General features: G+C 43.4%; 158 protein-coding genes, 5 tRNA genes and 3 pseudogenes. 74 read left to right on the top strand and 92 right to left on the bottom strand.

Annotated features, from left to right (window positions below):
* A pseudogene (locus G337_RS0125210) lies at positions 1 to 316 on the top strand (IS4 family transposase); the annotation flags it as partial.
* 282 nt (positions 317 to 598) lie between these two features.
* Here the strand turns inward: G337_RS0125210 and G337_RS27435 are convergent.
* Complete coding sequence (locus G337_RS27435) at positions 599 to 1,780, bottom strand: DUF5610 domain-containing protein (protein WP_051303636.1); 1,182 nt, start codon at positions 1,778 to 1,780, stop codon at positions 599 to 601.
* A 630-nt stretch (positions 1,781 to 2,410) separates the two neighbouring features.
* Here G337_RS27435 and G337_RS27430 point away from each other — a divergent pair.
* Positions 2,411 to 6,511 carry a response regulator gene (locus G337_RS27430; protein WP_051303634.1) on the top strand — a complete coding sequence of 1,367 codons (4,101 nt, stop codon included), beginning with the start codon at positions 2,411 to 2,413 and terminating at the stop codon, positions 6,509 to 6,511.
* Between the two features lie 54 nt (positions 6,512 to 6,565).
* Positions 6,566 to 7,849, top strand: a complete 1,284-nt coding sequence (locus tag G337_RS0125195; RefSeq protein ID WP_028866299.1) for a hybrid sensor histidine kinase/response regulator — start codon at positions 6,566 to 6,568, stop codon at positions 7,847 to 7,849.
* A gap of 475 nt (positions 7,850 to 8,324) precedes the next feature.
* On the opposite strand, the gene G337_RS0125185 is transcribed toward G337_RS0125195, so the two are convergent.
* Positions 8,325 to 8,513 carry a hypothetical protein gene (locus tag G337_RS0125185; RefSeq protein ID WP_028866298.1) on the bottom strand — a complete coding sequence of 63 codons (189 nt, stop codon included), beginning with the start codon at positions 8,511 to 8,513 and terminating at the stop codon, positions 8,325 to 8,327.
* Between the two features lie 372 nt (positions 8,514 to 8,885).
* Between G337_RS0125185 and G337_RS0125175 the strand changes: the two genes are divergently transcribed.
* The 5 genes from G337_RS0125175 (at position 8,886) to guaD (ending at position 13,681) form a co-directional block, all read left to right on the top strand.
* Positions 8,886 to 9,359, top strand: coding sequence for an Lrp/AsnC family transcriptional regulator (locus G337_RS0125175; protein ID WP_028866297.1), 474 nt, complete (start codon positions 8,886 to 8,888; stop codon positions 9,357 to 9,359).
* A 239-nt stretch (positions 9,360 to 9,598) separates the two neighbouring features.
* Positions 9,599 to 10,957 (top strand): sodium-dependent transporter, encoded by a 1,359-nt coding sequence (locus G337_RS0125170; protein WP_028866296.1) that lies wholly within the window; start codon positions 9,599 to 9,601, stop codon positions 10,955 to 10,957.
* Positions 10,958 to 11,054: 97 nt separating this feature from the next.
* Complete coding sequence (locus tag G337_RS0125165) at positions 11,055 to 11,240, top strand: hypothetical protein (RefSeq protein WP_028866295.1); 186 nt, start codon at positions 11,055 to 11,057, stop codon at positions 11,238 to 11,240.
* Positions 11,241 to 11,484: 244 nt separating this feature from the next.
* Positions 11,485 to 12,033, top strand: coding sequence for a hypothetical protein (locus tag G337_RS0125160; protein WP_028866294.1), 549 nt, complete (start codon positions 11,485 to 11,487; stop codon positions 12,031 to 12,033).
* A gap of 181 nt (positions 12,034 to 12,214) precedes the next feature.
* Entirely contained in the window at positions 12,215 to 13,681 is a 1,467-nt protein-coding gene (gene guaD / locus G337_RS0125155; protein WP_211235845.1) for a guanine deaminase, read from the top strand.
* Positions 13,682 to 13,746: 65 nt separating this feature from the next.
* On the opposite strand, the gene G337_RS0125150 is transcribed toward guaD, so the two are convergent.
* The 3 genes from G337_RS0125150 to G337_RS0125140 form a co-directional block, all read right to left on the bottom strand.
* Positions 13,747 to 14,364: a 3'-5' exonuclease gene (locus G337_RS0125150; protein ID WP_028866292.1), complete on the bottom strand. Its 618-nt coding sequence runs from the start codon at positions 14,362 to 14,364 to the stop codon at positions 13,747 to 13,749.
* 117 nt (positions 14,365 to 14,481) lie between these two features.
* Positions 14,482 to 15,240, bottom strand: coding sequence for a substrate-binding periplasmic protein (locus tag G337_RS0125145; protein ID WP_028866291.1), 759 nt, complete (start codon positions 15,238 to 15,240; stop codon positions 14,482 to 14,484).
* A gap of 180 nt (positions 15,241 to 15,420) precedes the next feature.
* Positions 15,421 to 17,103, bottom strand: coding sequence for an aspartate:alanine antiporter (locus G337_RS0125140; protein ID WP_028866290.1), 1,683 nt, complete (start codon positions 17,101 to 17,103; stop codon positions 15,421 to 15,423).
* Positions 17,104 to 17,740: 637 nt separating this feature from the next.
* Here G337_RS0125140 and G337_RS0125130 point away from each other — a divergent pair.
* From G337_RS0125130 to G337_RS0125120, 3 genes are all read left to right on the top strand, one after another.
* Positions 17,741 to 19,663 carry a PrkA family serine protein kinase gene (locus G337_RS0125130; protein WP_028866289.1) on the top strand — a complete coding sequence of 641 codons (1,923 nt, stop codon included), beginning with the start codon at positions 17,741 to 17,743 and terminating at the stop codon, positions 19,661 to 19,663.
* Positions 19,664 to 19,729: 66 nt separating this feature from the next.
* The gene (locus tag G337_RS0125125; RefSeq protein WP_028866288.1) at positions 19,730 to 21,010 is read left to right on the top strand and encodes a YeaH/YhbH family protein; all 1,281 of its coding nucleotides are present in this window, start codon (positions 19,730 to 19,732) and stop codon (positions 21,008 to 21,010) included.
* Complete coding sequence (locus tag G337_RS0125120) at positions 21,007 to 22,527, top strand: SpoVR family protein (protein ID WP_028866287.1); 1,521 nt, start codon at positions 21,007 to 21,009, stop codon at positions 22,525 to 22,527. Before G337_RS0125125 ends, G337_RS0125120 begins: the two co-directional genes overlap by 4 nt.
* Before the next feature lie 41 nt (positions 22,528 to 22,568).
* Here G337_RS0125120 and G337_RS0125115 read toward each other — a convergent pair whose 3' ends face one another.
* Positions 22,569 to 23,882, bottom strand: coding sequence for a citrate synthase (locus G337_RS0125115; RefSeq protein WP_028866286.1), 1,314 nt, complete (start codon positions 23,880 to 23,882; stop codon positions 22,569 to 22,571).
* 279 nt (positions 23,883 to 24,161) lie between these two features.
* On the opposite strand from G337_RS0125115, the gene G337_RS29465 reads away from it, so the two are divergent.
* From G337_RS29465 to G337_RS0125090, 5 genes are all read left to right on the top strand, one after another.
* The gene (locus tag G337_RS29465; RefSeq protein WP_051303631.1) at positions 24,162 to 26,168 is read left to right on the top strand and encodes an HD-GYP domain-containing protein; all 2,007 of its coding nucleotides are present in this window, start codon (positions 24,162 to 24,164) and stop codon (positions 26,166 to 26,168) included.
* Positions 26,169 to 26,179: 11 nt separating this feature from the next.
* Positions 26,180 to 28,111, top strand: a complete 1,932-nt coding sequence (locus G337_RS27420) for an adenylate/guanylate cyclase domain-containing protein (protein WP_169719660.1) — start codon at positions 26,180 to 26,182, stop codon at positions 28,109 to 28,111.
* A gap of 106 nt (positions 28,112 to 28,217) precedes the next feature.
* Positions 28,218 to 28,691, top strand: coding sequence for an SH3 domain-containing protein (locus G337_RS0125100; protein ID WP_028866285.1), 474 nt, complete (start codon positions 28,218 to 28,220; stop codon positions 28,689 to 28,691).
* Positions 28,692 to 28,704: 13 nt separating this feature from the next.
* Positions 28,705 to 29,607: a M48 family metalloprotease gene (locus G337_RS27415; RefSeq protein ID WP_051303626.1), complete on the top strand. Its 903-nt coding sequence runs from the start codon at positions 28,705 to 28,707 to the stop codon at positions 29,605 to 29,607.
* Positions 29,608 to 29,772: 165 nt separating this feature from the next.
* On the top strand, positions 29,773 to 30,510 hold the full coding sequence (locus G337_RS0125090; RefSeq protein ID WP_028866284.1) for a substrate-binding periplasmic protein: 738 nt from the start codon (positions 29,773 to 29,775) through the stop codon (positions 30,508 to 30,510).
* A gap of 54 nt (positions 30,511 to 30,564) precedes the next feature.
* On the opposite strand, the gene G337_RS0125085 is transcribed toward G337_RS0125090, so the two are convergent.
* Together G337_RS0125085 and G337_RS0125080 are read right to left on the bottom strand one after the other, a co-directional pair.
* The gene (locus tag G337_RS0125085) at positions 30,565 to 31,908 is read right to left on the bottom strand and encodes an MATE family efflux transporter (RefSeq protein WP_028866283.1); all 1,344 of its coding nucleotides are present in this window, start codon (positions 31,906 to 31,908) and stop codon (positions 30,565 to 30,567) included.
* Between the two features lie 57 nt (positions 31,909 to 31,965).
* Positions 31,966 to 32,547: a TetR/AcrR family transcriptional regulator gene (locus G337_RS0125080; protein WP_028866282.1), complete on the bottom strand. Its 582-nt coding sequence runs from the start codon at positions 32,545 to 32,547 to the stop codon at positions 31,966 to 31,968.
* A 124-nt stretch (positions 32,548 to 32,671) separates the two neighbouring features.
* Here G337_RS0125080 and G337_RS0125075 point away from each other — a divergent pair, with 124 nt between their 5' ends.
* Both G337_RS0125075 and G337_RS0125070 read left to right on the top strand, forming a co-directional pair.
* Entirely contained in the window at positions 32,672 to 33,715 is a 1,044-nt protein-coding gene (locus G337_RS0125075; RefSeq protein ID WP_028866281.1) for an alkene reductase, read from the top strand.
* Positions 33,716 to 34,020: 305 nt separating this feature from the next.
* Positions 34,021 to 35,745 carry an ankyrin repeat domain-containing protein gene (locus G337_RS0125070; protein WP_028866280.1) on the top strand — a complete coding sequence of 575 codons (1,725 nt, stop codon included), beginning with the start codon at positions 34,021 to 34,023 and terminating at the stop codon, positions 35,743 to 35,745.
* Positions 35,746 to 35,939: 194 nt separating this feature from the next.
* Here the strand turns inward: G337_RS0125070 and G337_RS0125065 are convergent, their stop codons facing one another.
* The 3 genes from G337_RS0125065 to G337_RS0125050 form a co-directional block, all read right to left on the bottom strand.
* Positions 35,940 to 37,856, bottom strand: coding sequence for a bifunctional metallophosphatase/5'-nucleotidase (locus G337_RS0125065; protein ID WP_028866279.1), 1,917 nt, complete (start codon positions 37,854 to 37,856; stop codon positions 35,940 to 35,942).
* A 285-nt stretch (positions 37,857 to 38,141) separates the two neighbouring features.
* Positions 38,142 to 38,987, bottom strand: a complete 846-nt coding sequence (locus G337_RS0125060; protein ID WP_028866278.1) for a DnaJ C-terminal domain-containing protein — start codon at positions 38,985 to 38,987, stop codon at positions 38,142 to 38,144.
* A gap of 297 nt (positions 38,988 to 39,284) precedes the next feature.
* Positions 39,285 to 39,644: a hypothetical protein gene (locus tag G337_RS0125050; protein ID WP_028866277.1), complete on the bottom strand. Its 360-nt coding sequence runs from the start codon at positions 39,642 to 39,644 to the stop codon at positions 39,285 to 39,287.
* A gap of 562 nt (positions 39,645 to 40,206) precedes the next feature.
* Here G337_RS0125050 and G337_RS0125045 point away from each other — a divergent pair.
* Positions 40,207 to 40,902, top strand: coding sequence for a metal-dependent hydrolase (locus G337_RS0125045; RefSeq protein WP_028866276.1), 696 nt, complete (start codon positions 40,207 to 40,209; stop codon positions 40,900 to 40,902).
* Positions 40,903 to 41,001: 99 nt separating this feature from the next.
* Here the strand turns inward: G337_RS0125045 and G337_RS0125040 are convergent, their stop codons facing one another.
* Together G337_RS0125040 and G337_RS28060 are read right to left on the bottom strand one after the other, a co-directional pair.
* Positions 41,002 to 41,748 carry a dienelactone hydrolase family protein gene (locus G337_RS0125040; RefSeq protein ID WP_028866275.1) on the bottom strand — a complete coding sequence of 249 codons (747 nt, stop codon included), beginning with the start codon at positions 41,746 to 41,748 and terminating at the stop codon, positions 41,002 to 41,004.
* 184 nt (positions 41,749 to 41,932) lie between these two features.
* Positions 41,933 to 42,766 carry an MYG1 family protein gene (locus tag G337_RS28060; protein WP_051303623.1) on the bottom strand — a complete coding sequence of 278 codons (834 nt, stop codon included), beginning with the start codon at positions 42,764 to 42,766 and terminating at the stop codon, positions 41,933 to 41,935.
* A 183-nt stretch (positions 42,767 to 42,949) separates the two neighbouring features.
* On the opposite strand from G337_RS28060, the gene G337_RS0125030 reads away from it, so the two are divergent.
* Entirely contained in the window at positions 42,950 to 43,630 is a 681-nt protein-coding gene (locus G337_RS0125030; RefSeq protein ID WP_028866274.1) for a hypothetical protein, read from the top strand.
* A 109-nt stretch (positions 43,631 to 43,739) separates the two neighbouring features.
* On the opposite strand, the gene G337_RS0125025 is transcribed toward G337_RS0125030, so the two are convergent.
* Together G337_RS0125025 and G337_RS0125020 are read right to left on the bottom strand one after the other, a co-directional pair.
* Positions 43,740 to 44,798: a 3-deoxy-7-phosphoheptulonate synthase gene (locus G337_RS0125025; RefSeq protein WP_028866273.1), complete on the bottom strand. Its 1,059-nt coding sequence runs from the start codon at positions 44,796 to 44,798 to the stop codon at positions 43,740 to 43,742.
* A gap of 158 nt (positions 44,799 to 44,956) precedes the next feature.
* Complete coding sequence (locus tag G337_RS0125020) at positions 44,957 to 45,817, bottom strand: LysR family transcriptional regulator (RefSeq protein ID WP_028866272.1); 861 nt, start codon at positions 45,815 to 45,817, stop codon at positions 44,957 to 44,959.
* Positions 45,818 to 46,064: 247 nt separating this feature from the next.
* Here G337_RS0125020 and G337_RS0125015 point away from each other — a divergent pair, with 247 nt between their 5' ends.
* The 3 genes from G337_RS0125015 to G337_RS0125005 all read left to right on the top strand — a co-directional run bounded on the left by G337_RS0125015 (position 46,065) and on the right by G337_RS0125005 (position 50,487).
* Positions 46,065 to 46,862: an outer membrane lipoprotein-sorting protein gene (locus G337_RS0125015; protein WP_084605644.1), complete on the top strand. Its 798-nt coding sequence runs from the start codon at positions 46,065 to 46,067 to the stop codon at positions 46,860 to 46,862.
* Position 46,863: 1 nt separating this feature from the next.
* Positions 46,864 to 48,066, top strand: coding sequence for a hypothetical protein (locus G337_RS0125010; protein WP_028866270.1), 1,203 nt, complete (start codon positions 46,864 to 46,866; stop codon positions 48,064 to 48,066).
* Positions 48,067 to 48,150: 84 nt separating this feature from the next.
* Positions 48,151 to 50,487 (top strand): efflux RND transporter permease subunit, encoded by a 2,337-nt coding sequence (locus G337_RS0125005; RefSeq protein WP_028866269.1) that lies wholly within the window; start codon positions 48,151 to 48,153, stop codon positions 50,485 to 50,487.
* A gap of 137 nt (positions 50,488 to 50,624) precedes the next feature.
* Here G337_RS0125005 and G337_RS27405 read toward each other — a convergent pair whose 3' ends face one another.
* The gene (locus G337_RS27405) at positions 50,625 to 51,614 is read right to left on the bottom strand and encodes an EAL domain-containing protein (RefSeq protein WP_028866268.1); all 990 of its coding nucleotides are present in this window, start codon (positions 51,612 to 51,614) and stop codon (positions 50,625 to 50,627) included.
* A gap of 375 nt (positions 51,615 to 51,989) precedes the next feature.
* Here G337_RS27405 and G337_RS0124995 point away from each other — a divergent pair, with 375 nt between their 5' ends.
* The 7 genes from G337_RS0124995 to G337_RS0124960 all read left to right on the top strand — a co-directional run bounded on the left by G337_RS0124995 (position 51,990) and on the right by G337_RS0124960 (position 62,340).
* A complete protein-coding gene (locus G337_RS0124995) occupies positions 51,990 to 52,457 on the top strand; it encodes a MarR family transcriptional regulator (protein ID WP_028866267.1) in 468 nt (155 codons plus the stop codon).
* Between the two features lie 13 nt (positions 52,458 to 52,470).
* A complete protein-coding gene (locus G337_RS0124990; RefSeq protein ID WP_028866266.1) occupies positions 52,471 to 53,529 on the top strand; it encodes an HlyD family secretion protein in 1,059 nt (352 codons plus the stop codon).
* Between the two features lie 8 nt (positions 53,530 to 53,537).
* Complete coding sequence (locus G337_RS0124985; protein ID WP_028866265.1) at positions 53,538 to 54,566, top strand: DUF2955 domain-containing protein; 1,029 nt, start codon at positions 53,538 to 53,540, stop codon at positions 54,564 to 54,566.
* Positions 54,567 to 54,696: 130 nt separating this feature from the next.
* Positions 54,697 to 55,422, top strand: a complete 726-nt coding sequence (locus G337_RS0124980) for a substrate-binding periplasmic protein (RefSeq protein WP_028866264.1) — start codon at positions 54,697 to 54,699, stop codon at positions 55,420 to 55,422.
* Positions 55,423 to 56,002: 580 nt separating this feature from the next.
* Positions 56,003 to 57,283, top strand: coding sequence for a magnesium transporter (locus G337_RS0124970; protein WP_028866263.1), 1,281 nt, complete (start codon positions 56,003 to 56,005; stop codon positions 57,281 to 57,283).
* Positions 57,284 to 57,394: 111 nt separating this feature from the next.
* Entirely contained in the window at positions 57,395 to 58,432 is a 1,038-nt protein-coding gene (locus G337_RS0124965; RefSeq protein ID WP_211235850.1) for a response regulator, read from the top strand.
* Positions 58,433 to 58,710: 278 nt separating this feature from the next.
* Positions 58,711 to 62,340 (top strand): response regulator, encoded by a 3,630-nt coding sequence (locus G337_RS0124960; RefSeq protein ID WP_028866261.1) that lies wholly within the window; start codon positions 58,711 to 58,713, stop codon positions 62,338 to 62,340.
* 74 nt (positions 62,341 to 62,414) lie between these two features.
* Here G337_RS0124960 and G337_RS0124955 read toward each other — a convergent pair whose 3' ends face one another.
* The 5 genes from G337_RS0124955 to G337_RS0124930 all read right to left on the bottom strand — a co-directional run bounded on the left by G337_RS0124955 (position 62,415) and on the right by G337_RS0124930 (position 70,801).
* Positions 62,415 to 64,040: an endonuclease gene (locus tag G337_RS0124955; RefSeq protein WP_028866260.1), complete on the bottom strand. Its 1,626-nt coding sequence runs from the start codon at positions 64,038 to 64,040 to the stop codon at positions 62,415 to 62,417.
* Positions 64,041 to 64,325: 285 nt separating this feature from the next.
* Positions 64,326 to 66,329, bottom strand: a complete 2,004-nt coding sequence (locus G337_RS0124950; RefSeq protein WP_028866259.1) for a sensor histidine kinase — start codon at positions 66,327 to 66,329, stop codon at positions 64,326 to 64,328.
* 302 nt (positions 66,330 to 66,631) lie between these two features.
* Positions 66,632 to 67,933, bottom strand: coding sequence for an anaerobic C4-dicarboxylate transporter (locus G337_RS0124945; protein ID WP_028866258.1), 1,302 nt, complete (start codon positions 67,931 to 67,933; stop codon positions 66,632 to 66,634).
* A gap of 80 nt (positions 67,934 to 68,013) precedes the next feature.
* Complete coding sequence (aspA, locus tag G337_RS0124940; protein WP_028866257.1) at positions 68,014 to 69,456, bottom strand: aspartate ammonia-lyase; 1,443 nt, start codon at positions 69,454 to 69,456, stop codon at positions 68,014 to 68,016.
* A gap of 571 nt (positions 69,457 to 70,027) precedes the next feature.
* Positions 70,028 to 70,801, bottom strand: a complete 774-nt coding sequence (locus tag G337_RS0124930; protein WP_028866255.1) for a substrate-binding periplasmic protein — start codon at positions 70,799 to 70,801, stop codon at positions 70,028 to 70,030.
* 345 nt (positions 70,802 to 71,146) lie between these two features.
* Here G337_RS0124930 and G337_RS0124925 point away from each other — a divergent pair, with 345 nt between their 5' ends.
* Positions 71,147 to 71,338 carry a DUF4250 domain-containing protein gene (locus tag G337_RS0124925; protein WP_028866254.1) on the top strand — a complete coding sequence of 64 codons (192 nt, stop codon included), beginning with the start codon at positions 71,147 to 71,149 and terminating at the stop codon, positions 71,336 to 71,338.
* A gap of 265 nt (positions 71,339 to 71,603) precedes the next feature.
* Positions 71,604 to 72,500: a hypothetical protein gene (locus G337_RS27400; protein ID WP_051303621.1), complete on the top strand. Its 897-nt coding sequence runs from the start codon at positions 71,604 to 71,606 to the stop codon at positions 72,498 to 72,500.
* 285 nt (positions 72,501 to 72,785) lie between these two features.
* On the opposite strand, the gene G337_RS0124905 is transcribed toward G337_RS27400, so the two are convergent.
* From G337_RS0124905 to kduD, 11 genes are all read right to left on the bottom strand, one after another.
* Complete coding sequence (locus G337_RS0124905; RefSeq protein ID WP_028866253.1) at positions 72,786 to 73,601, bottom strand: alpha/beta fold hydrolase; 816 nt, start codon at positions 73,599 to 73,601, stop codon at positions 72,786 to 72,788.
* Positions 73,602 to 73,758: 157 nt separating this feature from the next.
* Positions 73,759 to 73,944, bottom strand: a complete 186-nt coding sequence (locus tag G337_RS0124900; RefSeq protein WP_028866252.1) for a hypothetical protein — start codon at positions 73,942 to 73,944, stop codon at positions 73,759 to 73,761.
* Between the two features lie 97 nt (positions 73,945 to 74,041).
* Positions 74,042 to 74,701, bottom strand: coding sequence for a 7-cyano-7-deazaguanine/7-aminomethyl-7-deazaguanine transporter (locus G337_RS0124895; RefSeq protein ID WP_028866251.1), 660 nt, complete (start codon positions 74,699 to 74,701; stop codon positions 74,042 to 74,044).
* Positions 74,702 to 75,466: 765 nt separating this feature from the next.
* Positions 75,467 to 76,759, bottom strand: a complete 1,293-nt coding sequence (locus tag G337_RS0124890) for a sensor domain-containing diguanylate cyclase (RefSeq protein ID WP_028866250.1) — start codon at positions 76,757 to 76,759, stop codon at positions 75,467 to 75,469.
* A gap of 365 nt (positions 76,760 to 77,124) precedes the next feature.
* Entirely contained in the window at positions 77,125 to 79,851 is a 2,727-nt protein-coding gene (locus tag G337_RS28500; RefSeq protein WP_084605630.1) for an ADP-ribosylglycohydrolase family protein, read from the bottom strand.
* Between the two features lie 616 nt (positions 79,852 to 80,467).
* Positions 80,468 to 81,418: an AEC family transporter gene (locus G337_RS0124875; protein WP_028866249.1), complete on the bottom strand. Its 951-nt coding sequence runs from the start codon at positions 81,416 to 81,418 to the stop codon at positions 80,468 to 80,470.
* Between the two features lie 200 nt (positions 81,419 to 81,618).
* Positions 81,619 to 82,242, bottom strand: coding sequence for a bifunctional 4-hydroxy-2-oxoglutarate aldolase/2-dehydro-3-deoxy-phosphogluconate aldolase (locus tag G337_RS0124870; protein ID WP_028866248.1), 624 nt, complete (start codon positions 82,240 to 82,242; stop codon positions 81,619 to 81,621).
* Between the two features lie 23 nt (positions 82,243 to 82,265).
* On the bottom strand, positions 82,266 to 83,198 hold the full coding sequence (gene kdgK, locus G337_RS0124865) for a 2-dehydro-3-deoxygluconokinase (RefSeq protein ID WP_028866247.1): 933 nt from the start codon (positions 83,196 to 83,198) through the stop codon (positions 82,266 to 82,268).
* 56 nt (positions 83,199 to 83,254) lie between these two features.
* Positions 83,255 to 83,893: an RpiB/LacA/LacB family sugar-phosphate isomerase gene (locus tag G337_RS0124860; protein WP_028866246.1), complete on the bottom strand. Its 639-nt coding sequence runs from the start codon at positions 83,891 to 83,893 to the stop codon at positions 83,255 to 83,257.
* Between the two features lie 42 nt (positions 83,894 to 83,935).
* On the bottom strand, positions 83,936 to 84,460 hold the full coding sequence (locus G337_RS0124855; protein ID WP_028866245.1) for a YgjV family protein: 525 nt from the start codon (positions 84,458 to 84,460) through the stop codon (positions 83,936 to 83,938).
* Positions 84,461 to 84,487: 27 nt separating this feature from the next.
* Positions 84,488 to 85,249 carry a 2-dehydro-3-deoxy-D-gluconate 5-dehydrogenase KduD gene (kduD, locus tag G337_RS0124850; protein WP_028866244.1) on the bottom strand — a complete coding sequence of 254 codons (762 nt, stop codon included), beginning with the start codon at positions 85,247 to 85,249 and terminating at the stop codon, positions 84,488 to 84,490.
* Between the two features lie 267 nt (positions 85,250 to 85,516).
* On the opposite strand from kduD, the gene kdgR reads away from it, so the two are divergent.
* Positions 85,517 to 86,299: a DNA-binding transcriptional regulator KdgR gene (gene kdgR / locus G337_RS0124845; protein WP_028866243.1), complete on the top strand. Its 783-nt coding sequence runs from the start codon at positions 85,517 to 85,519 to the stop codon at positions 86,297 to 86,299.
* A 631-nt stretch (positions 86,300 to 86,930) separates the two neighbouring features.
* On the opposite strand, the gene G337_RS0124840 is transcribed toward kdgR, so the two are convergent.
* The 3 genes from G337_RS0124840 to G337_RS0124830 all read right to left on the bottom strand — a co-directional run bounded on the left by G337_RS0124840 (position 86,931) and on the right by G337_RS0124830 (position 94,741).
* Positions 86,931 to 92,189: an ImpA family metalloprotease gene (locus G337_RS0124840; RefSeq protein ID WP_028866242.1), complete on the bottom strand. Its 5,259-nt coding sequence runs from the start codon at positions 92,187 to 92,189 to the stop codon at positions 86,931 to 86,933.
* 403 nt (positions 92,190 to 92,592) lie between these two features.
* Positions 92,593 to 94,017, bottom strand: a complete 1,425-nt coding sequence (locus G337_RS0124835; RefSeq protein ID WP_037028598.1) for an ATP-binding protein — start codon at positions 94,015 to 94,017, stop codon at positions 92,593 to 92,595.
* A complete protein-coding gene (locus G337_RS0124830; RefSeq protein WP_028866240.1) occupies positions 94,010 to 94,741 on the bottom strand; it encodes a response regulator in 732 nt (243 codons plus the stop codon). The genes G337_RS0124835 and G337_RS0124830 overlap by 8 nt, the downstream gene beginning before the upstream one ends.
* 181 nt (positions 94,742 to 94,922) lie before the next feature.
* Here G337_RS0124830 and G337_RS0124825 point away from each other — a divergent pair, with 181 nt between their 5' ends.
* Both G337_RS0124825 and G337_RS0124820 read left to right on the top strand, forming a co-directional pair.
* Positions 94,923 to 95,315, top strand: a complete 393-nt coding sequence (locus G337_RS0124825; RefSeq protein WP_028866239.1) for a hypothetical protein — start codon at positions 94,923 to 94,925, stop codon at positions 95,313 to 95,315.
* Positions 95,312 to 95,548 carry an SHOCT domain-containing protein gene (locus tag G337_RS0124820; protein WP_051303618.1) on the top strand — a complete coding sequence of 79 codons (237 nt, stop codon included), beginning with the start codon at positions 95,312 to 95,314 and terminating at the stop codon, positions 95,546 to 95,548. The genes G337_RS0124825 and G337_RS0124820 overlap by 4 nt, the downstream gene beginning before the upstream one ends.
* Positions 95,549 to 95,713: 165 nt before the next feature.
* Here the strand turns inward: G337_RS0124820 and G337_RS0124815 are convergent, their stop codons facing one another.
* Positions 95,714 to 95,896 carry a hypothetical protein gene (locus tag G337_RS0124815; RefSeq protein ID WP_028866237.1) on the bottom strand — a complete coding sequence of 61 codons (183 nt, stop codon included), beginning with the start codon at positions 95,894 to 95,896 and terminating at the stop codon, positions 95,714 to 95,716.
* Between the two features lie 335 nt (positions 95,897 to 96,231).
* Between G337_RS0124815 and G337_RS0124810 the strand changes: the two genes are divergently transcribed.
* A complete protein-coding gene (locus G337_RS0124810; protein WP_028866236.1) occupies positions 96,232 to 97,500 on the top strand; it encodes an MFS transporter in 1,269 nt (422 codons plus the stop codon).
* Here the strand turns inward: G337_RS0124810 and G337_RS0124805 are convergent, their stop codons facing one another.
* Together G337_RS0124805 and G337_RS0124800 are read right to left on the bottom strand one after the other, a co-directional pair.
* Positions 97,501 to 100,314 (bottom strand): AMP-binding protein, encoded by a 2,814-nt coding sequence (locus G337_RS0124805; protein WP_084605628.1) that lies wholly within the window; start codon positions 100,312 to 100,314, stop codon positions 97,501 to 97,503.
* Between the two features lie 289 nt (positions 100,315 to 100,603).
* Positions 100,604 to 101,260 carry a Qnr family pentapeptide repeat protein gene (locus G337_RS0124800; protein WP_028866234.1) on the bottom strand — a complete coding sequence of 219 codons (657 nt, stop codon included), beginning with the start codon at positions 101,258 to 101,260 and terminating at the stop codon, positions 100,604 to 100,606.
* A 386-nt stretch (positions 101,261 to 101,646) separates the two neighbouring features.
* Between G337_RS0124800 and G337_RS0124795 the strand changes: the two genes are divergently transcribed.
* On the top strand, positions 101,647 to 101,883 hold the full coding sequence (locus G337_RS0124795; RefSeq protein ID WP_028866233.1) for a hypothetical protein: 237 nt from the start codon (positions 101,647 to 101,649) through the stop codon (positions 101,881 to 101,883).
* Between the two features lie 123 nt (positions 101,884 to 102,006).
* Here G337_RS0124795 and G337_RS27385 read toward each other — a convergent pair whose 3' ends face one another.
* The 4 genes from G337_RS27385 to G337_RS0124780 all read right to left on the bottom strand — a co-directional run bounded on the left by G337_RS27385 (position 102,007) and on the right by G337_RS0124780 (position 104,619).
* Positions 102,007 to 102,789, bottom strand: coding sequence for a substrate-binding periplasmic protein (locus tag G337_RS27385; RefSeq protein ID WP_051303616.1), 783 nt, complete (start codon positions 102,787 to 102,789; stop codon positions 102,007 to 102,009).
* 509 nt (positions 102,790 to 103,298) lie between these two features.
* Positions 103,299 to 103,484 carry a hypothetical protein gene (locus G337_RS28825; protein ID WP_157619467.1) on the bottom strand — a complete coding sequence of 62 codons (186 nt, stop codon included), beginning with the start codon at positions 103,482 to 103,484 and terminating at the stop codon, positions 103,299 to 103,301.
* Positions 103,481 to 103,903: a hypothetical protein gene (locus G337_RS0124785; protein ID WP_028866232.1), complete on the bottom strand. Its 423-nt coding sequence runs from the start codon at positions 103,901 to 103,903 to the stop codon at positions 103,481 to 103,483. The genes G337_RS28825 and G337_RS0124785 overlap by 4 nt, the downstream gene beginning before the upstream one ends.
* Positions 103,904 to 103,905: 2 nt before the next feature.
* Positions 103,906 to 104,619, bottom strand: coding sequence for a hypothetical protein (locus G337_RS0124780; RefSeq protein ID WP_028866231.1), 714 nt, complete (start codon positions 104,617 to 104,619; stop codon positions 103,906 to 103,908).
* Positions 104,620 to 105,404: 785 nt separating this feature from the next.
* Between G337_RS0124780 and G337_RS0124770 the strand changes: the two genes are divergently transcribed.
* The 3 genes from G337_RS0124770 to G337_RS0124760 all read left to right on the top strand — a co-directional run bounded on the left by G337_RS0124770 (position 105,405) and on the right by G337_RS0124760 (position 110,536).
* Positions 105,405 to 107,381 (top strand): DUF3857 domain-containing transglutaminase family protein, encoded by a 1,977-nt coding sequence (locus G337_RS0124770; protein WP_169719659.1) that lies wholly within the window; start codon positions 105,405 to 105,407, stop codon positions 107,379 to 107,381.
* Positions 107,378 to 108,553 (top strand): tetratricopeptide repeat protein, encoded by a 1,176-nt coding sequence (locus tag G337_RS0124765; RefSeq protein WP_028866229.1) that lies wholly within the window; start codon positions 107,378 to 107,380, stop codon positions 108,551 to 108,553. Before G337_RS0124770 ends, G337_RS0124765 begins: the two co-directional genes overlap by 4 nt.
* Positions 108,554 to 108,955: 402 nt before the next feature.
* The gene (locus G337_RS0124760; RefSeq protein WP_028866228.1) at positions 108,956 to 110,536 is read left to right on the top strand and encodes a BCCT family transporter; all 1,581 of its coding nucleotides are present in this window, start codon (positions 108,956 to 108,958) and stop codon (positions 110,534 to 110,536) included.
* A 796-nt stretch (positions 110,537 to 111,332) separates the two neighbouring features.
* Here G337_RS0124760 and G337_RS0124755 read toward each other — a convergent pair.
* Positions 111,333 to 111,968, bottom strand: a complete 636-nt coding sequence (locus tag G337_RS0124755; RefSeq protein WP_028866227.1) for a hypothetical protein — start codon at positions 111,966 to 111,968, stop codon at positions 111,333 to 111,335.
* A gap of 1,094 nt (positions 111,969 to 113,062) precedes the next feature.
* On the opposite strand from G337_RS0124755, the gene G337_RS0124750 reads away from it, so the two are divergent.
* The 3 genes from G337_RS0124750 (at position 113,063) to G337_RS28055 (ending at position 114,729) form a co-directional block, all read left to right on the top strand.
* Positions 113,063 to 113,308, top strand: coding sequence for a DUF1107 family protein (locus G337_RS0124750; RefSeq protein WP_028866226.1), 246 nt, complete (start codon positions 113,063 to 113,065; stop codon positions 113,306 to 113,308).
* Positions 113,309 to 113,437: 129 nt separating this feature from the next.
* On the top strand, positions 113,438 to 114,145 hold the full coding sequence (locus G337_RS0124745; protein ID WP_028866225.1) for an AHH domain-containing protein: 708 nt from the start codon (positions 113,438 to 113,440) through the stop codon (positions 114,143 to 114,145).
* Positions 114,145 to 114,729, top strand: a complete 585-nt coding sequence (locus G337_RS28055; protein ID WP_051303614.1) for a hypothetical protein — start codon at positions 114,145 to 114,147, stop codon at positions 114,727 to 114,729. Before G337_RS0124745 ends, G337_RS28055 begins: the two co-directional genes overlap by 1 nt.
* A gap of 398 nt (positions 114,730 to 115,127) precedes the next feature.
* Here G337_RS28055 and G337_RS0124735 read toward each other — a convergent pair whose 3' ends face one another.
* Positions 115,128 to 116,447: an adenylate/guanylate cyclase domain-containing protein gene (locus G337_RS0124735; RefSeq protein WP_028866224.1), complete on the bottom strand. Its 1,320-nt coding sequence runs from the start codon at positions 116,445 to 116,447 to the stop codon at positions 115,128 to 115,130.
* Between the two features lie 598 nt (positions 116,448 to 117,045).
* On the opposite strand from G337_RS0124735, the gene G337_RS0124730 reads away from it, so the two are divergent.
* Positions 117,046 to 117,411 carry a DUF1501 domain-containing protein gene (locus G337_RS0124730; RefSeq protein WP_084605627.1) on the top strand — a complete coding sequence of 122 codons (366 nt, stop codon included), beginning with the start codon at positions 117,046 to 117,048 and terminating at the stop codon, positions 117,409 to 117,411.
* 50 nt (positions 117,412 to 117,461) lie between these two features.
* On the opposite strand, the gene G337_RS28050 is transcribed toward G337_RS0124730, so the two are convergent.
* The 4 genes from G337_RS28050 to G337_RS0124710 all read right to left on the bottom strand — a co-directional run bounded on the left by G337_RS28050 (position 117,462) and on the right by G337_RS0124710 (position 124,349).
* A complete protein-coding gene (locus G337_RS28050; protein WP_051303612.1) occupies positions 117,462 to 119,171 on the bottom strand; it encodes a GGDEF domain-containing protein in 1,710 nt (569 codons plus the stop codon).
* Between the two features lie 6 nt (positions 119,172 to 119,177).
* Positions 119,178 to 120,533 carry an extracellular solute-binding protein gene (locus G337_RS0124720; RefSeq protein ID WP_037028648.1) on the bottom strand — a complete coding sequence of 452 codons (1,356 nt, stop codon included), beginning with the start codon at positions 120,531 to 120,533 and terminating at the stop codon, positions 119,178 to 119,180.
* Between the two features lie 251 nt (positions 120,534 to 120,784).
* Positions 120,785 to 123,124 carry an ATP-dependent helicase gene (locus G337_RS0124715; protein ID WP_157619465.1) on the bottom strand — a complete coding sequence of 780 codons (2,340 nt, stop codon included), beginning with the start codon at positions 123,122 to 123,124 and terminating at the stop codon, positions 120,785 to 120,787.
* A gap of 178 nt (positions 123,125 to 123,302) precedes the next feature.
* Positions 123,303 to 124,349 carry a hypothetical protein gene (locus G337_RS0124710; RefSeq protein ID WP_028866220.1) on the bottom strand — a complete coding sequence of 349 codons (1,047 nt, stop codon included), beginning with the start codon at positions 124,347 to 124,349 and terminating at the stop codon, positions 123,303 to 123,305.
* Positions 124,350 to 124,673: 324 nt separating this feature from the next.
* Here G337_RS0124710 and G337_RS0124705 point away from each other — a divergent pair, with 324 nt between their 5' ends.
* Positions 124,674 to 125,012 carry a TehB family protein gene (locus G337_RS0124705; RefSeq protein WP_028866219.1) on the top strand — a complete coding sequence of 113 codons (339 nt, stop codon included), beginning with the start codon at positions 124,674 to 124,676 and terminating at the stop codon, positions 125,010 to 125,012.
* A 70-nt stretch (positions 125,013 to 125,082) separates the two neighbouring features.
* On the opposite strand, the gene G337_RS0124700 is transcribed toward G337_RS0124705, so the two are convergent.
* Positions 125,083 to 126,594 (bottom strand): DUF2235 domain-containing protein, encoded by a 1,512-nt coding sequence (locus G337_RS0124700; RefSeq protein WP_028866218.1) that lies wholly within the window; start codon positions 126,592 to 126,594, stop codon positions 125,083 to 125,085.
* Between the two features lie 316 nt (positions 126,595 to 126,910).
* On the opposite strand from G337_RS0124700, the gene G337_RS0124695 reads away from it, so the two are divergent.
* The 3 genes from G337_RS0124695 (at position 126,911) to G337_RS0124685 (ending at position 128,933) form a co-directional block, all read left to right on the top strand.
* Positions 126,911 to 127,780 carry a bile acid:sodium symporter family protein gene (locus G337_RS0124695; protein WP_028866217.1) on the top strand — a complete coding sequence of 290 codons (870 nt, stop codon included), beginning with the start codon at positions 126,911 to 126,913 and terminating at the stop codon, positions 127,778 to 127,780.
* A 16-nt stretch (positions 127,781 to 127,796) separates the two neighbouring features.
* Positions 127,797 to 128,405, top strand: coding sequence for a Crp/Fnr family transcriptional regulator (locus tag G337_RS0124690; RefSeq protein WP_245597710.1), 609 nt, complete (start codon positions 127,797 to 127,799; stop codon positions 128,403 to 128,405).
* 75 nt (positions 128,406 to 128,480) lie between these two features.
* Positions 128,481 to 128,933, top strand: a complete 453-nt coding sequence (locus G337_RS0124685) for a GNAT family N-acetyltransferase (RefSeq protein WP_028866215.1) — start codon at positions 128,481 to 128,483, stop codon at positions 128,931 to 128,933.
* Between the two features lie 66 nt (positions 128,934 to 128,999).
* Here G337_RS0124685 and G337_RS28045 read toward each other — a convergent pair whose 3' ends face one another.
* The 5 genes from G337_RS28045 to G337_RS0124660 all read right to left on the bottom strand — a co-directional run bounded on the left by G337_RS28045 (position 129,000) and on the right by G337_RS0124660 (position 134,923).
* Positions 129,000 to 129,914, bottom strand: a complete 915-nt coding sequence (locus tag G337_RS28045) for an Imm49 family immunity protein (RefSeq protein ID WP_028866214.1) — start codon at positions 129,912 to 129,914, stop codon at positions 129,000 to 129,002.
* A gap of 232 nt (positions 129,915 to 130,146) precedes the next feature.
* Positions 130,147 to 132,270 (bottom strand): methyl-accepting chemotaxis protein, encoded by a 2,124-nt coding sequence (locus G337_RS0124675; RefSeq protein WP_028866213.1) that lies wholly within the window; start codon positions 132,268 to 132,270, stop codon positions 130,147 to 130,149.
* Positions 132,271 to 132,632: 362 nt separating this feature from the next.
* The gene (locus G337_RS27365; protein WP_051303610.1) at positions 132,633 to 133,400 is read right to left on the bottom strand and encodes an EAL domain-containing protein; all 768 of its coding nucleotides are present in this window, start codon (positions 133,398 to 133,400) and stop codon (positions 132,633 to 132,635) included.
* Positions 133,401 to 133,731: 331 nt separating this feature from the next.
* Positions 133,732 to 134,007 (bottom strand): DUF4389 domain-containing protein, encoded by a 276-nt coding sequence (locus tag G337_RS0124665; protein WP_028866212.1) that lies wholly within the window; start codon positions 134,005 to 134,007, stop codon positions 133,732 to 133,734.
* A 28-nt stretch (positions 134,008 to 134,035) separates the two neighbouring features.
* Entirely contained in the window at positions 134,036 to 134,923 is an 888-nt protein-coding gene (locus G337_RS0124660; RefSeq protein ID WP_028866211.1) for a RelA/SpoT domain-containing protein, read from the bottom strand.
* 353 nt (positions 134,924 to 135,276) lie between these two features.
* Between G337_RS0124660 and G337_RS0124655 the strand changes: the two genes are divergently transcribed.
* The gene (locus G337_RS0124655) at positions 135,277 to 135,771 is read left to right on the top strand and encodes a hypothetical protein (protein WP_028866210.1); all 495 of its coding nucleotides are present in this window, start codon (positions 135,277 to 135,279) and stop codon (positions 135,769 to 135,771) included.
* 100 nt (positions 135,772 to 135,871) lie between these two features.
* Here the strand turns inward: G337_RS0124655 and G337_RS0124650 are convergent, their stop codons facing one another.
* Positions 135,872 to 136,081: a cold-shock protein gene (locus G337_RS0124650; protein WP_028866209.1), complete on the bottom strand. Its 210-nt coding sequence runs from the start codon at positions 136,079 to 136,081 to the stop codon at positions 135,872 to 135,874.
* 311 nt (positions 136,082 to 136,392) lie between these two features.
* On the opposite strand from G337_RS0124650, the gene G337_RS0124645 reads away from it, so the two are divergent.
* Positions 136,393 to 137,769 (top strand): class-III pyridoxal-phosphate-dependent aminotransferase, encoded by a 1,377-nt coding sequence (locus tag G337_RS0124645; RefSeq protein ID WP_028866208.1) that lies wholly within the window; start codon positions 136,393 to 136,395, stop codon positions 137,767 to 137,769.
* 25 nt (positions 137,770 to 137,794) lie between these two features.
* On the opposite strand, the gene G337_RS0124640 is transcribed toward G337_RS0124645, so the two are convergent.
* On the bottom strand, positions 137,795 to 138,484 hold the full coding sequence (locus tag G337_RS0124640; protein ID WP_028866207.1) for a 2'-5' RNA ligase family protein: 690 nt from the start codon (positions 138,482 to 138,484) through the stop codon (positions 137,795 to 137,797).
* Between the two features lie 223 nt (positions 138,485 to 138,707).
* On the opposite strand from G337_RS0124640, the gene G337_RS0124635 reads away from it, so the two are divergent.
* A complete protein-coding gene (locus G337_RS0124635) occupies positions 138,708 to 139,691 on the top strand; it encodes a lipid A deacylase LpxR family protein (protein WP_028866206.1) in 984 nt (327 codons plus the stop codon).
* A 182-nt stretch (positions 139,692 to 139,873) separates the two neighbouring features.
* Here the strand turns inward: G337_RS0124635 and G337_RS27360 are convergent, their stop codons facing one another.
* The 4 genes from G337_RS27360 to G337_RS27355 are packed head-to-tail and all read right to left on the bottom strand — an operon-like array spanning position 139,874 to position 148,160.
* A complete protein-coding gene (locus G337_RS27360) occupies positions 139,874 to 142,414 on the bottom strand; it encodes a response regulator (protein ID WP_051303608.1) in 2,541 nt (846 codons plus the stop codon).
* Positions 142,407 to 142,979, bottom strand: a complete 573-nt coding sequence (locus tag G337_RS0124625) for a chemotaxis protein CheB (RefSeq protein WP_028866205.1) — start codon at positions 142,977 to 142,979, stop codon at positions 142,407 to 142,409. Before G337_RS0124625 ends, G337_RS27360 begins: the two co-directional genes overlap by 8 nt.
* Complete coding sequence (locus tag G337_RS0124620) at positions 142,976 to 143,827, bottom strand: CheR family methyltransferase (protein WP_211235844.1); 852 nt, start codon at positions 143,825 to 143,827, stop codon at positions 142,976 to 142,978. The genes G337_RS0124625 and G337_RS0124620 overlap by 4 nt, the downstream gene beginning before the upstream one ends.
* The gene (locus tag G337_RS27355; RefSeq protein ID WP_051303606.1) at positions 143,808 to 148,160 is read right to left on the bottom strand and encodes a CHASE3 domain-containing protein; all 4,353 of its coding nucleotides are present in this window, start codon (positions 148,158 to 148,160) and stop codon (positions 143,808 to 143,810) included. The genes G337_RS0124620 and G337_RS27355 overlap by 20 nt, the downstream gene beginning before the upstream one ends.
* Before the next feature lie 676 nt (positions 148,161 to 148,836).
* Between G337_RS27355 and G337_RS27350 the strand changes: the two genes are divergently transcribed.
* Entirely contained in the window at positions 148,837 to 150,570 is a 1,734-nt protein-coding gene (locus G337_RS27350; protein WP_157619463.1) for an EAL domain-containing response regulator, read from the top strand.
* Between the two features lie 227 nt (positions 150,571 to 150,797).
* On the opposite strand, the gene G337_RS0124605 is transcribed toward G337_RS27350, so the two are convergent.
* The 5 genes from G337_RS0124605 to G337_RS27340 are packed head-to-tail and all read right to left on the bottom strand — an operon-like array spanning position 150,798 to position 157,848.
* Entirely contained in the window at positions 150,798 to 152,006 is a 1,209-nt protein-coding gene (locus G337_RS0124605; RefSeq protein ID WP_051303602.1) for a type III PLP-dependent enzyme, read from the bottom strand.
* Positions 152,003 to 153,757 carry an IucA/IucC family protein gene (locus G337_RS0124600; RefSeq protein ID WP_028866202.1) on the bottom strand — a complete coding sequence of 585 codons (1,755 nt, stop codon included), beginning with the start codon at positions 153,755 to 153,757 and terminating at the stop codon, positions 152,003 to 152,005. The genes G337_RS0124605 and G337_RS0124600 overlap by 4 nt, the downstream gene beginning before the upstream one ends.
* Complete coding sequence (locus G337_RS0124595; RefSeq protein ID WP_028866201.1) at positions 153,732 to 154,889, bottom strand: MFS transporter; 1,158 nt, start codon at positions 154,887 to 154,889, stop codon at positions 153,732 to 153,734. Before G337_RS0124595 ends, G337_RS0124600 begins: the two co-directional genes overlap by 26 nt.
* On the bottom strand, positions 154,880 to 156,658 hold the full coding sequence (locus G337_RS27345; protein WP_051303600.1) for an IucA/IucC family protein: 1,779 nt from the start codon (positions 156,656 to 156,658) through the stop codon (positions 154,880 to 154,882). Before G337_RS27345 ends, G337_RS0124595 begins: the two co-directional genes overlap by 10 nt.
* Positions 156,658 to 157,848, bottom strand: coding sequence for an ATP-grasp domain-containing protein (locus G337_RS27340; RefSeq protein ID WP_084605625.1), 1,191 nt, complete (start codon positions 157,846 to 157,848; stop codon positions 156,658 to 156,660). Before G337_RS27340 ends, G337_RS27345 begins: the two co-directional genes overlap by 1 nt.
* Before the next feature lie 252 nt (positions 157,849 to 158,100).
* Between G337_RS27340 and G337_RS0124580 the strand changes: the two genes are divergently transcribed.
* The 6 genes from G337_RS0124580 (at position 158,101) to G337_RS0124555 (ending at position 164,745) form a co-directional block, all read left to right on the top strand.
* Positions 158,101 to 159,000 (top strand): Fe(3+) dicitrate ABC transporter substrate-binding protein, encoded by a 900-nt coding sequence (locus G337_RS0124580; protein WP_028866200.1) that lies wholly within the window; start codon positions 158,101 to 158,103, stop codon positions 158,998 to 159,000.
* The gene (locus G337_RS0124575; protein ID WP_028866199.1) at positions 158,997 to 160,007 is read left to right on the top strand and encodes a FecCD family ABC transporter permease; all 1,011 of its coding nucleotides are present in this window, start codon (positions 158,997 to 158,999) and stop codon (positions 160,005 to 160,007) included. Before G337_RS0124580 ends, G337_RS0124575 begins: the two co-directional genes overlap by 4 nt.
* Positions 160,008 to 160,982: a FecCD family ABC transporter permease gene (locus G337_RS0124570; protein WP_028866198.1), complete on the top strand. Its 975-nt coding sequence runs from the start codon at positions 160,008 to 160,010 to the stop codon at positions 160,980 to 160,982.
* A 1-nt stretch (position 160,983) separates the two neighbouring features.
* Entirely contained in the window at positions 160,984 to 161,748 is a 765-nt protein-coding gene (gene fecE / locus G337_RS0124565) for a Fe(3+) dicitrate ABC transporter ATP-binding protein FecE (RefSeq protein ID WP_028866197.1), read from the top strand.
* 83 nt (positions 161,749 to 161,831) lie between these two features.
* Positions 161,832 to 162,599 (top strand): HpcH/HpaI aldolase family protein, encoded by a 768-nt coding sequence (locus G337_RS0124560; RefSeq protein WP_028866196.1) that lies wholly within the window; start codon positions 161,832 to 161,834, stop codon positions 162,597 to 162,599.
* A gap of 28 nt (positions 162,600 to 162,627) precedes the next feature.
* Positions 162,628 to 164,745, top strand: coding sequence for a TonB-dependent receptor family protein (locus G337_RS0124555; protein WP_028866195.1), 2,118 nt, complete (start codon positions 162,628 to 162,630; stop codon positions 164,743 to 164,745).
* A 127-nt stretch (positions 164,746 to 164,872) separates the two neighbouring features.
* Here G337_RS0124555 and G337_RS0124550 read toward each other — a convergent pair.
* The 14 genes from G337_RS0124550 to G337_RS0124485 form a co-directional block, all read right to left on the bottom strand.
* A tRNA-Pro gene (locus tag G337_RS0124550) sits at positions 164,873 to 164,949 on the bottom strand.
* Between the two features lie 116 nt (positions 164,950 to 165,065).
* Positions 165,066 to 165,150, bottom strand: a tRNA-Leu gene (locus G337_RS0124545).
* A gap of 38 nt (positions 165,151 to 165,188) precedes the next feature.
* Positions 165,189 to 165,264, bottom strand: a tRNA-His gene (locus tag G337_RS0124540).
* A 17-nt stretch (positions 165,265 to 165,281) separates the two neighbouring features.
* Positions 165,282 to 165,358 (bottom strand) — tRNA-Arg (locus G337_RS0124535).
* Positions 165,359 to 165,497: 139 nt separating this feature from the next.
* Positions 165,498 to 165,574, bottom strand: a tRNA-Pro gene (locus G337_RS0124530).
* A gap of 341 nt (positions 165,575 to 165,915) precedes the next feature.
* Positions 165,916 to 167,220: an inosine/guanosine kinase gene (locus G337_RS0124525; RefSeq protein ID WP_028866194.1), complete on the bottom strand. Its 1,305-nt coding sequence runs from the start codon at positions 167,218 to 167,220 to the stop codon at positions 165,916 to 165,918.
* Between the two features lie 226 nt (positions 167,221 to 167,446).
* Positions 167,447 to 168,271 carry an META domain-containing protein gene (locus G337_RS0124520; RefSeq protein ID WP_028866193.1) on the bottom strand — a complete coding sequence of 275 codons (825 nt, stop codon included), beginning with the start codon at positions 168,269 to 168,271 and terminating at the stop codon, positions 167,447 to 167,449.
* A gap of 200 nt (positions 168,272 to 168,471) precedes the next feature.
* On the bottom strand, positions 168,472 to 168,783 hold the full coding sequence (locus G337_RS0124515) for a cupin domain-containing protein (protein WP_028866192.1): 312 nt from the start codon (positions 168,781 to 168,783) through the stop codon (positions 168,472 to 168,474).
* 89 nt (positions 168,784 to 168,872) lie between these two features.
* Positions 168,873 to 170,060 carry a dicarboxylate/amino acid:cation symporter gene (locus G337_RS0124510; RefSeq protein ID WP_037028594.1) on the bottom strand — a complete coding sequence of 396 codons (1,188 nt, stop codon included), beginning with the start codon at positions 170,058 to 170,060 and terminating at the stop codon, positions 168,873 to 168,875.
* A gap of 254 nt (positions 170,061 to 170,314) precedes the next feature.
* Positions 170,315 to 171,442, bottom strand: a complete 1,128-nt coding sequence (locus G337_RS0124505) for a site-2 protease family protein (RefSeq protein ID WP_028866190.1) — start codon at positions 171,440 to 171,442, stop codon at positions 170,315 to 170,317.
* Between the two features lie 147 nt (positions 171,443 to 171,589).
* On the bottom strand, positions 171,590 to 172,540 hold the full coding sequence (gene tal, locus G337_RS0124500) for a transaldolase (protein ID WP_028866189.1): 951 nt from the start codon (positions 172,538 to 172,540) through the stop codon (positions 171,590 to 171,592).
* 164 nt (positions 172,541 to 172,704) lie between these two features.
* The gene (locus G337_RS0124495; RefSeq protein WP_028866188.1) at positions 172,705 to 173,961 is read right to left on the bottom strand and encodes a PTS ascorbate transporter subunit IIC; all 1,257 of its coding nucleotides are present in this window, start codon (positions 173,959 to 173,961) and stop codon (positions 172,705 to 172,707) included.
* A 9-nt stretch (positions 173,962 to 173,970) separates the two neighbouring features.
* Entirely contained in the window at positions 173,971 to 174,258 is a 288-nt protein-coding gene (locus G337_RS0124490; protein ID WP_028866187.1) for a PTS sugar transporter subunit IIB, read from the bottom strand.
* A gap of 66 nt (positions 174,259 to 174,324) precedes the next feature.
* A complete protein-coding gene (locus G337_RS0124485; protein ID WP_028866186.1) occupies positions 174,325 to 174,768 on the bottom strand; it encodes a PTS sugar transporter subunit IIA in 444 nt (147 codons plus the stop codon).
* Between the two features lie 266 nt (positions 174,769 to 175,034).
* On the opposite strand from G337_RS0124485, the gene G337_RS0124475 reads away from it, so the two are divergent.
* Positions 175,035 to 176,060, top strand: coding sequence for a LacI family DNA-binding transcriptional regulator (locus tag G337_RS0124475; protein WP_028866185.1), 1,026 nt, complete (start codon positions 175,035 to 175,037; stop codon positions 176,058 to 176,060).
* A 101-nt stretch (positions 176,061 to 176,161) separates the two neighbouring features.
* Positions 176,162 to 177,502 (top strand): leucine-rich repeat-containing protein kinase family protein, encoded by a 1,341-nt coding sequence (locus G337_RS0124470; protein WP_028866184.1) that lies wholly within the window; start codon positions 176,162 to 176,164, stop codon positions 177,500 to 177,502.
* Positions 177,503 to 177,727: 225 nt separating this feature from the next.
* On the opposite strand, the gene G337_RS0124465 is transcribed toward G337_RS0124470, so the two are convergent.
* Positions 177,728 to 178,366: a CatB-related O-acetyltransferase gene (locus G337_RS0124465; protein ID WP_028866183.1), complete on the bottom strand. Its 639-nt coding sequence runs from the start codon at positions 178,364 to 178,366 to the stop codon at positions 177,728 to 177,730.
* Positions 178,367 to 178,687: 321 nt separating this feature from the next.
* On the opposite strand from G337_RS0124465, the gene G337_RS0124455 reads away from it, so the two are divergent.
* Together G337_RS0124455 and G337_RS0124450 are read left to right on the top strand one after the other, a co-directional pair.
* The gene (locus tag G337_RS0124455; protein ID WP_028866182.1) at positions 178,688 to 180,241 is read left to right on the top strand and encodes a YjjI family glycine radical enzyme; all 1,554 of its coding nucleotides are present in this window, start codon (positions 178,688 to 178,690) and stop codon (positions 180,239 to 180,241) included.
* Complete coding sequence (locus tag G337_RS0124450; protein ID WP_037028592.1) at positions 180,213 to 181,124, top strand: YjjW family glycine radical enzyme activase; 912 nt, start codon at positions 180,213 to 180,215, stop codon at positions 181,122 to 181,124. Before G337_RS0124455 ends, G337_RS0124450 begins: the two co-directional genes overlap by 29 nt.
* A gap of 234 nt (positions 181,125 to 181,358) precedes the next feature.
* Here G337_RS0124450 and G337_RS0124445 read toward each other — a convergent pair whose 3' ends face one another.
* The gene (locus G337_RS0124445) at positions 181,359 to 182,012 is read right to left on the bottom strand and encodes a LysE family transporter (RefSeq protein WP_028866180.1); all 654 of its coding nucleotides are present in this window, start codon (positions 182,010 to 182,012) and stop codon (positions 181,359 to 181,361) included.
* 63 nt (positions 182,013 to 182,075) lie between these two features.
* Entirely contained in the window at positions 182,076 to 183,020 is a 945-nt protein-coding gene (locus tag G337_RS0124440) for a LysR family transcriptional regulator (protein WP_028866179.1), read from the bottom strand.
* A 162-nt stretch (positions 183,021 to 183,182) separates the two neighbouring features.
* On the opposite strand from G337_RS0124440, the gene G337_RS0124435 reads away from it, so the two are divergent.
* Entirely contained in the window at positions 183,183 to 183,707 is a 525-nt protein-coding gene (locus tag G337_RS0124435) for a MerR family transcriptional regulator (protein ID WP_028866178.1), read from the top strand.
* Between the two features lie 63 nt (positions 183,708 to 183,770).
* On the opposite strand, the gene G337_RS0124430 is transcribed toward G337_RS0124435, so the two are convergent.
* On the bottom strand, positions 183,771 to 185,297 hold the full coding sequence (locus tag G337_RS0124430) for a hypothetical protein (protein ID WP_051303596.1): 1,527 nt from the start codon (positions 185,295 to 185,297) through the stop codon (positions 183,771 to 183,773).
* Between the two features lie 169 nt (positions 185,298 to 185,466).
* On the opposite strand from G337_RS0124430, the gene hutC reads away from it, so the two are divergent.
* From hutC to hutH, 5 genes are all read left to right on the top strand, one after another.
* Entirely contained in the window at positions 185,467 to 186,171 is a 705-nt protein-coding gene (hutC, locus tag G337_RS0124425; protein ID WP_028866176.1) for a histidine utilization transcriptional repressor HutC, read from the top strand.
* 158 nt (positions 186,172 to 186,329) lie between these two features.
* Positions 186,330 to 187,541, top strand: coding sequence for an imidazolonepropionase (gene hutI / locus G337_RS0124420; RefSeq protein ID WP_028866175.1), 1,212 nt, complete (start codon positions 186,330 to 186,332; stop codon positions 187,539 to 187,541).
* On the top strand, positions 187,534 to 188,565 hold the full coding sequence (gene hutG, locus G337_RS0124415) for a formimidoylglutamase (protein ID WP_051303594.1): 1,032 nt from the start codon (positions 187,534 to 187,536) through the stop codon (positions 188,563 to 188,565). Before hutI ends, hutG begins: the two co-directional genes overlap by 8 nt.
* A 55-nt stretch (positions 188,566 to 188,620) precedes the next feature.
* Positions 188,621 to 190,297 carry a urocanate hydratase gene (gene hutU, locus G337_RS0124410; protein WP_028866173.1) on the top strand — a complete coding sequence of 559 codons (1,677 nt, stop codon included), beginning with the start codon at positions 188,621 to 188,623 and terminating at the stop codon, positions 190,295 to 190,297.
* Positions 190,298 to 190,318: 21 nt separating this feature from the next.
* Entirely contained in the window at positions 190,319 to 191,851 is a 1,533-nt protein-coding gene (gene hutH / locus G337_RS0124405) for a histidine ammonia-lyase (RefSeq protein WP_028866172.1), read from the top strand.
* 56 nt (positions 191,852 to 191,907) lie between these two features.
* Here hutH and G337_RS0124400 read toward each other — a convergent pair whose 3' ends face one another.
* Genes G337_RS0124400 through G337_RS0124390 form a run of 3 tightly spaced genes read right to left on the bottom strand, consistent with a single transcriptional unit; the run spans position 191,908 to position 193,572 of the window.
* The gene (locus G337_RS0124400) at positions 191,908 to 192,597 is read right to left on the bottom strand and encodes a hypothetical protein (RefSeq protein ID WP_028866171.1); all 690 of its coding nucleotides are present in this window, start codon (positions 192,595 to 192,597) and stop codon (positions 191,908 to 191,910) included.
* Between the two features lie 33 nt (positions 192,598 to 192,630).
* Positions 192,631 to 192,879, bottom strand: coding sequence for a DUF2960 domain-containing protein (locus tag G337_RS0124395; RefSeq protein WP_028866170.1), 249 nt, complete (start codon positions 192,877 to 192,879; stop codon positions 192,631 to 192,633).
* 30 nt (positions 192,880 to 192,909) lie between these two features.
* Complete coding sequence (locus G337_RS0124390) at positions 192,910 to 193,572, bottom strand: alpha/beta hydrolase (protein ID WP_028866169.1); 663 nt, start codon at positions 193,570 to 193,572, stop codon at positions 192,910 to 192,912.
* A gap of 353 nt (positions 193,573 to 193,925) precedes the next feature.
* Here G337_RS0124390 and G337_RS0124385 point away from each other — a divergent pair, with 353 nt between their 5' ends.
* Entirely contained in the window at positions 193,926 to 194,672 is a 747-nt protein-coding gene (locus G337_RS0124385; RefSeq protein WP_028866168.1) for a hypothetical protein, read from the top strand.
* A gap of 117 nt (positions 194,673 to 194,789) precedes the next feature.
* A pseudogene (locus G337_RS29375) lies at positions 194,790 to 195,331 on the top strand (transposase domain-containing protein); the annotation flags it as partial.
* Here the strand turns inward: G337_RS29375 and G337_RS28035 are convergent.
* The 3 genes from G337_RS28035 to G337_RS0124365 form a co-directional block, all read right to left on the bottom strand.
* Positions 195,312 to 199,385, bottom strand: a complete 4,074-nt coding sequence (locus G337_RS28035) for an ATP-binding protein (protein ID WP_245597718.1) — start codon at positions 199,383 to 199,385, stop codon at positions 195,312 to 195,314. The pseudogene G337_RS29375 and the gene G337_RS28035 overlap by 20 nt on opposite strands.
* 136 nt (positions 199,386 to 199,521) lie before the next feature.
* Positions 199,522 to 201,300, bottom strand: coding sequence for an EAL domain-containing protein (locus G337_RS27325; RefSeq protein WP_051303592.1), 1,779 nt, complete (start codon positions 201,298 to 201,300; stop codon positions 199,522 to 199,524).
* Positions 201,301 to 201,454: 154 nt separating this feature from the next.
* Positions 201,455 to 208,879, bottom strand: a complete 7,425-nt coding sequence (locus tag G337_RS0124365) for a transporter substrate-binding domain-containing protein (protein ID WP_028866165.1) — start codon at positions 208,877 to 208,879, stop codon at positions 201,455 to 201,457.
* A gap of 179 nt (positions 208,880 to 209,058) precedes the next feature.
* On the opposite strand from G337_RS0124365, the pseudogene G337_RS28820 reads away from it, so the two are divergent.
* A pseudogene (locus G337_RS28820) lies at positions 209,059 to 209,472 on the top strand (IS4 family transposase); the annotation flags it as partial.
* Positions 209,473 to 209,508: 36 nt separating this feature from the next.
* Here G337_RS28820 and G337_RS28030 read toward each other — a convergent pair.
* The 3 genes from G337_RS28030 to G337_RS27315 form a co-directional block, all read right to left on the bottom strand.
* Positions 209,509 to 210,111 (bottom strand): hypothetical protein, encoded by a 603-nt coding sequence (locus G337_RS28030; RefSeq protein ID WP_028866164.1) that lies wholly within the window; start codon positions 210,109 to 210,111, stop codon positions 209,509 to 209,511.
* A gap of 232 nt (positions 210,112 to 210,343) precedes the next feature.
* Positions 210,344 to 210,640: a Dabb family protein gene (locus G337_RS0124350; RefSeq protein ID WP_028866163.1), complete on the bottom strand. Its 297-nt coding sequence runs from the start codon at positions 210,638 to 210,640 to the stop codon at positions 210,344 to 210,346.
* Between the two features lie 13 nt (positions 210,641 to 210,653).
* Positions 210,654 to 210,956, bottom strand: a complete 303-nt coding sequence (locus tag G337_RS27315) for a hypothetical protein (protein ID WP_037028590.1) — start codon at positions 210,954 to 210,956, stop codon at positions 210,654 to 210,656.
* Between the two features lie 659 nt (positions 210,957 to 211,615).
* On the opposite strand from G337_RS27315, the gene G337_RS0124335 reads away from it, so the two are divergent.
* The 3 genes from G337_RS0124335 to G337_RS0124320 form a co-directional block, all read left to right on the top strand.
* Positions 211,616 to 212,986, top strand: a complete 1,371-nt coding sequence (locus G337_RS0124335) for an L-serine ammonia-lyase (protein WP_028866161.1) — start codon at positions 211,616 to 211,618, stop codon at positions 212,984 to 212,986.
* A gap of 636 nt (positions 212,987 to 213,622) precedes the next feature.
* A complete protein-coding gene (locus tag G337_RS0124325; protein ID WP_051303658.1) occupies positions 213,623 to 214,894 on the top strand; it encodes a serine/threonine transporter in 1,272 nt (423 codons plus the stop codon).
* A gap of 157 nt (positions 214,895 to 215,051) precedes the next feature.
* The coding region (locus G337_RS0124320; protein WP_028866159.1) for a sulfite exporter TauE/SafE family protein at positions 215,052 to 215,719 on the top strand (668 nt) is incomplete at its 3' end.

Raw genomic sequence — 215,719 nt, 5'->3', positions numbered from 1 at the left:
AGAAGGGGTAAGGCAGGAGTTATGGGGAGTATTACTTGGGTATAACTTGATCCGACTTGAAATGGTACATATAGCCCAAGAAGCAAAGGTCGAGCCTACCCGAGTTAGCTTTACATCAGCTATTTGCATTATAGATATGCAGATCCGCGGATATGCACTCTCAGGTAACGGCACAATTCCGAAAAAATTACAGCTTATGCGCGAAGATGTTAAGCATTTTATCTTGCCTAAAAAAAGAAAACACCGAACGTTTCCACGTTCAGTGCTTTATATACCATCAAGGTACCCGTTAAGATATAAGCCTAAAATTGCTTAACCGAACGGCATTGGTACTTCGGTACGGGCTTTTTTGTGCCTGTAAGAAAATATATTTCGTGATACAACGAAATCGGGTGCTGTAAACCCAATAAACAAAGTACTAGACCAATCGCTCTTATCTCTCCTCTTTATTAATAATAGGAGAACTGACTTAGTCAAAATTTGTTTTTAAGCCTGTGCTTCGCTACGGGCTTTTTTGTACTTAAAATTTACCGGAACAATTCCTGCTGCAGCCTCGTTCCCACACAGAGCATGGGAACGAGTGCTTTGCAGAACTATGTTATACAACCTCGTCTGCAGTATCCGCTGCATTTTCAATATCCGCTGCGTTTTCAGTATCCGCTAAACTTTCAGTAGATGATAATTTATCAAGCTGTGCCAGCTGCTCAAACAACGCCTGACTATATTCAATTAACTTATTAACTTCCGGCTCTTCCTGGTTAAGCCACTCTAGTAAACCTGCCAGCTGATCTTCAAGCGCTAACGGTTTTGCTGTTTCATAAGCATCTGTTAACTCATGATTTAAAGGCTGGAGCTGATCTGCAATCTCTTTTCCGGGAAGTACCTGCTGATATTCTTTTACCGCCGCGTAGGTTTCCGTGCTCTGCAGATTCATCGAGAAGGCGGCCAGCTGGCTGGTATCCATTCCAACATTAAGCGCTTCATCAAAGGCATCTTCCAGATCACCTTCAAAAAACAGATCACTGACATTCTGCAGGCTGCCCATCAACTCATTCACAGCAGCTTGTTCATCTTCATTTAATTCGCCGTTTACTTCAAAAGAAAACGCATAATTAAATGATTCATAATTCGACTGTGCGTAATCCATGGAGTTTTCATCAAATTTTAATACAGCGGCATTCTGCTGCAGATATTCTGCGTTAAATGTAATATTGACCTTGTCACCTTCATTAGTTGTAATACTAAATGAAGCATCATTAGTTAAATTATAACGCTCAGCTTCCCGGTAGTTTGTCATGGGGTTAGCAGCGGTTTCCTGCGGTTTAAACAGCTCCTTAGATAAATCTTTTAAACCATCTTTAATTAAGTGCTTTGCTTCATGTATTCCATCTTTTATCTCTCTGGTCATTAACCCGGCATCTTTAAGCTCACTTTTAGCCTCGGCAAACCCCGTTTTTATGCCTTTTTTAGCATCATGGAGCATTCCTTTTAAGGTTTTATCATCTGCACCGTTCTCTTTAGCCTTGGTGATCGCCTCTGTAACGAAGCTCAATACATTCTCAGCGGCTTTCTCAAAATCAAAAGCAGATTTATTCTGCTGCGCTGACTGCTCAGGTATGCCTAAAGAGGAGGCTAATTTTCCGTGCATGATATTAACTGCGAGGCTTTTCTTTTCAATATGATAAACGCTGCTCTGCTGCGATATTTCATTTTTCCCCTCGCTCTGCAGCAGCTTATTAAATAGTGCTGCGGGTTGAAAACTCGGCATTCCAATTCTCATGATTTCCTCCAAATACAACGTACTTAATACTGGAACGTACTTAGACCTTATCGGCAAAAACGAATAATTCTTAATTAGATTTTCAGACGAAAATTAGATGATTTTGTTCTATTAGACCCTTTTTTTATTACTTTTACCGCTATTTAAACTCCGCTGAAAAATAAATATAAACAGCGGTCTTAGATAAAAGATATTGATGAACTTGAACAGTATATCCAGGTAATCCAAGACAGCGAAAATAACTAATTGAAATTAGTGACATTACTAAGATCATATCGTTCCGTTTACTGGGGATTACCTGCCGGGCACCTACTATTTAACGGATCTCAATAATATTTGCTTAGAAAACCTCTGCCCTTCTCTGTTTAACAACTAATTTCCCTGCATAAACAAAAACTTCTAGAAAGTCGTAAATTAAAGCCAGTGCTCTCACCTTCAGGTCAACAGGTGAATTCAACAACTCTCTTCTATACTCAGACATATTTATATGCGGCAGAAACCAGCATTAACAAACACCGAATTAACCAGATAAAAATCGCCGCCTGCCTGCTTTGCCATGCCTGCTGACCAATGTCGTTAGCGGTGAATATAGCTGGGTTTAGCTTTTCCGATCAGCGCAAGGAATTTCCTATGCTTGAAAACTTAAAACTCTCATCAATATTAAATTTTGGATTTGGTCTTCTACTTAGCGTAATTGTCACCATGTCAGTGGTCTCCTATAACGGATTAGAAAGCGCCTCCAATGGTTTTAGTAATTACCGCAATTTAGCGCGCGACACGGTATTAGCCGGCAGGCTCCAGGCAAACATGCTGCTGGTGCGCTTATATGTTAAGGAGTTCTTTAAATCAGGCCGCCAGCAGAGTGTGCTCAATTATCAGGACAGATTAGAGCAGCTTCAAGATCTATTGAAACAATCACAAGTTGAAATAGAACAAGCTGACCGAGCACAAAGCATCCGTTTGATTGATTCATCTCTTGCACAATATGTACGTAATTTTTCAGTCATCATTGATTTTAAACATCAGCGTGATGATCTGGTATTTAATCAGCTGGATCCAAGCGGCCTGTCAATGCGCACCAAACTTACCGAAATTATTATTGACGCCTATAACGATAAAGATTCTGAGACGGCCTATTTTGCCGGGCGTATCCAGGAACATGTATTACTGGCACGCCTTTACGCCAATAAGTTTTTAAACACCAATGATTTAGCCGCGGCAAGTCGATTTCAGCAGGAAATAGGTTTAAAAATAGATGCACAGATCGAATCGTTACGAACACGTCTACAGGACCCTAAGCTTAAAAGACTGTTTAACGACTTTCTTTTAGAAAGAAAGAACTACGAAGAAACTTTCCTGGAAATTCAACACCTTATACTAAAGCGTAATAAAATAATCGAAACCCAGCTGGACCGCATCGGCCCGCTTATTTCCGATGCTGCAGAACAGGTAAAACTGTCCGTAAAAAGCGATCAGGATTTATTAGGCCCCGAACTTGCCGAAGACAACGAGCAGGCGATCGTCTTTATCCTTCTGATTTCTGCTGTCGCGATTATATTAGCAACGTTTTTATCCTGGTTTATTGCCGGAAGAATACGCAGGCCGATTGGCGGAGAGCCTAAATATATTATGGAAATCACCCAGAAACTGGCACTAGGGAAGACTGATATTCAGTTTGAAAAGCGCCAGAAAGAAAATGCTACCGGCATTTTTGCATCGGTATTAAGCATAGTTGATGAACTTAAACGCAAAGCATATATGGCAGAGCAGATCTCTAAAGGTAATTTAGACGTTGAATTAAACATTAGTTCCAACCAGGATACACTAGGTCACGCACTGCAGGACATGGTCAGACAAATTAAATTACGCAGCGAAGAACTAGAGCAGGAAAATGCATCTAAGGCGGCATTACTCAACAAAATGGAAGAGCAGGACTGGTTAAAATCTAATTTAGCCAACATAGTTAAACAGATTCAAGGTATAAACCAGTTAACTGAACTAGCACAATACCTAATTTCAGAACTAGCCGGAATCATCACCGCAGGTCACGGTGCCTTTTATCTCAAAAAGAACAATAAACTTAATTTAATTGCCAGCTATGCGCATACGCGGCGGAAAAATCTAGACAACCAGCTTGAGTTCGGGGAAGGACTGGTCGGTCAGTGTGCACTGGAAAAACAGTCTATTTTATTGACACAAGTCCCCCCAGATTATATTCAGATATCATCAGGGTTAGGCGAAGCCTCTCCGCTGAATATTATTGTTCTGCCGGTTATTTTTGATAACAGCTGCAATGCAGTTATTGAACTGGCATCTTTTCAGGCATTCACTGCTCAGCAGCTGGATTTGTTAAAGCAGGTAACACAAAGTCTTGGTGTTATTGTTAACAGTGCAAAAAGCCGTGAAAAAATTGAAATGTTACTGACACAGTCAAAACAAAAAACACTGGAATTAAAACAGCAGTCAGAACAGCTTCAAACGCAGCAGAAAGAACTTCAAAACGCTAACGAGAATCTACAGGAGCAGACTTTACTGCTTACAGCGTCTGAACAGGAACTAAAAGCACAAAGTGAAGAGCTGCAGCTGTCCAATACAGAATTAGCACAAAAGCAGATCTCTTTATCAAAGCAGAAAAACGAAATTGAACAAGCGCAGGCAGCTTTGACAATTAAAGCAGATGAGCTTGCTTTAGCCAGCAAATATAAATCTGAGTTTTTAGCAAATATGAGCCATGAGTTAAGGACTCCTTTAAACAGTTTACTTTTATTAGCCAAAGGACTTATTAATAATAAAAAGCAGAACCTTGATCAAACAGAAGTAGAAGATGCAAAAGTAATTTACGACGGCGGCTTGTGTTTACTGGAATTAATTAACGATATTATGGACTTATCAAAAGTAGAAGCGGGTAAACTGATAATTCATAGTGAGACAGTAAAATTCAAAACATTATCACGTAATTTATACCAGATCTTTGATCCCGTGGCCAATGACCGGGGACTTGAGTTCACTATCGATCTAGATCGATTATTACCGGAAGCTATTATTTCTGACGGCCTAAGAATAGAACAAATACTGCGTAACCTGTTATCTAACGCAATGAAATTTACCCACCACGGCGGCGTGACCCTGAGCATAAAAAAAGCGCCGGATGATTTTCAGTTCAGCCACGCGCCAGACACATCGGATCCTATTATCGCACTTTCAGTAATCGACAGCGGCATCGGTATCCCCGAGGAAAAACAACATGCCATTTTTGAAGCATTTCAGCAGCAGGACGGCTCCACCAGCCGCAAATACGGAGGCACAGGTTTAGGTTTAACAATCGCCAGAGAGCTCACCGCACTGTTAAGCGGAGAAATACAAGTAGAAAGTATATTAGGAGAAGGCAGCACCTTCACCCTCTATTTACCCATGGCAATTGACGGTTATAAAACAGTACCAGACACAAATACTGAAAGTAAAAAAATAGAAGCAGGCGACGACAATCTGCAGCCTTCACAGGAACAGGTTGTCAGTGACGACAGAAAAGACTTACACGTAAATGATCAGGCCCTGCTGGTTATTGATGATGATCCTAAATTCGGCAGTGCACTGTGTAATTATGCTAAGCAGCAGGGCTATAAATGTGTGACAGCTGTTACCGGACGTTCAGGTATTCACCTGGCACAGACCTATCAGCCTAAGGGGATAATTTTAGATATTAATCTGCCTGATATCAGCGGCTACCATGTATTAGAACAGCTTAAATTCAGTCATAAAACACGCCATATTCCTGTGCAGATAATAACAGGGCGCGATGACATTAAAACAGATGTGCTTTCTCACGGTGCAATAGGTTTTTTAACTAAGCCGGTACAAGAAGATGATTTACACTCTGTTTTAGACGAAATTACTGATATAGCAGAGAGTACTGTTAAACATATCCTGCTGATTGAAGATGATAAACAAAACAGCAGCGCTATCACCCGCCTGTTAGAAAATAAAGGCGTTAAAATCACCGCAGTAAGTTCCGGAACTGAGGGGCTGCAGTCGATACAAGATAACCGCTATGACTGTATTATTTTAGATTTAGGCCTGCCGGATATTAACGGTTTCGATCTGTTAAAAACGCTGCATAATAATGAGTCTGTACAAGTGCCTCCGGTCATTATCTATACAGGCTGGGAAATCAGCGATGAAGATCAGTCTACTCTTAACCAGTACGCGTCATCGGTGATAATCAAAGGCCTAGGTTCAGCTGAAAAACTGAGTGATGATGTATCTTTGTTTATTCAGAATATTGAACAGAAATTCAACGGACAGCAGAAGTCTGAAACACTTGGCCCCCATAACGAAAATCAGGTTTTAGAAAACAGAAAAATATTGTTAGTTGATGATGATATGCGTAACTCTTATGCCTTGTCTAAACAGCTTATTAACACTGGTTTTGATGTTGAAATGGCCAGTAACGGCCAGGAAGCCGTTAATTTACTCACTAATGACCATAGTTTTGAACTAATATTAATGGATACCATGATGCCGGTTATGGATGGTAATGAAGCCACTCGTCAAATCAGAAAAATGCCGGCTTATCGTAAAACCCCTATTTTTGCCTTAACGGCGAAAACGATGCCGGAAGATAAAGAAAAATGCCTGCAGGCAGGAGCTTCTGAATTTTTAAGTAAACCCGTTGATCTGGATGATCTGCTGATAATGATGCGAATCTGGCTGTATAAACATGCAGTTAATTAACACAAAGCTGACTATATTAATTAAACTTACAGTATTTATTTCACAGGGTGATTTATGAGTGAGACACGTGCAAAAATACTCGTTGTAGATGATGAGCCTAATAATCATAGAGTATATCAGCGCATATTAGAGCCGTTGAATTTAGATATTACCCATGCTGACAGTGGTCAGCAGGCATTAGCTCAAGCACATAAAAATGATTATTTCTTAATTCTCATGGATGTACAGATGCCGGAAATGGATGGTTTTGAAACGGCGGCACTTATTCTGCAGCACCCGAAAACAGCCCATATACCGGTGATCTTTATAACCGCATTTTCCCGGGATGAGACCTTTGAATTTAAAGGTTATAAGAGCGGTGCCGTCGATTATCTGCTTAAGCCGATCAACGACGATATTCTGCGCAGTAAAATAGGTGTTTTTTTAACATTGTATAAGGAACGCCAAAAACTAGCGGCGGCATTACAGGCACAGCAAAAAGCAGAACATAAACTGCGTTCATACCAGGAAGAATTAAAAGATCAGATCAGTGAACGTACTCAAGCGCTGCATACTTCAACAAATGAACTGAATAAAGCACAAAATTACCTGGTGGAGTCTGAGAAACTTGCATCATTAGCTAAACTAGTCGCGGGTATCGCTCATGAAATAAACACCCCGATCGGCATATGTCTTACCGCAGTTTCACATATCCATGAAGAATCATCAAAAATACGCACTCGCTTAAACTCCCAGGAACTAAAAATGAGTGAGTTAAACGAATATTTACAACAGTCGAAGCAGGCCGATGAGATTTTAATATTTAATTTGGAGCGGGCAGCCGAGCTGATTCAAAGTTTTAAACAAATATCTGTTGACGTCTCCAGTCAGAAACTGCGCCTGTTTAACCTTGCAGATTATATAAGCTTAGTAACGAAGAGCCTGCACCCTGAGCTGAAACGCACTAAGCACCATATAAATATCTGCGGTGATACAGCAGTTGAAATAACCAGCAACCCCGGACTGTTCTCACAAATTGTCACCAATTTAGTAATGAACTCAATTCTGCATGCCTACAACGAAGATGATGCAGGTCATATCGAGTTTAAAATCAGCGAAGTTAATGACTCAATTCACCTGAATTATTCTGATGACGGCAAAGGCATGTCAGAGTCCCTGCTTACAAAAATATTTGAACCCTTTATAACCACCAAAAAAGACCAGGGCGGCAGCGGATTAGGCATGTATGTGCTGTTTAATATAATCACAGATCATTTGCAGGGCACGATTGAATGCACCAGCCGTGAAGGCTGCGGCAGTCAGTTCAATATGGTTTTTCCTAAAACCATCACAGAATAACAATCGCCAGAACGGACAATGGGACTAACAGCAGAAAATACACCCACCCGGTATTCCCCACAAAAGATATATTTAATGCCACCTTTTAGTGAAAAAATAATCCACCATGGTGCAGATATATCCAGGTATCACCACACAAAAATGTTAACCACTTGATTTTAAACAAAATTAAATGCTGGCACGGTATTTTCATTACTCGACCTGTTGCTGAGTTTTTCAGCGCAGCCAAGGAGAGTAATATGAGTAGTGATATCATGCTGTTAAGTTACGGTTACCCGGTTGTGTATCAATCGATGAAACCTAAGCATAAAGTAAAACGCAGTTTCTACCGCTGCATTATAAGATGCTGAGTCGTTATATACCCCGTCAATTTAATGAGACTTTGTTTATATCCAGAGGATAACAGCAGAGTCTCATTTTTTGCAGGTTAACTGCCAGCCGGCTTTTGTTTTAAACATAGCCAATACAACTGAACTTAGCGCCTATTGGTAAGAATACAACGACTCACTATCAGATGATCTGCTGCTGTATCTTCAATTACGTCGGCAAATTTCAGTACATTAAGCGAATTTTTCCGTACAGCCCGCAGCAGATAGCTTAATCGTGAGATATTCATTAAACCCGTTTTTGTATCAGAGCTGTTTTTACTAATAACGTTATTCATAGATTAACTTAAGTAATTGAAGCTTATTGGAAGATGTTTCACTATCTATCATTAATATATCCTGCTGGAAACTGCACTTCCTCCTTGAATAAGGCAGAATATTTAATGATAACTATTATAATTTGCAATTAATGATAGTAAATCTATCGCCTTGATAATAAAGAGACAATTAATAGACTGCATTAATATAAAAAATTACAGCTGCTAGACATTTTTTATAAATATTGTTTGATTATCAGCAGGTGACTCAAGATCGGCATTAGCGCCCTGTCTGCCGGAGGTATTATTTTACTAAGTGCTGGGTCATTACCTGTGATCCAGCTCTCCATCTGTGCTATTCTCCACTTTTTGCTATTTAATGAGAACGACACCATGGCAGAGCTGCAACTCGATAAAACCGATTTAGCCATTTTAAAACTACTGCAAAGTAAGGGAAAACTTTCAAATCAGGATCTCGCCGATAAGGTCGGGTTATCTCCTTCTCCCTGTTCACGCCGCGTAAAAGCACTCGAAGAGTCCGGCTTTATTACCGGTTATGCAACTTTATTATCACCGGAGCATTTTAACCTGTCACTGGCGGCCTATGTGCAGGTATGTCTGGAAAAGCATACTCCGGAAGTTATTGAAACATTTGAAGCAAAAGTATGCAGTTATGATGAAGTATTAGAATGCTGCTTACTTACCGGCAGTGACGCTGATTACCAGCTGAAAGTACTGGTAAAAGACATGAATAGATTTAGAGAGTTTTTATTAGATAAACTGACCAGCCTTCCTAATATCGGTGCAGTACACTCCTGTTTCGTGCTCAAACAGGTTAAGAATCATACCAGTATTCCTCTGCCTTAAAATTAATACAAAATAATTTTCACAATACAGCGGCGCAATATTCTTGCGCATATCTCTTTTCAGCAACTGGCAAAACAACAAAAACCCGGGCAGCAGCCGAAAAAAAGAATAAAACAGCCCGGGTTAACAAAAAGCCAACACAAACCACCAAATAGATAACAAGCTGCGCTATAACCCGCCATTGACCAGTCGAAATAAAGGTCTATTATGCGTCTCTCAAAATTTCACAGAGAGCACATATGAGCAGTACAGATTCAAATCATTTTAGTTCACGCATCGGTTTTATTATGGCGGCCGCCGGTTCAGCTGTCGGCGTAGGTAATATCTGGGGATTCCCGACACAGGCGGCAACCCACGGCGGCGGCGCATTCCTGCTTGTTTATTTAGTGCTTATCATCATTTTAGGCTATCCGATGCTGATTGCAGAACTTATGATTGGACGACACGGCCAGACTAATCCAGCCGATGCTATGGCTAAAATAGGTAATACGCCGATAAGTAAAAAAATCGGTAAGTTAATCGGTTTTACCTCTATTATCACTGCAACACTGATCTGCACTTTCTACAGTATATTATCCGGCTGGTTTGTTAGTTTTGCTGCGGCGCCTGCCGCCAGTGTTTTGGGATTTTCACAAGCCTCTGCCTGGTTAACCGACTTCTCATTATCTCGTAATTTAGTATTCACCACTATCTTCATTTTAATGGTGATCTGGGTAATACGTCAGGGAGTCCAGGAAGGCATAGAAAAGTGGTCAAAACGCTTAATGCCGCTGCTGCTGCTTATTCTGATATCAGGCGCGGCCTATATACTTACCCTGCCCGGTGCGATGCAGGGGCTTAAAATATTATTAGTTCCAGACTTTTCACGTATCTGGGAAGCGGACGTACTGATCGGTGCTCTGGGTCAAACCTTCTTTTCATTAACTATAGGTACTGCTGCTATGATGGTTTACGGCGCTTACCTGGGTAAAAAAGAGAACATTGCTAAACTAACTGCTTTTGTTACTTTAACGGACAGCAGCGTCGCCTTACTGGCAGCCCTGATGATTATTCCGGCAATGTATGTCGCCCAGCACAACGGCGTGCAGATCTTCAACGAGTCCGGCGGCCTGCTGAATTCAGATACCTTAGTCTTTACTGTATTGCCGGCACTGTTTGCAACATTAGACGGCAGCCTGCAGTATATTTTAGCTTTTGTATTCTTTGTATTAATGACTATTGCCGGCCTTACTTCTGCAATATCAATTGTTGAAGTACCCACCAGCTATTTAATGGAAAAAACTGCCATGGAGCGTAATAAGGCAGCCGGCATTATCGGCGCACTTGTTATTTTCTTATCATTAATTGTCGTATTTAACTTCGATACTCTGTTCGGCTTTATGATCACCATAACCACTGAACGCGCACAGCCGCTTGTCGCCTTAGGCATTGCCGTCTATCTAGGCTGGGTATGGAAGCGTAACAATCTATTACAGGAGATCCAGGGGCAGCAGGATGTAGACAGCAGCAGCCTGTTCTGGCGGGTCTGGCCGCTCTATGTCAGATATATCTGCCCGCTCCTTATTACACTGATTATCGTGCAGTTATTTAACGGTTAAAAAAGCAGTTTCCTCCTGACAGAGGGAATATCATTTTCAGATAACAGCGGTACTGTCACCGCTGTTTTTTTCCTATTTCCAGCGAGCCTTAATTTTTATGTTACATGAAGCAGCACTACGCCCGTTACAGGCAAAAAAACGTCCCTTAGTAAACACTGAAAAGAGAATATGTAGAGTTGAAGGCCAGTTAAGACTTGAAGACATTGCACTTAGATCAAAAAAATTAAAACAGAAAAATTTAGTCAAAAAAGTCCGTAATTTAAGAAAAACAGCACAGCAGTAAAAATCTAAGATAAAGCAAAGGTTCCAGCAGGTACCTTTATATCAATAATAAGCAGACAGCTCACTTCTTCATTATTTCATTCATTCCTGCATCTGTTTTCCTATGCTCAAAACAATACAATCAGCTCTGTTTTATTTTTGAGCAGTTCGACAGAAAAAATAAAAAGATCAACAGCTTTCACACATAGCTTAAAGGCAGGTCTATCATTTATTAATCCCGCAAAAAAACATAAAAGGAATGCACAGTGAGAATACAACTGCAGTTACTTTTCAGCCTGATTTTACTGTGCGCCTGCGGTCCGGCAAAGGAGTTTCAACCTAAGAATCAGTTCACTTTTGAGAACGGCGGTTTATATTTCTCGCAGCGCTTAATTAGTGACTGGGTAAAAGATGTTGCTGTGCCTGTTTGTAAAGAATGTACCAAACATGTATATACGGCGTATACGCCAACCGGGCCAATACTGTTCCGGCAGATTAATAACGGGCGAGGTGATTTAATCTTTTTTTATGCAGCCAATGCACTGCATAGTTTTGCATTAAACACCGGCAGCGGTCAGTATATGGCACATCTGCAGCTTAAAGACAAAAAACTGTATTTCTCTGTTAATCAGCAGCGTATTGAGCTTAAACTTAATGAACAAAACGCTTTCCAGTTCGGTGCGCAAAGTTACTTTATTTCATTAACAAAAATTAAGTTTATAGACAACATCCGGCAGGACTCGCAGCCAAAGCAGAGAGAATACCGCGCAGATATTCTAATATGGCTTAATCAGCAAAGTGAAACGACTGAATAAAAAAATGCCCTTTTTATGCACCATAGAGATCCACTCATGCCCCTTTACGAGCAGATAGAGCATGAAATAAAGCCAATAATTTTAATACGTTAACTCTCATCCCTTTAAAACACTAGAACTGAAAAACTGGCATAAAAAATGCCCTGTAGATTTTGCTTTAATTAAACAAAAGGGATCCATAATGAAACTAATAACAACAGCTCTTTCAGCATGTCTACTGCTGCTTCTCAGTTTTACAGCCGCTGCGGCACAATTTAATTATAAACAGCCCGAATTTTTACAAACAGCGGAAAGCGGCGCTTACCGGGCATCTATTTTATATTTTGTCGAAGATCCAAGTACCACCGCAGCCATCACAGATGCAGTTCGCTATTATGCAGATGGTTTATTAATCATTAAAAACGGCAAGGTAAGTGATGTCGGCGATTATCAGCAGCTGATTAAAAAATTCGAAAAAAAAGGTGAAAGCATCAAAATCAACCAAAGCTATCAGGGTAAACTGATTATGCCCGGCTTTATTGATACCCATATTCACTTTCCTCAAGCCGAAATGATCGGTGCTTACGGCGAACAGTTATTACAATGGCTTGATAAATATACTTTTCCTACAGAAAAAAAATATGCCGACAAAAGCTATGCCGACAGCATGGCAGAAACTTTTATTGATCAGCTGCTGAGCAGCGGCACAACAACCGCGTTAGTATTCGGCAGCGTTCATCCAGAATCAGTTAATGCCTTGTTTGAGCAGTCTGAACGGTTAAATATGCGCATGATCGCCGGTAAGGTAATGATGGATCGTAATGCGCCGGATTATTTAACAGACACAGCGCAGAGCAGCTACCAGGAAAGTAAAACCTTAATCGAAAAATGGCATAAAAAAGGCCGGGCACTTTATAGTATTACGCCGCGTTTCGCTCCGACCTCTACACCGGAGCAGTTAAGTTTAGCCGGACAATTAAAAGCGCAGTACCCGACGGTATATATGCACACCCACCTGTCTGAAAATTTAGGCGAAATTAAATGGGTTGAATCCCTGTTTCCGGAAGCAGCAAGTTATTTAGATGTATACAGCCAGGCTGGATTAACCGGGCGGCGCAGCGTTTTTGCCCATGGTATTCACCTCGATGAAACTGATTTCCAGGAGCTCCATGATCACGGTGCGGCGATTGCATTCTGTCCGACCTCAAATCTGTTTCTAGGCAGCGGCTTATTCAAGCTTCGCGAAGCAAAACAGGCGCAGCGTCCAGTGCGTATAGGTATGGGTACAGATGTCGGTGCAGGTACCAGTTTCTCTATGCTGCAGACACTTAATGAAGCTTATAAAGTAGTTTTACTACAGCAGAACGGCAGAGATAAAATCATGGCTCTTTCTGCTTTTGAAGGCTTTTACCAGGCAACCTTAGGCGGTGCAAAAGCACTTTATTTAGACGATAAAATCGGCAGCTTAGCCCCGGGTCATGAGGCCGACTTTATTGTTCTTGACTGGAAAGCTACGCCGCTTCAGACACTGCGTATGAATACTATTGAAGAGCAGAAACAAGATGAGTTAGCTCAGCTGGCAGAAAAATTATTTGCACTCATGATGCTCGGTGATGATCGTAATATCGCGGCGGCAGTGGTCAGCGGCCGCGAGGTCTATAAAAAATAATTTGCTCAGACTATTTAGACAGGAAGCAAGAAACAGCAGCTTCCTGTCTTTTTGTGCAGATGCGTTTATTTCCAGCTGGAGAGTAATTTATCTACGGATTTAGCGGGTGTTTTCGTTAACTTATAAAGCAGTTCAAAGGGGATATTTTCAATAGCATAACGCTGCTGAATATCCCCCAGCATTGCCAGCCACACTTTAGCTGTCATTTCAGAGTCATATAAAGCACGGTGAAAAAGAGCATCATCAGCGGCGGCATTTGTGTACTCAACTAATGTTGCTAACTTATGATTCGGTGCGTTTTGAAAAAGTCTTCGCGCCAGCAGCATTGAGCAGACAAACCGGCCGGAATAATTCCTAGAGATGCGTTTTAATTCAGCATCCAGAAAACGTTTATCAAATGACGCATTATGGGCAACCAGATTATGATCAGCGATAAAATCAGCAAAGCGGTGCATAACATCTGCACATGGAGACGCATCTTTAAGCATTGCATTGCTGATACCGGTAAAACCTTCAATAAATCCGCTGACAGAGATGCCGGGATTCATTAACTCTTGAAAACGATCTGTTACCTGTCCGTTTTCAAGCAGCACCGCTCCTATTTCAATGGCGCGATCCCCCATATCGGGCGACAGCCCGGTTGTTTCAAAATCTAATATGACCAGGGTATCTGCATTTGACATAATAATATTTCCTTTTTGCAGGCATTATAAAGCACACAGCTGTTTATCAAAACTGCAAAGTTTAGAAAGCAGATTTAAACAGCTAAGTAGTGCAGCTCGCAACTAAGGCTAAAACGGTCAGTCCATTAAATATTTATCTAATATTCCGGCAATTATCTGTTCCTCTTTAAGATCACGAATAATCTGATCATATTGCGCCATCACCCTGTGCTTATCCGGATGCTGTGACGCAATAGGAAATACATTGTAATAGGGTTTAGATTTAAGCGCTTTTGGCAGATAGGCTAATCTGCGGCTGTATCCCAGCTTTTTTGCTTCATACAGAGTGCTTATGGTATTAAGAGGAACAATATCGATGCGCTTTCCGAGCAGTTTTTTTATCTGCAGGTGATTTTGTGAAACATCATCAAAATCAAGACCTGAATTATGAAATTCCGGCGTATAGGAAATATCATTGGTAATACCGACTTTTAACCCTTTTAAATCCTCAAAGCTGTTATAAGTTATGGAGCCTGAGTTTTCTTTAAGAATAAAAAAATTCCAGCTGATATCAATATAGGATTCATTCGGGTAGATCAGATAATCCATACGCGATTTTTTCCTGGAGAAAAGCAGCACCATATCGGCTCTGCCGGATTTAGCTTCCTGAATAATCCGGGCCGCAGACTTAATCAGTCTGATTTTATACTTTACATCAAGGCGGTCCATCACATGAGAAATAACTTCGACATCAATTCCCTTAACGGTTCCCTCTTCACTGAATTTGTGCGGAGCCTGCGGGCTGGCGATAATAGTGAAGTCGCGGGCATAACCAGGGAAAGAGAGCATCAGTAAAATAATTAAAAATGGACTATGCGACCGACCGAAGATATTCATAAAAGCTCCTTGCCCCATAACCCAATAACTATTACACAATAAGTTAGATCAGGCAGATATTCAATGATTTAGTCGGATGTTAAGCATTGTGTCAGGGAATTGAGATCTGACTTTTAAAGCGCCTGCGCAGCAGGCCTGGAATAAGCCGATATACTCCAGGCCGCACTATTTGAAAAAAACTTAAGATAACAGGATCATGACTGTACCAGCGACGGTCATTAATACATTGGCAATTGCATAGGTACCGGCATAACCTAAAGCAGGAATGCTGCTGCGTGTATGATCATTAACTATATCCATAGCAGGTGCACAGGTGCGGGCACCAATAATAGCACCAATCAGCAGCGCACGGTTCATATTGAGCAGGTATGCGCCGAACAGATAAGCTAAAAACACAGGAATAATACTCACAACCATAGCTGCGGCCAGTATTTTAAAACCTGACTCGGCAAAAAACTCAAATACATTACTGCCGGCGCTTAAACCTATGCCCACCATAAATACCAGTAACCCTAAGTTTTTCATCATGTTTAACGCCCCCTGAGGTACATAACCAAAGGTCGGGTGATTAGCCCGCAGAAAGCCCAGGGTGATGCCTGAAATCAACAAACCAACAGCGCTGCCGAGCCCAAAGGTAAGGTGACCAAAGGTCATAGTTACCATACCGAACATCAGACCAAAGATAAAAAAACTACAAAAAGCGAGTAAATCAGAGACCTGGCTATGAATAGAAATAAAACCAATTTTATTCGCCAGGGAGTGAACCCGGCTTTTCTCTCCGCTGACCTGTAGAATATCACCTTTAGAAAGCATAATATCATGCTCTATGGGCATCTCGATCTGCGCGCGCACTACCCGGTTTAAAAAACAGCCGTACTGTGAAAGATTAAGCTCAGAAAGTCGTTTATCGGCGATGTTATCATTCTTAACGACGATCTCTTCCTCAACAATACGCAGATCCAGCAGGTCCCGATCAAAAACCTCTTTACCGTTTCTAAAGCTGGGATCTAATCTAGCATGGCTGTCCGGATAACCTACCAAAGCTATTTCATCGCCCTGCTGCAGTATATAATTACCATCAGGATTTGCTAAAATACCGTTACGGCGAATACGTTCAATATGACAACCGGTTTTACGGTGAATACCCAGTTCGCGTAAGTTTTTTCCATCTGTCCAGTCAATCAGTTCTGAATCAACACGATATGCACGAATAATAGGTAGATAAACTTTACGTTTTCCAGCACCGCCAATACCGCGCTCTTTGGCAATCTGCTGCGCACAATCCTGGAGATTCTGTTTCTGTAATCTCGGCAGCAGGCGTGCAAAAATAATTAAGCTGGTTAATCCTATCAGATAGGAAAGCGCATAACCGACACTCAGGTTATCAATAACCTTCTTATAGCTGATCCCCTCCGGGAGCTGCACTAAGCCGGAATTTATAGCATCTTTTGCCCCCACTAAAACAGGCGTTGCGGTCAGCGAGCCGGCCATCATACCGGTCGATAAACCGTAATCGAGATTTAAATAATGGCTGGTCATAAAGGTCAGTCCGACCGCAGAAATCAATACCACTAAAACTAACAGCAGGTAGTGTTTACCGTCTCGCAGAAAAATACCGAAAAAATTGGGTCCGGCCTCTAAACCGACACAAAAAATAAACAGCATAAAACCAATATTTAATGCTTCGGGAGTAAATGAATAACCAAGATGGCCGATAAAAATGGCGGCTAAGAGCACACCGATGGAGCTGCCGATCTGGAAGCTTCCGATATGTAATTTCGCGACTAATAACCCTAATGTTAAAACAACAAACAATAATAAAATATCGTTTTTTGATAACAGGATCGCGACGTCAATGTTCACTGAATTTTTCCTAATAATGGATGGTCAAAAATGTGAGCAAAGTTTACCCCATAATCACTGCTGACCCCATGGTTTTTTCAGGATATTTAATAAAAAAACAGACTTTTTCCGGCGCTCTTTTCCACCTGTTAATAGAGCACTGAAAATGCCTGTCTGATAAACAGGTTTGACCTCTGTTCCGGCTTTATACCCATGATACTTCAAGATGAAAAGTCAGCAGACTGCAGTAAAGTTTCCTTATCCGGAGAAAGTCAAATAATAATTTTTTCTCATAAATATTTAACCTGAGAAAAAACTCAGGCGGTATTCAAACTTCAGCGCTATCATTTTCACCGGCAGCGGACTCTCCTGCACAAACAGGCGCCCGGCAGCTGTTGTTTAATCAATATTAGAAATTAAAGTTAACGCTCCAGCATAAATAATAAATCACAGTAACAAGTGACTACGGCAACAATTCTGATTTATTTTACAAAATAACGGTAACTCCTTCAAAATTTTGACTATTCTTAACCTAGGGTAACAAAATAGCGATACACGCTATCGTCGCTCAAGGGGACTGCGACTGATAAAAGATCAACAGTAGAAAAATCAGGGAGTTTTCAGTCACTGCCATGGTTAATAGGTCTAGGGGTAAACTATGAGTATTTTCGATAATTACCGCCAGCGTTACGAAACTGTCAAAGAAGAAGAAATGTCAATTCAAGAGTATCTGGCTCTGTGCAGAAAAGATCCCGGTGCTTATGCCTCCGCAGCAGAGCGTATGCTGACTGCCATTGGAGAGCCGGAACTAATAGATACTTCACGCGATCCGCGTTTAAGCCGCATTTTTTCCAACAAAGTGATCAAACGCTATTCCACCTTTAAAGATTTCTACGGGATGGAGGAATGCATTGAAAATATTGTTTCATTCTTTAAACACGCGGCCCAGGGCTTAGAGGAGAAAAAGCAGATAGTCTATCTGCTCGGCCCGGTCGGCGGCGGTAAATCATCATTAGCAGAAAAACTAAAAGCACTGATGGAAAAACAGCCGATCTACTGCATTAAAGGCTCTCCGGTATTTGAATCACCACTTGGATTATTTGACCCGGAACAGGACGGGCAGCTCCTCAAAGATGAGTTCGGCATTGCCAAGCGTTATGTCAGTACCATTATGTCTCCCTGGGCAGCTAAGCGCTTACATGAATATAATGGTGATATCAGCAAGTTTAGAGTGGTTAAAATTTACCCTTCTATTCTTAACCAGATTGCAATTTCGAAAACAGAACCGGGCGATGAAAACAATCAGGATATCTCTTCCCTGGTTGGTAAAGTAGACATTCGCCAGCTTGAAGAATTCCCGCAGAATGATCCCGATGCATACAGCTTCTCGGGTGGTTTATGCCGCTCCAACCAGGGGCTGATGGAATTTGTAGAGATGTTCAAGGCGCCGATTAAAGTACTGCATCCCCTGCTCACTGCCACTCAGGAAAGTAACTACAACAGTACAGAAGGGTTAAGCGCAATTCCCTTTGACGGAATGGTGCTTGCTCACTCTAATGAATCTGAATGGCAGACTTTCAAAAACAACAAAAATAATGAAGCTTTCATTGACCGGGTATACATAGTAAAAGTTCCTTACTGCCTGCAGATATCGGAAGAAGTCAAAATTTATGAAAAATTGTTAGAAAACAGCTCACTGTACTCTGCGCACTGTGCACCGGATACACTTAAAATGCTCGCTAAGTTTGCCATACTGTCACGCCTTAAAGAACCGGAGAACTCCAACCTCTATTCTAAAATGAAGGTTTATGACGGTCAGAACCTCAAAGATACAGATCCTAAGGCGAAATCGATACAAGAGTATAAAGACACTGCCGGTGTTGACGAAGGCATGAGCGGTCTGTCTACACGCTTTGCTTTTAAAATCCTGTCTAAGGTATTTAATTTCGATCCCACAGAGGTTGCAGCCAACCCGGTACACTTGTTATATGTACTTGAACAGCAGATAGAGCAGGAACAGTTTCAAACTGAACAGCAGGAAAAATATCTGGCCTTTATTAAAGAACATATCGCTCCCCGCTACGTTGATTTTATCGGCAAAGAAATTCAAACCGCTTACTTAGAATCCTATACCGAGTACGGCCAGAATATTTTTGACCGCTATGTTACCTATGCCGACTTCTGGATCCAGGATCAGGATTTCAGAGCGCCGGAAACCGGTGAGATTCTTGATCGGGCGGCGCTTAATGAGGAGCTGGAAAAAATTGAAAAACCGGCCGGTATAAGTAATCCAAAAGATTTCCGTAACGAAGTGGTTAATTTTGTACTTAGAGCCAGAGCCAACAACGACGGTAAAAACCCGACCTGGAACAGTTATGAGAAACTGCGCACAGTGATAGAGAAAAAAATGTTCTCCAATACAGAAGATCTGTTACCGGTTATCTCATTCAGTACTAAAGGCTCAGCTGATGAGCAGCAGAAACATCAAGACTTTGTGGATCGTATGACTGAGCGCGGTTACACAGAGAAACAAGTCCGACTGCTCTCTGAATGGTACCTGCGGGTAAGAAAATCACAGTAGCTTAGGTGAGTTTATTTCTAAAGAAAAGCAGCCTGTATCAAGCAGCCGGGCTGATGGTGAGTGAACATGAATTATATTGTAGATCGTAGGCTTAATGGTAAAAATAAAAGCACTGTCAACAGGCAGCGCTTTTTAAAACGCTATCGCAAACATATCAAAAAAGCGGTAGCAGAAGCGATCAGCAAGCGTTCAATTACCGACATTGAGCACGGTGAAGAGATAAGCATCCCTTCCGGAGATATTGGTGAGCCTATTTTCCATCATGGTCAAGGCGGACACACAGAAAATGTTTTACCGGGTAATACCGACTTTGTTAAAGGAGACCATATACCTCGTCCGCCTGCTGGAGGCCCGGGCGGTTCAGGTTCAGGCTCCGGTGCCAGTGACAGCGGAGAAGGTGAAGACGAATTTGTTTTTCAGATAACTCAGGATGAATTTCTCAACTTTATGTTTGAAGATCTGGAACTGCCTAATATGATTAAACGGCAGCTCGCCGGCAGCGATGAATTTAAAATGCGTCGAGCAGGTTTTAGTAATCAGGGCACTCCCGGCCAGATCAATATTGTGCGTTCATTAAGATCAGCTAATGCACGGCGTATCGCCTTAACAACCGGTAAACGAAAAAAATTAAAAGCACTGGAGCAGCGGCTTAGTTTATTACAGGCAGAAGATTCCACTGCGGATAATCAGACAGAGATTGAACTGCTGCTTGAAAAAACAGCCAAATTAAAAGCCAGCATCAAACGCGTTCCCTGGCTCGATGATTTTGATCTGAAATATAACCTTAATGTTAAAGAGCCGAATCCGCAGTCCAAGGCGGTTATGTTCTGTATTATGGATGTTTCAGCTTCCATGGATCAGGCCACCAAAGATATTGCTAAACGCTTTTTTATTCTGCTTTATCTGTTTATCCAGAGAAATTACCAGCGTACAGAAGTTGTTTTCATCCGTCACCATACTGAAGCCAGTGAAGTTGATGAGCAGACTTTCTTTTACTCGCGCGAAACCGGCGGCACCATTGTTTCCAGCGCGCTTAAACTTATGAAGTCAATTATTGAAGAACGTTACCCGCTGGGAGACTGGAATATTTACGGTGCACAGGCATCCGACGGGGATAACTGGAATAATGACTCAACACTGTGTAAAGACCTTTTGTGCAATGCAATTTTACCGAAAGTGCAGTATTACTCTTATATTGAAATTACCCCGCACGATCATCAGGCTATGTGGCACGATTACCAGCAGGTAAAAGAGATCTTTCCTAACAGCTTTGCCATAGAGCAGATTATTAATGCCTCGGAAATCTATTCCGTATTCCGCGAACTTTTTCAAAAGCAGGTCGTATGAAACAAAAACCACTATCAAGTACATCTGAATGGACCTTCGAACTAATTGAAGCCTATGACCATGAGATAAGTAAGATAGCAGCTGAATTCGGCCTGGATACTTATCCTAATCAAATTGAAGTAATCAGCTCAGAACAGATGATGGATGCTTATGCTTCAACGGGCATGCCTTTAGGTTACCATCACTGGTCCTACGGCAAACAGTTTATTAACACAGAGCGTTCCTATAAACGCGGCCAGATGGGCCTTGCTTATGAAATAGTGATTAATTCCAACCCGTGTATTGCTTATCTTATGGAAGAAAATACCATGGCTATGCAGGCACTGGTTATTGCCCACGCCTGTTACGGGCATAACTCTTTTTTTAAAGGTAATTATCTGTTTCAAACCTGGACTGACGCAGATTCGATTATTGACTACCTGCTTTTTGCTAAGAACTATATTAACCAGTGCGAAGAGCGCCATGGTATTACCGAAGTGGAGGATATTATTGACTCCTGCCACGCGATAATGAATTACGGTGTTGACCGCTATAAACGTCCATACCCGATATCCGCCGAAGAGGAGCATAACCGCCAGCAGGAGCGCGAAGAAGAGCTGCAGAAACAGGTTAACGATTTGTGGAGAACGATACCGCAGAGCAAAACCGAAGAGGAGAAAAAACATAAAACCCGCTTTCCTGCCGAGCCGGAGGAAAATCTTCTTTACTTTATAGAAAAAAATGCACCGCTGTTAAAATCCTGGCAGCGGGAAGTCGTACGTATTGTGCGCAAAATTTCGCAGTATTTTTACCCGCAGCGCCAGACCCAGGTAATGAACGAAGGCTGGGCATGTTTCTGGCACTACACAATACTTAATGAAATGTATGATCGCGGCCTGGTAGAGGAAGGTTTTATTCTGGAATTTTTACAGTCACATACCAGTGTTATTTATCAGCCTCCCTACAACAGCAAATATTACAGCGGCATTAATCCCTATTCACTGGGATTTAGTATGATGATTGATATCAGGCGCATCTGCGAACACCCGACCGAAGAAGACAGATTATGGTTCCCCGGCCTGGCGGGCAGTAACTGGAAGGAAAGCATCAGCGAAGCGATGCGCAACTTTAAAGATGAAAGTTTTATCCTGCAGTACTTATCTCCGAAAGTGATGCGCGATTTAAAGCTTTTCTGTATTGTTGACGATGACAAAAATCCGGATATTCAAGTAAACGCGATTCACGATCAGGAGGGTTACCAGACAATAAGAGAGTCGCTTGCAGGACAGTATAACTTAGGTAATAGAGAGCCTAATATTCAAGTGCACAGTGTGGACATTTCAGGTGACCGCTCGCTGACTCTGCATCACAGCCAGCACGCCCGTAAACCTATGGGTGATTCAACCGATGAAGTGCTGAAACATATTCACCGCTTATGGGGATTTGATATTCATCTGCATTCAGTGGAAAATAAAAAAATCACCAAGAGTTACCACTGTCCGCCGCTTGAGACAGCTAAAGACGATTCTTCTATCTAGTAACAGCTGTGCAGGGCAAGGTGCCCTGCGCTTTATCCTTATTATTTCCGTTTATCCATTGCCACATAGTCCCGCTGTTTACAGCCGCAGTAGACCTGCCTTGGGCGGGCAATTTTATGATCCGGGTCGAGTAAAAATTCCTGCCACTGCGCAGCCCAGCCTACACTCCGCGCAATCGCAAACAGAACAGGAAACATACCTACAGGAAAGCCCATAGCCTGATAAATTAAACCGGAATAGAAATCTACATTAGGGTACAGTTTACGTGAGATGAAATAGTCATCCTGCAGTGCAATTCTTTCCAGCTCCAGAGCAATATCAATCAGCGGATTAACACCGGTTACAGCAAAGACATCATAAGCTAATTTTTTACAGATCTTAGCACGGGGATCATAACTCTTATATACACGATGTCCGAAACCCATCAGCTTGCCTCCGGTTCCCTCTTTCACTGATTTAATATAATCAGGAACACGATCTACCGTTCCTATTTCAGCTAACATGCGTAATACGGCTTCATTTGCCCCGCCGTGCAGAGGACCATAAAGTGCACCTATAGCGGCTGAAGCAGCCGAAAACGGATCAGTGTAGGAGCTGGCTACAGCACGCATTGAGCTGGTACTGCAGTTCTGCTCATGCTCTGCATGCAGAATAAAAAGCACATCAATCGCTTTCTCCAGTACCGGATCCGGCTGATATACCAGTTCACTTTTCTTCCACAACATATTCATAAAATTGCCGACAAAGGAGAGGTTTTCATCAGGATAAGCATAGGGAACACCGATACTATGGCGATAAGCAAAAGCGGCCAGGGTAGGCATTTTAGCAATCAGACGGGAGATCTGCAGCTCTCTGCACTCTTGATCATGAATATTTTTAGCATCGGGATAAAAAGTAGACAATGCACCGACGGTGCCGACCAGCGTTCCCATCGGATGGGCATCATGGTGAAAACCATCGATCAGTTTCTTTATATTCTCATGAACAAAGGTATGTTCAGTAATTGCTCTGCTCCATTTCTGGAGCTGCTCACTGTCGGGAAGCTCTCCATTAAGAATCAGGTAGGCAGTCTCTAAAAAGGTACTTTTTTCTGCTAACTGTTCAATGGGATATCCCCGGTAGCGTAGAATGCCCTCTTCACCATCGAGAAAAGTGATGCTGCTTCTGCATGAAGCGGTATTTGTATAACCAGGATCATAGGTTAACAGGCCAAAATCTTGTTCCGTTGCTTTTATCTGCTTAAGATCCATCGCATTAATGGTGGCACCGTAACCTGGATAAGTTCCGTACTGAATAGGTATTTCATAACTTTTACCCGTACGGTTATCAGTAATAGTAAGAGTGTCAGCAGCCATGATATTTCCTCCTCTCAAGACTTAACTGCAGCTGCTCTAAAAGAGGCAGTACAGCTAATTTACACTGTCAATTTTAGCCCCTTATACAGGTTTTTCCAGCAGCCGCACTGTGACGGGATAAGATTCATATTCCCGCCTAAATCATCACAAAAATGCTTCTGATAACAGTATCTTCGCCCAAATTTCGAGTTGTTAAAGTAAATAAGTAAATTCACTGCTCAGAACACCTCCCTTTAGCAAAGCTGAACTATTCTATTAACGTGGCATAAGGAAATGAAAATGAATCTGACAGATAATAGCAACCTGCACCAGAAACTGCTGATCGCACACGGCCCGGTATTTGCGCTCTCCGGTATTCAAAAAGAGCTTAATAAACAGCACTTGAACTGTGTGTGCATTAATAATGAAAAAGAACTGCAGGCTCATTCCCCAGCCCTGCTTATACTGGATGAGCAGCTGCTGACACAATTAAATCAAGACTCAGCAGGAAAATGGCGTAAACCTGAATCATTACTGATGATTGCTGAAGAGCATCTGGATATTGACGCCGATCTCTATGTTCCTAAAGGATTTACTAAAAAAGTAACAGTAAAGCATATCGAATCCGCACTGCAGTCTTTTATTCAGGGCAGGCAGCAGGATCAGCTATCAAGCCTGCTGACAGATAAATCAGTCAATCTGAACAGACTAGCAGATATTGGTATCGCGCTCTCTGCAGAAAAAAGCCTGACCGCCCTGCTGATTAGAATTCTTACCGAGGGGAGAAAATTAGCCTGCTGTGATGCGGCCTCCCTGTTTCTACTGGATAACAAGGACAGTGAAAACAGTAAACTGGTACTGAAACTTACGCAGAATGCTTCCATCGAATTTCACTTTGAAGAACAGTGTTTCCCCCTTAACGACAGCTCTATCTCAGGTTACGTGGCAACCCACGGGCGGGAATTAAATATTGAAGATGTCTACGAACTGCAGGACGCCCCCTACCAGTTCAACTCAATCTTCGATGTTGCCACCGGTTACCGGTGCCGCTCCCTGCTGGCACTGCCGATACAAAACCACCATGGCGAGGTTATCGGCGTACTGCAGTTTATCAACCGTACCCGCCAAGCGGATATCCGCCTCAGCTCACATAAGATCACCCGGGAAAATGTGATTGCCTTTGATGACAGCATTTGTCCGCAGCTAAGGGCACTAGCCAGTCAGTCTGCCATTGCCATTGAAAACCGCAGACTGATCGAAAGTATACGCGGGCTGTTTAAAGGGTTTGTACAGGCCTCCGTTACAGCAATCGAGCAGCGGGATCCGACCACCAGCGGACATTCGTTCCGCGTAGCCGATCTGAGTATCGCGCTGGCTAAGTCCCTGCAGCAGGCTGCATTACCTCAATATCAAAAGCAGCTGCTGGATGAAAAAAAACTTCGCCAGCTGAAATATGCGGCCCTGCTGCATGATTTCGGTAAAGTCGGGGTTCGCGAAGCAGTACTCACCAAAGCCAAAAAACTCACACAGCATCAGCTGGATGTTATCAAATACCGCATCCGTCTCACCCAGCAGACCCTGCTGCGCCAGAGAGCGGAAAGCGAACTTCTGCTGTTCCAGCAGCAGGGCTGTAGAAATTCAACACAGCATCTAAACCGTCAGGAGCAGATACAGGAGCAGATTTTTCAGTTGGAGCAGTTCTGGCAGGATATTCTTAAAGCCAATGAACCGAGCATACTGCCGGAGTCTCTAGGTAGTAATCTGGAGCAGATTCACGCTTATCACGCACCTAATGACAGCGGCATACTCACACCGTTAATTAACCGTGAGGAGCTGTCAGCACTGTCAATTCCTAAAGGAAGCCTTTCACTGGATGAAATGACCGAGATCCGCTCTCATGTCATCCACACTGAGAACTTCCTAAGACAGATCCCCTGGACGCCGGAGCTTCAGGATATTCCGGATATCGCGGCGGCTCATCATGAAAAAAGAGACGGCAGCGGCTACCCGAGAGGATTAACAACAGATCAGATTCCGCTGCCCTCACAAATAATGACGGTCTGCGATATTTATGATGCACTGACCGCATCAGACCGCCCATATAAACACGCTGTTCCCAATGAACTGGCATTTAAAATTCTGCACAATGAAGCAGAAAAGCAGCAGCTCAACGGCGATCTGGTTAAACTGTTTATTGATAATAAGGTCTACCTGGTAATTAAAGATAAGCTCTACAGTAAACCTAGTAATGCGGTCAGCAGTTTTCATCACCATGTTTGTGACTTTGATCTGCTGGATCACAGCTGAGCATGCCTGCAATGAAAAATCCTTTAAATATTCACAGCAGAGACCTTAAAGATGACTTAAACAAGACATACAAAAACAACCGCATTGTTTTAGCATCCCTGCTGCTGTTTATTAACCTGCTTATAGTTAACAGCCTTTTTACCCCCTTTATTAACTTTGACAATATCTGGTTAGATTTTGCAGTAAAACAGTGGAGCCTCGACAGCCCGGCAGATCCCGACATTGTTGTCATTGATATTGATGATCCCAGTCTGCAGGCAATGAAAAACCGAGTAGGACGCTGGCCCTGGCCCCGATCGGTTCACGGCGAACTGCTGGATCAGTTACTACTGCAGCATCCTAAAGCGGTCATTTTTGATATCCTGTTTGCCGAACCCGATATCTACCGTCCAGATGCTGATAAATACCTTTCCGAAGTTATCTCTAATGCCGATAATGTTTTTCTGCCTATACTTCACTTAGATTCCGCTCAGCCCCGCCTCTTCCCGAAATTAATCGACTATCCGCCCAGCGTCGGATTGACAGTCACGCCTGATTCTGCACAAACATATAAACAGACCCGTGCTAATCTGCTTTTACCCATGGCGGTTTCCCCTGCGGCCTGGAAACTGGGCACCATAAATTTTTATCCGGATCCTGATGGAGTCGGGCGCAGATATCAGATACAACACGCAATTGAGCAGTGGCGGATAGACTCATTACCAACCAAGGCGGCTCGTTATCTAGGTGCAGAGATCCCGAAGCAGAGCGAGATAATACTCGACTGGCACAAACCTAGATCAGACAGCTCAGCATCTCCCTATGCCACCTATGCCTACGCGGCTGTGTATAAAGCCGTCAGCGAAGAACAAGTTTTTATTCACGACAGCTTTTTCCGCGACAAAATTATTATTATCGGCTCAACAGCAACGGGTCTGCATGATATAAAAAACACTCCGGTAAGCGGCCTTTTTCCCGCCGTCTATATTTTAGCCACTGCACTGGATAACCTGCTGCACAACCAGCAGCTGAAACCAGTGGCTGCTTTATTTAACCTGCTGGCGGCTGTTTTATTTATGCTCCTGCTGACACTCGGTCTGCTGTTTGCGAAACGCATCCTGCCCGTAGCATTAGCCTTTATAATGGTAACGCTATGCTATTACCTGGTCAGCTATCAACTGACAGCATATAAATATCTTATGACGGTCAACAGCCCGATGATGATAATCAGCGGCTATTTTTTCTCCGTACTGATAGTGCAGTTTCTGCAGCGGCAGCGGGAATACAGCTACGCCATTGATATTTTTGGACGTTTTATGGACCGCAATGTGGTTCGTCAGTTAGTTGACTCCGGTCAGACACAGCAGGCACTGCGTGCCAAGAGCTGCAGAATCACGGTACTTTTTTCCGATATCCGCAACTTTACCACCCTTTCTGAAAAACATACTGCCCTGGAGATAGTGCAGCTGCTGGATGATTATTTCTCCATGCAGGTAAGAGTTATTTTTACCCGTCAGGGTACCCTGGATAAATTTATCGGTGATGCCATTATGGCCTTTTGGGGGGCCCCGCTGGAAAATGAAAATCAGGAAATACAAGCCGTAGAAGCGGCTCTGACTATGGTCGATGAGCTTGAGCGTTTTCGCCTTGAACAGAATCTTCCTGATTTTAATATTGGTATCGGCATTCATACCGGAGAGGGAGTTGTCGGGGCAATCGGCGGCGAGCAGCGCTATGATTACACTGTTATCGGCGATACTGTCAATGTTGCCAGTCGTATTGAAGGAGTCACCAAAAACCGCTGTAATATTCTCGTATCACAAGCAACCCGAAATGCCTGCAGAGATCATTTTGACTTTATTGAGCTTGGCAGCTATACCTTAAAAGGTAGAGAAGAACCCGTTACGGTATTTATACCCAAACGTCTTGAAAACACGGAATTAATCACGACAGAGAAGAGCTGAACAGAATGCCTGACAGGGAAATAACAGAACATGTTGTCAACGCCTTTAAATACAGCTTAAGAACTTAAAATCACATTTTAACCTGCTTACAGCAAGGAGAAAAGCAGTGAAAAACTTATTGATTATAGTTGCCGTCAACCTCTTATTCAGCGCCTTTTCAGCATCGGCACAGCAGGCATCAACAATTATTGATACGCACCTGAAAACATCTCCCTCCGTCAGAAGTCAGTCTATCGAGTTCCTGAGAACAGACACATCAGTGACAATTCTTGAACGTCGAGGAGGCTGGTACCGGGTGGAGACATTTCCACAGCTGCAGGGCTGGTTAAAAATGCTGTGGCTGCGTTATTCAGTGACAGGTCAAAGAGATGATGGTTTCTCACTGCTCACCCAGGGCGGCGGTGTGACAGTTGCAACAGGAATCCGCGGGCTGTCTGAAGAAGAACTCGAAAAAGGCCAGGGTGATCCCTACGCTGTCAACACCCTGGATCGCTTCACTGTTTCTCCCGAACAGGCCCGGGCCTTTGCTGAAGCCGGCGGGTTGAAGCAGAAACACCTTCCTTATGCAGACACAGAATAGCAGGGAGCTGAACATGAAAAACCGTAAACGGAACTTATTGAAAACAGCCGGCCTTACTCTGTTATTAAGTCTGACTTTATCGCAGCAGGGCTGCAAAACGACAGATTTAGGACTAGACAATATCGATCTCGATCAGCTGACTAATACCTTTGAAAAGTTTATCGACCTCGGCGATAAAACTGAAGAGCAGGAACAGGCCTTTGGTAACGAAGTTGCACAGGTGCTGTTAACCGACAGCCGCCTGTTAAATAACGACGAAGTTCAGCGTTACGTTAACAGTGTCGGACAGTGGCTGGTACAAAACAGCGAACGCCCGAATCTTAACTGGCACTTTATCGTGCTCGATGATAAAAGTTTCAACGCATTTGCAGCACCTGGAGGTTATGTCTTTATAACAGCAGGTACTCTGCTGAGATTAAACAGCGAAGCGGAGCTGGCCGGCGTACTTGCTCATGAGATGGCACATGTATTAAAACGCCACTATTTAGAGGCACTGCAGAAACAGACGCAGCTGGATCTGGCATCTGATATCGGCATATTAGCCTATCAGATTAAGAGCACCAGAAGAGACAACTATGACAGCGATACCATTGAAAATATAGAAATGGCTGAAGAGATCAGCTCTGCAATAGACAGCCTGTATACCAATGGTTTAGCCAGAGGAGACGAAGAGCAGGCCGATAAAATGGCGGTGATTATTCTTGCCCGCGCAGGTTATGATCCCTATTCTTATATCGCTGTTATACAGAAGATTGCCAGCGAAAAACCTGACTCTGCAGCCTGGCAGACTTTTATGAAACGCCACCCGTCGGCAAATGATCGTCTGACTACATTAGAGCCTCTGATGGACAGCGTGTTTGCAGTTCCGGGAAACTACCAGACCCTCAGCAGCCGTTACCAGAAATCAATCCGTTAACACTGACATTCAGTTTCAGCACTGCTGAAACTGAATATCAGCCGCGCTCTTAAACATCATATACCCGCATGTCAGCACTGCTCGCAGATACTAAGCGGCATTATTTTATACACTTCTCGTCTATACTCAATGATACGTGATGATGGTTATTAAGAGGACAAAATTATGATCCGCACACTGCTTCTTACTCTAGTAATACTTTTTTCCACTAACTTATCTGCCCAGAAAATAACACTCGCTAACGGCGAATGGGCTCCTTATCTGTCCAAAGATCTTAAACAGTATGGTTATATATCACATATTGTTAGTGAAGCTTTTGCGGAAGAGGGAATTGAAGTTGAATATGTTTTTTTACCCTGGAAACGAGGATATGAGCTGGCAAAAGAAGGAAAACATGACGGCACACTGATCTGGGGGTTTTCTGAAGAGCGTGCAGCAGACTTTATTTACAGCGATGTTGTTGCTGTACTCGGTACAGGGCTGTTCGTGCAGAAGGGAAAAAATATCGAATGGAACGAAATTAAAGATATTAGTAAATATAATATCGGCGGCGTTCTCGGTTATGCATACGGCACCGAGGATCTGGAAGCTGCTGGAGAACTAAAAATAAAACGGATAAGCAGTGCTGAAGCTAACTATAAAAAACTGGCCAGCGGGCGCTTAGATATTGTGCTTGAAAACGGCGACGTCGGCCTGGAAATTGTAAATCACCTAGGTCTTGATGACAAAGTATCTCTTCTTCCTAAATTACTGACCTCTAGAGATTACTCTGTCATTATTTCCAAAAAGACAGCAGGTGCACAGGCGCTGGTTGATGCCTTTAACCGCGGCTTTCAAAAACTTAAAGCCGACGGGCGTTATCAGAAATATATTGAAGCCTCCCGCCGTGGTGAGTACAAATAGCAGCTGGAAATCACAGCAAGGGATCTTACTAAGGTCCCTTAACTGCAGATGAATTTATTTAACTAAAGCTGCATTATGTTCAAGCCGGGTAATCGTTCGCCGGTAAAAATACCAGGCGGCCAGCCCTGCCAGACAGTTCCCTATTAATGCTCCGATAAACAGCCCTTTTATCTGGGCAATTTGAGCACCTAACCATAAACAAGGCAGGAAAAAAGCAAACAGCCGCAGTGCGGAAATAAGCAGTGCATCGCCTGATCTGGCTAATGCATTGGACACTGAAACCATCAGCATACAAATGCCTAGAGGGCCGAGACTAAAGGGTACAAATGTTAGGTGCCAGTTAAGAATGCTCTCCACATTCTGTTCACTGGTCATTAAAGCCGCCAGCTGCGACGAGGAGATTAAAGTCAGCAGCGCAATCAGCAGCTGCAGCGCTAAAATAAACCGACAGGCAATACTGACCAGCTGACGGATAGCAGTAATTTTTCCGGCACCAAGCAGACGGCCGATCATAGGCGGCATGGACATTGTCAGAGCCAGCACAGCCACAATAGCAAAAAACTCATATCGTGATGCCAGCGCCCAGGCGGCAACGGAAGCGGCACCATAGCCGGCAATCAGTTTTGTTGCCAGCATCGAAGACAGAGGCGGCAGCAGCTGACTTATCATTGCCGGTCCCATAATTTTTGTAATGGAATTTATACTGGCGGATAAATCCAGTCCCTGCCAGTCAAAGCTTGCCCAGTGTTTCTGCACCACCTTTGGAGCAACTACCAGAATACCGCAGCTGAACGCAATAATGGTAGCCGCAGCGGCCCCTTTAATGCCCATATCTAAAGTGAAGATAAATACAGGATCCAGCACTAAATTTACCGCACTGGTAACCATCATCATAATACCGGGTAGGAATGTATTGCCGTTAGCACGGCAGACACTGTAATAAAAATATAAAACAGCTCCCACCCAGGCACTCAGCAGCCAGTAAGGCCAGTAGACATCAATCACCGCATAAACAGGCGGCGGCGCACTTAACATAGACAAAATTGGATGACGCAGCAGCCATAAAACAATAGCGATCAGTGCCACCCCGGAGGATCCCATTATTAAGACTAAACCGCCGAGTTGTCTGGCATAGGTATGTTTACCTGCACCTAATGCACGCGCAATAATAGCCGTTGTCGCAATTCCCAGGCCCACTTGAATACCAATGACGACCATCTGCACCGGCATGGTAAATCCCTGGGCCGCTAAAGGAAGTACACCAAGCTGACCGATAAAAGCACTGTCGACTAACTGAAAACTCATTAACGACAGTACGCCGAACAGCATAGGCCAGGTCATAGTAAATAACTGCCGTGCCAGTGAATCAGCGGGTTGTTGTGTTTCTGCTAAGTGCATAAATAAACCGTTTATATTTTAGGTTATCAGACTGCGGTAACTGATTGAACAGCGGTATCAGGCACATATATCCTGATACAGCTGCTCAGCCAGCTGCTGCAGCACTTCAGGCTGAGGATGTGTATAGGCAAATGTTCTTAACCCGTATATGCCCATCACAAAATAACGCGCCAGGTGAGCGCTGTCTCTGTCGGTTTTAAGCTCTCCACATACTTTAGCCTGTTCAAACAGAGCGGCTAACGCATTCTGCCAGTCAGCAAGACTGCTGCTGATAATATTACGGATTTCATCATCCTGCCCCGCTATCTCACTGAGCGCCTTAGTCAGTAAACAGGCTTTAGCCGCCTCACAGCTTAAACACTCTGTGACGATATTGTCTAAATAATTTCTCAGCGCGCCTAATACCGGTTGTGAGCCGTCAAAAAAACCTTGAAACTCAGCATTTCTATCCTGGTTATACTGCTCTAACGCAGCTAGTAACAAGCCGCGTTTATTGTCAAAAGCACAATAGATGGAGCCGGGATGCAGCCCGGTTGCACGGCTCAGATCCTGCATACTTGTTTTAGCATACCCTTTGTCCATAAAGGCGGTCATAGCAGAGCGTAATACTACTTCTCGATTAAATTCAGCATTTCTCATTTTTTTACTCTCTGAGTGTATCTGCGGGCATTATACGCAATTTTGAATGTTTGTTCAAAATAATACTTGAATGATCATTCAAACAGCAGTATCTTGAATAAACATTCAAAATAGAGAGAAGCTTATGACCAGTAACCTGTTTCAATCCTATGCACTAAATAACAGCATTAAACTAAATAATCGTATTTTGATGGCGCCGCTTACCCGCTGTATGGCTGATGAAAATCTGGTGCCGACACAAGCTACGGCGGATTATTACGGTCGCCGTGCTGAAGCAGGTCTGATCATCTCTGAAGCGGTTCTTATCCGCCCTGACGGTCAGGGTTATCCGAATACGCCGGGGTTATTTAACCAGGCACAGATAAACGGCTGGCTTAAGGTGACCGAAGCCGTGCACCGTAACGGCGGCAAAATTTTTGCCCAGTTATGGCATACCGGCCGTGTTGCTCATCCGCATTTTTTCGGCGGTGGTGATGTTATCGCACCTTCGGCTCTTGCCGTTGAAGGCACCGTGCCCCGCATGCGTGAATTAACCTATCAGGTTCCAAGAGCTGTCAGTGACGCAGATATTAAAGAGCTTATCGAAGATTATGCTCAGGCGGCGGCTAATGCGATTAAAGCGGGATTTGACGGTGTTGAGATCCATGGTGCTAACGGTTATCTTATTGATCAGTTTCTGCACCATGACAGCAACCGGCGCAGCGATCAGTACGGCGGCAGTCCTGAAAATATGTCACGTTTTGCATTAGCAGTGGTTGATGCTGTTAGTGGACGTATCGGCAGTGATAAAACCGCACTGCGGATCAGTCCGGGAGCTTATATAAATATCGGCACCGACAGCCGTGATCGTGAAGTATTTGATTATTTATTAGCTGAACTTGAACTGCGGGATCTAGCTTTTCTGCATATTGGTATTTTTGACGACAGCATGCAGTTTGACTATTTGGGAGGCAGTGCTTCCAGTTATGTTCGTGCTCATTACAATAAAACACTGGTAGGAGTCGGCAGTTACACAGCAGAAACCGCAAGCGCCGCTATTAATGACAATAAGTTTGATTTAATTGCAGTCGGCAGACCATTTATCGCCAACCCGGATTATGTCAGCCGAGTCCGCCAGGGTGCAGAACTCGTTTCCTATTCCGATGAGATGCTGGCCAGCCTGGTTTAGTGATATTAAATAAGGCATAAGTTGACGTAATACCCTAACGTTATACAAAATGTATGGACAGCCCTTTACGCTCGCAAACGGGAAAAAGCGAGCGTAGGAATTTTTACTAGCTTAAGCGCTTTGGGGCAAAAACCGCTTCAGCTTTTTCTCTAATCCAAACTTATTCCGTCTTAATTTTTTGTCTAACTTTTTGCTCTGTAATAATTATTTTTTAATTACATAGAGTATGATATTTCCTTTAATATTATTATGTAAAAAATAAAAGGTAGGGCATCCATGCCTTTTACTCCCCTAAAAGGAAAAATATGTCTGAATCATATTTAGTCTCTGAAATTTATATAGCCGACCCTATAACTCGCCAACATTTTATTGATAAAATTCCAATAAAATTAGAGCCATTTTTAATAGAAGGCGAAGAAGTTTCAGTTCAAGATATTTATGTCGATGAGGTTATTTCACTCAATTTGATGGGCAGCAGATATAGTTCACTAGACACTCTTTATAGAAAATGGCTAAAAAAGCATCATGTAGACATTGCGATAATTAACTTCACTAATGATGAGGGGGGAACTACTTTTGGTTTTCATGGCGGTAAAAAAGTTTCTTTTAAAAAAGCCTTGAATCTTATGAGTGATATTTCCCGGAGAGTTGAAACAGGTATAACCTTTCAGATGCCAGAAAAAAAGATAATGAAATATCTCAAAGCAAATGATGTTAACCCAGTTGAGATTTTTCAAGGCTGGAAACACATTGACCGACTTATTTGTAACGGTGATTTAAAAGCTATTGAATACTTTATAGATAAAGGGCTAGCTGGGAATTATATTGTCACAGATATTAGTTATTCTATTCCAAGACAAAGCTATCTACTTCATCGCATAAGCTATAAAGAAGGCTATCCATTGATTAAAAAGCTAATTAAGATGGGAACTAATCCCAATTTACTTGATGAGCTTGGAAATAATCTACTACATGGCATACATAGTATTGAATTTACAAAATTTTTAATTGATTCAGGTGTAGATGTAAATCAGGTAAATAAATCAAGACAAACACCGATGCTGTATCTTGCTGACTATTTTGGGAAATATTGCTCTAGCGAAGAAGTCGAGGATTTTTTGAGTGTTATGGACCTTCTCATAAATGCAAATGCAGTCCCAGATGTAGTAGATGAAAACGGTGCAGGTGTTTTACTTCATTGCCGGAATTTCCCGAGCATTCGAGAATGGTTTTTTGAGCGATTCCCTAATTTAGAAGAGCATGACCTATCTAAAGACAAGGAGGCTATAATCATCAAATTGATACCATCAATGCCAGAAAATATAGAGTTCTGGGAACAATGTCTAGACGAAAAGGTTTATACCCCTCTTTATAACGATATTTTGAAAGGTATTCTAATAGATACACCTTATGAAAGAACTACAAGTAATATAAATTGCCATGCTCTATTAAAGGCAACAATGTTAATAAAGCTAGCTTGTAAACGAGATGATTTAAACATTATTCATGCGTTAGAAAAGTTCGGTTTTCCTTTGTTGATGCCATCAGATTATTCGACAAATTCATACGAACTTGCTATTAAAAATAAAAGCTCAAACATATTAAAATACATGAATTCTAAAGGTGTTAATGAATCTTTAATTAATGAGTTAAAGATATCTATAGCAACGTGGATAGAACATATTTCTGAAGTTCTGAATAGCGGTCAACATTTTGATTTAAGCAACTTTTGCTCCAAGCGTTGGTTGGAATCTAATGAAGAACAATGGAAAAAATTAAAACCTGATGACAGGGCAACTACATTACAAGAATATTTTTTGGAAGTAATACAAAAACGTGACTTGAATACCTCTCCTCTTAGAGCAAAAAATAGTTGTTTCAATCAAATGCAGAATATCTGGGGTAATCAGCTTTTTATTACTCAAAGTGAGAATGGAGTTGCTTACTCAGATGGTGCTTATAAGTTTATTTCCAAGGAAGAACTATATGAGGCTTTAAACTTAAACTTTGAAGTTGGAATGTTCAAGTAAAGAAGAACACAAATTTACCGTTTGTCTAACTCTCTTGGAAGCGTTAGCACCTTAGCAAAATCGTTCAAACAGTGCATGATAAGTCAAATAAACTTTACTGGTAAGGAATTATGATTTTGCTCGCTATTGGGAGAAATCGAGCTGAAATGAAAAAGGGTTAACCGCAATGATTAACCCTTTTTAATTACAGAAAATTAATCCTGTTTATTAAGCGCTTTAGTAATAATGATATCACGCTCAATCTGACGTTTTTGCGCCTCACTGTCAGCCGCCGCTAATTGTGTCTGCAGCATTTCAATATAGGTTTTTAATGCCTTCTTATCGGCAAATGTTTTTCCCTTAACATTGATAGAAGCAACATTTGTATAACGCCCGTCGCGGCTCATGGGAACAGTGATCTTACCTGAATTAATCAGTGATTTAACAACTTCTCTTTGACTCTGATAACCAGATAAACCACTAAGCTTCCAGCGGTTCATTTTTTTGCCCTGATAAGTCCCTTTTTTTACTTCTGTTAAATAACGTGCGGTAAGGTTACGAATAGTACCCTGCTCTTCACCGTATTCAGCTTTAGTATCTGAAAGTACCGGGAAATCCCGTCCTTCAAGCACGCCGCCTTCTTTAGTCAGATGCCCCATACGGTAGCTGTTCATACCAAGACGGATCTTAGTGTTATCAGTCACCGCTTCACCGTCTGCAAAATACAGATCGGTAATACGCTGACCGGCAGGTTTAGTAAGATCAATACGGTAAGTCACACCGGCAAAAAAATCATTGGTAGAGTATTTAGAAGCACGGCGCTGCGCATTGAAGCTGTAAGTTACATCACCTTCCTGCACGCTGTTAAAGTAACCTGCAGACCATTCCATATAGGTTTTCAGCTCTTTACCTGTCATAGAATAAACCGTTATTTCACCGCCCGCATACTGGTAGTTATAAGCGATATCTTTTGCTTTAATCTGCCCGGCATCCAGCTGTGCATAGTCGTTATCGATCTGCAGCGCAATCACATTTGCTTTAGGAGCGTAGTGAAAACCAGCTTCCTGATACAAAGCACTGATGCCCGTATCCTGAATATGCACCTGTGGAATCCCGTGGATCTCGTTCTCAGGCACCAGATCTTCACCAGTTAATTCCGCCAGCACGCGATTAGCATTTTCACGCAGACGCTTATGATAAGGCTGGTACAAAGCTTCCATCTTCTTATCTGAAGCAATACCGTTTATTTTGTAGGTATAGCTGTCTTTATTAATTAATGAGAACCTGCCGTCGCGCTCTTCAAACTGCAGATCAATACGCGATAAAGCTCTGCCGTATTTATCAGGCTCAGTGATAATCACACCGTTAATTACCTCTTTATCAATCAGGGTATGCATATGGCCGGCAACAATCGCGTCAAGCTCCGGATTAGCCAGTGCAATATCACGCACTCCCGTATCCGCAATATTGTTCTCATTATCTATGCCCATATGGGCAACCAGAACAATAGCATCTACCTGATCATCGATCTCTTTTATCACTTTCTTAACTTCTAGCGAAGGATTACTGAAAGTCATACCGTCAAGACGGTTTGTACCGGCGGCAAAAACCTCCGTCATAGGTGTATCCATACCGATCACACCGATTTTAATACCGCCGCGTTCAATAATTGTATGCGCAGGCAGGAAAGGATTACCGTCAGCACGGGTAATATTACCGGCAAGAGGCTGTCCTTCAAACTGGCTAAGCGAACGGTTAAGTACTTTTAAACCAAAATCGAATTCATGATTTCCCAGCACCCAGACATCGTAGTTCATTTCGTTGAAACCCAGCATCATAGGAGAAACAGCTTCATTTTTAAATGTTTCAACAAAGTTCCCCTGAATCGTATCACCGGCATCAACCAGAATGATATTACTCTGCTGTTTGCTGATACTTTTCACTTTAGTAGCAATCTGGCTTAAGCTGCCGCGCATATTCGCTTTATCCGTCGCATAATCCCACGGCATGAAATGCCCATGCAGATCAGATGTACCTAAAATGGTTACATCAACAATATCACCGTCTGCAGCATAAACTGAACCGCTGAACACTGCGGCAAGTACCGCAGAGTATAAAAACGTTTTCTTCATTACTAACTCTCATTATTATTTATATAATTCAAAAAGAACTGTTCTTCGGTGCTTTTCACAATAACTGCTCAGAAGCACAGAGCGGCGCATTGTACTCTTTAAAATCAGATAATTATAAAAACAAACTCATAAATGAGCAGTTTTATGATATTTTTAGTTAGTCGTTGATAAAAAGGCGAGATATTACAGCGAGAGCATTACTATTTTATTAAGCGCGGCTTCAGTAAAAAGAAAAGGGTTAATCATGTGATTAACCCTTTTACGTTAAATCTACTGACTTATTATTTAAAGTGTTTCAGCTAACTGAGTAAGCAGAGTTTCCTGCTCTGCGGTTAGACTTGTCGGTGTATTAATTATTACTTCATAAATCAAATCGCCGCTGACATTACCCTTCATCGCCTTAATACCTTTTGACTTAATCCGGAATTTACGTCCGGTTTGTGTACCTTTGGGTATTTTGATATTGATATAACCGTCAAAAGTCGGCACTTTCATTGTACCGCCCAGTGCGGCTGTAGGAAAAGAGGTTGGAATCAGACAATGCAGATCATTACCTTCTCTTTTAAAAAGCTCATGCTCAATAAGATCAATTTCTACCAGCAGGTCTCCTCTCGAGGCGCCTAATGTACCAGGGTTGCCTTTACCAGGAATACGCACCCGCTGCCCCTGATCAATCCCGGCAGGAATAGTCACTTTCAGAAGCTGCGGATTATTAGGAAGCTTTACCTCCTTATGACAGCCGTTAACAGCCTCGTCTAAAGTCAACTCAACAGAATACAGTAAGTCGGTTCCTTTTTCCGGCCGGGGCTGATGCTGACGGCGCTGCTGACCGAACATATCACCAAAAATATCATTAAAACCACCGGAAGAGCTGTTAAATCCGGAGTGAGCAGAGCGCCGTTCAGGATCAAATGCCTGATGACCAAAATCATCATAATCCTGCCTTTTTTCCGGATCAGAGAGGATCTCATAGGAGGATTTCACCTCTCTGAAATTATTCTGAGCAACAGGATTATCCGGATTACGATCAGGATGGTATTTCATTGCCAATTTTTTATAAGCTTTTTTTATCTCTTTTTCAGTTGCACTTTTATTAACACCAAGCACTTCATAACAATCACGTTTTGCCATTTTCATATCTCAAAATTACAGCTTATACCCAAACTGCTTGGGTATATTACACATGTGCGGCGTATAAAAAACACCACAACCCGCACCTATTAAGGCAATTATAACTTAGTTAGACCTGAATTCGTGTGTTGTTTTTTTTCAGCGGCAAAAAGCACAAGTCATTCATAAGAAGAAAAATACCGGGGAAGTTATTTCAGAACAGATCATTTTCAGCAGATAATAAAAAAGGGCTGCCGCAGCCGGCATTATTTAAAACACCGGCTGCAGCTGCCCCTTTACTTCTCACACTTCGTGTTATTACATACTTGTAAAATCATGCATACGCAGTAAAGCATGCTTAATCACCGGTGCGGGTACTCGAAGCAGAATCTCTTCCGGTTCCATGTTATTAAATAACTCGCCGATGAAAACACAGGTATAAGTTAATGGTGCACTGTCAAATAACTTTGGGTTTGCAATGAAGTTACATCCGCGTGACGCCATCCACTCATGATTATCTTGTCCTGACATAAATCCTGAGTCTACTACCACATGCTGAAGCTTTGCTAATAACGCACCAATTTCTGCATCATTAGCATTAAAGTCATTGCTAATTTCAGCAACACAGTTAATTGAATCTTGATTTGGTAAAATTGCTAGTTGATGAATATCTTGCATTGTCTATGGGTCCTATAATTGGTTTATTATGAATAACGAAGACACTTTTTCCGTAAAATATGCTGTGACTTGTAATCTGCCCATGTTAACCGCCCGCCTGCAGCTGAAAATTCATTTAGTTACAATCTATAACCTAATGAACTGATTTGTTTAACTTATTCCTGCATAGACGAGCAGTGAACTTTCCCTATGAAGAGAACACTGTCTTTGTCTGTATATTAACTATCCATAGAGCAGGGTAAGCGTTTACATCTCAATATCTATCAAAGAGGTACTATTATGGGCTGTCTGGTTCATCCTTAAACAAAGCCTGCGGCGAGAATTACCCGCCGATATCCCTATAAGTTGTAAGCGTTTACATTTATACGCTTTGTTGACAATTAATTCAAGTAAATAGTTATGGAAAAATGACATTATAATGAGAATGTCATAATTTAGACTTTTGTTAACAAATACTTAAACAAATTATTGGCTCTATCACAGTGAATAAATATGAAAACTTAACGGCGGCTGATGTAATACAGAGTAGAATAGCGCCTGAATATTTTGACAAAGGGAAACCATGGCAAACTTTAATACCCATCTCAATACAGCAGCAGCAGCCACCGGCCTAACCTCTGCCGCGCTTTTATCAGCAGGACATATAGATCTTAACAGTGCACTGTGGCTTTGGTTTATAGGAACCGTCGGAGGTCTGCTGCCGGATATTGACTCTGACAATTCAACCTCACTGGACAGTCTTTTTGCTCTGTTTGCTTTAACCGTAATTCTGCTGGTGCTGCGCTTTATTACCAGCGGGCAGTTTAGAGAAATAAGTTTTACTGAGCTGATTATTATTCCGGTGCTAGTCTACGGCATCATGAAATATGTAATACGGCCGGTATTTGAAAAAATCACCGACCATAGAGGCAGCTGTCACTCACTGCTCTTTTTACTGTTATGCGCGCTGCTGACAACTCAGGTAACCTGGAGGTTAAGTCATGCGGACTCACAACACTCCGATATTATTGCCTGGCTTGCCGGCGGATTTGTTTTTCTCGGGGGAGTTATTCATTTATTGTTAGATGAGATATTCAGCGTAGATCTGCGCAATATAAGAATTAAAAGCTCCTTTGGAAGCGCCTTAAAACTGGCCGATTTTGACAATAAAATTTTAACCCTGCTGACGATTATTGCCGTTTGTGTGCTGCTTTACATTAGTCCAGCATCTGAAAACACCATCAGCATATTAACAAACTGGTCTAATTTTGTACTTTAAGCATAAATAAGTTAGCGTCTCCTGATACGCTAACTTATCCGCTGCAGCCCAAGTGAAAAACTGAGCGTATTTTCAACTCCCTGCTGTGTCTTAACAAAATTAATCTTCGCTTTTTAATGTCTCACGCAGATACTGAGTAAAGCGAGTCCAGGACTTTTTATCCGCATCAGCGTGATAACGTGCGGAGCCGAATACGGTAAAGGCATGCGGCGCCCCGCTGTAATTGGTCATTTCATGATTGATATTATTCTTTTCTAATTCAACGGCCAGCTGCGCATACTGTTCCATGGTGATATTGCTGTCAGCACTGCCGTGGAAAATTAACAGATTACCTTTAGTATGCTGATAATCTTGTCCTGGCGGCGTTTTAAGGCCGCCGTGAAAGGTAACAAAACCTTTTAAATCAGCACCGGAACGAGCATATTCCAATACAGCTGCGCCGCCGAAACAGTAGCCCATGGCGACGGCGTTATGACGGTCAGCACCTTGAAGTACAGCTGTATCTAAGGCCCCCTTGAGCAGTTCACGCATTTTCGTCCTGTCTTTATATAATTCTCCGGTATGCTGACGTTTATCTTTTACTTCAGTGGGACGAATGCCTTTACCAAAAAGATCCGCGGCAAAAACGCTGTAGCCTAACTCAGCCAGCATGTCAGCGCGGTTCACCTCATAATCGGTTAAGCCGTCCCAGTCGTGAATCAGTAATACTAATGGTGCTTGTCTGGAGGGAGTGACAAAATAGCCCTGATACGGTTTACCATTTACCTGATAAGTCACAAAATTACCAGCGGCATTAGCCGGCTGCATAACCATTAAAAACGCAGCTAATATTATTAATATCTTCATTTGTTTACTCCGCAGCTGTCAAAGCAAATTGTTTGTGTCTGTAACGTTAGTGCTGTAACTCTCCTCTGTCAAAGTCACAATAGGCAAGGATAATAATGAAAAAATGAGGCTAAAAACCTGCTTTTCTCAGGCAGTAGCAGATATATTTAAAGCGGAATTTACAGCTGTGTAAAAAACAATAATCTCAGTCACAGAGAATGGGGGAGTTTAAACGGCTCAGCATATTCAGCAGCGCCTCTTTACTGTTATAAACAGCAAAAAAACCGTTCTGATGAACAAATTCTGCTTTATCATCAGGTTGTAATTTTCTGTGAACAAGAACAAAACTATTCGCTTTGACAGCAGGGATTTGAATGCACCATTCATTTTTCTCTTTTACAAACCAGATCACGTGAGTAACCCTTGAGTAGCGGCTCTGACCATGGATTACAGCAGCCCAGTCAGGTGCATAGGTATCTAGAATAAGTACGCGGCATTTTCCGATAGTATAAATTTGTGAACGCTTAATGATTTTTTGTGTTTTTATTAGCCGTTCCTGTTTTCTTTTCAGACTGCCGATAAATTTGAGCGCAATTGCCAGCGCTTCATAAAATGCACTCTGCTGGCGGCCTGCATTAAAAACATCACCATGATTATAGGAGGCAATAATTTCAGCAAATGAAAAACCGGACATCTTTTTCACACCGCAGTCGTGTTTATCAACTGCATCAACAAAACGATCGATTTCTCTATTAGTTTCACCGCTCTGCTGTTTTATCCACTGCCAGACCAGTCCGGCACTTGAAACCTTGCCGTCCCGGATCTGGTGATGGTCAAAGCGGCGTTGTTCAGGGGCGTGAAGTCCTCCAACATCTAAAACAATATCGGCCTGATTAATAACCTCCATATCTCGAGTACGAATTATATTAAGACAGGGATAGTCAATGACTCCATAAAGGTGCAGTAAAGCAATTGCTGAGACTTCATCCGCATGGAAGGAACCGTTATGGGTAACAAGTTGTATTTTATCTACAGTCATTATTTTTCAGTTCTTCCAGAAAAGATAATTTACACCGATAGAACTAACCGGCCGTTTATAATTTTAGTAATAGAATCACGATCTGTCTGTAACTGCTCTAAAAAAGCTGCCGCCAGCTACATAAATATTAGGCATGATATTTGCTAACTATATGATTCTTAATTTTAAATAAGGTATCAGCAGATGACAGCGGCAGTCACATCACAAACACCTCAACCGTTATCAAGCAATATTGGTTATACCAGCAGCACAGAGGCGGCTTCCGCCGGCAAAGCGGTTGAAGCCGCGGGCAGTACTGCCCCGCTCAATAAAACAGCGGACGGAACTGCTGATGAAAGAGTCAGCTTCTCGAGCAGGGCAGTAAAAATTCAAAGCATTGCCTCAGATTTTTTCGGCAGCGGACAGCTTTCTATGGCTGATATACCTAAATATATTCAAAGACTGCAAAGCGATGGTTTTTTGACGGATCAGCAGGTAGAACGGCTTGGTTATTCAAAAAATGCACAGACAGATAAAGACACAGATGCTGCGGCTAAAGTTATCGATTTTATTGAAAGCTTTAAAGATAAAGTGAGCAGCCGGGATCCTGAAGATAATCTTCTCGGCACCTTAGACAGAGCCAAAAAGGTCATAGAAAACTTAGATTCAACAACAGGGAAATTAAACGCTTCCGATGTGAAAGTATCCCTGATAGAACTGACCGCATACCTCAATAGTGATCAGGCGGCACAATGGGACGAACAGGATCTGAATTCATTAAAGGATATAAAGAACATTGTCTCTGCCACTAATCAAATTCACTTTAATCAGACAAACTCTGCTGCGGCTAACCGCTACCTGCAGTTTTCAGGGGTTTCTTTTTAAATTGAAAAAATTAACAACAGTCGACAATCATGACTGATAAGTTAAAAACACACCGCAGATCATTTCACTGAAGAGACAATACTCAGGTGTGCTTTGATTATAATATTTATCAGCTCTTATGCATTCTGTCTCTGCTTGCATCAGCCAGTTCACGAAGCATATTTTCCGTATCACACCAGTTAATACATGCATCTGTAATACTTTGACCGAAAACCAGTTCTTTGCCGTCTTCCACGGACTGGCTGCCCTCTTCGATAAAGCTTTCAATCATCACGCCGGATATTGCGCGGCATCCGCTGCGCATCTGCACCATCACATCATGGGCAACATCCCATTGTTTTTTATATTCTTTAAAGCTGTTTCCGTGACTGAAATCAACCACTAAGCGCTGACTTAAACCTACTTTATCCAGCTCATTTACTGTATTGCGAATATCGGCGGCACTGTAGTTAGGTGTTTTGCCGCCGCGTAAAATCAGGTGGCCATAGGGATTGCCGGCGGTTTTATAAATAGTCATACGGCCGATTTTATCCGGCGAGTAAAAAATATGACGGGCTTTAGCTGAGCGCACCGCATCCATAGCAATTTTCAGATTGCCGTCAGTACCGTTTTTGAAACCAACCGGGCAGGAAAGTGCTGAAGCCATTTCACGATGAACCTGACTCTCTGTCGTGCGGGCACCGATAGCGCCCCAGCTGATAAGATCAGCGATATACTGACCGGTCACCATATCCAGGAATTCCGTTGCAGTTGCCAGACCCAGCTCATTAATATCAACCAGTAATTTTCTAGCCAGCTTAATGCCTTTATTGACGTTATTAGTCCCGTCCAGGTCCGGATCATTGATCAGCCCTTTCCAGCCGACAATCGTGCGCGGTTTTTCAAAATAAGTGCGCATCACAATACACAGCTCATTGGTAAACTCATCTTTGAGCTTTACCAGACGCTGAGCGTATTCAATAGCCGCCTCAGGATCATGAATCGAGCAGGGGCCGACAATAACCAGCAGGCGGTGATCTTCACCGGCTAGAATCGCTTCAACTTCTCTGCGGGCACGGGTCACCACACCGGCGGAACTGTCGGATATCGGACATTCTTCTGCTAATTCTGCCGGGGTAATAAGGTAGTCTAATCTTTCGGTTCGTAATTCATCTGTTTTTAATGGCATAGAATATTACTCAAGATAATAAAGTGAAGGCATATAGATACACCTTATCGAAAAATGTGCACAGATAAAAGTATAAAACTGTAACAAAAAGCTTTTACCCTCAGACAATTAGGCTAAAGCCCTATTAAGCTGTTTAACAGAGCCGCGCACTGGCGTGCTTAGCAGCTGTAACTGTCAAACTTATCTTTTATCAGGTCGGTAATTGCTTTGATCCGTTTAACCCCTCTTAAATCCGGATGGATAAGAATCCATACATCTAACGCCCCTTCAGCAAATTCCGCTGAGATCTGTTTTAGTTTCGGCTCTCTGTTTGCCAGACAGGGGATTAATAAACCGATACCGGCACCATTTTTCAGTAAACTGGATATTGATCCATAGGTGTTCACCACCAGTGCAGATGATGACTTACCGGAAAGCTTTTCCGCAAGTACTTCGGCTGGTGCATGTCGGAACTTTGGCGCCCAGCGCACCCAGGGATACTCAGACCAGTTTTTAGCTGGGTCAACGGGGTAATCAGCAGCGGCAAACAGCGCAACGGGCAGTTTGGCAACAGCTCTGCCGACCATATCTTGCGGAGGAGACTGGGCAACCCGCAGAGCAATATCCGCCTCTCTTCGAGCCAGATCCGCCACCTCAGAACTACAGGAGAGATGAATGTTTAATTTAGGGTGCTGCTGCGAAAAAGGCGCTAATAGTTCACAAAGCATCTCATTAAATGCATCCGGAAAATGGATATGCACGTCACCGCTCAGTTCAATATCCGCACCTTCAATTCTCCGTTCACTGCCAAGCAGCAGATCTTCCATTTCCTCAGCGGCTTCACTGATAATTTTTCCCGATGCCGTCAGTACATAACCGCCGGGTGTTTTTTCAAATAAGCGCGCTTGTAAACGTTTTTCTAAGACATCGATACGCCTTGCCACTGTGGTATGGTTAACCTCTAAACTTTTAGCCGCCTGCCTGATAGAGCCGCTTCGCGCTAAAGCCAGGACAAAACGTACATCATTCCAGCTATTCATAATCCCCTCCTGTATCAGCCGACAAAATTTCTGCTGCCGCTGAATATTTTAACATCAGCAGTAATTTTTTACGTGGTGCATTTTAGCACCACCAATGGTTACTTTTGATTATATATCATCCACAAGAAGTTAACTAAGATAAGCCTGAATCAATGTTAAGAACAGGTAAGGAATCCTCCAAATCATAGCTTAACAGTATAAACCGTCTTCACATGGCGGTTACTTTCAACACATTTAAGGAGTGAAAATATTGAACAAAATCAGCATCAATAAATTAGCGGCAGCCGCAGTGTTTACCCTGGTGAGCAGCGGCAGTTCTGCATTAACTCAAGAGCAGCAGGGTCTGCAGATATCGCAGCAGGTAAAACAGCATGATACGGGCTGGACAGACAGCAGCGCCGATATGTTAATGATTCTGCACAATGCACAGGGGCAGAAAAGCATACGTGAATTAAAAATAAAAACCATTGAACAATTAGAAGACGGAGATAAAAGTTTAACCACCTTCAATAAACCGCGTGATGTTAAAGGCACCGCGTTTTTAAGTTTTTCTCACCCGGTAGAAGCTGATGACCAGTGGTTATATCTACCGGCATTAAAACGGGTGAAACGGATTTCATCACGAAATAAATCCGGGCCGTTTATGGGCTCACAGTTTGCTTTTGAAGATTTAAGCTCCTTTGAAATTGAAAAATACAGCTACAAATATTTAGGTGATCAGGCAGTAAACGGTTTGGACAGCTTTATGGTTGAACAGTACCCCGCTGATCCGCATTCCGGTTATACGCGCCGTATCGTCTGGGTAGATAAAGAAGCTTATCGAATTCAGAAAATTGACTTTTACGATCGTAAAAACACCCTGCTTAAAACCTTAACTTATACAGGTTATCAGCAGTATCTTAATCAATACTGGCGAGCCGATACAATGAATATGGTTAATCATCAGAACGGTAAAAGTACCGAGCTGAAATGGAAAAACTACGTATTTAAAAGCGGCCTGAAAGACGGTGATTTTAACAAAAATGCATTAAAACGAGTACGCTGATATGTGGTTTAAATGGTCACTGCTCACCACCAGCCTGTTACTAAGCAGTACGGTTATCTGCGCAGAATTTGAAGCGAATGCCAAGGTCGGTGCAGACAGCCGCTATTTTTTTGAACAGGGCCAGTACCCTGAGCAGTTAGAAAATACACAGCCGGGTTTTTATGCCCAGGCGGAGATTTATTACGCCTGGAATAACAGTTCCGATTCAATCACATTTATTCCCTATTACCGCTATGACAACCAGGATGCAGAACGCACTCACGGGGATATCAGAGAGCTTTCTTATATCCATGTCAGTGAAGACTGGGAGCTGCGTGCAGGTATACGGCGTGTATTCTGGGGGGTGACTGAATTTCAGCATTTAGTTGATGTGATTAATCAGACCGATGCCGTAGAAGACATTGACGGAGAAGATAAACTCGGCCAGCTGATGCTTAATCTGTCCACAGTCAATGACTGGGGCATTGTCGACTATTATCTGCTGCCCGGCTTTAGAGAACGCACCTTTGCCGGACAGAACGGGCGATTACGCGGTCCGGCTGCTGTTGATACAAATAATGCTGTTTATGAGTCATCGGCCGGTAAACAGCATGTTGATCTTGCTGTTCGCTGGTCACACAGCATCGGCGATTTTGACCTCGGCAGTTACTGGTTTCACGGCACTAATCGTGAACCGCTTCTACAGCAGAGCACTCAGGAGCCCATAAGCTTAATCCCGTATTATGAACAGATGGATCAGCTCGGTATTGATATTCAGGCAACCAGTGGCGGCTGGTTATGGAAATTTGAAAGTATTTACCGCGACACGAGTAACGATAATTTTGCAGCTGCACAGGCCGGTTTTGAATATACCAGCGTCGGTATTCTCGATTCAGACGCTGACCTCGGCTGGCTGATGGAATACGCCTGGGATTCTCGCGGGCAGGCAAGTGAATCTTCCCGCGGCGCGGATCTGCAGAATGATCTGTTTGTCGGCAGCCGTATTGCACTTAACGATGTACAAAGCAGCGAGCTGTTAATTGGTTTTAGAACAGATATGGAGCACCACAGCAACACCTTTTTAATCGAGGCAAACCGGCGCTTCGGCGACAACTATAAAGTAAGTTTTGATCTGCGCCTGTTTGACAGTAATCAGCCGCAGGATTTCGTTTCCATGCTTAACAATGATGATCATATTCAGCTTTCCGTTGAACGATATTTTTAATCAATAACCAGGACACCTACTGCTCTGCAGCTGTAAGCAGTAAAAATTTAAATAACGATAACCACAGTTATCAAAGAGGGATTTATGACCAGTTTACTTGCACAAAACCTAGTAAGATGGCGGTGGCTGTTTGCCCTGCTTTCTTTAGTGATAGTTTTCACTATGGCCAGCGGCGCCCGCTTTCTCAGTTTCGCAACGGATTATCAGATCTGGTTTTCAGATGATAATCCGCAGTATCTGGATTTTTCCGAAATTCAGAAAACCTATGTAAAAGCCGATAATGTCGTTATTCTCATTACCCCTAAAGACGGGCAGGTTTTTAATCAGAAAACATTAAACAGCGTAGAATGGCTGACTAATGAAGCCTGGCAGATCCCCTTTTCATCACGGGTAGATTCGCTGAGTAATTTTCAATATACCTATGCGTTAGACGATGATTTAGTGGTCGGCGATCTGATTGAAAATGCGGCTGCAAAAAGTGATAAACAGCTGGCAGAAATAAAACAGATAGCGCTCAACGAACCACTGCTGCTTAACAGCGTCATTTCCGCAGATGCTAAAGTAACCGCAGTTAATGTCACTATTAATCTGCCCGAAGGCGACTCTGAAGGCAGCCCTAAAGTCATTGCTTATACCCGGGATTTAATCAGCCAGCTAGAGCAGAATAACCCGGACATTGAAGTGCGTTTAACAGGTTTAGTGGCGATGGATAATGCCTTTATGGAAGCCTCAATGGCGGATATGGGCTCATTAACATTAATCATGTTTGCCCTGATCTTAATCGGCCTATTGTTCTTCCTGCGCAGCATTTCAGCCACACTCACTATACTGGTGATTATTCTGTTATCAATTGTGTCCACCATGGGATTTGCCGGATGGTTAGGGGTGCAGCTTACTCCGGTTTCAGCCAGTGCGCCGACCATAGTGATGACGATTGTTGTTGCTAATGCCGTGCATATCCTGCTCAGCATGATCCACAATATGCGCGCCGGAATGGAAAAACGTTTTGCCTTAAGTGAAAGCCTGCGGGTTAATATGCAGCCGGTAATACTGGCGACCATCACCACTATGGTCGGATTTTTAACCATGAACTTTTCTGACGTACCGCCCTTTCATCATCTGGCCAATATGGTTGCTGTCGGAGTACTAATCTCATTTATGCTGTCAATGACACTGCTCCCCTGGCTGCTGATGTTATTTCCGGTGCGCGTTAAAGTCAGTAAAAACAAAACATCTAACGGCATCAAGGTTATCGGCGAGTTTGTGATTAACAGACGTAAACAGGTTTTATGGTCAATGACCGGGCTGACAGTGCTGCTGTGTTCACTGATTCCGTTAAACATTGTTAATGACAAAATATGGGAATTTTTTGATCAGTCCGTCGCCTTTAGAGTTGATACTGATTATGCCTCGGATCATCTCACCGGCCCGTATAATATTGAATATGGTTTAGATTCAAAGCAGCCCGGCGGTGCCAGTGATCCGGAATATTTACAAGTTTTAGATCAATACCGCAGCTGGTTATATCAGCAGCCGGAAGTCGTTCATGTCAATGTTTTATCGGATATTATGAAACGTCTGAATAAAAACCTGCATGCTGATGATCCGAGCTTGTACCGTTTACCGGCAGATAGAGAATTAGCCGCCCAGTATTTATTACTGTACGAAATGTCACTGCCTTACGGACTAGATCTTAACAATCAGATTAATGTTGATAAGTCAGGAACACGAGTTACGGTGTCACTGCACAATTTATCAAACAACGAGATGATTGCTTTCAATGCACGGGCAGAGGCGTGGCTGCACAATGCGGCCCCGTGGATAAACGTGACATCGGGCAGTCCGCAGTATATGTTTTCGCATATTAGTTTACGCACAGTTAAACAGATGACCGGCGGTGTGGCTTTTGCCCTGGCACTGATTTCGCTATTGATATTAATCTCACTGCGTTCACTAAAAATCGGCATTATCAGCCTGGTACCCAACCTTGTGCCGCCGTTAATGTCATTTGGACTCTGGGCGCTGCTGGTAGGTGAAATCGGTTTTGCACTGGCTTTATCGGTCAGTATGATTATCGGTATTATTGTTGATGATACGGTGCACTTTCTCAGCAAATATATGCGCGGCCGCCGCGAAAAGCAGCTCAATGCAGAGCAGGCAGTACGTTATGCCTTTACTAATGTCGGTCCCGCATTATTTATTACCACTGCGGTATTAACAGCAGGATTCTCAGTGCTGATGCTGTCCACATTTAAATTAAACTTTGAACTAGGTTTGATCACAGCAATGACTATCAGTATTGCTCTGATAGTTGATCTGCTGTTATTACCGGCACTGTTATTAACCTTTGATAAAAAAGAGCTTGTTTTAAGCAGTGAACAGGCACTTGATAATAAAGAGGTTTCATTAGCCGGCGCTTAATCTTTCCTCGCTTATCAGGCAGGGTACTGTATTTACAGTGCCCTGCCCCCTTCAACATTAATACTAAAGCAGCCAAGAAACGATCCAGTAAATACAGGTAACATAAGTTTTAAAATCCTAACACCGGCAGCTTCATATTAGATTGTGCCGTGGCAGTTCATTATCTGTATAAATTGATCTGCTGAACAGGGTTCAGCATAATACCGCCCCTGAACCAGTTTACAGCCTAACTCTTTCACTAATTCAGCCTGCTCTGCTGTTTCGATACCTTCAGCTGCAGTTGTTATTCCAAGCCGGTTAGCATTATCAATAACTGCCTTCACAAGCTTCTTATCACAAGGATTAGTGGAAATACTGCTTATATATGCACGGCTTATTTTTAACGTCCGCTCAGAGCTTGTTTTCAGATAAACTAAAGTAGAATAACCCGTTTGAAATTCATCAATAGCAGCACCAAACCCCAGCATACTTAATTCACTGAATTTCTCTTCTACTTTTTTCGAATCGTTCAATAAAAAGCTTTCTGTAAAATCAAGCTCAATATCTATTGGCAGTGCTCCCTCAGAGAGAACATTATTGAGCAGCTCATGAGTGAAGTTTTTCAGATTAAGCTGGCGAATTGATATGTTAATTGACAACTTGCCGGATAAAGGAGTCCCTGCATCATTCCATTCTTTTAACTGCAGACAGCTTTGCTTAATTATCCATTGCCCGATGTCCGGCATTACCCCCAGATGCTCGGCAATAGGAATAAATTCATCATGGCTTACGAAACCTAATTCAGAATCGCTCCAGCCTAGCAGTACTTTAGCCCCGTAAAAACAGTTACTATCGAGAATAACTGCAGGCTGGTAGAGCAGATGAAACAACTCTTCATATGCTGCTTCTTTTAATTTCTGAGCAATACGGTACTCGCGAACCTCACCGTTCAGCCGCTTATACGAATAACAATACTCTGCCTGTTTATCTTCTGCATACTGCTTTACAGTATCAGAATTACGCAGCGGCTCAGCAGCTGTATTTCCATCAGGCAGACGCTGTATTAAGCACTCATAATATGCCGTCCGTTCAATCTCTAAATTCAGCGAACAAAATTCACAGAGAGTTATATTGGCAGCTTTTTTCATATAAAACACCTTATAATCGAGAAGCTTCATTTTTCACGATGTTCACTTCGCTAACATTTCAATCGTTGAATAATACCCCTTTAAATAACAGGCTCTGTTCTTTAAAGAACAAAAGCTGCAGCTAAGCGCTTTTCTGAGTGATTACTTACAGGGGGTTTACACAGTAAAATTGACCAGGTCTTACTGCCGGAAAGCCGAGCACAGTCTCAAATATCAAACCTCACCTGCTTAAATCAGATTATCGGCATAACTAAACATAGCCGCCTTTCTCACAGCCTCACTTATATTCAAAAATATCAAATTATCAGCTTTTAATTTACTTAGCGTGCTAACCAATATATATTAGTTAGCACGCTAAGTAACTAAGGAGTGCATATGAACGATGACATTAAAGTATTACGGGAACTGTCTCTGCCCGAACAGCTGGGCCGTCTTTCGCGTTTATGGCGCACTGCGGCAGATAAAGAACTGGCACCGCTGCAGTTAACCTATTCACGCTGGACTGCGTTATGGAAGCTGAAATGTCTGAACGATAATATCAGTCAGAAAACACTCGCCGACTCACTTGAAATTGAATTAGCCTCTCTGATGCGCACCCTTAAACAGTTAGAAGAGCAGGAGCTGATTGTCCGCCGCAGCAGCGATAAAGATAAACGGGTGCGCATTGTCACGCTTACCGCACAGGGGCACGCCGTTATTTGTAAAATTGAAGCCCATATTATGCAGGTTCGCCGCGACCTGTTAGCCGGTATTGATGAAGCAGAAATCAGCCAGTTTAAAAATGTTATCGAACGAATAGCAGGCAACGCATTACACAGATTAAATGATACAGAAACACAGTAATAGAGAAATAATTATGACACCAGAACAAAAATTCAGCCGCTGGATAAAGCTTGCAATGATCTTCTTTGTGACGATTTTCAGCTATTTTATTTTAGCTGATTCAACAATGCCGCTGACTCAACAGGCGATGGCGGCCAGATCTGTCACCAAAGTTGCACCGCAGCTCAATGGCCACATTACCGAGATTAAAGTTAAAAATAACCAGCGGGTTTCTAAAGGTGATCTGCTGTTTTATATTGACCCGGCCCCCTATGAGCTGGCGGTAGAAAAAGCGCAGCTGAACCTGGAACAGACCCGCAAAAGTAACAGGCAGCTGGATGCCTCATTAGCAGCTGCTGAGGCAGAGGTTAAGGCAAGCAGCATTCTCACCGAGCAGAAAATGCGCTATGCCGAAAGGGTTGATTTCCTAAACAGCCGTCATCAGGTATCGCAGCAGCAGAAAGATGATGCACAGAGCGCGGCAACGGCCGCTCAGGCCAGCTTACTGGCGGCTAAAGCACGTTTAAAGGAACTGCAGGTACGCAGGGGCGAGCTTGATGAGCAGAACATAAATCTTCGTGTTGCACAAAACCAGCTTGAGCAGCAACAGTTAAATTTATCCTATACCCGGGTTAAAGCTGAGCAGGACGGTATTGTCACTAACCTGCAGCTTAAAGCCGGTGCCTATGCAGCCGCCGGCAAACCGCTGCTGGCTTTGGTTTCCACTGAACTAGATATCATTGCAGATTTCCGGGAGAAAAGCTCGCGCAGCGCGACAGCAGGCAGCCGGGCACTGGTGGCCTTTGATAGTGATCCGGGTCAGCTTTATCCCGCCTATATTGCTGGTATGGATGCCGGGATCAGTGCTGCTCAGTTTGACGCCAACGGCAGCCTGGCAACTCCGACAAAATCGACTCGCTGGGTGCGGGATGCTCAGCGCATGCGTATGCACCTGACACTAAAAAATAACCATGCGAATACCCTGCCTTCCGGCGCGCGGGCAACGGTGCAGCTGCTGCCTGATAATGCGGTTTTTGCACTGCTGGCAAAGGCGCAGATCAGCCTGCTCAGCTATTTACATTACATCTATTAAGGGCTGCTATGAAATTATGGCATCACTCCCTGTCTGAAAACGACATTCGCCAGTGCCTGCGCATCGCAGCGGGCGCTACACTGGGCTTTACTCTGTGTAAAATTTTCAACTGGAACTACGGCGTGTTTTTTACCGTAACACCGATACTGCTTCTGGGAATGATACCAAAAATGACCAGCCAGGCCGCACTGCAGTGTATTGCAGCGGCTGTTGTCTGCGGTTTGGAAGTCGGTATTTTAGGCGGCCTTTTCGGCAGTCATCAGGTACCTATGCTGATTATTGCTTTTTTCTTGTTTCTTTATAAGTTTACCTGCATGTCCAAGGGAAGTTTATTTTTATTCGGCGCGCAAAGCATACTCAGCTTAAGCATTATGCTGCACTTTTCAAGCTATCCGCAAACAGATATCAATGAACTTATTTTTAATAATATCGGTGCAAGTATACTTAGCGTTAGCATCGCGTTCTTAATGACAGCATTGTTCCCGGATGTCGATAAAAGAGTAAAACATCCAGCTCCAACTAAAAAGGTAAACAGGATACGCCATGAATCGCTAATGGGAGCATCCGTTGCTGTATTATCGTTTCTACTGTTTCAGATCTTTGACTTACAGGATTCAATGTCCGCGCAGGCAACCACCCTGCTGCTTTTATTTCCTATGCATTGGAACGGCACATTAGGCTGCGCAAGAAAACGTGCAATGGGCACACTGTTAGGTGTCGCAGCAGGTTTAGCCGTTCAGCTGTTTTTATACAACTGGTCGAGTGAATTAATACTAGTGATTCCGATACTCTGGATAGGGTTAATGCTGCTTAGTTATGCCCATGTAAAAGAAGGCGGCGGTTCCGGAGTCGGATTTGCCGCGCTCACCACCTTAGGCATACTGTTCGGGCAGTATCTTGCACCGGATAATGATCTGGTATTCAGTGCCCTGTACCGGGTCAGCAGCATCCTGTTTGCCATTATAGCGACTCTCCTGGCTTGCTATCTAGTCCACCGCATACTCAACAGCTTCAAGGCAACCCGCTTCGGCCAATAAGTCAAAATCAAATCACCATGAAGTTAGCCACCGGCAGTGCTGCACTTGCTTAAATATCAAACGATGCTTATTCTTTATAATAATGAGTCGTATTACCAATATAAGTAAAACCTGCCGTTTATGAGTCCATATGAAAATTATTTTATTACTGCCTTTACTGCTCAGCCTGAGCTGCCAGGCAGAAAAAGTTAACCTTGTTACTGGAGATTTCCCTCCTTTTGTCGGCGGTCACTTAGAAAACGGCGGCCTGGCAGCAGAAATAATTCAGCATATTTTCACCGCTATGGGCCATCAACCGGAAATCGTCTTCAGGCCTTGGAAACGCGGGTTTTCCGCAACCATGAACGGCCAGTTCCTAGGCACCTTTCCCTATAGTAAAAACAGTGAACGCGAAAAAATCTTATATTTTTCAAATGTCATGTACGAACTTCAGGAGTATTTTTTTACAAAACAGGATTTCAATTTAAACTATCAAAGTGAAAAAGATTTAACCGGTCTGCGGATCTGTAAACCAATAGGATATAACCTGTTCGGTTTAAAAAAATTAGCGGAAAAGAATGTTATTAAGCTCGCCAGACCAAAAAGTATGGGCCATTGTTTTAAAATGCTGGAATCAGACCGGGTAGAGCTGGTGATGACTAATGAAATTGCCGGCTGGAAATTTATTGAAGATCTATTTGAAAATAGAAACAACTTTAAAATGCTGGAAAAGAGTTTTGTAAAAATAGGCCATTATTTTATCATTCCCAAAACTAATGCAGAGGGCGAAAAAATAATTAAAAAGTTCAATGAAGTATTGAGCAGCTTAGCATCAAGCGGCGAAATAAAAGCAATTCAAGATAAACATATAAAGTAAAAACAACATTGTTTTATCAAAGACTCTAATACAGCAAACTATAAACACCTGTTTTTATTGACATATATCAAAAGCACTTTATACTTTTCAAAAAATTTACTAGGAAAATAAAACTAATGGATACAGATAGTTGCAGGGAAATCTGCTTTAAAAATTGGAGGACTCACTGCTAATCTGAAACCTTGTTTAGATTTATCCAGTCTCCTCCGCTTACAGCTTTCTTTATTTACAATCTAATACCATAGTGAAAAACAGCCAGCAGCTGTTAATCTTCTGAATCACATATATTCAGCAGCCCGGTTATTTTTATCACAGTGCTATAACTCATTTTTCAGCGCTTTAACGCTGCAGAATATTTTAGTACCCTCTTTTTTTTTATTCGGGTTCATAGAACCTGCTGGAGAGCTTTATGCTTAACGATATCCCTCCGAGTAGGGAAAACAGCACTGGAGGATATTTGTATTTAATAAAACTCTGATTATCCAAATCAGCAGATACTGTTAATCCCCCGCCGCTGTCCCTTTCAAAATCAAATACAAATTCACACATTTAAATCCTGTTTTTTTGGGGAGGATTAGCCATGTCCACTATTACAGCTGTTACACCTGATTACATTAACCCGCACTATGCAGATGACTATGATGTCTGTCGTCATAAAAAACACAACTTCGACACTGAAAACAAAAACCAGCAGTTACTTACCTTTATAAAAAGTTTAACCTCAGAAGCGCTTGCTCAATGGCTTGGCGCTATGTCACTGCGCCAGTGCTTAAGCATCTATAAAGCATTAGCTGAGCCTGACAGAAGTTATTTAAGAAAACATATGCCCAGCTGGTTAAAAAGCGACATCATAAAACTGTCTGTTGAGGAGCACCCGGTTATTTCCGTTACCTGCTGCGGGCGTTTTTTATCTTTAAGCGGCGATACAACCGCTGCACAAGCTATTGAACAGGTAAAATTACTGGATCTGAATACTGCTGGTAAAATACTATTTATCGTTGATAAACAAGGTCTTTACTGCACATTACTGGAATTACATCAGCTCTTTACCCATAAGGCAGATACCCTGCTTAAAGATATCGGTGAGCACGTTTCCGGTGTCTATGCAGGTTTAGATCAAGAGCAGGCAGTAATATTATTACAGCAAAGTCCATTAGACTGCTTAGCAATTCTTGACGGCAAAGGCCGTCCCGCTGGTTTATTCGGTCCTAAACAGGCAATGCAGGTAATGCGCCTGGAGCAGACTGAAGATGTCGAACTGCTGATGGGGATTCAGAGTGAAATGGACCAGGCTCCCTATCTTGAGACTCCGGTATTAACACATGTCAAAAAACGAATTTTCTGGATCGCGGGACTCGCTGCTGTAGGTATTTTATCGGGTATGGTTATTCAAAGTTATGAGGACGCTATTACTGCCCTGGTTATTTTGGCTTTATATATGCCGATGGTTGCAGATACCGGCGGCAACGCCGGGAGTCAGGCGGCAACGGTGATCATACGCTCGATGGCACTAGGAGAACTTAATATCAGGCACTGCGGCGCAGTAATATGGAAAGAGCTGCGTATATCAATTTTTATCGGATCAGCTTTAGCTGCTGTCTCCTATTTAAAGATTCAGTTTCTGTCCTTTGGGGCTGAACTGCCGGACGGTTTGTCATTAAATATGATCGGTATTGCGATTGCTCTGGCACTGTTTATTCAAGTGCTTAGCTCAACGGTTGTGGGTGCGGCTCTGCCGCTGCTGGCAAAATTCTGTAAACAGGATCCGGCCGTTGTCGCCAGCCCGGCAATCACCACTATCGTAGACCTGAGCGGCCTGCTGATCTATTTCTATGTGACTTCCCTGATACTTATTATATAACGCCATTATCAGCATCTTTTATTCGCTGTTTTGTGTTACAGTCCTGATTTTTTTAGCGGCCTTTATTAAAAAATAGAGCCGTCGAATAGTGGAAACCGAAAGATGTCTGATATTGAAAAAATGACGGTGTTAGTAGTAGATGATACGGCAGAGAATATTCAAATATTGTCTGCCGTATTATCAAAACAATATCGGGTCAAAGCTGCTGTTAATGGTGAAAGAGCGCTTGAGATTGCGGGCGGCTCGGCAAAACCCGATATTATTCTTTTAGATATTGTGATGCCGGAAATGGACGGTTTTGAAGTCTGCCGAAGATTAAAGGCAGATCCTGTTACCGCGCAGATCCCGGTAATATTTGTTACCGCTAAATCAGAAATCGTTGATGAACAGACCGGATTTGAAATCGGAGCTGTTGATTACATAACTAAACCCGTTAGTCCGGCTATTGTTAAAGCCCGTATAAAATCACAGTTATCACTCTATAAGCAGCAGCGTCTCCTTGAACAGCAGGTGCTTGAGCGTACTAAGCAGTTAGAAAAAAACCAGTTAGAACTCATTCAGTGCTTAGGTAGGGCCGCTGAATATAAAGATAACGAAACAGGCATGCACGTAATTAGAATGAGCAGCTACAGCCGCCTGCTGGCGCAGGCTTATCGCGCCAATACGCAATGGTGTAACCTGTTATTTGAAGCGGCCCCTATGCATGATGTAGGTAAAATAGGTATTGCAGATAGTATTCTCTGTAAACCGGGCAAACTGGATGCTGATGAATACCGTGAAATGCAGCGCCATGCCGAGTACGGGGTAAAAATATTAGGCGGGCAGGACTCCCCTTTGCTGAAACTTGCCCGTGAAGTGGCTGTTTCTCACCATGAAAAATGGGACGGCAGTGGTTATCCCAACGGTCTTGCCGGCGAACAGATCCCTCTTTCCGGTCGTATTGTCGCCATTGCAGATGTGTTTGATGCACTGACCAGCGAACGCCCCTATAAAAAAGCCTGGTCAGTTGAAAAGGCATGCGGGCTGTTACGCCGGGAAGCGGGCGCACATTTTGATCCTCATTTAGTGCCGCTGTTTTTACAAATACTTCCTGAAGTGTTAAAGGTTAAAAACTCATTTACCGATAACCTGGAGTCTAGGGTCTGTTGATCTTTACCGGTTAACTTTTGTTCTATCTCAAAGCGTTTTGATCGCGGCGAACGAGATGTGGCTTAGCCATCTAATCAACAAAGAACAAAACGCTTTGAGATGAACCCGAAGGGCAACGTTTGCTGACAAGATCGTATGCGTTATCGTCTATTTATGTAGAACAACTACACTGCATAGACTCAGCCTTGTATAAATAGCCGGCAAACTGTTGCAGAAACAATCTTGAAAGATCAACAGACCCTAATGATTTCATCACAATTTATAAAGGCACGTCCTGAATGTTAAGCAAATTCAATAATGTAAGCTCTGACAGCCTGATGGGAAAATCGCAAAGGATTATGTGGGGATTTATTCTGGTGATCCTGCTGCTTTTTGCTGTCGGATTAACAGCCTGGCAGAGTATTGATAATCTGTTCAGCTCAGTCGACAGATATCATAGTTCCGGCCTGCTGTTAAGATCCTTAGACAGGGCCAGACTGCACGAGTTAACCTTCACCAGAGATGGTTCAGAGGAAGAAGCACAAGAAACCAGGACATATATTCAGGAGTCTTTATTATTAGTTCAGCAGTTTCATGAGAATCAGATCGACAGCAGCATTGATACAGTGCAGTTAATAGAGCAAATTAAAGATTATCAGCAGGGATTCGAACATTACTTTACACTAAATGAACAAAAAAATGACAGCCTCAGTCTTATGGTAGAAAAAGCGGTAAAGGCATCTGCAAGCTCTGAAGCATTACAAATTCTACAGTTTAAGTATATTAATCGAAATAGAGAAGCGGTAACAAAACAGCGTAAAAATATAGGTGAAATTTCTGAGAATATTTCACATTCATATCTAGTATCAAACATTATTGAAAGCGTATGTGATTACGAAAAAGATTACATATTTTTTCGTAATCAGTACGACTATAACCGTGCGATGACAGAATTAAGCCGGCTTAGCGCTCATATTGAAAAATTATCGCTTGAATTGAAAAATAAACGCAGCCGCAGATTATTAAAACAGCTGCGGGAAACACAGCTGCGCTATCAGGAGGCGTTAATCCGACTGCAGGAGTTAAAAAACCGCTCAGAGATCAGTAATGATACCCCTGCTGTTCAAGATCTGGCGCAATATGGTTTTGATTTAACGCGCCTGTCACGGGAGTTATACAATAACGAATCGCAAGTGCTGTCGGCTGTTCAGCAGGGGAATAGTGATCTGCAGAGCTTAATGGAAAACCGGATGCAGCTGTCCGAAGAGGTGACACTGCTGACCAAAAACATCAATGATGCCAGGCAGGCGGATCGGGATTTTTCGTTATCTTATAGTGAACAGGCTAAAGAACTTCATGCTGAGCAGGTTATCTTGTTATTAGAAACAGCATTACAGCGAAGCCAAAAAATCCAAAGCAGATTAATCGAAGATGATGAAAAAAAAGTATTTGAATCGGTTTATCCCGATATTCAAGCGTACTTTAATAATTTCAGCAGTCTGGTCGAAGTCATTAAGCTGCTCGATTTAACCACTGAGAAAGTGGTAAATTCAGCGGTCGCTGCCGATACCGCATTGTCTGTCTGGCGGGAATACAGACTGCAGGAGATAGCAGAAGTACGAGAATTTGCCGACTATATTACCTATGCCGGTGTAGTGTTTATTTTAGCGTTTTTCTTATTAACCTACTTAATTCGAAAGTCTCATTCAGCATTATTAGAGTTAACTCAAAGTTCAAAACAATCACGAGATGATGCAAACAAGGCCAACCAGGCGAAGTCTGATTTTCTTGCCAATATGAGTCATGAAATTCGTACACCGATGAATGCAATTATCGGCATGAGCTACTTAGCCCTGGAAACGGATCTCAATAAGCGCCAGCGGAATTACGTTAATAAAGTACACCGTTCAGCTCAGTCTTTACTCGGCATTATTAATGACATACTGGATTTTTCAAAAATTGAGGCGGGCAAGCTTAATATCGAATACACAGAATTTGTACTTGCCGAGATGCTCGATGAGTTTACTCATTTAATCGCCTTAAAAGCACAGGAAAAAGGCTTAGAGTTACTGATAGAGGTAGACGAGCAGGTACCGAATCACTTAAACGGCGATCCCCTGCGCCTGAAACAGATACTGGTTAATTTAGGCAATAATGCTGTTAAATTTACCGAATCAGGGACAATTAAAATTCATATCTCTGTACTCTCTCAGGGTAAAAAAAATATTGAGCTGCAGTTTGCGGTCAGTGATAACGGCATTGGTTTAGACCGTCTGCAAATACAGAAGCTCTTTAAATCCTTTTCCCAGGCAGACACATCAACGACCCGGCGCTACGGCGGCAGCGGGCTTGGGCTGGCAATATGTAAACACTTAGTTGAACTGATGAACGGCAATATCAGTGTGCTTAGCACCCCCGGCAAAGGAGCGGTATTTACTTTCAGCGTGCGTCTTTACAAGAGTGAAAAGCAGCAGATCAGTGCAGCTGCGCCTGCCCATACAGAAAATAAAAAAGTACGGTTAATTACTGACAATACAGGCACTGAAAATATAATCAAAGAACAGCTGCTGGCGATGAACTGCAGGATTGAAGCAGCCTCAGAAAGTGAATTTGATCTGCTGATATTTGACTGGAAGTTACCACATAGTCAGAGTGCGGCGGATTTGCAGCAGCTGCTGAAGCACCACGGCAGCTGCGGTTATAAAGTAATTGTGCTGTCAGCTTATCCGCTAGAGGTAATTCAGGATACACTGGGCGCAGTTCATCTCCATTGTGATTTGATATTAACTAAACCGCTCAGCTGCTCAAGCCTGTACAACGGCATCTTATCTTTATACGGGCAAAGATCTGCAGTAACCACAGCTCAGCACAATAGCGATCAGCTTTTGTCCGAAAGTATAGTGCGTTTACAGGGCGCGTCTGTCTTATTAGTTGAAGATAATGAGATTAATCAGGAACTTACTAAAGACCTGCTTGAATCTAATGGTATTAATATCGACATAGCTAATAACGGCAGAGAAGCGCTTAAAAAAATAGAAGTGAACAGCTACGACGGTATTTTAATGGACTGCCAGATGCCGGTGCTCGACGGTTATCAGACAAGCAGATATATCCGTGAGAAGTTAAAACTGTTAGAGCTTCCTATTGTAGCAGTTACAGCAAATATGATGTCCGGGGATAAAGACAAAGTTTTACGAGCCGGTATGAACGATTTAATAGGTAAACCGATAAATGTTCCAGAAATGTTTGCTGTTATGGCCCGCTGGTTCAGCAGCAGTCTTCAGCGCTCCAGAATAACCGACAGCGGCCGAACATCACCGGCAAATCCACAAGATCAATACAGTGCCGATATCCTGGAAAATATAGCTAAACTGCCGGGGGTTGACCTTAAAAGCGGCTTAAAAACAGTTATCGGCAATAAAAGGCTTTATCTTAAACTGCTTCGCCAGTTTGTTGAAAATCACGGCCGCTTTAAAACCGATTTATTATCACAGACACGCAGCCAGTCTGAATGCGATAAATACGTACATAGTCTTAAGGGTGTAACGGGAAACCTGCATCTTATTGAGCTTCATCACCTCTGTACTGCACTGGAGCAGGCATATCAGCATAAAAATGAGAGTGCTATTCAGAAAGCAGCTGCAAGTTTAAAATTATCGCTGGAAACACTGGTCAAAACATTAACTTCAATATTTGCATCACAACAGCTCAAGACAGAGCCTGTCACAGAAGTTAGTTTTGATAAAGCTTTGTTCGATAAAATCAGTCAGCTGATTGATGAAAGTGACACAGAGGTGCTGGGGATTGTCGAAGAAATTAGTGATGCGCTTCAGTTAGGATTAAAAACCGATCAGCTGCTGAAATTAGAAAAAAATATCAATAATTTTGAATTTCATAAAGCAAAGTTAGTCTTACACAACAGGCAATAACGGAGCGTTAGGTTATATAAAATAAAAACGCAGCCGGGCGGCTGCGTTTAATCGTCAAGTTATAAGCTTAAAACCTATTGACAGGAAGCACCGTATAACTCTGATGCCCAGGCACCGTTATCGATGAACGGGTTACGGTTTTTCTGCCATTCAAAGATACGGTTATTACGACGGCGTTCCCAGTCACTAACCGGATCCTGCAGGTGCCAGCTAAGCAGAGTACACAGATCACCCAACTGAGGATCGCCGGTAGATGTTGTACCGTCAGCGATGCTCAGATCCGGCGTACCGCTGCTGTCATTACCCTGATATCTCACATCCATATAAAACACCATACGTGCTACATCCCCCTTCACCTCGTCTCTCGGCTCAAAGCTGTTGCTGTCGGTATAATTACCTGGTGCTTCCGATATTTCACTGCCTCCGGCTGCAAAATCTTTATTGCCTCGACTACTGTTCACGCTCACATCGGCAGGACGCAGATGGTGGAAATCAGTATAGCCATGCTGACCGCTGGAAGGAAAACCATGACTTTTAGCCCAGACATGTTCACGATTCCATGCATCGGATGAGTTACTCATACCTGCGCGGTTGGTTTTAGCTTCAGAACGGCCGGTATAGAGTAAAATCACATTATCACTGTTATTCGGATCTTCATCGGCATAATTCAGTCCATCCCATACCTTTGAATAACTAAAACGAGTATGACCTTTAATTATCTGATTAAGGCTGGATTTCAGCGCAGAGCCGGACTTGCCGATAGCATCACTATAATAAACAGAATAGCTGTAGTCACCGTTGGTCTCACCGCCGTTATCACCACCGCTTTGCGCTGTATAATTTACAGTTAAACTGACACCGCTAAAGCTTTCATAAGCTTCTATATTAATATAATAACGACCTGTCACCGGCGCCGCAACTGCACACTGTTCATTATTCCCGCTCAGGTAAGGCGCACAGTCGCTTACACTGGTTGTCGGCTCGCTGCCCTGACGCATATAAAGATCCGCATCACCTGTTCCGCCGCTCATAACAAAGCTAAGCTTTGTTGCTCCGGCAGGAATATCAGCAGTAAATTTCAGAGTCTGCCCGGCACCCGCTGACAAATTACTTTTAGCCTTACCGTTTTCTAACTTAGCCGGGTCAGCCTCACTGCCGCCGGTATCGCCGCCGTTATCACAGCTGGTCGTCAGCGAACCGCTTCCGGGATTTCCTGCATTACTACTGGCGCTCCAGTCAGCAGCAGACTTACTGTTAACCACGGTAGTTCTGTACAGCGACACATTGCGCACATTCAAAGACCAGCCGGACAGACCGCCCTCCCAGGCAACCACATCAGTCTCTGCTGAGCCTTTGCTTAAACGCACATAATCACCGGAATTGCCCAGGGTTAAGGACATAGGAAACTGATCCGGCGCTGTGCTGAACAGGCTGCTGAAGCCGGCCTGGTCTGCGGCGACTGTAAAATAATCTCCCGAGGCTAAACTGCCCTGCAGATTATAACTGCCGCTGTTATCACTAAGCTTGTACTGGCTTAAATCAACCGTTTCACAACCGGCATTAAACAGCTCAACAAACTCTTCAACACTGTCATTGTTAGGTGCATCGTAAAGTACTTCACTAATAAGCAGATCGGCATTCACATTAAACGCTAATCCTGCGCAAAGTGCTGTCATAGATATCTTTGATTTATTCATCATAATATATAACTCTTAATCCTTTAGTATTTTTCAGTACATACATACCCGTACTGACCCTGTGCTTCATATTCAGATAAGACACTTGATTTATAATAAAGGGAGAAATAATTGTAGATATATTGAACATATTAGAGTTTGAGTGGTTGACGCAGGCACACATCACATTTTTATACCTTACATAACTAATGCATATGAAATACGAATTAAGCTATAGTTAACAGTGGCTTATCGGTTTATTTACGGAAAAGCATACGCTAAAAACACAAGCGGCAGGCAGCGCAAAAATTACATAACGGGTATTTCAAGCTTAACCTCAGTACCACTTTCAACCGTACTGCTGATTTCAATTGTGCCGTTTAAAATATCTTGTACTGAATGCTGAACAATACTTAAACCTAAGCCGGTATTAGTACTGGATTTATTGGTATAAAAAGGTTCAAAAACATTTTTCAGATCCTGTTCGCTGATCCCCTTGCCGTTATCTGAAATAATAATTGACAACTGCATTTCAGGCATAGAAACATTAATATCAATAACACCTGATTTATCAGCATCATAACCATGGGTCAGTGAGTTGCTCAGTATATTACTTATAATCAGATCAAAGACTGCTGAGTAACTGTTGATTTCAAGGTCAGATTCACAGTCGAGTGTGATTTTATGCTCTCCAAGGCGGAGCATACTTATGCTCTTTTCAATCTCTTTTCTAACATTAAAGCGGTCTTTAGTCAGAGACACATCATCTCTGGTAAGCAGCTTAAACATATCAATCAGATTAGCCGACCTTTGTAAACCTGACATTAACAGTTCATAGGATTTATCATGCTGATTAAAAAATTCTTCGAAATTCTTTTTACTGATCTTATGCTCGATATAGGTTTGATGCAGCTGCATAACCAAGTCTTCAATATAGGTCGCCGAAGTTATTGAAATACCTAAGGGTGTATTAATGTTGTGGGCAATATCTTTAATAAGTCGGTTAACAGCGGCTAACTTTTCAGTTTGAATAATTTCATTCTGCGCTTCATGCAGCTCTCTGGTACGCTCTTTTATCACCTCTTCTAAATTTTCATTTAAAGTGGCCAGTTTCCCCGATATATTACGCCTTCTAATAATCTCTTCATGCAGTTTGCTATTATTTGTTTCCAGGGATTCAATAAAATTATTAAAATGAATACCAAGTTGATTGATCTCATCACCGCCGTTGACTGCAACACGTACCGATAAATCACCATTGACCCCTTTTAATACCGTTTCTTCAAGCTTTTTAACCGGTTTTATTACCATGGCACTAACCTTAATCGTCACCAAAACCATGATAAACAGAGAAAACAGCAGTGCCGCCACAATAATTTTTGTAACATCATTAAGCGCACCGTAAAAATCAGATTTATAAGCTGATGAAGCAATAATCCAGTCATACTCTTTTAGTTCTGAATAAACTAATAGTTTCTTTCTTGATACTTTGTCCGAGGGGTTTTTCCAGTCGTATTCAATAATACCGTTTCTTTTTTCTATGATTTCACTAACAACAGCGCCCTGCGGATCCTTTTCTGCTATTAAATTACGCCCTTTAAGTGACGGATGAATTAGAAAGGTGCCCTGGTTATCGAGAATGACCGGATAACCGTCCTGCCCGAATTTAACCCCGGTTACCTGCTGTTCAAAATCACTGAGATTAAGCAGATCGGCAAATTCACTTCTGTAGCTTGATGCGCTGACAATCCAGTCCCAGGGCGCAAAATAACTCATATACAGTGCTTTGGGACGATCCGCTTTATCACCTGGATTACTCCACATATACTCAATATAACCGTTCTTGTTTTTAATCTGCTTTTTTATAAAGTCGTATTGAGAAATATTAGTATACTGAAGCGCCTTATAGGGGTGGTAAAGAAGTTTACCAGTGCTGTCTAATATATACATATAACCTGTGGTGCCGATCTTCACCGGCCTGATACTGTCCAGGGCTTTTTCCTTAGCCTGCAGCTCGCTAAGCTCTCCTTTTTTATACAAATCGTAATAATACTGCGCATTTTCCAGAGCAAGCTCGGAAGTGGTTCTCAGATGAGTTTTTATAGAAGTATCAAGGGCGGTTTTAATCATGCTGTTGATCAGATAAGAGCTGTTCTGCAGCTCTGACTCAATATTAGTAATTATTACTTTTTTAACATTAAACAATATCGCAGAAACTGTAATGCTGATAATAACTAAAAAAACCGTGCTGTAAACAGCGATCAGGCGGCATGTTAATTTGGTCTGCGCTAATTTCTGGTATAACCAGTTCATACCATGCCCTCCATTGGCGTTACTGCCGCGAATAAACACACCCGGTGTAATTATTTCCGAATAATAATAATAACTATTAATATTTCCAATATATTATTAACTTTCAGTTACTAAAGCATAGTCTTAGGGAAAATTATGGCAATAACAATTAACGGAATAATTAGCAGGTGCAGTACAAAAATCACAATAAGCAGAGACAGGCAGACAGGCTGAAAATAAGCAAACGTCAGCTTAGGCTGTTATCAGCAGTGCCTAAGCCGTAGTAACAACGGTTCAGGCGCTGCTGATTTAGATAATTACCTTTAAATCATAATACCTCCGAACATAAAACCTAATGCAACAGAGGTCGAAATAGTCACGACTCCAGGAATAAGGAAGGGATGATTAAAAACATACTGCCCTATGCGGGTTGATCCTGTGTCGTCCATCTCAACAGCTGCCAGTAATGTCGGGTACGTCGGCAGGACAAACAAAGCGCTTACCGCGGCAAATGAGGCAACCGCAGTTAACGGCGCAACACCAATTGCCACAGCGGCCGGCATCAGCGCGGTTGTGGTCGCTCCCTGAGAATAGAGCAGCATAGAAGCAAAAAAGAGTGTTGTTGCCAGCATCCAGGGATACAGTTCCAGCAGGCCGGAGGAGAAGGCTTTAATTTCCTCAATATGGCCGGAAACAAAAGTATCACCCAGCCAGGCAACACCTAATACGCAGACACAGGCGCTCATGCCGGATTTAAAAGTCGGCGCGTCAGCAATCACTGATGCGTCAATTTTAGTCAGTATTACAATTGCGGCGGCGGCAGTAAGCATCAGCGCCATAATGGCCTGATTACGATCAATCGCAGGGGATTCTATCAAACCCACAGCATCACTGATCATGGTTGCATAAACAACAACCGCAGCAATCGCCAGCAGAAAGATATACACGGACATTTTTGCCGATGGTAATATTTTTCGTTGAGTTACCCCCTTCATTTTGATCAGCCCCTTCTCCATCCTCTCAATATAAACAGGATCGTCTTTTAATTCGCTCCCGAGTAAATTAGCGGCAAAAGCACCGGCCATACAGGCAGTAAAAGTAGTGGGTATGCATATCAGTAACAGAGTCAGGTAACCAACTCCTAAAGGCTCTAAAATACCGGAAAAGAATACCACAGCAGCTGAAATAGGCGAGGCGGTAATGGCAATCTGCGAAGCAACAACAGATATTGAAAGCGGCCGGGAAGGCCTGATTCCCTGCTCTTTTGCAACTTCGGCAATAACCGGCAAAGTGGAAAAGGCTGTGTGGCCAGTGCCCGCAAGCAGGGTCATAAAATAGGTCACAACGGGCGCATAAAAGGTGATATTTTTAGGGTTCTTACGTAAAAATGATTCCGCCAGATCCACCAGCCAGTCCATTCCTCCGGCAACCTGCATAGCGGCAATGGCAGTAATAACAGACATAATAATTAATATCACATCCACAGGAATAGTACCTGCATCAGCCCCGAGCACCATGGTTAATACAATTACACCGGCACCACCCGCAAAACCGATACCTATCCCGCCGATTTTTGCTCCCAGATAAATAAAAAGCAATACAATAAATAATTCAATAAGAATCATCTGCTTATCCTACAGTTATGGAAAATAAAAATAATGAAGATCCCCCTCGCTTATGGAAGGGGATATACAGCAGCAGGGAATTACACGTAGCGTTTAGCGTTATCGGCAGGAAGTATCAGGTTCTCAATAGAGAAAATATGATCTAACTGCTCTTCAGTAAGCAGCCCAAGCTCTAAGACAACCTCACGGACACTCTTACCGGTTTGTGCACATATTTTACCAACACGATCACCTTCATGATGACCAATCAGCGGATTTAAATAAGTGATAATACCGATTGAATTAAATACGTGTTTTTCACATACCTCTTTATTCACCGTAATACCATCGATGCATTTTTCACGTAAATTGATACAGGCATTATTTAAAATATCTAAAGATTCAAACATGCTCTGCGCGATCACCGGCTCCATCACATTAAGCTGCAGCTGTCCGCCCTCAGCAGCAAAAGAGATGGTTGTATCATTCCCCATAACTTTAAAGCAGACCTGATTGACCACTTCCGGAATAACCGGGTTTACTTTAGCCGGCATAATCGAAGATCCAGCCTGCATTTCCGGCAGGTTAATTTCATTAAAACCAGCACGAGGGCCCGATGATAACAGACGTAGATCATTGCATATTTTTGAAAGTTTTATCGCCAGTCGTTTCAATGCACTATGTACCATCACATATGCACCGCAGTCCGATGTCGCTTCAATTAAATCTTCAGAGGGCACACAGGCAAGACCGGTTACCTGAGCAAGATATTTTACCGCCAGCCCCTGATATCCAGGAGCTGCATTAAGTCCGGTACCGATAGCTGTTGCGCCTAGATTAACTTCAAGTAGTAATTTTGAGGTGTAGTTTAAATTACGCACCTCTTCATTGAGTGTCACAGCCCATGCATGGAACTCCTGCCCGACAGTCATCGGTACCGCATCCTGTAACTGAGTACGTCCCATTTTTAAAACACCGTTGAACTCCTTATTTTTTAGTTCAAATGCAGCTTCCAGATATTCAACCGATTTTATTAAGCTGCTGATGCTGTTGAAGACCGCGACACGAAAACCGGTCGGATAAGTACAGTTGGTAGACTGGCTCTTATTAACATGGTCATTAGGATTAATATAATCATACTGCCCTTTCTCTTTGCCCATCAGTTCAAGCGCCAGATTGGCAATCACTTCATTGGCATTCATATTAACCGAAGTACCCGCGCCGCCCTGAAATACATCTGACGGAAACTGATCCATACATTTACCTGTTTCTAAAATCAAATCACAGGCTTCAATAATATAGCGGCCGACATTGCCGGGAATAACCCCCAGCTCTTTATTAGCCATAGCGGCTGCTTTTTTGGTCATCACCATGCCGCGAATAAACTCCGGGGCATCGGAAATAGTGGTTTTAGAAATATTAAAATTTTCAATGGCGCGTAATGTATGAACGCCATAATAAGCATCGGCAGGAACATGACGTTCCCCGAGAAGATCATGCTCAAGACGAGTTTCAGACTGAAGAGATTTGGAAGTATTATTCATTATGGAATCCTTATGGATTTTTCGTTTAACATAAATAAAAAGTAATAAACTAAGCGATTAAGCAAGGGTTATTTATCCGTCAACGCGCCTTGATATGGTGGTCATATTAAACAACAAAAGCAGGCAATAGTAGTAAGTTCGTCACCCTTTTGAAATGAAATAAATTTTATTTTATTTTGTGCCAGCAGGTGCAAAAACACATTAGATTCATAAGGTTACACAGATATGCATCAAAACAGATAGAAAAACACACAACAGATGATGGAAAATCAGACGATTTTCTATATTTATATAAGATTTCACAATCAGGAAATAAAAAGGACGCCGCCCGGCAGCTTTTTTCAGTGCATGCAGAAAATAAAAAATACCTCTACAGAGGCGGGTAAAAAACAACAGACTGGATTAAATCAGCAGAATCGAACGGTAAGCTTTAATATACCCGTTATCATTCAAGATACAAAAAACAGCAAGTTCTGAGGTGAACAGATTCTAGGCGTGGAGTTGAAGATCTAACGGGTATAGATATGAAGGTCATATCAGCCGCTGATTTCACGGCTGACATATACTCAGTTTATTTCAGGTAATTATCAACAATCTGCTGAACCTCACCGCTTTTTTTCATCTCTGTTAATACACGGTTATATTGTTTTTTAAAATCATCCTTGTAAGGAAATTTACTGCCGTCGGTTACAATCCCTAAATACCCCTGCTCAGCTGAAATAACCAGTGCTTTAGATACGCCGCGACCGCTGTATTTTCCATTATCCTGGAGCTTTTTCAGTTCCCATTCAGTGGCAAGACCGTCGTTCAGATAGCAGTCAATACGCCCGTTAATCAGTTTTTGTAAATTTTTAGAAGTGCCTTTCACTTCTTTCAGGCTGATTTTGCCGTCTTTAACGGCGTCCAGAAAGGCATCTCCGCCGACTGTGAATCCGGCATTATTACCAATTGTTAAGCCGTAATAATCTACCGGCCAGGCTGGCCGGTCTTGTTCAGCGATTTTATCCGAGCAGAAAAGGCTCAATTCTTCATCTAGAATAGCCGTTTCGTATTCCATATAGGGACGCTTTTCCGGGTGAGCGTAAGGCGGATAAAGCGCAAAAATTTTACCCTTTTCAATATCAGAAAGTCCGCGTTTCCAGGGGGTTTTTAAAAATGATATTTTATAATCGGGCATTTTCTCTGCAACTTTTTTCAGGACAGCGGTATAGAGTCCGGTCATTTTTCCTGCCTGCGCATAGGAGTATGGAGCGTAATCATCATCTCCGTAAATCTTTACTTCTGTCTGGGCAGAAACATGGAAAGAAAACAGCAGCAGAGAGCTTAATATAAGAATTGTTTTCATAACTTAAACCTCGAATAACAAATTAATAGCAGAAACTGCATTAACCTGAGTATAGTCAGTATTAAATAGTTATAAAAACAATAAAAATATAAGCCTAAGCAGAGAGAATAGCCCGTTATATATAACGGATATCGAGCGCATAAATGATAGGAGTTTGTCTGAACAGCACTGCATTAAGCTTTTACGTCCCGGCAGCATTAATAAAGGATAAGCAGTGCCGTTCAAACATGCCCTGTATCTTTTGTATATTTAAAAAAACAACTTCTTTTCTTTATCTTTCTCAACTTGTATTATTGATATTGATTATCATCTAGCTTAAATATCATTAATTTGAAGGAAGAATAAATGTATTTAGAAAATTATGAAAAAATGGATCCTGTTATGCTGCTGAGCATTATTAATATGAAGCTGCGTGATGAATTTAACGGCAGCCTTGACGAATTAGTCAAAAGCCTTACTATCAACCGTCTCAGGTTAGAAGAAAAACTAGCCGCTGCTGGATTTGAATTTATTTCTGAAACAGGACAGTTTAGATAACAGGTGATCCGCAGCCGGTAAGCTGAACATTTCCAGTCTGTTAACTCTAAGATAAGAGCTGTAATCTTAATTCAATATCTTTATCTGTTTATTTAAATTAACAGCAGCGGTCAGATAACCATATAGTAAGTTCTTACATTCGTGTTCAAGCCTCTATAATCGGCATAGTCATTCTCCCCTGAAAGGCAAAAGACCTGCCCATGAACACTCAAAAGGCACAACGTAATACTTGATACCATGTATATTTACAGGAAACTTACTGGTTATGAATAAGACTAATATCTCATTAATACTATCGATTACAGCACTATCTGTAACCTTATATAACACTTTACAACCTGCGCCTGAAATTGTCAGAGAGTACCCGCCACAGGAGCTTGTTTTTCATACCACGGGTAATGAAAAACAAGCTCCTGCCGGCAGCAGCGATGAGATCACGGCATTAAAAAAACAGATCTCTCTACTGAAAAAGCGCGCAGCACAGCTCAGTGCTCAGAGCAGCAGCGGGCTTCTAGTCGATAACGAACAATTTAAAGATGCTGTACTTGATATTATTGCTTTTAAAGAGCAGCAGGAACGTCAAGCATTCAATGAACAAAACCCCATCTATAGTTTTTATGACGACTTACCAAAAGACTACGATACCCGCATAAAAACCGATCCAGATTACTTGCAGCAAGTGAGCAAAGAGCTTAGAGCAAAGATTCTGGATGAAAGCCAGCCTGAAGTAGAGCGAGTTGCAGCTATGAGTCAATTACAAATGACTATGTATACGCTGAACAGACCAAACATGGCAGGCTATGATTATGAAACAGTCGACGCCATTATAGATATCAGTAAAAATACGCAGGATGAAAAGTTAAAGGTACAGGCAATTGAGGTAGCGGCAAACAGCGCAATTACCGATAAGCGTATTGCTGACAGTTTAATTGCAATGATTGAAACAGAGCAAAATGACTATGCCCGCGGCATGGCTGTACAAGGGCTCATCTCACAATATTACCAGGCACAAGATACTCAATCTGAATTTCGTAAAGAAGTCGCACAAGACATTCTCAACCTGTATAACAATAGCGGCGACCAGCAGTTAAAGAGCTTATTGGAAAATATGCTTGGAGATGAAAAAGCGCAGCTTCAACTACGGGAGCATGCAGGTCAGTAGCTGGGAAAGTTTCCAACTTTACTCTAAAAGACAAAATACAAGACGTGATCCGAAGGGTATTTATCCGTCTGCATTAGCAAACAGCCCGTTCAAGCGGGCTGCTGCACTGCCTGGAGTAAATCAAGATAGTGTTACATTAGCTGCAGATTGAGTTTAAACAAGAATCAGCCGTTAATAAGTTCCGGCCGCTATCAAACAGCCGCTGACTGCACACCTTTTTACCATGCCGGAGAACCTTTAATGCCGGCATGGTTTTTATGCGGTGGCTTACTTCACTGCTTATTATCAGCCGTAAACGCTTTGTAAAAACTCAGAAAGTTTTTCGGTCACAAACTCAGGCTGTTCCAGATTAGATATATGGCCGGCATCAGGTATCAGCATCAGGCGGCTGCCGCAAATAGCATCCTGCATCAGCTGTGCTTCTAACGGCGGACGGGGAATATCCTGCATACCGGTCATAATTAACGTCGGTAGTGTCAGCTTTTCAACCTCGTCAAAAAGATCCCGACGGCCGAATACCATACGTCCGATTTGAGCCACATCGACAGCCTGCTGCCCGGTAATTCCCTGCAGCCCTTTTTTAAAGCGGTTCACCAGCTGAGGGTTCTCCTGCTCTACATCACGGGCAAAGAACAGCGGTGTTATCTGCTCAATTAAAGGCTCCGGTACCTGCCGCACCGAACTTATCATATCCAGCATGGCAAAATATTTATGATGGGTTACCTGCGGCTCAAGCCCGATAAAGGTATCCATCAGCACTAATGCTTTAACACGCTCCGGTGCTGACAGGGTTAACTCAGCTCCCCACATACCGCCGACCGACAAACCAATAACTGAAAATGTGTCAATTTCCAGGTGATCCATCAGACTTAACAGATCCTGCGCATAATCCGCCAGATTCCGCGTCTCGCCGGGTGCGGCATCTGACTGGCCATGACTCCACAAATCAGGAACAATACAGCGGTAATGTTTACTTAAAGCCTCTACCTGAGGCGCCCACATTTCACTATCCCACAGGTAGCTGTGCCCGAAAAGCAGTACCGGCCCTTGCCCTTTATCCAGGTAATGCATGGTTTTAGAATTAACAGAGAATGTACTCATGAAAGGTTCCTTTTTAGAATTATTATCTTTAGGGCATAATAACAGAAGCACAATGCAAAGCATCACCGAGAACAGGTATTCTACAAAAAATATTGCTTAACAGATTGATTTTAGAGATAAAGAAGTAATAGATGAAGCGCCGGTTAACGGAGGTTTGTCAGCTCTCTCGGCCTAGACCTACTAACGGAGTATTGTCATCGGCATAGCTCAGCTCACACTTGATGATTTCCCCCTGAAACTCAATATGCGTGTAACCGCCCGAAGCAAATTTTAAAGCTGCTTCGGGATTTAACCAGTCACCGTAAGCACATACATCTACCCAGCCAACCTGCATAATTTTCATAATAGTCCCTAAAAAATGTTAATAAACGAGAATCTTCTGCTTCAGGCGAAAATCTGATTTTCTGCATTCAAACGCAGAAAACCAGATCCAAAACAGTTTAAGCCAGGCTCTGCTGCCCTGGCAGCTTGACTAACCTCTGCTCCAGCACTTTCAAAAGCACGCCGTAAGCCGGTAAAAACAGACCTAAACTTACGATCAGTTTAAATCCATAATCGACACTGGCAATTTCCGGCCAGTGCGCCGCCATAAAGCTGTCATTAGATGCATAAAACGCTAATGAGAAGAATACTAAGGTGTCCACTAAATTACCTATCAGCGTTGATGCGGCTGGAGCCACCCACCAGGAGCGGGTTTTCCTTAATTTAGAAAAAACCGTAATATCCATTAACTGACCGACCAGATAAGCGGCGAAGCTGGCAAAAGCGATGCGGAAAACAAAATTATTAAATTCAGACAATGAATCGAGTCCCTGAAAACCGCCCTGATGGAAAACAACGCCCATCACATAGGAGATCAGCAGTGCCGGGAACATAGCTTTAAGAATGATTCGTCTGGCGGCATCCTGGCCGAATATTCTTACGGTAAGATCCGTTGCCAGATACACAAACGGGAAGCTGAAGGCACCCCATGTAGTATGAAATCCGAAGATTTGAAACGGAAGCTGGACCAGATAATTACTGGCACAGATAATTAATATATGAAAGCCCGCCAGCACCAGCAGTGCACGACGAATTTGATCGGTTGTTAACATTAACATATTGTGACCTTTTTAATGACTAATTAACTTTGGCGGGGTGAGGGAACCCGCGGATTAAATTTTATTCCCAGACGTTACAATCAACGGCTAAAAGCACAGTTTATTCGATTGCAGCCCTTGTCGGGGCCGGACATTATAGAGGTGTTTTGAATCCGGGCAAGAAAAAATTTGGCAGAAAAAGAGCTGCTGTTCTGCGCAGCTGCCGCTGCTGATATCAACAGGTATATCCTTATACTTTCACTTTTTAAATCCCGTCAATAACTGCCGTATCATACGGTCATGATCTTTATCTAAATTCATCGCTCAGTGGATTTATATAATTTTTGATTTAATTGAAATGCGTGATTGACATCACATTTTTTCGCCGTTATTATACTCGGCATGTGATGAGGATCTACCTCGAACATAATTATCAACAATAAAATTTTTTAAATCAATGAGGTTCAATATGTTTACAATTATCAAGAAAGTAGCTGGTTTCGCTAATACTAATAACTACGAAGCATCATCTCCACGTTCTGTATCATCAGTTGCAGCTAACACTTACAGATATTACTAATATAACGGGCATTAACAGTTGCCGGTTCACGCAAAGCGTGACACCAATAGTGCAGCTGTCCCGTTATTACCCCCTTTATTAGGTTTTAATTTCCATCTTTAGAATTATTCGTCTTTTTAAAAGACCAGCCTGATAAACTACCGCGCAGCTAGCACAAAACCTCAGACAGCATCATTAATAGTGATCACCGTCTTTTGTTTTTGTTTCTAGGCGCTGGTACAAACCCGGTTTTTTCCCTGCTGTTTGGCTTTATATAAGGCTTTATCTGCTCTTGAAAAGAGTGCCGCAAAACTGCTGTCAGTCTCTTTCAAAGCCGCAATACCTATACTTACCGTCATTTTTATTTCTCCCGCCCAGCTCCCGGTTATTTTCAGGTGCTGCAGCTCAGAGCGGATTCTTTCTGCCAGTATCCCGGCTTTGTGAATATCGGTTTCCGGCAGTAAAATTGAAAACTCTTCTCCACCGGTCCGTGCCGGCACATCTTCAAAACGCACAATAGATAAAAGACTATTACTTAATACAGTTAATACCTGGTCACCTGCCGGGTGCCCGTAGTTATCATTAATAAATTTAAAATTATCGATATCCAGTGTCATAACCGTTAAAGCTAACTGATAACGTCCGGCACGGTGATACTCCCGCTGCGCATTTTCAATAAAAAAACGGTGGTTATTCAAGCCGGTCAGTGAATCCGTATTCGCCTGTTTCTGCAGTTCTTCTTTCAGCTGGTATAACTCGGTAATATCAGTAGAAAAACCAATCACTGCAGGTGTACTTTCATTAATCTGATAAGGCATTTTTACCGTCATATAATGACGCGGTTTATCATTTTCATCATTCAATACTTGTTCACAGCTTTGTTTCTGATTACTGTCCAGCACCTGTTTATCCGAAATCCAAAAGTTATCAGCAGTCTCCTGCGCTAATATTTCTATATCTTTTTTGCCAATAATTTCTTCTACCGGAAGCCCGAACAGATCCGCAACTTTACGGTTAACATATCTATAAGTGCGCAGGTGATCTTTCATGTAAATATGAGAATCAACATTATCCAGCACGGCATCTAATAACTGCCTCTGCTCTTTAATAATCATTTCATATTTTTTCTGCTCGGTGATATCAGTGGAGATACCGCACATACCGATAACTTCTCCCTGAGCATTATGCAGCGGCTTTTTTATGGTTTTAAAAATTCTGCTTTCAGCAAGCGCTTTAACGTAGTTTGACTCTTCTGTCTCCAGGGTAATATTTTCGCGCATTACCCGCTGATCATTGCGGCGCAGCGTGTCTGAAAATGAGAAATCAAAAAAGTGGCTGGCATCTCTGCCGATAACCTGATCACTGGTTTTATTAAAAAGATTAAGCAGTAACTGATTGGTAAACGTATAATAACCATTTATATCTTTGGTATATATATACGCACCAACGTTATTTAACACGCTCTGCAGCTCGTTAATTTTAAGCAGCAGTTCATCTCTACTTAATTTTTTATCTTGCATAAACTCTTCCACCACAAATTCTTTTTGCTGCTCAATCTTATATTTTAAAACTGCAGACAGCTAATATTTGATTATCTGTTAAGAAACAGTCATGAGCCATAAGGTTTGCCTCATTGATTTATAACTAAAGAGCATACGTTTATTCTGCCAGTCATCAAGCTTCAGCTTGTTAATGTGCAGGAAACAGCCATAAATAAGAAGATTAAACATACAGACCAGGAAAAGAAACGACCGCTTAATACAGCGGCAGTCAGTTAGAAGCGCCCTGCAGATCAGCAAGGCGCAATTTGTAAGTTAAACTGTTTTAACAGCAAAGGAATGCTGAACCAGCTTGCCCTGGCTTATCGAATTACAGCGCTGCAAAACTATCCAGCTTCTCCCCCTTGAGTCATGGGATTAAAATTAGCGGCGAAATTATCCTGCAGCAGTGCTTTAATTTTATGCGCAACCCGTGCGCAGTTATTTTTACCTTTTTCCAGTTCGCGTCCGATAAGGTAAGTCTGCGTCAGGCATAAATATCCCGCCAGCATCTCTTTATCGGCAAACATGCCCAGGCGGACAACATCCTGCTCGTAAACTGAATATTCAGCTTCATAACCCGCTTCCCCGTATATACCGACCGGATCCCAGTCTTTATATAAAATGCTGCTGACCTGTTCGCAGAAACGTTTCGTCCGGTTATCTAAATTACCGGGATCAAAAGCGGGCAGTTCACTGACACAGTTTTTTATTAACAAATGAATACCCGACTCTGTCATTTGCCCCAGTACAGGCTGATTAACATAAATGAAATTTTCATTAGTTACACGCCCGGACATTTCCCCATGATGCTCATTTAAATCAAATAGATAGCCGACTAAATCCCCCTCCTGCTCTGCCGCATTATAATCAACACAAACGACTTTATCACTAAGCACCTGCGGCATCCCGCTCAGCGTATAATGACCGACAACCACAGGCCGCGTCTGAGATTCATTGTGCAGCAGACCTGGAAGATCCTGCTCGGGAATATTCGCCAGCTGATCCTGTGCAACCTGTGCAGCACCGCGATAGGTTTGGCTTTGTTCCTGCCACCAGGACACACGGATGCGGCTGCGTTCACAGCCGCCCTTATCAATAAAGCGGTGTCCCGGCGGCAGTTTTATTTCAGGCCCTTTAAGCAGGGTTTCGCACAGTTCATAAAGCTCATGAGCGGGATCAAAAGCATCATTCCAGTGGCGTTCTTTTAAACTGTTATCGGCATTTAGATAGGGCAGTAAACGGGTTATTGTCTGCTGCTTCCAGCAGGCATGAATACAGCGTACTTCGCCGAAGTCCATAAACAAAGGCAGCGTTTTAAACCAGTTAATCCATTTCTTATGCTGCGCAGAGTCTTCTGCAGTCTGTTCTAAAAACAATGCATGCTGGCGCTGATTTTTATCTGAATGCGCCCGTGCCCAGGTGCTGTTCCCCTGCTTGTCCGCGCGTTTTTTTAATGTCCAGCCGACAGCGTTAAATTCATGATTGCCCATTACGCAGCAGGCAAGTCCGGTATCACACAGGCGTTTAACCTGCTTTAAGGTATTGAGATGATCGGCACCCGGATCATTCTGGTTATCTATAAGATCACCAACAAACACCACTTTGGCCCTGCTGAACGCGCTTTGCGGATCATGTTCGACAAAACCGGCGTATGTTAACAGGTCATTAAGTTTTTTATACTGACCATGCACATCTCCGATAAACAGCAGCTGTTTGGTATCACCTGAATGCAGGGAATAATTTATCCCGCCCTGGTACATATCTGTCAGCTCGGTTAGCCGCCTCAACCAGGCAGTAATTGATCCCGCCTCGCTCATACTGGTCAACAGGCCGTTACAAAAACGATCGCCGCGCACTGCACGGGTTATAAATTTCAGACAGGTAATATAATCGGCCTGTGCTAACCATAACTCAAGATTATCTTCACCATACAGTTCCACATGCTGTGCATATCCCGGCAGCTCCTCACTGCTCCAGTCCCAGTTGAGGATGAATCCATAATCATAAAATGCCGGATAAAGACAAGCAGTAAACTCATGGCCGAGCTTCTCTGCACCGCAGGCTAACAGCTTTTCCTGCTGTTTGTCTGCCTCGCGGATAAACGCGGCGCTGTGCGAATGCAGCGGACAGGCGGCCAGCAGTTCTGCGCTCTGCAGCAGTTTTGCATACCAGGCTAACTTTTCTAACCAGTGCTCAGGTAAACCGTTTAAGTCGTAATAGGCACCGGCAATCTGTCCGAAAACCGCCGCAGTCGTATCGGCATCATCACCAAGATTTGCAGCTAATAATGCCCCCTGTTCGAAGTTGTCACTGTGCGCAAAACACCACAGTGCGGCTTCAAGTGACTGCACAACAAAACCGCTGCCGTAGATTTGTTCACGGGTTTTATTAATAAAACTTCCCTGAACAACAGCGCTTATATCAGAAGATAACGGAAGCGGATAGTTTTTCTGCAGCGCGGCAAATAAAGCATTTTTGTCCGCATAAGTTTCAGCAAACAGATGGTATAAAAGCCAGGCGGTAACCTGACAGGCTTCAATACAGCGCACTTCTGCATGGGTCGTTATTGAGCTTTCTGCCGCCATCTGCACAGCCGTTTCAATTGTCACGCCTTTAGCCGCACTGTAAAAAATGGCGACCGGAGCAAGACGCATCAGACTGCCGTTCCCGGCTGAATTTTCTTCGCTTGAACCGGCATTCGCATTGCCGTTTTTCTGGTAACGGCTTAAGGCCTGTGCAACAGTATTACCGATATCAAAACAGCTGCCGGTTACCGAATTCTCACCCGATTCTTTCCAGCGCAGGTAACGATCCATCTGATCCGCGGGGCAGTGTCTGCCCTTCGCAAGCAGGCTGTCTGCTAAACACAGTGCCATTGAGGTATCATCCGTCCATTCACCCGCTTTGAGATTAAACGGACCGCCGCCGACCATATCGCTTAACGGCTGGTAACTGTCTTTGTTTTTAAACTCTAATGTGGTACCGAGCGCATCACCAAGTGCCAGCCCAAGCAGCGATGCCTGAGCACGGGATTCAAATTGTGGTGAAGTTTTAAAAAATAAACTAGTCAACGGCAGTTCCTCACTTATTAATTTGTTCTTAATGCCGGGTTCAGCGGCAGTAGACGAAATAACAAAAACCGCAGCACTATAACGTGCTGTAATAATACCAAATCCACTAATTTTCTATTTATTTATGCTGGTTAAAATGGATGCTAGCTTCGTTCTTGATTTTATAATTAGAATAACTAGTTACTGCAATCAACGCCTTGCTTTCATCAATTTTTCCTACGCCTAAATAGAGCATTTAATTAATGGAACTGGTATAACTTCTTCTAATAATTTACTTGAATTAAAAGCGCAGACTGAGGGCTGGTAAATCTGAAAACAGTGCATACTATTTTCAGTCCTTATTTAAAATATAAATTCCATTTCAGACAAACCGCGCTGACGCACTCAAGTCTTAATTTAATAATTTATTTCATATAATTTGCATAGCAGCACCTGAGTTTATCAATACAGAGCAGAGTTAAAAAGATATTTTTTTCAGCATATGATAAATATATCGTTTGCTTAGTTAATTGTTCAACATGTCTCGCAGATTGGGGCCTGCTACTTTTTACATTGGAGGTTGGGGCTGTCTACTTGATTTTGAATGCAGCATATTTTTATGCTCCCAGAAACCTTTCTACATAATATCCAGAGTATAAAGCAGGGAGATACCGATACTGCAGCTGAGCAGTGATCCCGCAGTAGTTACGGCAATAATATTAGCAGCTAAATTTGCATTGCCGCCCATTGATCGTGCCATCACATAACTGGCGGCGGCGGCTGGTGCGCCGCTCATAAAAAACAGCAGGCCGATCTCCATCTCAGAAAAGCCTAACAGATAAGCACTGCCGGTAATTAACAGCGGTGCTAATACAAGTTTTAAACCAGCGGCAAACCAGGCGCTGCTGCGGCTGCTTTGTAACTCTTTTAAATTCAGTGAGGCGCCGGTACAGAGCAGCGCTAAAGGCAGCGTCATATCAGCAAAATATTGTCCGGTCTGGATCATAACCGGCGGGATACGAACCGCTAAGCTGAAACAGATAACACCGATAAAAATGCTGATAATCAACGGGTTCTTACAGATTGAACAGAGGAGATCAACAATCCGTCTGGTACAAATGCCGGCCTGTCCCTGCGTTAAAACAATCACTGCTAGAATATTGTATAACACTGTCACAAAAGCAACATAAACAGCCGCCAGTGCCACGCCGGAATCTCCGTACACATTAGCGGCATAAGCTAAACCGATAATTGCTGTATTAGCACGAAAACTGCCCTGTATTATAACCCCGTGGTCTTGTTTATCTTTTATAAAAAACTTAATTAAAACAATACACAAAAGGAAAAACAGTAAGTTAGCCGCAAGCGAATAGCTTATATAATTAATATTAATCTGCGTATCTTTATCCGCATTAACGATACTTAAAAATAATAATGCCGGCAGGGTCACCTGATAAACCAGTTTTGAAGCCGTTTCAACAAAAGCTTCGTTAATTAAATGGATACGTTTTAATAACCAGCCGAGACACAGCATCAAGCAGATCGGGCCGGTAACTGAAAAGGAGAAAATAAGTGACTCTACAAACATTAACGGATCCTTAAAATATAAGTGTCTGTTGTGTATTAATACCATAGAGCACTAATCTGCACCTTTCCTATACAGAGGTACATAGAAAGTCTATAACACTTTGCTGTAGTTCAATTTTTTAACAAAAATGCAGGAGTCAGGGGATAATATGAGCAGGCCTGTCCGCAGAGGCTGTATGCCGCTGCGGACCTGGTTTTTAATTATTTTAAAATGGAAGCTACCTGTGCAATTAATGAAGCAAGATTTTCCCACTCTTCATTATCAATAAGATCTGTCGGAATCATCCAGGTACCGCCGCAGGCAAGTACTGATGAAACAGCCAGATAATCATTGACATTCTCAGGATTCACACCGCCCGTCGGCATAAAACTAACCGGATAAACAGCGCTTAAGGCTTTCAGCATATTAACGCCGCCGGAAGGTCCAGCAGGGAAAAACTTAAGCGTATCAAGCCCCATCTCCATCGCCTGCTCCACTAGACTTGGTGTATTAACACCAGGGATAATAGTGATGCCGCGCTGCTGACAATATTTAACCGTGGTAGGGTTAAAACCAGGGCTGACGACAAAATCCACACCGGCATCAATTGACTGGTCAACCTGCTCCGTGGTTAATACAGTACCGGAGCCGATCAGCATATCAGGATACGCCTCGCGCATATTTTTAATTGCCTGCGCGGCGGCGGCTGTTCTAAAAGTCACCTCAGCACAAGGCAGACCGTTTTCCACTAATACCTGTGCCAGCTTAGCTGCTTTGCCTGCATCTTTAATCGCAATAACAGGTACGATTTTAATTTCACTTAAACGCTGATTAATAGTTTTCATAATATTCTCTTTAAATTAAATAGTTAAATTGACGGCATATAGTGTTTATCAATAAGCGCGCCGGGATGCTGGATAACTTCAGCCGCCAGGCGGTGTCCGGCAGCGGCCGACTCGCTGATATCACCGCCTGAAAGACGTTTTGCTAAATAACCGGCACTAAAAGAATCTCCGGCGGCAGTTGTGTCGATTATTTTATCGGCCCCCAGCACTGCTGCCGGTACCGATATCTGCTCTTGACCTTTGACCACAATACAGTCATCGGCGCCGCGTTTAATAACAATTTCATCCACGCCCAGCTCACGGCTGCGCTCAATCGCCTGCAGCTCACAGGTATCGCCATAAAGTAAAACTTCATCGTCAAAAGTAATAAACGCAATACTGGTCAGTTTTAATATACGCTGGTAGAACTCCTGAGCCTGCCGCGGCCCGGGCCACAGCGAAGGACGGTAATTATTGTCAAAAGCGATTAAAACTCCTGAGTTTTTACACTCTTGAAGCAGCTCAAATAAAATTTCCCGACACTCATCTGTTAATATAGCCAGACTGATACCGCTTAAATAGATAAGCTGATGCTCTTTCAGCTGCGCAGTCAGCAGCTCAATATCACTTTCCAGCAGCCAGCCTCGTGCGGCTGAATCATTACGCCAGTACTGAAAAGTCCGCTCGCCGTCAGCAGCTGTCTCAATAGCATATAAACCGGGCAGTTTAGCGTCACAGCGGTGCACTAAATCGACATTAAGCCCTTCTTCAATCCAGGCATCAAACATACTCTGGCTGAAACTGTCGACACCAATACCGGTAACATAGGATGTAATGATCTGCTCTGCGCTGCTAAGGCGGGATAAATAAACAGCCGTATTTAATGTGTCTCCGCCAAAACCCGGTTTATATAATGCACCGCTTTTCTGCAGTTCCACCATGCATTCACCAATAACTGCAATACGATCCGCTTTCATTATTTATCTCCTTAACAGATGTAAAAAATGCCGCAAAAGTGGCTGGGACATAAGTTTTACGCTAAAACCTGACGTACATATTCAGCAATTTCCGGTTCCTGACAGTTTTCAAAGAAACACTCCTGAAAACGTCCGCCGCTGACTGCCGTTTTAAGCAGCTCAGAATCAATACTGCGCAGCGTATCAAGGTAGTTATCTTTATTAACCGCGGCTTTTACTTCACTCAAAATAGCAGCATTAGCAACCTGAGGAGCTTTACGCTCAACCGGGTAACCCTGACCTTTCTCACCTGAGAATGCCTTTTCAAAAATATACCGAACATTTAACTCACCGGCCCAGCCGAAACCTTTAGCGTAAGCTAAAGCTAATGCATTGCCGTTATTGATCTGCGCAAATAAAAAGGCATCTGTCGGATCAATACAGTAGCCGCAGACAACACCCGGGTGCAGATTAAGCGACATCATTGCACCTTGACCTGTACCGCATCCGGTTATAATAAAATCAACCGCTTTAGAATTAATCAGAATACTGGCCATAATGCCTAAATGAACATAAGTCAGGTGATGATCATTCTCATCAGACATACCGACATTAAACACCGGGTAACCTTTCTCAGAAGCAACAGCGTTCAGTTCATTTAATACAGCTGCATTTTTACCCGCCTGGCTGTTTTCCATCATTAATGCGATTTTCATGTAAATTTCTCCAATTATAGTTTTTAAATTATTTGCTAAATATTATTTCTCAACGGCGTAATCTGCTTTGCCCTCACCGTAAAGGCGGTAAATAGTCAGTAAATTAACACTGATCAAAGTGCTTTCCAGCATAACTCCGCCGATTGAGCCGACCACAATATTGTTAATTAACCAGCACAGCGCACCAAGCAGAAAACCGATACGCATCTTAATGCCCTGCAGCATAAATACCGATACAGTACCGATAATCCCGCCCAGAACCGGCAGCAGATCGAGCAGGGAGTCAGCGGCCCAAAAACCGCTTAAAATCCCAGCGCCGACAAAAAACAGCGCGGCATAGGCAGATGATGTATAAATCGAAGTGCCCGTGCGTACAGCTCCAAGCAAAGCGCTAAGCGCTGAAATAAAGGAGCCCAAAAAGAGATAATGAAACATATGATTAATATTTAAAATCAGCATCACAATTTTTAAACTGCGGTCATTTTTCTGACTAAAAGCGATAATACCTAAAGCAAAACTAAGCAGACCTAACCATTGTGCAAAGGGTAATTCAAATATATATGTCACATTATCTCCTGAAAGCTGATGCCTTAATCAGCGTGACAGCCAGCCGCCGTCAACAGCAATGGTATAACCGTTAATATAATCAGCGGCCGCCGATGCTAAAAACACGCAGGGGCCGGCTACATCTTCAGGCGTTCCCCAGCGGTCTGCAGGAATACGCCCCACAATGTCATTATTACGAGTTTCATCAGCACGTAGTGCGGCAGTATTATTGGTTGCCATATAACCAGGTGCAATCGCATTTACATTCACTCCGTGCTCAGCCCACTCATTCGCCATGGCACGGGTAATGCCCATCACCGCACTTTTTGATGAGGTATAAGAAGGTACACGAATACCGCCCTGATAAGACAGCATAGAAGCAACATTAACAATTTTTCCGCCGCCGCCCTGCTCTATAAACTGTTTAGCAACAGCTTGAGATAAGAAGAAAACAGATTTACTGTTGATATTCATCACGTCATCCCAGTCCTGCTCAGAAAAATCGATGGCATCATTACGACGAATAATTCCCGCATTGTTCACTAAAACATCAATTTTTCCCAGTTCAGCAACGCTGCGCTCTACAATCATTGGGATATCATCAAGTTTCATCAGGTTGGCACGGATATCAATAAACTTACGCCCTGTCGCTTCAATTTTTTCAATGGTTTCTGACGGCTCAACAATATTAACACCAACGATATCACAACCAGCCTGGGCTAAACCTAAAGCCATGCCCTGACCTAAGCCCGTATCACAGCCTGTTACAACCGCTACTTTACCCTGCAAATTAAAAGAATTTAAAATCATAATATTTTCTCCGCTAGTCTCGAATATCAGCTGTTTGTTTTTATTAAGCTGCTTAAGTTGGATATACAGTAACAGTAAAAAAAACGCCTGGCAATTATTTTTAAAACAACGTTTCAAAAATATATTTACATCAATTCAAATTCAACAAATCTTAAACTCTGCTTTTTTGAAATTTATGAAACACCTTTTTAAAAAAATAGCCGAGCGGTATTTTTTGTGTTTATAATAAAAATATTATTCTATAAAGCAGCAGAAAAGGTATCACTCATGGACAAACCCAACCAGCCGGAAGCCGTTTCTTCGGTGATGAAAGTATTTGCGATTCTGGAAGCGCTTGGTGAACAGGAAGATATCGGCATAACAGAACTGTCACAGCGTCTGATGATGTCCAAAAGTACCACTTACCGCTTTTTACAAACCATGAAAATGCTTGGTTATGTATCTCAGGATGGTGAAGCAGACAAATATTCACTGACCCTGAAACTATTTGAGTTAGGATCAAAATCATTGGAGTATGTCGACCTTATCGCTCTTGCCGACAAAGAGATGCGCCATATTTCAGAGCAGACTAATGAAGCCCTGCACCTGGGAATGCTCGACGAAAATGCGATTATCTATATCCACAAAATTGATTCTGGTTATAATCTGCGTATGCAGTCAAAAATAGGACGCCGAAATCCACTGTACAGCACAGCAATCGGTAAAGTTCTGCTGGCAGAAAAACAGGAAGAGTTTGTACGCGCCCAGTTAGCACCGGTCGAGTTTATTAAGCACACGGAAAAAACCTTAGAAAATACCGAACAGCTGCTGTCAGAACTGACACAGGTTAAAAAGCAGCATTTCGCAGAAGATAACGAAGAGCAGGAGCCGGGTTTACGCTGTATCGCGGCACCGATTTACGACCGCTTTGGTAATGTCACTGCCGGTTTATCGATCTCTTTTCCCACCATACGTTTTGATGAAAAACGCCTTTCCTACTATGTTGAACTGCTGCACCAGGCGTGCAGAAATATATCACAGCAGCTGGGATACAAACATTATCCGGTTTAAAACAAACAGAGTAACACCATATACTGCATTAGTTATGATGTTACTCCACATATAACTTTTTTATGCGCACAGAAAAAGTAAGTGCTCACCTGCAGTCTAGCTCAGCTATTCATAACAGGTCCGCTTAACGGCAGACAGGTTGTCAGCATAGAGAACTTCATCTGTCAGCCGTTCGCACTTCTCCTGCCCGATAACCGGAAACGTTTAATTTATCCGTCAGTTGATCTAAACAATACACTCAACAGATCGCCGCCGATTTAGCTATCGGAACCATTGAGCCTATAACAGCGCTTTCCTATAAAAAACTCGGCATGGAGCTTAATTAAATTAAAAGAATAAATCTCTTTTAACTTCTTTTTATTAATTTCAAGCCACTGCCATTAACTTTGTCGGCTGCAAAGTTTCTATCTTATTTAGAAAATGAAATTAAGGCAGATCGTCAGCGAACTAGATCATCCTTAACGCAGGCAGCTCAGCCTGCACCTGGAACTTTAAAGAGATTATAGATAAGAGGGGTTATTGAACGACGTAGAAAGACAGGGTAATCAAACTGCTCAGGAGCTGAAAATGCAGGGAGTTTCCTCCCTGCAGCAGATTTACCCTTTATTAGTAAAGAGTTTTACAGCAGCGGTTACTGCCAGGGCGTTTTACCGTCTAACGGTATAGTACGTTCAAAAGGCTGGAACGGCATAGTGTCTCTAGGCACATAGAAATGTTTACCAAGAGATTCTAAGTTATAAGTTTCAACCTGAGCAGCGGCAGTCTCCGACACTTCAATCCCCCAGGCAGAGAACTGCTCGCGCCAGTCTTTACCTGTTAAGAATGACAGACTGATCACCATAAAATCATTACCGCCTAGACGTGGTCTTGATTCATAAAGGCTCATACCTAAACGGTCTTTATTCGCCAGCCAGTCAGGTGTTTTACTCACCTCCCTTGAATGCAGATACAGCAGGGTGAAGGCATCAAAGCCGTTATCTGTTAACCCTAAATACTCAGCTGCATAGACTATCTGCATATATAAGGTTAACTGGTCAATATCGCCCATAGTCCACAACAGACTTTTCACATGTGCAGTCGGATCTTCACTATTCTGCCCCTCCTGCATCCAGGCAAAAATCTTAGGCATCTGCTTAGCTGTTTTAGTCGAATTACTGTTGTTAAACTTACGCATATGCATAGGGAAGATATTATTGGAAACTTCAGTCGACATTCCGCCGTAAATCTTCAGCGGGCCGATCTGTAAGTTATGCCCTATTTCATGCCCTTCAAGCCAGCCGTCTGCTCTAAAGTATCCCGCAGAATCGTAAGGGTTGCCTGAACAACCAGAACCACAGTGTGAAGCAAAGTCATGGTTGGCACGCTGCGTAATAGAACGTTTATGCCAGCTTTCATTAAGGCAGTTAAGCCCTTTCTCTTCACATATTTTTAATACCGCAGGGCTATGCTGAATATTACCATTGCCGACAAACCCGCCTAACATATCGACAGAGCCGACCGTTGTATCGAGAATACGGTCAACCATTTTCTGCACATCCCCCTTATAATAGTCTTCAACTGTCCTGACCATATGTTGACGCTGCGAGTAAAGCTGGAATCCAGGTACATCGTAATACACCCAGCTGTACGGTGTCGCCGCTAAATCAGCTCTAAAAGTATTGATATTATCCATGGTGCCGATCAGGTGCTGACCGACATTAGTGAAGTTAAGCTCAACTTCTTCCTGCAGTGCTCCGTTAATCTGTACCGGCCCGCCGTACGGCGAAGTTAAGGTAAGTTTTTCACCAGGATTAACTGTAAAAGCAGGTGATCTTAAGTATTTAGGGCGCTGGTACTTAGTTCCCCACTCTTTGGTTGAGCCGGTGCGCATGGTATTCATAAATACCTTCACTGACTGCTCGGCATCACTGCCCAGTTCAACCGTAAAGGGGACGCCGGGATGCGCATAAGCGCCGGTCGGATGCCAGTTTACGCCCGCTCGCGGCTGCAGTACACTTTGGTATGTCTCCTGCAGATAAGCAGAATCTACAGGCTCTGCAAAGTTGCCCAGATCATTTTGCGCCGGCGCTAAATCACGGTTGTAATATACCGTATGATCAGCAAACCACGCCCGTAGCCAGGGGGTCTGGTCACTCGCGCTGGATGATAAACGATAAACTATCTGCGTGCGGTAGACATCACCTAATAAAACCATTGATTTCAGCATATCAGAGCTGTTCTTATCCTGGAATAACGGAACATTCTTCACATCACTGGCGGTCAGCTTATTTCTTAAGGTTTTCACTAAACTGTCAAACTGCTCCAGGAATTCAGGTGTTTTACCTTCTGCAAGTACAAAATCATAACTTTCATTCTGCAGGCTGCTGTTGAGCTCTTTAAATTTAATCAGTGAGCTGTACAGCGGACTCTGCAGGGCCAGATCTGATAAATCGTCAGGATTATAAGCATTTGCCGTATCACCGATCTTTTTATTACTTGCACCGTAAACATAACCCAGCTCAGTCAGCAGCTGATTAACCAAAACATCAGAGCCTTTGTACTGGCTGTTATTGGTGAAGATAACCGGCATTTCCGGATATGTGTGGATCATCTCCAGAATGTCTTCTACTTCGTGCTCATAGAGACCTTTACCGCCGATCACCAGAAGCTCCGGCTGGGTAAATTTATTGAAAGGCACCTCTTTAATCTGCAGCGGTGCCTCACCAGCACTGCCGCTGAGATCAGCAGAATTTTTACCGACAGACATGACCGAGAGCGGGATCCAGGACAGCTGCGTATCATTTTTACTGGTCAGCCACTTTATTAAGCGGTAAAAACTCTCATCCGACAGCCACTCCAGTCCGGCAGCCGCAGTATAAGAGCGTCTGTCATTAGCAATGCTGGCGGCCGCCAGGATCTGATTTTTATCACCAATTACCAGCGGGAAAGCAGGAACAGCAGAGCCCCATACATTCGGCTCAATAAAATTAGCAGTAGCCGATGCAGGTACATCGAGCAGCTCGCCGTCAAAAATAAAATCAGCCGCTTCCTGCGCCTGCTCTAAACGCATACTGTTATCAATACTGCTGCTGATCTGTGCATGCAGTTCATCAATATCATCAACCGCGCTGATATCCCCCGTGCTTAATGCCAGCTGCATTACATCGGAATCAGGACGCGGTTTGATATAGGAGAAGTCTCCCACACCGCTGCCGTCATCTTCAGTAATATAAGTAATATTCTTAGCTTCAACCTGTGCACTTTGAGCGGTCTGCACATCACTGCTGATACTGTCCAGCAACTGACTTTGCAGGAATGACTGCTGGTGCTGAACATCGATAGCTATCGAGTCATCCAGCTGCAGCGCATAACTGTCGCGGAGCAGATGAATAAGACTGATCGCATCAAAACCATCAGCGGCGAATGAATCAACAGCCAGCTCATTAAGCTGCGCAATACTGGCATTCAAATAGACCATCGGCTCCACAAATTCAGCTTGATAAGCCGGGCTCTGCCCTTCACTCAGAGTGAAATTAAAAGAGTCATGCTGCAGGTTTGCGAACATCTCCTGCACAGAATCAAGTTCATCATCTGATAATTTATTTAAGGCAAGCTTTAACATCTGCGTACTGTTCTCCCATACACTCTTATCTTCTCGATAGTAGTTATGTCCAGACGAGCGATAACCAAAATCGCTCACGATCTGTTTTGCCTGTTCGCTTAACTTCCAGTTCCAACTGCCGTAATGAGTAAACATTAGCGGTACGTCAGGAAATAACTGATGCTGACGGCTTACCAGATCTGCCCAGGTTTCATTCTGACTGGTCTGCATTATAATCAGATCCGGCTCGGTCCCTTCCTGCCACTCCTGCCAGGAAACCGCATTCAACGGGATATTCTGCTGGTCAGCCCAGGCATTAAGATGGTTTTTAGTCCCGCCGTTATTACCGGCAATCAGTACCGTCACCTCTTCCCATTTCAGCTGCGTAAGCGAGGTGTTCATTAACCAGCTCATCAGCTGAGAAACAGTGTCTTTATCTAGGCGGTTCAGCGGTTCATACCCGAAAGCCGCCGAACGTTTACCCGGAGCTGCATTTGCAGAAGCAAATACTGAGTTTTTCTCACCGACAATCAATGGAAAAGAGTTCGGTCCCCAGGCAGATTCAACGGCTAGAGGCTCCATAAAACGAGCGTTTTTTCCCGGATTGAAATTTACTGTTTCAGGAAAAATATATTCAATCGTTTGTGCTGCCTGCGCGTTAGGCAGCAGGGAAAATGCCTTGTTTAAATCATCGTAAATAAGATCGCTGTCAGTGAAGTTTTTCACATCTCTGTCCAGCAGCGCTTTTTCCGCCATATCACTAAAACCGCTGGCAAGGCTAAATAAAGATACTTTTTCAAAGATTGTAGAATCCAAAGCAAGCACATTTTTAGCAAAATAGCGGTTTATAAATGCTTGTTTATCAACGCGTTCAAGCGCCAGCGGCTGCGGTGCCAGATCCGCTTTCACCTGCGCCAGCTCAGTAAACAGCATCTGCAGCTTAGCCGGGCTGTCAGGATACTCAACCGCTTTCTGGTTAGCCGCAATCGACGCAATACCAGTGCCGTACAGTTCGGCGAAATTAGCATCATTACCGTCAGTAAGTTCAAAACTATCCGTCTTGGCCGCCATATTAGTTAGCGCGGTTTCAACTGCGGCCAGCTCTACGTATAGCGGATCATTCAGCGCGCGATTGATCTGCTCTTCTGCAGACAACTCTACCACCTGGTCCTGATCATAATAGTTAGCACGACCGTTAAAACTCATGCCGAACTGTGCCAGGAACTCTTTTAGATGAGCCGAACCGGACTCTCTCTGGGTATGGTAGAGCAGTACGTTAGTTGTAGGGAAACGAGTCAAACGCTCCTGGAGCATCTGCAGCGAGGCGGCATCTGCACTGGACTTAACCACAACCAGATCAATATACTGCTGCGGATCAATTTCAGTTAAGGCCTGCTGGCTGGATGTTATGTCGCGCTCTGCAGCCCAGTTTTTAATCTGTGAGCCGTTGTAGCCGCCTAAGACTGCAACGCTCAAGGTGTCTGCTGTCTGACCTTGATCATCTTCAACAATCCAGTTGATCAGACTATTAAAATTCGGCGCGGCCAGATATTTAAAAACATCACCGGCAAAAACAGCCACTTTATTCTCTCCACCAGTGTATACGGCTGCATGTGCCCGTTTAGTTTTATCTCCAGAGATTATCGGCAAAGCAGGTGCATTCCACAAGCTGGCAGCCTGATCTAGGTAAACAAAGGTAGAATAACGGCCTGGATTGTAGTTAACCGGATCCGGAAATATTTTCGGAATAACTTTGTTAACATGTGCAGAGCCGAGTTTATCCAGCTCTATTGATATATCCTGATAAAGCCCTTCTGCCTGAGCAAGCAGTTCATCACTTGGAGTCGGCACAAACGTCACCTGCAGATTATCAATATAAGGCCCCAGCGATCTTAATGTTTCCAGATTAATAGTATTCTCGCCCTGCTCCAGAGTAAAAGTAACTGCTTCACTCTGTTTCCAGGTTCTCCAGTTATTCGTTGCCGGGAACTGGTAAGTACTTGCTTCACTGTCATTGGCACTTAACTGCATATGACGATCATTTTTACTGGCATAACGAAAACTCAGCTGGTAATCGCCCTGCTTCGGTACGTCCAGCGTCCAGGTGATCACGTCGCCTTTTCTTGTTTCTGTTTTAATGTATGCTCCGCCTGTATAGCCAGACCCCTGACGGTTATTTTTTAACACAGCCCCTGTAAGCACTGCGTCTTCCGCTCCGTAGACAGTCGGCGAGGCAGGAGCGTTATATGCGGCGACCGGCATTGACCCTGCTATAGAAAGCGCTAATAACGAGCGTTTGAATTTATTCATGGTTATATTCCTTTTTTGGATGTCATTTTAATCACTTAAAATCATTTATAATCACCAGAAATCACTACAGAATAAATGCTGCAGTTAAAGACGAAAATAACAGCAAAACTACCTATAAAGAGAGTGAAATAACGTGAATAAAAGTGAAAAATAGTGATTTCCTAAAGGACGGGCTAACAAACAATTTCGGACTAGGCTGCAAGGCATTGATATAATTAGGTATTATTTTCAGCAATGCACATAATTAGACAGCTTGAAATTGTGAAGGGAAAATCAAAGAGAACAAAGCGTTTGATTAAACAATAAACAAAACATTAGTTTGTTTTGCACCACATACTGTTTGACCTGGTCACATGGAGGGGCAGGATAGAAAAGGCCGGCGGCACTAGCGCCGGGCCCAATTTTATTTAAGCTTTTCCCGGTCAGTGATAAGCGGAAACATCAGCTCGGCACACAAACCACCTTCAGGCCGGTTAGTTAAGGTTAACTGACCGCCGTATGCCTGGATAAGCGAACGGGTAATTGCTAAACCTAAACCCACACTCGACGCATTAGTATCACGCGCTTTATCTAAACGCACAAAAGGTTTGAGCACTTCCTGCAGCTTGTCTGCAGCAATACCCGGCCCGTTATCCAGTACCTGAATAATCAGTTTATCAGCAGCGCGCCTGCTTAACACAGAAATACAGGCCTGCTCCCCTGCGTACTGCAGGCTGTTGTTAATTAAGTTTTCCATCATACGACGCAGATTAATAGGAGGAAGGCGGCAGCTGCCTATACCGTCTTCATCATACTTTATATTTTTTATATTACGATCCTGATAATCATCAACAATTGTCTGAATTAAACTGTCTAAATTCACCTTCTGCGGCGCTTCAAGATTGACATGGTCCTGTGCAAACGCCAAGGTGGCGGCAATCATCTTTTCCATATTCAGCAGCGTATTATGCATATTCGTTTTATCTTCACTGTCCTCGATAAACTCTAACTGCAGGCGCAGACTGGTAATAGGAGTACGTAAATCATGGGAAATGGCCGCCATCATTTTAGTACGGTCATTTATGTATTCCTGCAGCTGCTGCTGCATTTTGTTAAATGCCTCAATCGTCGGCTTAATATCACTAGGCACATCCAGTTTAAGAGGCGTAAAATCCCGGTGTGTGCCCATGCGCTCAGCCGCATCAGCAAGATCTTTTACCGGTTTTAAGGAGTTCTTTATTGTCCATAACATTAGCAAAGTAGTTAAAACAGCAATAAATAATAATGACAGGAGCAGATACCATGACCACTGCAGTGATTTTTCTTCAATCGAAGAGGTGAAATTCAGCCACTTTCCAGAGCCCAGCTGCACAGAACCGGAAACTACCGGCAGATAACCCATAGACTGTCGGTGCATGCCCTGCATCCCTCTTCCGCCGTGCCGCCCTCTAGAATGTGCCTTATTAGAATGCCCGCTGCCGTGTTGACGGTTGACCGCTCGAAGGCGAACATCAACGGCCTGCAGCCTGGCAAACTGTGCCCGCTGTGATTTAGAAAGCTTTAATAACCTGTGCTTTGAAACCATTGGCTGCAGAGCAATAGACAGCTGCATATCAGAGCCCCGGCTGGCCTCGATGATATTGTTGTGCAGTGTCTCCGGCACCCCTGACAGTATTTCTACCAAAGCAAGTACACGGTTTACTGTTACTGAGCTGGAAATACTGCTGATATTCTGCTGCCGCTCATTAGTCACTAACAGCGCAGTCAGCAGGGTCCCGATACTAAAGCCCAATACCATAATCAAACTAATCTGCTGCAGTAAACTTCTGCTTTTAAACCAGTCAGACATTTTCAACCTCACAGCTGAACTGATAGCCGCCGCCCCAGATGGTTTTAATAAAACAGGGTTTCTTCGGATCTGCTTCAATTTTTTTACGCAGGCGGCTGATTAAAGTATCAATGGAGCGGTCATAAACATCCCCTCCCCGCCCCTTAGCTAAATTTAATAAAACCTCGCGGCTAAGTACAACATGCGGGTGACTGACAAATGCATGTAATAATGAAAACTCGGTTGAGGTTAGCGAAATCAAACAGTTATCAGGACTAAAAAGCTCTCGAGTGGTGATATCTAATGACCAGGATGCAAAAAGGTATTTGACCGGGGAATCAGCTTCGGGTACATCACTGGATGCGGCCGGTATACTGTAGTGCCTTCTTAATACCGCTTTAATGCGGGCAAGAAGCTCTCGTGGATTAAAGGGTTTTGCTAAGTAATCATCAGCACCTAATTCTAATCCGACAATTTTATCTAACTCTTCGGCAAGTGCCGTGAGCATGATCACCGGCACATTCGATACAGCCCGCAGCTCCCGACATAAAGTCAGCCCGTCTTTACCGGGCATCATTAAGTCAAGCACAATCAAATCAACACTGTTGTGCTTCAGAAATGTTTCCATTTCATGACCATCACCGGCAGTCTGAACACGATATCCATGCTGAGTTAAAAAACGTTTCAGTAAATTGCGGATATCAGCATGGTCATCGACAACTAAAATCCGATTATTTGATTCCATAAATTAAGCTCTATTGTTCTCTATATGTCTTCACTATACACCAGTATCAGTGCGTAAGTGTTTCAAAGTATGTCAGTTTTAAACACTGACACACTTTGAAATAAAGTAAAAGATTTGCGGCACACTTTGCCGGCAATTATTTGCTTTAATTAAGGCAGGAACAACAGAGGAGGGATAAATTATGAAAACTAAAACATTAATAGCGGCATTCATTATTGCTTTATCACTGCCGGCAGCAGCGGCCGCTCGCGGACACCATGGCTGGCATATGAATCAGCAGTACCACAACGGGGTTATGCAGGGCAATGTAAACTGTCCGAGAATGTCGGGCAATACACAGCAGACTGGCCAGATGCAGCCGGGAATGTGCAGACAGGCAGGCATGCAGTGTCCGAGGCTGTCTGCCGGTTCACAACCAGCAGACCAGATGCAGCGCAATGTAAACTGCCCGAGACAAACCGCCGATTCACAACCGGCAGGCCGGATGCAGCCGGGAATGGGTAGAAAAGCAAACATGCAGCGCAATATTAACTGTCCCTATGCGCCACAGCAGCAGACAGGTGATGCACAATGAGTATGACACAATGTTTAGGAGGTAATATGTTCGGCTGGCACGGAATGGGATTCGGTATGGGATTATCTACACTGATATTCTGGATTTTAATTATATTAGCTGTTGTGTGGTTAATTCGACACCTGCGGGCAGAGAAAAGCTCATCGGATCCCGCATTAGAGATAGCGAAAAGGCGCTTTGCACAAGGCGAAATTGATAAACAGCAGTTCGATGAAATTAAACGCCATATTTAAGAGAACGATAAGAACTCACGGCTCAAGGCGCTTGTTCTGTACCCGCTGCCATTCAAAATACATTTATCAGGAGGACACCAGGGCAAGGCGCAGCATAAGTGACCTTTCGAGCATGCTCCCCGAAAGGTGAGCATTTTCGTTGTTATGAAGTCTTGATTTAACCCGTTAGATCTTCAACTTCATGCCTAGAATCTGCTCACCTCTCGATTTGCTGATTTTTGCATTTCGAGTGGTACGGGTATAAACGCCTTTAAGACTGCTGAATAATCTAGGCGGAATCATGTCATAGTCGATATTACTGTCCACTTTGCCGCTCTCCTTAACTAATCTAAAGTCGATAACTTTCATTTGTAAGCGTAAAGCGCCTCACAAAACTACAAATTTGCTGTTAAATTCACTTACCCCCTTCAGATGTGGGCTGCAGCTGCATGCATTTAAACTTCCAGAAAAATTCATTTTACACAAGCCCCCAAGCTTTGGGCCTGCGCATGTCCTATACTAGGACAATGGTTATTGGATTTTCGCTTTTTGTTACTATGTTTATTTTCCAGTTACTCTAACAAGAGTAACGATAGGTAATTATCAAAAGAACATTCACCAGCGGAGTGCGTAGATGACATTTTTGAACGACCCCCATATGCCAGCAGCCGAACTAGCTTTCCCGACAACTTGCGAGCGTTCCTATGTCTGCAAATAAACGTGCGGTCTGGTCATGGGCATTTTACGACTGGGCCAACAGCGCATTCGCTACGGTAGTGATGGCAGGCTTTTTCCCGATATTCTTCAAGCAGTACTGGTCGGCAGAAGTACCTGCTGTCGAGAGCACTTATCACCTCGGGATAATCAACTCAAGTGCTAGTTTAATCGTGGTATTAATTTCCCCCATCTTAGGAGCCGTTGCCGACCAAATGGGACGACGCAAGGGCTTTTTGCTGACTTTCGCCTGCCTGGGAGTGGTTATGACCGGGGCGCTATACTGGGTGGAGCAGGGGCAGTGGCTTCTGGCTTCGTTATTATATATCGCCGGCGTGGTCGGCTTTTCCGGCGGCAACCTGTTCTATGACGCCCTGTTATCCGTCGTCAGTCCGCAGCAGTCGGTAGATCGAGTATCGGCCTTGGGATTTGGCCTCGGTTACCTTGGGGGGGGACTGCTCTTTGCACTTAACGTCTGGATGACTCTGGAGCCTGAAATTTTCGGACTCGCTGATGCCAGTGAGGCAGTTCGGGTAGCCTTTTTATGTACTGCGCTATGGTGGCTGTTGTTCAGCCTGCCTTTGCTGCTGTTTGTCCATGAACCGACCGCTAACAAAATCACTGCTGCTGCAGCCGTTAAAAACGGCTTCAATCAGCTGTACCATACCTTCAAGCAGATCCGAGCCCTAAAACAAACCTTTTTGTTTCTGACGGCCTACTGGCTGTATATCGACGGGGTAGATACCATCATTCGAATGGCGGTTGACTATGGCCTATCGATTGGACTGGCTTCAAGTGATCTAATTACCGCACTGCTGATCACCCAGTTTGTAGGCTTTCCTGCGGCGATTGCATTCGGCCAGATCGGCGAGCGCGTGGGCAGTAAGCACGGGATCCTGCTTGCGTTAGCAGTTTACATCTGTGTTACCTTGTTTAGTGTCTTCATGCATGCTGCATGGCAGTTTTACCTATTGGCCGTGATTATCGGGCTGGTCCAGGGAGGCGTACAGTCTCTCAGTCGTTCGCTGTATGTCCGCATAATCCCTGCCGGACAAAACGCGGAGTTCTTTGGTTTTTACAATATGCTGGGTAAATTCGCAGCGGTGCTTGGCCCGGTACTGGTGGGCTGGATCACTTTGTTATCCGGAAGCAACCGGATCGGCATATTGTCTATTGTACTGCTCTTCCTTGCCGGTGGTTACCTGCTAATGCGCGTTGACCTTGCTGCTGGTCAGCTGGCGGCAGAGAAGGCCCTATAATTAGCTTCTTTCCAAATCCGGCTCGCCGCAATGAGATAATATTTCCGTTCTCGCTTTGTCTTTTAATCGCGCTGCTATATGCCAGTCATCATCACCCGGTTCGGCTTCTATGGGATCACCAATAATTACATTTATGCGCCCTCTGCGCGGAAACCAGTCACACTCTCTAAGCATAGAGCGAGAGCCGTGAATAGTAATGGGTACAACTGGACGGTGACTTTTTGCAGCGGCTAAAAAAGCGCCCATATGAAAATGAGCAAGGCCGGGTTTACGAGTAAAGGTACCCTCTGGAAAGTACATTAGCGAGCCCTTTTTTTTGCCGAGCCGGCCGGCGTCTTTAACACTTTTTTCAACATCAAAGCGTTCGATAAACTCTACACCTATGCGCTTAAGCAGCAGGGCAAATAACTTGTTATCTGCCAGTTCGGCTTTGGCGACAAAACGATAGGGTAACGGGATGGAGGCCACCATAATATAAACATCAAGGTAGCTGCTGTGATTGCTCACAAAAATATATGACTTGTCGGCAGAAAGTTTATCAATACCACTGACTGTTATTGGTGTGGCACTGGCCCATGCTAAAAATTTACCGGCATAAATTATTAATTTTTGTCGAGTACTTTGTGTTGGTAAGAGTAATAGTAACGAGGAAACACTGATAGACAGCAGTCCATATAACATCCATGCATAACAGGCATAAGCCATTGTATTAATATTGCGCAGAAGTTTTTTTGTCTGCTCTTGCATCCCTGCAAATACAATTTTGCTAAGCTGCCACCACAACGGCGAAGGATTTTTTCCTATTTTTCCTTTTAAATAAAGTTCACGACATGCGCTGCGCCTGAGTTTGCCACTGGAGGTTTTTAAAACGGTATTTGCTGGTGCCAGCACGATTTCATCGGGAGGTAGATCGACAATGTCGGCACAGATATTCAGTATTTGCCGGCGTAACTCCTGCTGTTTTTGCGGATCGGTTTGCCGGGTTTCCACCAGTACGATTAAACGTTCTTTGCCCGTTACCGCCTCACTGCAGCCAAAAGCGACAACCCGGCCTCGGCGAACCCCTGCAATTGTTCCCACGGCTTCTTCTATTTCATGGGGATAAATATTGCGTCCTGCGCGGATAATAATATCCTTGGTGCGGCCTGTCAGGTACAACTGTCCCTCGTCGAAATACGCCAGATCGCCAGTATCCAGCCATTCCCCATGAAACAGCTCTGCTGTTTTTTCCGGGCTGCGATAATACCCTATAGTGGAAGATGCTCCTTTAAACTGCAGGTGCCCCTGCTGCCTGTCGGGAAGCTCGATATCCATATCGTCTACTACCCGCAGCTCATGAGCAGACAAAGCTTCACCACAAGAGACAAATTCCAGCGCGTTTTTATCACTAGCATCAACGGGAACAGCCCTGCCCTGCTTAGTAAAATGATTACGGTCAATTCTCTGGATATACGGAGTGCGCTCCGGCTTTGGAAACGCCAGGCCAACGGAAGATTCAGCTAAACCATAAACCGGCCAGTAAGCTTCGCGGTTAAAGCCGTATTCAGCAAAGCGTTTACAAAATCCGCGTACCGTATCTGGAATAACAGGCTCTGCGCCGTTGCAGGACACTCTCCAGGTCGTTAAGTCCAATCCTTTTAGTTCTTCTTCTGCAATACGATGAACACAAAGATCGTAAGCAAAATTAGGGGCTGCTGAAATAGTGGCACGATAACGATGTATCGCCCATAGCCAGCGTTGTGGTCTGGCTAAAAATTCCAGTGGTGACATCACCACCAGGTGAGCCGCGTAGTAAAACATTCCCAGCCAGGCCCCAATAAGTCCCATGTCATGATAAAGCGGTAACCAGCTGATAAATATATCTTTTGAAGTCAATTTGGTAGCAGCGCCCATGGCTTTAATATTTGCCAGCAGATTGCGGTGACTGAGCTGCACACCTTTTGGATCGGCAGTCGAGCCCGATGTATATTGAATAAAGGCGATGTCATCTTCGGCTATGGCCATTTTTACCGGTTGCTCACTATAAGCTGCAAAGTCGTTTATCGTGAGCACATGTTTTAAACTAGGTATTAACGAGGTTAGCAGGGTTGAATAACGCTGGATTTCAGGGGTGGTGATCATTACTTCAGCCTGACAGTTTTTTAAAATGGTTTGATGACGTCGAATATAACTGTCGATTTGGTTCAGGCGCATTGGCGGGTAAATAGGCACGGGTATAGCACCAGCTATAAGTACGCCCATAAAGCTGAAAAAATAATCAGGACTGGTTGGTAACATCAAGGTTACTTTAGCTGCTGGTGAAAGTTGTTTATCTAACAAACACCAGGCGACTTTATTTGCCATTGCCGCCAATTGGCTATAGGTAATCATTTCGCCGCGGCCGCTGTCTTTATATATCTCTATAAGCTGCCTCTGCGGGTGCCGCTGCAGGTGCCATTGCAGAACATCAACGAGCGTTTTCATATTATGCGGGGCTTCGTCAACTTCCGCCCCCGACAGGGCCGCTAATACCTCATGATCAAATATTTGTTTGCCGCCCTGGTTGGTTAACAGCGCTTTGAGCAGGTCTTCCACTGTTTCCACAGCGGCAAAGGTATTATCTGCTAGTGTGACGCCAAAGGTATGTTCAACACGGTGGATCAGTTCAACCCGTCCTAAGCTGTCAAACCCCAGATCACGATCTAATAAAGAGGTTAAAATTACAGTCTGCTGCAGCTGACTGCCTGGATGAAGTTCGCTGGCAAGCTTGCCTACCAGTTCAAGCAGCTGCTGAGCGGTATTTTGCTCCTTTTCAACCGGATTTATCTTTGACACTAAATTTCTCCATATACCGATAACAATAATATGTTCTTGTTATGCAATAAAAATAGCATGCAATGAAGCTCTTTGCTGTGGCAGCAGAAAGTTAATAATGTAGAAAAGTTACTCAAAATAGAGATGTCATCAATCCCAAACATCTAAAAGTGGTTAAAAAACTAACCCGATAAATCCGTTATTATGTCTATGAAGCTGCATAGTTAATATATAATGTCAGAAAAAAATAAGGCGGTTTGTGCCCCGAAACGAGCTTTATCTCATTTGAAAGTTAGCTAACAATTAATGATTAACTCGGTAAAATAACAACACCTAATGGATCTAACAGCTGCTCCTGCTGCCAGTCACAAATTTTCACTCCGTTTAAATTAATACGGCGAGGATCTAAACCATACAACTCACAATAACTGAGGTCACAATATTGCATATCAAACTGCTGCCAGCTATCTGAAGAAAACTCCCCGCGACTTAAATCAGATCCTTTAAAAGAAGCGTTTTGTAAGTTTGCTCCTGTCCAGCGGTTTTCAAATAGATCACACTTTTCAATGCACTGCCTTTCAAAGTTTGTGTAAGACAAATTGCAGCCGGTGATATATACGGAGCAAAAATAACTTTGATGGGATATATGGTTTACAAAACTGGTTTTTACAAAGCTGGCTCCTTGTAAATCACACTCTCTAAATTCTGCCCCAAAGCCATTGGCACCTTGGAAATTAGCCATCGCTAGCCTGCATTGTTTGAAACTAGCATCACGTAAATCCGCGCAGTTAAATTGGCAGCCCACATTTTCTCCGGCTTCTATAAATTTACAATTGATAAACTGTGCATCTCTTAAGTCTGCGCGGCTAAAATTACAAAGGTAAAACCGGCAGTTCTCAAATATTGCCTCTTGCAGCAATTGTTGTGAAAAGTCCTGCTCTCGAAAGGTTTTGTTGTTATGTTTCATGCTCTTCTCCGAATTGATAATGAGTTAAGACTACCACTGCCAAAAGGTACAAATCCAATTTATTAACCCCTTTTGAATCAACACATTACAAACCCCTTAAATCGCGATTTTAAGGCACTAAAATCACACCCTAAGAGACGTTTACTGAGCCCTGCGAAGTTGCAGTCCTTAAAAATAGTTTCAATTAATTAAATAGCGGAGAGTTAGAAATGTTTTTTGTTTGATTATTGAGCGATTTGTGTTGTTCATCAGAAAAATAACTGATGAAAAGCTTTCAGCGTCATTTGACTGCACTGTCTGCGGCGTAATATACAAAGCAGCAATAAACCGCTCACTGCATTATAAAGTGCATGAATTTTGCTAAGTAATAATAAAGGTAAACTACAGTGACTATTTTTCATTCAGAGACAACCAAACCAGAGCAATTAAACAGCAAGCTATCTCGCAAACGCCCCATTGTGACTTACAAACTAAAAATAAGTTATTCAATAAATTTTGCCACTGCAAAACCCGCTTTCGGGAAAAATGCGAGCGTGGGAATTTTTGTTCAAGGCCAAACCGAGCACATAACTCCTTGGAATATTTTTACTGAAGTCTCTAAAACCACGGCCAAATTTACTTGACCACTTCAAAGAGAGAGTCGGCGTCGTCAGCGGGAAGGTGAATTCCAGAGCAGTGTTTCCACGGACATAGCGGAGCTTGCTGTAAAGCAGGTATTAATTCAAAGGGGGTCCCTTACTTCCTTTTCACTCTCTTATCCTCTCTGGCGAAAACTTCCAAGTTTCAACGTAACGGTCGATGCTCTCGTCAATCAGCAGCTCGATGTCGCCGCTCTCGTTCAGCTCCTGCAAGCGTCTCTCCAGGTAGGACAGGTGCTTGAGATAGGCTGATCGCCTGGAGATGGCCATATAGATATAGTTTCTCCATAAGGGAGCTTTCAGGGGGATAATCTGGCCTTCGTAACCGTATTTCTTGAGCAGAAGGCGCCCTGCGTAGAGACCGGAGGGAAAGAAATCGATCCTGCCTTTCTCCAGCATACCGTAAATCTGTGAGTGCTTGTTCACGTCGAGATCGCTTGCATGCTCGGCAATAAAGTCGTCGAATTCCTGACCAAAGCTGTCCCCAAGCAGGCTGCCCATACGCTTGCCTTTCAGATCGTCCAATGTGTCGAAAACAAACTCCCTACCCTTCCAGACAAAAACAGACGCAGGATCAGGGCTGAGAGGTGTTTGGGTGAACTCGGCGTACGTCTTTCTCTCTTCGGTGATGTAAGCCGCGACGACCAGATCCGCCTTTCCCAACTTCAGATTGTGAAGACAACGCTTCCAGTTCCCTTCATAGACCGCGTCGACTTCGATATCCAGTTCGGCAAAGATCCGGTTGGCGACAGTGATGCCGACACCTTCAATCTGATTGCCGTCCCTCCAGGTAAAAGGAGGGTAATCCTGGTGTCCGCAGGCGATCAACCTCTCGCCAGCCTGGGCGCAGGTGAACAGGGAGAGCAGCAGAAACGGGAGCAGGATTCTCATCAGATAGGGGTCCTTGGAGCGCCTATTACTATGGAGGCTACGTTAAGTAGTATAGGAAGACTAAAGGCCCAGTCAAGGTTGATTTGAACAGGATACTTTATCTCATTATGCTCTGGTTGCGACAAAACCTTATCAGAATTTATTATACTCCTTCGTAAATATCCGTATTTTATGTCTGTTTCTACCTGATTGGCAGGGACAACATAATGTTGACTCTGCCACTCGTTTCATACAACAAAGGCATTTCGTTTATTAGCCATCAAACAAGCCCAGTTGAGGCGGTGTGCCCTATCTTCAGGTAAAATCCCGGTGCTACTACGCAGCTTGCTTCCGGGAAAAAGCGAGCGTTACTATACTTGTTCTGCTAACAGATTAATTGTCTTGATTTTGCTTGATAACGTTTTCAATCATGACACAACGTGATGTCAGTTAGGAGTGACCATCTCAAGATAAGGGGGTAGCCCGGAAGCCACCAAGAAAATTGATAGCCTAAGGAAATTGTGAGCTATTTATCGACTTTTGAAATCGTCAATTAATGCGACCAGGCGAATGGTTAGGGGGTGGTTTTCATCGCAGCCAAGAAAGCGAAGTTCGCCGCGCAAGTCCATGAGTAGTTCTTCTAACTCCGAGAGTTTAGACTCCAGGCTGCGCGCTTTAGGTCCTGTCGTATCAATCGTTCTAGGTTCATTGCTCATAGTTTGTCTACTGTAATAATGTATTCCGCATAAGGGTGGGCTGAGAGCCAAATAGTGACCCAAGTGCTTGGCTGCCCGTAGTATTGGTATAAGACGGTGACGATTTCTGTGTTCGGTTCACCGCTGTTTGAATTGTGCTGAAAGCCTTCACCTGAGAACGAGTACATGGCTTCGCCTTCCAATGACTTCACCGTAACTTGAAATACATCACTTTCAAAACCTAGCATGTGGTAAGCCGTTTGGTGCTCGCCACCGATGATGTTTTGTTTGCTGTAACGGCCGTTTTCATCAAAATGAAGATAAAAGTGATCGCGGCTAAGCGTTTCTGCGTGGCGCAGAAGTTGCGGGGGATCTTTTGCCTCTGCTGTGACGGCGCTAAAGCTGAGGCTCATGAGAATTAAGGCTCGTATGCGGTTCATTATTACGCTCCTGTCCACCAAACAAACAACACATATTCTTGCGTTGTTTCATAAAACATTTCCACATCGTTCCAGTCAGATCGCAATGAAAGCCCTTGACAAAATCGGCCTTCGACCGGAAAGAGATAATCGTCATCGACTTCGAGTCTCTGTCCATTTTCATACAGGCCGCTGCGGTAATCACTGGATTCGAACTCTTTACGCGAGTTTAGTATTCTATCTAATGCTTGTTCGGAGTACCACGCGGTATCGGCGAGCACATTGCTTTCATCCAATAGCTTGTATTCGAATTCTCGTAGGTAAGGGTAGAGTGTGTTGTCTAGATACGCTTCGATATTGTCTGGGTTAATATCTTTTAAATACCACTCTTCGCTATGCTCGAGTTGGTGGCTATATAAAGTTATAAAAGCCTCAAGCTCATTGGCGTAGTCAGATTTATTAACAATGATGAATGTTGGATGCTCGATGCCCTCAGCGCAGCTGCGATACTCGATAATTTGGACCGGTTTATTAGTCGCATTGAGCACATATTTAGCGACATTTTGATACTCACGCTCACAGTAACTAAGCGAGGTATCACAACAGTCTAGCCAGTGAAGCATATTGTTCACTTGACCCAGCTTGCGAGCATATGGATTGCGCAGCTGAAGCTCAAGTGAAGCCCCTTTTAATACCGTGCGTGATCGCGCCAGCAGCTGCTTGATATTATCTCCCATGTAATTCCTTTTATACCCTTAGAGTTAAGAATAGCGGAGTTACCTTAAACGAGCTTGATGGATGTCAAATTGGTGCAGTTTAAAGGGGACAGGCAGTATTTAGTTCAATTATTTGTGATTGCTATCCCGAGTTCAGGTTAAATAGTAAGCATCAGAATTGCTTTGGTCAAATAAAAGACATTAGAATTTGTGAACTACTGCTCATAACGAAAAGGGGGTAAAAGCCATGCAATGACAACGCTCGCTTGTGGGAGAAAGCGAGCGTAAATGGAGTAACCTCAACAGATAAATAGTGCAAAAGCTCTAAACCGGCTTGTGCCCCAAGCGAGCTAGAAAGCTATCTCGCAAACGCCCTATTACAACTTAACCTGCTATAAATTAGCGGCCAAATTCATTCAGCAGCGGCAGTGCAGTATTTTGATTTTGCTCTGAGAGTTTGTTCTTTCTGATATCAGTATTTAACTTAGGGAAATTAACAACTTGATGTGCATCCGGTTTTGAATTCGGAAGACTGCTATACTCCGCCAAAATCTCCGAGTGCAGCGTTCTAATTTAAGCTCGAACCAGAAATAACCTTGACAACTAGCTTGTCATTTTTGCTTCTACGGAGTGAGTCCTTTAAAGGGAATGAGTAATCAGTGTAAGGATACCACTCAGCCATCCCTAAAGTTTCTTAAAATTTTTGGAGCCAAATTTTTAGTATGGATACATTTTTACACTACCCTCTGATAACAATTCGTATCAAGCCTTTCATATGTTTAATTCTTAGCATTCTTTTATTTCCTGTGAGCACATTTGCACAGACTATCCAGTCCAACGGATTTCAATACCGTATTGGTCCAGCGGAGCAATGGGTTACACATAACCAGTACGCCTTACCTGAAACTCTATCTGGAGAGCCGGTTAACTACCTGCTGGTAGACCTGCAAGTTAGGTTTCATAACGGCGATTCGACTGTTTACCATAGAAATGTAGAGCAGCCTTTAACAACGGAAGGGTTGAAACTGGCATCAAGAATAGAAGTATCCTTTAACCCGGTTTACCAGAAGCTGGTTTGGCATAACGTAACGGTCAGGCGTGGTGGTAAGAAAGTTAATCGTTTATCCCCGTCAGCAATTACATTGATGCAAAGGGAGGAGTCGTTAGATCAGGAGATTGTCGATGGTTATATTACTTCAATGCTGGTTATTAGTGATACTCGTAAAGGGGATGTTATTGATTACAGCTATTCGGTTGAAGGAAGAAACCCGATTTACGGAGAACACACCTTTTATAGTTCATATATGGGATGGAGGGTATCGATTGCAAAACTTAAAAGGCGCTTTCTATTTGTTAATAACGACACTATTCAATATAAAAGCTATAAGTTCGACCAAAAACCGGTTATCTCTGAAAATAATGGGGTTAAAGAGTTTCAATGGAGTATTGAAAATACCAAACCCGTGTTTGTAGAAAATGATTATCCAAGCTGGTATCGCGCGTACCCGCAAATAACCTTTTCATCATTTGAAAACTGGAAAGAGGTCAGCGGCTGGGCTGAACCTCTCTACGCAAATAGAGAAGTAACGGATCCTGAGCTGCTGAATTTTATCTCTGAAATTAAGCCTCTTTCGAAGGATGAACAGATTGCGAAAGCACTGCAGTATGTTCAAGGTGAGATACGTTATTTAGGTGTGGAGTTAGGCGTGAATTCCCACAAACCACATGATCCTGATGATGTTTTCAAAAATCGATTTGGAGACTGTAAAGACAAAACATTACTGCTGATTTCAATACTTGAAAAATTGAGTATCTCGGCACATCCGGCGTTAGTATCAACTTATGGTGGTATTACTTTGCCCACCGAACTGCCAAGCCCTAGTGAGTTCAATCATGTTATTACGCGAGTTCAGGGAGACAGCAAAGTATACTGGCTCGACCCGACTCGAAACCTGCAGAACGGGACACTGGAGCAGCTCGGGTATAGTAGTTATGACAATGCTCTCGTGGTGGGCCATCCGTCGATTGACCTTGAACAGATGCCGGAAACTGCGCAGAAACTGCCGGAGATTCGTACCTACGAATATTTTAACGTTCTTTCCTACGAAGGCCCTGTTGACTATCAGATTGTCACTGAGTACACAGGTATTGAAGCGGAATATATGCAGTCCCAGTTTGCCCGCCAAGGTAAGTTAACAATGGAGCGTAAGTTTCTAAACTATATGAATCGACTGTATCCTAGCCTGCAGTCTGCCGCCCCTTTAACTTTTGAGCATGATATTAAGAAGAATGTAGTGACTGTTACAGAGTTCTATCACATCACTGACTTTTTTAGAAAGCAGCCGGAGTATTTACTAACTGATTTTTATGCATACAGCATTGCAAACTATTTTTCACTGCCTGCAACGGTGAAACGCAAAAGTCCTCTCAGACATTTTTCTCCTGTAAAGGTGACTCACCAGTCCCATGTCCGCTACCCGGAATGGTTAAATATGCACCTGTCTAACGACTCCAAAACTATCGATACACCGTATTTCTCTCTCTCGTTTACTGAGGATTATCGCGACAAGTCAATTATTACAACCCATGTGTATGAATCAAAAACACCATTTGTTCCCGTTAAAGGTGTATCTGAGCATATCTCACAACTAAGAAAGGCAAAGAACAGCTTATCGAAAGTTTATGAAACAGCCTATGAAGAAGACAACAGAGAGCAGATACTGGGAGAGTTTATTGAACGGCTGAATACACAAGTGGATCGATTAAAAGGAGAACAGCTATGATGACCAAGTCTGCAAAGAGTACATTATCCTGTTTATTATTTATCTGTTTTTTATTGATCAACGGATGCGCAGGTCAGCCCCCCCAAGTAAAGTCGGCACTAAATACAGAGCCCGAAAAAACAAGGGATTATCCCAGCGCGGCACTTAATGACTTTATCGCTGATTTGTTTGATATTTTGAACACTCAGAACGAAAGTCGTTATTCAGCGCTATGGGACGTTAATGAATTTACTGAACGTGCCGTAGGAAAGATGGATATTACTACCTATAGAATTCACCTGGTTAGACAGACGCTTGTTAAAGAGCCTGGCGTCTTCGCCCAGATTAGCAATGCAAGTCTGTCGATATTTAAAGACAGCCAGCTTACGTTATTAGAGACAGACTCTGAAATCCCGCAAATTAAAATCTGTATTTCCAGAAATGACGAGAACCTTTATATTGCACTTGTTTTGAGTCCACAAGATGGTAGTTACAAGATTGTAGACGTTCTCGATTATTCAATGGGAAGTTACCAGAGTCAAAAGACTGCCACATTTTTTGAAAACTATTTCAGTGCCGACGGGCAGGGAAAAATAACATCACAAATAATATCAGAGGCGATGCAAGCACTGGAAAGTAATAATCCCCTTGCAGCCGTTTCTCTATTGGAATCTCTCCCCGAATCTTTACTCAGCAAAAAAATGGTACTAACCACCTACCTTACTACCTCTTCGCTAGATGAAAAACAATCGATAAAAGCATTAGAACTATTGGAGAAATACTACAGTGATGATCCCTTGGTTTCTTACATGATGGCCCAGCTTTATCTTCTTCGAAATCAGAATAATAAAGCGATTGAGGCGTTAAAAATATTTGCCGGAATTATAGGTCCAGCACCTGAACTGCATCTAATTATTGCTGAACTTTATTTAGCACAAGATGACGTGGATAACGCAATTTTTCATGCCGACAAGGCGTTAAGAATCGATCCAAATACCGATACGGCATACTGGATGTTAGCAAAAGCACTTTCGCGCAAAAATGAACTGGATGATGCGCTGTTAGCCTTAAAAGTATTAGAAAGCTACTTTGGTTATGAATTTAAAACGGAGCACTTTAGTGAATATAAAGAGTTTGAATCACTTTATCAGCTGGCTGACTTTCAGACTTGGGTAAAACAACTTCCGCAATAAAACTGATTTGCAGCACCAGTTATATTGGCTATGTTCACATTTACCGTGTCTGCATAGCCAGTATATTAAATCACGTCCTATTCCTTGCGCCCCCCGCAAGCGACTTAAAATAAAAAATCATTCGTTTTCCCTACAAATAGTGGATACAGGCGCGGGTACTTCAGGCCTGATTAACATCACCAAACAGATAGTTAGAGTGCAAACCATATAAACAGGTAAAGTCAGTGCTCAAACAGCCCCCCCACTCCTAAAAACCCAATGAAATTTGAGTTTTCAGGCTGAGATTGTTAATATCCACCGCACAATTTTACTTAGAGGTCTAATCACTTTTATTTTTAAAGACCATTTCATTTATATTTTTCGATCAAAAAGGTATTAAGGGCAAGCAGTTAGGCAGCATTTATGGATAACACATTAAAGAAATACAGTATAGAGACGACTGACTATCAGGTTGGTCAAGACAACGTTCAAAAGTGGGGATTCGATATTCATAATCCCGTATTCGGAATAAGCGCAGGTCTTATTTTCCTATTCCTTTCAACACTTCTAATCATCGACCCCAATACCGCAAAAGAAGCATTAAACAGCCTTAAGAACGGCATCATGGAAGATTTTGATCTCTTATTTATGTGGTCAACCAACTTTTTCCTGATGTTCGCTTTGCTGTTGATGCTGTCGCCGCTTGGTAAGATCCGTATTGGCGGCAAAGATGCCGCCTCAGAGCACTCTACAGTTTCATGGCTGGCAATGCTGTTTGCTGCCGGCATGGGTATCGGCCTTCTGTTTTGGGGGGTAGCAGAACCGACAGCTTACTTTACAGACTGGTGGGGCACACCATTTAATGTACAGGCGTATTCGCCGGAAGCAAAATCACTGGCTATGGGAGCAACCATCTTCCACTGGGGTATTCACGGCTGGTCTATCTATGCGATTGTAGCGCTCGCACTGGCATTCTTTGCATATAACAAGGGACTGCCGCTGTCGATTCGTTCTGTATTCTATCCGATCTTCGGCGATAGAGCCTGGGGCTGGTTAGGTCATGCAGTCGATATCATGGCAGTACTAGCGACCCTGTTTGGCCTGGCGACTTCTCTTGGCCTCGGCGCACAGCAGGCCACCAGCGGTATCAACCACGTATTTGGGACTGACGGCGGCATTGCTATGCAGCTTGGGGTTATTGTGTTCGTGACTTTTATTGCCATTTTATCTGTTATTCGCGGTATTGAAGGCGGCGTTAAAGTATTGAGTAACATCAATATGCTGTTTGCATTCGCGCTGCTGCTGTTCGTTACTTATGTCGGCTTTGATATTGTAAAGATCTCAATTCCAGAAACATTTACGGCTTATGTGGAAAATATCATTGCTCTGAGCAATCCTCATGGCCGTGAAGACACGACATGGATGCACGGCTGGACAGTATTCTACTGGGCCTGGTGGATTTCATGGTCCCCATTTGTAGGCATGTTTATTGCCCGTATCTCTAAAGGCCGCACAGTACGCGAATTCCTGTTTGCAGTAATATTTATTCCTACTCTGATGACCATTATCTGGATGGCTATTTTCGGCGGCATTGCAATCGATCAGGTGGTTAATAAAGTCGGAGAGCTGGGTGCCAGTGGTTTGACTGATATTTCACTCACCCTGTTCCATGTATACGATGCGCTGCCGTTCGGCTCTGCTATTTCGGTCATTTCGGTTGTGCTGATACTGATTTTCTTTATTACTTCGTCGGATTCAGGCTCACTGGTGATCGACAGTATCACTGCAGGCGGTAAGATAGATGCACCTGTTCCACAGCGAATTTTCTGGGCAACGGTCGAGGGAGCCATCGCGGCAGTGATGCTTTGGATCGGCGGCAAAGAAGCACTGCAGGCACTGCAGTCCGGCGTTGTTGCGACTGCCCTGCCGTTCACCTTTGTGCTGTTATTAATGTGTGTCAGCCTGATTAAAGGCTTAAACAGTGAGCGGGCTTTATACAAATAACGATACCCCAGGTCAGTTGACTAGAATATTCTTCGGCTGACCTTTTAATCGGTCTCAAGCGAATGTTTGAGACCGATTTTTTTTAAATACAAAAACATGGGGTTGTCCGGGTTAAGTGAAAGCTTGAGCGCCGGGAATCCCAACACTCGCTTTCTCCCAGTAGCGAACGTAAAGTCCCTCTATCTTTAAAGCTAGATGATATTAAAGCTAAATCGTTTTCGCTCCCTGCAAAAGATAAGTACAAGACAGCATATGCTATAAATACAAGGTAGTAGGAAAGGAAATAAGCTCATTTAGCTATTTGAGCTTGAAAAAAACTAAATGGGAAAAGCGAATTTATGCCTTATGCTCAAAAAATTCATTGAACACAAATTTTCAAGGTTAATATCGATTCATTGACTATTAACTTTTAGCCTCTAAAAGTATAGGCAGCAACTATCTGCAGCAGAGCCACTTAAAAACACTTGATGAGCAATTTGAACAGAACGACTTATTTTATTTACGCTATATGATGATATTGTCATTCTAACAAAACCCGGTGGCACAATTAAAAACCAAATAACATCCAGACAAAACTTTTATCTGAAGATTGAAAAAGGCTTTGATTTTCTAGGTTATCACTTATCCAGAAAAGCAATGTGAATAGCTACAGGCACGCTTAACAAATACCCTGAGCGGCTTCATCGGCTTTATGAGCAACAGCAATGAAAAAAGGCCTGCTCAATTGAGATGACCTTAGTGCTGGATGATTACCTTAAGCGTTGGCGAGATTGGTGTGGAGTAGTCTTAGGGACGATTAACCTATCTTTTGTTTACGAGCAAACCCTAGGCCCAATAGACCTAAGCCTAATATTAGGGAAGTAGCGGGCCCGGGTACAGACGCTTTATCTGATACTAATAGCCACGTTATGTGCTTATCCCATGGACCTTCCCCTAGCTCACTATAATAATCTGTCTCTCCTATGGAGAGCCAACTATTCTTCATAAGTATGGTGCCATCTCTGCTTAACAGTAGACCTGCATCTTCCCCACTGTCTGACAAATCAGCTAGGAAAAGTGCGGCTGCAACTGGTTCTTCAATATAGTTATTTCCGAATCTAAAATGAAAGTTGTCCGCATTAGCAAATAATTCTCCATTACCTGTCGGCGCGGCTGCGCCCGTCGCCAATGTGAAAAACTCTCTAGCCTCACTCTGGTTTGCGATATGGTAATCTTCGTATAAACCGCCAGCCTGTGTTGCTGCGACAGTTTGCGCGTAATTATATGACGCTGTTTCTCCCCACCCAACATACGTTAAGTCATTAGTACCTGTGATGAGATGCGTTCCTGTATCGTCGTAACTTAATCCGCCCGTTATAATCGCCGCATTGGCGCTAAGTGAACCCAGCATCAACAGACTTATCACGGCTATTCTATTCAATGAAAATTTCATAGAAATCCCCTTCTATTCGAATGTTAAGTTAATAGTTTATGGAGCAGCCCCATAGTTCATTATTTATCACATTTTTTGGGTTCCACCAGCATCAATATGTTGCATTAAAAAAAGAGCAAAAAACACACCAAAAAAAAGACAAGGCACACCTAAATATAGTTAGAAGAGATCGTTTATGTTGGCGGGATAATGAATTGTATAAATTACAATTCATTACAATAACTAATATTTAGGAAAGTATTCAGGTTAGACACATTAACTAGGAACAATTGAGAAACTTAAAGAACTAAAATGATCAAAATCAATCATCAGATGTAAAAAAAACTGACACTCAAATATTTCTATCCTGTTAACTCTCAAAACAGACAAGCTTCATCACTTTATACAATCAGCTGCACACCTTAGTGCTATCAATAAGTTATTTAAGTTGAATGATGGTAATAGCCTAGATTCAAGGCGGCTTATTCCTCTGTAAAAAACATCGACAAAAAGTTGATTTCAGGATTTCTCCATTTTTTTGCTAGCAAAAAAAATGTTTTTAACGGGAGAAGCAGTAATAAATTAACTACAGGGGAATGCTCACTTCTCCCCGGAAGCGAGCACTAATAGCTCACGCTCAAATTCTCCCAGTAGCGTGCAAAATAAAAGTTCCTTACCAGTAAAGTTGATTTGACTTATCATGCACTGCTTGAACGGTTTTGCTAAGGCGCTTTCGCCCCCCAAGCGACTTAGAAACTACAAAATTGTGGCCAATTTCACTCAACCACAACACACGCCTGAATCCCCCTCCATGGATATATATGCCCCAAATCACTTTAGAAAACCAACTTGCCACTTCTTAAAATGACAACTTAAAGACCTGACACTGTTTATCTGCATAGAAATTCAGTAAATAGGAGGGAAGTGTTCTTTAAAGAACAGAGGTTATTTTTTGCTTGGGTAATATTGATCGTGCTTAAAGCGCAGCTAAGTAGATAAAGTAAAGCTGCACTGCAATGTGCACAGACAATAATGTATTTTATTATTTTGTAATATATTAATTATAGACTGACGCACATTAATACTTATCTGTTGAAAAATTAAAAGGGTTAACTGTGAGCATAAAGAATTCATTAACGCTAAGAAGCTTTAAAAAATACCGACCCCGTCAAATAGCCAAATTCGTCAAAGCCTTTTTTAATGGCCGTATCTATATTGCTGGTCTTGGTCGATTACGAGTTTTAGAAGGAAAAGTGATCGCTTATCAGCATCAAAAATGTGAAAAGAGAATACAGATTGTAGTCAATGAAATTAATCAGAATGTCAATGAACTTGCGCAACCAAAAATTGTTGCAGTTTAAATATAAGTAAATCGAATAAATAAAATCTAAATCAATGGGGGCGCGCCTGCAATATAAATTTGATTACTGATTGACCTGCGTGTTATTTTATTGATCATGCAAAGACTAATAATTAAGGGTTAATACGAGATGTTACAAAATCAAGCTTATCCTCACCCCACTAGGCCAGCAGATCCCAGTGTTATGGAGATGGCAATTTATAATTTCGAATTAAAAGCAAAGGCATTTCATGACCAACGACTTAAAAATTCAACTGGTGAAAATAATAAAGAATTATTAGATAAAATGAAACGGGATTATGAGCACCTTCAACACGAAAAAAGGCGTATTTCTGCACATGTTATCTTACAAAATGATCTTGAAGCTTATAGAGATGAATGTTCTAAATCTACTGTTAAAAAATTGCGTAACGAAGATCATCACCCCACTGCTAAATTAGCCGCAAACCTAACTGCAGTTGGAGAACCTAAACCGACTACAATGCACGAACCTCATCACATAATATGTGGTAAAGGACGTTTTCAACAAGCCAATATGAAATTGGCTAGGCTCAATTTACACAGTCATGGCATTGGAATAAACGATCCATATAATGGAGCTTGGTTGATCAATTACTTAAAAAACAAAGATCAGGACTGGGCTACAGCAGATGCTCCTGCTCATAGGCAGATTCATAGGTATAATTACGAAACTTGGATTGCGACTAATTTTACAGATGATACTTTGGATAGAAGTCGTTTTATTAATCGATTGAATAATATAAAAGTATTAATAAAAACAAGCAATTTCCCTGCGCAAGTACTAGGGGTGAAAGATGAATTATGGAAAGGCTTCTAATGAATATTTATCAAATAAAGAATGTAACTAATACATACGATGTAATCGATTTAGATATAGTGGATTTAGCTGAAACTCTTAGTGAAAATTGTGAGTATGATGAAGATACTATCCTAAAAATGTTAATGCATGTTGCCTCTGATAATATATCTCTTAAAAAAATGTGGCCTAAGGAGATACTTTGCAATTACTTTGGTAACTCCCGCAAGCAGGGTTATGACATTACCCGATTTGGTAAATTTCTAGTTCTTAAAATGAATGCTGTTGAGGTATTATATGGAGAATTAAGTAAATGTGGAGAGCTATTACCTTTAAATGTTGAAGGCAATAAAATGATGCTGTTTAATTGCTTAACCTTCGGTAAAGAGCAAGAAGAACTTTGCGTTAAAAAATATGAAGATGGCTTTGAGTGTGGTGTTGAAACATTATATTTCAATGAAAACGATATTGAAGATAAAGCTATTTTCAAATCCAAATTACAGCATGCAATGTCATACTATTGCACTGATAAAGTTAAGTTATTAGTAGAAGAACATCAATTAAAAGGTATCAGATTCGATACTGATTTAATAAACCCATTTTAATTTTAAATAGTTAAATATGAGCTTTGGGTTCTGGGGCGCTTTGTGCCCCAAAGCGCTTCAGCTAGTAAAAATTCCACGCTCGCTAATTCCCGAAAGCGAGCGTAGTAGTTTTAGAGCGTGAGTAGGCATTGCTAAACTGTTTATTTAATTAAGTTATGCCTATATTCCGAGATATACATACCTGCCAAGCAAAACCATGCAAATGTTGTTATAAAACAAACCGCCATCCCTAACAACTGCCATATGTAGTTATGAGTTAGCACCATTGCTATACCAAACACCCCATTTTCAGGGATATAAATGGGTACAAATGACGATATAACTAAGATAAAGGAGCAGAACGGTATTAGAGTAAATAACAAAAGCTGTAGTTACACAGAGTTATTTACAGGGTCGAATTAATTAAAATTACCCATAATGCTAATATCAATAGCTCCTCTACCGGTATATAACTCTAGTTCATAATTAAATAAATCAGATTGCCAGATGGTTTTCTTCGGTTGTCTTTCTATTTTTGAATTCAATAACTGGGTCACAAATATTTCTTCATTGGCAATAAGATTTCCTTCATGCTCAATTGTTAACAAAACTGTATTGTTTATTTGGTTGTTCTCAACTTTTCGTTCAACTTTAATTGACAATTTTGCTGAGTTCTCAGACATCAATTGATTGTTAATACTGTAAAAAATGAATTCTTTCGATCTAGTATAGGGAGTTGATTCTGTTTTATTGCCACTTATTCTGTAATGGAGCGATGGCAAACGCCATTCTTTAAACTTTGGTTTGACTTGATTTAAACCTCTTTCTAGTACTAACTCTGTGTAGTAACGAAGGTTCTTTCCCACGGCATAATAAATGAGATGTTTGCCAGGTTCTAACTCATTTTCAACCAATCGACTTGCATCCTCTTTATTTCCTGCAAGGGCGATTTTTGTGTTATCTGCCAGCCGCATATCTTGCGGATAAAAGGACTCAAGTCTTAGTTCTACATGTTTGTACCACTGAAAAGTTAAAAGTATCGCGATAGCGAACACTGCAGAGATTGTCGCCATTAACGCCGATTTCTTATTACTACTTTCTTTTACTTTACCTTTCGTGGGTGTAACTGGTGAGGTAAGCTTGGGATCATAGACTTCGAAAACTTGAACTGCCCCGTCAATACCTTTTAGTTCGTAGCGGCCATGGTCTTGTGAGTCTATATTTTTTTGAGCAACCACCCATCCCTGTGCGCTGTCATATACAGAATAACTCATAAGAATTTGACCACCTTGTGCTAGGCTTTCAATTCTTGCTGCTCTATTAACATGTCTGCCAAAAATATCTAGCTCGATAGTATCTTCAACGGTAACTTGCCCCATATGTAGACCGATACGAACTTTAATAGCAGGTAAGTTGTTATCTTGGAGATTAAATTTAGCAATCGCATTTTGGATTTTTACTGATTTATCAATGGCTGCGCTAGGTTCTGCAAAAACAGCCATGACGGCGTCGCCAATGAACTTTATGACTAGTCCAGCATCATTATCTTGTATTATATCAGTCAATATTTTGTCGTGCTTAGACCGCAATTCTACTGCTAGTGCGTCACCTATTTCTTCTGTTATATCTGTGAAGCCTTGAATATCAGTGAACATGACAGTCAATACCGCAGTATCATGTTTCTTGATATAAAGAACAATTGAACTCTCTTCTTGATTGTTAATGCTTAGTGGCTGCATATTACTAATCCTGAAACTTGAATAATTTACTTATGACGAAAAAGAGGAGCAAGATCCACTCTTTGTTTTCAAGCAAATAGTTAATCACAGAATCCCCTTTCTCTTCTGATGACACGGTCCTAGACTATCAGCACAACAGAGTATTAGTCGTCATTCTTACTAATACACATTTAAAATCTGCTTTCTTGATAAAACTTAGACCATATCAATCATTAAAAACAGTTAGTTGGCACACAACATTTGTTAAATATTGATTTTTTTGGGTGAGAAGTTGTGTATGTGCATTTTCAGAGAACTCTGTAAATACATTTTGCATTTACTTTGCCTTTAATTTTAGTGAGTTATAGAACTCGAGCTGTGAGTGTATTGCATAGAAGCCCCTATAATTACGTAAATTTTTTATGAATTACTTCATATCCATCATACCTGAATGTAGTTCTAGTATGGAAAAGCGAAAAGCCAAACCTTTTCTCAATAAAATTAGATGATTGAATTGCGAAGGCACTAGTGATGGTTATATTCTGGAAAGCATGCATGATCTTCGAGAACAGTTTGTCTATTCTTAAAAATCTCCACGCTCGCTAATTCCCGATAGCGAGTGTTACGTAGAATCTTCAATGCTTTTTACGAATTCTATTGTTTGATCACTATCCGGAAAAGCGATAGTCGTTCCCTAACACGCTTGCGCCATCAACAGGGAACGGATCACGGCTGGGGCGGACATAAGATTATCACCGGCGGTGCAGTCAAAGGCGGTAAAGCTTATGGAAACTGGCCGCAGTTAACCTTTAACAGTGAAGATGATTACAGTAACGGACGGGTTATTCCTTCAATTTCAACGGATCAGGTAAATGCTTCTTTGTGTGAATGGTTTGGTTTAAATACTGAGCAGATACACACTCTGTTCCCTAATCTGGCTAATTTCCAGTCGCCGACTTTGGACTTTATGAATAACAAATCTTAAGAGCAGCTGCTTTATTACGCCCCAGCGCAAAACGTAACTGTATTATCAGCTTAATCGATAACAATGCAGTTGCGTTTTTCTTTTGCCTGATACAAAGCAGCATCGGCAAAGCGATAGGCTTCATCGGGGCTTAAGGGCGGATTACCGTCAATAATTTTAATACCGATAGAAAGAGTTAAGTATCCGGCAACACTTGAATACAGATGAATTCTGTTTAACTTAACTAGTGACTGTTGAATTTTATCGGCAATTTCCCAGGCACTTTGATGACTCGAATTCGGTAGAATAACAGCAAACTCTTCTCCGCCGATACGGGCGACCAGATCATTTTCCCGCTGACAGTGCTTAACCAGAATATGGGCAATATCTTTTATGGCTTCATCCCCCTGCGGATGTCCGTAATGATCGTTGTACTGTTTAAAATGATCAATATCTAATATTAATAATGCCAGCTTCTGGCGGCTGCGCTGATTACGTTTTATCTCCTGCTGCAGCGTAGTATCAAATGAGCGCCGGTTCTTCAGCTGCGAAAGCGAATCGGTTATCGCCATGGTTTGAACCTGCTTTACATAGCCCTGCAGCAGCTGCAGCGCTCTTTCCATATCACCGAATTCGTCATTGTGCTTCTGTTTAATGGTCATCTGCGTATTGCCGTCGGAAAGCATCAGCATATTGGTACGGATAGCCAGTACCCGTTTTATGATTTTGGTATGAATAAAAGCCCAGCCGATAAACAGGCTGAAAGTGATACCGCCAACGGCAATACCCCATAATAGATACTGTTTAATTTCCACTTCAGACTTAGCTGCTGTCGCCTCCTGCGACAGGCTCTTCTGCAGATAAAGATGAATATCCTCGGCGTTGAGCAGCAGCTGGTCAGCTGTTTCAACCTGCTGCGTTATCAGTGTCTTGATAACCACTTCAATACGAATTGCACTTAACTGCGAGTTAAAAACAGAGTATTTGCCTTTATAGATATCCTGAGCCTGCTGCAGCCAGATAATTGCAGCTTCTCTGGATGCCCGGTCGGTACTTAAGCTAAACAGCTGCTCAATTTCATTGCCCAGCAGGTAAACTTTCCGTTTCAGCTTATTGAGCTTTGCAGTACTGTCCGTGCTGCCCGATTCCACTAACATTTCCGCTAGAAGCAGTGAACGTTTATAAATTCTAAAGAAATTTCTGGTATCTTCTAAGAGATTTTTCGACTGTTCTTCCGTTACACTGCTGTCAAATGAAAGCTCAAGACGATTGCTGAGCAGGGTTAATTCAGGCAGCAGCTGTGCTTCTGTATTTCTAAATAACTGAATAATTTTAGGACTGACTATTTTCTGCTGACTGTAAATTTCGCCGCGCAGTTTAAATAACCGGGCAAGGTGGCGGGTATGAGTGATATACAGTGTTATACGTTCATTTTTTTCATTTAACTGCTGCTGATGCTCTTCAAGCAGAGGGGAATAGGACAGTGTTTTGGAAACATCACGGATCCGTGACCATAACCCGCTGACCTTGCCCAGATGCGCCAGGATAACATCACTTTCCACTTCCGATTTAAGCGCAAACAGCTCTGACTTTAAATTTGCACTGCTGGACTGCAGGTTACTGCTGATCTGCATTAACGGAATAAAATCTAAAGCGGCTCTTTGATAAGCCCCGCTCAACTGCCGGGCAGTATGGTTGGCAATAAGCACTGTAACCAGCGTTAACCCGGCTATAATAAACAGAGCAATATTAAACTGTATTTTCAGCGACCTTTTTTTCATTATCAGCTATTCCGCCAGCATCGCTTCTTCACCATAAAGGTTCTGCAATGTTGTAATCTGCACTTTCAGGTGCTGTAGAATATTGTCGGTATCCTGTGGTTTTTGTGTAATACGGTAAGCGGCTTTCATCAACTCAGGATAAATACTGCCCATCGCGGTACTTGAAAAGTGTCCATACTGAGCAACACTTTCCCGCCAGCTCTGATCGGCCAGATAGCTGGACTGCAGCGCCTGTCTTTGTGCAGATTCAAGCGTTAATCTCCCTTTTAAATGCGCGATCACATCAAGCCTGCACGGATTTCCCCCTCCGTTAGCATAAGCAAGCTGGCTCTCAAAGCTGCTCAGATATTTAAGCAGCCAGTATGCGGCCTGCGGATTTTTACTGTCATAACTCACAGCAAATGAATAGGCCCCCTGATAAGGTTTTCCGCCGGCAACATTGCTGATACCTAATTTTGCTCCCGGTACACTGTTATTCACTTCTCCTGAAATTGACCATAAATTATTATAGGCAAAGGGCCACATAGCAACGCGCCCCTCTTTTAACGCGGTAGCCGCTTCTAAAAATGCAAAATTTACATTAGCAGGATAAGCATACTGCATAAGATCGACATAATACCGGGCGGCCTGTTTCGCCTGTTTTGAATCAGCTCTGACATGGAAACCTTTTATTCTGCTCTTTTCATATTCCGGAAAAAACCACTTCCCGCCCAGGCCCCATAAAATCGACGACAGCTCATCATTAATATGCGGACGGTTGCCCGACATCAGCGCAACGCCGTAAAAGTCTTTCTTTAATTTTTTCCCCGCGAGTCTTTGTCCTTTTTTGCGGGTAAAAAATTCTGCTGTGTCACGGAGCTGCTCCAGGGTCACCGGAGACGCCAGCGGATAACCGAAGCGCTTAACAAAGGCCTGCTGCTCTAAGGGGTTGTCAAACAGATCTTTGCGGTAATGATTGCCCATCACATAGGAGTTATAGGGCAGACTGTGAAGCTCATTGTTATAGGATAAAATATTCAGCAGAGCCGGATAATAATTATCAGACAGCGTAGTAAACTCTTCAATATGAGCCGCATCATAGGTTTTTACCAGCTCAGTAATCGGGACAGTATAACCGTTAGCCGCCCACTCTTTTGCCCAGCCGGCTTCAATGGTCACCACATCATATTTCCCCAGCCCCCGCTGCATAGAAACGGTCTGCAGCTGATACATATCAGAAAGTGAAACCGATTTCACTATCACCTGCACGCCGGTTGCGCGGGTAAATTCACTGATAAGATTGTTCTTCAGGTACTCAGTCCAGAAGCCCTTTTCAGCGACCAGGGTAATAGGAGCCTGATTACTTATTTTGGGTAATACCATGGGTTGGGGGGCCTCTGTCAACGGGGCGCCGGAAACAGCTGCAGTGCTAAAGTAAAAAAATATAAGCAGGTACTTTATAATATTCATCGGCAGGACCTCATTTAAACAGACAGCATACTTCTATAAAAAATAGTACAGCCGCCGCTTAAAAAGAATTTTGCCTATGAATAACAGAGCAATTTAAAGTAAAGAAAAGCGAAACCGTGATACTGCACAACTAAACCAGTAAAACAGTTCCTAAATGAGAATGCCTAAATTTTATGCTTGAAATAATTACTAAAGGCTCTGCTTAAATATTTATCCGAACTTTTATCATCAAACTCAACTCTGAAACTGACCCGATCACATTCAATAATTTTCCCGTTACGCCCGCTGTCGATATGAATAACCTCTTTACCAGCCGTTAATGCAGGCGCTTTATTCTGCATGACATTTCTTATCGGAGCCGGTTTACGGCGCTCTGTCTGACGGCAGACAATACGGCTTGTAACAACAGGTTTGATCTCAGTGATACGCCCTATTTTCAATAAATAACGCTGTATTTTTTCTGACATTTTCTCCGGCAGACTGTGATTAAGATGAACAGCCTGAGCAACATTTACCCCCCTGTTTATATCAACTTCTTTAACAAAGCGGGAGGCACCGCTCTCCCGGTTTCCATACTGCTGCGGCGAATGGTAGATAAAGGCCCCTTTTTTCGCACGGGTTAAGCCGACATAAGCCAGCCTGCGCTGTTCCTGTATATCATTAACACTGACCGATGACTTTTTACGTACGCTGGGGAAATCACCGGCATTCCAGAAAGGTAAATGCACATAATCAAACTCAGCTCCTTTGGCTCTGAAAATAGTGGTGATTTTAACGGCATCTTCACTATTATTAGCTCTATTGGCGGCCTGTTCATTATGCTGAAAAAACTGCAGCGCCTGTTCGGTGCTTAACTTAAGTGTTCTTAATATGGTGGCAACCGCATCAAGACGATCAATATTTTCTTCATAATCACTTTCAGTAGCTTCTGAGTTTTTCAGCCAGTCGTTCACTGCAAATTTCTGTCGGTATCCCGCAAATAGAGTAAACGCACTTTTCTCTAAATGATGCTTAGCAAACCACTGCAGACGGTCGCTTACCTTGTTAAGGCTTTTACTGTCCATAGAACTGCGTCCGCTGAAGTTTTTAATATTCTGCCGGTAATCCGTTAATGAGCAGCCCGCTAAAAGATCTGCCAGGTCATTAACGGCACTCTGTTTTATATAACAGCTTGGATAAGACAAGACAGTTCTAAAAGCTTCACAAACCGGCATATTAGGTGTCTGCAGCGACCAGTGCTGCATAATAGCGATGACTGCGCGCAGCAGGTTAATCTCTTTACTGTCTTTTAAGGCACTGACTGCCGGCATCTGGTAGGCAATATTCGCTTTCAGCAGACCTATTTCCAGAAGCATTGTCTGTGACCAGCGTCGGATCAAAATAGCGATTTCAGACGGCCGCGTCCCTTCTGCTAACTGCGCCCTGATATTTTTTACCGTTCGAGAAACAAAAGCTTTATCAGAAATAACACAGACATCGGTTTTTTCGACATGCTCACTGGATGAGGTAATAAAATCGGATTCACGCTGCCTGTTATTACTAATCAGCTGATAAGCACTGATAGCTAATGCATGGCCGTAGCGGAATGTTTCGCTCAGACGGTATTTAGTACAGGGTGAAAAATCGCGGCTGAAATTGAGCATAAAACCCGGTTCACTGCCCCGCCAGCCGTAAATACTCTGATCAACATCTCCGACAACCACTAGACTTGAATCAGCCCCTTTAATTAACTGCAGCAGCTGATACTGCACTGCGTTAATATCTTGAAACTCATCAACAACAATCAGCTGATAAGACTCGCGGATAGTTTCCTGGAATTCGCTGTCAGAACTTAACAGCGCTACAGCCGCCACTAACCAGTCATCAAAAAACAATACTTTTTTGTGTTTTCTGGCCTGTTCGTACAAATTATAAGTTTCTGTTAAAAAAGCATAATCCCGATTAAATTTATAATTATGCAGCACTTCCTTGGGCGTCAGCGCATTGGCTTTAACCAGACCGATAAAACCAGCGGCAACGGTTCGAGTATTGGGTTTTAACAGGGTGCTTTTCTGCGCCGCATAACGGGGATCCGATGCCTGTTTTTTTAAGACATCGCGAATAATTGACATTGCTTCTCTTTCATTAAAAGACAGGCTGTAACCATTTTCCTGAAGATAACCGCTCTCATTGAGTATTTTTTTGCAGAAAGCATGATAGGTATTAACCATCTGCGCACCGTTAACAGCCCGTTCGCCGAGTTTGCTGACAAAATCGCGGCTGGTTTCGCTGTTAAACATCAGCACACAAATCTGTTCGCTAGGCAGCACCTTTAACTGCTGCTCTAGAAAGCCCACTAAAGTTGATGTTTTACCCGTTCCAGCTCCGGCCGAACACAGCGCATTGCCGCCGTTATGGCTGATCAGAGAGAACTGTTCCTGAGTGTAATTAAAGGCAGGTACTGCAGATAAAGAGGCTGTCGGCATAACGATTTCAAATTCAATACTGGATAAGAGAGCCGGCATTTTAATTGTAAAAAGTCTTTTATCAAAGTTTAACTGAGGTTTAATGTGCAAATAAGGACAAATGAGTCCCCTGTATATTCCCTAACCTTATTCCCGTACAGAGCATGACAATGAGGTTAGAGTAACAATAAATACACAAGGCAGAGCATTACGCCCGGCGTAAACTGTTCCAACAGCGCTAACCATGGGCAAACTTACGTAAGTAGTCTGTCGGCACCGGGTAGCTCTGCCCCAAATGTTTGGGATGTACACATCTAGTAACCGGGTATTTCACAAACACACAGTTACCAGAACCGTGAAAATGCCTATAAACCAGCTTGCCGTATTTATTTTTTACCGGATCCAGCTGTCTTACCGAAGCCTCAGTTAAACGGATCAGGTTACCTAAATAATTCAGCAGCTCACGGCTTTGTGCATCACGTGCCGGTAGTCCGTGATTTCGTCTAAGCTGTCTTAGCAGGGCAAGTGCAGCCGCGGCATCCGGATTTAAACGTGCGGTTTCTAAAGCAATGACAAACAGCGCTTTTGCAGATCCCGGCGGATTCATTAATCCGGCAATATGAGTATTCCACCAGTTTTGACTGTCTACAAACAGCTGTTCATGGCGAATCTCTGCATTGTCTATCGTTCCTTGAACTGACATTTCACTTTGCACCTCTGCGATACCTGTTAAGGTATTAAATGACAACTCTCCTGTTCTGGCCGTCATGCGGATCTGCCGCCGCGGGCTGATACGGTTAAATAAGTTATAAGCAAAACTGTCACTCCAGTCGACTGCATCCAGATTCTGGTGGTCAAGAGCGTATTGTGAACTTCTTGCACCGAAACACATTACTAATGAAAGATTGTAACAATGACTTCTAGTAAAAATAATTAATAATAAATCTGCCAGCTGCTGATCTGTAACATGTTCATCCTGTCTGCCGCTGCCTACTGGTGCTTTAATAATACCGTAATTAACACTGCGCATCGGTCCGTGTAATGACAGCAGTACCCGGTCAGCTTTCATACATTCATTTTTTATTTTATTCAGGGTTTTATGGTAACTCCGGTTGCGGACTCCATTAATATGATCACGGTAAAAATCCACCAGCATAATCTCTTTTACCTGCTCAGATTTAAAATATCCCTGCGGGCGGGGGAATTTTATCCGTAAGGCATCAATGGCTTTTCTACCGTCAAGCCCCAGGTCATCTGACATATTTAAAAATATTTGTTTGGCCATCTGCTGCTATTCCCTAGTTGTTTAACACTATAATTCAAGCGCTTAAAAATCAAACTCTGTTCTAAACCTGTTACCTCTACATATTATCAATATAATGCAAAATACATCAAGCAAACATAACGCAGAACTCATATTTTAATAACTATTTGAACTCAACAGTCGCCAGCATCTCTTGATCTAATACAAAAAATCCTGCCGGCAACAAACACAAATGAGAATCATTATTGACAACCAATCTTAATGTGGTATTTTAAATGCATCTTTAGTGTTCCAGTGAGCACTAAAAATTAATTAATCTAATATACCTTACTGAGGAGCTTTAAAATGAGTCATTTACGAATTCCAGCTAACTGGACGGTACAACGTTCTACCCCTTTCTTTAGCAAAGAAAACGTTCCTGCGGCACTACTTTCGCATCACAACACTGCTCAAGGAGTATTTGGTCAACTATGTGTTATGGAAGGTATAGTTACCTATTACGGCTTTGCCGATGAAGATTCCACTGAACCTGAAATAAAAGTGGTTATCAATGCGGGGCAGTTCGCTACCAGCCCGCCCCAATACTGGCATCGTATTGAAATTTCGGATGATGCGCAGTTCAATATTAATTTCTGGTCTGAGACAGACAAGACAGATCAGCCTCTTTTTCACGCTAAAAAATAAACTTCTTCTATTTGAAATGAATTCCCACGCACTGCGCGGGAATTCAGGGCCGTCAGGCATTAGCAGCTTATTAATCCTCCTCTACGGTTAATGTTACATATCCACGATTGTTACCATAAAAGCCCCACGCATCGTTTGCAAAACAGTACAGATAACCTGATTCATGTACTTTGATTCTATTTCCAGCTCCTATTTCAAACTGCTCCAGTGTTTCATGCGTGCCGTCACGTCCAGGGTTGCCGCCGTTAGCTATTGCTCCCATCAGGCAGAACCAGTCGGCATGCTCTACACGTTTACTGCCGAAAAAATCTGCCTGTTCATTCTTCAGCAGTTTTTTCCAGCCTTTTTCTACCCAGCCAGTAATGGTAAGCGCAACATGTGCTATTTCACCAGTATGAAACTTGCCGTCGGTGGCTCCCTGAGCAGGACAGGGAATTTCTGCATCCATCCACTCACCGCTCGCAGTAAAGGAATAGGTTTTACCTTTTTCAAGATAAATTCCCGTCCAGTTCCAGGGATGCTTGGCATAAATATCAAGTTCAATTCTACCGTCGATAAAATTACGCGTATCCATATAACAGCCTTGATTAATCGGCGCTGTTTCACGTCTCAGCATCACGGAATGGTGCACTGGAACACCTGGCCTGTCTAAGTTTGGAATTGTGCGCGGTGCGCTGATCAGCGCTTTCATTGCACCTACATGTGAATCATGTTCAATATCCATGGGATCAGGTTTAATCTGCTCAATCATTGCGTTTTGTAATTTAATGCCGCCGCCGTCGGGCAGATTTTCACTGCAGGCTTCATCAATCATCCACTTAAGCGCACCGTCTGAAAGTCCCTGCTCTTTATAACCTCCTCCGACATCACTGTGTACACCGGGAAACCAGATCTGTTTTAAGGTGTCGTCATTTCGCTGCGTTGACCAAAGCGTCGGCGTAAAACTGCCGCGTTTTTCATTTAAGGCAAGTGCATGACGCGCATTAATTATATGATCGCCCAAAGTAACATCATGGAACTGATATTTTTTGGAATTATCAAAAATATTCAGCAGCGCTTTATCATCGGGAACGCCCAGCGCGCCGACCGTATCCCATACTCCGATAAAGTCGATCTGCTTAGAGTTTTCATGGAAGTGCACATTTCCATCAAGCGCTTTATCATTCCTGTAGGCATCACGATACACCTGCTGAACGATCTGATTTCTAGAGTCTTTCTGATGCAGGCTGAAATCAATCAGGCCGTACTTTCCAATTAACCCCGCTAAACTACGGGCAGTGAAAGCACCGCGGCTGAAACCGAATAGAAAAATACGATCCCCCGCCTGATATTTATCTGAAAGCCATTGGTAACAATCCCTGATATCTTCACTTAATCCGTAACCGACAATGCCCCCCATCACCTTATCAACTAATCCTCCGGTACCGACTCCGGCCTGGTAGCGGCTTAGTTGTTTAGGCGAACTGGTCTTTAAATCAACCGCTTCAAATAATTTTCGTACATTAGTTGGAGCAGGTACGTTGTCGTCTTCATTATTGGGATCATTCCATGTTCCATCGCAGCAGACAATTAGGTTTCTCATTATTACTCTCCATATTTAACGCAAACATATCTGTTATTTTCATAAATAAGCAACAGCTGCTTACGCTGTCACCGCTTAATTATTTATCTCTTTCACAACCACAAGATGACTTTAGAACAACATTAATTTTACAAACAGATCGACATCATATTTTTATACCTTAGTGGTTAATTACCTGATAAATATCTGCTGCTTGTCGAGCATCCGTTTTTAAGTATTTAATGACTGCTGTTTTTTATGTAATAGATTCACTCTCTGGCGTATAGTAACGGCCTGAATATGATTGTTTTATAAATGAAAATAGGAAGACTGCTCTATGAGCCAGACAATGTTAACCATTGCACTGCCGCTTGCATTAGCATGGGTAATGTACTGCGTAGGCCTGACACTCACCGTGAATGACTTTAAACGTGTTGCTCTTTATCCGCGTAAAATAACAGCGGCTTTAGCGGCCCAGTTAATAGGTCTGCCGCTGCTCGCCTACCTGTTAATTCAGCTGTTTTCATTACCAGAGCCGATTGCCGCCGGTTTATGGCTGCTGGCGATTGCACCGGGCGACGCATCATCCAATGCTATCAGCCATTTAAGCGGCGGTGACAGTGCGCTGTCTATCACTATTACTGCAGTCAGCAGTTTAATTATCCCGTTCAGCCTGCCGTTAATGCTGCCGTTAATAATAGACAGCAGCAGCTTTGTTATGCCCGTTAAAACAGCAGTACTGCAGCTGGCGGCTGTTACTATTATGCCTTTAGGAATTGCGATGACCATGAGACGCTATATTACAGCTTCATGGTTTGCAGGCTTCAGATCTTTTGCAGAGTCATCGGCGTTATGGGCACTATTTTTTACCGTTGTAGTTACGCTGGCGGCCAACAGTAAAATTTTTAATCAGCTATTTACGATTGCCTCAACGGCTGCGGTTCTTTTATGTTTAAGCGGCATGCTTCTTGGTCTGACTGTGGCTAAGCTTTTAGGCGGGGATAAACGCCTGATCAAGACGCTGTCCATTGAAGTTGGTATTCAAAATGCGGGAACGGCAATATTCGCAGCAGTTGTGCTGCTGCAGAAACCGGAACTGGCACTGACACCGCTGTTATACGGCATACTGATGAATATACCGGCGATGCTCCTTATTTATCGAAATAAGCGCAGGACTGCCCTGCTCAAAGATTTCTCGCAAGAATAAAAATAGAAAAGGTACGGTGCAGTTCAGCTGCGCTTTCTGTCTTTTAAAGGAGCTTATAATCACAACCTTTATTGAACAATTACAGCAATACGGCTTCAACAGTGCAGATATTGAAACATTAACTAACAGTGCAAAATCATTACACCTGCCTGCAAAGCATATTTTAGTGAAACAGGGAGAAGCGGCCGACTATATCTATTTTGTTCTACAGGGTCTTTGCCATGCTTGTTATCTTACTGATCAGGGCAAACAGTTTAGTAAAGAATTTTACTGGGAACAGGACTGGATAATTGGATTTGAGGGGCTTATCAGCAGCCGCCCTTCTGCTTATTTAGTTGAAACACTCACCGAAACCAAACTGCTGTGCTTACCGGTTTCATCTATTGAGCAGTGGCGTAACAAGTCACACCCTTTATATATTAAACTGCTGGAAAAGCAGCTGATGCATAAAGAAAATAAGGAACGTTTTATGCTTCTGCACAGCCCCGCAGAACGCTACGAGCTTTTCTGTCGACACTACCCTCACCTGCAGCAAAGACTCAGCGACTATCAGATTGCCGCCTATCTGGGCATTACCCATATCAGCCTAAGCCGTATTAAGGCGCGTTTAAAAGAGAATAGTTAACATAAGTTAATGCTTAAACACAGTCTGCCTGCTACATTGCTTTTTCTCTTGAACTCTTAGTCTTAGGTAAAATAAATGATTTCCTGGCAGTTACTCCCTTTTAATAAACTTTCCACAAGCCAGCTCTATGAGCTGATTAAGTTAAGAATAGATGTTTTTGTTGTTGAACAAACCTGCCCGTATCCGGAGCTGGACGGCAAAGATACACTTGACGGTGTACAGCATCTGCTCGGTTTTAATAACGGCGAACTTATCGCCTGTGCTCGCCTGCTTCCCGCTGGAATCTCCTATGATAATGTCAGTATCGGCCGCGTAGCTACTAAACAGACAGCACGTGCTAACGGTTTAGGTCACCAGCTGCTGAGCCAGGCATTACAGCAGTGTGAACTGCTCTGGCCGGGACAAAGCATCGATATCGGCGCGCAGCAGTACTTAACCCGTTTTTATCAGTCTCATGGTTTTAAAGCAGTTTCAGAGATGTATTTAGAAGATAACATTCCGCATATTGATATGCGCCTGAGTAAATAAACTCCATATACGTTCCCGCGCAGAACACGGGAACAAGCTTTAAAGGTCAAAAAACCGCATCAATATTTATAGGTACGGGTTAGTGAAATTAGGCAGCGGCTGCATCAGCTCGAAGCTGAGTTCTGAGGCTTCTGACTTGTAAAAATACTCCGGAATATAATCACACTCAAAACCGAGAGTATAACCAAAGTTAGCATAAGCAAGGCGCGCTAACGCGCTTAACGGTAAAGAAATATCTCCGTTAACTTTACCGTCCAAACGTTTCTGCTTCCAAAACTTATTATGCGCCAGGGCCGCTTTATACATAACCTGACGGTAACTATTTTGATCCGCACCGCCGAACAGTTTCAGCAGCACATCCAGGGTGGGGAGCTTGATATGAGCAGCATGATCATAGGACTCAGGTGAGACTTTATCAAACTCAGAAGCGTCAACAAATGCCTGAATGCTCTCCTGCACATTTATATCCTGCAGCTTAAAAACACCGCAAAGTATATCGCTATACAGACGGATTGAATCATCGATCCATCTGAAAGGAGCCTCTTTGATACTGGCCAGGTATTCCAGATCCTGAAACTGCTCATGCAATAAAGCACTCCAGAAATACATAAACCAGTCACCACTGCTTAGAAGAGGCTCTTTTTCCTGCATTGATAACATCAAGGTATCTTCAAGAACTTTAACATTAACAGTCTGACCATCGCTTAATAATTCACGTTTTAAGCCTTTAATACCCAGATAATGCATCTGCTGCAGATGCACAAAGGCACGCTCAGAGTTGCCTGCATTATGCAAAGCTAAAGAAGCAAGCCTCTGATGGCGAGTGCTTACACTAAGAAGAAGAAGGTTTCTCGATGTTGATAAACTACCACTTAATACACGATTTAATCCATCCAGCTGCTGATTATATACCCAGCCGTAGCCTTTAACACGTTCCAGATGAAACGGGATTTTTTTATTTAAATCAACAATTTTACTCATTACTTTGTTACTCACCTTTTAACTGTTTTCATGCACCAGCTTTACAAAAAACCACCACAGTAAGTTACCCTGGCTTGATATTCAATGGCTTATTCTTTTAGGATGATGAAATTGAGGCATTGATAAACTAGGGCAGGCAATGAGGGAATATCCCCAGATACTTGTATATGCATTCCCACGCGGAGCATGGGAACGAGATTAAGAGCTTGGGAAGAAACATTCAGCCTTGGTTTTAAGCGGCTCGTTTAGAGACCTCAAAACGCTCCACCAGTTTATTGAGGCGTAAAATGGAGTTTTTTACCAGGGTGGTGCGCCGCAGCAGCTGCTGCGATGATATTTCCATGGAAGTAGTTGTGCTCTGTGCATCTTTTGCTGTTTCACCGTGCTGTTCGCTGTTGCTGGCAATCTGGTTCATGGTATTAAACATATTTTCCACGGCATTTTTCAGTTTCAGGCTTCTTTCACCTGAATCCAGTACCAGGCTGTTCTGATCCACATTTTTAACTCCCTGCTCCATATAACGAACCGCCATCTCCGATTCACAGCTTAATTTATCCATTATATTGCCGATATGGCATGCGGCCTGTGAGGTTCTGGTAGCCAGATTGCGCACTTCATCGGCAACAACCGAGAAACCGCGGCCGTGATCACCGGCTCTGGCGGCCTCAATAGCGGCATTGAGAGCAAGCAGATTAGTCTGCTCTGTGATATCAGTGATCAGGCTGACTATGCTGCCGATCTCTTTCATCTGGCTGTTTACATCATTAACACTTTTAGCCGATGCTAAAACGATATCTTTAATCTGAGTGGTATTATCAACCGCCTGCTTATACTCCTGCTGCGACTTAGCCACCACATCAAGCATCAGTTCCTGCATGATCTGCGCCGAAACGGTGGCATTGGCTATCTCATCCTGCTGACTGCCGGATAACAGCAGCATCGAGCCGATAGAACTGCTGGTCGCCCTGCTGGAACTGTCAACGCTGAGACAGCGGCGGAGCATAGATTCACTGACCTGTTTCACTTCATTAGAAGCATGGATCATCTCCGCAAGCATATTATCCAGATTATCGATAAAACTGTTAACCCAGCGCCCCATATCACCGGATTCATCCGCGCTGAACTGTGCACTGTCAAAGCGCTGATTAAGGTTAGCATCGCCCTCCGCCAGCATCTGAATAACTTCAATCATATGCTTTAAGCGCCTGGTAACCGGTTTAACCGCAAAAGCACTGAACCAGACAATGCCTGATAATGAAGCGCAGAATAAAAGTAAAAAACTGTACAGTGGTGATAAAACAAAAAAACTGGAGCTTATAAAATGCGTTATCAACGGCAGGCTCATGGCAAAACACAGTTTTTTGCCCAGCGTATAAGTCAGTGAACGATGCCGGTAAACCTCCTCTAAATCCGCTTCACACATCATTCCCCAGACATCCGGCGAGCCCTGCAGCTGAAAAGTAACACCCTTGCCGATAACCGGAATATGGCGGTAATCAGAGTAACCGGGATAGGAGACATAAAGGTTTTCACCATGGCGGATAGTCTCCCTGACACCGGGATGCAGCTGCTGGGTTGCAGGATCGGTAAAACGGATTTCAAACTCAGTATGCGCCTTTACCCTTACCGTGCCCCAGTCGGTATTCACTCCGGATTTAAGGTTTTCTCCGTGGGAAAAGGTATTGTCTTCAAAACGGGAACGGGAAAGCGCGGTTCCCGGGGCAATTGCAGGATCCTGCAAAGACTTCACCATGAAAATATAGTTATCCCCGGACTCACTATAAACATGACCCGCTTCGCGCTGGATGAGATCCCCCATCACATCATTCGGTACCCGCCCGCAAAGGCAGCCGATGGTTTTGTTATCAACAACAAGCGGCTGATAATACATCAGGGTAACTGAATCATGAAAAGAGGAGCTTGACCGGCCGATAGACTCTGTCAACGGGTCAATATACGGGCCGTGTAAAAATTGTGCCTGCATCCCCTGCTTAATGACAGCCGCATCTATTTTTCGCTTGATAAACGAGGCGAAGCTGGAAGCCGCAGGACGGCCATCAGCGGTCACTATAAACATCTCAGAAAAATCATTATTCCTGGTTAATAAACTCTGCAGAGCCCCCTGCCATTCACTCTCTGGTTTGGAGGCGATATACAGGCAGGCATCATTAAGAAAACTCCACTGCGTATTGACCCAGGATTTTAAAATGCGCACCCGCGTATCTGCAATGCTGGTAAAAGTCTGCTCCAGACTCTTTTTTCTACTCCGGTTTAACCAGCACGCTTTGCCCATTGACAGCTTACCCGTCGCGCCGAACAGCGGCAGCCAGCGGCGTTCCTCTGCAGTTAGATCCATCTTTTATCTCCAGTAGTTTTAAAGTTAATCAAACTAACTAGAGCAAAATCAATACCAAAGGCACTTTCAGCTGGGATGCGGCAGTTAAGGAAGCGCTTAGACTAACAGGAAAAGTCGCTTCCCTTCTGCGCTAGGCGAGTTTTTAATATATTTAATATCAATAAATAAGTATTTAAAAACTTATCAGCGTCCATGATTACAAACTGACGGCTGCGCACTTAAATGGAGCAGAAATTAAAGAGTCTCCCCATTAACGAGCACAGCAGCTCATAAAGAATTGAATGGGAAAACAGGCAGATAACCACATTTTCATGACAATATTGAAGCCCGGATTAACCTGCACACTTCAATACTAATAAAAATTAGACCGCAATCGACAGACCGTTCAATCTGTTTATATTTTTAACAAAAATATTATCATCATAAAACTCAGCTTTGGCCTGCGAAAACAGATACCCCTGCACAAAGTCTGCGCCGCAGCTTACCGCAATATCGAACTGTTCAGGCGTTTCGATACCTTCAAATATCAGCTCGGTTCCTCTTTTTTTAGCAAAATCGGCAATCATTTGAATAAAGTCCAGCGTATAACTACTGACTAAAGAACGCTGGAAAAGGTCCATATCCAGTTTGATAATATCCGGCTCGATCTCGATTAACCTGTCTATCTGCGAGAAACCGGCACCGAAATCATCAATCGCCACTTTCATACCCATTTCCCGATAATAACGCACAAAGTGACGGATCAACTCGATGCTGCCTTCATATTCAGTTAACTCTATAACAATACGACTCGGATCGAGTCCGTTGTCTCTAAGCATGCTTAAGGTGGGCAGCTCAAGTGTTTTCACTTTTAAACTAGGCGCATGTTTACTAAACCAGGCAGGGGAAATATTAATGGTTAACTGTGCATTGCCGCTATAGTCTTTATATTTTTTAAAGGCTTTGCTTCTGACCTGGTTATCTAAAGCGATACTTTTATCAATTGATAAAATTGGCGAAGAAAAGAGACTTCCAGCAGAGATATAACCCCCGTTAATATTTTTCTTTCGAGCAAGTACTTCGTTATAGGTTATCTTTCCATTTTTTACGTTAATTATCGGCTGAAAAAACGGCTCAAGATCTATAGTCATATTACTTCCCTATCTGTTTTCTGCAGTTTGCAGTTATCGATAAAAACTACGATTTTCTATCATGATTTTTGATTCATATTGTACTGTGTAACTGTGAACAAAATATGAAGACAGGCATAGCACAGCAACAATCAAGCCAGTTGCTAATATATTGAGGATAAAAGAAGAAACCTATACATTCCCACGCAGAGCATGGGAACGAGGAAAAAAGATAAAAAATATGGGAACGAGAGAAAGGTTAAACTCTACGCCTGTAGGGGAACGTTTCGAAAAACTTAACAAAAAAGGAGTACAGATATCAGTCTGCCCTCCCTTTTAAACTTACTGCTCTCTATTCCTGCGGCCAGTCAGCTGCCGGGAAAGGACGAATTTCGCTGTTATAAGTTAAATACAGCACAATCTGATACTGGTAGATACTCAGGCTTTTACCAAACTGCAGCAGGTTCTTATTTGTATCACCGCTAAACAGCACAGCTAAAAACTGCAGTACGACGACTACTAAGGTAACAAATTTAGCCACTCCCATTAGAAATATAAAAATCAGCATAAACAAGCCGCGTAACCACACACTTTTGTTTTTATAGGGTTTTTCTTGATGTTCGTTCATTTCAGTTCCTTTTTCTGTAAAAGTATTATTAGGCACTCAGATACTGATTCCAGGCATAGTGATACATCTGTTTGGACTCCTTTCGAAGTTTATTAACAGCCGCCAGCTCTAATTCACTTAACGCACGGTTTTCACTTAACTGCAGGCGCTCTATCTGCTGAATCTGTTCATAATTGTGGTGCTCTGTGCCGTTTTTAATCACAGAAAAAGCCTCCAGGTGTAACTGTACTTCTGCAATAATTTGACTCTCCGGCAGGCGCACCAGCAGACTTAAATCTCTATAGCCGGATGCTCCCGGGCTTTTAAAACGGTTTTTAATACGCACTACAGACGTTTCCTGCTCAATTAATTCAAAGGCACTTATTAATGAAGGAATATCTTGAGCAACAATCGAGGAGCGCGCCAGGTCTGTTATCAACTCGCTGCTGCCGGCCAGTTTTGTATTGATTTTGTTTAAAGCACGCGGTTTAGATTTGATGCCTGATGAAAAAGAGGCAGTCTGACTCAGCAGCGCAATACGCTCAGTTAAACTTTCCAGTTCACTTTGTCCGGTCAGAGCATGCTGATAAAGCTGACTAAATTCACTGTAGGGCTGTTTAATCGAGTTCGACCGGTAGTCATTAATACTATAAAGGCCCGCAAGGCTCTTCGGGTAGGTCGAGCTAAGGTGTGCAGAAGTAAAAGGTAATAAGGTATCTGCATCACTATAGGAATATAATTGTGCAGGTTCATTATTTGCCTGATAAGACATATCCAATAGAGGAAAAGGAGTGTCAGAGTCAGAATTTTTACGGTTTGCCTGGGTGAAGGTTAATAATTTACTCGCATCGATATTATGATGAAGTTTCGTGGGGGCGGCATTAGTCTGAGAAGACATCGCCAGTAAAACAAAAAGGGTCTGGAATAGCTTATTCATTAATTCTCCCTGTCTAAAATGCGGTCAGTTAATTCTGACTGCAGTATTAGATATAAAGACTTAATATGTCAGTTTCAAGTCTAAAAAGAAAATACCTGCTCTTTTATTGACCATCCGTTTAAAGATGTGACTCATTTCACGTTACAGTGAAATTAACAAAAAATCCGGGAACTATCAGCACAGGAGAATTCGTGTACAGAAGGCTTTAACAGCCAAAAAGCTCTGCTTTATTATAAAATAATCTAGGCACGTCTAGAATCTTCAAATGCCTTCACAACCTTTCGTTGACTTTCATCTGTTTTCAGTTACATTAAATAATTCAACAGTAAAAACTCCGACAAGTGAAATTAGATATGAACAAAAAAACAGCAGCAAATACACAACAGACACCCCAGGCATATTATTTAACTGCACTTGTCTACCATGGTGAGGAGCAGGATAATCAGTTTAAATATGTCGAAAAATATAATTCTTACAACCAGGCAAAAAAACAGTTAAAAAGAATTGTGACCGAAAAACGTAAGCAGAAATGGGATGTTAAAGCCGATTTTAAATCAAGACCGGCAGGTCAGGGTAATATTGACTATATGGTGACGGGCCATGACAGCGCGAGTACAGACAAGGTTCACTGGCTGCTCTCCTGCGGTGAAACAGCAACAATGGCAGACGGAAATGATTTTTCTGAGTTTAATGATGTAACGCCGAAAAGAACCAAACAGAAACAAACAGAATACCGCAATGAGCCGGCAGTCAAAAAACTGATCGCAAAGCTTCTTATGGTGCTCAAAATGTCACCAATTGTGACAATCGCTATTTCCTTCGTATTGTTCTGGATATTTTTCGTTTAAAGAGCAAAACGAACAGCTAAGAAAACACTTTTCAGCAGGCAAAAAAAAATGGCAAACCAGCAGGTTTACCATTTTCTAAATTCTGAAGAATTACTGCAGCTTACAGCGCAACAATATTCTCAGCTTGCGGGCCTTTTTGGCCTTGAGTCACGGTAAACTGAACCTTCTGACCTTCTGCAAGTGTTTTGAAACCGTCACTTACGATAGCGCTGAAGTGAGCAAATACATCTGGACCAGATTCCTGCTCGATAAAACCAAAACCTTTAGATTCGTTGAACCACTTAACTGTACCTGTAACTGTATTAGACATAATAGTATCCTGTAATTTTAAAAATAATAGTGCCTTAAAAAGGCTTGAGTAGCGTAAAAACAGACTGGAACTTAAAAACTACAGAGCGAGGTATTATTACAACGAAATGGAGAATGTAAACAAAAGGCTTTCTTTCTTGCTGGGGCCCACTATATAGAATCTGGCGGGGATGTCAACAAAACTGTTCAAAAAACATACAAAAACAAAACAACAGACAAATCCTGTTGACTCAGTGAGCTTATAATACGCTGAAAACACCTCCAGGTTTTAATTACTATAATAAACACAGGAGCACTGTTTCGGAGTGTAAAATGGATTTACTGACTCATAAACGCATTACAGATAAAAACCAGCTGCTGCCCGGCCCAAAATCTAAACAAGCGCTGGCAGAAACACAAGAATATATAGGTCGAAGTAATTATGTCGGTTTGTACGGCATTGCCATAGCGGCAGGAAACGGCAGCTATATACAAGATGTTGACGGCCATCGCTATTTAGACTGCTTAACCGGCGCTTCCTGTAATATCCTCGGCTACAACACCGGATTAGAACAAATTTATGCAGACGCGGCTAAAACACTGCAGCATTCCTGCTTCCCCTATGCACCTAACCAGGCGGCTTTAGATTTAGCAAAACTATTAATAAACAACACGCCGGGTCATTACCCTAAAAAAGTTTTATTTGGATTAAGCGGTTCAGATGCCGTAGAGGCTGCCATACAGGCGATGAGAAAATATACCAGACGCTTTGCTGTGGTATCTTTCAAATATGACTATCACGGCTCCACCGGGTTATCACAACCCGCCTCCGGATTTGGTTTAGAGAAAGGTATTTTCCCGCATTCAAAATATTTTCGTCATTTTGATTTCCCCGGCAGCCCCCGACAAGTAGAGCAGGTCCTGGCAGAGATAAAAAGCGCTTTTCAGAGCGGACTAGTCGGCGGCGTATTAGTTGAGCCCATTCAAGGCGATGCCGGTGTCATTACACCTGCAGCCGGTTTTTTAACATCTCTACGACAGTTAGCATCTCAATATAACTGTTTATATATGGTTGATGAAGTGCAGACGGGTATGGGCAGAACCGGTAAACTCTGGGCTATTGAGCATTATAATATTGAGCCGGATCTGCTGATCACTGCCAAAGGATTATCGGCAGGTTATGTACCGATTTCTGCCGTTATCGGCAGACAGGAAGTGATCGACTCGCTTGAGCCTGCGCAGCATGTTTTCACCTATTCCGGGCATCCGCCTTCCTGCAGGGTCGCACAATATGTAGTGAATAAGATAATACAGGGAGATACTTTAGATTCAGTCACCCGCAACGGGCAAATATTAAAAAATAAATTATTAAAACTACAGAAAATATTCCCGAATATTATTAAGGAAGTACGGGGAACAGGACTAATGCTGGGAATGGAGCTTAATATCAGCGCCAATCCGGAATTAACACAAACCTTCTGTTATTTATGTTTACAGAGAGGAATATTTTTCGGCTACTTCGGTATTAATAATAACGTGGTTAGAATAGAGCCGCCGTTAACCCTCTCTGAGCAGGAAATAGCCAAGGTTGTTGAGGTAAGCCGTGAGGCACTGTTGATAATTGCAGAAAACAGAATCTCTGACAGTGTGAAAGGTGCGGTTAAAAAATACTGTGTTGGTATCGGCATAGCCGCCGACAAGAAGAGTTGAGAGACACTCCTGTCGGAACAGGCTTTTATTTTTCTAAACTCATAGAAGACAGCTGTTTTGTCTGCGACAAATTTTGATACCAGTTGTTAAAAACAAGCTCCAGCCGATCAATAGTAACGCTGCCGAAGTTAAAGTTTCTATACTTATAAAGAGTTTTTATAAATTTTTCGCTGTTGTGCACAGGCGCCTTAAACCTAACCGCCGTTGTATGCGCGGTAGATATTTTATACCTGAGATCAATAGATGTCGGCAGACCGGCTTTCTTAAAAGCAGCCCGAAGCCGGCTGCGCAGCATATTTAACTGCCCGCTTTCAGGAAATCCCTGAATCAGAATACAAGACGGTGAGGCGGTAATACCAGTGTATTTTATTGTAAAAGGCGGCAGATCCTTAACGGCATCTGCAAAGACATGCGCATAAAGCGGTGCATCAATATCGTGCAGCTTAAAACCCTGCTGACAGGTAAGAACAGATAATACGGTCAGATGTAGTTCATTCTGTGGATAATAATACTGCAGCGGCTCTATGCTTTTTAACTCATCTAAAAAAACATTTACTTTTTCACCTACCTCGGGGTTAAGGTAAGATAAAACCGTCAGCCCTCTTCTCGTATCCTGTGGTGAATTAATAAGAGGATCCGTCTCATAGAGGTTTTCTTTAAAGGCACTGATGGAATTCATCCACATATTTTCATAAATCTTTTGTATGTCAGACATAGTGGGCTCTGTTATTTACTGAAACTGAGGTAAACAGTTTATTCTATTTTCTCTGGGTGAACACTTAATCCCCGCCAATTTCTGAACATAATTGCCCAAGCGTTTTATATTTGAAATATTTGTCAGCGCTGCAGTATTGTGATTAGCAACTCTACCTTAACTCATTGTCTATGCTACATTTATACGAATATCGTTAATAACTCACCTTGTTCTGGAGGCCTGTTTGTCTCATCTGTCTGCAAAACGAGTAATACATATATCCGCCCTGCTGCTGTGTACATCAGATGTTTATGCCGGACAATGGTTTATGCAGATAGATAATGATGCAGCCTTCGGGGATGACGGTAACTACAGCAGCGGTTTAACCATCGGCTGGGAAAACACACCGGCTCCCACTCTTAATAAAGCGCCGGGGTTTATGCGTCGGCAAAGCCTGTTTTCCTTTACCCAGACAGAAACAGAGCAGACCTGGGGATTAAAATTAACCCAGCAGATGTGGACACCCGCTGAAATTGCGATAGAAGCCCCGCAGCCTTATGACCGCCCCTTTGCCGGATATTTAGCAGTAGAAAGCCACACAGCTGCATACAGCAGCTCCCTAGCTCAGAAAAACTGGTTATCACTGGGTGTAGTCGGGCCGGCGTCCGGCACTCAGGAAGTTCAGGAAGTTGTCCACGAAATTATCGGATCATCATCTCCGCTCGGCTGGCATAATCAAATAGAAAATCAGCTCACTGTGCAGCTGGGTTATGAGGTTGAAACACTGCTGTTTCGACAGGATTTTGCTAGCGGCAGCCAATGGGAACTCAGCGGTTTTAGTCATTCACAGCTGGGAAATTTTCGCAGTGAAACAGATCTCGGTCTCACCTTAAGATGGGGAACAAATCTGCCCAACTCTTTTGGACGGTTAAGCAGCCATAGCGGTCAGTACGGTAATTTATCTGCGACGACAGAATCCGGTTCATTTTTTCTTTACAGCCGCGCATATATAGGGTATCGATTCAATGATTTAACATTACAAGGCAGTCTGCCCTACGATTCCTACGTCGAGCTTGAAAACAAACAGGCGGCTCTTGTCGTAGGAGTTATCTGGGCACATCCTGGCTGGTCTGTCGCCTGGAGCTTTAATACCTACACTAGGGAGTATCAGAGCGATCCCGGCAGACACCATGGTTACGGCTCATTAATATTCAGCTGGGGCATGTAATACCAAATCCACTAATTATCTATTCATTGATGCTTGTTAAAATGGACGCTAGCTTCGTTCTTGATTTTGTAATTAGAACAACTAGTTACTGCAATCAACGCCTTGCTTTCATCCATTTTTCCTACGCCTAAATAGATCATCTAATTAATGGAATTGGTATAAAAACAGGCGCTGACAGCAGTTCACTCACTGTAATTATCCAGGATTAATTGAATCAAACGTTTTTCTTCAGACTGTACTAATGCAAAAGATTTTTCGACAGCATCCTGCTGCTGCAGCTTGATGCTTTCCTCTAGCGCCTGCGCCGCATTCTGCATATCAGTCATACCCAGGTTAGCGGCAGTTCCCTTAAGACCATGGGCATATAATTTCCCGTCCTCCCAGTTATCTTGTGACAAAGCCTGGCTGATTTTCTCCACTGAGCTGTTCCGGCTGAATGTTAACAGCAGCTTTTTATACAGATCTTTATTACCGCCGACACGCATTAATGCATCATTAATATTTATGCCGGGAAGCTCCTGCAGTTCCTGCGGTTCTTTGTTTTCCTTTTTGGTTAAACTAACAGGTGCAGAGTCATCAACGCAGCTCACTTGATCGGCCTGGATCCATTTTGCCAGCTTAGCATAGAGGAGCTGGGGATTGATTGGTTTCGCGATATAATCATTCATACCTGCTGCCATACATCTTTCCCGATCACCAGTCATGGCATTTGCAGTCATAGCGATAATAGGTAAGTTTACAAAAAGAGGATTGGAACGAATTTTCCAGGTAGCATCATACCCGTCCATCACCGGCATCTGACAATCCATCAGCACAGCATCAAATGATGTCTGCCCGCTTCCAGGCAGATGCTGCATTAACTTCTGCACCGCTTCCTGACCATTACACGCCAGCTCTACATCCAGTTCCGCCAGCCGTAATAATTCTGTTGCCACCTCCTGATTAATCTCATTATCTTCAACCAGCAGTATTTTTGCGCCCTTGATATGAACTACCTGTTCAATACCTAAATCTACTGGTTTAGTTACTTTTTGAGTATCTTTACTTTCATTAAGGCCCAGTACCTTCATAACGACACTGAATAACAGCGAGGGGGTCACAGGTTTTAACAAGAAACCATCCGTTGTTTCTGCCGCTTTTTTACGTACATCTTCACTGCAATTGGCAGTCACCATTATCACGTAGGGAATTGAGGACAACTCCCTGTTCTCTTTTATTAACCTGCTTGTGGTCACGCCGTCCATGGTCGGCATTTTCCAGTCCATCAGCACTATATCGTAGGCCTGGTGGTCATTCGATGCTCGATTCAGCTCATCTAACGCCTGCATCCCTGAAGCTGCGCTGAACGATTGAAAACCAAAGGAGTTCAACATGTTTGTCAAAATACTACGAGCCAGTTCACAGTCATCGACGACTAAAAATCGTAATTTTTTTAATTCTTCACTGGGTAACTGAAAGCGCTTTTTCTGATGTTGGCGTGAAAACGGCAGGGTAAAATAAAATACGCTGCCCTCACCGAGGCTGCTTTCTAATTCCAGCCGCCCTCCCATCAGCTCCACCAGCCGCCCGCAAATTACCAGCCCAAGTCCAGTCCCGCCATATTTTCGAGTAGTAGAGCTGTCAGCCTGGGTAAAAGGCTGGAATAACTGCTGTATTTGTTCATTCGATATACCTATACCTGTGTCCCGCACCTCAAAATACAAATCGATCCTGCCGTTTTCAGTTTTCGGCTGCTTAACTGAAATAACAATTTCCCCCTGTTCAGTAAACTTAAGCGCGTTAGCTACTAAGTTAATCAGCACCTGACCAATTCGTAACGGATCACCAAAGAGTTCCAATGGTATGCTGGTATCACAGTCCACCAGCAGTTCAATATCTTTTTGTTCTGCCTTAACAGCCATTAAATCCGTTAAGTTCTGCAGCACATCATCCAGTTGAAACTTTACTTTTTCTACCTTCAGTTTACCCGCTTCAATTTTGGAGTAATCGAGAATGTCATTAATAATATTAAGTAGATTATCCGAAGACATTTGAATTTTATGCAGATAATTGCGCTGCTGATCGCTTAGCTCTGTTTGCAGCACGAGATGATTCATACCCAGAACAGCATTTAAAGGAGTGCGGATTTCATGACTCATATTAGCCAGAAACTCGCTTTTAGCCCGATTAGCTTGATCCGCCTCATTACGAGCACTGCGTAAAGCCAGCTCAGTTAGTTCATGCTCTTTAATTTCATGTCTGAGCTTGCTGTTAGTATCTTTTAAAGTTTTGCTGATTTTAATTAACTGCTTGTTTAACTGCTCCATCTCAATACAGCTTTGCCGATGAGCAATACGTTGAATCCATAACTCCCTGAACACCATCACTTTACTGCGCAGCACCTGAGGATCTAACGGTTTATAGACATAATCTACAGCACCTGATTGATAGCCCTGGTGAACAAAGTGCTCTTCCTTACTGACAGCGGTGACAAAAATAATGGGAATATTATTGGTTTGATGATTTTCAAGGATCAGTGATGCCGTTTCAAAACCATTCATGTCCGGCATCTGCACGTCCATTAAAATTAAGAAAAAATCATGGTGAATCACTTTTCGTAACGCTTCCTGCCCTGAATCCGCCTCTTCAACAACAACGTCTATCGACTCAAGGATACGTCTGACGGCCAGCAGGTTTTTCGGTTCATCATCTACAACCAGTATTTTCGGTTCAGCATCAGTCATCAGTTAGCCCTCCTAAAAAAACACCTATTTCTTCAAGCGGCAGAATATGGTCAACTTCTGCAGCATTGACTGCCGCTGCCGGCATTTCCGGCGCTTCAGCACTCACAGGATCCTGCACTACAGCAAGCCCGCCGTATGCTTTGATTTTTTTTAATCCCTGACTGCCGTCGACACTGGCTCCCGTCAGCACGATCCCCACCAGGTATTCACCATAAACATCTGCCGCAGATTCAAACAGTACATCAATAGAGGGAATAGAGTAATTTACCGGCAGATCAACCGAAAGACTGAGTGTTTTTTCCTCTTCTACCAGCAGGTGATAACCTGCCGGGGCAATATAAACATGAGCAGATAATACAGGCTCATTTGAACAGGCTTCCTTCACCTCAACAGCGCAATATCGGTTCAGGTATTCCGCCAGAAAATCATCGCTGCCGCGCATCTGATGCTGTACCACCATTACGGGCAGGGGGAAATTATTCGGTAATTGAGCCAGAAGAGTTCTAAGCGCCTGCATTCCGCCCATCGAAGCACCAATAACAACTGCCTGATAATTTTTTTTCATGTTAAGATCTTCTTTCGATAAATCCGCCTTTTGTCATCAACAGATTCAAAATCATTTTCAACTGCTGAAAAACCCAAAGTTTCTTTATCGCCTAATACCAGGTAACCACGATGTACCATACTATTCCGCAGTAATGTTAAAACGCTGTTTTGTAATGTCTGATCAAAATATATCAGTACATTTCGGCAGAGAATTAAATGCATTTCCGCAAAGCTTCCGTCCCGCATCAAATTATGGTGGGCAAAGGTAATTTTATCCCGCAGGCTGTTTTTCATCTTGGCTGATTCGTATCTGGCCTGATAATAATCCGAAAAAGATCTGCGGCCGCCTGCTTTGAGATAGTTTTCGGTATACTGCTGCATTACATTCACCGGGTAAATGCCGGTTTTAGCGGCCTCCAAAGCCTGGTTGTCATAATCAGTGGCATAAATATGTGTCTTATCCAGTAAACCTTCCTCTTCCAGTATAATTGCCATCGAATAGGCTTCTTCACCGGTGGCGCAGCCGACGTTCCAGATATTGACACGTGAATAGGTACGCAGTTTGGCGGTCACTTGTTCGCGAATAAACTTAAAGACCTCTGGATTACGAAACATTTCGGTAACTGTAATGGACATGTCGCCGAGGAAAGCACTAAAAAAACTTTCATCATAAAGGATCAGGGGGATCATTTCCGAAACATGCCTCAAGTTGGAAAGCGCCAGGCGGTTATGAATACGCCTTTTCAGAGACGCCCTGGCATAATTACGAAAATCATAACCATAACGCAGTAATATCGCCTCTAACAAACAGTCAATTTCAAAGGCCTGCAGCTGCTTATCTTCCATTTTAACGGCCGCTGGTTTCATATAACCATACCCTTAACATTGACATTAATTTGTCCAGTTCAACGGGTTTGGTTAAATACTCAGATGCTCCGGCTTCTATGCATCTGTTTCTGTCCTCCGGCATAGCCTTGGCAGTCAGTGCAATAATAGGAATGTTTTCGTAGCCGTTTTTCAGTCTGCGTATCCTGCTCATCGCCTCATAGCCGTCCATGACCGGCATCATAATATCCATAATCACCAGCTCAAAAGGTTTATCAGTGCCGTCAGGAGCATCGCTGTTAAGTTTATCCAGTGCGACTTGACCGTTGTCCGCCATAGCGACTTCCATGCCGGCATCTTCAAGCTGGCGGGTCAAGGCAAAAATATTACGCATATCATCATCCACCAGTAATAATCGCCGGCCTTTCAGCATAGAATCGCCATTGTGGAGCATACTGACACTCTTTTTCTGTTCCTCCGGCAGCTGGGTTTCGACGCTATGCAGAAAAAGAGATACATCATCTAATAACCGCTCAGGAGACTCGGCCCCTTTGATAATAATATCAGCGGTAAACTTACTCAGTACCTGCTGCTGCTCATCAGATATTTCCTGCCCAGTGTAAACAATCACAGGAGGAACCAGCCCCGAGGGTAGAGATGCAATTTTCTCCAGTACCGCATAGCCGCTAATATCAGGTAAGCCCAGATCTAAAATAACGCAGTCGAACTGTTCTGTTTCCAGCTTTTCGCAGGCCTGCCGGCCGGTTGATGCAAAAATTAACTGAACATCATCCGACTGAATTAAGCGCTTAACGGAATGCTGCTGATTTTCATCATCCTCAATAACCAGAACAGTTTTAATATTATCCTCACCGCTGCTTTTTATATCTGCCATAACCCTTTCTATATCACTGCTGTCCGCAGGTTTCTGCAGATAACTTAACGCCCCCTGAGTTAAAGAGAGCTGCTTCTGATTACCGCCAGAAATAACATGTACCGGAATATCTCGTGTTTTCAGATTGTGTTTCAACTGCTCTAATACCGCCAGACCATCAATATCAGGCAGGCCGATATCCAGGATAATACCGGTGACCCTGTATTCCATACACAGATACAGGCCGTCTCGGCCCTTGTTTGTTGCCAGGCATTTAAAACCACTCTGGTGAGCCGTTTTAACCAGTATTTTGGCAAAGCATTTATCGTCTTCTATGATTAAAACCACTTTGTCATTTTTAGAAATATTACGCCGGTCATCTTCCATAAAAATATCACTGGACGGTAATGCAGCGTCTAACGGCGTACTATTGCTCTCAAGCGGGGGAACTGCCGATACGGGTGTTGTCTCAGCACTAACAGGGGGCGATATATCATTCGATTCTCCCGGCCACTGCAGCGGCAGATACAGGCTGAAGACGCTGCCGCTGCCTTTTTCACTTTGTAACTGTATTTCACCGCCTAATATTCTGGTCAGCTCTTTTGAGATGGTTAATCCTAAGCCGGTGCCGCCGTATTTTCGACTGGTGGAGCCGTCCTCCTGCTGAAATGCCTCAAAAATCGCCTGACGTTTTTCTTCCGAAATACCGATACCGGTATCAATAACCGACAGTCCAATGCTGTTATCTGCATTTAGTGCTTTATTATTAAAACGGGTATTAGAGTCAGGCAGATGAAACTTTAAGGTGACCATGCCCTTTTCGGTAAATTTAAAGGAGTTGGAAAGAAAATTCTTTAAGATCTGCTCCACTCTTTGACTGTCAGTTCTAAAGTTTGCCGGTATCCCCGCCTCTTTCTCAATAACAAACTCAGTAGCGTTTTTCGCTGCGACCTGAGCAAACAGTTTCTGCAGATTATTAACCACAGTGTCAATATAAACATCATCTACATGGGTATTTAACATACCGGCTTCAACCTTGGACAAATCCATAATGTCATTAATCAGGTTAAGCAGATCATTGCCGCCCTCGTATATGACTTGAGCATCTTCCCGCTGCGCATCGGTCAAGTTTCCCTGTTTATTTTCCGCCAGCATTTTTGATAAAATCAGCAGACTGTTTAACGGTGTGCGTAATTCATGGGACATATTAGCCAGAAATTCGGTTTTGTATTTACTGGCCTGCGATAAATCATTAGCTTTTAATTCAATCTCATTCTTTGTCAGCTGCAGTTCTTTTTTCTGCTGCTCCAGCCGCTGCTGTTTTTCTTCGAGCTCTTCATTGGAAACTCGTAATTCCTCACTCTGCTGTTTTAACTCTTCTTCCGATGCCTTTAAGCGCTCGGTTTGCGCCTGCAGATTTTCATTAGAAACCCTCAGCTCTTCCTGCTGACTCTGCAGCTCTTCCGACTGGATTTTGGACTGCTGCAGTAACTGCTCAGTACGAATCAAGCTGATAATATTATTAAAAACAACACCGATGTTTTTCCCCAGCTGATCGATCAGCTCTTGATGCAGAGGCGAAAACTCTTTAACTGAGGCGACTTCTATCACCGCCAGCAGCTGCTGTTCAAACAGCAGCGGAAAGACGATAATATTTTTAGGTATGGCTTCACCGCAGCCGGAACTGATAAGAATATAATCGTCAGGAACCTGCTGCAGAAAAATAGTTTTCTGCTCCAGTGCGCTTTGCCCGACCAGACCTTCACCTAATAAAAACTGATTTGCGACATTTTTACGTTTTTTATGTGCATAGGAACCAAGCAGCTTCAGCAGTACACGATTGTTCTTATCAAGCTCTTTGCTGTAAAACAGCCCGAGCTGAGCATCCAGCATAGGAACTAATTCATTCATAATGACTTCTGCAAAACTCTTCAGATCATTAAGCCCCTGCAGTTTAGCGGTAATAGCCGCATAACCGCTTTTTACCCAGTCCTGACCTTCGAGTTTACTGCGTTCATGCTCTAGAACATCCGATTGTTCCTGCAAGTTACTGGTTGTTTTCATCAGGGCAACCGCAAAGGCAACGATAATCAGCGTGCCTGCCAGTACCAGCCATAAAATGGCATTGGCGTTAGCCTTGGAATCGGCCTGTCTTTCATTCATCAGTGTTTGTTCAATTTGTTTGAAGCGGCTTAACTGCTGACGAATATTGTCCATAATACGTTTACCCGTTTCTTGTTCAATCAAACGAGTGACATCTTTCATCGTTGTAGAATTTGCGTTTATTTCATTGCGGGCGGCTATCTCAGGCTCCCCGGCCTTAGCCAGCCATTCTCTGGCTAAAAACTCGACTTTAGCGGCGGCTCTGCGCATCGGTTCAATATCAAAATCATTCTGCACCTGAAACTTCAGAGCAGCGATATCTTGTTCAACAGTAATTTTTCCTGCCGCAAAAGGCTCAAGAAATTCATTTTTTCCGGTGATCATAAACCCGCGAAGTCCGGTTTCCTGGTCGACCATGCCCTTAGCAACGGCAAGGAGCAGATTTTGTGCGGCCTGATTTTCCGCTTTTATAAAGTGGACATTCATCTGCTTAAGATTTTCTCTGATTTTATCGAGTATATTTTTACCGCTTTCAGCTGCAGCGGCTTCTTCTATATCCGCATAATCAGCACGACCTTGGGTTACACTGCGGCGAAGAGCCATCCCAGGCTGAGCGACGCTTTGCCTCCACTGCAGAACAAGCAGTTCTAACTGGCGAATAGACTGAAGCATCTCTTCCCGATCGTAGGCATTATCGATCAGCTTATTGAGCTGATCGAGGTGTTCAACTAATTTCAGCCAGCCATTATGAAAAGGTTCAAGAAAAGTGTCTGCGCCGGTGACCAGAAAACCCCGTTCACCGGTTTCCATATCAACCATGTCTTTAGCAATACTCAAGATAAGATTAACAGCGCGCTGGTGATTAGTTTTTTTAAAATCATCTTCCATCATCTGCAGGTGTTCACGCAGTTCGTCTAGTATCTGTTTGCCTGTGCCCTTCTTCAGTATCTCCTGCAGATAGTCTGCATCTTTAGCACCGGTCTGCACTTTTTTACGCTCATCAATTTCCCTTTGTCCGGCTTTTTCGGACCACAAGTTAATCAGCTTCTTAATGTCATTAATGCGCTGTACCTGCGGCGGGTTATCACTGACCAGCTCTTTAAGAGCATTTATTTTATCGTCCAGCTGATTTTTTGCCGAATGATAAGGCTGCAGAAATGATTCTTTACCTGTGATTAAAAAGCCTCGCTGTCCGCTTTCAAGGTCAATTATCAGTTTTTCTATTTCTGTACTGGAGGAGATTACTTTATGGGTATGATTAACCCAGTCGAAAGTATTAAGCAGAGAGGAGATACCGAAATAATTAATCGAACCAAATAGAAGAACCAGAGCAATGGGGATAATTTTTTTCGTTAATACTGCCTGATTGAGTGCCGGCGTAGAAAGATATTTTTTCATAATGATCCTTCATTAATTGATATTTTTTGCCATAAATCAGTTATTAACAGCTAACTCTGTTAAACAGGCCGCTTATGAACAATTTTTTATAAATAAAAGTCAATTAGATTCATACGTTTTATATAGACTATAAACAACGAAGTAGACAATATTGGATGACTGTTCCTTGTATACTTTTCATGTTGTTTTGCTGCCCAGGCAGCTTGTCACCTTCTGGTGAATTTAAAATAAACAGCTATATTTGTATAAATAACAGCTGTAACGGATGCTCAATTGTCAGGCAATGGCAAATAGCCGCTCTGCATTATTCCTTAGTTATGCTGAACTGCTTAGGTAGAACCATGACCATTTGATATCCGCGACTTTAGCACGCTGAACGTGCCGGGATTCTAGATAGTACTTTAACTTACTAGAAGTTATAAAAGTTGAAGAGCTGCTCAGCTAATGAGAAAGGGATCAAGGATATGAAATTCGATTTGCTATGGCCCCCCCCGTCACCAATATCAGTTTTCACACTGTTTAGCGGCTTAAATACTCAGCTGATGAAAAATCATAGACCCCTGCCGATATCATTCAATGTCCGTGTTTTTCCAGTTTGAAGGCAAAGCTGCGGTAATAGAAAGGTGAGAAGAGAGTATAAACCAGAACTCTGTGAGCCCAGGATAAGGAGAAAGGTGTGAGTATTGGAGAATGTGGAAAAATAATGGTCGTGGATGATGAAGTGATCAACCGAGACATGTTAAACGGTATTCTAACCGCCCAGGGCTATGATGTCTTCGGCGCAGTTAACGGTGAACATGCTCTGTCCATGATCCCTGATTATGAACCGGATCTTATTTTACTCGATGTGGTAATGCCGGTTATGGACGGCTTCGAAGTCACCCAAAAGTTAAAGTCGGATCCCGTATATCATCATATTCCTATCGTTTTACTTACTTCTTTAAATAGTCAGGACTCACGTATCAAGGGGTTAGAAGCCGGCGCAGAAGACTTTGTAAGCAAACCCTTTGACAGACATGAACTGCTTGCGAGGGTCCGTAATTTAATCAGGCTGAAACACCTTAGTGATTTTCTCAAAATCAATAACCGAATACTCGACGAGTACGATATGCTCACCGGGCTGCCTAACCGCAAACTATTTCAGAAACAGTTAAAACAATCTATTACTTACTCGACTAGAAATAAAAGTGCTCTAGGACTTATCATCGTTGATATCGTTAATTATAAAACGATTAACGATACTCTTGGAGCGACTCTGGCGGATTTAGCAGTTAAAGGAGTTGCTGAACGTATCAATCGAGTGGAAAATAACGGTGCTTTTATCAGCCGCCTGAGTGACAGCAACTTCGCAATTATTGTACAAAACACCAGTACTGATGCAGAGCTGTATAGCAAAAAAATTTACGACATTATGTCGCAGCCTTTCCTGCTGGCTGAAAAAGAGATCTTTATTACCGTACAGCAGGGAGGAGCGCTTTATCCGGAGAGTGCCGCAAACTGGGAAACATTGTTAAAGAATGCCGAAACGGCAGTTCATCAGTCAAAACAAACGGATCCTAAATCATTATATATATATCAACCTGAAATTGGAGCACAACTGCAGCAGCGTATGAACCTGGAAAACAGCCTGCGCAGTGCACTGACTAAACAGGAGCTTTTTTTAAATTATCAGCCTCAGGTTGACCTGCGCAGCGGTAAAGTCATCGGCCTGGAGGCGCTGCTTCGCTGGCAGCACCCGGAACTAGGTCTGATATCTCCAGAAGAGTTCATCCCTTTAGCCGAGGAAAACGGCCAGATTTTTGCCATTACCGACTGGGTATTGAAAACAGCATGCACACAAAATAAAGCCTGGCAGGAGGCGGGCCTGCTGCCGGTGACAATTGCTGTAAACGTCTCTCCTCACCAGTTTAATGACTATGAATTAATTACTCAGGTTAAACAGGCTCTGGAGATCTCCGGCTTAGATCCAGAATACCTGGAACTAGAACTTACTGAGGGTGTTATGCTGGATAATCCTGATACTGCACTTTCTGCAATTCATGAATTAAGAAGTATAGGAGTTCAAGTCAGCCTTGATGATTTCGGCACCGGGTTTTCAAGTTTGAGTTATTTAAAAAGCATTCAAGCCAATCGGATTAAAATAGACCGCTCTTTTATCACCGACCTTGCCGTCAACACGGATGATGAAGTTATCGTTTTAAGTATTATTGCTATGGCGCACCAAATGGGCCGCCAGGTGATAGCAGAGGGGGTTGAAAACGAAGTTCAAATGTATTATCTGTTTCACCATAATTGTGATGAAATTCAGGGATATTATTTTAGTCGTCCGGTACCTGCTCACGAAGTTGGAGCATTATTAGCTGATGAACGCAGGCTGGTTGTCAAATCTAATACCGACAACAATCAGTAATTGATATGCAGCAGTAGAATGCCTTTCGACACCTAAGAAACGAGTTGAAACTTAATAAAGACTTTATCTAAAAACTTTAACCTTGGTTTCAAATCGTTCTCTAATAGTGTAAATGCCTAAAGAGGTTGGCTACCCTTTCCGTTTCTCGCAAACGCCCCTCAAACTATAGCCGAGAACTGCTGTGCGCCATGTTCCTAATGCGGCACAGCAGAGATCAGCAATGCTCATTAATTCATAAAATGCTTTAGCGGCGGAGCATGCATCAAGAAGTTTTGATGGGATATATTCCACGCATAAGCCCCCGCCTGAGTAAACACCAGATAATCACCAATGGCTAACTCTTCAACATACTGCTGACTCGCAAGCACATCTTTGGGTGTGCACAGCTGCCCGACTAAGGTAACTGCCTGCTGTTTAATTTCCGGATAAGCGAAATAGGCATTATTCGACAGTTCAGCCTGTCCGCGGCAGACAAAAAAGGGATGATCATGACTTTGTGCCGCCGGTGTTCTGAAATGATGTGTACCGCCGTGTCCAACTGCAAAATACTGCCCATGGTTATGTTTAATATCGAGCACCTGCATCACATAATACCCGCAATCAGCGGTGATATAACGCCCGCATTCGAAACGAATTTTGGTATCAGCTAACCGCTCAGCAGTAATTAATTTAGCTAATTCAGCACAAAAAAGACGCCAGTCAAAGACCTGCTCCGGATCAGCATAATTAATACCGATGCCTCCTCCCACATTTAATAACGGCACCTGTAATTGATACAAATCACACCAGTATTTAAAGGTTTTAAAATACAGCGCCATCAATGCCAGATGTGCTTTTCGATCCAGCTGGTGCGACATTAAGTGAAAGTGGAATCCCTGCAGATTGATAGACGCAGAATGCTCAATCACCTGCAGCACAGCCGCCAGTTCACTTTCATCAAAACCGAAAGGTGTTGGTTTTCCGCCCATGGTAAGCTTGGTACTCGGCAGCCCCTGTAGTGAAATATTCATACGTAATAACACATTGCAGGTTTTTCCAGTGCGCGCGCATATCTGCTGCAGACGGTCTAATTCGGTGAGGCTTTCCACATGAATTGCCTCAACACCAAGTTCCACTGCCAGTTCTAGTTCTGTGCATAACTTCCCCGGTCCGCCGAATATCAGCGGCACCTGCGGCTGACACTCATTTAACCAGGCAAGCTCCCCGCCCGATGCTGCTTCAAAACCGTCAACGAGCGGTGCTAATGCAGCTAAAACTTGTGCTTCTGGATTCGCTTTGGATGCATAATAAAGTTCACAATTTTCGGGCAGAGCCGACATCATCTCTGCGGCACGCTGCGTTAATGAGGCTAAATCATAAATATACGCACACAGCGGTGTCTGCGGCGCGCCTTCACTTTTTAAAAAATCAATGGTTTTACTGATACGGTCTTTCATGAGTTTTCCATTATCTGTGCAAGCGGGCTGCTGAGCAGGCTGTAACCCGAGAGGCTGTCGGCCTGCTTCAGCAGACGGGTGGTTAAGTTATTTTTACTGGGTATCGGCTGTCCGGCTAAAAAAGCCTGCAGTTCCGGCTGCTCGCCCTCCTGGCTCTGCCACTGTTCAATAACCGCGGCCAGTGCAGACCAGCAGCTTGCTTCTATAACCCGGCTGCCGGCTGCAATATGAAAAATTGCTTCACTAATATTGTTAATTAAGGTGCAGTAGGCAATACGATTCCACCCCTGCTCGCGGCTGTAATAAACCGAAGCGCGGGCTTTTTCGGATAATTCACTAAGCTTGTCCGCAGGCCAGTGCGTCTGCATCAGTTTGGTTCCTTCGAGATCACGGATCCAGATATGTGCCGGCAGACCATTTTCAAAACCAATCACGGTATTTTGTAAATGCGGTTCAAAAGCAATGCCTAAATTAAAGAAATAATGCAGTACGCCGGGTAATAACGCCTGTAAATAAGCATCAAACCACAGCTCCGCTGTGTGCGCATAACTTTGCTCTGCGGCCTGTGCCATCTGCGGCTGATACTGCAGCTGCTGCGCAGCTGATAAACCGTCACGGTATAAAATACCGAAACATTCAATCACATCCTGTACAGTTTCCTGCTCATCCGCTGAAGCGATAGAGGACAGATCAATACTGCTGGCGGCAGGCTCCTCCATCACCGAAAATTTCGGACAGCGTAACGATGCCTGTGCCGCACACTGGCGAAGTAACCCTGTCAGCGTAACCGCGCTCTGCAGCTCATACCAGGCATTTTTGCGTACACAGTTGGTTAAACGAACATGAATCGAAAACTTCATAAAACTGGCGCTTTGCGGGACAAATAAAGTGCGTACCGAAGAAGTCGGATAAACCTTCTCACCTAAAGGCCCCGCGTCTCGAATAAGCCCCAGCTGCAGTGCTTTTTGTACCAGCGGCTGTTTTAAAATGGTCTGCACTTCCCAGGGGTGGCAGGGGTATAAGCAGGCTTCACTAGGGTTTACCTGCTCAATGACATCAAGCGCGGTTAATTCTGTACAGTGCATCTGCTTTATTAACTGCGGGGACACCTCAAACCAGTGCAGTGCAAACTTGGCCTGCACCTCCGGCGAACAGGCAAGCAGCTGATCGAAGCTAACACCGTCGCGGCTTTTAGGCGCGGGATGCATAGCATGTCCCCATAACAGGCTCTGCTCGGACTGAATTAAACTCGAATAAACTTCAGCATCTGCTTTAGCCGCATTATGCTGAATAAACAAGCGGGTAATATTAATACTGTTTTTTATCTGCTCCAGCAGTTCCAGATTCACCTGACTGTCCAGCACTACCGCTAAGTGCTCTAATAAAAACTGTGCTAAATCCACAGCATCAAGCGGCTGCCAGGCAAGCCCCCGGCGCTTTAAATAGGGCTGACTAATAAAACGAACGCGCGCCAGTAAACTCACATAGTCCGCTTTGATAACTAAAATACCCGCGGATTCAGGAAAGCTCAGGCGAATCGTACGGTAACCACTGCTGATCTGCTGGTTAAAGGTGGCAGGTATATCTGACTGATGGTCATCCAGTTCGACCTGCCCTTTTGCTAATCCGTATTCGCGAATATAACAGTTTAATAAGCAGCTGAGCGCATTACCTTCAGCTAAATGCTGATGTACTTCATTACGATATTTGGCAGAGGTGCTGCTGTTATGATTCAGTAGTTGAGTTGACATAGCCGAATGACTCCTTGTCGTGAAAAACTAAAATGAAAACGGCGCTAGTACAGGCAGCGGCTGCCAGTAAAAACGGCCAGTGTAAAGAAAAATGCTGACTTACTAAGCCGGCGGCCAAACCTGCAGACACACCCGCCCACTTTCCCCAGGCGTCAAAACGCCCGAAGGACAGACCCGCTTGTTCCTGCTGCAGACGTTCACTTAAAAACAGATGTAATCCGCTGTAACTGAGCAGCATACCAAGCCCGAACATAAGCCGATAAACTATCAGCCCGTCGATGCTGTGTAATAAAAACTGCCCTGCACAAGCAGTCCCCAGAATCACAAACCCGGACAAGCTCTGCAGACGCGCAGACAGGGTTAACTTAGCAAGATAAAACGCCAGTAACAGATAAACTAAATGCGGCAGGCTGTAATAGAGCCCCGCCATAGTGTCGCGGCTCTCCCCTAAGCTTTGTACATAAGGCAGAAAGTAAGGAAAGGTCACCACCATCGCAAAACAAAATAGAAACTGCAGGTACAAAAGCTGCGAAAACTGTCTGTTTTGTGCCGGTTTTTCTGTGCTGTTTACACCTGCTGCAGCAGTCGCCGCATCACGCGGCAGCAAAAAGCTCAGCAGTAAGGCGCTAAAGGGCAGCAGGGCTAAATAGCGGTAGATGAGCAAAGGCTGCTCAGCTGCCGTGAAAAAACCTAACAATACAGGCGCACTAACCAGTGCCAGGCGCGCTGAAAACTGCGTCAGGTTTAAACTCTTTGCCAGTGAAGGCCCTTTATATGTACTGCTTAAATAAGCATTGGAAGCAGCTAATGTGCCGCCGCTGATCCCCTGCAGCACCAGACCAAAACTAAATACCCCCAGACTGTCGGCAAAACCCGATATTAAAAAACCCAGCGTTAGACCCAGCTGTGCTCTTAATAAAGAGTTTTTCTTACCATAGCTGTCTGCAAAGCGCCCCCACCAGGGAGCGCTGAATGCGGTGCACACAGCTGGGACAACAAACATAATGCCGATAAGATAATCAGCATGCCCGGCGCCTAAACTGCTGAGCATACGCGGCATAAACAGCGGCATACCCAGCGCAGTAAACGCCGTTAAAAAATGGCAGAACAGCACCACGACTATTACCGGCATGCTCTGTCCCTTATTAAAAAGTTCTGATGTAAAAAGTTCGGAACACTATTCCCGTAAAACTTATTAATATCACTGGCACCGGAGACCGATTTACTGAGCAGACTGCCGGAGCTTAAAAGATACTTAGCCGGCTGATACTCGGCTTCTAACAGGAAATTACGCGCATATTGAGTCTCAATGCCCTCACGCTGCAGCATATCTAACTGTTTAATCAGCTCTTTTCTTAACTGCTTATATAACAGCAGCAGCGGCATCAGCTGATAAGCAGCCATAGCCTCAAATACTGCGGCAATATCTAACTGCAGGGTGATGGTAGTAAACATTTGTGCAAGCGCCTGCTCGTCATCAACCAGAATACGCTGGTCGATTAACTGATTAAGGCGCTGCTTAGCTGTTTCTTTGTCCGGCACACTGTCTATAAAGCGCGATGCCAGAAGGCGTGCTGAATCGTTGTCTTTCATCACCAGGCTGAGCGGTTTTAAATGCGAAAACGCAAGCACCGCATTCTGCTGATTCGACTCTAGGGCAATACCGTATTTCAGCCATAAGCGCAGATGCACACTCAGCAGCAGGCTTAAGTACTCATCCAGCCAGCGCTGCATGTCTCCTTGATAGAAATAATCAACTAAATGCTGCAGATAAAGGCGCTTATCCGGCATTTCACTGCCTAAAGCTGCAACGGGAACCAGGGTTTTATCGTGCATAACACCGGGATACTGACGCACAATATAAGCGATTTCTTTGATTTCTCCCTGATGCCCGCCATGCTCTTCACTGCAGTGCTGATATAAGCCCTGCAGTTTCGGATCATCGGCAGCTAACTGTGTTAACACTTTTTCAAACCAGTGCCCGTCATAGATAGTGCTGGCTTTTATCAGGCGGACATTACGCGCGCCTAGTGTCGCCATAACAAGCGGCACTTTAATATGGATATCAGGCGACTGCTCAACAACCACGGTGCGCACAGACAAAGTTGCCGTGACCTGTAATGCAGACTTAGGGGCTAATACAATATTTTTATCAACACTGCTTAAGGTTTTAAAAGTAAGCGGATGCACAGGAAAAAGCTGATGCGTCAATGCCATTGAGGCATCTAAGCCGACCTGCGCAAAAGTCGGCCAGCAGTCAGGCTGAGCAGATGTCAGGGTTGCCTGGTCATTGGCAACAGCAGCCCAGTTTAAGGTAAAAGAAGCGCCGAATTCCGGTGCATAACGACTTAGCGCCTGCTTATCAAAACCAAATTTAGCACGCGCAGTGGGGTAATAAGGGTGGTCTAAATAGGAAGCGGCCTGATCTGATAATAACAATTTCTGATGCCAGTGCGCGATCTCATAAAGCGGCTTGCTCAGCGCAGCGGTCTGCTCCTGATAAGCTTGTAAACACAATTTTCTATGTTCCACGGCGCATTCAGCTTCTTTAATATAATCGTTAAAAAACTGCCTTGCTCCAGCATCCAGATTCTCTGCCAGGGTTGTTAACCAAAGATCAAAACCGGACTGTGAAACGACTCCCTGCTTATCCTTTTTCAACCAGGCATCACTAACCGCCTGCCAGGCCTGCATATAATGACTTTCAACAACCGGGATATATAAAACATACTCTCCCAGATGACTTACCAGCAGCCAGTGCGGCGACTGCACGTCAAGCACATTGTTATGCGCAAACTGTGCGGCGGTAATAATTTCTCCCCGTGAGATAATCTGGCAGACATTTTCTCTTAAGCAGGTATTAACAATACGCTGACTGATATAGCTTTTATCCTGTGCCATTAGTTAATCTCCCATGAAAGCAGCTTAGCGGCCGCGGCTGCCTGCTGCGCAATAACATCACCCGCCTGCCCGACGGCGGTCAACATGCCTAAATAATCTTTATTTGAATGGCTGACCGTTAAATACTGCCCCTGCTCTTTAAGCGGCTGATAGCTGACTTTTGTACTGCCCAGCTGCTTTACAAAACCTTCGTGACGGCGGACTAAAGAACCATTGCGGGTATTCGGGAAATATTGAATTAATGCACAGGGCGAGCGGGTATCAAGTCTGTCTAATGACCTGCCGGCGTGGAGCTGTAAAATGGTTTCAAACCAGTCAAAAGTAAATAATTCGTTAAGTAAAAACTCACGCCCGTCACCAATACTGCGGTAATTGATTTCAACCAGGACAGGCCCCGATGCAGTCACAATAAATTCGCTGTGACAAACACCAAAAGCGGCGCCAAACTGCTGTACCTGCTGTAATGCCTGCTGCCCGTATAAACGGCTGTTTTCGCCGTTCCATAATGCACCGGTTTCAATGAAATTCGGCAATGCTGAAAGGCTCACATCGAAGCCGCCGACAGCTATTAACTGCTGACCGTCACCCAGTGTTTCTAAGGTAAACAGCGCCCCCTCAAGATAAGATTCCAGCAGAATAGGCATCTTCTTTTTGCTGAACTGTCTTTGATAATCCGTTAATTCAGCTTCAGTTCGGCATAATGCAACATCTAAGCTGGATACGCCTTCGCGTGGTTTTGCAATAACCGGGTAAGGGATGTTTTCAGGTAAAACACCATCCGCTAAGCACACAGCAGACCATACTGTCGGCATCTGCAGCTGCGCTAACTTGGCGCGCATCTGCGCTTTATTTTTAGCCTGATAACAGGTCTGCCAGTTTTTACCCGGACAGGTGAAATACTCAGCCACTAAAGCCGCCGCTGTCTGCAGATGATCACTGTTAGAAAAAACCACCTGAGGTTTAAGCGCATGACTGTCTAGCAGATCAATAATGGCGAGAGGATTAAAAACATCGCATTCCAGTATCTGCTGAGGTCCATTTTCCACCGTCGAAAAATAATGCTTATGCGCTAAGGCGTGATCCGTTACTAAAGTCAGCTCATAACCAAGTTTTAATGCAGCCGGGACAAACCCTTCTGTTACCGCCCGGTTTTCGACATGCGTAATTATGACCATTTTCTGCTTCATCATTTATTCCTTTGTAAGATAATTTAAACAGTAAACAAACTGAATCCTGTTAAGCAATGCCGGCACGTATATATGCATCACTTGCGATTGACTGTAAATGATAATAATTATCATTAAGATTTAAGTCAACAGTAAATTTAAAATCTAACTAACTGAAATAAACCAGAAAAACAAATCATCAAAAAATTTAAAAATATAATGACCAAGGCAATGATAACGGTTATCATTATCTTTTTTGCCTGATATGGAATTGTCATGACCCAACGATCTGCCCTGCTGTTTTTTACTTTATTAACAGTTCAACTAAGTGTCTTTAACCTCAAAGCACAGGCCGCAGTTATTAACCATGACAACGGCACTTTGCGGCTGCAGAATCCCCCGTCACGTATTGTGGTACTGGCCTTTTCTTTTGTTGATGCACTGGCAGTGGCGGGGATTTCTCCGGTCGGCATCGCCGATGATGGTGATAAAAACCGTATTATCACCAGTGTGCGGAATCAGATAGGAAGCTGGCAGTCTGTAGGTTCACGTTATCAGCCGAGTCTGGAGGCAGTTGCAGCGCTCAAACCGGACCTCATTATCGCCGACAGCGGCCGTCATCAGTCTATCTATCAGGACTTAACACGTATTGCACCTACCTTGATGCTGAAAAACCGCGGTGTCACTTATCAGGAGAATCTGCAGGTAATGCTGAAAATTGCGGCTGCGCTTGATAAAACGGAACAGGTTAAAAAACGCTTACAGCAGCATCAGGATTTAATGCGCGATTTAAAAAAGCAGTTTAACAGTCAGGCTACTTTTCAGTTTGCAGTGATCAGCGACAAAGGTATGTGGCTGCACAGCCCTGAATCCTATGCCGGCAGTGTGATCGCTGAATTAGGTTTAAAAAGCCCGCTCAAGACAGGCGGTGGTGAAGCTTATCTGGCGGCCGGTTTCGAGCAGCTGCTGAAAACCAATCCTGACTGGCTGTTTGTCGGGCAGTACACAAGGCAGACAGTACTGGACAAATGGCAGAAAAATCCTTTATGGAAAATATTAACCGTCAGTAAATCGCCGCAGTTAGTGTACGTTTCAGCAAATGTCTGGTCACTGGCAGGCGGCATGCTGGCAGCCGAGCAGATAGCCCTAGAGCTGGCGAGTCACATACTGCCATGAACATCACTTACCCGGTCCGAAAAAAACAGCAGTTAAACACTCTCTTATTAATTACAGCACTGCTTAGCGGCTTTATTATCTCCCTGTACACACAGTCTGAGTTTTTGCTGCAGGTGAATGATATCTGGCAGATACTGACAGCTTACGACAGCAGTGACATAAAACAGCAGGTGATTCTTTCATTACGTCTGCCGCGCAGTTTAACGGCATGTTTAATCGGTTTTAATCTCGGTGCGGCCGGTCTGTTAATGCAGGGCCTGACCCGTAATCCGCTGGCTTCCCCTACTCTGTTTGCGGTTAGTTCGGGTGCCGCCTGTGTAACGGCATTAAACAGCCTGACCTTTGCTATGGTCAGCGGACTGCCCAGTGAAGCAGCGGCTTTTATCGGGGCATTAACAGGCGGTTTATTAGTCTTTTTACTGGGCGGCGGATTAAACACACAGAATAATTCCTTACGCCTTATTCTTGCCGGTATTGCTGTTAACGGTCTGCTGACATCACTGACACGAGCAGCCCTGATTATTGCTGATGATACGGCCTACAGCCTTTTACACTGGTTATCAGGCTCACTCAGTGATATTGACTGGCTGCGCTGGACACAGCTCTGGCCGCTGAGTCTGGCGGCACTGCTGCTGGCTGTTTCTACCTGCAGGGGATTAAATTTAAATGCCCTTGGCGAGCAGACCGCATTTAGTTTAGGTATTAATGTCACCTGGCTCAGAATACGTGTCTGTCTAGCTGTTTTATTACTCACCTCCATTTCCGTCACCATCGCCGGGCCGATTGTTTTTGTCGGCTTAATTGCGCCGCATCTGGCACGTGCTTTGTGCGGCCGCAGTCACTTTATACTGCTGCCTGTTAGCGGTTTATCAGGAGCGGCCTTAGTCTGCTGGGCTGACTTATTATCCCGCAGCATTGTGCCGCCGGCAGAAACCCCGGTTGGTATTATCACCGCCCTGATCGGCACACCTTTTTTTATCTACTTAGTAGTGCAGGGAAAATCATAAATGAGCCGTTATAACAGAATATTAGCAGGCGGTTTTTCACTATTACTTTTTTTGAGCCTGATCAGCCTGTTCAGCGGTGCACAGTCATTAACAGTAAAAACCGTTATCAGCACATTAATCAACGGCGGCGATGCCGATTTTATTATCAATCAGTACCGTTTACCGCGCATTTTTATCGCAGTGCTAACCGGTATAGGACTTGCTGTTTCCGGGGTATTAACTCAGGGTATTATCCGTAACCCTCTGGCTTCTCCCGATTTAATGGGGATCAGCGGCGGTGCGGGTTTATCGGCATGTACTGTGCTGCTGATCCGGCCGGATATTAATATTAGCTGGCTGCCGCCGGCCGCCCTGCTCGGCGGGTTCAGTGCGGCGCTGTTTATCTGGCTGCTGAACCGCTGGCATAACCCGAGTCCGGCACGCCTCGCATTAGCAGGCATTGCCGTCAGCGCATTTTTAACCAGCTGTATTAATTTTTTATTAGTACTGCATCCCGTCGAAGTGAACAGCGCGATGATCTGGCTGACCGGCAGTTTATGGGGACGCAGCTGGGACTATATCTGGCCTCTGCTGCCCTGGTTAATTATCTTAGTGCCCTTTTCATTTTATCTTGCCTGGTCTTTAGATCTGTGTGCATTAGGCGACGAGACAGCCGGAGCGCTTGGTGTTAATACACAGCGCTTACAAATCATGGCCTTAGCAAGTGCAGTGGCACTGGCAAGTGTTTGTGTTGCAGTCTGCGGCACCATTAGCTTTGTCGGGCTGCTCGCTCCGCATTTAGCACGTTTATTAGTCGGCTCCCGGCATAAGCTCATTTTACCCGCTGCAGCTTTAACCGGGGCCTTGTTAGTGCTCAGTGCAGATACCCTGGCGCGTAATTTAGCACCGCCTCTGGAACTGCCTGCCGGGGTACTTACGGCGGTTTTAGGGGCGCCCTATTTTATTTTTTTACTGCATAGATATAAAGGCTGGTAACGTGTTACATATTGAAAATTTAAGTGTTAACTACACTGGAAAAACCGTGTTAAAAGATCTCAACCTTACGATCCCGAAAGGCAAAATAACCGCATTAATAGGACCGAACGGCTGTGGTAAATCAACACTGCTCAAAGCCATCTCCGGCGGCTTAAAATCAGCAACGGGACAGGTCACCCTAGCAGGCCGGGATTTATCCAGATTAAACCATAAAGAGCGCGCCCGATGTCTGTCTATTCTGCCGCAGTCACCGATAACACCGGAGGGGATCAGCGTGCAGCAGTTAGTTAGTTTCGGACGTAACCCTTATCTTTCTCAATGGGGAAGACTAAGTGCAGAGGATGATCAAAAAGTGCAGCAGGTTATACATCAAACCGGTCTTAGTGAATTAGCACAACGTCCCGTTGATACACTTTCCGGCGGCCAGCGCCAGCGTGCCTGGATTGCGATGATTTTAGCACAGGATACGGAATATATACTGCTGGATGAACCCACCACCTATCTCGATTTGACCCATCAAATTGAGCTGATGGAGATGATCCGGCAGATGAATAAACAGGGTAAAACCTTAGTGGTGGTATTACACGACCTTAATCAGGCCTGCCGCTACTGCGACCATCTCATTGTAATGCGCCAGGGGCAGATAAGCGCGCAGGACAGTCCGGATAAAATATTTAACAGCAGGCTGCTGAAAGAGGTTTTTGAGCTCAACGCAATGATCATCAATGACCCCGTGGCCAATAAACCTATGTGCATCCCTTTGTAAAAAAAACACAACCAACAAAACAACTTGCAATATAGATGATAATGATTATCATTACGTGAATTTCATTTTAGTGAGGCAGCGTAATGATAAAAGCTAACCTGGTTAAACAAAAAACGGCCGCTAAGCAAGAAGTGTTCGGCATATTAAATTCCGTACCTTCTGCGGTTATCACCGAGATGTTTGCGTACGCAGGTTATGACTTTGTCATTCTTGATACAGAGCATTTATTCGTTACACCGGAAACACTCGAACATGCAGTCAGCGCGGCCAAAGGACTTAACCTGACGGTATTTGTCCGAGTGGCACACGCCTGCCCGGCAGCTATCGGCAGAGCTTTAGATGCCGGTGCTCAGGGAATTGTGGTGGCACGGGTAAGCAGTTTACAAGAAGCCCAGGCAGCCGTGCAGGCAAGTTACTACCCGCCTTTAGGCAGACGTGGAATTACTGGAGGAAAAAATACCGGATTCGGCATCCTGCCCTTATCCGAATATATAAGCACAGCGAATCAGCAGATCATGCTGACATTAATGATTGAAAATCTTGAGGGGCTAAGCGCACTGCCTGAAATCGTGCAGTTAGCAGGGGTTGATATGATCCTTGAAGGCGCCTTAGACCTGAGTTTAGCAATGGGACACCAAGCGGACTTTAACCACCCCGAAGTGCAGCAAAACATTGAGCAGATGGCGTTAATCTGCCGTCAGGCAGATGTCGCTTTCTGTGCCGTCCCCCGTTTACCGCAGCAGCTCAGCATGTGGCGGGAAAGAGGTGTACACACTTTTCTAGCCGGAGAAGATAGAGGAGTAATGTTCAAGGCATTAAAAAACCACCTGTCACAACTAAAAAACAACTAATCAAAATAAAAGTAAGGAAACTTTCACCATGCACAAGCATTACCCGAACTTCAAATTAAAAGTCCTGTCGATTGCAGTGGTAAGCGGCTTAATCTCTAGTTACGCACAAGCATCTGAGCCTGTAGAGATAGAAACAATGGTTGTTACCGCCAGTGTCTTAGGTAATTCAGAAGTTGAAGAGGTCCGTATCTATCAAGGCAACCGCAGTATCCTCAGTAATGAAGTACTAAAAAAGAGTGCGGCCCGCTCCATTGACAGCGCTTTACAGCAGGTTCCCGGAGTCAAAATTTCCGATGAAACAGGCACCGGAGTTCTGCCGAATGTTTCAGTACGCGGTTTAAACGGCAGCCGTAGTGGTTATTCTCAGTTTTTACTCGACGAAATCCCTATGACATTAGCCCCGTACGGACATACGGGACAGTCATTGTTTCCTGCAACATTACAGATGATCGACAGAATTGACGTGGTGCGCGGCGGTGCAGCCGTACAGTATGGTCCGAATAATGTAGGAGGAGTGATCAATATAGTATCAAAGCCTATTCCAGAGCAGTGGCAGACCACTCTCAATGAACGTATTACTTTTTTTGGTGACAGCAAGAATCTTTACGACACTTACCTTAGTACAGGCGGTGCCGTTAATGAACATTTCGCCATGTCTTTAAGCGCCAATTTTTTAAACGGGGAATCATTCCGGGATAATTCCGATACTGATGTGCAGAACTGGATGCTCCAGACTAAGTGGAAGCTCAACGACAAACAAAGCTTAGAAACTAATATTCAATATTACGACGCAGATACACAGCTGCCGGGGGCGCTGCATACGGAAGCATATGAGCAGGATCCAACACAGTCGTTACGTCCTAATGATCAGTTCCAGGCAGACACGACACGTATTTCAATGAAATATAACCATGTGTTAGGCGAAGTTGGTTTTGCTGATTATGCTGAATTTGATCTGATCGCATTCGGCCATCAGAGTAAGCGTAACTTCCAGTGGGATTTTTATAATAAAAAAAGTGACAGTGACGGTGATTTAGGAGCTCACTGGGCAGATACAAGTCAGGATGCAACCCACCTGCGTACCTCTCCCCGTGAATTTAAAGTGTATGGTTTTGAACCAAGAGCGAGCTTTTATATCAACGGTCAAATCAGCCAGGAATGGATTGTCGGCACTCGTTATGTCAATGAAGATATTGGCTATCAGCTTAACCAGAGCGATAACAGCAGCGGTGAAACAAGCTCACCGCGCGACTGGCACATGGATACAAATGCAATGGCTTATTACGTAAGTAATAAACTGGGTTTCTTTAATGACAGCTTCACTGTTACACCCGGCTTACGTTACGAAGATGTACGTATGGAATTCACTAATATAGGTAAAAGCTACCAGCAGGAAAACCATGTACAGGAAGTACTGCCGGGCTTAACTCTAGGTTACGAATTCTCTGATGCCTGGTTTACCTATGCCAATGCACAGAAGTCATTACGTACTCCGCAGATCAGTCAATTGTGGCCTCAAGATCAGCAGTTAGAATCCGAGCTTTCATGGAACTATGAACTAGGCATGCGCTTCACTCCCACTAGCGACAGCAGCCTGAATCTTGCCCTGTACCGCATCGACTTTGAAAATAAAATTCAATACGACAGAGACCTAGCCCTGTTTGTTAACATCGGCGAAACACGTAACCAGGGTGTTGAACTGGAAGCACAGTTTTCTCCTGTAGAGTCATTAACATTACGTGCTGCTTATAACTACCTGGACACAGAACAGCTGGAAGGAGAATTTGCAGGTAATGAATTACCCTATGCTTCTAAGCACCAGGTATCAGCAAGCGCATTTTATAATTTAAGCGGCGTTGATTTAGGTTTAACAGCATATTATTACAGTAAATCATATGCTGATTTAGCCAACACGGTTGAAGAAAATGAATCCGGTACCGCAGGACAATTACCCGCATACACAGTGGTTAACTTCAGCTTAGCAAAGGAATTATATAAGAAAGATAATCAGAGCTTGAAAGTTGGTTTAGCAGTAAATAACCTCTTTGATAACCAGTATTACTTTAGAGGATTAGATGTTTCACCAGCAGGCCGTGTACCGGCTCCCGGCCGTTCATTCACACTTGACCTGGGTTACACCTTCTAAGAAAACTTAAATTAACCGGCACTGTCTGCCGGTTAATTTATTCCCGCTCATCTCTTTAAATAGAGAAATAATTAGCTCGTATAAAGCAAAAAGCCTGTAACACGTTAATGTTACAGGCTTTTTTATGTGGTCGGTGATAGAGGATTCGAACCTCTGACCCTCTGGTCCCAAACCAGATGCGCTACCAAGCTGCGCTAATCACCGAATTTTATTTAGGATTTAAGTCTGCTTGACTTTCGGGTTTACCCTCTGGTCCAGTTCTTTATAAACCCTAGGAGATGCACTATCAAACTGCGCTAATCACCGTATTTTTGTTTAAATGGTGCGGAAAGAGAGACTTGAACTCTCACACCTTGCGATACTAGAACCTAAATCTAGCGCGTCTACCAATTCCGCCACTTCCGCAACTATTTAAACTTTTACTACTTATAACATTTTAAAGATGGGGCGAATGACGGGGATTGAACCCGCGACAACCGGAATCACAATCCGGGGCTCTACCAACTGAGCTACATCCGCCGCTAAACTTTAAAATATGGCGCACCCTACAGGATTCGAACCTGTGGCCTACGGCTTAGAAGGCCGTTGCTCTATCCAGCTGAGCTAAGGGCGCAATTTTTTTTGCGCTAAACACGCTTAAAACGTGCTTAAAAATATGGTCGGAGGTAGAAGATTCGAACCTAAGAACGGTCCTCTAATCCAACTCTCTATAAGCTTCGCGACAATGCGCGCCAAGCTCACAGATTTAAATGTGGTCGGTGATAGAGGATTCGAACCTCTGACCCTCTGGTCCCAAACCAGATGCGCTACCAAGCTGCGCTAATCACCGATTTTTATTTAGAGCTCTAAACAAAGAGCCAAGGAGATAAACCGTGTTACCACCTGTGAGTTGTTAAGGCAGATGCCTTGTCAACGAGGCGAATATTACTGAGTTGTGATCTGATCGTCAAATATTATTTTCATTAATCGTGTTGTATGCTGAATTATTAAACGCATTGCTGATTTTAACTTCGAAGTACAATAATTATCAGCTAAAAAGTGTTCTGTTTCTTAAATTTAGTTATTTTCCATTGTGCAGCCGCCGCAGTATCAGCACCAGCTAGAAATAAAAAAACCGTCGGGAATCAACGGCTTTTAAAGCATCTATAGTAAAACAACTATAGTTAGAACTTATCTTTCCCAGTATGCTTCTTCTAAACTGTCTTCACGCTCCGGCAGGCCACGAGATAATCGCGGACTATGCTGCGCAAGTACTTCATAAGCAACACGGTTTGCATATTTGCATATCTGCGAAAACGATGAATAACATAAACCGTCATTCTTATGTTTAATTGAACCCGGTACATTTTCTCTGTGGAAAGTATTAGATGCCAGATCATGCAGAAGTGCTGATAATGCGCCATCGCCCGCACCGTTCGTATTACGAATTTTTTCCGGTCCGCCCATATAAGGGGAAATATGTGCATAGACTTTAAGCGGTGTCTCACAGTCGGCTTTCAATTTAGGACGAGAGAATTCATAACGATTAAACTCCGGAATAGCGCCAGGCAGCAGGGTGTGCGATGTTTCGCGCTTTTGTGACTCTTCAGTATAACCCGCTGTATACAGGCCTAAAGGACCTGCTGTGGTTAATACCATATCACATAACTCAAGAGCAGCTTCACTGGCTGATAAAGGATCTTTAAAACCGGTTAAAGCTTCACCTTCATCCTCATTCATTGCCAGAATAGTAATATTATCTTTAATGAAATTCTGCCACCAGACAGGATCTTCCTCAATTAAGAAACGCGTACCTAAAGTCAGTACTACAGGTACTTCTGCTTGTTTAGCATATTCGATTGCTTTAAGCGCAGCTTCTGTCATTGGATCGCCGTCACTGGCACGCATCAGATATGCTGTAATAATCAGGGCAGAAGCTCCCTGAACAACCTCTTTATCAATGTAGTCAGGACTTAACTTATCCATTGCCCCTTTACTGATTGCAAAAGTACGTTCACCGCATTCAGAAACCAGGGTAAAACAGCGCCCTATTGCACCGTCAACCGGCTGCAGATAATTAAGATCAACTTTGGAAGAGGTATTACAAAGGTAACGATAAGCATAGCTGCCGACATCAACATTATTGCTCATTACACCGAACAGTACCGATCTGTCATCGGCAAGGATAGAGTAGTTATGTACGGTATTACCAATAGTACCGCCGGCAAACTCGTCACTAACCAGCTTGTGTTTTTTTAATTCAGTATAAAGGGCATGCGCCGCGTCATCATCAATAAGTGTCGAATTACCTTTTGGAAGCTGGTAACGCTTAAGCAGTTCATCGGCTACTTTTGCTTCAATATCAACCAGAGTCTGATCAATACCGGTTACATAAGTTGCCGTGCGCTGCGGCTGCGGGATAAATTGAGCCAATAATGGGTCACGATTTTTTACGGGGAAATAATGTTTTGACTTTCGCTGACCTGGAAACTTCATGTTCTATTCTCGATGTATGCAACAACGGATAGACAGCTTAGGTGCTATCCGTCTTAAAGGATAATGACCGTGTTATCAGCGAATATTTTGACAGGCTAATAAAAGCGGTGACAGATCCTAGCATAAACCCCGTCATAAAAAACAGTGAAAATAACAAAGTTTGATTTAGTACAAGAATAGCTTAGAGCAGTTCTTGTACTACTGTATGCCGTGTTTCAGCAGCGCCCTAGTCTTTCACAGCTGCTTTGAAGCGCATAATTACCCGGCTTTGAGCATCAACTAAAGACAAGGTTTCACCATTAATCTGATATAACTCAGTGCCGGCTAATGTCTTTAAAAATGGAATTTCAGTTTCATCCATATCCGGGCAGGCCATCATAGTGGACATAAAAGGTGAAAATGTAATCTGATTACCATTCAGCTGATAACCGCCGGAAAAACCATTACAGCCGGAAAATCCATGGGCCGTCTGCTCTTCACTATTAAAGGTCATATTGATCTCTCTGGCATTTTCTTTAGTTACCACAGGTGTGCCGTTAAGCTCAATCAGTTTCCAGTAGGTATTTTCAAAATTGACATCGGTATTAAACAGTGCGGCTTTTCTGTCTGTCGCGACCTTCGAAAGCATTATGTTCACGGCTTTATTATCCTGCTCGGCAAAGACCGGCGTACTGGTCGTATTGATAAACATAAGCACTCCGTTAGCTTCGATACGCGCCTGCAAAACATAACGTCCCTGCTCCGTAAGCGCAGCCGGATCATAGTTTAAATCCACTATCCAGGGCGGTGTATTCGTCAGCGTCATGGTTTTAGAGGCAATAATTTTTGCCGGAGCATCGGCCAGCGCAACATCCGCTAACGTTAGAGTCAGCTGCGCATTCTCAGGTAATAACATACGCTCGCGGTACCAGATTTCTGCGCTGACAGAAGCCGGCTCAGAACTAACAGCGGCAGCCTGAATTTCAGGTGTCTGACTTGTCTGTTCAAGCTGCGCGCAGCCTAATAACATCATTGCACTTACCAGCACGGTGGGCAGTTTCCAATTAAACATATTAATTCCTCTTATTGATTCTATAAAAAATTCTAATAATCCTGATTTTTATAATAAAAGAGTCTGTTTAACAACAAACACAAATTCCCGTTTATCTTTTATCGATAAGCATTCACAGCAGTCAAAATCACAGAAAAGAACACTCTTTGATATCTGTTTTTACTGAAATTATTATCAGCAGTCATCCTACCTTAATTAAATTAAAAATGCACCGCCAGCCAGATGGTTTCAATCTCAGGATCTGTCCAGCTTACTTTATGTTTCTGCTGCGCTTTTATTTCCAGGTAATCACCCGCCAGCAGATTAACCGAAGGCTGATCGGCAAAGGTAATTTCGGCTGCGCCTTGCACAACCATTACCCATTCATTGTTTTCCTGCTCATACCAGCCGGACTCGGGTGAAGTATGCCCTTTTGAAATAATCCGTTGTATTTTTACATTTTTACTGTCAACCAGGCTTTCAAACACCTCGCAGCTTAAATCTTCAGGCAGTTTTTCAAATATATTACTCATATTAATAGCTCTCCAAACAGTTTAACTGCCTGCACACTGCACTTCACAAGTACAGGTTGACAAAAATATTCAGGCAGACAAGTCTAGGATTAAGCAGCCTCGTTCAGCGGATGCAGCTCCTCTTCCTCTTTTTCCTGCTCGTCGGCGACCGTGTTAATCAGCAGGGCAATCACACCGTCACCAGTCACATTACAGGCGGTGCCGAAACTGTCCTGTGCTAAGTGCAGAACAATCTGCAGCGCAATCATCTCTTCAGTAAAACCAAGCATTGAACCAAGCAGGCCGACGGACGCCATTACCGCACCGCCCGGCGCACCAGGAGCTGCAACCATAGTTATACCTAACATAGCGAGAAACGGCAGAGCTTCAAGCAGGGTAGGTATAGGTCCTGCACCAGTCATAATAATGACAGCAGCGGCAACACTAGAGACACTGATCACCGAACCTGACATATGAATATTGGCACACAAGGGCACGACGAAATTAGCAATTGAATTTGATACACCGTTACGCTTAGTCTGCTGCAGAGTGATAGGAACAGTGGCGGCGGAAGACATAGTACCCACAGCAGTAAAGTAGGCCGGTAACATGGTGCGCAGAAGCTTTAGCGGAGACTGGCGTACAGCAATACCTGCTGTAACAAACTGCAGGGTCAGCCAGACCCAGTGCATGGAAATCACAGCAATTAACACTAGGCTGAAGGTCTGCATGGCGGCAAATACAGTGCCTTTTACCGTCATGTCTGCAAAGACACCGGCAATATAAAAAGGCAGTGCCGGAATAATAACTTTATTTAAAAACAGCTCAATAATATCACGCCCCTGATCACTTGCTTTTTTCAGGTGCTCAGCTCCCGTACTTGAAATGCCTAAACCAAAAATAAAAGCTATGGTCAATGCCGTCATGATATTCATTAGCGGCGGGATCTGTAGCGCTAAAAAAGGAGTAAGAGCAGTTTTAGCCTCGGGAAGCTGACCTGCACCATCGAGTAAAACCGGGAACAGAGTACTTGCGGTAAAGAATGCAAAAATACCGGCTCCGAGAGTCGACATATACGACAGGCTAATGGTTTTTCCGAGCAGTTTTCCTGAGTTTTTCGGCAGGCTTGCTATACCGCTGGTAACATAAAAGAGAATTAACAGCGGGATAATAAATTTAATTAACTGACTAACAAAATACTGTATCGTGATCAGACCTTGAATAAGCACATCCGGCGCAAACATGCCCGTCAGTATGCCGATTAATATTCCACACAATAATTTAAGTATTAAGTTCATTTTTTTTCCGTTCAGTTGGTAGGATAAGGGCTTCTTATCATAATGCGTTAATTTACTGCCGATAAAAAGTCTGCAGTTTATTTATACTGCTGCTTTTTATCGACCTGTTGCTTTTTTCTATAAAAATAAAAAATAGCTAAGTCTTGATAATGTCACGTTAGTGCTGATCATACTGCAGATGGATAATACGGCTGGGCAATTATTGCCCAGCCGGTCACTACATCTAATGCAGTACAATCAATGCAGGTGACTAGTTACGAGGCTAAAATCTGCAGAGGTAAAGAGAGAAGCTGATCACCTGAGCCTGCAAAATAAAAGATAACTGCAATCAGTCCGCCGACCGTTAACAGATACCAGGCACTTGAAAACAGCTGCCCGTAACGGTCCAGCGGTAACAGATGACTCTGGTGACGGGTACGCCACTCAAATAATATTTCCATACTGCCGATCAGCAGTAAAAATCCCAGCAGTGCCAGCCCAAGACTGTAACTTATAAATACGCCGATTCCCGCACCGGCAATACAGGCAATAAGCCCTACTTTACTGTTCATGGAAAAACTAATACTTTTAAGCACATGACCGCCGTCGAGCGGTAAAATAGGGAGCAGATTAAACAAGTTTAACAAAGCGTTAAAAGCGGCCAGTCCGGCAAAAAAGATATTTCCCGTTAACCAGTAGAGTAGAATACAGCCCAGCGACAAAATCAGACCAAAAGTCGGCCCCATTATAGAAATAACCACATCCTGCCAGCGTGTATTTATTTTTTCATCACTGACCGCCAGCCCGCCGACAAAGGGGATCAGATATATGCCTTTAGTTTTCATACCAAAATATTTCATGGCGCGGATATGTCCGTATTCATGAAATACCAGACAGGCTAATAATGACAGCGCAAACTGCAGCGAAAAAAACCAGCTGTAGGCGGCTAAACTCGCCCCGGCTAACACAACTTTAATAATCTTAGCACTTTTCAGCAGTTTAAAACCCAGCGATGCCAGCCCCATCAGGCTAAGTTTCTTTTCAACTTTAGCCGCTTTAACCGGTACCTGCTGTTCAATATCTTTACTGTTACGTATACCTTCCGCGGCAACACTGCCGTCAACAACAAGCTGATACTTAATTTCAAAAGGCTGCCAGGTTAAATCCACCTCTAAGCTGCATTTAATAATATGCACCGAGGGCTGTCCGTCTTCACTATCCGCTGGTTCCCTAGTCTGCACTTGACGGCTAAGCTCAAAGTGATGACTTGATTTCGACTCGCGGTTTTCTGTTGCCGTCAGCTGCGAGACAATATGCTCGCCCCAGTACAGCTGCTGCCAGCCGGCAAGCGAGCCTTCTAATCTTAATGTCTGCCCGAGATGTTCAAATTGCAGTAGTTCCACGTAGATAATTCCATAGGTAATATTCTGCCGTGATTATGCCCGCAATAGCGGACAAGGAGAAGTCTTAATTTCATCGAAATTATCGGCACAAAAAAAGTCGTTTAAAAACGACTTTTTGACTTTAAAGCAGAGGTGAATAAAGTTTAATCACAGCATTTTTTCTATTCTGCTTTCAAGTTTGCCCTGATCAACTGCGAAGTTCCTGATACCTTCGGCTAATTTATCCACCGCCATCGCATCCTGATTATGCATCCATAAAAACTGTGCATGGCTTATCTTCTCCGGACGAGGCAGTACGGTAACATCGGCAGATAATTTCTGCTCCAGCGGTCCGTCCATCTCACTCAGTTCCTGCAGCAGCTGCGGACTGATAGTCAGACGGTCGCAGCCGGCCAGCTCTAAAACTTCCCCGGTATTACGGAAACTTGCGCCCATCACAATCGTATCGTAGCCATACTGTTTGTAATAATCGTAAATAGCTTTCACCGAAATAACACCTGGATCATCTTCTGCTTTAAAATCAATACCCTGCCTGGCTTTATACCAGTCCATAATACGTCCGACAAAAGGAGAAATCAGAGTCACGTCAGCTTCTGCACAGGCACGCGCCTGAGCAAATGAGAATAAAAGTGTCAGGTTACAGCTGATCCCCTCTTTTTCTAAAATCTCAGCTGCTTTAATACCTTCCCAGGTAGAAGCCAGTTTGATCAGAATACGGTCATTACTTATGCCCGCATCGTTATACATTTTAATCAGCTGCCGTGCTTTATTAACACTTGCCTGTGTATCGTAAGAAAGGCGTGCATCCACCTCTGTTGAGATACGCCCGGGAACCACTTTCAGAATTTCCTTACCTATATTAACCGCAAGCATATCGCAGGTATCTTCTGTCTGCTGTTTTTTGTTTTTACTTTGTATTTTTGCATAAGCGAGAGAAGCTTCAATCAGGCTTTTATACTCGGGAAGCAGCGAGGCTTTAAGAATTAATGAAGGGTTAGTGGTAGCATCCTGAGGCTGAAATTTAATAATCGCTTCGACTTCACCGGTATCGGCAACTATGGTGGTAAATTTATTAAGCTGCTGCAGTTTATTACTCATATCTGTCTCTACTTTTTTAGTTGAATCTGATATTTCTATCTTGCAGTGTTTATAAAAAATCAATACGACACATATAAACACTAGCTCAGAAGGAATGGAGGGAAGAAGCCAGTTCACTGCTTAGCAGTAAACTGGCTTAATAAAGCTGAATCAGTTAACAGCTTTTAGTTAACGATAATACCAAGCAGAATACCAACAGCACCGAAATCTGCGTCGCTGAAGGTGGTATTCGCAAAACCTAAGTCGCCTAATACTGGTAACAGGAATACCGGCAGGAAGGTAATCAGCAGACCTTGAGCAAATGCACCGAGAATTGCACCACGGCGGCCGCCGGTTGCATTACCGAATACACCGGCAGCGGCACCTACGAAGAAGTGCGGTACCACACCTGGAATAATCATAGTCAGCCCCATCAGGTAAAGCAGGAACATGCCCACTAGACCAGCAGTAAAGCTTGACAGGAAACCAACTAAAACAGCATTCGGTGCGTAGGGAAATACCACCGGGCAGTCAAGCGCCGGAATTGCATTGGGTACGATTTTGTCTGAAATACCTTTAAAGGCAGGTACAATTTCAGAAATTACCATACGCACACCTTGTAAGATTACGTATACACCGGCCGCAAAACTAATTGACTGCATTAATGCAAACATAAACCAGTGTTTACCGCCGCTTACTTCACGTACAAAATCACTGCCGGCAAACAGACAGGTTATTATAAAGATAATACCCATAGTAAAGGAGATCGCCACAGGTGTATCACGCAGGAACAATAAGCTCTTAGGCACATTCATCTCTTCAGTTGAATGCTCTTTATTACCGAATTTACTGCCGATAAAACCCGCTAACACATAAGATAATGTCGAGAAGTGACCAATAGCCACATCATCCGAGCCGGTTACCAGCTCCATATATTTATGTGCAATCGCCGGGAAAAATACCATTAACGAACCAACTAGAAGTGAACCGGCAGCAATCAGAGGAATACCCGACATACCGCTGGAAGCCAGAATCGCAGCGACCATCATTGACATAAACAGAGTGTGATGACCGGTTAAGAAGATAAATTTCCACGGTGTGAACCGTGCAATTAATATATTAACCAGCATAGCAAACAGCATGATCATAGCCATCTCTTTGCCGAATGCTTCCTGCGCTATCGAAACGATTGCTTCGTTATTCGGCACTACACCGGTAATACCGAATGCCTCCTGAAAGATAGTCGCAAAATCACCTAACGAGCTGACAACCAGGCCTGCACCAGCACCCAGAATAACAAAACCCATTATAGTTTTTACCGTACCTTTAATACATTCAGTAACTGGTTTGCTCTGTGCAATTAAACCAATTAATGCAATTAAACCAACCAGTACAGCCGGCTCGGACAAAACGTCCGTCATTAAAAAGTTAAAAAATTCCATAGTGATTTCCTATAGTGCGCCAAGTTTTGTCAAAGCTTCAGATAAACGTTCTTTCATCGCCGCTTTATCAATCATGTTATCCAGGGTTACAATCTCACCTTCTACATTCTGCGCGACCAGTTGTTCGGTAATATCTTTAGTACCGACAAAAATATCACAAACCGTGCCTTTCGCTGAGCCTAAATCCACATGGTCAACATCTGCAGTTACCGCTAAATTTTTAACAATCGTTTTAATGCTCATTTCCATCATTAAACTTGTACCAAGACCGTTTCCACATACAACCATAATTTTCATAATCTTTACCTTCTATTGTTTTTTACTGAGAGTTATTAAATAAGTGTGTTTATTAAAAAATGTTAATTAATACTGTTCGACAATACTGCGGACAGCAGCTGTATCCGATGCATTACAAATTGCTTCGATATGTTCTTCATTCATAAACAGCTCAACCAGCTGCTGAATTGCTTCAACATGACTAACGCTGTCGGTTGCCGCTAATGTCAGCAGCAGTTTTACCGGATCATTTTCTTCATTATCAAAGTTAACGCCCTGCTTAATGACAGTAAGGCTTAAAGACAGTCTGTTTACCCCGTCTTCCGGTCTTGCATGCGGCATCGCAATGCCGGGCCCAACAACGTAATAGGGGCCGATCTCCTGGTGCGAGCGGAAAATTGCATCAACATAACTCGGCTCAATTGCGCCGTTATCAAGCAGTGCCTGACATGCAAATTCTATCGACTGCTGCCAGTTTTCAGCTGACTCATGAATACGTATTACATCTTCGGTAAGCATTTTTTTAAGCATGATTTTACTCTTTATACCTGTTTCTGATGGCGCAACTTTAAACCTATTAAAGATTTACGGAAGAGATCCAGATCACATTTGGTAGCGCTACCTGATAGCGCTACCAAATGTGTGAGTCAGCTATCATTTTTAATTAATGCCGTTGCAGGGTACAGATAAAAAAAAGACAATAAATAATGTTATGATTGACAAGTTCATACTAAAAACAATAAAAAGTTCAAGCTGCAGGCGCGCTGGCGCTGTTAAAAACATATTCAGGATATTTGATGGAAACACTTCGTAAACGCCGTGGTACCGGCCGAGTAACATTAGCAGATGTAGCGAAATCAGCCGGTGTCGGAGCTATGACTGTATCCCGAGCATTAAGAACACCGGAGCAGGTTTCCGAGAAACTCAGAGATAAAATCCAGCTGGTTGTCGAAGAACTCGGTTATATACCTAATCAAGCGGCCGGCGCATTAGCCTCCGGTAAAAGTGATTCGATTGCACTGATCCTGCCCTCCTTTGCCGATAAAGTATGCAGTAATTTTATTCCCTCTTTTCAGGAGATACTTAATCAGGCCGGTTACCAGTTAGTTATTGGCTACAGTAATTATTCCATCACTCAGGAAGAGCAGCTGCTGTCGACTCTGCTGGCAAACAATCCGGCGGCTGTTGTACTCTTCGGTAGTGAACATTCGGCACAGACAGTAAAACTGCTTAAAAACTCACAGGCGGCTATACTCGAACTTGCTGAAATCAATGAACTTTGCATCGATTTAAATGTCGGCATAGATCATTATCAAAGCAGTAAAGAGATGACCCGCCATCTGATTAAACAGGGTTTTCAGAAAATCGCTTTTGTCGGTGCGCGCAGTGAACAGAGCATACTGCGTAAACAGCTGCGGGGCTGGCAGGCCGCTATGCTGGAGAATTATTTAGCGCCGGATCATTTTTTAACCAGCAATGATGAGCCGAATATCGAATTAGGCTGTGAAGGTGTTGCAAAATTACTGCTTCAGCAGCCCGATTTAGATGCACTTATCTGCAGCCATGAAGAGATTGCCATGGGCGCACTGTTTGAATGCCAGCGCCGTGTATTACAAATCCCCAAAGATATAGCGCTAACTTGTCTGGATGGTTCAACATTCAGTGAAAAATGTATTCCGCGCCTGACCAGCATTGAGATAAACTACGCTAAAATGGCCGGCAAAGCAGCCCGGCTGCTGCTGCAGAGATTAACAGGCCAGGATCAGAACTTGCTTAAACAGATTGATATCGGTTTTAAACTTTGCGAACGTGCCAGCAGCTGACTAGGCACAGGCTAAAAGCGCCGCAATAAAACTGCTTTCCACAGTGCCTTTTATCCATTACCATGGCGCCTTTTTTTTGATTCAAAAACTAGGCTGTCAATTTGCAAACTTTACAACAACTAAAATCAGGGCAGTTAGGCCCGGTTAAAAAACTATCCCTTAGCGAAAATTTAAATAAGTTCCCACAAGAAATCTTTACTTTAGCAGACAGCTTAGAAGTACTGGATTTATCAAATAATCAGCTAAGCGCTTTACCCGATGATTTTGACCGCCTAAAGCAGCTGAAAATTCTATTTGTATCTAATAATAATTTTGAGCATCTGCCCGCTGTACTGGCTAAATGCCCTAAATTAGAGATGATCGGTTTTAAAGCTAATAAAATCCGCACAGTACCGGAAAATGCTTTACCTGTTGATACCCGCTGGTTGATTCTCACCGATAATGAAATTGAAAAACTGCCCGATTCCATGGGACAGTTATGGCGCTTACAAAAATTAGCGTTAGCGGGCAATAAAATTACCGCCCTGCCGGACTCAATGCGCAGCTGCAGAAATCTACAGTTAGCCCGTTTATCTGCTAATCAGCTAACCTCTCTGCCGGACTGGCTGCTGCAGCTCCCTAAACTTTCCTGGCTGGCATTTTCCGGCAACCCTTTGTGCACGGGTTTGAGTCAGCAGACAAAAGATATGCTTAAAGTTCAACTGGCAGATATCACACTGGCCGAGCAGCTCGGTGAAGGTGCGTCCGGTGTTATTTATCGCGCTCAGTGGAACAATAAACCAGCAGCGCTTAGCGGCGGCGCATCTGATATTGCACTTAAATTATTCAAAGGTGCCGTCACCAGTGACGGTTACCCGATTGATGAATTAAACTGCTGTTTAACAGCGGGTAGACACCCTAATCTGATTAACGTTGTCGCACAGATTGCGCAGCAGGATCAGCTTGGTTTAGTGATGGAACTTATTCCGAACACTTTTGGAAATTTAGGTTTACCACCCTCGTTAATAACCTGTACGCGGGATACTTTTGCTCAAGGTACACAGTTTGACAGCGACGCTGTCGTTCGGGTTGCGCTGCAGATGGCTGATACGCTAGAGCATTTACATACCAAAGGCGTCAGCCATGGTGATGTCTATGCACACAACATTATGGTTGATAGTAACTATTCACTATTATTTGGTGATTTCGGTGCATCCTCTAATCTGGCGGCACTGCCGGTCATCCAAAAAGAGGCCATGGAAAGTATAGAAATACGTGCTTTCGGCTGTTTGTTAGAAGATATGTTAAGCCGGTGTCAGCAGGTTGATAGTTGTGAATTAACTGCTCAGTTAACCACCCTGAAAGATGACTGCAAACACAGCGAACAGGCTTTCCGCCCTCGATTTTTGGAAATAAAAGCGCAGCTGCTGCTTTTATCAGCAAAGGTTGAAGTGGTTGTATAATACCAAATCCACTAATTATCTATTCATTGATGCTTGTTAAAATGGACGCTAGCTAAATACAAATAAGATTTGTATTTTGGTTATTTATTTTGTAATTAGAATAACTAGTTGCAGCAGTCAACGCCTTGCCTTCATCCATTTTTTCTACGCCTAAATAGATCATCTAATTAATGGAATTGCTATAAGAAAAAATCCAGGCTTTATCGGCCTGGATTTTAAAGAGCTTTATCGAGCCGACGAATCGTAATCCTGTATCGCCAGCTGTAAACCTTCTATATCAGAACTGCATAAATGCCCTTTCAGGGCATTAAATTTATCTTCCGGCCAGTCGTAAACCTGTAATGCCAGCAGCTTATTTCGAACAGTCTCGTCAAAACGGTATTTAATATGCTTCGCGGGACTGCCGGCGACAATACTGTAGGGCGCCACATCTTTAGTCACCACGCTGTTGGCGGCCACAACGGCACCTTCACCGACGGTTACGCCGGGCATAATCATTGCCCGCATGCCCAGCCAGCAGCCGTCACCGAGAATGGTATCACCTTTGCCCTGATAAGACTCTTCAATAAAGTCCATAAACGGGTACAGGCACAACCAGTCTGTTCTATGGTTATGATTCCCGCCCATTAAAATCACTACTTCGGCGGCGATACACACATAATCACCGATATGGAGCTGATCGATATGCCAGTTAGGCTCGCGGTTTTCACCGGGCTGGTCACCGCATAAATAACGGACAGCGGATTGTTCAAAACCATTATCCCAGCAGTCGCTGTAATAACTGTGAGTGCCTTTGATATGAATATTTTTATTAGTAACTACTTGATGTAGGAGCTGAAATTTTGACCAGTGTTTCTTTGTCATGACAATTTACTCTATTATATTTAATGGCGCCACGGAACGTTTGTCTGCGGCGATCTGTTCACGTTCAAAACAGATCCCGGACAGCAACTCGCGGCTGCTTTAATAGAGGGTTAATTTTAATCATATTTATTAGTGCCTGCAGATTTGCCGTTGCAAAGTAATACAGCGAATCATAATTTATCGCTCGCTGATAAACAATTAACTTGTGAACATAATATTCGGATTTCCATTCAGGAAAAGCTTGTTTCTGTTATTTTCACTTTTGGAAAGAAATATTCAGCGTTAGATTAGAGTCCTTATTTTTAAAGAGGATATACATTCGTGAGTCTACAACAGAAGATTAAGCAGATTATTACTGACCCGACACTGTCAGCCAAACAGAAATCCAGTTATCTCGCGTTAGAGGCCGATGCGAGTCTGCCCTATCTTCCTGTTTCTCAAGTAGTTCACGAAGCAATGGACAGCGGCATTATATGTGATATGTTTGAAGGCAATGCGCCCTTTAAACCACGTTATGTATTACCCGATTACGCTAAGTTCCTGCAGCAGGGCTCAGAATATCTGGAACTGCAGGCGGTAGAAAATCTGGATGAAGCACTCAATGCGCTGACCATTATTTATCATCATGTGCCCTCGGTTACCAATATTCCGGTGTATTTAGGACAGCTTGATGAAGTATTAATGCCTTATACAGCAGGTCTTGATCCGGAGACTATCTACCAGAAAATCAAACTGTTCTGGATCATGCTCGATCGTACCCTGCCCGATGCTTTTATGCATGTAAATATCGGCCCGACTGACAACATCATCTGCCGCACAATCTTAAGAGTTGATGCTGAGCTTAAACAGGTCGCCCCTAATCTGACCTTTATGTACGATCCGCAGATAACTCCGGAAGAGCTGTTTCAAAGAGCAGCCGCCAATATCTGCGAGTGCAGCAAGCCGCATATTGCTAATTATCCTATGCATGCACAAAGTTATGACCAGCAGGGATTCGGTATTGTCAGCTGCTATAATTCATTACCCTTAGCCGGGGGCGCAAATACCCTAGTGCGTCTTAATTTAAAAGAGGCCGCCCTGCGCGCAGAAAGCCGCGAAGATTTCTTTAGCCATACACTGCCTCATTACTGCACTCTAATGTATGAGCTGATTGAAGCAAGATCTCAATTTTTACATGAACAGTCGCATTTTTTCGACAGCTTCCTGGTAAAAGAGGGGTTAATTGAAGAGTCGCGTTTTGCCCCTATGTTCGGTATTTTCGGTATGGCGGAAGCGGTTAATATTCTACTTAATAAGACTGATTTTACAGATATCCCATTAAGTAATTCCAAAAGCCAGTACGGCCATTGTGAAACGGCAAATATATTAGGCCACCAGATATCTGAAGCCTTAGATCACATCGTTAAATCCACCGCCGTGACCTATGGCTACCATGGCCGTGCCCTGCTGCACTCGCAGGGCGGAATCAGCCTTGATGAGGACGTAACTCCAGGTGTACGTATCCCTTACGGCACAGAGCCGGATCCGATTGCGCATATCCAGGCACTGGCAAAACATCACCAGTATTACACCTCGGGAATAAGTGAAATTCTGACCATTGATGAAACTGTAAAATCAAACCCGCAGGCTATGTACCAGTTGTGTAAAGGGGCATTAAACTTAGGTTTCCGTGAATTCAGCGCGAATGTTGCTTCTAACGATTTAATTCGTGTCACTGGTTATATGATTAAACTGTCTGATATTGAACGCTTCAAAGCACAGGGCTCTCGTACTAATACTACCGGTTTAGGTGCAGAAGCGGCTGTTAATACCAGTATTTTAAATAGAAAACCAAGAGTGGCGAGTCATGAACAGTCACCTCGCTACGTACGCTGAAAAATTGCCGCAGACAAAAGCAGCTGTCAGTAAAGTAATTAACTTTTCCTGTGTAGACGGGCCCGGCAGCAGGCTGGTTATTTTTCTGCAGGGCTGTAATTATAACTGCCTGAACTGCCATAACCCGCAGACTATCGATCTTTGTGATAACTGCGGTGGCTGTATCAGCAGCTGCCCTGTCCAGGCACTCTCCTGGGCAGATAACAGCACCTCAAGCAGCGTTAAGTGGGATACAGATTTATGTATTCATTGTGATACCTGTTTAAGCATATGCCCTAAGCAGTCCACTCCTAAAACTTATCACTACTCAGTTGCAGATATGCTCCTGCTGATTCGTAAAAACAGTCTGTTTATTAACGGCATTACGATCAGCGGCGGTGAAGCGACACTGCAGCTTAATTTTATCAAATCTCTGTTTGAAGCGGTAAAAACGGCCCCGGATCTACAGCATTTGAGCTGCATGGTTGACAGTAACGGCAGCTTAAGTGAAAGCGGCTGGCAGAAGCTTCTGCCTTTTATTGACGGGGCCATGATTGATCTTAAAGCCTGGCAGCAGGCAACCCATTTATGGATAACCGGGCGGGACCATCACAGAGTTTTCCGCTCACTGGCACTGTTAGCTGCCGAGCATAAACTTTATGAAGTGCGTCTGCTGCATATCCCGGGGAAAACCGATTTCGAAAGTGAAATTGATGCACTGGCAGATTATCTGAAAAAGCTGCCGCCTGCCGTACGTATCAAGCTTAATGCCTTTCAGAATCACGGCGTGACAACTGAAGCTAAAACCTGGAAAGCCTGCACAGAACAGGATATAAAACAGTTAGCCGGACAGCTCAGTCAACGCGGTGTCGGCCCTTTAATTCTACCTGCTGTTTATATCTGATTTCTATTTTATCCTGAATATAAATTCTAAACGTCCGATGGACAGGCCGTCCATTAACGACCTGCATATTTATACCAAATCCACTAATTTTCTATTCATTTATGCTGGTTAAAATGAATGCTAACATCGTTATTGATTTTGTAATTAGAACAACTAGTTACTGCAATCAATGCCTTACTTTCATTCATTTTTCCTACGCCTAAATAGATCACCTAATTAATGGAATTGGTATTATTAACTGGAAGTGGCGGCTGCCACTTTCAAACCAAAGCCGATTAACAGTGTGCCGATTACTTTTTCAATTCTGCCCTTATACAAATTAAATTTATTCAGCAGCGCAGGCTGGCTCAGGAAAACAGAGACTGAGCTGAACCATAACAGATGTGCGCAGGAGATAATCGCGCCGTAGAAAATCTGCAGGAACAGCGGTGTCTGCGGATTAACAACCTGGGTAAATAAGCTTAGAAAAAAGATAGTTGTTTTTGGATTTAAGGCATTGGTAATAAAACCAACTTTAAACGCAGACCAGTTTGATAACTGCTTATTCTCCTTCTGCGGCTGCTCAATCTCGCTTTTAGAACTGCTGCGGAAAGTCTTCCAGCCGATATAAATCAGATAAGCGGCGCCTAGGTATTTTATCACTGAAAATAAAACAATCGAGTTGGAGATAATTACTGCCAGTCCGGCAATCGAATAAGCGACATGGATCCAGATAGCCAGACTTACACCTAACGCAGAATACAGGCCGGCCGCACGGCTGTAAAAAATACTGTTTCTGGTCACCATAATAAAATCAGCGCCCGGGCTGACCGCCATAAATACGGCGATAACAGCAACTGAAATAATCTCCGCAAAATACGGTGTTAAACTCATTATAATAGTATCCATGCTTCCCTCTGTTTAATTTAATGCTCCGGCAACTTTAACATACATCCCCTTGTGTCACTAACCTTAGCTTTCCGGCGGCTGATCACAGCAGCATTTCAGGATCTGCTGATATAACCAGCGGTGGGCAGGATCATTCATACTCGGCTGATGCCAAACCAGGCTGTAAGCGATATTACCGTAATTAAAAGGCAGTGCTTTAGCCACTAGACCTTTTGCCTGAAAAGCACTTTTTGCCCAGCGCTGCGAACAGGTAAACAGCAGATCACTATGCTGACACATCACAGCAGCTCCGCCAAAATCAGGCACGGATATAACCACATTACGTTTTCTGTTCTGCTGAGCCAGCTGCATCTCAAAAAATGGAATATTCAAATCGCTGTCGGTAATAGCAATATGCCCGTAGTTTAGGTAGTCATCCAGACTAAACTGCGAATCTGTTTTAGCTGCCAGCGGATGTTCGGGATTCATCAGACAGACCATATGATCCTCAATTAAAGTTTCCCAGACCAGTTTATTATGGGTATCGGGCTGCTGACTGCCGTCATGCGGTAAAATAATAAAATCTAATCTGCCTTTAACCAGCCCCTCAAAACCGATACTGTCTTTTGAGCAGATATCCAGACGGATATTGGGTGCCTGTGCTAACACTTGTGCTATTAAATTTGTCGCGAATAATTCAAAGGTACTTTCACGCATTGCTAAAGAAAAACGGCCGGTATAACGCGAAGGTTCAAAAGCTTCCTGAGTAATAATCTGATTCATATCATTGATTATCTGATGCACCGACGGTCCTAAACGCCTTGCCAGAGGAGTCGCTACCAGCTTATTTCCATGACGATAAAACAATTCGTCATTTAAATTTTCACGCAGCTGACTGAGGATTTTACTTACTGAAGAGGGGCTGACACATAAACGCTCTGCACTGCTCGTCACGCTCAGGGTATCTAACATTATATGCAGGGTGATCAGATGCTTCATGCTGATATGCGATAGTTTAATAAGATCCATATATTCCCCAAGTAAGCAGTAAAAACCAAGAGGTTAGCATAATTTATTAGCAAACAGCCGTACATACTGCAGAATTTGAAATATTCTATAGATAAATTATCTGTTGACCCGTCTACTGGTATAGGGTTGAGAATAGAGACCGGTTAAAAAGAGGTTTATTATATGTACACAGTTACCCAGCTGGCTAAACAATATCACCTATCACGCACCACCATTCTCTATTACGAACGTGCCGGTTTACTTCTGCCGAGCTGCCGTTCAGAGAACGGTTACCGCTGGTACGGTGATAAAGAGATTAAAAGGCTCGAAGCAATTTTAGCTTACCGCTCTTTCGGGGTAACTATAGCAAACATGAAAACTCTGCTTGACCGGACAGACGATAAAACACAAGAGCATATTCTGCGCGGCCAGTTTAATTCTCTAGAAAAAGAGATCCAGAAACTGCGCCGGCAGCAGAAAGCGATAGTTATGCTGTTAGAACAGCCGACACAACAGGAGCACAATATGGTAAATAAACAACGCTGGGTAGAAATAATGAAAGCCGCCGGTCTTAATGAACAGGACATGCGCAACTGGCATAAACAGTTTGAAAAAATGGAGCCGGATGCCCATCAGGAGTTTCTTGAATCTTTGAGTATCGGCAGTGATGAGATTAAAACAATCCGCAGCTGGTCAAAAGAAACATAGTTAATAAGTTAAAAAATGTGCGCTTTAATGCTGAAGTGCACGCTTTTACCGCTGCGCTAACCTTTAATTATCAAAATCACTGTCGGCATCGATTATTTCTGAATATTCACGCATAAACTTAATTAAGCCCATTTCAACAATACTTGCAGCTGTTTCCTCACCTTTAACGACACGCACAAAATGCACCTGATCCGGGTTATTAGGCTCAATAATTCCATGCGCCAAAGCAATAATATATTTGCCCATAGAGTGAATAATATACTGAGTAAAGGGATCATACTGGCTGCTTAAATTCACATCATAGCCGCCTCTGGCAAGGTGCTGTATATGTGCCTGCGGATAAGGATTTTTTACCTGATTCAAGCTGCGCATAAGAGAAGTGATCATTTCTTCATTTTCAATAAGGGGGGTATAACCGCTGTTAAAAGCAAAGCGCTGAGTATACACAGATCTATTCAACAAGCTGTCTGTATTCTGCGCAGGGAGCTCATAAAAGACCTGCTCACTGACAAACTCTGGTAAGGGTTTTTGATAGATATTTTTAAGCAGATCTGGATCTCGATGTAAATTATCCCATGCCGATAACAGACTCATGGCGGATTTTTCACCGCGGTTAAGCAGAGGATCATCCGCCAGGGGATCATTAATAGTCACCACAAGCTTAACTTTATTTTCCAGCGTTCTGTTTTGATAGTGATTTACAGCCTGCCGGACAATAACAGCTCCTGCTCGGTGAGCTACCACAATCAGAGGCGTATCTCCCTTGGCAATAATCGTTCCGGATAAATAGATTTTATAAAACAGCGCAGCCAGCTGTTCCAGATAAACCCCGGAGGGATAATAAAAAAACCACGGCTGATAGCGGTCCCTGTCCAGGTGACTGATAATATGTGCAAAGGTCTTTGCTGTTTCTCCCGTTCCATGCACAAAAATTACCGGTATTTTATAAATGGATTCTTCTTCAAGGGCATAAAACAACCCCGAGGCTATATCCATAAAAGCAGCCGGATTATAAATACCTAATGTGGCAATTTCCTGCTCAAAAATCAGATCATCCAGACTGCGTATACTGCCGGCGGGGAAGAAAAGCGACTCAGGTATTTCAGGTACCATTATGCTCAGCGGGTACTCGGCCGCATAAGCAGCGGTTAAATGGATATCCACATGAGTCTGCACCTGTTTCTGAAAACTGGTTTTACTTAAGATGATTTTTCTCTGACCAACAGCCTCAGACTGACTGAGATGACCATCACCATTAATATCGGCATATATAACAATGGTATAACGTCCTTCAGGAAGATGCAGGCCGTAATGACTAGCGCCCGCTTTAAAGAACATACTGTCAGCATATTGGTGTGCGGCAAACTTATCTGGGTATGCGACCGCCGCTTTTGCCAGTTTTGCGTAATCATCGTTCTTATCCAGGACCCTGCCGAATACCAGAAAGTTTTCTGAATCGATAATATTTTCATGATGCGGCGGGACGCGGACAGTCTCTGGCTGAACAGCTGACTCTTGCGAAGAAGAGCAGCAAGCCAGAAATAAAAGTGCTAACAGTAACAAAACGGGCTGTCTGATTTTCAGCTGCATTTTATTCATCCTGTCCATAGGAATATGCTCAGTCACTTAAATAGTAGCACTTGTTGAAAAACCTGACAGCAAACAGCAGTCAGTAAGCATCCGGCACTTGCTTTATTCGCTTAACTGAGCGATCATTTGTATAGTCAATTACAACAGACTTTTTATTACAGGCAGGCTGATGAATAAATCTCCGCGTTACATACAAATCCGAGACTTTATCAATGAAAAAATCAGCACCAATGTCTGGGCCCCCGGCACAAAAATCCCCACTGAAATTGAACTAACCAGACAGTTTGCAGTAAGCCGTATGACGGTTAATAAAGCCATACGCGATCTGGTAACCGCCGGCCTGTTAGAAAGAGCGCCGCGTTTAGGTACTTTTGTGTGCAGCAGAAAGGTCGACTCCCCGCTCAGTGATATCCGAAATATTGCCGATGAAATTCGCCAGCGCGGTAAAGTCTACAGCAGCCGGATATTAACTCAGGCCATAGTACGGGCCGATAATGATATAGCGATGCGCTTAGGTGTAAAAATTGACACCTGCGTTTATTTCAGTGAAATCATACACATGGAAGATGATACAGCACTGCAGATGGAACTGCGCTGGGTTAATCCTGAATTTGCACCGGATTATATCAAACAGGATTTTAAGCAGGCGACTCCCAATGAATATCTGACTAAAAACTGCCCGCTCAGCTCCATTGAACATACTGTTGAGGCTGTACTGCCCGCGGCGCACATTCAGAAACAATTACAGTTAAACAGCCATACACCTTGCCTGCTGCTTAACCGCAGAACCTGGAGCAGAGAAAACCTGATCAGTGTTGCACTGCTTTATCATCCAGGCGATAAATATAAATTAAGCCTTACCGCTCAAGTTTAAACACTTTTTATCTAACTCTTATTCGCTATTTTTTTGCCTTTTCTGCAGCCTTTGGCACACTCAAAACGAACTTGCTCACAATTTTTTAACATATAACTTGTGCTTTACTGGTATATCATTTATTTAATTGTATATACATTTAAACAGGCGAGAGTATTATGAATTTACTGCTGACAAATGCATCTATTGTAACAATGGAAACTGGCGATTCAGGCTACCAGGTTCAGCAGGATCAGTTTATCGCGCTCAGCGGCGGTAAAATTTCTCAAATAGGTCCCATGAAGCAGATGCCGGACAGAGTATTTGAACAGGTGCTGGACTGCGCCGCTAAGCTGGTCACTCCGGGTCTTATCGACTGCCATACTCACCTGATCTTTGCCGGTAATCGTGCCGGCGAATTTGAACAGCGTTTAAACGGTCTTTCCTACCAGGAGATTGCCCGCTGCGGCGGCGGTATTATGGCAACGGTACATGCTACCCGCGAGGCTTCTGAACAGGAACTTATTGAAAAATCCCTAAGGCGTTTATCCGGACTAATCCGCGACGGAGTCACTACCGTCGAAATCAAATCTGGTTACGGCTTAACACTTGAGAGTGAACTGAAAATACTGCGGGCGGCTAAACAGCTTGAGCTGTATGCCGACATAAAAGTCAGCACTACCCTGCTGGCGGCGCATGCTGTACCGCCTGAATATATTAGTGATGCCGACAGTTATATAGATTATGTCTGCATCAGCATTATTCCGGCGGCAGTGGAAGCTCAGTTAGTGGATTATGTTGATGTTTTCTGTGAAGGCATAGGGTTTAATCTGGAGCAGAGCAAACGTGTATTCAGCAGTGCTTTAAAATATGGTTTAGGTATTAAAGGTCATACTGAGCAGTTAAGCAATATGGGCGGCAGTATCTTAGCCGCCGAAATGGGTGCGTCCTCAGTTGATCATATTGAATATCTGGATCAAAAAGGTGTCGAAGTACTGGCTGAAAACGGCACGGTAGCCACCCTGCTGCCGGGCGCTTTTTATTTTTTACGGGAAACCCGCCTGCCGCCGGTAGATCTGCTGCGAAAATTCAAGGTGCCCATGGCGTTAGCCACGGACTTTAATCCCGGTACCTCACCCATCGCATCTTTATCAATGATTATGAATATGGGCTGTACGCTGTTTAATTTAACGCCGCAGGAGACGCTGCGCGGGGTTACCTGCAATGCGGCCAAGGCACTAGGTTTAGAAAAGCAGCGCGGACAGATTAAAGTCGGCTTTGATGCAGATCTGTGCCTGTGGAATATTGAACATCCAGCGCAGCTTAGCTACGAAATCGGCACATCCTTATTGGCTCAGCGTATTATTAATGGAGAGCTCTGTAATGACTGACAGCAATACAACTAAGCATTTATATCAGCCCACCAGCCCTAACCTCTGGCAGGGGCGAGTTGACCACGAGGACGGTGAAGCCGGCAGACGTTTTCATCAGACGGTTAAAGTAATTAATGCTGATCGGGCATCGAATGACCAGCCAGGTATGGTTATACTTGGTTTCTGCTGCGATCAAGGTGTGCTGCGCAATAAAGGCCGTATCGGTGCAGCACGGGCGCCGGATCTTATCCGCAAAGCGCTGGCCAATACTGCCTGGCATTTGAATAATCCCTCCCCGCTTTATGACGGCGGCAATATTCTCTGCCGGGATCACGATCTGGAAGCCAGTCAGAAAGAACTGGCAGATCATATTTACACAGCACTTGAGCAGCAGAGCAAAGTGTTAATCTTCGGCGGCGGACACGAAACAGCATGGGGCTCTTTTCAAGGATTAGCCCGACATCTGCACAACAAAGTCAAGACACCTAAAATCGGCATTATCAATTTTGATGCACACTTTGATCTGCGCAGTTACTCAAAAGATAATAATCACTATCCAGGCAGTTCCGGCACCCCGTTTAGGCAGATTGCCGATCACTGTCAGCTGTTAGGCTGGCCTTTTCAATACGCCTGCCTGGGAGTAAGTCGTGCTAGTAATACTCAGGCATTATTTAACTGCGCACAGCAGCTGCAGGTTTTCTATCGCGAAGATCATCAGCTGGTCACTCAGCAGCTGGATAAACGCACAACAGAACTGCTGCAGTTTATCGACGGCTGCGATTACCTCTACCTGACCATAGATATGGATGTTTTCCCTGCAGCAGCAGCTCCCGGTGTCAGCGCGCCGGCAGCCCGGGGGGTATCCGTTGAAATAATCGAAAGCCTGATTCAGCCGATCTTAAATGCTGAAAATTCAGCCGGAGAAAACAAGCTTCTGCTCGCAGATTTAACTGAATATAACCCCAACTTTGATATCGATAACCAGACTGCCCGCCTGGCCGCCCGCCTTGCCTGGCAGATATCTCACTCGATGCTCGATTAAGCGATTTTTTCATTCGCCCGCTTTATCTTAATTTACAGGTCTAAAAGGAAGCACAATGAACAATAAACGTTTAGATACATCCCGCACAATTATTGCCCCGCAGGGAACAAAATTAAATGCCCGCTCCTGGTTGACAGAAGCACCGCTGCGCATGCTGATGAATAATCTGCATCCCGATGTTGCTGAACACCCGCATGCTCTGGTTGTGTACGGCGGAATCGGCCGGGCTGCGCGTGACTGGCAGAGTTATGACAAAATTGTCGAGGTACTTAAACGTTTAGGTGATGACGAGACTTTACTGGTGCAGTCCGGTAAACCTGTTGGTGTCTTTCCCACCCATAAAGACGCGCCGCGAGTGCTGATTGCCAACTCTAATTTAGTACCGCACTGGGCTAACTGGGAGCATTTTAACAAACTCGATAAACAAGGGCTGATGATGTACGGGCAGATGACTGCCGGCTCCTGGATTTATATAGGTTCACAGGGCATAGTCCAGGGCACCTATGAAACTTTTGCAGCTATGGCGGCTCAGCATTTTAAGAGCAGAGCGCAGGGCCGCTGGATACTGACCGGCGGTTTAGGCGGTATGGGCGGTGCACAGCCGCTGGCGGCCACTATGGCCGGATTTTCCATGATTGCCGTTGAATGTGACGAGTCGCGTATCGATTACCGCTTACGCACCGGTTATGTAGAACACAAGGCGACAACGTTAGATCAGGCGCTGGCTATTATCGACACAGCAGTCAGCACCGGAAAACCAACCTCCGTCGGACTGCTCGGCAATGCTGCAGATATTTTCCCGGAGCTGGTTAAACGCGGCATCAGCCCGGATATCGTTACCGATCAGACCTCGGCACACGACCCCTTAAACGGTTATCTGCCGCAGGGCTGGACCATGGAGCAGGCGGCCGAGATGCGCCTTAAAGATGAAGCTGCCGTGATCAGGGCCGCTAAGGAATCGATGGCGGTGCAGGTGCAGGCAATGCTGGATCTGCAGTCTTCCGGCTCAGCAACCGTTGATTACGGCAACAATATCCGTCAGATGGCGTTTGAACAGGGTATAGAAAATGCCTTTGATTTCCCGGGCTTTGTACCTGCTTATATCCGCCCGCTGTTCTGTGAAGGAATTGGTCCGTTCCGCTGGGCCGCTCTTTCAGGTGATCCTGAGGATATTTACAAAACCGATCAGAAAGTAAAAGAGTTAATCCCGGACAACCCGAATCTGCATAACTGGTTAGATATGGCCCGTGAGCATATTCAGTTCCAGGGACTGCCGGCACGAATCTGCTGGGTGGGCCTTAAAGACAGGCAGCGTTTAGGACTGGCTTTTAACCAGATGGTTAAAAACGGCGAACTGAAAGCACCGATTGTAATCGGCCGCGACCATCTCGATTCAGGCTCAGTCGCCAGCCCGAACCGTGAAACAGAAGCGATGAAGGACGGCTCAGATGCAGTCTCCGACTGGCCGCTGCTGAATGCATTATTAAATACCGCCAGCGGCGCAACCTGGGTATCACTGCACCACGGCGGCGGTGTCGGCATGGGCTTTTCACAGCACTCCGGCATGGTTATTGTCTGTGACGGCAGTGACGATGCGCATCGACGTATCGGCCGGGTATTAAGAAACGATCCTGCCACCGGTGTTATGCGCCACGCCGATGCTGGTTATGATACTGCTAAGCAGTGCGCACGTAATGAGAAGTTAGATTTACCTATGTTAGATGCTGAATAACCAGCTGATTTGGAGAAATAGATGGTCGAATTAAATATAAAACCTGGTTTTTTAACACTCGCGCAGCTTCGTCAGATCAGCCGTTCGCCGGTAAAATTAAGCTTAGATCCAGCCTGTGTAAACGATATTAACGCCAGCACAGAAATTGTTAATCAGGTCATTGCTGAAAACCGCGTCGCTTACGGCATTAATACCGGGTTCGGGTTATTAGCCAATACCCGTATTGCACCGGAAGATCTGGAAACCCTGCAGCGCAGTATTGTGCTTTCCCATGCTGCCGGCATTGGTGAGTTCATGAATGATGAAACCGTGCGTCTGATGATGGTGCTGAAAATCAACAGTCTGGCACGCGGCTTTTCCGGCATACGCTTAGCTGTGATTGAAGCTTTAATACAGCTGGTTAATGCCCAGGTTTATCCCTGTGTACCTAAAAAAGGGTCAGTCGGCGCCTCCGGGGATTTAGCACCGCTTGCACATATGAGCACTATACTGCTCGGCGAAGGTGAAGCACGTTATCAGGGCAAAGTTATATCCGGACAGCTGGCACTGGAAATTGCCGGACTACAGGCTGTTACACTTGCGCCAAAAGAAGGTCTGGCGCTGCTTAACGGTACGCAGGCTTCCTGTGCTTTTGGCCTTGAGGGCCTGTTTGCCGCTGAAGATCTGTTTGCCTCAGCATCACTTTGCGGCGCCATGACAGTGGAAGCGGCGCTCGGCAGCCGCCGTCCCTTTGATCCGCGTGTGCATCAGGTTCGCGGCCATCAGTCACAGATGGATGCAGCCCAGGTTTATCGTCATATTCTTGATAAAGCCAGTGAACTTGGTGAGTCGCATACCAAATGTGAAAAAGTACAGGATCCCTACTCGCTGCGCTGTCAGCCTCAGGTAATGGGCGCCTGCCTGCAGCAGATCCGTAATGCGGCTTCAATTTTTGAAATAGAAGCAAATTCAGTATCTGATAACCCGCTGGTTTTTGCCGATGACGGCGACATTATTTCTGCGGGTAATTTCCACGCAGAGCCGATTGCTATGGCCAGTGATAATTTAGCCTTAGCGATTGCAGAAATCGGCAGTTTATCGGAGCGCAGAATGGCGTTATTAATTGACAGCGGTTTAAGTAAACTGCCGCCGTTTTTAGTTAATAACGGCGGTGTTAATTCCGGTTTTATGATTGCCCAGGTAACAGCGGCCGCCCTTGCCAGTGAAAATAAGTCCCTGGCGCATCCGGCAAGTGTTGACAGCCTGCCGACTTCAGCTAATCAGGAAGATCATGTATCCATGGCAACCTTTGCCGGAAGGCGATTAAAGGATATGGCGGAGAATACGCGCGGCATTTTAGCAGTTGAACTGTTAGCGGCGGCTCAAGGGCTGGATTTCAGAGCACCGCTGAAATCATCGGGGCTGATTGAACAGGGCAAAGCAGAGCTGCGCGGACGGGTTGATTTCTACGATAAGGACCGCTATTTTGCACCGGATATCGCTAAAGCTAATCAGCTTATTTTAGAAGCCTCACATAACAAACTAATGCCGGAAAATATCCTGCCGAGTTTATAATTACAGCAGGACAAAAAAACAGATGCTTCCCTTAGGGTTAAGCATCTGTTTTCATTTTAAGAGGTTGATAATCTGCTTTCCAGCTCATGCCAGGCAATATCACACCATGAATCCGGCTCCGGCCATAAATCCGGTGCAATGCTTAAAGCAAATGTAGCGCACGGCGCGACAACAGCTCCGGAAAAACTCTGTTTTATATAATAACCGCTGGCAGGTGCCCGGCTTATCTGCAGAGAACTTTTAACCGTAAAAGTACTGCCCTGCTCTGTCTGACTTTCATAATCGTATACAACCAGTACTTTTTTATCGGACATCTGCAGAAAATAGATAAGTCCGCCGTACTGCGGCTCTTTAAAACGCTTAACTTCAGCAACCTGATAATGTTCATCAATAACCACTCCAGCGGCTTTATCTTTTAACAAAGCACCACGATGATCCGGCCACTCCTGCAGCCATTTCAAGGTTACAGATAAAGCATAAAAAGCACAGATAAACACACCGCTGTATTTAATCCACACCCCGTAACTGCTGTTAAGGCCGATCTCTAATGTAGAAAACAAACCGACAGCCCAGGTCAGCACCAGCCAGGCAAGCCCAAAAGCCAGCATCGACAGCAGCCAGAAAACCGCAGTGTTGAGCGCTGCTTTTAATAAACGCCTGCGGCCGTTCGGCATCGACTGCAGTAAGCTGTTTATAAACTCACTTTCAGATGCATTCATTTTACGTGTTACAGCAGCTTCACTCATACTTTTTGTCTTTATCCAGAGTTATACTTGCGGCTATTTTTCTTCGTCACGTACAAATTTTATTTCACCAAATCCCATCCTGGTAAATTCAGTTTTGCGATGATTTTTCATTATGCCCTGCCCGCGGCAGCTCATTGCCAGCTGTTTTTCCATTGCTAAAAAGCTGGTTAAATCAATCCCTTCAGCAGCAGCGGCTGCTTCATACATATCGTGATATTCATTAAACGAAAATTGAATCGTCTTGCGCTGTTTTTTATATATGTAAGTTACTTGTCTTGCCATTTTTAAATCCTGTTTTGTTGTCTTGTTTTGTTATTCTGATAAACGTGCTTCTAACCAGGCCGCTATATCTGCGATCTGCTCTGCGCAGACAGCGTGTGCCATCGCATAACTTTTATATTGCGGTGTAAAACCGGCAGCCTGTAAATCCTGAACCGCCCGTTCACCTAACAGCGGACTGACCACGGTATCTTCACTGCCGTGCATCACTGCGATGTTGATGCTTTTATTTGTTTCATGAATACAGATAGTATCCTTAGTCGCAAAATAAGTCGACAGGACCAGCAGCCCTCCTAAGGCTTGCTTATAGGTTAAAGCAGCCTGATAAGCAACAGCACCGCCCTGTGAAAAACCTGCAAGAATAATACGCTCAGGTTTTATGCCGCGCTCAATTTCACGATCAATTAACTTCTGTACAGCATCTGCCGATGCTCTTAACTGCTTAATATCTACTTTACGATCAATACTTAAATCAGCAACGTCGTACCAGGCCGGCATAATCATGCCGCCGTTAATAGTGACAGGAATGCTTGGTGAATGCGGAAAGATAAAACGTACCGGCAGATTTGACGGTAAGGCCAGCTCTGGAACAACGGCCTCAAAATCATGACCGTCAGCACCAAGGCCGTGCAGCCAGATAACCGAAGCTGAAGCTGCAGTTGAAGGCTCCACCTCCACACAAGGTAAGTAATTCATATTTATACCCCTTAATAATACAGAAGATCCCGTGCTTATACCGGGAGTAACTGGCGGCTATCTTAACACAGCGGCTGTTAAGCAGATAAAACAAAATGCACTAAGTCCCGCCGTACTTGTCAACAGGCACAAACAAAAAAGCGGCGTACAAAACCTCTGTAAAAACAGCAAACAATGTTTCACTTCACAGTAAGATGTAACTAAATGTAAATATAAAGCAGCAGACTTTATTAAGCGATATAACTAAACGGGTTAATATTTTGCAGGATTAAATTTTGCCTGATAAACAGCAAACCGCTGCAAAAACAACTTTAACAGATCAACTACCCTGAATTTAATCATGAGGAATTATTTTGAAAAATAATAAACTTAAGTCTCTAGTTCTGGCGGCTGCGCTAACATGTACATCGGCTTTTGCTGCTTCTGATAATATTACTGATGAACAGTTACAAAGTGCTATTGAAGCACGTCTGACCGAGCAGCTTAAAAATAAAGAAGTGGCAGCTTATACTGCAGAATTTCTGATGAATGAAATATTAACCTGGAAAGGCGAGCCTCTAGCTCTTAATCAGGCTGATTCAATTTTAGCTTATGCGTTTGGTAACCGTTTATCTGCCAACGGTAATCAGCAGCCCGGCCCGATGAATGAAGCATTAGCGGACGTTGTTGTCGACCTGCATAAAAAAACCGGTAAACCGGTTTATGCACAATGGGAAATTGCCCAGTCTATCGGTGATCGTATTGATCCTGAATTTATAACCTCAATCAATCCGGTAATCGCTGCAGACGGTACCGTAATCTATTTAAGTACAACAGGTGTTGCTGATGAAGTTATAAAACAGGCTGGCGGCGCAGATAAATTAGGAAAAACCCTGGTAGTGGGTTTTTACGAGCACAGCTTACGTACCATTATGACTTCTAAACAAGCCGGTATTGATGCTTATGCACCACAGGGTATTGCCCTTCCCCATGATTATGATCCACAGTCAGGACAAGCCTGGACTCGTGATGCTTTAACCTTTGTAATGCATGAAATCCGCAACCGCGCAACCAACCAGCGTACTCAACTGATTAACGAAAAATTACAAAAGAGTAATTAAAAAAAACAACAGGTTAAAAGCAGTCTCGGACGCAATGTTGATCAATTAAGGATCACTTGACCAACCCTTTTAATAAATGACAATCCTAAGTCATTCTTTGATTCAGGATTGTCGCTTATTGCTCCAAACCTGCTAAGTCTGAGTGAAAAGTTCGGTTTCGATATCTCTCAACTAACTACTTTTTCAGAACACATTCCTGTTGAGTGGGTACAACAAGCGTCATCACTTGCAGCTAAAGTCACCATACGGCGTCACCGCTTACCCTCTGCTATTGCTCTTTGGCTGGTCGTTGACATGGCATTTTTTCGTATGCAGAAGCAGCTCGGCGCCTTAATCTATGTGCGGATGGTTTGACAAATGAAGAGCTATTGGCTAAAAGTGCATTAACATATGCACGACAACAACAGGATTCAGAGTCTGTAGAGTGTTTTTTCAAACATAGTGCAAAGCAGTGGGAAAGTGAGCGTTATCCTCAAGATGATTGGCAAGGTTTGCAATATTTTGCAGTTAATGGCGCCTTATTTCGTACCATGGGAACACCAGAATTAAGAATGCATTTCGGTTCAGGAAATACAGCTAATAAGCGTCAAACTCCTTACCCTATGCTAATCATAACACTAATAAATATACGCTCTCATGTCATTGCTGATGCGGCTGTTTAATAGTTAATCCGCAGTTACTTTCTCTGTTCCAGCTGTCAACTTCTGAAATATAATCACGCACAAGCTCATATTCCTCTCGTATCTTAACAGCAAGATCAGATAAATTCTCATACTCCGATGCTCTCCCTTGCCTTTCCATTGTTTCACACAAGTCCCCCAAAGAGACTGCACCAACTATTAGCGCAGACGACTTCATTTTATGCGCTACGTCCGCAGCAGCTTTCCATTGTTCAGCCGCAGTATTTTTTTCGATCTCTTCAACTAAAAGATGTGCCTGTTCAACAAAACTATGTAGAAACTCAAGATGCATCTCCTCATCATCCCCTAAAAAATCGAACAGCGAGGCTGTGTCTATTGGACCATCACCACGGCCAGCTAAAATATGTGATTTTGGGCCGTTTTCGGACGCCTCTTCTTTCACTTTCGAAACTTCAGTTTCTAATGAATTTTTCTTTCTAGTGTGAGCTGTTTCCTTTTTAGGTAATAACTCGGCTAACAGTTTGCCAAGCTTTTTCAGTTCAATCGGTTTCGAAATATAATGATCCATCCCGGCCGCCAGGCACCTGTCTGCTTCTCCCTGCATTGCATTAGCAGTAGCGGCCACTATGGTAATATGTTCACCGCTTGAGCGTTCCTGCTCTCTCACATTTTGCACAAACACAAATCCGTCCATCACCGGCATGTGGCAGTCCGTGATAATCAAACCAAAACGGTGGGCTTTCATAAGCTCCAGCGCTTCTTCTCCATGATTTGCAATCATCACCGCATAACCAAATAAATTAAGCAGACGCTGCAGTATATCCTGATTATGGAGGTTATCTTCAACCAGAAGCACTAACTCGCCGTTTGCTTCTGCTTCAGTTAAATCCGGTATCAAGAGCGAGGAATCAGCCGTTAGCTCCTCTTCATCAATATCCGGGCTCATACGCCCTGCAGCTACCGAAACTGCATTAATCACTTTAGACGGCAAAAAGGGATTAGTGTCCACCAGAATACTGTTTGGCGGTATCAAACTAGCAGAGAAATCATCCGATTCCCGGGTAATAACTATGGGGGGGCTTATTACTTCATTCTTTTCTGTAATGACTTTTTCAAATTGATCCTGCCATTCTATATATTGATTTTCCTTCAAGATAATGACATCAAAGGGCTCATTTAGAATTTGCGATGTAAGTATTTCGCCGCGTTGAGTGGCTGCCCCCAAACTCGCTAACACAGAATTGAGGTAATCAGCTTTTTCCTGATCTTCAAATATTAATATATGTAAGCCTTCTAAATCAGGGAATATCTCAACTTCACGGTGTGAATCCACTGCAACACAAGGTAAGTCAAATGAAAAGGTTGTCCCCTCTCCAACCACGCTGTCACATTCTATTTTTCCACCCATCAATTCGCATAGTTTGACACAGATGGACAGTCCTAAACCTGTTCCTCCAAATTTGCGGTGAGTACTATCATCGGCTTGTGTAAAAGGCTGAAATAATATGCCTAACTGCTCATCACTAATTCCAATGCCGTTATCTGCAACTGAAAGTCGATACGAGGCAGCGCCCTTTTCATCACATCGTTGTTTTACAGAAATACGTATCACACCCTGGCGTTGATCGGTCGTCTTAGAAAATTTGACGGCATTACTCAGCAGATTTAATATTACCTGCCTCAGTCTAACAGGATCACCATAAAATAGAGCAAATGCTCCCGGATCAATGATGCAGAGTAACTGCAGATTTTTATTTCGAGCCTGCTCAGATAAAACTTCTACAGCGCCTTCAATCACAGATATCCAAGAACAAGAAATGGCTTCTACGGTCATCTTACCTGCTTCAATTTTTGAAAAGTCGAGAATGTCATTAATAATCTGCAGCAAGGTTAAAGAAGAACTTTTTGCAACCTTAGTTAGATGTTTCTGCTCTTTATTTAGCGGCGTCTGCTGCAGTATTTCCAGAACCCCGATCACACCATTCATAGGGGTCCGAATTTCATGACTCATCGTCGCTAAAAATCTTGATTTAGCATTGCTGGCAGCTTCCGCCTGCAGCCTTGCCTGCTGCAAAGAATATTGCGTCCGTTCGAGATCCTTCGCCGCTTTTTCCGCAATATCTTTCTGCTCATTCGCATCTTCCATTAAACTCAAAGCGGCGGCTCTGGCATCTTCAAGGGTTAAATTCTGCCCTTCCTGATGTACCTGCACTGATCGAACTTCGGTCATATCGCGTGCAATACCTCGCAGTCTCAACGGCTGATCAACAGAACGTTCAACTTCTGCCAAGAGACTAATCACCCTTTGCCTGCCGTCTGCAAACTCGACACTATGCTCAACTTCAAAAGGGCAGTAAGAGTGTAAAGCCCGCTCTCTCTCTATTAACAGTTTCTTTCTATCTTTTTCTTGAACATTAGACAGAAGCTGCTCTGTTGAAACCTCGTTGTTAAACTTAATGCCCATCAAACGGCTCATTTCCTTTGATATACTATAACGATCTTCTAAAACATCCCATTCCCAGCTTCCAAAATGAGCAATGCGCTCTACCTCTTCCAGTAAACTACTCTTTCTTTTCAATTTTTCTTCTGCAATCTTTCTAGAAGTAATATCTTCAAATATGGTTAAAAAATAACTTGTTTGACCGTAGCGCGGTTTTATCGGAGAGATCGAATCGGTTAGATCATATACCACCCCCGTAAAAAATATGCCCTTTACGTCCGATTCACGACTCAGGGCAATGCGGGCTGAAAAAGTTCCACCGTTTAAGTCATGGGCTGTTACCAGATTAAAGGTTTTCTGCGGGGCCCCTTCCGAACTATCCAATACATGCTTAGTCCATTGTAATAACGCCGGATTCAGGTTCGATGGAAAAAAATCATCGATAGATTTCTGATGAGAAAGTTCTTCATTACAGTTAAATAGTAAACGAGCAGCCTTGTTGATGAAGCGAATAGCACCATTCGGCTCAATCACCAATATTGCTTCAACTGTATTATCTAAAATTGAATATAACGTCTGTTCAGATGCTTTGACAGCCAGGAATCCTCGGCGCTGAATTATTGCCCCTCCTATCAACGCAGCCAGGCTGGCTGCGACTGCGACAGAAATTTGTATCTGCAGTATGTTCGACAAACCTCGCTCGGCAGCTAATGCCTCACTTTCATCTAATTCCGTCGCGATTCCAACCCCCAGCTCATCATCCCATAACCAGGCGCCCACTACAGGCACTCCTCGATAATCCAGATAAGCTTCATCGCTAAAATCACTTCGACCAGACAGTGCACTCTGAGCCATATAGGTCAGCGGTCCCTGCGCCAGGCCTGCTGTTATTTGTTTTTCAGTAAGCGGCTCTCGAAGCTCGATATTGAGAATACTGCTTTGATTTTCGGAGATTAACTGCAGTTTCCTCAATTGAGACTCAAATCGACTGGTTGTGATAAGACGACCCGACTTGTCAAATAAATAAGTTTCACCACTACTTAGCAGGCGATTACTCTGCGCAATTCTGGATAAAGTATCCATAGGATCGAGACGAACTAACAGTGCTGCGATTATCTGTCCGTCTGAATTTCTGATCGGGACAGCGACAAGCATTATCGTATTGTTTTCGACCGGCTGACCATTTGGATTCGTTAAAGGTACATCTGAAGGCATAGGAAGAATCAGTACACTTTCTCCCGCAAAGACTTTCTCAAGCTGCTCTGGATAGTAATCCGCAGCCAGGTTTGTGATTCCCACATCTTCATCACGCATTGCTGCATAGTTGGTGTAGTCGGAAGATATAATAAAAATCCCTTTATTAGTCGACTCAACAATCTGTCCTTTAATAAAGGTTCTAATTGTTTTCAAGCTTGTACTAGACAGTAAAACCTGCGGCTCCGGCGGCAGCTGAAGTATTTGCTCTGCTTGCTCAAGTATAGTTTTGTTCGACGCCCAGCCGAGCGCATCCCTCTTGACCGATTTGAGCCAGACTTCAGTTAGAGTTTTATGCGCAGCAGCGGCTGTTACTGCCAGGGTATGCGTCGTATTCGTACGTGATTTTTGAACGGTGTACCAAGCTAGAAATACCATAGTGCCGAGAAAGGCCAAAATAATTGCGATTATTAATAGTAATGTTTTGTCCAGCTTTTGTTTTCGAGACATTGCGCCACCTTAGTACTCTAGACAGACAAAAAGTGAATCACCTTTGATTTTAAATGACTCTCTTTTAAATATGCAGTTTATATCGAGCTTCTTCACCTAATCTTTGGACGAGTTCATTAATCTCTTTTTTCAATTCAATAATGCGCATTTCCCGATCAACCATAGCTTTGTTAAACTTCTCCAGCTCGATATTTTTTTTAAGCAGCGCCTTATTTCTCTCTGACAACTCCAAATGAACACTCACTCTTGCCTGTAATTCCGGAATACTTAGGGGCTTTGTTACGTAATCAACCGCACCTACCTCAAATCCCTTTATCCTGTTAAATTCCTCATTCATTGCCGTAACAAAAATCACCGGAATATCTCGGGTGCTCTCCTGCTGTTTAAGACGCTTACACGTATCATATCCATCTAACTCAGGCATATGGATGTCCAGTAAGATAAGATCGGGCTTTTGCTCAGTGACCATAGCTAGAGCTTCCAACCCGTTTAAGGCTATCCGGACGTCATAGCCCCAATTGCATAAAATTTTCTCAATAACGGCCAGATTATCTACATTATCATCCGCAACGATAATGCTTTCTTTAGCTGCAGAATAATTCACCACAGGGCCCCCGTCTCCATCATAAGATGTTACTTCTAACTTTTGCCCGATCAGCCAACGTTCAAACTGCTCTGCATCCAAAGGCTTGGCGACAAAATACCCCTGAATAAGATTACATCCGGCATTCACTGCAATATCCCAATCGCGCTGATCCTCTACGCCCTCGGCAACAATTACCAAATCCAGTTTTTTTGCCAAATTAGCACTCGACTCTAAAATAGCGTGAGCTTCCCTATCACAATAAACTTCGTGCACAAAGGCTCGATCGATCTTTAACTCGGTAAAAGGAGCCTGGTACAACTGCTCCATTGTTGAATAGCCTGTCCCGAAATCATCTATCGACAACCCGAATCCTTTGAGTCTTAATCTGGCCAAAACATCAAGGGACTTTGTCAGGTTTTCTACCAACTGACTCTCTGTAATCTCCAATGTAATAAGATTACAAGGCACCTGCTTAGCATTAGCCAAATCAGCCAAAGTCTCAGGTAAATTTACATTCTCTAGTTCCCGGGCAGTAATATTAACTGCCAGTGAAAATTCGTAACCTTTATTCAACCAGTCACTAAACAACGAAACAGATTGTTCAAATATACTTATGGTCAAAGAGCTAATTAAGTTGAACTCTTCAGCTAAGGGGATAAATGCAATGGGTGGGATTATGCCGTTCTGAGTATGAAGCCATCTCGCGAGCACTTCAACTGATACGATTTGTTTGTTATCTGCCCTCACTTTTGGTTGAAAGAATGGACAAATATCCTTTTTTTGAATAGCAGCCTTTAACAGCTCAGGTGTAATAGAATTAAATGACTTAAATGGTGCTTGTCTAACAGATTCAGCACAAGGTTTTATTTGTTGCAGAACTTGATTAATAGCTTTAAAACTTAAAGGTTTACTCAGTGTTGCGACAAGATTCAGGCTGTGTGCGCTAGCCAGGCTTTCGGCCGTTTTTAAGATTCTAATGTCTTCACCACTGATCAAAACAAGTGCACCGGAGTATTTATTCAACGCAAGGTGACGCATGACTTCTATACCGTCAATCCCCGGCATATTCAGATCTAACAAAAAAACGTCGACCCCGTTGTTATTATTCAGCCGGTTTATAGCTGCCTGCCCACTATTAACAAGTTCAATATTCGTCACACCTGCTTTCTGCAATACGGCCCGGACTTGATGCAGCACCAAGTCGTTATCATCTACAACAATAAACTTTAGACTTGCTGAATCAACATTATTAGACATGGTATGCCCCTTCCAAAATTAAGTACGACTATCCACTATAACCAGCCAAGCAATTCGACCATCGTAATTCATTTTCTATTTCGCTTGATATTTATATATTAGAACACCTGTAAATTGACCAGCTCAGCATATGCATCAATAGCCCTGCTTAAAGCTAACCGTTAAACACTTTTTTGAGTTCAGCGACTCTAAAGCCCGTCACCATTATCTTAAATCTATTGCCAATTTCATTATTCCATTCAATCACTTGTATCGTAAGCTGGCGTAAAGTGGAAATTTTTCCTGAGTTTAACGCAGCTCGAATCTGTTCTCGTAAAAGCTCCGGCATACCCACCAGCTCTTCAGCCTGTATATTAATAAGAATATCACCCGACGGTTGTTTTTCCTGATCAGCAAATATAAGCTCCAGATTTTCAAACTTGGCGACTGTATTGATAAGCGCATCAATGTTGATGGGCTTGCGCAGCACCGCATTAGCACCATGCTCTTGAATACTTTGTATCTCACTTTCCAATGCACTGGCCGTTACTGCGATAATCGTCGTGTTTTTCGCCTCAGGCAGCGCACGAATAACTTTTGTCGCTTCTATACCACTCATATTCGGCATCACAACATCCATCAACACTACGCGTGGATGCTGCTGTTTAAATTGCTCTACCGCCTGCAAACCGCCTTCTGCTTCAATACAAGGAAAACCCATAGGGTTCAAAGCGCGCAAAATGATATCCCGATTCGTTTCATTATCATCCACGATTAAGACCAGAGGAGCTTCTCGCCCCTCTGCGACGGCTTTCACATGTTTTGTTTCAGAGCCGTGACTAATTTTTTCTTTAGAAGATCGCTGCATAACCACAGTTACGAAAAAGCGGCTGCCCTGATTGATCTCACTTTCAATACGAATATCTCCCTGCATCATGCGCGCAATTTTTTGGCTGATTGCCAAACCCAGTCCCGTGCCGCCCATGCGTCTGCCGCCTTTCTCCTGCGAGAAGGCTTTAAAAATATGCTCCATACGCTCATTGGGAATACCTATGCCGGAATCTGCTACTTCAAACTGCAGGCTCACGCTATTTCCTTCACAGTGAAGAACTTCTGTAGTTATACGAACAAAGCCGCTTTTAGTGAATTTAATGGCATTACCTATTACATTGATTAAAAGCTGGCGCAGTTTTCCCTGATCAGTAAGCACATACTGCGGCGTATCCTTACTATAGGATACTTGCAGACTTAAGCCTTTGCTTTCTGCTCGAACACGCAATAATTCTTTCAGATCCTCTAACAGAGCATACAGATCAAAATCTTGCGTATTCAACTCCATAAAACCAGCTTCAATCTTAGACATATCCAAAATGTCATCGATCAACCCTAATAAATGTTCGCCACTGCGATTAACAGTACCAAGAATTTGATGAACTTCCCCGTCCAATGATTGATCTAGTTTCAATAGCTGTACGTAACCCAAAATGGCATTCATCGGTGTCCGGATCTCGTGAGACATGTTAGCCAGAAAGATGCTCTTGGCCTGATCAGCCTCCTGAGCCTGCTCTCTCGCTTGTTCCGCTATTTTATTGGCGTCATGCAGTTCCCGGGTACGGCTCTGAACCCTTTCTTCGAGCCCTACGTAGGCGGTCTGCAGAGCATTATTGGCCCTAGACCCCAGTATCATCACTAACAAAGTCAACGCCGTCGAAACCACCACAGTAGTCAATAATATAGCCACCACCACAGCTCGAGCCAGAAAATAAGCATCCATCGCCTCGCCCACATTAATTTCGGTGGCCATACCGACAGCGAGCTCATCGTTCCAGAGCCATGCTCCGACGACAGGCACACCACGGTAATCTCGATAGCCTTCCATATTAAAGCTAGTTTCTCCCTTAGTTGCACTGGCGGCCATTACGGTCAAAGGCTGTTGTTTTTGCGGTGTATTCGTTTTAAATCCTTCGATAAGATTACCGCCGGGATTGCGTATATCAACGGAAAGTATACCCTGCTCATGAGATTCAATCATTCCGGCAGCTATCAAATAAGGTTTAAAGCGGCTTTCTGAGAGCAGCCGGCCGGTGCGATCAAAGGTGTAGGTTTCGCCTGTCTGTCCCAATCGTCCCAGTAAGTTAATACGGCTAAAGTCTCTATGAGGATCAAAGCGTTCTGTCAGGACAGCAATGACCTCCCCCTTTAGATTTCTAATAGGAGAAGCAAAAAACATCGTCGGCGGAAATTCATGCCCGGCAATATTGGCGGTTCCTTCAATGGGAACATCCGAGACTATGGGGGGAATCATCAGTGTCTCGCCTGCAAATACCCGTTTTAGCAGCTCCGGCCGCTGCTGCCAAATAGGATTAGGTAAACCAATATTCGTATCTCGCAGGGAGGCGATATTAATGCCGTCAGGGGCAATAATAAAAAAGCCAACATGCCCCACCCGCTCTTGAAGATCTTTAAAAAGCCTACGTAAACCGTTCAGAGCCGGGGTAGGCAATAAGTTTTTATGATTTTGATAATATGACAACTGCTGCTTAGTATACTCTATAACCCGGGGATCGGCTGCGATTCCAGCATTCCTCTCTTTCTGGTCTTCTGCCCATATGTTTAACCCTTCCATTGTCGTTTGCAGTACCGTTTGTACGGACTCTTTTATATCACTGCTAATTTTGTCTTTGATACTGGCTAAAGCAAACCAGGCTAACATCACGGCAACAACAATTAATGCAGCATTAAAGAGTAAGGCAACACGTTTTCCAGCAGACGACGTGAATTGATAAGCGAGCGGATCTCGTTTAGATTTGTCTAATAAACGGAACAGCAATAGAATCACGGCGACCAGTATAATCAAAAGCGCAACGCCCTGCATAAGACGCTGCCAGCTGCCCCAGAGACTTACTTCACTTATGAGACTTTCTTCGGCCGATAAACTTGTTTTCTGGCTGACTACCCATTTCCGTTGTAAAGTCTGTTTTTCTTCAACAGTCACGGCATCCATGGCCTTTTGCAGAATATTACGCAGCATTGGCCAGTCTTTTCTCACACCAATATGTAAAAAATTATCGAACCGACTGTCTTTAACGGTTCCAGTCAGCTTAATGCCGAGGAGATTCGTTTCATCGATGATATAATCCATTACGCCTAATTCACCAATCGCGGCATCAGCTTTACCTTCGATCACCGCCTGCAAGGCTCCGAGACTGTTTTTGACCAAGTACAGGTTGATCTCTGGGTAAAAACGCTCAAGCAGTTCCTTTTCGAAAAAACCCTTGGGCAAGGCAATAGTTTTTCCCTCTAACTCTTTTAACGAAGTATAACTGCGTCTGTCTTTGTAGACATAAATGCCCGTCAAGAAGTGCAGGTAGCTATCAGTAAAATTGATATATTCGCGACGGTTTTCGGTATTGACGATATTGAGCATAACATCCAGCTTTTTGTTCCGGATGAGGTCCAGAAACTCATTCCAGCTGGGGCCGCTGAAATATTCGACACTAATGTCCAGTTTATCTGCCAGTAAGTTCATATAGTCGATGGAATACCCCATGGGTCGGCCATTTCGGTTAAAATTGAACGGAGGCCAATCCAATTCGTTGTGTACTCGTATAACCGGGTGTTCAGCGAGCCAGGCCTGCTCTTTATCTGAAAATGTTACTGTAACTACCTCTTTTACTGTACGACGTTTTGTAGAATATCGATTTATTATTTCCAATCGCTCAACTTCTGAAATAGACTTTATTCCTTTATTGAGTGCGCTTACAAGTTCCGGCCAGTCCTTTCGAATAGAAAAAACCAATTTGAGCGGTTCTCCTACAGTGAAAACTGGTGTCAAAAAATCAACCCCCTGCTCAGCCATTGTATAACTTATAATTTTACTGCCTATCAATGCATCTGCCTCACCAGAAAGAATAGCATCGAATATTTCAGAAGAGTTGTTTTTAGGCAGCAGCGTAATTTCCGGGTAAACAGATAATAATTTTTCGATAAAAAGATTGCCTTTGTGCATTGCAATTCTTTTTCCAGAAAGATCCAGTGGTGATGTGATGTTCATCGGATTGTCTGATCGAACAAAAATTAATTTATAATGACTTGTATATTGATCCGTAAAGAGCGCAAATGAACGCCTTTCATCGTGTACCGCCGAAGAGGAAAGCCCGTCTATTTCCTTGTTCTCCAGCTTCTTTACCATATCGCCCCAGCGGCCGACTTCGAAACTGATATTCGTACCCAGCAGCTGATTTAACAGCGCAACAGTATCTGCGTCTACACCTGAAAAAGATCCGTCCGGATTCTTGATAATCCACGGTTTCCATGTTTCATCAATGCCTAACACTATTTGGGGATGCGCTTTGATCCATGAACGTTCTTCGGTCGTGAGCTGTAAGGCTTTCTGCCTTTTAGTAAGTTCAAGGCCTTTCTCCGGCACGTCTATCAAAATCCATTTTTTTATAATGCTGTTGATGGTATCCTGACCAATCACGTCCAAGGCCTTATCAAGAATCGAAACTAATTCTGGCCAGTCCGTTCGAACAGAAATGACCGCCTCCTCAGCACCTGAAGGGGGAACAAAAACAGGTTCAATACTGGTATTCACACTTCGTAGTAAATAGTAGTAGTCAAAATTCAATCCCAAAACGACATCGACCTTGCCCGCCATTAATAATGCTTCGGCTTGTCGAAAGCTACCGGTTTCTGTAATAGTTATTTCGTGTGCTATCGGAGCAAGCACTTTTTCATAGAGCTTAATCTGTTTCATATGGGCTACCCGCATCCCTTTAAGATCCTTTATTTGATTGATTTGATAGTCACGCCCACTCCTACCATAAACAATCGCTATGCCGGAAAAATATCCCTTGGTTTTTAAGAGTCCAACTGAGTCAGCCAAGATATGACTAGCCGCAAGTAATCCGTCAATCCTTCCTTCTTTGGCTTGTCGAACAATGTTGAGCCAAGCGCCAACCTCAATATCAATATCCAGACCGGAAACGTCTGCCATTTGTTCAAAGATCTCGGGCAGGATGCCGCTTAGCTTGCCGTCAGCGCTCTGGATCAAGAGCGGTTCAAGGTCAGGAGTAAAGCCTAAGTGGATTCTAGAATGTCCGGCTAGCCAGACCTGTTCTTCGGGTGTAAGATTAATGACTAGCGTTTCTTTTTCTAAAGGCGCAGCCACCCATTTACTTCGTATAGAACGGTGTTCTTCTTCATTAATCCCTTGAATTGCTTTATCTAGAATCGAAAGAAGCACTGGATTATCGTTACGCACCCCTATGCGCTGTTTGCTGAGAATCTCATCAAAACTCAAATAGTTTACTTTGAGATTTCCAAAGAGGTGTTTTTCTATTTCATGATTGACGACTATCAAATGGCCGAATACTCCGTCTACCTTTCTCGTGGATAGAAGGGTGAGCGCTTCCTTGTATGAATCTATCTCGACTATTTCTATGGCCGGATAGCGTTTTGGGAGCAGCTCGGCTTCGACTGTTTTTCTTTTAACAATAATCCGTTTGCCTTGCAGCGCTTCAAGTGAGCCGTATTCAGGAGCCCCGCTTCGGGTAAAAAGAGCCATGGGCACTTCGATATAGGGGTTAGTAAATACAAGTTTTTCGACGCGCTCAGGAGTGGGGTTGGCGTTAATGATACCGTCTGTTTTGTAAGCCATTGCACTGGCAAGCGCCTCCGTCCATGATCCGGCATCTAAATTGATCGAAACTCCCAATTTTTCTTCAATCAAGCGAATGTAGTCGATACTGAGTCCTTCCATCCTTCCTAGTGCATTTCGGAAGTTCATCGGTGCGTATCGGTCATCGACGGATAGAGTGATGGTATTAGTTGCTAACCACCCTTTTTCTTCAGGTGTAAGTTTTATCTGTTGTGGTATTTTGAACCACTTGGCACGCAGTTTATTATAAGTTCCGTCAGCTACAACTCTAGATAATCCTTCGTTAAGCAGTGATAATAATTTTTTATTGCCCTCTTTTACTGCAAACGTAAAATCTTGCTTAAACTCATCTATTCGTAATATCGGAACAATGTTATCAATTTCCAGTTTGTCCAGTATCCGAGTGCCCACTATTTCATTTGTAATAACGGCATCATATCTACCTTCTGAAAGAAGGGTGAATGCTTCCTCAAAAGAGTCCACTGCTATCAGATTTTTTGAAATTTTGGCTCGACTAGCAAATTCTTCGGCATTATCTTTTGTTTTTACAATGATCTGCATGCCTTTAAGATCTTCTATTTTTCTGACTCTATTATCTCCTTTTCTAACATAAACCTTGCCATAAATAGTTATGTAGGGAACAGTAAAATCAAACTCCGCTTCTCTTTCCGGTGTTCTTCCAACAATGGGTAAGGCATCTAATTTTCCGGCTGCTAACGACTTTTTAATCTCTCGCCATGGAGCACTATAAAACTCAACCTCTAAATTGATCGCGTTAAGACTTGCCTTTAAAAGCTCAACAGAAAATCCATCTGCTTCTCCGGCCTTATTAACCCCGGAGAATGGAGGGTAGTCATAGTCTGCAGCAGATCTTATTACCGGATGCTCAGAAAGCGTGTACTTTTCCTGTGTATGGGATAAACCGGAATATCGAACCGGCCCGGGGACGCTGCCATAAACAAAGCGGCTCAAGTCGACAACAGCATCTGCCAACCCGGCTGTCTTGTAGGTATCCGCGATCGGCTTATAGCGTTCTATAGTGACAGTACCAAGCGGAGTGATTTCTGAGAGGATCATCAGATCGGTCATTTTTGCTTCATAGACCAACAGATCACGATTCAATCCAGGATTATACTTCTTTAAAATAAGACCGATTATTTCTTGCGGGTGGGCCAGGGCATATTCCCATCCTTTGAGGCTGGCCCGTACCATGCGTTCAACCCGATCAGGGTGCTCACGGATCTCCTGCTCAGTGGTAAACAGGTTGTCACCGTAGAAATCGACACCATAATTGCGAGGATCTATTATATTGGCCGCAACTCCCCGCTGCTCGAGGGCATAAGGTTGACTGGTAATATAAGCAGACAGCGCATCCACGTCACCCTGAATAAAACTGTCCATATTGAAATTGTGTTTAACAAACTCAACCTGATCAAGATCGCCGATAGTATTGACCAGCATGGCAATGAGCGGCGCATCACTCAGAGATTCACGGTCCATCATTACCCGTTTACCGCGTAAATCAAACGGGTTTTTCAGTCCGGAAGAACTGTGGGTTAATAACACCAGGGGGGAATGCTGAAAGATCTGTTTAAGCAGGACCACGGGGTGCCCCTGCATACGTTTGACCAGCAGGCCTGCATCAGCTGTGCCATATTCGGCTTCGCCATCAAGAACCGTTTGTATGTGATTTTTTGCAGGGCTGCGTTCCTGCAGGATGACGTTGAGCCCTTCTTCAGCATAGAACCCCTTCTCAATGGCGGCGTAGTATCCGGCAAATTGGAATTGGTGGAACGATTTAAGCTGTAGAGTCACCTTTTCAAGATTAGAGGCAGGGTTTTCCTGTGCCCATGCCTCATCTTTCGGAGTCAGCAGCAAGATTACCGAAAGCAAAGAAAATAAGATTATTGTAAAAACGCGATTTACTCTCTGATTCACAGTCAAACCACGAATTAAGAGGGAGATACCTAATTTAATATAGTCGGCCGAATCTAGTACGTCTATGTGTTGTTTATGAATGACTTACTCAGCTCCGCTAACTTCTAAACGGTAATCATGAAAATGAATTTTTACCCGCGGCAGCATTGTATTTAGCTCAGAGCAAGTAGCTGCTCTTTTATCATGAGAGGTGGGAAATTGAACTTGGTTATCGTGATATCAAGAGCTCAATGCAGCACAATACCATCACATTACGTAATAAAAACGTTGATCTGCTGTATCAAGAAATCTGGGATTATTACTTGGCTATAATTTAGTCAAAAGAGAGGCCAGTCAGGCTGCAGTCGAGCATCAGCGATGCCCCCAACGAAATCAGTTTTAAGTTTGCCTGTCATTTTATTGCAAGTCAGTTGATAGTGATGAAAAAAGCAATGCCCTCAGGTAATACACCTAAGCGATTAAAAGAGTTACGAGGAAATCTGGCTATACTATTTATCGAAAACGCCCTAAGCCATCACAACCGATGGGCGATAAAGACATCAAAAACACGCTGCCCCGTTAATTACAATACAGACCCACTTAAGCTTAAGTGAACTGCATTGCGTCTCGGACGACTCTTTTATTGAACATTAACTGGGAACAGTTTCATCCTTGCCGGCCACAGCATCCATTTTTTTCTTAAAAAGCTCCCTCTGACTGCTATTATGCGGATCTTTTAACAGCTGCAGATAATCTTCAAGATCGGCTTTAATACACTGATGAACGGCATTATAGTTAACTGTATCTCCCTCGTCGCTGCGGTTATAGAGCGCACCGCTCGAACAGACCCGGGCCGTACTCTGGATCTCGGCCTGATGCAGAATGCCGCAGCGGAATTCAATATAAAAATCATTACACTGCTTCGGCGTGCTGAAAAACGGCGAAAAGCGCGAACTGTCACGAAGAAAACGCATAAACACTCTCTGTGACTTACGGTTAGTATCTAAAAGCCCCTCTTTAAATGCCTGCAGCGTTTCCATCAGCAGCAGATCTACAGCAAGAATAGTAAAACCAAAATTCATCTGCCTAGGTTCAAGGCTGTTTTCAATTTCAATCAGGGCGTCTACGGGGTCGATATAGCGGGCGTACAAGCGGCTTTTCAGTACATCAACAGCCTGTAACCAGTGCTGTTCATTTTCCTGAAGATGCAGCGCTTTCCAGTCAGCGGCAGTAAAATTCGGTGCAATTTCCAATGCGTCTCCTTATGCTGAGCCATAGGCTCTATTAAAGTCGAGACAGGTAAAGTCAAGCTGTCATTGTCTATAAGCAGACTGAGCCGCATTATATTCTCAAGCAGGCAGTGAATAGACGGCGTGATTGACATACTTAGAGTATAGCCGCTCACACTGTCTTAGCGTTTCTTCATAGGTAAACCCCAGACGTTCAGGTAATGCACGGCTTATTTCTATCTGTTTTCGATTAAATTTAAAGACTGTAATCCAGTACAATAATCTCATCAAGTACACGACGGAAAATGACTTTTAACGCTTCATGCTCCGGATGCGGCAGATAATTATCCCGCCCCTTCTGATCCGCAAAGGTCATCAAAATACAGTGGGTAAAACCTCTGTTTTTATTTTCCGGACTGTCGTTTTCTCCCCACTCTACAGCCTCTACTCCCTGCACTTTTGACGGTATCGCTGCAAATGCCGCCTGCAGCTCTGCAATAGCCTGAGGCTGTGCATCTTCCTTAAAACGCACCAGTAATACATGACGGATCATATTTCTTCCTTATTTATTCAGCTTGTTTTCCAGCAAGACTCGGTCCGACACACTCAATAAAAGGGCCAAGTTGTTTAAAAGCTTTTTCCTGTTCCTGTTCAGACGGCAGATATTCAGGTGCCCAGTCGATCGAAAAACTACCGCTGACAGCTTTTTTCTGCGGCCTGGTATCAATATCAAAACCGATAGAGACCTGATATTTTTTCCCCTCAGGCAGCAGTGAAGCGCAGTCTGTTACCTGAGCATTAAATCCCTGGGAGGCCTGCACGCCAGTAACAGAAAACAGCAGTGGGATAAATATTTTTAAGACTTTCATAGAGGTTCCTAATAAACACTTTAAAGCGCACCTTTATAAATACAAGCGCCAGCATGTAATCAGTAAACTACCATGGTCCGACAATAAAGAACAATAATATCACTTACATAGAATGAAAAATGCAGCTGTTGATAGTGACTGGTGAGCTGCGGCAGAAGCCGGCAAAAAAGGCAGTTCCCTTTTCCGCTATAAAAACAGCATATCATTATTCTGAAAATCAGATCAGTATATGCAAAAGGTTTCACATAAGACCAGCGTTAATTTATGACACTTACCCTGCCATTAAGCAAGTAATTATCAACAACATATGAATGGTTACTAAATAGCATTCAACACTTCGAAGATTTCCGCTAAAAAATTGTACTTTTAATATTTTCACCAGCTTAAAGAACGCGCGACAGTTGCGTTTTTGTTATCTCACGCAGGTATTTCGCCTAAAATATTTATCGACACCCGCGGCAAGTTTGATAACATGGCGCCCGTTTCACTAACAGTGATAAATTGATTTATCAAAGATTATGTTCGGCATTAAACGACAAGCAATGGATGTTGAAATATTCAAGCCGGACACAACAGTTTAAGAGTAATAAATGTACAAAAAATTCAGCCATACAGCTATTCCGACTAACCCCATTCAGACTTGTATATAGGAACACCTCATGCTTTCCATTTTTGATATCTATAAAATCGGTATTGGTCCGTCAAGTTCACATACTAATGGTCCAATGATTGCGGGTTATCAGTTTGCTTGTTCGATTAAAAATAAATTATCAATACTTAAAGAGATAAAAGTCGATCTTCACGGTTCACTTGCACTTACCGGCAAAGGCCACCATACCGACAAAGCTGTGATTTTAGGGTTATTAGGTTTTCAGCCTGAAACCATTAAAATCAGCAGTGCCAACCTGCTCTTTCGTGAAACACTCAGTTCACTACAGCTGCCGGTTTTAAATGACAAAACGATTAACTTTGATTCTGAAGAACATATTGAGTTTCACTCGGATAATCTGCCTCTTCATGAAAACGGCATGTCTATCAGCGCCTTTGATAATAATGACCAACTTATTGCGTCAGAAACTTATTATTCTATCGGCGGCGGTTTTATTAAAACGGCCGCTGAATTAGAAAACGGTCCGACGGAAAATGAGATAAAACTGCCTTTCCCTTTTAATTCAGCAGAAGAGTTATTAAATAGTGCTGATGCACAGGGTTTAAGTATCGGCGCATTAATTCAAAAAAATGAACAGGCTTTCAGATCCTTAGGTGATATCGACAGCAAAGCAGATCAAATTTGGAAGGTAATGTCATTATGTCTGAAGCGCGGTCTGCAGACAGAGGGGATTCTTGAAGGCGGTTTAAACGTGATCCGTCGTGCTCCGGCTTTACTCAAAACACTTGAAGCCAACGAAGTCATTGACAGCGATCCGATGACGATTCTTGACTGGGTAAACTTATTTGCCTTTGCGGTCAGTGAAGAAAATGCAGCCGGCGGACAAGTTGTTACTTCTCCGACTAACGGAGCCGCCGGTGTTATTCCTGCCGTACTGATGTATTACCACAAATTTATCCGTGAGTTAGATACCAAGCAGTTAAAAGACTTCTTAAGTGTTTCTGCGGCTATCGGCATGCTTTATAAAACTAACGCTTCTATTTCCGGTGCAGAAGTCGGTTGCCAGGGAGAAATCGGTGTTTCCTCTTCCATGGCGGCGGCCGGATTAACAGCCATCCGCGGCGGCAGTAATGAGCAGATCTGTATTGCGGCTGAAATTGCCATGGAGCACTCATTAGGTATGACCTGTGATCCGATCGGCGGTTTAGTACAGGTCCCTTGTATTGAGCGCAACGCGATGGGCGCAATGAAAGCCATTAATGCTTCTCGTATGGCACTGAAAAGAAACAGCAAATCACTTATCTCATTAGATAAAGTGATTGCCACTATGTTCCAGACCGGTAAAGATATGAACAAAAAATACCGCGAAACATCATTAGGCGGCTTAGCTGTAATTCACCTGGCGGCCCCTTGTGAATAATTAACAGCGTATAAACAGCAACCAGTCTGCATCGACAGACTGGTTTTCCCGCAGCATCAAATCAACTATCAGCAGCACCTCAAACCATTCAGACTCAACAGTTTCCTGATTCAAACAAGCAGACAGTACGACCTGCAGTGATTCACTTTTTTATCTGCTTAAGCCTGGTTACCTGTTAACTTTATAATCCTCCAATAAAATTATTACCTGTATTTTTTATACCAGCAGATTCAAAAAAAGACCGCAGCTTACATCTTTTTTAACCTCAGAATGCATAAACATGCAAAACGTTTTTTTCAGCTTTTTTGACGCCGATTTTATTTTTATTGTTAGTTTACAATTGCTTTATATGCATCGAGAATTTTCTCGCAAAGCTTGTGTTTATTAAATAAGCCAATTGTATAAAAACTTCTCACCCTTACTGCTTAATTCAAAATTATTTGAGAAAAACCCTTTTTTTAGCGGCGGAATTGAATATTGATCACTCTTTTATCTCTACAATTATATACGCTGAGCGCTGAAATTATTTCATTCTGCAGTCACTAAATGACTGCAGAATTCTTATTTATTCAACCTACAACAAGGGTGTAAGCAGCACCTATAAAGGCAATTTTTATGCAAGATGAAGCAACTTTTATGCAGCAGCAGACGATGACAGGAGAAGTCAGCGAAATTAGCGTCCAGGGTTGGACGCGCCGGGATACAACTTGGATGCTAAGCCTGTTCGGCACAGCAGTTGGTGCCGGTATTTTGTTCCTTCCTATCAATGCCGGCATGGGGGGGTTCTGGCCGCTGGTGATGATGGCAGTAATTATCGGTCCGATGACTTATTTAGCTCACCGTGGTCTGTCTCGTTTTGTCTGTTCATCGAGCAAACCCGGCAGTGACATTACTCATGTTGTTGAAGAGCATTTTGGTATCGGAGCAGGTAAAGCGATTACCATACTGTATTTCTTTGCTATCTACCCTATCGTACTTATTTACGGTGTAGGTATTACTAATACAGTTGACAGTTTTATCGTTAATCAGCTTGGTATGGCTTCCCCGCCGCGCTGGCTTCTATCTGGCGCCTTAATTCTAGCTATGATGGCAGTTATGGTTTCCGGTGAAAAACTGATGCTTAAAGTAACCCAGTTTCTGGTATACCCGCTGGTAGCTATTTTAGTATTTATGTCTTTATATCTGATTCCGAGCTGGAAAACCGATGCTCTGATGCAGGTACCTGCATCTTCAGATTTCCTAGGCACTGTGTGGTTAACTATTCCAGTACTGGTTTTTGCCTTTAACCATTCACCGGCAGTATCACAGTTTTCAGTAGCACTGAAACGTGAACACGGCGGCAATGCATCGAAAAAAGCCGATGTGATCCTGCGTAATACCAGCATGATGCTGGTTGGTTTCGTAATGCTGTTTGTATTCTCATGTGTACTTTCTTTAAGCCCGGCACAGCTTGCAGAATCTAAAGAGCTGAACTTGCCTATTCTATCTTACTTAGCAAACGTTCACGCCAGCGGCTTTGTCAGCTACTTCGGTCCGATTATCGCTGTTATCGCGATTGTTTCTTCTTTCTTCGGTCACTACATGGGTGCGACCGAAGGTATGAAGGGCATCGTTACCAAGCAGCTTCGCAGCAGTAATAAAGAAGTATCAGAGAAGAAAGTTGATAAGTTTATTCTCGGCTTTATGTTCTTCACTATCTGGGGCGTCGCTGTAATTAACCCGAGCATTTTAGGTATGATTGAAGCATTAGGCGGTCCGATTATCGCGGCTATTCTTTACCTTATGCCTATGTATGCCGTATACAAAGTACCGGCACTAAGAGCTTACCGCGGCCGTATCAGCAACATCTTTGTTATCATCGCCGGTGTATTAGCCATGACAGCAATCCTGTTCGGCATGCTGAGCTGATTAACAGCAACTTAAACTGCAGTTAAATCAAGCCGCCCGCGTTTATCGCCGGCGGCTTTTTTTATATCTCAAATTAATTTGAGAAGAGTGCTTTTTATTTTTCTTAAATTAGTTATGCTCCATTATTTCCAGTAACTTGATTAATCGGGAAAATTCAGTGTTTACAGTTATCGATCCGACTACATTATTATTAGCTTCTGTGATTATATTTTTAGGTTCACTTACCCAAAGCCTGATCGGTTTCGGGCTGGCCGTTATTGCCTCGCCGCTGTTGTATATTGTTGACCCGCAGCTGGTGCCCGTTCCGGTGATCTTAATGGGTTTTTCTATCGCTCTGTTAACTCTGTTTAGAGAACGCAGAGAATTAAAATTTGACGGCATGCAGTACGCTCTGCTGGGACGGATCCCCGGCGGTTTTATTGGTGTCGCTCTGCTGATGCTGGCACCACAGCCGGTACTCGGCCTGGCCATTGCTGTTATTGTCGGACTGACGGTTATTCTCAGCTTTCTCAAATTTAATGTCAGTATTAACCGCTTAAGTTTATTTATCGCCGGTATATTATCCGGCATATTCGCTAATATTGCCGCTATCGGCGGGCCGCCGATAGCCATTCTGCTGGCCGGCAAAGAAGCTAATCAGTTTCGTGCAGCTCTTTCGGCATTTTTTATTATAAGCTCTCTTATTTCACTGGCTATTTTAGCCGCAGCTGGATTTTTAAATACGACTCAGCTGCAGCTGTCACTGATGCTGCTGCCGTCGATGCTCCTCGGTTATCTTGTCTCAGGTAAGCTGGTTCAGCGTATTAACAAAGAACAGATTAAGAC

It is taken from the genome of Psychromonas aquimarina ATCC BAA-1526, from assembly GCF_000428725.1.
Classification (GTDB): Bacteria; Pseudomonadota; Gammaproteobacteria; order Enterobacterales; family Psychromonadaceae; genus Psychromonas; species Psychromonas aquimarina.
Note: the sequence above shows the minus strand (reverse complement) of the source record. Positions and strands in the feature narration are given on the sequence as shown.

Excerpts from the sequence above, each read along its gene's own strand:
- G337_RS27435 (WP_051303636.1), bottom strand. The coding sequence starts at position 1,780 with ATGAGAATTGGAATGCCGAGTTTTCAACCCGCAGCACTATTTAATAAG.
- G337_RS27430 (WP_051303634.1), top strand. The coding sequence starts at position 2,411 with ATGCTTGAAAACTTAAAACTCTCATCAATATTAAATTTTGGATTTGGT.
- G337_RS0125195 (WP_028866299.1), top strand. The coding sequence starts at position 6,566 with ATGAGTGAGACACGTGCAAAAATACTCGTTGTAGATGATGAGCCTAAT.
- G337_RS0125185 (WP_028866298.1), bottom strand. The coding sequence starts at position 8,513 with ATGAATAACGTTATTAGTAAAAACAGCTCTGATACAAAAACGGGTTTA.
- G337_RS0125175 (WP_028866297.1), top strand. The coding sequence starts at position 8,886 with ATGGCAGAGCTGCAACTCGATAAAACCGATTTAGCCATTTTAAAACTA.
- G337_RS0125170 (WP_028866296.1), top strand. The coding sequence starts at position 9,599 with ATGAGCAGTACAGATTCAAATCATTTTAGTTCACGCATCGGTTTTATT.
- G337_RS0125165 (WP_028866295.1), top strand. The coding sequence starts at position 11,055 with ATGTTACATGAAGCAGCACTACGCCCGTTACAGGCAAAAAAACGTCCC.
- guaD (WP_211235845.1), top strand. The coding sequence starts at position 12,215 with ATGAAACTAATAACAACAGCTCTTTCAGCATGTCTACTGCTGCTTCTC.
- G337_RS0125150 (WP_028866292.1), bottom strand. The coding sequence starts at position 14,364 with ATGTCAAATGCAGATACCCTGGTCATATTAGATTTTGAAACAACCGGG.
- G337_RS0125145 (WP_028866291.1), bottom strand. The coding sequence starts at position 15,240 with ATGAATATCTTCGGTCGGTCGCATAGTCCATTTTTAATTATTTTACTG.
- G337_RS0125130 (WP_028866289.1), top strand. The coding sequence starts at position 17,741 with ATGAGTATTTTCGATAATTACCGCCAGCGTTACGAAACTGTCAAAGAA.
- G337_RS0125125 (WP_028866288.1), top strand. The coding sequence starts at position 19,730 with ATGAATTATATTGTAGATCGTAGGCTTAATGGTAAAAATAAAAGCACT.
- G337_RS0125120 (WP_028866287.1), top strand. The coding sequence starts at position 21,007 with ATGAAACAAAAACCACTATCAAGTACATCTGAATGGACCTTCGAACTA.
- G337_RS0125115 (WP_028866286.1), bottom strand. The coding sequence starts at position 23,882 with ATGGCTGCTGACACTCTTACTATTACTGATAACCGTACGGGTAAAAGT.
- G337_RS29465 (WP_051303631.1), top strand. The coding sequence starts at position 24,162 with ATGAATCTGACAGATAATAGCAACCTGCACCAGAAACTGCTGATCGCA.
- G337_RS27420 (WP_169719660.1), top strand. The coding sequence starts at position 26,180 with ATGAAAAATCCTTTAAATATTCACAGCAGAGACCTTAAAGATGACTTA.
- G337_RS27415 (WP_051303626.1), top strand. The coding sequence starts at position 28,705 with ATGAAAAACCGTAAACGGAACTTATTGAAAACAGCCGGCCTTACTCTG.
- G337_RS0125090 (WP_028866284.1), top strand. The coding sequence starts at position 29,773 with ATGATCCGCACACTGCTTCTTACTCTAGTAATACTTTTTTCCACTAAC.
- G337_RS0125085 (WP_028866283.1), bottom strand. The coding sequence starts at position 31,908 with ATGCACTTAGCAGAAACACAACAACCCGCTGATTCACTGGCACGGCAG.
- G337_RS0125080 (WP_028866282.1), bottom strand. The coding sequence starts at position 32,547 with ATGAGAAATGCTGAATTTAATCGAGAAGTAGTATTACGCTCTGCTATG.
- G337_RS0125075 (WP_028866281.1), top strand. The coding sequence starts at position 32,672 with ATGACCAGTAACCTGTTTCAATCCTATGCACTAAATAACAGCATTAAA.
- G337_RS0125070 (WP_028866280.1), top strand. The coding sequence starts at position 34,021 with ATGTCTGAATCATATTTAGTCTCTGAAATTTATATAGCCGACCCTATA.
- G337_RS0125065 (WP_028866279.1), bottom strand. The coding sequence starts at position 37,856 with ATGAAGAAAACGTTTTTATACTCTGCGGTACTTGCCGCAGTGTTCAGC.
- G337_RS0125060 (WP_028866278.1), bottom strand. The coding sequence starts at position 38,987 with ATGGCAAAACGTGATTGTTATGAAGTGCTTGGTGTTAATAAAAGTGCA.
- G337_RS0125050 (WP_028866277.1), bottom strand. The coding sequence starts at position 39,644 with ATGCAAGATATTCATCAACTAGCAATTTTACCAAATCAAGATTCAATT.
- G337_RS0125045 (WP_028866276.1), top strand. The coding sequence starts at position 40,207 with ATGGCAAACTTTAATACCCATCTCAATACAGCAGCAGCAGCCACCGGC.
- G337_RS0125040 (WP_028866275.1), bottom strand. The coding sequence starts at position 41,748 with ATGAAGATATTAATAATATTAGCTGCGTTTTTAATGGTTATGCAGCCG.
- G337_RS28060 (WP_051303623.1), bottom strand. The coding sequence starts at position 42,766 with ATGACTGTAGATAAAATACAACTTGTTACCCATAACGGTTCCTTCCAT.
- G337_RS0125030 (WP_028866274.1), top strand. The coding sequence starts at position 42,950 with ATGACAGCGGCAGTCACATCACAAACACCTCAACCGTTATCAAGCAAT.
- G337_RS0125025 (WP_028866273.1), bottom strand. The coding sequence starts at position 44,798 with ATGCCATTAAAAACAGATGAATTACGAACCGAAAGATTAGACTACCTT.
- G337_RS0125020 (WP_028866272.1), bottom strand. The coding sequence starts at position 45,817 with ATGAATAGCTGGAATGATGTACGTTTTGTCCTGGCTTTAGCGCGAAGC.
- G337_RS0125010 (WP_028866270.1), top strand. The coding sequence starts at position 46,864 with ATGTGGTTTAAATGGTCACTGCTCACCACCAGCCTGTTACTAAGCAGT.
- G337_RS0125005 (WP_028866269.1), top strand. The coding sequence starts at position 48,151 with ATGACCAGTTTACTTGCACAAAACCTAGTAAGATGGCGGTGGCTGTTT.
- G337_RS27405 (WP_028866268.1), bottom strand. The coding sequence starts at position 51,614 with ATGAAAAAAGCTGCCAATATAACTCTCTGTGAATTTTGTTCGCTGAAT.
- G337_RS0124995 (WP_028866267.1), top strand. The coding sequence starts at position 51,990 with ATGAACGATGACATTAAAGTATTACGGGAACTGTCTCTGCCCGAACAG.
- G337_RS0124990 (WP_028866266.1), top strand. The coding sequence starts at position 52,471 with ATGACACCAGAACAAAAATTCAGCCGCTGGATAAAGCTTGCAATGATC.
- G337_RS0124985 (WP_028866265.1), top strand. The coding sequence starts at position 53,538 with ATGAAATTATGGCATCACTCCCTGTCTGAAAACGACATTCGCCAGTGC.
- G337_RS0124980 (WP_028866264.1), top strand. The coding sequence starts at position 54,697 with ATGAAAATTATTTTATTACTGCCTTTACTGCTCAGCCTGAGCTGCCAG.
- G337_RS0124970 (WP_028866263.1), top strand. The coding sequence starts at position 56,003 with ATGTCCACTATTACAGCTGTTACACCTGATTACATTAACCCGCACTAT.
- G337_RS0124960 (WP_028866261.1), top strand. The coding sequence starts at position 58,711 with ATGTTAAGCAAATTCAATAATGTAAGCTCTGACAGCCTGATGGGAAAA.
- G337_RS0124955 (WP_028866260.1), bottom strand. The coding sequence starts at position 64,040 with ATGATGAATAAATCAAAGATATCTATGACAGCACTTTGCGCAGGATTA.
- G337_RS0124950 (WP_028866259.1), bottom strand. The coding sequence starts at position 66,329 with ATGAACTGGTTATACCAGAAATTAGCGCAGACCAAATTAACATGCCGC.
- G337_RS0124945 (WP_028866258.1), bottom strand. The coding sequence starts at position 67,933 with ATGATTCTTATTGAATTATTTATTGTATTGCTTTTTATTTATCTGGGA.
- aspA (WP_028866257.1), bottom strand. The coding sequence starts at position 69,456 with ATGAATAATACTTCCAAATCTCTTCAGTCTGAAACTCGTCTTGAGCAT.
- G337_RS0124930 (WP_028866255.1), bottom strand. The coding sequence starts at position 70,801 with ATGAAAACAATTCTTATATTAAGCTCTCTGCTGCTGTTTTCTTTCCAT.
- G337_RS0124925 (WP_028866254.1), top strand. The coding sequence starts at position 71,147 with ATGTATTTAGAAAATTATGAAAAAATGGATCCTGTTATGCTGCTGAGC.
- G337_RS27400 (WP_051303621.1), top strand. The coding sequence starts at position 71,604 with ATGAATAAGACTAATATCTCATTAATACTATCGATTACAGCACTATCT.
- G337_RS0124905 (WP_028866253.1), bottom strand. The coding sequence starts at position 73,601 with ATGAGTACATTCTCTGTTAATTCTAAAACCATGCATTACCTGGATAAA.
- G337_RS0124900 (WP_028866252.1), bottom strand. The coding sequence starts at position 73,944 with ATGAAAATTATGCAGGTTGGCTGGGTAGATGTATGTGCTTACGGTGAC.
- G337_RS0124895 (WP_028866251.1), bottom strand. The coding sequence starts at position 74,701 with ATGTTAATGTTAACAACCGATCAAATTCGTCGTGCACTGCTGGTGCTG.
- G337_RS0124890 (WP_028866250.1), bottom strand. The coding sequence starts at position 76,759 with ATGCAAGATAAAAAATTAAGTAGAGATGAACTGCTGCTTAAAATTAAC.
- G337_RS0124875 (WP_028866249.1), bottom strand. The coding sequence starts at position 81,418 with ATGTTTGTAGAGTCACTTATTTTCTCCTTTTCAGTTACCGGCCCGATC.
- G337_RS0124870 (WP_028866248.1), bottom strand. The coding sequence starts at position 82,242 with ATGAAAACTATTAATCAGCGTTTAAGTGAAATTAAAATCGTACCTGTT.
- kdgK (WP_028866247.1), bottom strand. The coding sequence starts at position 83,198 with ATGAAAGCGGATCGTATTGCAGTTATTGGTGAATGCATGGTGGAACTG.
- G337_RS0124860 (WP_028866246.1), bottom strand. The coding sequence starts at position 83,893 with ATGAAAATCGCATTAATGATGGAAAACAGCCAGGCGGGTAAAAATGCA.
- kduD (WP_028866244.1), bottom strand. The coding sequence starts at position 85,249 with ATGATTTTAAATTCTTTTAATTTGCAGGGTAAAGTAGCGGTTGTAACA.
- kdgR (WP_028866243.1), top strand. The coding sequence starts at position 85,517 with ATGGACAAACCCAACCAGCCGGAAGCCGTTTCTTCGGTGATGAAAGTA.
- G337_RS0124840 (WP_028866242.1), bottom strand. The coding sequence starts at position 92,189 with ATGAATAAATTCAAACGCTCGTTATTAGCGCTTTCTATAGCAGGGTCA.
- G337_RS0124835 (WP_037028598.1), bottom strand. The coding sequence starts at position 94,017 with ATGTCTGACTGGTTTAAAAGCAGAAGTTTACTGCAGCAGATTAGTTTG.
- G337_RS0124830 (WP_028866240.1), bottom strand. The coding sequence starts at position 94,741 with ATGGAATCAAATAATCGGATTTTAGTTGTCGATGACCATGCTGATATC.
- G337_RS0124825 (WP_028866239.1), top strand. The coding sequence starts at position 94,923 with ATGAAAACTAAAACATTAATAGCGGCATTCATTATTGCTTTATCACTG.
- G337_RS0124820 (WP_051303618.1), top strand. The coding sequence starts at position 95,312 with ATGAGTATGACACAATGTTTAGGAGGTAATATGTTCGGCTGGCACGGA.
- G337_RS0124815 (WP_028866237.1), bottom strand. The coding sequence starts at position 95,896 with ATGAAAGTTATCGACTTTAGATTAGTTAAGGAGAGCGGCAAAGTGGAC.
- G337_RS0124810 (WP_028866236.1), top strand. The coding sequence starts at position 96,232 with ATGTCTGCAAATAAACGTGCGGTCTGGTCATGGGCATTTTACGACTGG.
- G337_RS0124800 (WP_028866234.1), bottom strand. The coding sequence starts at position 101,260 with ATGAAACATAACAACAAAACCTTTCGAGAGCAGGACTTTTCACAACAA.
- G337_RS27385 (WP_051303616.1), bottom strand. The coding sequence starts at position 102,789 with ATGAGAATCCTGCTCCCGTTTCTGCTGCTCTCCCTGTTCACCTGCGCC.
- G337_RS28825 (WP_157619467.1), bottom strand. The coding sequence starts at position 103,484 with ATGAGCAATGAACCTAGAACGATTGATACGACAGGACCTAAAGCGCGC.
- G337_RS0124785 (WP_028866232.1), bottom strand. The coding sequence starts at position 103,903 with ATGAACCGCATACGAGCCTTAATTCTCATGAGCCTCAGCTTTAGCGCC.
- G337_RS0124780 (WP_028866231.1), bottom strand. The coding sequence starts at position 104,619 with ATGGGAGATAATATCAAGCAGCTGCTGGCGCGATCACGCACGGTATTA.
- G337_RS0124765 (WP_028866229.1), top strand. The coding sequence starts at position 107,378 with ATGATGACCAAGTCTGCAAAGAGTACATTATCCTGTTTATTATTTATC.
- G337_RS0124760 (WP_028866228.1), top strand. The coding sequence starts at position 108,956 with ATGGATAACACATTAAAGAAATACAGTATAGAGACGACTGACTATCAG.
- G337_RS0124755 (WP_028866227.1), bottom strand. The coding sequence starts at position 111,968 with ATGAAATTTTCATTGAATAGAATAGCCGTGATAAGTCTGTTGATGCTG.
- G337_RS0124745 (WP_028866225.1), top strand. The coding sequence starts at position 113,438 with ATGTTACAAAATCAAGCTTATCCTCACCCCACTAGGCCAGCAGATCCC.
- G337_RS28055 (WP_051303614.1), top strand. The coding sequence starts at position 114,145 with ATGAATATTTATCAAATAAAGAATGTAACTAATACATACGATGTAATC.
- G337_RS0124735 (WP_028866224.1), bottom strand. The coding sequence starts at position 116,447 with ATGCAGCCACTAAGCATTAACAATCAAGAAGAGAGTTCAATTGTTCTT.
- G337_RS28050 (WP_051303612.1), bottom strand. The coding sequence starts at position 119,171 with ATGAAAAAAAGGTCGCTGAAAATACAGTTTAATATTGCTCTGTTTATT.
- G337_RS0124720 (WP_037028648.1), bottom strand. The coding sequence starts at position 120,533 with ATGGTATTACCCAAAATAAGTAATCAGGCTCCTATTACCCTGGTCGCT.
- G337_RS0124715 (WP_157619465.1), bottom strand. The coding sequence starts at position 123,124 with ATGCCGGCTCTCTTATCCAGTATTGAATTTGAAATCGTTATGCCGACA.
- G337_RS0124710 (WP_028866220.1), bottom strand. The coding sequence starts at position 124,349 with ATGGCCAAACAAATATTTTTAAATATGTCAGATGACCTGGGGCTTGAC.
- G337_RS0124705 (WP_028866219.1), top strand. The coding sequence starts at position 124,674 with ATGAGTCATTTACGAATTCCAGCTAACTGGACGGTACAACGTTCTACC.
- G337_RS0124700 (WP_028866218.1), bottom strand. The coding sequence starts at position 126,594 with ATGAGAAACCTAATTGTCTGCTGCGATGGAACATGGAATGATCCCAAT.
- G337_RS0124695 (WP_028866217.1), top strand. The coding sequence starts at position 126,911 with ATGAGCCAGACAATGTTAACCATTGCACTGCCGCTTGCATTAGCATGG.
- G337_RS0124685 (WP_028866215.1), top strand. The coding sequence starts at position 128,481 with ATGATTTCCTGGCAGTTACTCCCTTTTAATAAACTTTCCACAAGCCAG.
- G337_RS28045 (WP_028866214.1), bottom strand. The coding sequence starts at position 129,914 with ATGAGTAAAATTGTTGATTTAAATAAAAAAATCCCGTTTCATCTGGAA.
- G337_RS0124675 (WP_028866213.1), bottom strand. The coding sequence starts at position 132,270 with ATGGATCTAACTGCAGAGGAACGCCGCTGGCTGCCGCTGTTCGGCGCG.
- G337_RS27365 (WP_051303610.1), bottom strand. The coding sequence starts at position 133,400 with ATGACTATAGATCTTGAGCCGTTTTTTCAGCCGATAATTAACGTAAAA.
- G337_RS0124665 (WP_028866212.1), bottom strand. The coding sequence starts at position 134,007 with ATGAACGAACATCAAGAAAAACCCTATAAAAACAAAAGTGTGTGGTTA.
- G337_RS0124660 (WP_028866211.1), bottom strand. The coding sequence starts at position 134,923 with ATGAATAAGCTATTCCAGACCCTTTTTGTTTTACTGGCGATGTCTTCT.
- G337_RS0124655 (WP_028866210.1), top strand. The coding sequence starts at position 135,277 with ATGAACAAAAAAACAGCAGCAAATACACAACAGACACCCCAGGCATAT.
- G337_RS0124650 (WP_028866209.1), bottom strand. The coding sequence starts at position 136,081 with ATGTCTAATACAGTTACAGGTACAGTTAAGTGGTTCAACGAATCTAAA.
- G337_RS0124645 (WP_028866208.1), top strand. The coding sequence starts at position 136,393 with ATGGATTTACTGACTCATAAACGCATTACAGATAAAAACCAGCTGCTG.
- G337_RS0124640 (WP_028866207.1), bottom strand. The coding sequence starts at position 138,484 with ATGTCTGACATACAAAAGATTTATGAAAATATGTGGATGAATTCCATC.
- G337_RS27360 (WP_051303608.1), bottom strand. The coding sequence starts at position 142,414 with ATGACTGATGCTGAACCGAAAATACTGGTTGTAGATGATGAACCGAAA.
- G337_RS0124625 (WP_028866205.1), bottom strand. The coding sequence starts at position 142,979 with ATGAAAAAAAATTATCAGGCAGTTGTTATTGGTGCTTCGATGGGCGGA.
- G337_RS0124620 (WP_211235844.1), bottom strand. The coding sequence starts at position 143,827 with ATGAAACCAGCGGCCGTTAAAATGGAAGATAAGCAGCTGCAGGCCTTT.
- G337_RS27355 (WP_051303606.1), bottom strand. The coding sequence starts at position 148,160 with ATGAAAAAATATCTTTCTACGCCGGCACTCAATCAGGCAGTATTAACG.
- G337_RS0124605 (WP_051303602.1), bottom strand. The coding sequence starts at position 152,006 with ATGAAAGACCGTATCAGTAAAACCATTGATTTTTTAAAAAGTGAAGGC.
- G337_RS0124600 (WP_028866202.1), bottom strand. The coding sequence starts at position 153,757 with ATGTCAACTCAACTACTGAATCATAACAGCAGCACCTCTGCCAAATAT.
- G337_RS0124595 (WP_028866201.1), bottom strand. The coding sequence starts at position 154,889 with ATGCCGGTAATAGTCGTGGTGCTGTTCTGCCATTTTTTAACGGCGTTT.
- G337_RS27345 (WP_051303600.1), bottom strand. The coding sequence starts at position 156,658 with ATGGCACAGGATAAAAGCTATATCAGTCAGCGTATTGTTAATACCTGC.
- G337_RS27340 (WP_084605625.1), bottom strand. The coding sequence starts at position 157,848 with ATGATGAAGCAGAAAATGGTCATAATTACGCATGTCGAAAACCGGGCG.
- G337_RS0124580 (WP_028866200.1), top strand. The coding sequence starts at position 158,101 with ATGACCCAACGATCTGCCCTGCTGTTTTTTACTTTATTAACAGTTCAA.
- G337_RS0124575 (WP_028866199.1), top strand. The coding sequence starts at position 158,997 with ATGAACATCACTTACCCGGTCCGAAAAAAACAGCAGTTAAACACTCTC.
- G337_RS0124570 (WP_028866198.1), top strand. The coding sequence starts at position 160,008 with ATGAGCCGTTATAACAGAATATTAGCAGGCGGTTTTTCACTATTACTT.
- G337_RS0124560 (WP_028866196.1), top strand. The coding sequence starts at position 161,832 with ATGATAAAAGCTAACCTGGTTAAACAAAAAACGGCCGCTAAGCAAGAA.
- G337_RS0124555 (WP_028866195.1), top strand. The coding sequence starts at position 162,628 with ATGCACAAGCATTACCCGAACTTCAAATTAAAAGTCCTGTCGATTGCA.
- G337_RS0124525 (WP_028866194.1), bottom strand. The coding sequence starts at position 167,220 with ATGAAGTTTCCAGGTCAGCGAAAGTCAAAACATTATTTCCCCGTAAAA.
- G337_RS0124520 (WP_028866193.1), bottom strand. The coding sequence starts at position 168,271 with ATGTTTAATTGGAAACTGCCCACCGTGCTGGTAAGTGCAATGATGTTA.
- G337_RS0124515 (WP_028866192.1), bottom strand. The coding sequence starts at position 168,783 with ATGAGTAATATATTTGAAAAACTGCCTGAAGATTTAAGCTGCGAGGTG.
- G337_RS0124510 (WP_037028594.1), bottom strand. The coding sequence starts at position 170,060 with ATGAACTTAATACTTAAATTATTGTGTGGAATATTAATCGGCATACTG.
- tal (WP_028866189.1), bottom strand. The coding sequence starts at position 172,540 with ATGAGTAATAAACTGCAGCAGCTTAATAAATTTACCACCATAGTTGCC.
- G337_RS0124495 (WP_028866188.1), bottom strand. The coding sequence starts at position 173,961 with ATGGAATTTTTTAACTTTTTAATGACGGACGTTTTGTCCGAGCCGGCT.
- G337_RS0124490 (WP_028866187.1), bottom strand. The coding sequence starts at position 174,258 with ATGAAAATTATGGTTGTATGTGGAAACGGTCTTGGTACAAGTTTAATG.
- G337_RS0124485 (WP_028866186.1), bottom strand. The coding sequence starts at position 174,768 with ATGCTTAAAAAAATGCTTACCGAAGATGTAATACGTATTCATGAGTCA.
- G337_RS0124475 (WP_028866185.1), top strand. The coding sequence starts at position 175,035 with ATGGAAACACTTCGTAAACGCCGTGGTACCGGCCGAGTAACATTAGCA.
- G337_RS0124465 (WP_028866183.1), bottom strand. The coding sequence starts at position 178,366 with ATGACAAAGAAACACTGGTCAAAATTTCAGCTCCTACATCAAGTAGTT.
- G337_RS0124450 (WP_037028592.1), top strand. The coding sequence starts at position 180,213 with ATGAACAGTCACCTCGCTACGTACGCTGAAAAATTGCCGCAGACAAAA.
- G337_RS0124445 (WP_028866180.1), bottom strand. The coding sequence starts at position 182,012 with ATGGATACTATTATAATGAGTTTAACACCGTATTTTGCGGAGATTATT.
- G337_RS0124440 (WP_028866179.1), bottom strand. The coding sequence starts at position 183,020 with ATGGATCTTATTAAACTATCGCATATCAGCATGAAGCATCTGATCACC.
- G337_RS0124435 (WP_028866178.1), top strand. The coding sequence starts at position 183,183 with ATGTACACAGTTACCCAGCTGGCTAAACAATATCACCTATCACGCACC.
- G337_RS0124430 (WP_051303596.1), bottom strand. The coding sequence starts at position 185,297 with ATGCAGCTGAAAATCAGACAGCCCGTTTTGTTACTGTTAGCACTTTTA.
- hutC (WP_028866176.1), top strand. The coding sequence starts at position 185,467 with ATGAATAAATCTCCGCGTTACATACAAATCCGAGACTTTATCAATGAA.
- hutI (WP_028866175.1), top strand. The coding sequence starts at position 186,330 with ATGAATTTACTGCTGACAAATGCATCTATTGTAACAATGGAAACTGGC.
- hutG (WP_051303594.1), top strand. The coding sequence starts at position 187,534 with ATGACTGACAGCAATACAACTAAGCATTTATATCAGCCCACCAGCCCT.
- hutU (WP_028866173.1), top strand. The coding sequence starts at position 188,621 with ATGAACAATAAACGTTTAGATACATCCCGCACAATTATTGCCCCGCAG.
- hutH (WP_028866172.1), top strand. The coding sequence starts at position 190,319 with ATGGTCGAATTAAATATAAAACCTGGTTTTTTAACACTCGCGCAGCTT.
- G337_RS0124400 (WP_028866171.1), bottom strand. The coding sequence starts at position 192,597 with ATGAGTGAAGCTGCTGTAACACGTAAAATGAATGCATCTGAAAGTGAG.
- G337_RS0124395 (WP_028866170.1), bottom strand. The coding sequence starts at position 192,879 with ATGGCAAGACAAGTAACTTACATATATAAAAAACAGCGCAAGACGATT.
- G337_RS0124390 (WP_028866169.1), bottom strand. The coding sequence starts at position 193,572 with ATGAATTACTTACCTTGTGTGGAGGTGGAGCCTTCAACTGCAGCTTCA.
- G337_RS28035 (WP_245597718.1), bottom strand. The coding sequence starts at position 199,385 with ATGGTATTTCTAGCTTGGTACACCGTTCAAAAATCACGTACGAATACG.
- G337_RS27325 (WP_051303592.1), bottom strand. The coding sequence starts at position 201,300 with ATGTCTAATAATGTTGATTCAGCAAGTCTAAAGTTTATTGTTGTAGAT.
- G337_RS0124350 (WP_028866163.1), bottom strand. The coding sequence starts at position 210,640 with ATGATCCGTCATGTATTACTGGTGCGTTTTAAGGAAGATGCACAGCCT.
- G337_RS27315 (WP_037028590.1), bottom strand. The coding sequence starts at position 210,956 with ATGAAAGTCTTAAAAATATTTATCCCACTGCTGTTTTCTGTTACTGGC.
- G337_RS0124335 (WP_028866161.1), top strand. The coding sequence starts at position 211,616 with ATGCTTTCCATTTTTGATATCTATAAAATCGGTATTGGTCCGTCAAGT.
- G337_RS0124325 (WP_051303658.1), top strand. The coding sequence starts at position 213,623 with ATGCAGCAGCAGACGATGACAGGAGAAGTCAGCGAAATTAGCGTCCAG.